Annotated in this window: 212 protein-coding genes and 1 tRNA gene (1 of these 213 cut by a window edge); 115 read left to right on the top strand and 98 right to left on the bottom strand. The window is 43.0% G+C overall.

Annotated elements, in window-relative coordinates:
• Together HOP08_15535 and HOP08_15530 are read right to left on the bottom strand one after the other, a co-directional pair.
• A protein-coding gene (locus tag HOP08_15535; GenBank protein ID NOT76340.1) for a hypothetical protein crosses the window boundary here: on the bottom strand, positions 1 to 96 show its beginning. It extends 1,155 nt beyond the left edge of the window; only the first 96 of its 1,251 coding nucleotides appear in the window; the start codon lies at positions 94 to 96; the stop codon falls past the left edge of the window.
• 5 nt (positions 97 to 101) lie between these two features.
• Positions 102 to 245 carry a hypothetical protein gene (locus HOP08_15530; GenBank protein NOT76339.1) on the bottom strand — a complete coding sequence of 48 codons (144 nt, stop codon included), beginning with the start codon at positions 243 to 245 and terminating at the stop codon, positions 102 to 104.
• A 395-nt stretch (positions 246 to 640) separates the two neighbouring features.
• On the opposite strand from HOP08_15530, the gene HOP08_15525 reads away from it, so the two are divergent.
• Positions 641 to 2,959 carry an RNA-binding transcriptional accessory protein gene (locus HOP08_15525; protein ID NOT76338.1) on the top strand — a complete coding sequence of 773 codons (2,319 nt, stop codon included), beginning with the start codon at positions 641 to 643 and terminating at the stop codon, positions 2,957 to 2,959.
• A 90-nt stretch (positions 2,960 to 3,049) separates the two neighbouring features.
• On the opposite strand, the gene HOP08_15520 is transcribed toward HOP08_15525, so the two are convergent.
• The gene (locus HOP08_15520; protein ID NOT76337.1) at positions 3,050 to 3,340 is read right to left on the bottom strand and encodes a hypothetical protein; all 291 of its coding nucleotides are present in this window, start codon (positions 3,338 to 3,340) and stop codon (positions 3,050 to 3,052) included.
• Positions 3,341 to 3,893: 553 nt separating this feature from the next.
• Here HOP08_15520 and HOP08_15515 point away from each other — a divergent pair.
• The 7 genes from HOP08_15515 (at position 3,894) to HOP08_15485 (ending at position 13,027) form a co-directional block, all read left to right on the top strand.
• Positions 3,894 to 4,388: an SET domain-containing protein-lysine N-methyltransferase gene (locus HOP08_15515; protein NOT76336.1), complete on the top strand. Its 495-nt coding sequence runs from the start codon at positions 3,894 to 3,896 to the stop codon at positions 4,386 to 4,388.
• A 391-nt stretch (positions 4,389 to 4,779) separates the two neighbouring features.
• On the top strand, positions 4,780 to 5,931 hold the full coding sequence (locus HOP08_15510; protein NOT76335.1) for a hypothetical protein: 1,152 nt from the start codon (positions 4,780 to 4,782) through the stop codon (positions 5,929 to 5,931).
• Positions 5,932 to 7,437, top strand: a complete 1,506-nt coding sequence (locus HOP08_15505; protein NOT76334.1) for an SET domain-containing protein-lysine N-methyltransferase — start codon at positions 5,932 to 5,934, stop codon at positions 7,435 to 7,437.
• 270 nt (positions 7,438 to 7,707) lie between these two features.
• Positions 7,708 to 10,365, top strand: coding sequence for a carbohydrate binding family 9 domain-containing protein (locus HOP08_15500; protein NOT76333.1), 2,658 nt, complete (start codon positions 7,708 to 7,710; stop codon positions 10,363 to 10,365).
• A 17-nt stretch (positions 10,366 to 10,382) separates the two neighbouring features.
• Positions 10,383 to 10,829: a DUF3995 domain-containing protein gene (locus HOP08_15495; GenBank protein ID NOT76332.1), complete on the top strand. Its 447-nt coding sequence runs from the start codon at positions 10,383 to 10,385 to the stop codon at positions 10,827 to 10,829.
• Positions 10,830 to 10,873: 44 nt separating this feature from the next.
• Complete coding sequence (locus HOP08_15490) at positions 10,874 to 12,193, top strand: M20/M25/M40 family metallo-hydrolase (GenBank protein NOT76331.1); 1,320 nt, start codon at positions 10,874 to 10,876, stop codon at positions 12,191 to 12,193.
• A 135-nt stretch (positions 12,194 to 12,328) separates the two neighbouring features.
• Positions 12,329 to 13,027 carry a peptidase E gene (locus HOP08_15485; protein ID NOT76330.1) on the top strand — a complete coding sequence of 233 codons (699 nt, stop codon included), beginning with the start codon at positions 12,329 to 12,331 and terminating at the stop codon, positions 13,025 to 13,027.
• 22 nt (positions 13,028 to 13,049) lie between these two features.
• Here the strand turns inward: HOP08_15485 and HOP08_15480 are convergent, their stop codons facing one another.
• Together HOP08_15480 and HOP08_15475 are read right to left on the bottom strand one after the other, a co-directional pair.
• Positions 13,050 to 13,196 carry a hypothetical protein gene (locus HOP08_15480; GenBank protein NOT76329.1) on the bottom strand — a complete coding sequence of 49 codons (147 nt, stop codon included), beginning with the start codon at positions 13,194 to 13,196 and terminating at the stop codon, positions 13,050 to 13,052.
• Positions 13,197 to 13,295: 99 nt separating this feature from the next.
• Positions 13,296 to 13,814 (bottom strand): pyridoxamine 5'-phosphate oxidase family protein, encoded by a 519-nt coding sequence (locus tag HOP08_15475; protein NOT76328.1) that lies wholly within the window; start codon positions 13,812 to 13,814, stop codon positions 13,296 to 13,298.
• 156 nt (positions 13,815 to 13,970) lie between these two features.
• On the opposite strand from HOP08_15475, the gene HOP08_15470 reads away from it, so the two are divergent.
• Positions 13,971 to 14,777 (top strand): tRNA pseudouridine synthase A, encoded by an 807-nt coding sequence (locus tag HOP08_15470; GenBank protein NOT76327.1) that lies wholly within the window; start codon positions 13,971 to 13,973, stop codon positions 14,775 to 14,777.
• A 3-nt stretch (positions 14,778 to 14,780) separates the two neighbouring features.
• Here HOP08_15470 and HOP08_15465 read toward each other — a convergent pair whose 3' ends face one another.
• The 4 genes from HOP08_15465 to HOP08_15450 form a co-directional block, all read right to left on the bottom strand.
• The gene (locus HOP08_15465; protein ID NOT76326.1) at positions 14,781 to 15,953 is read right to left on the bottom strand and encodes a DUF748 domain-containing protein; all 1,173 of its coding nucleotides are present in this window, start codon (positions 15,951 to 15,953) and stop codon (positions 14,781 to 14,783) included.
• A 97-nt stretch (positions 15,954 to 16,050) separates the two neighbouring features.
• Positions 16,051 to 16,455, bottom strand: coding sequence for a DUF2541 family protein (locus tag HOP08_15460; GenBank protein NOT76325.1), 405 nt, complete (start codon positions 16,453 to 16,455; stop codon positions 16,051 to 16,053).
• A gap of 530 nt (positions 16,456 to 16,985) precedes the next feature.
• Positions 16,986 to 17,213 (bottom strand): hypothetical protein, encoded by a 228-nt coding sequence (locus HOP08_15455; protein NOT76324.1) that lies wholly within the window; start codon positions 17,211 to 17,213, stop codon positions 16,986 to 16,988.
• A 77-nt stretch (positions 17,214 to 17,290) separates the two neighbouring features.
• The gene (locus tag HOP08_15450) at positions 17,291 to 17,743 is read right to left on the bottom strand and encodes a hypothetical protein (GenBank protein NOT76323.1); all 453 of its coding nucleotides are present in this window, start codon (positions 17,741 to 17,743) and stop codon (positions 17,291 to 17,293) included.
• A gap of 126 nt (positions 17,744 to 17,869) precedes the next feature.
• Here HOP08_15450 and HOP08_15445 point away from each other — a divergent pair, with 126 nt between their 5' ends.
• Entirely contained in the window at positions 17,870 to 18,835 is a 966-nt protein-coding gene (locus HOP08_15445; protein ID NOT76322.1) for a DUF4382 domain-containing protein, read from the top strand.
• A gap of 52 nt (positions 18,836 to 18,887) precedes the next feature.
• On the opposite strand, the gene HOP08_15440 is transcribed toward HOP08_15445, so the two are convergent.
• The 4 genes from HOP08_15440 to HOP08_15425 all read right to left on the bottom strand — a co-directional run bounded on the left by HOP08_15440 (position 18,888) and on the right by HOP08_15425 (position 21,680).
• Entirely contained in the window at positions 18,888 to 19,088 is a 201-nt protein-coding gene (locus HOP08_15440) for a hypothetical protein (GenBank protein ID NOT76321.1), read from the bottom strand.
• A gap of 130 nt (positions 19,089 to 19,218) precedes the next feature.
• Positions 19,219 to 20,166 carry a hypothetical protein gene (locus tag HOP08_15435; protein ID NOT76320.1) on the bottom strand — a complete coding sequence of 316 codons (948 nt, stop codon included), beginning with the start codon at positions 20,164 to 20,166 and terminating at the stop codon, positions 19,219 to 19,221.
• A gap of 68 nt (positions 20,167 to 20,234) precedes the next feature.
• Positions 20,235 to 20,699 carry a 3-oxoacyl-ACP synthase gene (locus tag HOP08_15430; GenBank protein NOT76319.1) on the bottom strand — a complete coding sequence of 155 codons (465 nt, stop codon included), beginning with the start codon at positions 20,697 to 20,699 and terminating at the stop codon, positions 20,235 to 20,237.
• 231 nt (positions 20,700 to 20,930) lie between these two features.
• Entirely contained in the window at positions 20,931 to 21,680 is a 750-nt protein-coding gene (locus HOP08_15425) for a hypothetical protein (GenBank protein ID NOT76318.1), read from the bottom strand.
• Between the two features lie 410 nt (positions 21,681 to 22,090).
• On the opposite strand from HOP08_15425, the gene HOP08_15420 reads away from it, so the two are divergent.
• Positions 22,091 to 22,282, top strand: a complete 192-nt coding sequence (locus tag HOP08_15420; protein NOT76317.1) for a cold shock domain-containing protein — start codon at positions 22,091 to 22,093, stop codon at positions 22,280 to 22,282.
• A gap of 99 nt (positions 22,283 to 22,381) precedes the next feature.
• Positions 22,382 to 23,554, top strand: a complete 1,173-nt coding sequence (locus HOP08_15415; protein ID NOT76316.1) for a phospholipase — start codon at positions 22,382 to 22,384, stop codon at positions 23,552 to 23,554.
• A gap of 3 nt (positions 23,555 to 23,557) precedes the next feature.
• Here the strand turns inward: HOP08_15415 and HOP08_15410 are convergent, their stop codons facing one another.
• From HOP08_15410 to HOP08_15400, 3 genes are read right to left on the bottom strand one after another with little or no spacing between them, the layout of a single operon-like run.
• Complete coding sequence (locus tag HOP08_15410) at positions 23,558 to 24,586, bottom strand: metal-dependent hydrolase (protein ID NOT76315.1); 1,029 nt, start codon at positions 24,584 to 24,586, stop codon at positions 23,558 to 23,560.
• A 26-nt stretch (positions 24,587 to 24,612) separates the two neighbouring features.
• Positions 24,613 to 25,125 carry a phosphoheptose isomerase gene (locus tag HOP08_15405; GenBank protein ID NOT76314.1) on the bottom strand — a complete coding sequence of 171 codons (513 nt, stop codon included), beginning with the start codon at positions 25,123 to 25,125 and terminating at the stop codon, positions 24,613 to 24,615.
• A gap of 14 nt (positions 25,126 to 25,139) precedes the next feature.
• Positions 25,140 to 26,231, bottom strand: a complete 1,092-nt coding sequence (locus HOP08_15400; GenBank protein ID NOT76313.1) for a LamG domain-containing protein — start codon at positions 26,229 to 26,231, stop codon at positions 25,140 to 25,142.
• A 362-nt stretch (positions 26,232 to 26,593) separates the two neighbouring features.
• Between HOP08_15400 and HOP08_15395 the strand changes: the two genes are divergently transcribed.
• The 24 genes from HOP08_15395 to HOP08_15280 all read left to right on the top strand — a co-directional run bounded on the left by HOP08_15395 (position 26,594) and on the right by HOP08_15280 (position 49,400).
• The gene (locus HOP08_15395; protein ID NOT76312.1) at positions 26,594 to 26,965 is read left to right on the top strand and encodes an NADH-quinone oxidoreductase subunit A; all 372 of its coding nucleotides are present in this window, start codon (positions 26,594 to 26,596) and stop codon (positions 26,963 to 26,965) included.
• 16 nt (positions 26,966 to 26,981) lie between these two features.
• Positions 26,982 to 27,536 (top strand): NADH-quinone oxidoreductase subunit B, encoded by a 555-nt coding sequence (locus HOP08_15390; GenBank protein NOT76311.1) that lies wholly within the window; start codon positions 26,982 to 26,984, stop codon positions 27,534 to 27,536.
• Between the two features lie 76 nt (positions 27,537 to 27,612).
• The gene (locus HOP08_15385) at positions 27,613 to 28,038 is read left to right on the top strand and encodes an NADH-quinone oxidoreductase subunit C (GenBank protein ID NOT76310.1); all 426 of its coding nucleotides are present in this window, start codon (positions 27,613 to 27,615) and stop codon (positions 28,036 to 28,038) included.
• 3 nt (positions 28,039 to 28,041) lie between these two features.
• On the top strand, positions 28,042 to 29,253 hold the full coding sequence (locus tag HOP08_15380) for an NADH-quinone oxidoreductase subunit D (protein ID NOT76309.1): 1,212 nt from the start codon (positions 28,042 to 28,044) through the stop codon (positions 29,251 to 29,253).
• A 9-nt stretch (positions 29,254 to 29,262) separates the two neighbouring features.
• On the top strand, positions 29,263 to 29,778 hold the full coding sequence (gene nuoE, locus HOP08_15375; protein NOT76308.1) for an NADH-quinone oxidoreductase subunit NuoE: 516 nt from the start codon (positions 29,263 to 29,265) through the stop codon (positions 29,776 to 29,778).
• 23 nt (positions 29,779 to 29,801) lie between these two features.
• A complete protein-coding gene (nuoF, locus tag HOP08_15370) occupies positions 29,802 to 31,160 on the top strand; it encodes an NADH-quinone oxidoreductase subunit NuoF (GenBank protein ID NOT76307.1) in 1,359 nt (452 codons plus the stop codon).
• Positions 31,161 to 31,206: 46 nt separating this feature from the next.
• Positions 31,207 to 32,217, top strand: coding sequence for a 2Fe-2S iron-sulfur cluster binding domain-containing protein (locus tag HOP08_15365; protein NOT76306.1), 1,011 nt, complete (start codon positions 31,207 to 31,209; stop codon positions 32,215 to 32,217).
• Positions 32,217 to 33,245 (top strand): NADH-quinone oxidoreductase subunit NuoH, encoded by a 1,029-nt coding sequence (nuoH, locus tag HOP08_15360; protein ID NOT76305.1) that lies wholly within the window; start codon positions 32,217 to 32,219, stop codon positions 33,243 to 33,245. The genes HOP08_15365 and nuoH overlap by 1 nt, the downstream gene beginning before the upstream one ends.
• Positions 33,246 to 33,303: 58 nt before the next feature.
• A complete protein-coding gene (locus HOP08_15355) occupies positions 33,304 to 33,828 on the top strand; it encodes an NADH-quinone oxidoreductase subunit I (protein ID NOT76304.1) in 525 nt (174 codons plus the stop codon).
• Entirely contained in the window at positions 33,818 to 34,351 is a 534-nt protein-coding gene (locus tag HOP08_15350) for an NADH-quinone oxidoreductase subunit J (protein NOT76303.1), read from the top strand. Before HOP08_15355 ends, HOP08_15350 begins: the two co-directional genes overlap by 11 nt.
• A complete protein-coding gene (gene nuoK, locus HOP08_15345) occupies positions 34,348 to 34,650 on the top strand; it encodes an NADH-quinone oxidoreductase subunit NuoK (GenBank protein NOT76302.1) in 303 nt (100 codons plus the stop codon). Before HOP08_15350 ends, nuoK begins: the two co-directional genes overlap by 4 nt.
• Positions 34,644 to 36,554 (top strand): NADH-quinone oxidoreductase subunit L, encoded by a 1,911-nt coding sequence (gene nuoL, locus HOP08_15340; protein NOT76301.1) that lies wholly within the window; start codon positions 34,644 to 34,646, stop codon positions 36,552 to 36,554. The genes nuoK and nuoL overlap by 7 nt, the downstream gene beginning before the upstream one ends.
• A gap of 18 nt (positions 36,555 to 36,572) precedes the next feature.
• Positions 36,573 to 38,051, top strand: a complete 1,479-nt coding sequence (locus tag HOP08_15335; protein NOT76300.1) for an NADH-quinone oxidoreductase subunit M — start codon at positions 36,573 to 36,575, stop codon at positions 38,049 to 38,051.
• A 1-nt stretch (position 38,052) separates the two neighbouring features.
• Complete coding sequence (locus HOP08_15330; protein NOT76299.1) at positions 38,053 to 39,423, top strand: NADH-quinone oxidoreductase subunit N; 1,371 nt, start codon at positions 38,053 to 38,055, stop codon at positions 39,421 to 39,423.
• Positions 39,424 to 39,543: 120 nt separating this feature from the next.
• A complete protein-coding gene (locus tag HOP08_15325) occupies positions 39,544 to 39,972 on the top strand; it encodes a CBS domain-containing protein (GenBank protein ID NOT76298.1) in 429 nt (142 codons plus the stop codon).
• A gap of 227 nt (positions 39,973 to 40,199) precedes the next feature.
• A complete protein-coding gene (locus tag HOP08_15320) occupies positions 40,200 to 41,063 on the top strand; it encodes a sigma-70 family RNA polymerase sigma factor (GenBank protein NOT76297.1) in 864 nt (287 codons plus the stop codon).
• Positions 41,064 to 41,227: 164 nt separating this feature from the next.
• Complete coding sequence (locus HOP08_15315; protein ID NOT76296.1) at positions 41,228 to 41,956, top strand: ROK family protein; 729 nt, start codon at positions 41,228 to 41,230, stop codon at positions 41,954 to 41,956.
• 44 nt (positions 41,957 to 42,000) lie between these two features.
• Positions 42,001 to 44,013 (top strand): transketolase, encoded by a 2,013-nt coding sequence (tkt, locus tag HOP08_15310; protein ID NOT76295.1) that lies wholly within the window; start codon positions 42,001 to 42,003, stop codon positions 44,011 to 44,013.
• Positions 44,014 to 44,021: 8 nt separating this feature from the next.
• On the top strand, positions 44,022 to 44,471 hold the full coding sequence (locus tag HOP08_15305; protein NOT76294.1) for an RpiB/LacA/LacB family sugar-phosphate isomerase: 450 nt from the start codon (positions 44,022 to 44,024) through the stop codon (positions 44,469 to 44,471).
• Between the two features lie 5 nt (positions 44,472 to 44,476).
• On the top strand, positions 44,477 to 45,082 hold the full coding sequence (locus HOP08_15300; protein ID NOT76293.1) for an HAD-IA family hydrolase: 606 nt from the start codon (positions 44,477 to 44,479) through the stop codon (positions 45,080 to 45,082).
• A gap of 19 nt (positions 45,083 to 45,101) precedes the next feature.
• Entirely contained in the window at positions 45,102 to 46,517 is a 1,416-nt protein-coding gene (gene gndA, locus HOP08_15295) for an NADP-dependent phosphogluconate dehydrogenase (protein ID NOT76292.1), read from the top strand.
• Positions 46,518 to 46,538: 21 nt separating this feature from the next.
• Complete coding sequence (gene zwf / locus HOP08_15290; protein ID NOT76291.1) at positions 46,539 to 48,062, top strand: glucose-6-phosphate dehydrogenase; 1,524 nt, start codon at positions 46,539 to 46,541, stop codon at positions 48,060 to 48,062.
• A gap of 1 nt (position 48,063) precedes the next feature.
• Positions 48,064 to 48,792 carry a 6-phosphogluconolactonase gene (gene pgl, locus HOP08_15285; GenBank protein NOT76290.1) on the top strand — a complete coding sequence of 243 codons (729 nt, stop codon included), beginning with the start codon at positions 48,064 to 48,066 and terminating at the stop codon, positions 48,790 to 48,792.
• 152 nt (positions 48,793 to 48,944) lie between these two features.
• A complete protein-coding gene (locus HOP08_15280) occupies positions 48,945 to 49,400 on the top strand; it encodes a cold shock domain-containing protein (protein ID NOT76289.1) in 456 nt (151 codons plus the stop codon).
• Here the strand turns inward: HOP08_15280 and HOP08_15275 are convergent.
• Genes HOP08_15275 through HOP08_15265 form a run of 3 tightly spaced genes read right to left on the bottom strand, consistent with a single transcriptional unit; the run spans position 49,393 to position 53,042 of the window.
• A complete protein-coding gene (locus HOP08_15275; protein NOT76288.1) occupies positions 49,393 to 50,328 on the bottom strand; it encodes a DMT family transporter in 936 nt (311 codons plus the stop codon). The two genes, HOP08_15280 and HOP08_15275, sit on opposite strands and share 8 nt — an antisense overlap.
• Positions 50,329 to 50,334: 6 nt before the next feature.
• A complete protein-coding gene (locus HOP08_15270; protein ID NOT76287.1) occupies positions 50,335 to 51,072 on the bottom strand; it encodes a response regulator transcription factor in 738 nt (245 codons plus the stop codon).
• Positions 51,069 to 53,042, bottom strand: coding sequence for a histidine kinase (locus tag HOP08_15265; GenBank protein ID NOT76286.1), 1,974 nt, complete (start codon positions 53,040 to 53,042; stop codon positions 51,069 to 51,071). Before HOP08_15265 ends, HOP08_15270 begins: the two co-directional genes overlap by 4 nt.
• A 178-nt stretch (positions 53,043 to 53,220) precedes the next feature.
• Here HOP08_15265 and HOP08_15260 point away from each other — a divergent pair, with 178 nt between their 5' ends.
• On the top strand, positions 53,221 to 54,390 hold the full coding sequence (locus HOP08_15260) for a VWA domain-containing protein (protein NOT76285.1): 1,170 nt from the start codon (positions 53,221 to 53,223) through the stop codon (positions 54,388 to 54,390).
• 145 nt (positions 54,391 to 54,535) lie between these two features.
• Complete coding sequence (gene ade, locus HOP08_15255) at positions 54,536 to 56,155, top strand: adenine deaminase (protein NOT76284.1); 1,620 nt, start codon at positions 54,536 to 54,538, stop codon at positions 56,153 to 56,155.
• 9 nt (positions 56,156 to 56,164) lie between these two features.
• On the opposite strand, the gene HOP08_15250 is transcribed toward ade, so the two are convergent.
• A complete protein-coding gene (locus HOP08_15250) occupies positions 56,165 to 56,680 on the bottom strand; it encodes a hypothetical protein (protein NOT76283.1) in 516 nt (171 codons plus the stop codon).
• Between the two features lie 2 nt (positions 56,681 to 56,682).
• On the bottom strand, positions 56,683 to 57,432 hold the full coding sequence (locus HOP08_15245) for a hypothetical protein (protein NOT76282.1): 750 nt from the start codon (positions 57,430 to 57,432) through the stop codon (positions 56,683 to 56,685).
• 165 nt (positions 57,433 to 57,597) lie between these two features.
• On the opposite strand from HOP08_15245, the gene HOP08_15240 reads away from it, so the two are divergent.
• The 4 genes from HOP08_15240 to HOP08_15225 all read left to right on the top strand — a co-directional run bounded on the left by HOP08_15240 (position 57,598) and on the right by HOP08_15225 (position 61,518).
• A complete protein-coding gene (locus HOP08_15240) occupies positions 57,598 to 58,092 on the top strand; it encodes a hypothetical protein (protein NOT76281.1) in 495 nt (164 codons plus the stop codon).
• 116 nt (positions 58,093 to 58,208) lie between these two features.
• Complete coding sequence (locus HOP08_15235) at positions 58,209 to 58,670, top strand: (2Fe-2S)-binding protein (protein NOT76280.1); 462 nt, start codon at positions 58,209 to 58,211, stop codon at positions 58,668 to 58,670.
• 2 nt (positions 58,671 to 58,672) lie between these two features.
• Positions 58,673 to 60,832: a xanthine dehydrogenase family protein molybdopterin-binding subunit gene (locus HOP08_15230; protein ID NOT76279.1), complete on the top strand. Its 2,160-nt coding sequence runs from the start codon at positions 58,673 to 58,675 to the stop codon at positions 60,830 to 60,832.
• Between the two features lie 8 nt (positions 60,833 to 60,840).
• On the top strand, positions 60,841 to 61,518 hold the full coding sequence (locus tag HOP08_15225; GenBank protein ID NOT76278.1) for a DUF1669 domain-containing protein: 678 nt from the start codon (positions 60,841 to 60,843) through the stop codon (positions 61,516 to 61,518).
• Between the two features lie 9 nt (positions 61,519 to 61,527).
• Here HOP08_15225 and HOP08_15220 read toward each other — a convergent pair whose 3' ends face one another.
• Positions 61,528 to 63,165: an ABC-F family ATP-binding cassette domain-containing protein gene (locus HOP08_15220; protein NOT76277.1), complete on the bottom strand. Its 1,638-nt coding sequence runs from the start codon at positions 63,163 to 63,165 to the stop codon at positions 61,528 to 61,530.
• A 138-nt stretch (positions 63,166 to 63,303) separates the two neighbouring features.
• Between HOP08_15220 and HOP08_15215 the strand changes: the two genes are divergently transcribed.
• Positions 63,304 to 64,287, top strand: coding sequence for an ABC transporter ATP-binding protein (locus HOP08_15215; GenBank protein ID NOT76276.1), 984 nt, complete (start codon positions 63,304 to 63,306; stop codon positions 64,285 to 64,287).
• On the opposite strand, the gene HOP08_15210 is transcribed toward HOP08_15215, so the two are convergent.
• Positions 64,284 to 64,655 carry a hypothetical protein gene (locus tag HOP08_15210; protein ID NOT76275.1) on the bottom strand — a complete coding sequence of 124 codons (372 nt, stop codon included), beginning with the start codon at positions 64,653 to 64,655 and terminating at the stop codon, positions 64,284 to 64,286. The two genes, HOP08_15215 and HOP08_15210, sit on opposite strands and share 4 nt — an antisense overlap.
• A 235-nt stretch (positions 64,656 to 64,890) precedes the next feature.
• On the opposite strand from HOP08_15210, the gene HOP08_15205 reads away from it, so the two are divergent.
• A complete protein-coding gene (locus HOP08_15205) occupies positions 64,891 to 65,325 on the top strand; it encodes a hypothetical protein (GenBank protein ID NOT76274.1) in 435 nt (144 codons plus the stop codon).
• Positions 65,326 to 65,377: 52 nt separating this feature from the next.
• Here the strand turns inward: HOP08_15205 and HOP08_15200 are convergent, their stop codons facing one another.
• The 3 genes from HOP08_15200 to HOP08_15190 are packed head-to-tail and all read right to left on the bottom strand — an operon-like array spanning position 65,378 to position 66,636.
• On the bottom strand, positions 65,378 to 65,614 hold the full coding sequence (locus HOP08_15200) for a hypothetical protein (protein ID NOT76273.1): 237 nt from the start codon (positions 65,612 to 65,614) through the stop codon (positions 65,378 to 65,380).
• 58 nt (positions 65,615 to 65,672) lie between these two features.
• Positions 65,673 to 66,212, bottom strand: coding sequence for an SRPBCC family protein (locus tag HOP08_15195; protein ID NOT76272.1), 540 nt, complete (start codon positions 66,210 to 66,212; stop codon positions 65,673 to 65,675).
• Positions 66,213 to 66,222: 10 nt separating this feature from the next.
• The gene (locus HOP08_15190) at positions 66,223 to 66,636 is read right to left on the bottom strand and encodes a VOC family protein (protein ID NOT76271.1); all 414 of its coding nucleotides are present in this window, start codon (positions 66,634 to 66,636) and stop codon (positions 66,223 to 66,225) included.
• A gap of 325 nt (positions 66,637 to 66,961) precedes the next feature.
• Between HOP08_15190 and HOP08_15185 the strand changes: the two genes are divergently transcribed.
• Positions 66,962 to 67,948 (top strand): helix-turn-helix domain-containing protein, encoded by a 987-nt coding sequence (locus HOP08_15185; protein NOT76270.1) that lies wholly within the window; start codon positions 66,962 to 66,964, stop codon positions 67,946 to 67,948.
• A gap of 68 nt (positions 67,949 to 68,016) precedes the next feature.
• Here the strand turns inward: HOP08_15185 and HOP08_15180 are convergent, their stop codons facing one another.
• A complete protein-coding gene (locus HOP08_15180) occupies positions 68,017 to 68,400 on the bottom strand; it encodes a DoxX family protein (GenBank protein ID NOT76269.1) in 384 nt (127 codons plus the stop codon).
• Between the two features lie 304 nt (positions 68,401 to 68,704).
• On the opposite strand from HOP08_15180, the gene HOP08_15175 reads away from it, so the two are divergent.
• Entirely contained in the window at positions 68,705 to 71,089 is a 2,385-nt protein-coding gene (locus HOP08_15175; GenBank protein ID NOT76268.1) for an FtsX-like permease family protein, read from the top strand.
• A gap of 76 nt (positions 71,090 to 71,165) precedes the next feature.
• On the opposite strand, the gene HOP08_15170 is transcribed toward HOP08_15175, so the two are convergent.
• The gene (locus tag HOP08_15170; protein ID NOT76267.1) at positions 71,166 to 72,527 is read right to left on the bottom strand and encodes an alpha-amylase; all 1,362 of its coding nucleotides are present in this window, start codon (positions 72,525 to 72,527) and stop codon (positions 71,166 to 71,168) included.
• A gap of 34 nt (positions 72,528 to 72,561) precedes the next feature.
• Positions 72,562 to 74,073, bottom strand: a complete 1,512-nt coding sequence (locus tag HOP08_15165; GenBank protein NOT76266.1) for a malate:quinone oxidoreductase — start codon at positions 74,071 to 74,073, stop codon at positions 72,562 to 72,564.
• A gap of 75 nt (positions 74,074 to 74,148) precedes the next feature.
• On the opposite strand from HOP08_15165, the gene HOP08_15160 reads away from it, so the two are divergent.
• Positions 74,149 to 75,498 carry a HAMP domain-containing histidine kinase gene (locus HOP08_15160; GenBank protein ID NOT76265.1) on the top strand — a complete coding sequence of 450 codons (1,350 nt, stop codon included), beginning with the start codon at positions 74,149 to 74,151 and terminating at the stop codon, positions 75,496 to 75,498.
• Positions 75,499 to 75,501: 3 nt separating this feature from the next.
• Here the strand turns inward: HOP08_15160 and HOP08_15155 are convergent, their stop codons facing one another.
• Genes HOP08_15155 through HOP08_15140 form a run of 4 tightly spaced genes read right to left on the bottom strand, consistent with a single transcriptional unit; the run spans position 75,502 to position 77,335 of the window.
• Entirely contained in the window at positions 75,502 to 76,101 is a 600-nt protein-coding gene (locus HOP08_15155) for an SMI1/KNR4 family protein (protein NOT76264.1), read from the bottom strand.
• Positions 76,102 to 76,104: 3 nt separating this feature from the next.
• Complete coding sequence (locus HOP08_15150; protein NOT76263.1) at positions 76,105 to 76,350, bottom strand: hypothetical protein; 246 nt, start codon at positions 76,348 to 76,350, stop codon at positions 76,105 to 76,107.
• A 55-nt stretch (positions 76,351 to 76,405) separates the two neighbouring features.
• A complete protein-coding gene (locus tag HOP08_15145; protein NOT76262.1) occupies positions 76,406 to 76,744 on the bottom strand; it encodes a nuclear transport factor 2 family protein in 339 nt (112 codons plus the stop codon).
• A 6-nt stretch (positions 76,745 to 76,750) separates the two neighbouring features.
• The gene (locus HOP08_15140; protein NOT76261.1) at positions 76,751 to 77,335 is read right to left on the bottom strand and encodes a hypothetical protein; all 585 of its coding nucleotides are present in this window, start codon (positions 77,333 to 77,335) and stop codon (positions 76,751 to 76,753) included.
• Between the two features lie 113 nt (positions 77,336 to 77,448).
• On the opposite strand from HOP08_15140, the gene HOP08_15135 reads away from it, so the two are divergent.
• Genes HOP08_15135 through HOP08_15120 form a run of 4 tightly spaced genes read left to right on the top strand, consistent with a single transcriptional unit; the run spans position 77,449 to position 79,987 of the window.
• Entirely contained in the window at positions 77,449 to 78,246 is a 798-nt protein-coding gene (locus tag HOP08_15135; GenBank protein NOT76260.1) for an aminotransferase class I and II, read from the top strand.
• Entirely contained in the window at positions 78,224 to 78,604 is a 381-nt protein-coding gene (locus HOP08_15130) for a DUF3037 domain-containing protein (GenBank protein ID NOT76259.1), read from the top strand. The genes HOP08_15135 and HOP08_15130 overlap by 23 nt, the downstream gene beginning before the upstream one ends.
• A 26-nt stretch (positions 78,605 to 78,630) precedes the next feature.
• Positions 78,631 to 79,320 (top strand): DUF2461 domain-containing protein, encoded by a 690-nt coding sequence (locus HOP08_15125; GenBank protein NOT76258.1) that lies wholly within the window; start codon positions 78,631 to 78,633, stop codon positions 79,318 to 79,320.
• Between the two features lie 34 nt (positions 79,321 to 79,354).
• On the top strand, positions 79,355 to 79,987 hold the full coding sequence (locus HOP08_15120) for a hypothetical protein (GenBank protein ID NOT76257.1): 633 nt from the start codon (positions 79,355 to 79,357) through the stop codon (positions 79,985 to 79,987).
• A gap of 5 nt (positions 79,988 to 79,992) precedes the next feature.
• On the opposite strand, the gene HOP08_15115 is transcribed toward HOP08_15120, so the two are convergent.
• The 3 genes from HOP08_15115 to HOP08_15105 form a co-directional block, all read right to left on the bottom strand.
• The gene (locus tag HOP08_15115) at positions 79,993 to 80,901 is read right to left on the bottom strand and encodes an ion transporter (protein ID NOT76256.1); all 909 of its coding nucleotides are present in this window, start codon (positions 80,899 to 80,901) and stop codon (positions 79,993 to 79,995) included.
• Between the two features lie 28 nt (positions 80,902 to 80,929).
• A complete protein-coding gene (locus tag HOP08_15110) occupies positions 80,930 to 81,562 on the bottom strand; it encodes an SMI1/KNR4 family protein (GenBank protein ID NOT76255.1) in 633 nt (210 codons plus the stop codon).
• A gap of 78 nt (positions 81,563 to 81,640) precedes the next feature.
• Positions 81,641 to 81,865 (bottom strand): hypothetical protein, encoded by a 225-nt coding sequence (locus HOP08_15105; protein ID NOT76254.1) that lies wholly within the window; start codon positions 81,863 to 81,865, stop codon positions 81,641 to 81,643.
• 106 nt (positions 81,866 to 81,971) lie between these two features.
• Between HOP08_15105 and HOP08_15100 the strand changes: the two genes are divergently transcribed.
• Complete coding sequence (locus HOP08_15100; GenBank protein NOT76253.1) at positions 81,972 to 82,214, top strand: hypothetical protein; 243 nt, start codon at positions 81,972 to 81,974, stop codon at positions 82,212 to 82,214.
• A gap of 1,318 nt (positions 82,215 to 83,532) precedes the next feature.
• Here HOP08_15100 and HOP08_15095 read toward each other — a convergent pair.
• From HOP08_15095 to HOP08_15080, 4 genes are all read right to left on the bottom strand, one after another.
• Positions 83,533 to 84,609, bottom strand: coding sequence for a trypsin-like serine protease (locus tag HOP08_15095; protein ID NOT76252.1), 1,077 nt, complete (start codon positions 84,607 to 84,609; stop codon positions 83,533 to 83,535).
• Between the two features lie 7 nt (positions 84,610 to 84,616).
• Positions 84,617 to 85,738, bottom strand: a complete 1,122-nt coding sequence (locus HOP08_15090; protein NOT76251.1) for a hypothetical protein — start codon at positions 85,736 to 85,738, stop codon at positions 84,617 to 84,619.
• A 247-nt stretch (positions 85,739 to 85,985) separates the two neighbouring features.
• Positions 85,986 to 86,059: transfer RNA gene (locus HOP08_15085), tRNA-Asp, on the bottom strand.
• Positions 86,060 to 86,181: 122 nt separating this feature from the next.
• Entirely contained in the window at positions 86,182 to 86,628 is a 447-nt protein-coding gene (locus HOP08_15080) for a hypothetical protein (protein NOT76250.1), read from the bottom strand.
• 238 nt (positions 86,629 to 86,866) lie between these two features.
• Here HOP08_15080 and HOP08_15075 point away from each other — a divergent pair, with 238 nt between their 5' ends.
• From HOP08_15075 to HOP08_15035, 9 genes are all read left to right on the top strand, one after another.
• Positions 86,867 to 87,817 carry an acetyl-CoA carboxylase carboxyltransferase subunit alpha gene (locus HOP08_15075; GenBank protein ID NOT76249.1) on the top strand — a complete coding sequence of 317 codons (951 nt, stop codon included), beginning with the start codon at positions 86,867 to 86,869 and terminating at the stop codon, positions 87,815 to 87,817.
• Between the two features lie 87 nt (positions 87,818 to 87,904).
• Positions 87,905 to 88,741 carry an MBL fold metallo-hydrolase gene (locus HOP08_15070; GenBank protein ID NOT76248.1) on the top strand — a complete coding sequence of 279 codons (837 nt, stop codon included), beginning with the start codon at positions 87,905 to 87,907 and terminating at the stop codon, positions 88,739 to 88,741.
• Positions 88,742 to 88,748: 7 nt separating this feature from the next.
• Positions 88,749 to 89,516 (top strand): patatin-like phospholipase family protein, encoded by a 768-nt coding sequence (locus HOP08_15065; protein NOT76247.1) that lies wholly within the window; start codon positions 88,749 to 88,751, stop codon positions 89,514 to 89,516.
• 28 nt (positions 89,517 to 89,544) lie between these two features.
• On the top strand, positions 89,545 to 91,542 hold the full coding sequence (locus HOP08_15060) for a urocanate hydratase (protein ID NOT76246.1): 1,998 nt from the start codon (positions 89,545 to 89,547) through the stop codon (positions 91,540 to 91,542).
• Complete coding sequence (locus HOP08_15055) at positions 91,542 to 92,087, top strand: acyltransferase (GenBank protein ID NOT76245.1); 546 nt, start codon at positions 91,542 to 91,544, stop codon at positions 92,085 to 92,087. Before HOP08_15060 ends, HOP08_15055 begins: the two co-directional genes overlap by 1 nt.
• A gap of 1,424 nt (positions 92,088 to 93,511) precedes the next feature.
• Positions 93,512 to 94,114 carry a PorT family protein gene (locus HOP08_15050; GenBank protein ID NOT76244.1) on the top strand — a complete coding sequence of 201 codons (603 nt, stop codon included), beginning with the start codon at positions 93,512 to 93,514 and terminating at the stop codon, positions 94,112 to 94,114.
• Positions 94,115 to 94,251: 137 nt separating this feature from the next.
• Positions 94,252 to 95,526: a bifunctional folylpolyglutamate synthase/dihydrofolate synthase gene (locus tag HOP08_15045; GenBank protein ID NOT76243.1), complete on the top strand. Its 1,275-nt coding sequence runs from the start codon at positions 94,252 to 94,254 to the stop codon at positions 95,524 to 95,526.
• A 12-nt stretch (positions 95,527 to 95,538) separates the two neighbouring features.
• On the top strand, positions 95,539 to 96,195 hold the full coding sequence (trmB, locus tag HOP08_15040; GenBank protein NOT76242.1) for a tRNA (guanosine(46)-N7)-methyltransferase TrmB: 657 nt from the start codon (positions 95,539 to 95,541) through the stop codon (positions 96,193 to 96,195).
• A gap of 7 nt (positions 96,196 to 96,202) precedes the next feature.
• Positions 96,203 to 97,189 carry a glycosyl transferase gene (locus tag HOP08_15035; protein NOT76241.1) on the top strand — a complete coding sequence of 329 codons (987 nt, stop codon included), beginning with the start codon at positions 96,203 to 96,205 and terminating at the stop codon, positions 97,187 to 97,189.
• 8 nt (positions 97,190 to 97,197) lie between these two features.
• On the opposite strand, the gene HOP08_15030 is transcribed toward HOP08_15035, so the two are convergent.
• Positions 97,198 to 97,782 carry a hypothetical protein gene (locus HOP08_15030; protein ID NOT76240.1) on the bottom strand — a complete coding sequence of 195 codons (585 nt, stop codon included), beginning with the start codon at positions 97,780 to 97,782 and terminating at the stop codon, positions 97,198 to 97,200.
• 78 nt (positions 97,783 to 97,860) lie between these two features.
• Between HOP08_15030 and HOP08_15025 the strand changes: the two genes are divergently transcribed.
• The 15 genes from HOP08_15025 to HOP08_14955 all read left to right on the top strand — a co-directional run bounded on the left by HOP08_15025 (position 97,861) and on the right by HOP08_14955 (position 116,832).
• The gene (locus HOP08_15025; protein ID NOT76239.1) at positions 97,861 to 98,547 is read left to right on the top strand and encodes a hypothetical protein; all 687 of its coding nucleotides are present in this window, start codon (positions 97,861 to 97,863) and stop codon (positions 98,545 to 98,547) included.
• Entirely contained in the window at positions 98,534 to 100,147 is a 1,614-nt protein-coding gene (locus HOP08_15020) for a S8 family serine peptidase (protein NOT76238.1), read from the top strand. The genes HOP08_15025 and HOP08_15020 overlap by 14 nt, the downstream gene beginning before the upstream one ends.
• Before the next feature lie 23 nt (positions 100,148 to 100,170).
• Positions 100,171 to 100,821, top strand: a complete 651-nt coding sequence (locus HOP08_15015) for a ribulose-phosphate 3-epimerase (GenBank protein ID NOT76237.1) — start codon at positions 100,171 to 100,173, stop codon at positions 100,819 to 100,821.
• Positions 100,822 to 100,875: 54 nt separating this feature from the next.
• Positions 100,876 to 101,451: a penicillin-binding protein activator LpoB gene (locus HOP08_15010; GenBank protein ID NOT76236.1), complete on the top strand. Its 576-nt coding sequence runs from the start codon at positions 100,876 to 100,878 to the stop codon at positions 101,449 to 101,451.
• 24 nt (positions 101,452 to 101,475) lie between these two features.
• A complete protein-coding gene (locus HOP08_15005; GenBank protein ID NOT76235.1) occupies positions 101,476 to 102,876 on the top strand; it encodes a hypothetical protein in 1,401 nt (466 codons plus the stop codon).
• A gap of 89 nt (positions 102,877 to 102,965) precedes the next feature.
• Positions 102,966 to 103,967, top strand: a complete 1,002-nt coding sequence (locus tag HOP08_15000; protein ID NOT76234.1) for a hypothetical protein — start codon at positions 102,966 to 102,968, stop codon at positions 103,965 to 103,967.
• A gap of 264 nt (positions 103,968 to 104,231) precedes the next feature.
• Positions 104,232 to 106,688, top strand: a complete 2,457-nt coding sequence (gyrA, locus tag HOP08_14995; protein NOT76233.1) for a DNA gyrase subunit A — start codon at positions 104,232 to 104,234, stop codon at positions 106,686 to 106,688.
• 12 nt (positions 106,689 to 106,700) lie between these two features.
• Positions 106,701 to 107,909 (top strand): tetratricopeptide repeat protein, encoded by a 1,209-nt coding sequence (locus tag HOP08_14990; GenBank protein ID NOT76232.1) that lies wholly within the window; start codon positions 106,701 to 106,703, stop codon positions 107,907 to 107,909.
• A gap of 168 nt (positions 107,910 to 108,077) precedes the next feature.
• Positions 108,078 to 109,358, top strand: coding sequence for an ethanolamine permease (gene eat / locus HOP08_14985; protein NOT76231.1), 1,281 nt, complete (start codon positions 108,078 to 108,080; stop codon positions 109,356 to 109,358).
• Positions 109,355 to 110,713, top strand: coding sequence for a glutamine synthetase (locus HOP08_14980; GenBank protein ID NOT76230.1), 1,359 nt, complete (start codon positions 109,355 to 109,357; stop codon positions 110,711 to 110,713). Before eat ends, HOP08_14980 begins: the two co-directional genes overlap by 4 nt.
• 19 nt (positions 110,714 to 110,732) lie before the next feature.
• On the top strand, positions 110,733 to 111,881 hold the full coding sequence (locus HOP08_14975; protein NOT76229.1) for an iron-containing alcohol dehydrogenase: 1,149 nt from the start codon (positions 110,733 to 110,735) through the stop codon (positions 111,879 to 111,881).
• Positions 111,878 to 112,561, top strand: a complete 684-nt coding sequence (locus tag HOP08_14970) for a gamma-glutamyl-gamma-aminobutyrate hydrolase family protein (GenBank protein NOT76228.1) — start codon at positions 111,878 to 111,880, stop codon at positions 112,559 to 112,561. Before HOP08_14975 ends, HOP08_14970 begins: the two co-directional genes overlap by 4 nt.
• Positions 112,562 to 112,569: 8 nt before the next feature.
• Complete coding sequence (locus tag HOP08_14965; protein ID NOT76227.1) at positions 112,570 to 113,937, top strand: aldehyde dehydrogenase family protein; 1,368 nt, start codon at positions 112,570 to 112,572, stop codon at positions 113,935 to 113,937.
• Between the two features lie 12 nt (positions 113,938 to 113,949).
• Positions 113,950 to 115,719 carry a chloride channel protein gene (locus HOP08_14960; GenBank protein ID NOT76226.1) on the top strand — a complete coding sequence of 590 codons (1,770 nt, stop codon included), beginning with the start codon at positions 113,950 to 113,952 and terminating at the stop codon, positions 115,717 to 115,719.
• Positions 115,720 to 115,755: 36 nt separating this feature from the next.
• Positions 115,756 to 116,832, top strand: a complete 1,077-nt coding sequence (locus tag HOP08_14955) for a sulfatase-like hydrolase/transferase (protein ID NOT76225.1) — start codon at positions 115,756 to 115,758, stop codon at positions 116,830 to 116,832.
• Between the two features lie 10 nt (positions 116,833 to 116,842).
• On the opposite strand, the gene HOP08_14950 is transcribed toward HOP08_14955, so the two are convergent.
• Positions 116,843 to 117,982: an esterase-like activity of phytase family protein gene (locus tag HOP08_14950; GenBank protein NOT76224.1), complete on the bottom strand. Its 1,140-nt coding sequence runs from the start codon at positions 117,980 to 117,982 to the stop codon at positions 116,843 to 116,845.
• A gap of 147 nt (positions 117,983 to 118,129) precedes the next feature.
• On the opposite strand from HOP08_14950, the gene HOP08_14945 reads away from it, so the two are divergent.
• From HOP08_14945 to HOP08_14920, 6 genes are all read left to right on the top strand, one after another.
• The gene (locus HOP08_14945; protein ID NOT76223.1) at positions 118,130 to 119,032 is read left to right on the top strand and encodes an SMP-30/gluconolactonase/LRE family protein; all 903 of its coding nucleotides are present in this window, start codon (positions 118,130 to 118,132) and stop codon (positions 119,030 to 119,032) included.
• Positions 119,033 to 119,095: 63 nt separating this feature from the next.
• Positions 119,096 to 120,376, top strand: coding sequence for an acetyl-CoA C-acetyltransferase (locus HOP08_14940; GenBank protein NOT76222.1), 1,281 nt, complete (start codon positions 119,096 to 119,098; stop codon positions 120,374 to 120,376).
• A 90-nt stretch (positions 120,377 to 120,466) separates the two neighbouring features.
• Positions 120,467 to 122,038 (top strand): M20/M25/M40 family metallo-hydrolase, encoded by a 1,572-nt coding sequence (locus HOP08_14935; GenBank protein ID NOT76221.1) that lies wholly within the window; start codon positions 120,467 to 120,469, stop codon positions 122,036 to 122,038.
• A gap of 202 nt (positions 122,039 to 122,240) precedes the next feature.
• Positions 122,241 to 122,606, top strand: coding sequence for a hypothetical protein (locus tag HOP08_14930; protein NOT76220.1), 366 nt, complete (start codon positions 122,241 to 122,243; stop codon positions 122,604 to 122,606).
• A 238-nt stretch (positions 122,607 to 122,844) separates the two neighbouring features.
• Positions 122,845 to 123,357, top strand: coding sequence for a hypothetical protein (locus HOP08_14925; protein ID NOT76219.1), 513 nt, complete (start codon positions 122,845 to 122,847; stop codon positions 123,355 to 123,357).
• A 121-nt stretch (positions 123,358 to 123,478) separates the two neighbouring features.
• A complete protein-coding gene (locus HOP08_14920) occupies positions 123,479 to 125,296 on the top strand; it encodes an ABC transporter ATP-binding protein (protein NOT76218.1) in 1,818 nt (605 codons plus the stop codon).
• A gap of 7 nt (positions 125,297 to 125,303) precedes the next feature.
• Here HOP08_14920 and HOP08_14915 read toward each other — a convergent pair whose 3' ends face one another.
• From HOP08_14915 to HOP08_14885, 7 genes are all read right to left on the bottom strand, one after another.
• Positions 125,304 to 127,850 (bottom strand): hypothetical protein, encoded by a 2,547-nt coding sequence (locus tag HOP08_14915; GenBank protein ID NOT76217.1) that lies wholly within the window; start codon positions 127,848 to 127,850, stop codon positions 125,304 to 125,306.
• The gene (locus HOP08_14910; protein ID NOT76216.1) at positions 127,837 to 128,667 is read right to left on the bottom strand and encodes a hypothetical protein; all 831 of its coding nucleotides are present in this window, start codon (positions 128,665 to 128,667) and stop codon (positions 127,837 to 127,839) included. Before HOP08_14910 ends, HOP08_14915 begins: the two co-directional genes overlap by 14 nt.
• 80 nt (positions 128,668 to 128,747) lie before the next feature.
• On the bottom strand, positions 128,748 to 129,332 hold the full coding sequence (locus HOP08_14905; GenBank protein NOT76215.1) for a hypothetical protein: 585 nt from the start codon (positions 129,330 to 129,332) through the stop codon (positions 128,748 to 128,750).
• A 29-nt stretch (positions 129,333 to 129,361) separates the two neighbouring features.
• Entirely contained in the window at positions 129,362 to 129,898 is a 537-nt protein-coding gene (locus HOP08_14900) for a nucleoid-structuring protein H-NS (protein ID NOT76214.1), read from the bottom strand.
• 255 nt (positions 129,899 to 130,153) lie between these two features.
• Positions 130,154 to 130,792: an ATP-dependent Clp protease proteolytic subunit gene (locus tag HOP08_14895; GenBank protein NOT76213.1), complete on the bottom strand. Its 639-nt coding sequence runs from the start codon at positions 130,790 to 130,792 to the stop codon at positions 130,154 to 130,156.
• Between the two features lies 1 nt (position 130,793).
• Entirely contained in the window at positions 130,794 to 131,063 is a 270-nt protein-coding gene (locus tag HOP08_14890) for a hypothetical protein (protein ID NOT76212.1), read from the bottom strand.
• Positions 131,044 to 131,550 (bottom strand): sigma-70 family RNA polymerase sigma factor, encoded by a 507-nt coding sequence (locus tag HOP08_14885; protein ID NOT76211.1) that lies wholly within the window; start codon positions 131,548 to 131,550, stop codon positions 131,044 to 131,046. Before HOP08_14885 ends, HOP08_14890 begins: the two co-directional genes overlap by 20 nt.
• 768 nt (positions 131,551 to 132,318) lie before the next feature.
• Between HOP08_14885 and msrB the strand changes: the two genes are divergently transcribed.
• Positions 132,319 to 132,840, top strand: coding sequence for a peptide-methionine (R)-S-oxide reductase MsrB (msrB, locus tag HOP08_14880; GenBank protein NOT76210.1), 522 nt, complete (start codon positions 132,319 to 132,321; stop codon positions 132,838 to 132,840).
• Positions 132,841 to 132,843: 3 nt separating this feature from the next.
• Here msrB and HOP08_14875 read toward each other — a convergent pair whose 3' ends face one another.
• The 3 genes from HOP08_14875 to HOP08_14865 all read right to left on the bottom strand — a co-directional run bounded on the left by HOP08_14875 (position 132,844) and on the right by HOP08_14865 (position 135,759).
• Positions 132,844 to 133,932 (bottom strand): AI-2E family transporter, encoded by a 1,089-nt coding sequence (locus HOP08_14875; GenBank protein ID NOT76209.1) that lies wholly within the window; start codon positions 133,930 to 133,932, stop codon positions 132,844 to 132,846.
• A gap of 49 nt (positions 133,933 to 133,981) precedes the next feature.
• Entirely contained in the window at positions 133,982 to 134,389 is a 408-nt protein-coding gene (locus HOP08_14870; GenBank protein ID NOT76208.1) for an SET domain-containing protein-lysine N-methyltransferase, read from the bottom strand.
• 83 nt (positions 134,390 to 134,472) lie between these two features.
• On the bottom strand, positions 134,473 to 135,759 hold the full coding sequence (locus tag HOP08_14865) for a sorbosone dehydrogenase family protein (protein NOT76207.1): 1,287 nt from the start codon (positions 135,757 to 135,759) through the stop codon (positions 134,473 to 134,475).
• Positions 135,760 to 135,894: 135 nt separating this feature from the next.
• On the opposite strand from HOP08_14865, the gene HOP08_14860 reads away from it, so the two are divergent.
• Positions 135,895 to 139,821, top strand: coding sequence for a T9SS type A sorting domain-containing protein (locus tag HOP08_14860; protein ID NOT76206.1), 3,927 nt, complete (start codon positions 135,895 to 135,897; stop codon positions 139,819 to 139,821).
• 48 nt (positions 139,822 to 139,869) lie between these two features.
• Here HOP08_14860 and HOP08_14855 read toward each other — a convergent pair whose 3' ends face one another.
• Both HOP08_14855 and HOP08_14850 read right to left on the bottom strand, forming a co-directional pair.
• The gene (locus tag HOP08_14855; protein NOT76205.1) at positions 139,870 to 140,835 is read right to left on the bottom strand and encodes a hypothetical protein; all 966 of its coding nucleotides are present in this window, start codon (positions 140,833 to 140,835) and stop codon (positions 139,870 to 139,872) included.
• Between the two features lie 38 nt (positions 140,836 to 140,873).
• The gene (locus HOP08_14850; GenBank protein NOT76204.1) at positions 140,874 to 142,046 is read right to left on the bottom strand and encodes an aminotransferase class V-fold PLP-dependent enzyme; all 1,173 of its coding nucleotides are present in this window, start codon (positions 142,044 to 142,046) and stop codon (positions 140,874 to 140,876) included.
• Between the two features lie 197 nt (positions 142,047 to 142,243).
• Between HOP08_14850 and HOP08_14845 the strand changes: the two genes are divergently transcribed.
• Positions 142,244 to 144,649, top strand: coding sequence for an FtsX-like permease family protein (locus HOP08_14845; GenBank protein ID NOT76203.1), 2,406 nt, complete (start codon positions 142,244 to 142,246; stop codon positions 144,647 to 144,649).
• A gap of 93 nt (positions 144,650 to 144,742) precedes the next feature.
• A complete protein-coding gene (locus HOP08_14840; GenBank protein NOT76202.1) occupies positions 144,743 to 145,717 on the top strand; it encodes a sugar phosphate isomerase/epimerase in 975 nt (324 codons plus the stop codon).
• 31 nt (positions 145,718 to 145,748) lie between these two features.
• Here HOP08_14840 and HOP08_14835 read toward each other — a convergent pair whose 3' ends face one another.
• Together HOP08_14835 and HOP08_14830 are read right to left on the bottom strand one after the other, a co-directional pair.
• Positions 145,749 to 146,411, bottom strand: coding sequence for a hypothetical protein (locus HOP08_14835; protein NOT76201.1), 663 nt, complete (start codon positions 146,409 to 146,411; stop codon positions 145,749 to 145,751).
• Positions 146,412 to 146,584: 173 nt separating this feature from the next.
• Positions 146,585 to 147,709 (bottom strand): tetratricopeptide repeat protein, encoded by a 1,125-nt coding sequence (locus HOP08_14830; protein ID NOT76200.1) that lies wholly within the window; start codon positions 147,707 to 147,709, stop codon positions 146,585 to 146,587.
• A gap of 136 nt (positions 147,710 to 147,845) precedes the next feature.
• Between HOP08_14830 and HOP08_14825 the strand changes: the two genes are divergently transcribed.
• Positions 147,846 to 148,736 (top strand): winged helix-turn-helix transcriptional regulator, encoded by an 891-nt coding sequence (locus HOP08_14825; protein NOT76199.1) that lies wholly within the window; start codon positions 147,846 to 147,848, stop codon positions 148,734 to 148,736.
• On the top strand, positions 148,733 to 149,173 hold the full coding sequence (locus HOP08_14820) for a DoxX family membrane protein (protein ID NOT76198.1): 441 nt from the start codon (positions 148,733 to 148,735) through the stop codon (positions 149,171 to 149,173). The genes HOP08_14825 and HOP08_14820 overlap by 4 nt, the downstream gene beginning before the upstream one ends.
• 3 nt (positions 149,174 to 149,176) lie before the next feature.
• Here HOP08_14820 and HOP08_14815 read toward each other — a convergent pair whose 3' ends face one another.
• Positions 149,177 to 150,133, bottom strand: coding sequence for an alpha/beta hydrolase (locus HOP08_14815; protein NOT76197.1), 957 nt, complete (start codon positions 150,131 to 150,133; stop codon positions 149,177 to 149,179).
• Between the two features lie 138 nt (positions 150,134 to 150,271).
• Here HOP08_14815 and HOP08_14810 point away from each other — a divergent pair, with 138 nt between their 5' ends.
• Both HOP08_14810 and HOP08_14805 read left to right on the top strand, forming a co-directional pair.
• Positions 150,272 to 152,683, top strand: coding sequence for an FtsX-like permease family protein (locus HOP08_14810; GenBank protein NOT76196.1), 2,412 nt, complete (start codon positions 150,272 to 150,274; stop codon positions 152,681 to 152,683).
• Between the two features lie 259 nt (positions 152,684 to 152,942).
• Positions 152,943 to 153,428 (top strand): methyltransferase domain-containing protein, encoded by a 486-nt coding sequence (locus HOP08_14805; GenBank protein NOT76195.1) that lies wholly within the window; start codon positions 152,943 to 152,945, stop codon positions 153,426 to 153,428.
• A 54-nt stretch (positions 153,429 to 153,482) separates the two neighbouring features.
• Here HOP08_14805 and katG read toward each other — a convergent pair whose 3' ends face one another.
• Positions 153,483 to 155,711, bottom strand: a complete 2,229-nt coding sequence (katG, locus tag HOP08_14800) for a catalase/peroxidase HPI (GenBank protein ID NOT76194.1) — start codon at positions 155,709 to 155,711, stop codon at positions 153,483 to 153,485.
• A 124-nt stretch (positions 155,712 to 155,835) separates the two neighbouring features.
• Between katG and HOP08_14795 the strand changes: the two genes are divergently transcribed.
• The 5 genes from HOP08_14795 to HOP08_14775 all read left to right on the top strand — a co-directional run bounded on the left by HOP08_14795 (position 155,836) and on the right by HOP08_14775 (position 160,328).
• Positions 155,836 to 156,771 (top strand): LysR family transcriptional regulator, encoded by a 936-nt coding sequence (locus HOP08_14795; GenBank protein ID NOT76193.1) that lies wholly within the window; start codon positions 155,836 to 155,838, stop codon positions 156,769 to 156,771.
• A gap of 117 nt (positions 156,772 to 156,888) precedes the next feature.
• Positions 156,889 to 157,419 (top strand): RNA polymerase sigma-70 factor, encoded by a 531-nt coding sequence (locus HOP08_14790; GenBank protein NOT76192.1) that lies wholly within the window; start codon positions 156,889 to 156,891, stop codon positions 157,417 to 157,419.
• Between the two features lie 4 nt (positions 157,420 to 157,423).
• Positions 157,424 to 158,404: a DUF4974 domain-containing protein gene (locus tag HOP08_14785; protein NOT76191.1), complete on the top strand. Its 981-nt coding sequence runs from the start codon at positions 157,424 to 157,426 to the stop codon at positions 158,402 to 158,404.
• On the top strand, positions 158,346 to 159,563 hold the full coding sequence (locus tag HOP08_14780; protein NOT76190.1) for an STN domain-containing protein: 1,218 nt from the start codon (positions 158,346 to 158,348) through the stop codon (positions 159,561 to 159,563). The genes HOP08_14785 and HOP08_14780 overlap by 59 nt, the downstream gene beginning before the upstream one ends.
• A gap of 54 nt (positions 159,564 to 159,617) precedes the next feature.
• Positions 159,618 to 160,328, top strand: a complete 711-nt coding sequence (locus tag HOP08_14775) for a hypothetical protein (GenBank protein ID NOT76189.1) — start codon at positions 159,618 to 159,620, stop codon at positions 160,326 to 160,328.
• Between the two features lie 37 nt (positions 160,329 to 160,365).
• Here HOP08_14775 and HOP08_14770 read toward each other — a convergent pair whose 3' ends face one another.
• On the bottom strand, positions 160,366 to 161,175 hold the full coding sequence (locus tag HOP08_14770; GenBank protein ID NOT76188.1) for a hypothetical protein: 810 nt from the start codon (positions 161,173 to 161,175) through the stop codon (positions 160,366 to 160,368).
• 76 nt (positions 161,176 to 161,251) lie between these two features.
• On the opposite strand from HOP08_14770, the gene HOP08_14765 reads away from it, so the two are divergent.
• From HOP08_14765 to tnpA, 5 genes are all read left to right on the top strand, one after another.
• The gene (locus tag HOP08_14765) at positions 161,252 to 161,674 is read left to right on the top strand and encodes an EVE domain-containing protein (GenBank protein NOT76187.1); all 423 of its coding nucleotides are present in this window, start codon (positions 161,252 to 161,254) and stop codon (positions 161,672 to 161,674) included.
• Positions 161,675 to 161,707: 33 nt separating this feature from the next.
• Entirely contained in the window at positions 161,708 to 162,271 is a 564-nt protein-coding gene (locus HOP08_14760) for a hypothetical protein (GenBank protein ID NOT76186.1), read from the top strand.
• A gap of 90 nt (positions 162,272 to 162,361) precedes the next feature.
• Positions 162,362 to 162,739 (top strand): response regulator, encoded by a 378-nt coding sequence (locus HOP08_14755; protein NOT76185.1) that lies wholly within the window; start codon positions 162,362 to 162,364, stop codon positions 162,737 to 162,739.
• A 73-nt stretch (positions 162,740 to 162,812) separates the two neighbouring features.
• Positions 162,813 to 164,282, top strand: coding sequence for a PAS domain S-box protein (locus HOP08_14750; protein NOT76184.1), 1,470 nt, complete (start codon positions 162,813 to 162,815; stop codon positions 164,280 to 164,282).
• 563 nt (positions 164,283 to 164,845) lie between these two features.
• On the top strand, positions 164,846 to 165,298 hold the full coding sequence (tnpA, locus tag HOP08_14745) for an IS200/IS605 family transposase (GenBank protein ID NOT76183.1): 453 nt from the start codon (positions 164,846 to 164,848) through the stop codon (positions 165,296 to 165,298).
• A gap of 215 nt (positions 165,299 to 165,513) precedes the next feature.
• Here tnpA and HOP08_14740 read toward each other — a convergent pair whose 3' ends face one another.
• From HOP08_14740 to HOP08_14730, 3 genes are all read right to left on the bottom strand, one after another.
• On the bottom strand, positions 165,514 to 166,023 hold the full coding sequence (locus tag HOP08_14740; protein ID NOT76182.1) for an SRPBCC domain-containing protein: 510 nt from the start codon (positions 166,021 to 166,023) through the stop codon (positions 165,514 to 165,516).
• The gene (locus HOP08_14735; protein ID NOT76181.1) at positions 166,020 to 166,340 is read right to left on the bottom strand and encodes a metalloregulator ArsR/SmtB family transcription factor; all 321 of its coding nucleotides are present in this window, start codon (positions 166,338 to 166,340) and stop codon (positions 166,020 to 166,022) included. The genes HOP08_14740 and HOP08_14735 overlap by 4 nt, the downstream gene beginning before the upstream one ends.
• 165 nt (positions 166,341 to 166,505) lie before the next feature.
• Complete coding sequence (locus tag HOP08_14730; protein ID NOT76180.1) at positions 166,506 to 166,631, bottom strand: T9SS type A sorting domain-containing protein; 126 nt, start codon at positions 166,629 to 166,631, stop codon at positions 166,506 to 166,508.
• 39 nt (positions 166,632 to 166,670) lie between these two features.
• On the opposite strand from HOP08_14730, the gene HOP08_14725 reads away from it, so the two are divergent.
• Entirely contained in the window at positions 166,671 to 167,267 is a 597-nt protein-coding gene (locus tag HOP08_14725) for a transporter (protein ID NOT76179.1), read from the top strand.
• 4 nt (positions 167,268 to 167,271) lie between these two features.
• Here HOP08_14725 and HOP08_14720 read toward each other — a convergent pair whose 3' ends face one another.
• The 7 genes from HOP08_14720 to HOP08_14690 form a co-directional block, all read right to left on the bottom strand.
• Positions 167,272 to 167,961, bottom strand: a complete 690-nt coding sequence (locus HOP08_14720; GenBank protein NOT76178.1) for a DUF4386 domain-containing protein — start codon at positions 167,959 to 167,961, stop codon at positions 167,272 to 167,274.
• A gap of 96 nt (positions 167,962 to 168,057) precedes the next feature.
• On the bottom strand, positions 168,058 to 169,170 hold the full coding sequence (locus HOP08_14715; GenBank protein ID NOT76177.1) for a hypothetical protein: 1,113 nt from the start codon (positions 169,168 to 169,170) through the stop codon (positions 168,058 to 168,060).
• Positions 169,171 to 169,426: 256 nt separating this feature from the next.
• Complete coding sequence (locus HOP08_14710) at positions 169,427 to 169,831, bottom strand: antibiotic biosynthesis monooxygenase (GenBank protein NOT76176.1); 405 nt, start codon at positions 169,829 to 169,831, stop codon at positions 169,427 to 169,429.
• A gap of 1,291 nt (positions 169,832 to 171,122) precedes the next feature.
• Entirely contained in the window at positions 171,123 to 173,246 is a 2,124-nt protein-coding gene (locus HOP08_14705) for an N-6 DNA methylase (GenBank protein NOT76175.1), read from the bottom strand.
• On the bottom strand, positions 173,243 to 175,006 hold the full coding sequence (locus tag HOP08_14700; protein ID NOT76174.1) for an ATP-binding protein: 1,764 nt from the start codon (positions 175,004 to 175,006) through the stop codon (positions 173,243 to 173,245). Before HOP08_14700 ends, HOP08_14705 begins: the two co-directional genes overlap by 4 nt.
• Positions 175,007 to 175,008: 2 nt before the next feature.
• Positions 175,009 to 177,333, bottom strand: coding sequence for a DEAD/DEAH box helicase family protein (locus HOP08_14695; GenBank protein NOT76173.1), 2,325 nt, complete (start codon positions 177,331 to 177,333; stop codon positions 175,009 to 175,011).
• Between the two features lie 2 nt (positions 177,334 to 177,335).
• Positions 177,336 to 177,524 carry a helix-turn-helix transcriptional regulator gene (locus tag HOP08_14690; GenBank protein ID NOT76172.1) on the bottom strand — a complete coding sequence of 63 codons (189 nt, stop codon included), beginning with the start codon at positions 177,522 to 177,524 and terminating at the stop codon, positions 177,336 to 177,338.
• 79 nt (positions 177,525 to 177,603) lie between these two features.
• Here HOP08_14690 and HOP08_14685 point away from each other — a divergent pair, with 79 nt between their 5' ends.
• Complete coding sequence (locus HOP08_14685) at positions 177,604 to 177,783, top strand: hypothetical protein (GenBank protein ID NOT76171.1); 180 nt, start codon at positions 177,604 to 177,606, stop codon at positions 177,781 to 177,783.
• Between the two features lie 983 nt (positions 177,784 to 178,766).
• On the opposite strand, the gene HOP08_14680 is transcribed toward HOP08_14685, so the two are convergent.
• From HOP08_14680 to HOP08_14645, 8 genes are all read right to left on the bottom strand, one after another.
• Positions 178,767 to 179,567 carry a type 1 glutamine amidotransferase domain-containing protein gene (locus HOP08_14680; GenBank protein NOT76170.1) on the bottom strand — a complete coding sequence of 267 codons (801 nt, stop codon included), beginning with the start codon at positions 179,565 to 179,567 and terminating at the stop codon, positions 178,767 to 178,769.
• Between the two features lie 76 nt (positions 179,568 to 179,643).
• Entirely contained in the window at positions 179,644 to 181,920 is a 2,277-nt protein-coding gene (locus HOP08_14675; GenBank protein ID NOT76169.1) for a M20/M25/M40 family metallo-hydrolase, read from the bottom strand.
• A 33-nt stretch (positions 181,921 to 181,953) separates the two neighbouring features.
• Positions 181,954 to 184,389 carry an FtsX-like permease family protein gene (locus HOP08_14670; protein ID NOT76168.1) on the bottom strand — a complete coding sequence of 812 codons (2,436 nt, stop codon included), beginning with the start codon at positions 184,387 to 184,389 and terminating at the stop codon, positions 181,954 to 181,956.
• A 98-nt stretch (positions 184,390 to 184,487) separates the two neighbouring features.
• Positions 184,488 to 186,638: a glycoside hydrolase family 97 protein gene (locus HOP08_14665; GenBank protein ID NOT76167.1), complete on the bottom strand. Its 2,151-nt coding sequence runs from the start codon at positions 186,636 to 186,638 to the stop codon at positions 184,488 to 184,490.
• Positions 186,639 to 186,644: 6 nt separating this feature from the next.
• Positions 186,645 to 187,199, bottom strand: a complete 555-nt coding sequence (locus HOP08_14660; protein NOT76166.1) for a hypothetical protein — start codon at positions 187,197 to 187,199, stop codon at positions 186,645 to 186,647.
• A complete protein-coding gene (locus tag HOP08_14655; GenBank protein ID NOT76165.1) occupies positions 187,200 to 188,516 on the bottom strand; it encodes a Gfo/Idh/MocA family oxidoreductase in 1,317 nt (438 codons plus the stop codon). It abuts the gene before it with no gap.
• A 72-nt stretch (positions 188,517 to 188,588) separates the two neighbouring features.
• Positions 188,589 to 189,908, bottom strand: coding sequence for an AarF/ABC1/UbiB kinase family protein (locus HOP08_14650; GenBank protein NOT76164.1), 1,320 nt, complete (start codon positions 189,906 to 189,908; stop codon positions 188,589 to 188,591).
• Positions 189,909 to 189,916: 8 nt separating this feature from the next.
• Positions 189,917 to 190,597, bottom strand: coding sequence for a TetR/AcrR family transcriptional regulator (locus tag HOP08_14645; protein NOT76163.1), 681 nt, complete (start codon positions 190,595 to 190,597; stop codon positions 189,917 to 189,919).
• 61 nt (positions 190,598 to 190,658) lie between these two features.
• Here HOP08_14645 and HOP08_14640 point away from each other — a divergent pair, with 61 nt between their 5' ends.
• From HOP08_14640 to HOP08_14610, 7 genes are all read left to right on the top strand, one after another.
• Complete coding sequence (locus HOP08_14640; protein NOT76162.1) at positions 190,659 to 191,861, top strand: tetratricopeptide repeat protein; 1,203 nt, start codon at positions 190,659 to 190,661, stop codon at positions 191,859 to 191,861.
• A 38-nt stretch (positions 191,862 to 191,899) separates the two neighbouring features.
• Positions 191,900 to 192,466: an RNA polymerase sigma factor gene (locus HOP08_14635; protein NOT76161.1), complete on the top strand. Its 567-nt coding sequence runs from the start codon at positions 191,900 to 191,902 to the stop codon at positions 192,464 to 192,466.
• Positions 192,467 to 192,502: 36 nt separating this feature from the next.
• The gene (locus HOP08_14630) at positions 192,503 to 192,790 is read left to right on the top strand and encodes a hypothetical protein (GenBank protein ID NOT76160.1); all 288 of its coding nucleotides are present in this window, start codon (positions 192,503 to 192,505) and stop codon (positions 192,788 to 192,790) included.
• A gap of 3 nt (positions 192,791 to 192,793) precedes the next feature.
• Complete coding sequence (locus HOP08_14625) at positions 192,794 to 193,291, top strand: periplasmic heavy metal sensor (GenBank protein NOT76159.1); 498 nt, start codon at positions 192,794 to 192,796, stop codon at positions 193,289 to 193,291.
• A gap of 68 nt (positions 193,292 to 193,359) precedes the next feature.
• Positions 193,360 to 194,010, top strand: a complete 651-nt coding sequence (locus tag HOP08_14620) for an SCO family protein (GenBank protein ID NOT76158.1) — start codon at positions 193,360 to 193,362, stop codon at positions 194,008 to 194,010.
• Positions 193,997 to 194,569: a hypothetical protein gene (locus HOP08_14615; GenBank protein ID NOT76157.1), complete on the top strand. Its 573-nt coding sequence runs from the start codon at positions 193,997 to 193,999 to the stop codon at positions 194,567 to 194,569. Before HOP08_14620 ends, HOP08_14615 begins: the two co-directional genes overlap by 14 nt.
• 7 nt (positions 194,570 to 194,576) lie before the next feature.
• On the top strand, positions 194,577 to 195,311 hold the full coding sequence (locus tag HOP08_14610; GenBank protein ID NOT76156.1) for a YHYH protein: 735 nt from the start codon (positions 194,577 to 194,579) through the stop codon (positions 195,309 to 195,311).
• Positions 195,312 to 195,321: 10 nt separating this feature from the next.
• Here the strand turns inward: HOP08_14610 and HOP08_14605 are convergent, their stop codons facing one another.
• The 5 genes from HOP08_14605 to HOP08_14585 are packed head-to-tail and all read right to left on the bottom strand — an operon-like array spanning position 195,322 to position 201,936.
• The gene (locus HOP08_14605; protein ID NOT76155.1) at positions 195,322 to 197,643 is read right to left on the bottom strand and encodes a hypothetical protein; all 2,322 of its coding nucleotides are present in this window, start codon (positions 197,641 to 197,643) and stop codon (positions 195,322 to 195,324) included.
• Between the two features lie 7 nt (positions 197,644 to 197,650).
• Positions 197,651 to 199,168, bottom strand: a complete 1,518-nt coding sequence (locus HOP08_14600) for an MHS family MFS transporter (protein NOT76154.1) — start codon at positions 199,166 to 199,168, stop codon at positions 197,651 to 197,653.
• 35 nt (positions 199,169 to 199,203) lie between these two features.
• Complete coding sequence (locus tag HOP08_14595; protein NOT76153.1) at positions 199,204 to 200,106, bottom strand: histone deacetylase; 903 nt, start codon at positions 200,104 to 200,106, stop codon at positions 199,204 to 199,206.
• A 6-nt stretch (positions 200,107 to 200,112) separates the two neighbouring features.
• Positions 200,113 to 201,552, bottom strand: a complete 1,440-nt coding sequence (locus HOP08_14590) for an alpha/beta fold hydrolase (GenBank protein ID NOT76152.1) — start codon at positions 201,550 to 201,552, stop codon at positions 200,113 to 200,115.
• Positions 201,553 to 201,555: 3 nt separating this feature from the next.
• Positions 201,556 to 201,936 (bottom strand): DoxX family membrane protein, encoded by a 381-nt coding sequence (locus HOP08_14585; protein ID NOT76151.1) that lies wholly within the window; start codon positions 201,934 to 201,936, stop codon positions 201,556 to 201,558.
• A gap of 77 nt (positions 201,937 to 202,013) precedes the next feature.
• On the opposite strand from HOP08_14585, the gene HOP08_14580 reads away from it, so the two are divergent.
• Positions 202,014 to 202,964 (top strand): hypothetical protein, encoded by a 951-nt coding sequence (locus tag HOP08_14580; protein NOT76150.1) that lies wholly within the window; start codon positions 202,014 to 202,016, stop codon positions 202,962 to 202,964.
• Between the two features lie 11 nt (positions 202,965 to 202,975).
• On the opposite strand, the gene HOP08_14575 is transcribed toward HOP08_14580, so the two are convergent.
• The 3 genes from HOP08_14575 to HOP08_14565 all read right to left on the bottom strand — a co-directional run bounded on the left by HOP08_14575 (position 202,976) and on the right by HOP08_14565 (position 207,577).
• Complete coding sequence (locus HOP08_14575; GenBank protein NOT76149.1) at positions 202,976 to 203,938, bottom strand: MBL fold metallo-hydrolase; 963 nt, start codon at positions 203,936 to 203,938, stop codon at positions 202,976 to 202,978.
• A 78-nt stretch (positions 203,939 to 204,016) separates the two neighbouring features.
• Complete coding sequence (locus HOP08_14570) at positions 204,017 to 204,454, bottom strand: hypothetical protein (GenBank protein NOT76148.1); 438 nt, start codon at positions 204,452 to 204,454, stop codon at positions 204,017 to 204,019.
• A gap of 21 nt (positions 204,455 to 204,475) precedes the next feature.
• Positions 204,476 to 207,577, bottom strand: a complete 3,102-nt coding sequence (locus HOP08_14565; protein ID NOT76147.1) for an ATP-binding cassette domain-containing protein — start codon at positions 207,575 to 207,577, stop codon at positions 204,476 to 204,478.
• Between the two features lie 149 nt (positions 207,578 to 207,726).
• Between HOP08_14565 and HOP08_14560 the strand changes: the two genes are divergently transcribed.
• On the top strand, positions 207,727 to 208,593 hold the full coding sequence (locus tag HOP08_14560) for a TraB/GumN family protein (GenBank protein ID NOT76146.1): 867 nt from the start codon (positions 207,727 to 207,729) through the stop codon (positions 208,591 to 208,593).
• Here the strand turns inward: HOP08_14560 and HOP08_14555 are convergent, their stop codons facing one another.
• From HOP08_14555 to HOP08_14545, 3 genes are all read right to left on the bottom strand, one after another.
• Complete coding sequence (locus HOP08_14555) at positions 208,594 to 210,630, bottom strand: carboxy terminal-processing peptidase (protein NOT76145.1); 2,037 nt, start codon at positions 210,628 to 210,630, stop codon at positions 208,594 to 208,596.
• Positions 210,631 to 210,684: 54 nt separating this feature from the next.
• Positions 210,685 to 211,548, bottom strand: coding sequence for a hypothetical protein (locus tag HOP08_14550; GenBank protein NOT76144.1), 864 nt, complete (start codon positions 211,546 to 211,548; stop codon positions 210,685 to 210,687).
• A 122-nt stretch (positions 211,549 to 211,670) separates the two neighbouring features.
• Positions 211,671 to 212,141, bottom strand: a complete 471-nt coding sequence (locus HOP08_14545) for a nucleoside triphosphate pyrophosphohydrolase family protein (GenBank protein ID NOT76143.1) — start codon at positions 212,139 to 212,141, stop codon at positions 211,671 to 211,673.
• Between the two features lie 141 nt (positions 212,142 to 212,282).
• Between HOP08_14545 and HOP08_14540 the strand changes: the two genes are divergently transcribed.
• From HOP08_14540 to HOP08_14525, 4 genes are all read left to right on the top strand, one after another.
• Positions 212,283 to 213,569, top strand: coding sequence for a tyrosine--tRNA ligase (locus HOP08_14540; protein NOT76142.1), 1,287 nt, complete (start codon positions 212,283 to 212,285; stop codon positions 213,567 to 213,569).
• A gap of 5 nt (positions 213,570 to 213,574) precedes the next feature.
• Positions 213,575 to 214,225, top strand: coding sequence for a hypothetical protein (locus HOP08_14535; GenBank protein ID NOT76141.1), 651 nt, complete (start codon positions 213,575 to 213,577; stop codon positions 214,223 to 214,225).
• A gap of 110 nt (positions 214,226 to 214,335) precedes the next feature.
• Complete coding sequence (locus HOP08_14530) at positions 214,336 to 215,187, top strand: phytanoyl-CoA dioxygenase (GenBank protein NOT76140.1); 852 nt, start codon at positions 214,336 to 214,338, stop codon at positions 215,185 to 215,187.
• A 7-nt stretch (positions 215,188 to 215,194) separates the two neighbouring features.
• The gene (locus HOP08_14525) at positions 215,195 to 215,974 is read left to right on the top strand and encodes an SDR family oxidoreductase (GenBank protein ID NOT76139.1); all 780 of its coding nucleotides are present in this window, start codon (positions 215,195 to 215,197) and stop codon (positions 215,972 to 215,974) included.
• A 14-nt stretch (positions 215,975 to 215,988) separates the two neighbouring features.
• On the opposite strand, the gene HOP08_14520 is transcribed toward HOP08_14525, so the two are convergent.
• The 10 genes from HOP08_14520 to HOP08_14475 all read right to left on the bottom strand — a co-directional run.
• Positions 215,989 to 216,867, bottom strand: a complete 879-nt coding sequence (locus HOP08_14520) for a cell envelope integrity protein TolA (GenBank protein ID NOT76138.1) — start codon at positions 216,865 to 216,867, stop codon at positions 215,989 to 215,991.
• Between the two features lie 2 nt (positions 216,868 to 216,869).
• The gene (locus tag HOP08_14515; GenBank protein ID NOT76137.1) at positions 216,870 to 217,268 is read right to left on the bottom strand and encodes a biopolymer transporter ExbD; all 399 of its coding nucleotides are present in this window, start codon (positions 217,266 to 217,268) and stop codon (positions 216,870 to 216,872) included.
• 12 nt (positions 217,269 to 217,280) lie between these two features.
• Positions 217,281 to 217,946, bottom strand: coding sequence for a MotA/TolQ/ExbB proton channel family protein (locus HOP08_14510; GenBank protein NOT76136.1), 666 nt, complete (start codon positions 217,944 to 217,946; stop codon positions 217,281 to 217,283).
• A 76-nt stretch (positions 217,947 to 218,022) separates the two neighbouring features.
• Positions 218,023 to 218,751, bottom strand: a complete 729-nt coding sequence (locus HOP08_14505) for a hypothetical protein (GenBank protein NOT76135.1) — start codon at positions 218,749 to 218,751, stop codon at positions 218,023 to 218,025.
• Positions 218,752 to 218,830: 79 nt separating this feature from the next.
• Entirely contained in the window at positions 218,831 to 220,549 is a 1,719-nt protein-coding gene (locus tag HOP08_14500) for a hypothetical protein (GenBank protein ID NOT76134.1), read from the bottom strand.
• Positions 220,550 to 220,581: 32 nt separating this feature from the next.
• Complete coding sequence (locus HOP08_14495) at positions 220,582 to 223,620, bottom strand: tetratricopeptide repeat protein (protein ID NOT76133.1); 3,039 nt, start codon at positions 223,618 to 223,620, stop codon at positions 220,582 to 220,584.
• 161 nt (positions 223,621 to 223,781) lie between these two features.
• Positions 223,782 to 224,804, bottom strand: a complete 1,023-nt coding sequence (gene holA, locus HOP08_14490; protein ID NOT76132.1) for a DNA polymerase III subunit delta — start codon at positions 224,802 to 224,804, stop codon at positions 223,782 to 223,784.
• 1 nt (position 224,805) lies between these two features.
• On the bottom strand, positions 224,806 to 225,306 hold the full coding sequence (locus HOP08_14485; protein NOT76131.1) for a rhomboid family intramembrane serine protease: 501 nt from the start codon (positions 225,304 to 225,306) through the stop codon (positions 224,806 to 224,808).
• Positions 225,307 to 225,374: 68 nt separating this feature from the next.
• Positions 225,375 to 225,833 carry a hypothetical protein gene (locus HOP08_14480; protein ID NOT76130.1) on the bottom strand — a complete coding sequence of 153 codons (459 nt, stop codon included), beginning with the start codon at positions 225,831 to 225,833 and terminating at the stop codon, positions 225,375 to 225,377.
• Between the two features lie 135 nt (positions 225,834 to 225,968).
• Positions 225,969 to 230,686 (bottom strand): PKD domain-containing protein (locus HOP08_14475; protein NOT76129.1); only part of this gene is annotated, 4,718 nt, incomplete at its 5' end.

Here is a 230,686-nt window from a genome sequence, read left to right as displayed (position 1 = left end):
ATTGATGATGAGGAATAAGATAAACGCAATTACGGCTATTACGCCAGCAAATATTGAGCGTCTGTTAAAAGGTACTTTGTTGATAATTGGGTCCATAGCATTTAGGGGTTTTGATTGGGGTTGTTTTGATTGTTTTGTTCTTTCTTATTTTGATTTGAAAAATAATTGGTGAGCAGCAAAACAATGGCGTATGCTGCAAAACCAAATACGGCCAGGAATCCGACCGCAAGCGCTAGTCTAATCATATAGGGTTGTTTATAGTAAGAGGAAATTGGTTGTTAATACAAAGAGCCGTGAAAGGCCTGGAAAACCGCAACGAATGTTGAGATGCTACATTGAAGTATGGTAAATACGAAATTATATACAGTTGGGTGTAGGTGGGAAACCAGCTTTTAAGATAAATATTTATACCCTGAAATCTTAGGAAATCTCCTTTTTTTAAATGCAAAAATTGAATTCATAGCAGCAGTAATTGGCAAAGGAATGCCTGGCAAAACTATCTCCTGACACTACACTTCAAAATTTCCACTGCTTTACTACTTTGAAAATATTTCCTCAAAAAACTATCCACATAACTTTGTGCCTTCATTCCTAATCCTATTTTTGCCACTCTTTTAAAACACTATTTTTTTAACTTCTCATGGAAAATATCATTGCTCAGATTGCTGCCGAACTCAGCTTAAAGGAAAAACAGGTAAACATTGTTGTCGGACTTTTAGAGGAAGGTGCTACTATTCCCTTCATCGCCCGATATCGTAAGGAACTCACAGATAGCCTTGACGAAGTAGTTCTCGCATCCATTCGCGATCGCCATGAAGAACTGGTGGAGCTGGAGAAAAGGAGAGAAGCAATACTGAAATCAATTGAGAAGCAGGAAAAGCTTACTCCTCAGTTAAAGAAAGCCATTGAAGCAGCCACTACTCTTGCTGAACTTGAAGACATCTATCTTCCTTACAAGCCTAAACGCAAAACAAGAGCAACCGCTGCGCGTGAAAAAGGTCTTGAGCCATTGGCGCTAAGCATCTTCGAACAGCAAGGCAATATTGATGTCGCAGCATTGGCTGCCTCATTCATTAACCTTGAAAAAGGAGTGGCTACAGAAGAAGAAGCGTTGCAGGGTGCCAGGGACATCATGGCTGAATGGGTGAGTGAAAATCAGGAAGCACGTAAAACGGTTCGTGAACTCTTCTGGAAAGAAGGTGTCATCGAATCCAAAGTATTAAAATCAAAAGCAGAAAGTGAGGAAGCACAGAAGTTCAAAGATTACTTTGAATGGAAAGAGCCTATCAAGAAAGCTCCTTCTCATCGGGTGCTAGCCATGCGTCGGGCAGAAAATGAAAGCATCATCTCATTGGACATTTCTCCCAATGAGGACTCAGCCATTCAATCACTCGAGCATCAGTTTGTTAAAACATCAAAGCCGGTTGCCGAACAGGTAAAGCTGGCAGTCAAAGACAGTTATAAACGTCTTTTGAAACCTTCATTGGAAAGTGAAGTCCGTGTCGAATCGAAGTTGATGGCGGACGCCGAAGCGATAAAAGTATTTGCATCTAATCTTAAGGAACTCCTTCTTGCTTCACCACTTGGCCAGAAACGTGTGCTGGCATTGGATCCAGGCTTTCGTACCGGAACTAAACTGGTTTGCCTCGGTGAGCAGGGTGATCTTTTATTCAATACCGTCATCTATCCAAACGAACCTCAAAAGGAAAAAGTCAAGTCCGGAACCATCGTCATGGGACTTTGTGATAAGTTCAAAATCGAAGCTATCGCCATTGGTAATGGAACAGCAAGTCGTGAGACAGAATCGTTTGTGAAGGCATTGGGCTTGCCAAAGGAGATCATGGTAGCCATGGTCAATGAAAGCGGTGCCTCTGTCTATTCAGCATCGGAAGTAGCGCGTGAGGAATTTCCAGATCATGATATCACCGTAAGGGGAGCAGTTTCAATTGGTCGCCGCCTGACAGACCCGTTGGCAGAGCTCGTGAAGATCGATCCGAAGTCTATTGGCGTCGGACAGTATCAGCATGATGTAGATCAATCGAAGCTTAAAGCTGGCCTTGACGATGTTGTAATGAGCTGTGTAAATCAGGTAGGCGTTGAGGTAAATACTGCCAGTAAGGAGTTATTGTCTTATGTTTCAGGCTTAGGGCCACAACTGGCGAAAAGCATTGTTGAATATCGTAATGAGCATGGTGCATTCAAAGACCGAAGCGCTTTGCATAAGGTGCCAAGGTTAGGAGACAAAGCCTTTGAGCAATGCGCCGGCTTCCTTCGCATACGTGACTCTAAAAATCCACTGGACAGGAGTGGAGTTCATCCGGAAAGCTATCCACTGGTTGAAAAGTTTGCCAAAGACCTCGGTTGTTCTATCAGTGATCTTATGACCAGCGCCGAACTTCGTAAGAAGCTTGATATCAAAAAATATATATCCGACAAGGTTGGTCTGCCGACATTAACTGACATCCTTGCTGAATTGGAGAAGCCAGGAAGAGATCCACGTCAGAAATTTGAACTGTTCTCTTTTGAAGACGGTATTCACGAGATCAAAGACCTGAAGATTGGTATGGTGCTGCCAGGTATTGTAACCAACGTGACAAACTTTGGTGCGTTTGTGGATATCGGTGTTCACCAGGATGGTCTAGTACACATCAGTCACCTCAGTGATAAATTCGTTAAGGATCCCAATGCGGTGACCTCAGTGGCACAGAAAGTAAAAGTCACGGTCATGGAGGTGGATGTTGCGAGGAAGCGCATTGCGTTATCCATGAAGAGCGATCCGTTCGGTGGTGGTACTTCCAAGCCTCAGGAATCAGATAAATCATCAAGGTCAAAGCCTTCAGTAGTTAAGCCATCTTCAAAGACCAAAGAAAATTCTGTTAGCAGGTCATCTGCTACCCCTTTGAAAGAAGAAACTATGGAAGACAAGCTTGCCATGCTTCGGGAAAAGTTCAAGAAGTAGTTATTGCTGAATGAATTAAAACAAAAAGCTCCGTTATGATTCCATAACGGAGCTAATGTCGCCTGTATTTATTTAACCCTATTGAAGAAATTACATACACTTTTCAGAGTAGATACCACTCCAGTCCTTGATAACCTTTGATTTCAGGTCACTGTTGAGTCGGATGAGCTTTTGCTCAAGTTCTATGGGGGAGTATCCATGATCACATTGAAATAGGAATATCAGTTTCGCCAGGGATGTGATCTTATCCTGTGTACTCATTCTGGCAAACGCCTGAGTGGTGGTGATATCCTTAATGAACTGTTGCTTCTTTTTAGCAGCCTTGTAGTTCTTGCAAAAGAAACTCTTTTTGATTCTGACAATTGCCTGAAGAAAGCTCATTTTAAATTGCGTTTAGGTTTTATTACAACTCGTCCGCCGGTTATCGTCTCGCTTTTTATTTGCTCGACAATACAAATGTGCTCTCTATCATTACCTAATGAATCAGGGGATGTATTATTTGATAAAAATCAGGGAATAGAGAAAGATTTCAACGAATGGAGCATAGAATCAAACCTTTGATGTATTCCAAAGATTATTACCCTGAGTGATTTTCGTAAGGCCTCGGGGTAAACCCCGAGATGGATGGTGCATTACCTGGCGGATAGACTGATCTGTCTATGGAACTCACAATACATGGAGACAGTCAATCAGATATAAGGCCATGTGCATTGATAGGTGAGAGACTGAAAATCCAACCACTTGAGGGCAGCAATAGGTTTGAAAAACTGCATTGAATCAATGAAGATATGCGCAACAAAATGAAGTTTTTATGATATGCTAACAGTTGGTTGGCAGGTGATCATTAAGCAATTACGTTATCAAAAATTTTTTTTAATCACCTGATTAAGCCATTTTTGATTTTCGATAAACAACCACTACAAATTTTAACATTATGATTTTTAATGAATCGAACTCAATGGTAGTAGATTCTCAATCAGAAGTTGCTGAAAAGAGAACGGATGCTACCCACGGCCATCGTTCATTGTTTTCTAAAGAGAACTTTAGCAAAGAGGACGTTATTGCCGATTTCTACTGGGATAATATCTATCCTACGCCAACGTACCTGACGGTTCAGATCAGCGAACATGAGCATATCCTGCTCCGTCCGGAATACCTTGAATGCATTAACCACAGCTGTGATCCGAATGCATTTTTTGATACGACTCGCAAGCAATTGATCGCTGTAAAGTCTATCGAAAAGGGTGAACAGTTCACTTTTTTCTATCCTTCAGCAGAGTGGGACATGGATCAACCGTTCCAATGCCAGTGTGGAAGCAAGAACTGCATCGGAATGATCAAGGGAGCAAAGTACTTACCTGAAAACGTGTTGAGCTTTTACCGCTTTACCGATTTCATCAAAGGTAAATTGGCTTCAAAGGCTAAGTAAGTCACTCATCTTACACCCGTAAGTCAACCGGTATCGCACCTACTTGAAGTATTGCTTCAAGTAACTCGCAGATACCGGTTGTTTTTATGTCAGGTCATGGCATAAAACATAAAAGTCTATAAGAATCAGACGTATGAACACCCAAAGTGTATGACTTTTAAGGTCGAAGTACCCAGTAAAGTCTGCATCAATTGGTTAAGAATGTTATGATATAAATAAAAGTATTTATATTTGACCAAGGTTATGACACTTAAGTCAATAACATGTCAATAGTTAAAGCGTACGGTTCATCTACATCGTTAATAAAAATCGAAAGGTTCAATAACCTGACCGGCGCCTCCGACTCCCTTCTCTTCCCAGGTCGCTTATTTATCAACTTATTGATATAAAAGTGATTACAGCCAGAGACTTTACCAGTAACTTAAAGAATAAAGTAAGCTTTCAGGAAAGCAAAGACGACTATCTCGTCTGGATACTGGCACCCTTCCTCGTTACCGATGATCCCAATCTTAAGTACTATTACGACTACACCCAGAGTATTGCTGAGTACACAAAAGTCTTCAATGAAGTAGGCGTTGAGTGGAAATGGGAGAACGTAAGGCTCGATAATATCGAAGAAGTTATCCTCCGGATAAGAAATTATCCTTCTTCAAAGGTCAATATCGTCATCAATTTGTGCGATGGTGATGAAATGAATGGAATTCCAGGGGTTTCTGTCATCCATACCCTCAATAAGTACGATATGATCTATACTGGTTCTGATGACCTCTTCTATGTCATTACGACCTCTAAGATCCCCATGAAGGAAGCTTTTGACCTTCATTCGGTACCCACACCAGCATGGAAAGTAGTAGATCCTTTAAAAGTCAACCCGGCAACTCTATTCAGTGAGGTAGGCGATGTCATGATCGTGAAGCCTGCTGTCTCTGCCGGAAGTCTGGGACTCAGCATCAAGAACGTTGTCAGCAATGAGACAGAGTTCAATTCAATCCTCAATCAAATGCAAAACGGATATCATGGCTGGAAGCTGGATACTGGTGGCATATTCGTTGAGCAGTTCATCAGCGGACGTGAGTTCACAACTTTTGTAGTTGGGTCCTCTACCAATCCTGATGATATTCATTTTTACCCTGCAGTGGAACGTGTATTCCATGCGTCACTGCCCGAAAAGGAACAATTCTTATCATTTGACCGGCTTTGGGAAACATATGATAACGAGACTCCACTGCCTGATAAGGGAGTACTTTATGATTATCGTGAAGCTGAAGCTGAACTTATACCTGCATTAAAGCAAGTAAGCCTTCAAGCGTTCAAGTCAGTAGGAGGTATGGGATATGGACGCCTGGATATCCGAATGGATAAACAAACTGGCAAGCTTTACGTACTAGAGATCAACGCTCAATGTGGTTTGAGCGAAGACGAAGACTATACTTCCATCGGTGCAATTTTGCGATTTGGAAAAAAATCTTTTACTTATTTAATAATTCAGATTATCGAAGACGCATTGTCGCGTTATGGGGCAAAACATAAAGCAATACAATAGATGAAAGTTTGTGTACTTCAACCAGATTATTCAACAACTGACGTAGACTATAAGAACTACGATCCAGCTCGGGATTTAACAAGCTTACTTCCTGAAGATGATGTTGTTGATCATGTCTTCTTAAACAAACTCACGACCTATCGTCAGTTGAAAGAAGCCAGCAAGAAAGGTTATGACATCTATGTCAATTTATGTGAGGGCTACCTCGAATGGGAAGTTCCTTCCATCGATGTGATCCACACACTCGAGCTACTCAACTTGCCCTACACCGGTCCAAATCCGGTATTATACGATCCCCCGAAGCCTTTAATGAAATATGTTGCCTATGGAGCAGGAGTGAAGACTCCAGCATCGGTAGACGTGATGTCACTGGAGGATATCGATGACGTATTGGACAAGCTTACCTTCCCGATGTTCATCAAGCCAGCCAAAGCAGGAGACAGTCTCGGCGTTGATGAGCTATCCTTAGTGAACACTGAATCAGAGCTTCGTGCCAAGATCACTGCCATTCTGGATGAATATCCTGAGATTTTAGTAGAAGAATACATCGCAGGCCGCGAGTTTACTGTACTAGTAGCCGCTAATAAGGATGCTAAGTCTTGCACTGTTTATAAGCCTGTCGAATACATATTCCCGAAAGGACGCCACTTCAAGACCTATGCGCTCAAAACATCCGAGCTTCATCCTGAATCAAACGTTCCTTGCCATGACTTTAAGCTTGAAAGAGCATTAAAGACTGCCACACAACAGATTTTCACTGCATTTGGTGGAGTTGGGTATGCAAGACTTGATTTCCGCATGGATGCCAACGGCCAGATCTACTTCCTCGAGATCAACTTTACATGCTCTGCATTCTACGTTGACAGCTATCAGGGTTCTGCAGATCATATCTTGAACTATGACCCTGCCGGAAAGAGCGGATTCCTAAAGCACATTATCGGCGAAGGTATTGCCCGTCATAAAGCCAAGCAGAAGAAGTATGTGCTGAAGGGTAATTCTGTTGCTGGTTACGGTATCGCCGCAAGCCGCCGCATCCGCAAGAACGAGGTGATCTTCATGGGCGAAGAGATGTCACAACGCATTGTTTCCAAGAGCTTTGTTGAAGCCAACTGGAACCAAAAGCAAAAGAACGATTTCCGCCACTATGCATATCCTATCAGCAAAGAGGTCTATATTCTTTGGGATGAAAACCCTATCAACTGGGCTCCTCAAAACCATAGCTGTAGTCCAAACACTGCTTATCAGGGTCTTAATGTGGTAGCAACAAGAGATATCTCCATTGGAGAGGAACTCACGCTTGACTATGCATTATTCCTGGACGAAACACTGGATCCATTTGTTTGCCAGTGCGGAAGTCCAAACTGCAGGGAGATTATTTCCGGAACCAAGGAAAATGTCATTACCGGAGCAAGCCATCTGAAAGCCCGTGCTCCTAAAAGACAGGATATCCTGGTCCCCGTTCCAGTCCCTGAAAGACTGGTAAAACGAGCAGTTCGACCTAAGTAATCAAATGGTTGTTTTTTTAAAGGATTCTTTACTTAAGTAATTGAATCCTAGTAAACTACACTCTATTATATATAATGGAGATTGAGGCTGGATAGGTTTTGGCTTTCCTGATCCCGCAATTCGTACAATAGACTTCACCCGCCTCCGTTAAGAGTGCGCCGGTCGGAAATGAGAATCTGACCTCCGGAGCATTAGTGATGTTGGGCAATTTTTCTCAAGCCAAGATATGTCTCCATTGCATCTAAGAGGATTTGTAATCGTAAATCCTGCATGATATCCCGGGTTCTCATACTCATTATTCTCGTTACAGGATATTCTCTCTATGGTCAGACTGATTCCATAAAGGCAAAGCTTGATTCAATCAAAGCCCGGATCGACCCTATCAAAACTTATACGACTGCAGAGCTTAAAGGTGAAGCACCCAAAATTGATGGACTTGGAAATGATCCTGCATGGGAGCAGGTGACATGGGGTGGTGGTGGCTTTCGTCAGAAAATGCCGGATGCCGGTGCAGTAGCATCCGTTGAGACGTACTTCAAGGTGCTGTATGATGCAAAGAATCTCTACATCCTCTTCCGCTGCCTTGATCCCGAACCATCTAAGATCGTTAGCCGGATGTCGCGACGTGATGGGTTTGAAGGAGATTGGGTTGAAGTAAACATCGACAGTTATGCCGACAAGCGCACGGCCTTTTCATTTACTTCTTCTGTTTCAGGAGTAAAGGGCGACGAGTATGTTTCCAATAACGGCGAAGTATGGGACGCAAGCTGGGATCCTATCTGGTATCTCAAGACCAGCATCAACAGCGAAGGCTGGATGGCCGAGCTAAGAATACCACTTAGTCAATTGCGCTTCCCGGATAAACCTGAACATGTCTGGGGATTTCAGGTACAGCGGTTGCTTTTCAGAAAACAGGAGATGTCCAACTGGCAGTTTATACCACCCACCAGCAATGGATGGGTTCACAGGTTTCCTGAACTTCATGGGATCAAAGGTATCAGGCCTCAAAAACAACTCGAGATCCAGCCTTATATAGTAGCCAAGACAGAAACATTTCAGAAAGAAGAGAACAATCCATTTGCAACAGGTGCGTCGTCATCAGTTGATGTAGGTCTGGATGCAAAGATCGGTATCACCAGCGATATCACGTTGGATCTTACCGTCAATCCTGATTTCGGTCAGGTCGAAGCAGATCCTTCCCGTGTAAACCTTACTGCTTTTGAATTATTCTTTCAGGAACGCAGACCATTCTTCATTGAAGGAAGTCATACGCTGAACTTCCCGATCTCAGACATGTCAAGTGATAACCTTTTCTACTCCAGGCGCATTGGAAGACGGCCACAGGGAGAACCCGATATCGTTGGGCCGAATGTTTTTTCAACATCCAAGAGCAGAACTACCATCCTGGGAGCAGCCAAGCTTACCGGAAAGAACAAGAAAGGATTTTCATGGGGAATACTTGAATCCGTTACCAATCCCGAAAAGGCTACGCTTGATAGCCTTGGCGAACGCAGCTATCAGACCATAGAGCCGCTGACGAATTATTTTGTGGCAAGAGCACAACAGGATATTCATAAAGGAAATACGCTGATCGGCGCAATGTTTACAGCGACCAATAGAAAGATCGTGGATCAGCGACTGACCTGGCTGCCTGACAATGCTTATTCGGGTGGTGTAGACTTTACTCACAACTGGCATGAGCGTAAGTATTATTTCGCCGGTAAGGTATTCATGAGTCATATAAGCGGAAGTGCGGAATCCATGATCACATCGCAACGGGCATCTGAGAGATTCTTCCAGCGACCGGATAATAACCATGCGGAAGTGGATTCAACCTTAAAGTCGTTGACAGGTTCTGGTGGTCAATTCGTAATTGGTAAACGCAGTGGAAGAATAACTTTTGATCTGGGTGGTAGCTGGCTTTCGCCTCAGCTTGAGCTTAATGATGTTGGCTTTCTCCTTCAGACCGATAAGATCAATCAATGGTCATGGGTTCAATACAGAATACCAAATCCAAAAGGTATTGCAAGATCCCAACGGTATGGCGTGTATGAAAACCTGGGAATGGATTTCGATGGGCGTACCACCTCAAGAACATATTCAACAGATGCCTTTGTGGAACTAAAGAATTTCTGGTTTATGGCTGGAGGAATTACGTTGAGTGGTCAGAGTATTTCCAATGCTGATCTGAGAGGTGGACCTGCTATTCAGTATCCCGGCAGTTCATCCTATTGGTTCTATCTCAGCACCGATCGCCGCAAGAAGCTCCAGGTAGGAGTTGGTCCAAGCTGGTTTGTTGGCGACAATGATTACCTGAGGACCAATGATCTTGATCTTGAATTCACTTACCGGCCTTCCAATGCATTGAATTTTTCTGTCAATCCTTCTTTCAGCCATAGCAGAAATCATTTGCAGTACGTGGCTACTGGTTCTGTGGACGGAGAAGATCGTTATGTACTTGGCGAGATTGAACAGGCTACTTTCAGAGTTTCGTTGCGTATGACGTATATGCTTACGCCGAATCTGTCTATTCAATACTGGGGACAGCCTTTCGGAACGGCGGGTACCTATTCTAATTTCAAGCAGGTTACTGATTCACGGGCTGCAGAGTATGGAAATCGTTTTGCACTCCTTGCTCCATCTCAGATCAATCCTATTGGAGACAGTTATCATGTTGATCAATATAACCGGGGTGCATCTGATTATTCATTTGATAAGCCTGACTTTAATTTTGGTCAGTTCCGATCCAATATGGTCATGCGTTGGGAATATATTCCTGGTTCTACATTGTTTCTCGTCTGGACACAGGAAATGAATGGAGCGTTTTATGATCGCAAAGGCTCTGAGTGGGATCGTTATTCTTTTGATTTCAACACTCAGGCACACAACATATTTTTGATCAAATACACCTACAGGTTTGTCCTTTAGTTTTCTACATTCGTAGAATGATCGTTGTACTGGTCTTCCTCAATGTTTCCATTTTCTTATTCCTGTCGGGTCTCCATTTCTACTGGGCCTTTGGCGGCACCTGGGGTGAACTTACAAGTCTGCCTTCCAAACCAGATGGAACACTTTTCTTTAAACCCGGTATCGTATCAACGTTGGTAGTCGCATTCGGATTATTGTTCTTTGCCACCGTCACCTTCATGAATCTTGGCTGGATCGACTTGCATACAACGAATGAAATTTCAGCTATCGCGCAACGTTTCGTTAAGATTGTCACAATGATCATAGGCTTTATCTTTCTCCTTCGTGCCGTCGGTAATTTCAGTTATGTAGGATTCTTTAAAAAGATCAAAGGCACTCCATTTGGGATCAATGATTCTAAGTATTATTCACCTCTGTGCCTTTTCATCGGCACCGCCAGCTTTTTGATCTATTATTTTTCCTGAAACCGTGAAGCATTGATTACTTTGAAGTCAAATATTCTGATCCTATGAAATTCTGTAAAGCATTTACTATCGCCGCTGTACTCTTTGTGCCATTACTTACACATGCTCAGCTGTCCAAAGTTGAAAAGAAACTCACGGCCCATGTGGATGCTCATTACAATGAAGGCTTAAAACTTCTGGAAGAGGTGGTGAACATCAATAGTGGCTCTATGAATTTCGATGGCGTCAGGAAGGTAGGACAGATATTCAGGGCGAAGCTGGATGCTCTTGGCTTTCAGACGAAATGGGTTGACGGGAAACCATTTGGAAGAGCCGGGCACCTCGTCGCCGAACACAAAGGAAAAGGAAAGACCCTCTTACTGATCGGTCATCTCGATACTGTTTTTGAACTGGCCAGTCCTTTTCAGCAATTCAAAATGGTCAACGATTCCACGATCACCGGACCAGGTGTGGGAGATATGAAAGGAGGCGACGTTGTTATTATCCAATCGTTGCAAGCCTTGAAAGACAATGGACTCTTAAAGGATATGAACATCATTGTGGTGATGACCGGTGATGAAGAGCTTAGCGGAAAGCCATTGAATCTTGCACGGTATGATCTCATCGAAGCAGCAAAAGCCGCCGACATTGCTATTGGATCTGAAGATGGTGCCGGTGACCCAAAGACTGCCGTGGTGGCAAGGAGAAGTTCATCCAACTGGGAGTTGACGGTTACAGGAATTCCAGCACACTCATCACAGATATTTACCGAAGCCGTTGGAGCCGGTGCAATCTATGAGGCCTCCAGAATATTAAATGAATTTTATGAAGCGCTGGCAGGAGAGGAGTATCTTACTTTCAACCCTGGAATGATCATCGGCGGATCTTCTGTTGAACATGATAAGGCAATGGACGGAGGTTCAGCTTATGGAAAAGCGAATATCGTTTCGAAGCAGACAATTGTGTCAGGAGACATCCGTACCATTTCACCGGAGCAACTAAAGAAGACGCAGGAAACGATGATGGCAATCGTATCACGTCATCGCCCATTGACAAAGGCCGAAATCACATTCTATGATGGATACCCTCCATTAGCACCGACAGAAGGAAATTATAAGCTACTGAGCTATCTGAATCAGGTCAGTAAGGATATAGGAGCAGGAACGGTAGTGGCTGTGAATCCACGTAAAGCAGGTGCGGCAGACATATCATTCACAGCAGCGTATGTAGACATGGCTATTGATGGTCTTGGTTTGCGTTCAACCGGCGGACATACGATCGATGAAACGGCAGATCCACGATCTATTTCCCTGCAGGCAAAGCGGGCATCTATTCTTTTTTACAGATTGACACAGGATAAACTTTCGGCTGAAAAGCCGAGGTAATTTTATAAATTCAATAAATATTTTGTGATGAAACGCAGGCACTTTATTCAGACAGTTTCTACAACGGCCGTAGGCATGGGGCTGTCTGGTCTGCCATTGAATACCTCAGCAAATCCAAACGATAATAATACCGACATGAAACAGGATGTTAAAAGAAAAATATTCATAACAGGAGGGGGCGGATTCAAAAGTTTTTCAAAGTTCATTATGGGACTTACAAAAAAGGAGAATCCAAAGGTGTGTTATGTTCCCACGGCTACGGGTGACAGCGTGAATACCATCAGCAATTGGTATGCTTCCTGTGAGGACCTTCCGGTAAAGCCATTTGTGCTGAAGACTTTTATTGGTTCCTACGATACCAAAAAAACCTTTGAAGAGACTATCATGGGCATGGATATCATTTTTGTGGGTGGTGGAAACACGCTCAACATGATTGCTATCTGGAAAGCCCAGGGTATAGATCTGGCATTGCGTAAAGCATATGAGTCGGGCATTGTAATGTCCGGTGGAAGTGCAGGATCGCTTTGCTGGTTTCAAAGCGGAACTACCGATTCAAGGCCGATCAAGCTGAGTAAGGTTGATTGCCTTGGATGGATCAAAGGATCTCATTGCCCTCATTATGATGCTGAAGTTCAAAGAAGACCACTCTACCAGGATCTGATCAAGAAAGGTGAACTGCCTCCGGGATATGCCTGTGATAACAATGCAGGAATCTATTTTGAGAATGAACAGTTTGTAAAGTCTGTCGCTCTCAACAAAGAAAGCAAGTCGTACTATGTGGATGTTGTGGAAGGACAGGTGAGCGAGAAGGCTTTGCCAACTGAATTGTTATAAGATCTCAGGAAAGAATTCCTGATCAATCAAGGACGTGCAGTGTAACCCAGTACTTATAAGCAATCAATGCCTTGTTTGCTTTTGAAAGTCTATTCATGTCCAGCTTGCTGACTGAAGGCAGAACCAATTTGTTGAGCCTTGCAAGGACTTTAAAGAATGATTTTTTCATAATAAACTAAAGATAATAAAAATCTGAGGTTTAAATGAAACTGCAGCCCGATCCATAGATCAGGCTGCAGTAGTTTTTACTTGTCGGGTAAAATATCTTCTATCTCACAGAAAGACTTCCTTCAACTCCTCCATCCATAGTATGTCCAATGGCTGCTGCCGCTACAATCTTCACAAGCGATACCATCTTTCCATTCTTTGTATCCCAGTAATGAGCATCTTCAGGAGTTACTTTGATAACGGTTATTCTTGGATCGTCTTTTCCTTGTGTAAACCAGGCCTTCGCAAGAGGAGACCAGAGTTCTTCTATCTTTTTCTTATCGCGTGAGATGGTAGCGTTACCATAGACGGTAAGAAATTCTGAATCGGAAGCATTTGTTGAAAACAATTGAACACGTGAATCTTCTGAGATATTCATGTTCTTATTGCTGTCTCCGGGACTCAGGAACCATAAATTTCCCTGATCGCAAACTTTTGCCACGCTCATGGGACGTGAATGCAGAGGCAACTCTTCAAGCTTTGTTGTAAACATGCACATGGAATTGTGCTTCACAAGCTCCTTTAACTTATCAATCGCATCTTCGCGACTGAGGTCTTCGTTATTATGATCGTTGTTCATTGGTTTCTTTTTAGGAAGTATGCTTCAATTTCTATTCCAGCGAAAGGCATTTATGGTGTTGAACTCATCCATATTAAATTGAAGATAATCTGCCTCTGATATGAACAAACCACTACCTTTGAAGCCTGTGCGTGGAATAAATTACACGTTCAATCCATGAGATATTTCTTTCACATAGGCTATAATGGGATCCGCTACCGGGGATGGCAGCGACAAGCTAAAGCTGTGAATATCCAGGAGGTAATTGAAACCACCCTTGGTCAGATTCTGAAGACTGATGTCACTATCATCGGTTGCGGCAGAACGGATGCCATGGTCCATGCATCACAGTTCTTTTTTCATGCTGACATTGAAAGAGAGTGGGATTATGATCTGATCTTTCGTTTGAATAAAATGCTCCCGGATGATATTGCCATCTTCGAGATCATTCCTGTAGATGACTCACGACATGCAAGATTTGACGCAACTCAGCGAACATACGATTACTTTATCCATACCTATAAAGATCCTTTCCTGAATGATCTCAGCTCTCTCTATCTGGAAAGAAATCTCAATCTCGACAGGATGAAGCAGGCTGTTTCTCTTCTCGTCAAATACAATGATTATGCGGCACTCTGCAAATCACCGTTAGGCTATCGCACAACGATATGCAATGTTACGACCGCAGCATTGTATGCTGACCCTTCCGGGGATCGGATACGATTTCAGATTTCAGCTAACAGATTCCTGGCGAGAATGATCAGGATCATCATGACGAAATTTCTTGATATCGGAAGGGGAGAATTAAGTGTTGAAGAATTTGAAAGCTATCTGATAACGAAAGAAACACCTAAGCTTATCGAACCGGCATATCCGCAGGGTTTATACCTTTCAAAAGTAATATATCCTTATCTTGATATTCCACCGAGAGCGAACTTTTCACCCATCCTTCAGAATGCTATTACCGACTGGATACTGGTGTAGTCGTCATTTCTTTTTCTCTTTCTCTTCTTCTTTCTTCTTGTCGTCCTTCTTTCCAAAGACCTTTTGAAGGAATGTTTTCTTCTCCTCTTTGGGCTTGTCAACCGATGCTATGTTGATCTCATTATCTATCGAAGGCTGGAGCGCCTGAATAAATGCATTTCTTATTACCGTAAGGATCGCGTACCAGATGTTGGCATCCGGATCTTTGACATCTCCCTTAAACGGGATCTTTGTGGCAAACTGATCCTTAGGCTGGTTGGTGAACACATCGGCTACCGTTCCTACAATAGCTTCCCACATTTTCTGAAAGATATTGTCTTTGCGATCTTCCTTGCCAAGGATATCCAGATCTTTGATCACCGGCTTTACATACCCATCAAACTTGCCATTTTTGGCAGCAACTTCTGTGTAGAGTCCAAAGGTTCCCTTGTTCACATCGACCTTGGCATATGCCTGGAAGAACTCGTTTAGCTTAACGAGATTAGTATTCTTTACTTCAGCATTTACATCAAATGTCGGTTGATCCGCAAGGGGATTTAATTTCAGATTAAAGGTTAGCGTTCCATCATAAACATCCGCGGATGCCCTGACTTTAGCAGGAAGCAATACTGTCGAATCATAACTGTTCCTCAGATTTTGAGCGAGGATGTATGTATTGGTCATTTCAATGTCGACTTTCGGCTTCGAAGTTTCATCGACATACTTTATGCGGCCATTGTTCACTTCGAATCGGTTTACTTTCAATGGCATGAATCCATGCAAGAGATCTTTAAAGCTGGTAGAGTCCTTTTTCAGATTGGAGGGTTCCACCTTGTCCTTTGTAAAGCGTAGGGTAGGTTCTTCAAAGACGAGCTCACCGACGATTGAGCCATGAAAAATTGCTTTCCATTCAACCGAAAGGTCAATGCTTTTCGATGCAAAAAATGGTGTCTGTTTATTTGTATTTGAATCCAGCTTGTTGAGATAGATGCTATCGATCTTGTAAGCCCCACGGATCAGCCAGATGTCAATGTCATTGATGTGACCGTAGTATCCCTTCATGTTGGCAAGGGTCTTGTTTGCATAGTGCAACACAACGGAGGGAAGTATCAATCGGATCACCAGCAATACAGCAAGGATGATGATCAGTATTTTAGTCCCTTTTCTTAGCGGGCGACGTGGTTTTGATTGGCTCATATGCTGATTATTCAAAAAATCATACCAATAGAGCACTCTTTTAAACAACGAAAGGGAGAAGACTGGTCTTCTCCCTCGTTTTTAGAAGCGGAGCAGATTATTTCTTAGCCCAAACTTCTACAACTGCCTTATCCTTATCCTTGTTAACAGTGTCGTACCAGAATGTAACCTTTTCAATCAATCTCTGGTTTCCCTTAAGATCGATCAACTGGCCATCATTGTTCTTGGACATTTCTGCAGGAAGCTTAACATCCTGAGTATCACCGTTTGCAAAGTGTACAGTAACCTTGTGGATATTGATGGTACCATTGTTCACCTTAACTTTTAATGCAGTGTATGCTTCTTTGGTGGATGCTGTTACCACGTCACGGTCAAGAGTGAAATCAACCACTTTTGTTCCGAGCTTATCCCATGTCATCGTGTTTTGCGCCTGAACAAACAGACTGCTTCCAAGCATGATAGCAAAGGCAAAGAAATAGATAAATTTTACTTGAGTTTTCATAATTATTGATTTGTTGGTTTTGTCAGGTAAGTCAAAATAACTGTGCCATAAAGGGGATCAGCACATCAATAATCTGATCCCTATCGCCGTGGATTTTTTTCCACGCGTGATGCCTTCATGCACCGGACTTATAGAAAATCCTCAGGTGAACTGAGAAAAGCGGAAATGGGATGCTAATCCGATACTAATCAGGTAATCAACCGAATTGAGATGGGGAAGAGGGTAAGGAGAACTTGGCCTGAACCTAGGCTGAACCTAGCCTGAACCTAGGCTGAACCTAGCTTGAACCTAGCCTGAACCTAGGTAGAACCTAGCCTGAACCTAGGTAGAACCTAGCCTGAACCTAGTCTGAACCTAGGGTCGTAGGTCATTTTGTGCATCTTCAACGCCAGGAATGCTGCTTTGTAGGTTGTAAAAAAGAAGCAGACAAAACATGGATAAAGTATCCTGAGTTTCATCTGCGATAACGAAAGTGAAAGTAAAAAAGTTGGTTCAATTTAACTTCTTAATACAGAAGTTTTCAACTTACATTAATCTTCGTAAGCTTTTTTGTCGTGCTTGCTACCGGAAGATTTCTTAGGAACTTCTGCCAATCTTTTCTTCATGTCTTTCAATGAAGTATCAGTCTGGCCCGTCATGTCGCGCTCTGACTTCTCTTCATGTTTGGTTTTTGGCTTTTTGAATAATGGTGCACCAGGTTTGCTCTTTCCTTTTGGAAGAGGACTTGCTCCATGAGTATCATTTTTTGTAGTTGCCATGATCTTTATAAGTTTAATTTAAACAGTAACTAAATGTATGCCATCAGATATATTCTGTGGAATTAAGGCCACAGCCTTTAAGAAGCCTTTGAAATCTTAACATTCTTCCACTTACCAAGAGTTCTTACTCTACTATCAAACAGAAGATCGCCTCTGTCCTTGTATCGCTTGTTCAGATTATCCTGAATGATCCATGATCCATCAATCTGCGGATCTCCTGCATATATATTTACAGTATCACCATAATTGAATACTCCGTTCCAGCGTTTCAGTAAATTTCTTGACAACGCCATCCAACGCAATTGTTGTTTCCCTAATTTCAGTGTATCAATTCTTGCATTGCTTGCTGTGATCAATGGACTTCTGTCACATTGATTATGTGTAGGATTATATACAGTAAGTGTTTCAAGAATGTAGAAATTTTCCACCGTTGGAGTAACGTTTCCGGCTATTGTGTTAACGGATGATCCTGCATTGGGGGCAGTGATCAAAACCATCGAAAACAGCAAAATTAGCGCGATTTGTTTCATATCGGGTATGAGCAAAATATCATGCCAACCGCCAAAAAGTGCCCTCCAGCAAGGAGTGTAGAAAACCGATGGAACAGTTTTTTTAAGAGGTGTTGAAAAAACAAAACACCAAACTTTAAACTATTTATGAAAACAACATTTTTAAAATTGGGAGCGTCATTGGCTTTAGTGAGCGCTCTTATACTTACGCAATCATGCTCTGATTCTGATAACAAGTCAGGAGTTGGAAACGGTGAAGCTGAATTTCAGATCACAGATGCACCTACAGATGATGCAGATGTAAAGGGAGTATTTGTAACAGTAACAGATGTGAAGGTAGACGGAGTTTCTGTTTCTGGCTTTACAAAACAAACTATCGATTTAAAGGCTTATTCAGAAGGTACTACTAAGTTATTGGCAACATCCAATCTTGCTGCTAAAAGCTACAGTAACCTGACATTGGTAATTGATAGTGATTTTGATGCATCCGGAACTGCTCCTGGAAGCTATGTATTAACAAACGATAATGTTAAGTATAAGCTTCGCGACAGCGGTACAATCGACATCACTTTGAACAATACATGGAAAGTTTCAGCTAATACAAAATCTACCATCATCCTTGATTTTGACATTCGCAAAGCCATCCGTAAAGTTGATAATGCTGCCGTTCGCTACAATTTTGTCAGCAATGATAATCTTAAAGCTTCTGTTCGCGTGGTAAGCCAAAGTGATGCGGCTACTATTAATGGAAATTACACTGAACAAGTTAACACAAACGCAGACAAGCTTTTTGTATATGCTTACAAGAAGGGAACATTTGATGCAGGAGTGGAAGGTCAGCCTCAGGGAGATGATAAGATCCTGTTCAAGAATGCAGTAACCAGCGCTGAAGTAAAAGGCACTTTGAATGCTAAAACTTACAAGCTCGCTTTTGTTGAAGCTGGTGAGTATGAATTGCACTTTGCATCATACGATGTGGATAGCAACGACGACGTAAATTTACAGGCGCTGCTTACTTCAACGATTACTCTTGGAGCTTCTTCACCTAACATTGTAACAATCCAGGGAGGCGTTAATATGAATGTAACAACATCGGTTACTGCTATTAACTAATCTCTTTCTTATAAATCTGAAAAGGCACTTCCTTCGGGAAGTGCTTTTTTGTTTAGGAGGATTTTAATATCCGAAAAGGAAACAGGAGCACTGCCGTTATAAATTTAAAGACCAGGTCGATCGACAATCCCACGATCCTGAAGGGGAGAAGAATCAACCAGAGAATCGGAAAGAGAAGGATCAGCACCAGCGCCAACGGCCAGCAGGTTACTAACAGGAAGCACCACAAAACCAGACCAATGAATGTTCTCATAGCGAATTTTGAGAACCTGGTTGCAAAGAGCAATCCAGCTTGTAACTACCTGTAAATCAAATAGTTGAAATATTGAATTCTGACTGATTATCCACTTTTGTACACATCATTGTACGGCGATGAACAATCCTTAATTCTCCTGTTCACCCCGCTCAATAGCCTGAGTGATGGAATTAACAACCTCGTCGAGCTTTACGGCAGAGAGCTGCAGGTGGTCCATCACTTTCTTGGACTCTTCATTGTGATCGGTATTATTCATGAGATTGATCAGACCTAGTATACTTGCCAGAGGTGCCCGTAGCTTGTGGGCATTGATAAACGCGTACTCTTCCAACGCCTTGTTCTTTTTCTCCAGCACCCGTGTGCGATCTTTTACCAGCGATTCAAGATTTTCATTGATCTCATTGATAAAATTCTTTTGCCGCTCCAGTTCAATGAACTGTTGCTGGATCTCTGCATTACTTAGCTGAAGGGCCAGTCTTGCCTTTATCTCTTTTACCGTAAGGTTGTATCGGGTATTGATCAGAATTACCATAAATATTCCGGAGACTCCCAGCAGCAGTCCACCTTTGATCAAAAACTCATCCAGCTTGATTGCAGGATTCAAGGCTACAAAGATGATGGTAGCGAGTGCTGATAACAGTAAAGCAAGCAGTGAGTACCTCAATTCCCACATCATAAACATGGATGCTCCGATCAGCAATGCGATATAATTCAGGTTGTGACCAATTAAATGTTCGCTGGTGATAAGGTCGTAGGTATAGGCATTTTGAAGCGAAATGAGCAGGAATGGAACCAGAACAAGATAGTAGGATGGGAAACTGAATTTCTTCCTCATTAAGAGCATTCCGATGGTAATGGCTGAGATACCCAACCGGATAAACAGGAGGGATAACCAACCATGTTGAATATTGAAGTAATCTGTAATGGCGAATAACGGATCGAAGATGATGGCAACCCAGGCTCCTATGAAGTGATACCGCGATGAGACGTTATCCATTTCAGATTTCCAGCTCTCACTGCTGACCCCCAGAAGAAACCGATCCCTTAAAACATTCACTTTCTTTTCAGCTACCACTTTAGAATTGGAATACAGGTAAAAATATTAAAGCCATGTACATTTGAATGAATTTAATGACAGACGGTCTATAGCACTTCTTTCACAACAAACTCTTTCCCATTGAAATTAAATGATTCACCTTTTGCCTTTCCTGATAACTTCATTCCAATAGGAGAAGCAGGGGAGATCGCGAAGAATGTTTCATTGTCGACACTCAATTTTCCTGCGCTGATGGTTAGATAGAAATTACCCTGCGTGGTGATCGCAACACTTCCCAGTTGCACTGTTTCATAAGCTCCTGGCTTTATTTGAATCAGCACCTGGTTTAGCTTTTTTGCCTCAGCCAGCTGGACCATACTCTTTTCAATTTCTATCTGGGCCATCGCTCTGCCCGTCTCATACTTGTCGCCGGCACTGCTTTTAGTCTCTTCGTTTGCAGATCGCTGAATAACCCGTATAGCATCTTCTGCCTCATCCATTCTTTGCCTGACGTAATCAATGCAAAGATTGTAGAGCTTTTCCCTGACTGACGATTGGGGCAATTTCGACATTAATGACCGGCGGAGTTAAGAATGAGCAAAGTCCCGGATATGTGTACGTAGTAAATCAGCATTGTGGTTTTTTCAAACCGGGCTTTTAGCGAGGTACCATCAGGAGATTGGGAGGCAGGGTAGGCGGGGGATGGATTCTGAGAAAATGGAAGGAAGCACTTCATGCCATTAAGGTAAATAAAAAAGCCACAGAGCGCGAACCCTGTGGCCTTCATTATATTGAATGAGAGATTAGCTCAATTCTTTTTCAAGTGCGTCAATTCTTGCTTGTGCTTCAGTGTTACCCATTGAAAGTGACAAGCGATATAATTCAAGTGCTTCACGGCGTGTTTCTTTCTTCTTGCGAGGAGCGAATTTGGTACGTTCAGCGGCTGTTTCAAGAGCCTGAGCTTGTGCATAGTACATGCTGGCTACCTTATTTCTGTTTTGCTCGTTGATATCAGTTACAAGACCTTCAAGTGAAGCAACATCAGATTCTTTCACCTTGATCACTTCATCCTTGATAGAAAGCAATGAATCCTTACTGTTAACCTTAGCCCAAAGATTTGCATTCTGATCACGCATGGTTACGATCTCAAGTTGCAAAGCAGTGATTTCCTCAGAACGTGATGCCAGGTCAGCTTTCAATCTCTTGATCGTTCCTGCAGTAACACGATTCTTATCGGCTGTCTTCTGAAGCTCATCGATCTTCTTCTGAGTTGCGCTAATGTGATTGTTGATGTCTTTCAAACGGCTTACATATTCAGCGTATGAAGTTCCTTCAATCATTTTAGTGCGCAATGCATGACGGTTAGCATCGATTGAATCAAGTAGTGAGCCTACTTCAGTCATTGTTTTCTCAACTTCCTTACGCTGATTCAGTTCTACTGTAAGTGAATCAACTTTGTTATGGAGTTGAGCTTTCTCTTTTGAATCGCAGCTCGATAGCAGGGTAGCTATAACGACGCCAAAAGCCAAAAACCCGTTTCTTAAATTTTTCATAGTTATGTTTAGTTTTTTAAGCCTTGTTGAAAAATTCAGGCCGCACTGTGATATCAGGCAAAATCCGGAGTTAAAGAGCCGGAATGATCGTTTAGCGACGGGAAATCAGCTTTTGTGACAGTTTATGAGAGTGGGTAGAAAGATTCCCACATGCAACACGTGGAAATTAATCCACAATCAGCATTCTGATGCCTGTTTTCACTCAGAATTTGATAAAATCAATTATTACTAATATATTTGCATCGCATTTTAAGTAATAGTGCGTTCCAATAGTGCCTTTCGGCTTTCTCTTGAGTTCCACCTTCCTTAATTAAGACAATCAATTCAATGCAATATTCCTGAAAAGGGAATCTTATTTGAGTCCTTGTTGATGCAACAAACAGTGAGTTTTCTCAATTAATTAATAAACAATGCAAGGAACAGTTAAATTTTTCAATGATGCCAAAGGATTTGGTTTCATCAAGCCATCTGATTCAGGTGAAGACATTTTTGTACACTCTTCAGGTCTTATCGACCAGATTCGTGAAAACGATCAGGTTGAATACGAAGCTGAAAGAGGCAAAAAAGGTATGAATGCCGTTAAAGTTAAGGTTGTTAACTAACAACAACTTTAATTCTTAATACTGATGTAGAAACCACCTTCGGGTGGTTTTTGCTTTTAAGCCCATTCTGTATTTATATAGCGTTTCATACCTTGAAGCATGTTTGAAAGATTCAGGACATCTGCCAAAGATGCACCCTACATTGCTGGCACTTCCGTGAAGCTCATCCGGGGCGGAATCGAATACTTTGACCTCCTGGAGAAAATGATCTCCTCTGCAAAGCACATCATTCACTTTCAGATGTACATCTTTGACAATGACGCAACCGGTCAGAGAATTGCAACAGCCTTAAAAGATGCCAGCCGTCGTGGCGTCCGCATATTCCTGATGCTGGATGCCTACGCTTCCAAGAATTTATCAAAAGCATTTATCCAGGATCTGAAAGATTCCGGAATTCGTTTCCACTGGTTTGCACCTATTCTCAAGGGAAAGAAATTCTACCTTGGAAGAAGACTTCATCACAAGGTGATCGTCATCGACAGCTTCAATTGTCTTGTGGGTGGTCTCAACATCAGCGACAAATACAACGATACTGAAAAGGGTGCAGCATGGCTCGACTGGGCATTATATTCTGAAGGCACTATCGGCACCAGCCTGGCGGGAATTTGTATTCGCAGGTTTAAAACTTCCAGACTTTCTGCTATAGAAACAGTAAAACCGACGCACCTGCCTGTGAGTGGCATCGTGAAGAATTGTGAGGTGCGCCCAAGAAGAAATGACTGGATCGGGAGAAGAAGAGAGATATCACGCAGCTATGTTGAAATGTTCAATAACGCGGCAGACCGGATCATTATAATGTCTCCCTACTTTCTGCCAGGCCAGATGTTCAGAAACAGCATCAAGCGTGCAGCAAAACGTGGAGTTTCCATCAAGGTAATCCTGGCGGGTGTTTCAGATATTGGTACCAGCAAGTATGCCGAGCGTTATTTGTACCGATGGCTGTTCATGAACAAAGTCCGGATATTTGAATACAATAAGACTGTACTTCATGGAAAGATCGCCGTCTGCGATAGCAAATGGATGACCATAGGTTCCTACAATCTGAATAATCTCAGTGCTTACGCCAGTGTTGAACTGAACATTGATGTAAAGAATCCAACCATGGCTTTGAACACCGAGAATTGTCTGACAGAGATCATGGACAATCACTGTGAAGAGATTACAGAAGAAAAATATCATCGCACCACAGGATGGCTGGCGAGAGTAATGCAGAAGCTGGCCTATAATCTTTTGAGACTGGCTGCATTCATCGTCATCAAGAAAAGAGAATAGAGATCAGGGTTTGCTGGCGGACCGATCGCCGGAAATTCTTTTTATCAGTATCTCCACCGTGCCACGGTTCCAGTTAGAGAATCTTCCCTGCTGAACAACAAACAAATTAGCATCAGGATGATAGAGGTCATAATGAAATGCAAACATGGCATGAGGATCACTCCATCCTGCAATCTGCCCAAATCTCAGGTCGTTGAATAAAAGTCCATCGCCACGTTTCTCAACGGTATAGTATCCCTGTGAAAAGCGAATGAGCTTATTGAGATCTTCCTTATCCTTCAATTCATTAAGCAGGGATTCCTGTTTTGGAAAAAATACAAGATCGATAGAATCATTTTGATCAAAGACAGACTGGTATCCAATGTAATATCCGGTCGGAACCTCCGCAGCGATGAACCAGAGCCAGTTATTGAGAGGAGTGGGGGTGGTCAGTATTCTGCCAGGAGTCACTTGCTGACGGGACAATGAGGATCTCACATCGGATTCAATCGATATCTTGTTGTAAAAAGAATAGAGAAGATAAGCCGAGCTTATGATCAGCGCGAACCAGACACACTTAATCCGGTTAGCTGAATCGCTGCGTAAGAGGAGAAGGCCAGCGAAACCAATGCCCAGCCACACTGAAAAGAACGGATCAGCTACATAAAGAATGTTGAATGCAATTCGTTGATGACTGAATGGCTCAAACCATCCTACTCCATAGTTGTTGCATCCGTCCAGAAGAAGATGAATTCCGAATTCAAGGGAGAAGAAGAAAACCCATCGGCTAAAAGTAATGCCATTGCCTTTACTATACCGTGAGGCAATCCACCCTGCCAATGTGCAGATAATAAGACCAAAGAAGATTGAATGGGTAAAGCCGCGGTGGGCAAGGAGATTGTCAACAGGACGAAGCCAGATGGAAAGAAGGAAGTCGATGTCCGGAATACTCTGAGCAATTGCACCTAGCAGCATTGCCCTCTTTCCCAGTTCCTTACCAGCGACTGCTTCGCCGATGCAAGCTCCAAGGACGATATGCGTAATGGAATCCATTGGCTTGCCTCTTGACGTTTACTTTTTCATCTGCCGAAGTCATCCTGAAGACGTATGATGTCATCTTCATTGGAAGGCTGATGAAGGTCTGTATGCTGCCAGATTTCTGCTACAACACCCCAATCGCTTAAACCGATCAGACGGTGGCGCTGTCCTTGCATAAGGCGAATCAGTTCACCTTCTTTTAGTTCTTTCTTTTCACCTTCTACATCCGTAAGACTTGTTACCACGCCGACTTTGCCGGAGATGACTCTCCATATTTCAGCACGACGATGATGATATTGCCACGAAAGACGTTTCTCAGGAGCTACTACCAGTATCTTTGGACTTAGCTTTCCACTGATACGAAGGGTGGAGAGATCAATTTCAGGAAAGAAGAGCTTACCAAATTCTGCAGCCTCACTTTCATCCATTACAAAAAAACCACCCCATGGACGTTGAGTATCTTTAGTGTCAATCTTGAGATTGCATCCATTCAGAAAGTGTTCAACTTCAGCAAAGACATCTTTCTTCTCAGAGCTTTTTAGTTTCAGGTTCATAGGTTGTTCTAAGCTTAAGGTTTCTCAGCGGCGTAAATACTTGCAACCTGTTCTACTGTAAGAACGGATTTGTAAACTCTCAGCTCATCAAGGTATCCTCTCAAAAATCCTCCCTGATCAACAGCATTGGGATCTAAAGGATTGAGAGAATATTTGTCGGTAGGAAGATCTTGTCCAAATACAAAGTTGACACCAGGATTGGTTGTAAGTGTTGTTCCTGCATGGATGTGATCTTTAAGCACAACACCATTGCGGTAAAACACCATGTGACCATTGCCGAATGTTACTGCGATGTGATACCAGTTTCCTGGGAATAGGACGGTAGCATTGTCATCGGTGATGTTGGTGCCGGGTGTCGCGGCAGGATTAACGGTGAAGACTGCTCTGCCGATGTTATCTGTAAATAGCTGATATCCATTTTTCCTGTTAAGCGATGCAAGGGATTGATTTGCCAGAAATGGTCTTAGCGTATCAAGCTTAACCCATAGTGAGATAGAGATTTGTCCCTGATTAAATTCCGGAGTGTAGGGAATCTCAATGTTTGCACCGTGATCGAAGTGAAGAGTTCTGGAGACATTTCCATTTCTATCAGTGCCACGTGTTGGTAATCCACGACCCCAGTACTCGTGGCCTCGCTTTAGAATAGCGTTGTTTCCCTTACCGGAATAGTCTTTTAAGAGGATACCTTCTTCAAGTATGTCAAGTTCATCAAACGTCCATTGCCCTACGAGGTTTGTCGGATCGACGGTGATCACTTTTTTGCTCATGTAAGTGTCAATAGCAGTATTGAGATTATTAAGAGACTGGGTAAGGAGTGCCTGAGTAATATTTGTTTTTACATAGATCTTTTGAGCCGAGTCAATTGAGTCTATCAGAATCTTCCTGGATCCTTTCGGGAAATTGCCGGTAGCCGCTCCTTCGTAAGTTGAAGTCACGAGCTTAATGCCAGCGGTAATACGCTTTGAAAGTTCGGTTACCGATGGGGCAGGAACAAACTCACTATCTGAGCAACCATTAAAACCAAAAGTCACCACAATAAGAGTAAGAGCCAGCAGTGTCCTGGAGGCAACTCTTTTTACACACACATCATTCAAAGGGAAGTTCACAGCAGGTTGTCTAATTTATATTCATTCAACGCGGCAAAAATAAGGACAAAATAGGAGAACGTCATCTTTAAGAATTTATGCGTGATCGGACGAACTTTCTTCAGGAAATCAAAGAATTCAATAAATCGTAATTATCTGATTTGTAGATATTTAATACATCACATTTTAAGTCAAAATTGGGATTTTCACTGATGCCAGAATGTTGCAGATTTTTTCAATGCGTTGATCCATACAAATCGATGGGATGAAACATCAAACGTTTTCGGGCATTAAACCCGGTTTAAGTACCAGAACAACTGAATTATTTGATGCTCTTAATTATTATAGTACCACAGAAAGAGATATTTTTATCCATTACTTATATGGAAGACACAGGACTTATTCAATACGCACCCATTGCTCTGATGTTCTTATTCGCCGCCGGCTTTGTCGGTGTTACAATGGTTGCCACCCACTTACTGGGTCCAAAGAGAAATACCAAGATCAAACTGGAAGCTTTCGAATGTGGAATTGAAGCAAAAGGAAACGCCAGAATCCCATTTAGCATCAAGTATTTCCTGGTGGCTATCCTCTTCGTGCTATTTGATGTAGAAGTTATATTCATGTACCCCTGGGCGGTGAATTTCAATGACTTAGGTGTGACAGGATTTGTGGAAATGATCCTCTTTATTTCTTCCATGCTGATCGGATTCTTTTACATTCTTAAGAAAGGTGCATTGACCTGGGAAGACTAGGTTGAGAGACATATTTATGAGTACAGTAGCAGACAATATTAATGTAGGGCAGAAGCCGGAAGGCCTTGAAGGTACTGGCTTTTTTGCGACAAGACTTGAGCAGGTCGTTGGCCTTGCACGTAAGAACTCCATTTGGCCATTACCATTTGCCACATCCTGCTGCGGGATTGAATTTATGGCAACCATGGGTGCTCACTATGACCTCGCCAGGTTCGGATCTGAAAGATTAAGCTTTTCACCGCGACAAGCTGATTTACTGATGGTTATGGGAACCATTGCCAAGAAAATGGGACCGGTTTTGAAGCAGGTTTATGAACAAATGGCGGAGCCTCGCTGGGTGCTATCCGTTGGAGCGTGTGCTTCAAGTGGTGGCATATTTGATACCTACAGCGTACTTCAGGGAATAGACCGGATTATACCAGTGGATGTGTATGTCCCGGGATGCCCGCCGCGCCCTGAGCAGATCATTGATGGTGTTATGAAGATTCAGGCGCTTGTTGAATCTGAGTCCCTCAGAAGAAGAGATTCAAAGGAGTATAAGGCCATGTTAAATACTTACGGAATTGAGTAACGTGGAAGGCACCGATCTGGAAAAAATTGTATCTGTTATAAAGGAGAAGTATGATGGGGAGATCCTGCATGCTGAAATGTTATACGATTTCCCAGTCATTTCGCTGAAGCAGGATAAGATCGTTGATGTTATTAAACACTTGCGAGATCATGCTGAAACAAAATTTCAGTTCCTGACAACACTATGTGGAATTCACTACGCTGAAGTAAATCAGATCGCTGTGATGTATCAGCTCCATAATATGGTGAGTAACCAGCGAGTAAGGCTTAAGATTTATCTGCCGGTTGAAAATCCGGTCGTTCAATCTCTTACTTCAGTTTTTCCAGGAGCAAACTGGATGGAGCGTGAGACCTATGATTTTTATGGTGTGAAATTCGAAGGTCATCCTAACCTGAAACGTATTTTAAATGTGGATGAGATGATCATATTCCCATTGCGGAAGGAGTATCCTCTCGAAGATCAGGTTCGTGTTGATAAAAATGACTCAATGTTCGGAAGATAAGCTATGGATGTAAATCAAACAGCAACCGATCATATTTATAAGCCAGAGGAGAAGCAATATTCTTACCTCAATCTTGGCCCTACACATCCGGCGACGCATGGAATATTCCAGAACGTCCTGAAAATGGATGGTGAAATTATAGAAGAGGCTACCTCTACGATTGGATACATTCACCGTGCATTTGAAAAGCTTGCCGAGAGAAGACCTTTTTATCAGATACCACCGATTACAGATCGCATGAACTATTGTTCAGCGCCTATTAATAATATTGGTTGGCACATGACTGTTGAAAAGCTTCTTGGAATTGAAGTTCCGAAGCGTGTGCAATACCTGCGTGTCATTGTCATGGAATTAGCACGCATTGCCGACCACGTTATTTGCAATGCAGTAATTGGTGTGGATACAGGGGCGTTAACGGGCTTTGTTTATATGTTTCAGCAGCGTGAATCTGTTTATGAAATTTATGAAGAGATCTGCGGCGCGCGACTGACATCCAATCTTGGGCGCATCGGCGGCTTTGAAAGAGACTTTACTCCCAAGACATGGGAGAAGATCAATAAATTCCTGAAAGAGTTTCCAACCGTATTAAAAGAGTTTGAGAATCTTCTCAATCGTAACAGGATTTTCATGGATCGTACCATTGGTTGTGGTCCTATCACTGGAGAGAAAGCTTTGAGCTATAGTTTTACCGGCCCGAATCTTCGTGCTGCCGGTGTTGATTACGATGTGCGTGTTGCCATGCCTTATTCTTCCTATCAGGATTTTGATTTTCAGATCCCAGTAGGGCAGAATGGCGATACCTATGATAGGTTCATGGTTCGTCAGGAGGAAATGTGGCAGAGCTTAAGCATCATCAAACAGGCGATGGCAAAATTACCGGAAGGACCATTCCATGCTAATGTTCCTGAATTCTATCTGCCTCCAAAGGAAGAAGTTTATGACAAGATGGAAGCGCTTATCTACCATTTCAAAATCGTGATGGGAGAGACCGATGTTCCAAAAGGTGAGGTATATCATTGTGTGGAAGGTGGAAACGGTGAGCTTGGATTCTATCTGATCAGCGATGGCGGAAGAACTCCTTTCCGTCTTCATTTCAGAAGGCCATGCTTTATTTATTACCAGGCATTTCCTGAAATGGTGAAAGGCTCTATGTTGTCGGATGCGATCCTGACGATGAGTAGCATGAATGTTATTGCGGGAGAACTTGATGCTTGATTGAAACAGATGGAACAGATAAAATTTTCGGAACAGACGCTCGCATTGGTGAACAGGATCATCAAACGATATCCTGAAGGAAAACAAAAGTCTGCATTGCTGCCTGTTCTTCATTTGGCTCAGGCTGAATTCAATGGCTGGCTGAGCGCACCCGTGATGGATTATGTTGCGTCGTTGCTCAGCATCAAGCCTGTCGAAGTTTATGAAGTGGCATCTTTCTATTCAATGTATAACCTGAAGCCGGTTGGTACCTGCCTTATTGAAGTTTGTCAGACAGGACCATGCTGGTTGAGAGGAGCGGATGATATCGTTGAACATTTGAAGAACAGATTAAACATTAATGTTGGTGAGACAACCAGTGATGGCATGTTCACATTAAAGACTGTTGAATGTTTAGGTTCCTGTGGAACAGCACCCATGCTTCAGATTGGGGCAAAGTATCATGAGGATCTGACAAATGAAAAAGTGGATGACATTCTGGAAAAGATGCGCTCAGAGAATAAGCGCAGTTCCTACATGAGATGAACTATTGATAAAAAGATTAATAAATGGGTAAGAAATTTCTACTAGAGCACGTAAACGTACCAGGCATTGAAACACTCCCGGTGTATCAGTCCAAAGGCGGCTATGCGTCAGTAGAGAAGGCGTTGAAGACTATGACGCCTGATCAACTCATAGAAGAAGTAAAGTTTTCTGATCTCCGCGGAAGAGGTGGCGCTGGGTTTCCAACAGGGTTGAAATGGAGTTTTATGGATCGCAAGTCCGATAAGCCAAGATATCTTGTAGTGAACGCTGATGAAAGCGAGCCGGGAACTTTCAAGGATCGTTATCTCATGGAGAAGCTCCCTCACTTATTGATAGAGGGAATGATTGTCTCCTGTTTTGCATTAGGTGCAAAGTCAGGATACATCTATATCCGTGGTGAGTACATGTACATCGTTCGCATTCTTGAGAAGGCAATTGACGAAGCATATCAGGCCGGACTCCTTGGCAAGAATATTTTAGGAACCGACTTTTCTCTTGATCTGTATGTGCATCCTGGAGCAGGAGCGTATATCTGTGGTGAAGAAACTGCCTTGCTGGAATCATTGGAAGGGAAGCGCGGCAATCCAAGATTGAAACCACCCTTTCCGGCGATTGCAGGTTTATATGCATGCCCAACAGTTGTAAACAATGTTGAATCCATTGCAGCGGTTCCAACGATCATCAATATCACTGCAGACAAGTATAATGATGTCGGTATTGGCAAGAGCTCGGGTACAAAACTCATATCGGCGAGTGGTCATATTAATAAACCAGGCATCTACGAAATTGAACTAGGCCTTCCGGTAGAAGAATTTATTTACTCTGATGAATACTGTGGTGGCATATGGAAAGGAAGAAAGCTTAAGGCTGTTGTTGCCGGTGGATCTTCTGTGCCAATCTTACCTGCCAATCTTATATTAAAAACGGCTAAAGGTGAACCACGTCTGATGACCTATGAGTCACTGGCCGATGGAGGATTCGTTAGCGGAACAATGCTTGGTTCCGGTGGCTTTATAGTGATGGATGAAACTGCCTGTATCGTTCGGAATCTATGGACCTTTGCGCGATTCTATCATCATGAATCATGCGGACAATGCAGTCCTTGTCGTGAAGGTACGGGTTGGATGGAAAAAGTCTTGCATCGTATTGAGCATGGTCATGGACATATGGAAGATATCGATCTGCTGGTGAGTGTTGCCAAGAAGATTGAAGGAAATACAATTTGTCCTTTGGGAGATGCAGCGGCGTGGCCGGTTGCCAGTGCGATCCGTCACTTCCGTGAAGAGTTTGAATATCATGTTAAGTATCCGGAAAAAGTGAAAGACCCAAAGCATTTTGAGAAGGAGCCGTTTGTGAGTGAAGGAATGCTGGTCAATGGTTAATTAAAGAATAAAGAATAGCGATTAACTTTTAATGAATAACGCTTAGATGGCTAAAGTAACGATCGATGGCATTGAAGTAGAAGTTCCGGATGGAACTACGATACTGAATGCTGCACGTAAAATCGGAGGGGAGTTGGTTCCCCCAGCAATGTGTTATTACACCAATCTGAAGGATAGTGGTGGTAAGTGTCGTGTGTGTCTTGTTAAAGTAGCGCAAGGATCCACGAAAGATCCTCGTCCGATGCCAAAGCTTGTAGCCTCCTGCCGTACGCCAGTGATGGATGGGATGGTAGTTCAAAGTAAATCATCACCGGAAGTTCTGGAAGCAAGGAAAGCAGTCGTTGAATTTTTATTGATCAATCATCCACTTGATTGTCCGATCTGTGATCAGGCAGGAGAGTGCGATCTCCAGAACCTTGCCTATGAGCATGGAGCTGCAGCAACGCGTTATGAAGAAGACAGGAGAACCTTTGAAAAGATTGACATAGGAGACAAGATCAAGCTTCACATGACACGGTGCATCCTTTGCTACCGTTGCACATTTGTAGCGGATCAGCTTACCAATAACAGAGTTCATGGTGTTATGAGTCGCGGAGATAAATCCGAGATCAGCACCTACATAAAAGAATCAATTGATAATGACTTCTCAGGCAACATGATTGACGTTTGCCCGGTAGGAGCATTGACTGATAAGACTTTCCGCTTTAAAAGCAGGGTCTGGTTCACCAACCCATTGGATGCTCATCGTGATTGCCCTAAATGTTCCGGCAAGGTGATCCTGTGGACGAAGGGAGATGATGTGTTAAGAGTTTCTGCACGCAAAGACAAATATGGCGAGGTAACAGAATACATCTGTAACGAATGCCGATTTGAGCATAAGAAGATGTCAGACTGGACCGTGGATGGCCCGCGTCACATTGAGCATAATTCAGTGATCTCACAGAATCATTATGAGAGAACTGATCTGTTGAAATTGAAAAAAGAAATAGAACGTCAGATTGAATTTGAAAGAGGAGCAGAGTTGCCCCCGGAACCTAGTCCTAAACTGACCAATTGATGTTGTATTACACAATCCTTTGCGGTGGAATATTCACCATTACTCTGACGATTGCGGCATATTCAACATATGCTGAGCGTAAGGTTGCTGCATTTCTTCAGGATCGTATAGGTCCTGATCGGGCGGGTCCTTTTGGTATTTTGCAGCCACTTGCTGATGGATTGAAATTCTTCATGAAAGAAGAGATCATTCCAAACGTATCTAATAAGTTCCTGTTCATAGCTGGTCCATGCATTGCCATGCTCACTGCATTGATGGCAGGTGTAGTTATTCCATGGGGCGGCACTTTAGAATATGATGGAGTTATCTATTCCCTCCAGATCGCAGATCTCAACATTGGGATTCTTTATGTATTCGGTATTGTGTCAATTGGTGTGTATGGCATCATGATTGGCGGCTGGTCATCCAACAACAAATTTTCGCTGCTGGGTGCTATCCGTGCGTCAGCGCAAATGATCAGTTATGAAATTGCAATGGGTTTCTCCATCATCGCGATGATCATGATGACTGGAACGTTAAGCCTGGGTGAGATCAGCGCGCAGCAGGCAGGCGGGATGGGTGGAGATTGGAATTTTTGGAACGTACTGTATCAGCCTGTTGGGTTCATTATCTTCCTTATCTGCGCTTTCGCGGAATGTAATCGCACACCGTTCGATTTACCGGAGTGTGAGACAGAGCTGGTGGGCGGATATCACACCGAATACAGCAGTATGAAACTTGGTTTCTACCTCTTTGCAGAATATATCAATATGTTCATTTCATCTGCAGTAATTGCAACGCTTTACTTTGGTGGATATAATTTCCCATTTATGAATAACCTTGGCCTTGATCATAACACAATTACGATCATAGGATCATTGATTCTCTTTGGGAAGATTTTCTTCTTTATTTTCTTCTTCATGTGGATCCGCTGGACTGTTCCACGTTTTCGCTATGATCAATTGATGAATCTTGGCTGGAAGATATTAATACCATTGTCAGTAGCGAACATATTTGCCACTGGTCTGGTAATGATTTTGACAAAATAAAAATTAAGGAGCACCGCGAATGTTAACGAACAGATCTAAGCAGGTAGTAAAGAAGGAAATGACATTCATGGAGAGAATGTATCTGCCTGCTATTCTTGGAGGTGTGGTGATTACAATCAAGCATTTATTCAGAAAGAGCGCTACGATCAGGTATCCTGAAAAGGAACGTGAGATCAGTGACATCTGGAGAGGTCAGCACGTGCTAAAGAGAGATGAGAAAGGTGCAGAACGATGTACTGCTTGTGGCCTTTGCGCGGTAGCATGTCCTGCGGAAGCGATTACAATGGTTGCGGCAGAACGCAATAAAGGTGAAGAGAATTTATATCGTGAAGAAAAATATGCATCAACGTATGAGATCAACATGCTACGTTGCATTTTCTGCGGACTCTGTGAAGAAGCATGTCCAAAGGAGGCAATTTTTCTTACCGATCGGATTATACCAACAGATTACGGACGGGAGAGCTTTGTTTTTGGGAAGGATAAACTGGTGGAACCGGTAAATGCGCGCATTGACGTAACAAAACGTCAAACGCCTGCAGTACTGGAATTTAAAACACACAAGAAATTAAGCCATAACAAATAACGTAGCCTTGACCCTTAATCTTTTCTACTTTCTGTCGTTTGTCTCGGTGTTCACTGCACTGCTGGTAGTCTTTTCGAAGAACCCGGTGTATAGTGTCCTCTATCTTGTATTGACTTTTGTCTCTATCTTTTGTCATTATATATTGTTGAGTTCTCAGTTCCTGGCGATCGTTCACCTGATCGTTTATGCTGGAGCTATCATGGTTCTGTTCCTTTATGTTATCATGTTCCTGAACCTGAACCATGAAACCGAACCACACAAAAGCAACTTGTTGAAATTCGCAGCAACGATCTGTGCATCCATGCTGCTGATTATCCTGGTTGCATCATTGAAAGGCGCAGGCGGAATGGAAACTAATTCACCAAGCCCAAGCATGATAGGATCGGTTAAGAACCTTGGACACGTTTTATTCACAGATTTCCTGCTTCCATTTGAAGTGGCATCCATACTTCTCCTGGCCGCAATGGTCGGAGCCGTTATGATCGCAAAAAATGAGAAACCTCAAACCGACAAAAAGCCATGATACCGATAGACTATTATCTCTGGCTGAGTGCGGCTTTGTTTACGATTGGAGTGTTAGGCGTGCTCTATAGAAGAAATGCGATTATCATTTTTATGTGTGTTGAGCTTATGCTGAATGCTGTTAATCTGGTGATGGTAGCTTTCTCAAATTATTTGAATGATCCTGCCGGGCAGGTTTTTGTATTCTTTATCATGGCAGTAGCAGCAGCAGAAGTTGCAGTTGGACTGGCAATCCTTATGATGATGTATCGCAATACCCGCACGACAGATATTAACGTATTGAATCGACTAAAATGGTAGGAAGTACATTGATAGCACTGGTTCCTTTATTGCCACTGATCGGTTTCCTGATCATCAGTCTGAACTATAAGAGACTTTCACACAGCGCGTCTTCCATCATCGCTTGCGGAGTAGTATTTATTTCCTTCCTGATCTCCATAGAGCTCTTCGCTCATCTGCTTTCTCTTCCTGTTGAGCAAAGAAGCATTCAGGTAACGGTTCTTAACTGGATTGCCACCGGAAATCTCTCACTCAATTTCAGTTTCCTCATCGACCCGTTGTCTTCCATATTCCTGATGATCATAACCGGGGTTGGATTTCTTATCCATCTCTATTCAGTGGGCTATATGCATGATGATGCAGGCTTCAATAAATTCTTTTCTTATCTGAATCTCTTCGTCTTCTTCATGCTCATGCTGGTGATGGGTTCAAATTATGTCGTGATGTTTGTCGGGTGGGAGGGTGTAGGACTTTGCTCATACCTGCTCATTGGATTCTGGTTTAAGAATAACAACTATAATGATGCTGCTAACAAGGCATTTATCATGAATCGCATTGGTGACCTTGGACTTCTTGTTGGGATGATCCTGATCTTCATGAATTGCGGGAGCCTGGATTATACAGAAGTGTTCACAAAAGTTTCTTCCTTAGATTCATCTACCATAACGCTTATTACAGTCTTGCTTTTTGTCGGTGCTATGGGAAAGAGCGCTCAAATACCTCTTTATACATGGCTTCCTGATGCAATGGCTGGCCCAACACCGGTATCTGCTTTGATCCATGCTGCTACCATGGTAACGGCAGGAGTTTACATGGTGTGTCGTAACAATCTTTTGTATGCTTTGTCACCTGTGGCCCTCAACCTTATTCTTATCATTGGACTTGCCACTGCACTCTTTGCAGCAACGATCGCCCTCACACAGAACGACATTAAGAAAGTGCTTGCATATTCTACTGTAAGTCAGCTGGGCCTGATGTTCGTGGCACTTGGTCTTGGTGCTTTTTCAAGTGGAATCTTCCACATGGCAACACATGCATTCTTTAAAGCGTTGCTTTTCCTGGGAGCAGGAAGTGTCATCCATGCTTTGGGAGGCGAGCAAGATCTGAGGAAGATGGGTGGATTGAAAAAGTATTTGCCCATTACCTATCTGACTTTTCTGGTGGGAACACTTGCCATTTCAGGAATTCCACCATTCGCTGGTTTCTTTTCCAAGGATGAGATTCTTGCCGAGGCCTTTGCAAATAATCCAATGGTGTGGGCGGTTGCATTACTGGCATCACTGCTGACAGTATTCTATATGTTCCGTTTGTTCTTCCTGACATTCTTTGGATCTGAAAGAGCGAGCCATGAAACGATGCATCACATTCATGAATCACCAAAGAGCATGGCAATTCCTTTGATCGCATTAGCGGTATTATCTCTTGTGGGAGGTTTTATGAATGTTCCAGAAGCACTATTTGGTTCTTCACAATTATCAGAATACCTGTCGCCTGTATTTGCTCAATCGAAAGAACTTATGGCTGAGCATACATTATCACATGCAACGGAGTATGGATTAATGGGAACAGTCATTGCTTTAACATTAGCAGTTATCGGTGTTGCCTGGTCTATGTATGTTAAGAAGGCAAGTGTTCCAGTTGCAGAAGGTTCTGACATCGGGACTCTGCAAAAACTCTCTTATAATAAGTATTACGTTGACGAGATCTATGACACGATTGTAGTAAAGCCGCTCTATTGGCTCTCTTCTAAATTTGACCAGATTGTTGAAAAACTCGCGATTGACGGTTTTGTAAACTCAGCCGGCGATTCAGTGGTCCAATGGAGTAAGGTATTCAGACTATTTCAAAGCGGCACGATCGGATTTTACATTTTCATGATGGTTATAGGTATTGTATTGATGCTTTCACTATCCTTCATTTATTAAACGGCAGATAAAGAAACTATGATCCTTTCCTTCATCATATTCTGGCCGTTATTTATATCAGTAGTGATACTGATAAGTCGTTTGAAGAATGCAAAAGAACTTGCTCTCGGTGCTGCAGTGATTGAACTTATTGCATCGCTCGTCATGGTGTCGCAATTTTCAAATACCGCCGAGCCACAGTTTGCTGTCAATATTCCATGGATCACATCTATGGGTGTGAAGGTGAATTTTAATGTAGCAGTTGATGGCATCAGTCTTCTTCTTGTTCTACTGACAACGGTCCTCGTTCCATTTATCATTCTTTCATCTTTTTCAGGCTCTGAATCGAAGCCTTCATCATTCTATGGACTTATCCTGATGATGCAGATGGCGCTCATTGGAGTCTTCACAGCGAGAGACGGATTTTTGTTTTACATCTTCTGGGAAGTTGCTCTCATACCGATCTATTTCATTTGCCTGATCTGGGGCGGAACCGATCGGAATAAGATCACATTGAAGTTTTTCATTTATACACTGGCCGGAAGTTTATTCATGCTGGTAGGTCTTGTGTATCTCTATCTCCAGACTCCCAATGAACATTCATTTGATATTACAGCACTATATGCCGCTGGAAGATCATTACCGGTAGAAATACAAAGTGTGATCTTCTGGGCAATGTTCGTGGCCTTTGCTATTAAGATGCCGGTATTTCCATTTCATACCTGGCAGCCGGATACTTATTCAGTGGCACCGGTTCAGGGCACCATGTTGTTATCAGCTATCATGCTCAAGATGGGAATTTATGGAGTGATCCGCTGGCTTATCCCGGTGGTTCCGATGGGAGTGAGTGAGTGGGGAAATGTAGCCATCATTCTTTCCGTTATTGGAATCATCTATGCTTCCTGCATAGCCATCATTCAGAACGACTTCAAACGACTAATTGCATACTCATCGATTGCCCACGTAGGTCTTATATCGGCCGGCTTATTTACATTGAGTAAAATAGGAATGCAGGGAGCTATCATTCAGATGCTAAGTCATGGTATTGTGGTGTTTGCATTATTCTATATTGTTGAGATCATCTTTGATCGCACAAAAACACGATCTCTTTCACAGTTGGGTGGAATCAGGAATGAAGCACCAGTTCTCAGCTCTGTATTTATTGTGGTAATGCTGGGAAGTGTTGCGCTGCCATTGACAAGTGGTTTCGTTGGTGAATTTCTGTTGATCAATTCTCTGGTTCAATATCAAATCGTTATTGGAACAGTTGCCGGACTTACCATCATCCTTGGCGCAATTTACATGCTTCGTACTTTTCAGAAAGCAATGTCAGGGGAGACCAACGCGGCGACAAAAGGATTTTTGGATCTGACTACCCAGGAAAAGGTGGTACTTTATCCAATGGTGATCATGATCCTGGCCATAGGAATTTACCCTACACCACTATTGGAAATTTCAGAAGCGGCAGTAGATAATATTTTAGTTATAGTTTCGGATTTATCAGCTTCAGCAAAATAGCATGAACGCATTGTACGTAATTTTTGGTTTGGGATTTCTTTCACTGATTGCAGAGATCGTTAATCTTAAAAAAGGATTAACCATCGCTATTATCATCGGCATCCTGGCGGCCGTTGTTTTAATAGGCATGGACTGGAACACAAATCAGAGTTTCTACAATGAGATGGTGACATTCGATAATGCAGCTATCTCATTTACTGCTTTAATTCTTGTGATCAGCATCTTCTGGTTCTGGATGGCAGGAGATTATTTTTCAGATCAACCGCATCAAACCGATCGTTCCGCTCTGATTCTGTTTTCATTGTCAGGTGCTCTGATCATGGTGTCATTTAGTAACATGGCCATGCTGTTTTTAGGAATAGAAGTGCTCTCAATTTCATTATATGTATTAGCAGGAAGCAATAAGAACAGTCTGCTTTCCAATGAGGCGTCGTTCAAGTACTTCCTCATGGGTTCATTTGCTACTGGATTTTTATTGATGGGTATTGCCCTGATCTATGGAGCAACAGGTTCTTTCAATATTCAAAAGATTGCAGTCAGTGTAATGGAGCAGCCTGCACTGCCAGGATTCTTTTATGTAGGAATTATTCTGATGCTGGTGGGTATGGCTTTTAAAATATCGGCGGTTCCTTTTCATTTCTGGGCACCGGATGTTTATGAAGGTTCTCCCATCACCATTACGGCTTTCATGTCTACCGTCGTCAAGATTGCAGCCATCGCAGCATTCTATAAGTTGTTTACTATATTCTATCAGGTACCAGAAACATCATGGAGGCCATTGGGTATTATACTCCAGGCGATAACGGTGCTTACGCTTATTGTTCCGAATGTCACTGCTGTATTCCAGACCAATGTCAAGAGGTTGCTGGCGTATTCAAGTGTAGGTAACGTAGGTTATATATTGCTGGCTTTCATTAGCGGCGGCAACAGGGGTGAAGTAGTCTTCTATTATCTCACAGCATATTCACTCGCTTCAATTGCAGCATTTACAGTCTTGTATAAAATTGAAAAATCCGGCAATGGTACTTTCAAGGGACTCTTCAAAAGAAATCCACTAATGGCTCTGTTGATGACAGTCGCTCTGCTTTCGCTTGCAGGTATTCCTCCTTTGGCTGGCTTTCTGGCAAAGTACCTGGTATTTGTACAGGCACTGGAGGCTGATCACTCCGGACTGGTGATCATCGCTATCATCACTTCGCTGACCGGGGTTTTCTATTATTTCAGAGTGCTGATCTCCATGTTTCAGGATTCGGGAGATGCTTCAGTTGTGAATGATTCATTCTCATCCAAATTACTGATGATCATATTGTTAGCTCTTATCATCGGCATAGGATTGTTCCCTGATTTTCTAACCATGCTGATGGCTGCCTAGCCACAACAGGAACAGTCTCCCGGGCTAACGAAAAACTAATCTCGGCGGCAAAATACACCTTGCTTTTTCGGTTCCTGAATTTTACCTTCATTCGATTGAAATGAATTTAAACTCACAGTCATGGGAAAAGTAAGAGACATTTTGAAATTCAAGGGTGGTGCTGTTTTCGCGGTTGACCCAGGTATGATGGTCTACAAAGCGATCGAACAGATGTGTGAGAGAAATATTGGTGGTCTTCTGATTACTGAAAATGACAGGCTCGTAGGAATTTTTACAGAACGTGATTACGCCAGAAAGCTCATCCTCAAAGGGAAATCCTCAAAGGATACACCTATCAGTGAACTGATGACTAAAAATCCTTTCACCGTAACTTCCGACAGTACGATTGAGGATTGCATGAAGCTTATGACTGAAAAACACATCCGGCACTTGCCTGTTGTAGAGGGTGAGAAGCTGACCGGAGTGATCTCTATTGGAGATGTGGTCAAGCAGATCATCCAGGATCAGAAAGCAATTATTGAGCACCTGGAATCCTACATTCACCAGTAATCCTGCCTTGATTTCACCCCTTTTAAAACTCTCTAAAGCCTTCAGAAATGCTGAATTTTGAGAAGTTTTGAGGAAGGGAATATCAAAGTTTGCCCGATTTTGACTATCTTTGCAGGTCTTTTAATTACCACTAAGGCAATAGACCAGAACATTAAGTCGTTTTGCCCGTAAGTAGATTCTGAAGGCCTTTTTTTGAACTATTTTTATATAAAACTGTTTTACCACACATGAGACAACTAAAGATTGTTAAGCAGATCACGAACCGGGAGAGTCAGTCTCTCGACAAGTATTTACAGGAAATTGGGAAAGTGGATCTTATTACATCTGATGAAGAAGTAAAGCTTGCACAGAGAATAAGAGAGGGAGATCAGATGGCGTTGGAAAAATTGACCAAGGCAAACTTGCGTTTCGTTGTTTCAGTAGCCAAGCAGTATCAGAATAATGGATTAACCCTGGGTGACCTTATCAATGAAGGTAACGTAGGATTGATCAAAGCAGCAAAGAGATTTGATGAGAAGCGTGGATTCAAATTCATTTCATACGCAGTATGGTGGATCCGTCAGTCAATCATGCAGGCTCTTGCAGAGCAATCACGTATTGTACGCCTTCCTCTAAACCGGGTAGGTTCACTTAATAAGATCACAAAGACTTTCTCTGAACTTGAGCAAAAATTCCAGCGTGAGCCTTCACCGGAAGAATTAGCGGATGTATTGGAAGTAACAACAGAAGAAGTTGTAGACACATTGAAGATCGGTGGCCGTCATGTGTCCATGAATGCTCCCTTTGTTCAGGGTGAAGAAAACGGTCTTCTTGACGTTCTTGAAAACGACAGCGAAGAAACTCCTGATTCAGGTTTGATCATGGATTCACTTCGTCGTGAAGTTCAGCGCGCTCTTTCAACATTAACTGTTCGCGAATCAGATGTTATTGCATCCTATTTCGGACTTAATGGTGAGCAGTCAATGACACTCGAAGAGATTGGCGCTAAGTTTAACCTGACTCGTGAACGCGTTCGTCAGATCAAGGAAAAAGCTACCCGCCGCCTGAGACATAACTCTCGCAGCAAAGCTCTTAAATCATATTTGGGCTAAGCTTTACCAAAAAACAGTCAAAGACCCTATTCCGGCATCCGGTTTAGGGTCTTTTTATTTGTCCACACTTCTGCCATCCAGCATTAAAATATCACCAGTCTTTCCATATTTCTGCTAAATTTACCCCACCTATAACCACTGAATCTTAGCCTTAGTTAGCCAGTATGAAGAGCCTTAGCCCTGATGAGAAAATCCTTTCAATTGATATTGGTGGTTCCCGGATTAAAGGAACAATTCTGGACGTAGATGGCAAGATGCTCCGTGAGTACGTCAGGATAAAAACTCCTACCACTGCAAGTCCGGAAAGCGTAATGGATGCGATCGTTGAGCTAACCAAAAATTTTGAACCTTATTCAAAGGTTTCAGTAGGTTTTCCGGGATATGTCAGAAACGGAATTGTATTTACTGCACCTAACCTAAGCACTCCGTTATGGAATGGGGTGGACTTAAAGAATCGATTGTCAGCCATCCTTAAGCAACCTGTTCGAATTCTCAATGATGCAGATATGCAGGGTCTCGGTATTGCCAGTGGCAAAGGACTCGAAATGGTGGTTACCCTTGGGACTGGATTTGGAACCGCTTTGCTGATCGATGGAAATCTGCTGCCTCACCTTGAGATTGCTCATCACCCTGTTTCCAAAGAAAGAGATTACGATGAATATGTGGGAGAGAAGGCATTCCAGGAAGTGGGTAGCGAACGCTGGAACAAGCGTATGAAAAAGGTGATAGAAATCATGAAGACTGTGGTCAACTATGATCGTCTTTATATCAGTGGCGGAAATTCCAAGAAGATAACTTTTAAGATCGACGATAACATCAAACTGGTTTCAAACATTGATGGAATCAAAGGAGGAGCCAAGCTCTGGCAAAAGGAAAATTATTATAACGTTTAAATTCGACTCACCTTAGTTAACCTACTCAACATAACAAAGTCATTATGCAAACTAAAGAAAAAGACCTCGTTCAAGCTGCCATAAACACAGTAAGATTACTCGCTGCTGACGGTGTACAAAAAGCAAACTCAGGACATCCGGGCATGCCAATGGGTGCTGCACCGATGGGCTATGTACTTTGGTCAGAGGTTATGAATTACAATCCTCAAAATGCTTCCTGGGCAAATCGCGATCGCTTTATATTATCGGCTGGTCACGGCTGCATGTTCCAGTATAGCCTGCTGCATCTCACAGGATACAATTGCACAATGGAGGATCTCAAGAAATTCCGTCAGCTGCATAGTAAAACAGCGGGCCACCCGGAGTATGGATTATTGGAAGGCATTGAAGTCACTACCGGTCCATTAGGACAGGGTTTTGCCAATGGCGTAGGCTTTGCCATTGCACAGAAGTATCTCGCTGCACGCTATAACAAGCCTGGCTTTGAACTTTTTGATTATCATATCTACTCTATCTGCGGAGATGGTGATTTGAATGAAGGTGTGAGCGCCGAAGCAGCTTCTCTCGCAGGACACCTGAAGCTTGGTAACATTATCTACTTATACGATGATAACCACATCTCCATTGAAGGAGATACCAATCTTACATTTACAGAGGATGTTGGAAAACGTTTTGAAGCATACGACTGGCATGTTCAGGTTGTTGCAGATGGAAATGATGTGAAAGCAATTGCCGATGCTATTAAGAAAGCAAAAGCAGTTACCGATAAGCCATCCATTATCAAGATCAGAACACACATTGCTTTCGGAAGTCCTAATAAAGTTGACACCGCACATGCACACGGTTCACCGCTTGGTGAAGCAGAATTAAAACTTACCAAGCAGAATCTTGGCTTTGATCCTGAGCAATCATTCTTTGTTTCGGATGAAGTATCCAACTTCTATAGTGAATGTGGCAAGAAAGGTATTGCCAAAGAACAGAAGTGGAATGAATTATTCCAATCTTACAAGAAAGCACATCCGGAATTAGCAAAAGAGTATGAATTGCTTAGCAGCGGTCAATTGCCGCAAGGATGGAAAGATAAAATTCCTTCATTCAAAGCTGAAGATGGAAAACTTGCTACCCGCCAGGCATCCGGAAAAGTATTGAATGCAATTGCTGATGTGCTTCCAAACCTGATAGGGGGCGCTGCCGATCTTGCTCCGTCTACTGAAACATGGTTAAAGAAATACGAAGCGTTTACGCCTGCCAATTACGGTGGACGTAATTTCCATTTTGGAATCCGCGAACATGCAATGGGCTCTATACTTAATGGAATGGTGTTGACAAAAGGAATTATTCCTTATGGCGCAACCTTCCTGATCTTCTCTGAATACATGCGACCTCCAATCCGTCTGTCAGCGATCATGAAAGTAAGAGCGATCTATGTTTACACACATGATAGCATTGGATTAGGTGAGGATGGAACTACTCACCAGCCGATCGAACAATTGGCTTCCCTAAGATCGATACCTAATATTGTCGTGATTCGTCCGGCGGATGCTAATGAAACAGCACAGGCCTGGAGAGTGGCGATTGAGCATACAACAGGTCCTGTCATCATCGCATTGACCCGCCAGGGATTACCTGTGATTGATCAGGCAAAGTATGGTAAAGCAACAGAGCTTGAGAAGGGTGCTTACATCCTATCAGATTCTGAAGAAACACCTAAGGTCATTCTGATTGCCACCGGTTCTGAGGTTTCATTGATCATGGAAGCTCAGGCTAAATTGAAAGAGCAGGGAATTCCTGCACGCGTTGTAAGCATGCCATCGTGGGAATTGTTTGAGAAACAGGATAAGGCTTATAAGGAAAAAGTGTTTCCACCTTCGATCCGTAAGAGACTTGCTGTTGAGACAGGATCTCCAATGGGATGGCATAAATATGTTACTGATGAAGGTGATATGATTACCATGAATTCATTTGGAGAATCCGGCGCCATCAATGATCTGATGAAGTTCTTTGGATTCACTGTAGATAATGTGGTGACAAAAGCAAAAGCGTTGCTGGGTAAATAGTCATTGCGATGAGGATTGGAATAGCGGCAGACCACGGAGGTTTTTTGTTGAAGACAGATATCAAGGCGTGGCTTACTTCACAGGGCCATGATGTCAGGGACTTTGGTGCTCATGAACTGGTTTCAACGGATGACTATCCTGATTTCGTGGTGCCGCTCGCAAAAGCAGTATCATCAAAGGAAGTGGAGCGCGGCATTGCAATTTGCGGAAGTGGTGTAGGGGCTTCGGTGGCAGCGAATAAAGTTGCAGGGGTGAGAGCTGCCTTGATCCATGAGAATTTCTCTGCGCACCAGGGAGTAGAAGATGATGATATGAATCTGATCTGTCTGGGTGGAAGAGTGTTGGGGACGAAAGCAGCAGAGGAATTTATTTCTGCGTTCATCAATGCAAAGTACATTGGTGGTGGAAGGTATCAGAGGAGACTTGATAAGGTTTTGAAACTTGAGACCGGTAAATAAAAATTATCGTGTCAAAAGGATCTAAAACAATATTTCTGGATATAGGAGGAGTGTTACTAACGAATGGATGGGACTATCCCGCGCGTGAGAAAGCAGCAAAGCATTTTGAGCTGGATATCATCGCAATGGATAAACTTCATTCATTTATTTTTAACATCTACGAGATTGGAAAAATAAGCCTCGATCAATATCTGGATACTGTGATCTTTGGAAAGCCAAGAAAATTCACTAAGAAAGAGTTTGCCGATTTTATGTATGCTCAATCTGAAGAATTGCCAGGAATAATTCCATGGCTCAGTAAATGGAAAAAAGAGAATCATCGCAGGATCATCGCGATAAATAATGAAGGAAGGGAAATGAACGAGTACCGCATTCAGAAATTTGGACTGAGAGATTGCTTCGATGCGTTTGTTTCTTCCTGTGAAGTAGGCATGAGAAAACCAGATCCCGGAATATTTCAGTTGGCATTGGGCATTGCCCAGACTAAAACCACCGACTGCATTTATTTTGATGACCGTCAGATGCTTGTGGATGCTGCTACAACGTTGGGCATTCCATCCTATAAGCACGACACTTTTGAAAAGACTAAAACAATTTTAGAAAACCTGTAAGACTTTAATCCCCAAAGAAATGAAAGGCGATAATTATGTTTTTGGAATGATCGGACTCGGAACCATGGGTCGCAATCTTTTATTGAATATGGCTGACCACGGCTACAAAGTGGCGGGCCACGACAAAGATGAAAAGAAAGTGCAAGCCCTGAGCACCGAATCAGGTAAGCCAAATGTAAAAGGATTCAGTTCCGCAAAGGAGTTTATTGACAGCCTGCAATCACCACGCGCCATCATGATGCTGGTGCCAGCGGGTAAGATAGTTGACAATGTTATTGAAGAGCTGACACCTTTGCTGGATGCGGGAGATCTTATTATAGATGGTGGAAATTCTCATTTCACAGATACAAATCGCCGTGTTGAATTATTAAAGCAAAAGAATATTCACTTTTTCGGAATGGGTATTTCGGGAGGAGAAGAAGGCGCAAGAAAAGGTCCGAGCATGATGCCTGGAGGTGATCCTGAAGCTTATAAAGTAGTTCAGAAGATATTTGAATCGGTAGCTGCTAAAGTGAATGGCGACCCATGCGTAACGTATATCGGGCCAGGTGCATCAGGTCACTTCACCAAGATGGTACACAACGGAATCGAGTATGGTATCATGCAACTGATTGCTGAAACCTATGAATTTATGAAGAAGGGATTGAAACTTTCTGACGACAAGATCCACGCAAGCTTCAGGGAATGGAGTAATGGTCGCCTTCAGTCATTCCTGATGGACATTACCCGAGATATTCTTGCTTTCAAGGAAAAAGGATCTGATCATTTACTTTTAAATGATATCAAAGATGAAGCTCGCTCAAAAGGAACCGGCAAGTGGACATCTCAGGTAGCTATGGATTTGCAAACAGCTCTAACTGTAATTGATACTGCTGTATCTATGCGTGATCTTTCCAAATACAAAGCGTTGCGCACAAAAGCAGCAGCAATGTATGGGGCAGAACCCGTCAAACTGCAAGGGACACCGGAAGAACTTGTAAAATCATTGGAAGCTGCATTATATTTCTCAACCATTCTTGCCTACGCACAAGGCATGCATCTGCTTACTCAGGCATCAACAGAATTCAAGTATGACCTTAAAATGGATAAGATCGCATTGATCTGGCGCGGTGGATGTATCATTCGCTCAACGTTCCTCGAAGACATTCATCAGGCATACAAAAATGACAATACACTTCAGCATTTGCTGCTGGATCCTGCTATTCAAAAGAAAGTGAGTACACTGCTGGCTCCAACCCGTGCCGTTATTTCTTCGGCCATTAATTCAGGAATTGCTATGCCAGCATTCACGGCAGCATTAAGTTACTTCGATGCATTCAAAAGCGAGCGCATGCCTTCGAATGTTATTCAGGCACAGCGTGATTTTTTTGGTGCTCATACCTATGAATTAATTGGTAAAGAAGGTACGTTCCATACGCAATGGTTTGTTAAATAATTTCATACGACAACTTAGAAAATGAATCAAAAAAATAGCCCCGTTCAGTCTCAGCCAACCATCTTCTTTATTTTTGGTGGAACAGGAGATCTTACTTCGCGAAAGCTTGTTCCTGCATTGTACAATCTCTTCATTGATGGATGGCTCCCGGATAACTTTGCAATCGTTGGGATGGGGCGTACTCAGCAAACCGACGATCAATTCAGAGGATTGCTGCTGGATGACATCAATAAGTTCTCCCGTAGCGGAAAGGCTGATGCAGAGAAATGGAAGAAGTTCTCTGCAAATGTGTATTTCCAGGTGTCAGATATCGCTGAAGAAAAAACATATATTGAGCAAGGTGAAAGAATTAAGAAGCTGGGAGCAGAGTGGAAAACAGAACCATGCGTAATCTATTATTTGGCAGTTGCTCCAAGATTCTTTACACCCATCGCAGAGAATCTTGCCAAGCATAAACTTGCATCCGATCCTGAAAAGAGTCGCGTAGTCATTGAAAAACCATTTGGACACGATCTTGAATCCGGCAAGCAATTAAATAAACTACTGAACAGCATTTTCTCGGAAAAGCAGATCTATCGCATTGATCATTACCTTGGAAAAGAGACCGTTCAGAACATTCTTGCATTCCGATTTGCGAACTCTATCCTTGAACCGCTTTGGAATCGTAACTATATCGACCATGTTCAGATATCAGTTTCAGAACAACTGGGAGTAGGCGATCGTGGTGGTTATTATGATGAAGCAGGTGCTTTGCGCGATATGGTTCAGAACCACATCTTGCAATTACTTTGCCTTGTAGCAATGGAGCCACCGGTAAGTTTTCAGGCAGATGAAGTGCGTAATCGAAAGGTGGATGTACTTCTTGCCATGCGTAAGTTTGATGCAGAAGACATTCAGAAAAACACCGTTCGTGGCCAGTATCGAAAGGGCTGGGTAGAAGGAAAAGAAGTTCCGGGATATCGTGAAGAAAAAGGTGTAAACCCTGAATCAAATACAGAGACCTTTGCAGCGATTAAGTTCTTCGTTGACAACTGGAGATGGCATGGCGTTCCATTCTATCTGCGGACAGGAAAACGAATGCCGGAAGCTTCTTCCATGATCACGATACAATTCAAGGATGTTCCTCACATGATCTTCCCAACAGAAGCAGTGGAAGGCTGGCAGCAAAATAAGCTGATCATCAGCATTCAGCCTGAGATGAGTATACGCCTCCAGGTACAGGCAAAGAGACCAGGGCTGGATATGATCCTTAATCCTGTTGATTTGATATTTGACTATAGCGGAACATACAAAGGTGAAACACCGGAAGCGTATGAGACATTGCTGCTTGACACGATGATGGGTGACCAGACATTGTTCATGCGTGGTGATCAGGTAGAGGCGGCATGGGATCTATTGATGCCTATTCTGAACTCATGGGCAAAGAAGAAGAGCACCAGTTTCCCTAATTACTCAGCGGACTCATGGGGACCAGAGGCAGCGGATGCATTGATTGCAAAAGATGGCTTCCATTGGTTTACGCTGCCGAAGAAAACTAAAAGCTAGTATGGTGATAAAGGTTTTTGATACACCTGAATTATTGTTGCCGGCGCTTGCCGACTATATCATGGTTGAGGCGAAGGAAGCAATTGAAAAGAGGGGAAGGTTTAATCTTGTGCTTTCGGGTGGAAGCTCTCCTAAAAAACTCTATGAGCTACTGGCTTCAGATAGCTATCTCTACAAAATTCAATGGAATAACGTTTACTTCTTTTTTGGGGATGATCGCTATGTGCCACATAACCACAAGGACAGTAATTTCCTCATGGCGACATTGGCTTTGTTTGATCCCCTGAGAATACCGAAAGATCATATTTTTGGAATTGATACCTCATTAAGTCCTGAAAACGCTGCGATAGCATACGAACAAACGATTAAGGAACATTTTAAAGGGAGCGAATGCATCTTTGATGTGATCTTACTCGGCCTTGGAGACAATTCCCATACAGCATCACTCTTTCCCCACACAACAGTGTTGCATGAGAAAACGGCATTGGTAAAGGAGATATATGTTGAAGAGGTAAAGATGAACCGGATCACATTTACAGCGCCGTTAATCAATCTCGGCCACAAGATTTTGTTCCTGGTTTATGGAGCAGGGAAGGCTGAAGCTGTAAAACACATCCTGGAAGATCCCACCAACATTGACGAGTATCCGGCACAGCTTATTAAGGCAAAACAGGGAGAGGTTGTTTGGTTTTTGGATAAGGGAGCAGCTGCAAAAATACGGGGAAATTAAAATTGAAGAGCGCTTGATCTTAGGATCTTTGGCGCAACTTCGGCTGACTCACCAAAATTTCACCAAATCTGAGCTTCAGATGGAACTTATTTCCCCATGAAGAAGTAGTCTATTTATTCTTTAACTTTACAACAAACAACCAAATTCAGCCAATGCCAAAATCACAAGAAACGTGGAATAAGAAGGAAAAAGAGAAGAAAAAACAGAAGAAGAAGGAAGATAAGGCGCAACGCAAAGACGAAAGAAAGGCCAACGCATCAGGCGGTGGTTTCGAAAATATGATTGCCTATGTGGATGAATACGGCAATTTCTCATCAACACCACCAGATCCAATGAAGAGAAAGGTGGTCGTAAATGCATCCAGCATCGAAGTTGGGGTTCCCCGTAGAAAAGCAAGTGACGAGGTTGAAGCAGGCCGAAAAGGCATTGTTACCTTCTTCAATGAATCCAAAGGTTTTGGTTTTATCAAAGACACTGACAACGGTGAAAGCATCTTTACACACATCAAGGATCATCAGGATGCCATTCGTGAAAACGATCGCGTTACCTTCCGAGTAGAGCAAGGTCAGAAGGGCCCTAATGCCGTTGCGGTAAAGCTCATCAAATAAGAGTCTGAGATTTTGATTTCTGACGACTGATTAGCAGTACTCCCGTTAAGATGAGTCCTGTTCCAATTAACTGAGTCAGAAATACAGGCTCCTGTAAAAAGAAATAAGCCATCAATATCGTAGATACCGGTCCAACGCTGCCAACAATGGCGGCGTTGTCTGATCCGATTCTCTTAATGCTTTCCGCCACCAGATAGGAGGGAATCACCGTAGAAAGCACCGCCATCAAAAAGCTATAGCCGTATGTCATTCCACTTAAATGCAGGAGTGATGTTTCGCTTGTAAAGAAAAAATGAAGTAGTACTCCCGCCGCTGCAAAGCTCATTGCATAGCTGTTAAACTTTGAAGCACCAACTATAGGTATCAATCTTCCACTTCCAACAATATATGCTGCATAGGTAAAAGCGCAGATGAAAATGAGGAGCGACCCCAGCATAAAATTACTGTTGTGAGAAGAGTGGAAATTTATTTCACCAAAGAATGAGATCATCAGCCCTGCGTAGGTGATGATCAGAGCTATCCACTGTAACCTGTTAATTTTTACTTTGAAGATTGCTGCGGACATCAGCAATACGAGTGTTGGATATATGAACAGAATCAGACGCTCAATTCCTGCCGTTACATATTGCAAACCAAGGAAGTCGAGCAGACTGCTGACATAATAACCAAGACATCCTATAATCGCTATTTGAATCCATTGCCCTGCTGTAAATCGAACGTTGCTGCTTTTACTTGACGAGACGAAGGCAGAGATGACAAAGAAAGGAAGAGAAAATATCATTCTGAGCGCCAGCAGTGTGATTGCATCCACTTCTGTATCACGATAGGCCAGCTTTACAAAAATCGCTTTCGTGGAAAAGCAAATTGCTCCCGCCAGGGCAATAAGAACTCCCTTTATAAAATAAGAATTTGATCTGAGCTGCGACATGAGATGCTATCGCTCAAACAATTCAAGGAACTCTTTCTTCTTGTTAGGAGAAATCTCAAGCTCCTGGTTATTCTTCATCGTAACAGAGCCGCCCTTTCCTTTTGAATACCGGATAACAAATTCCGGATTTGCCACATAGGAGCGATGAATCCTCAGGAAGCGATGCTCGTGCAATACTTCTTCAAAATATTTAAGCGTCCTGCAGATCAAAAGAGGCTGACCGGTTTCAAAATAGAAGCGTGTGAAGTTATCAACTGCCTCGCAATAAAGGATCGTGTTGATATTTCTGATCTCAAAACCTTCCATAGTAGGAAGCATGATCTTTTGTGTGCCGCTGCTTCGGAGATTATCTACCAGCACCTTTGCATGTTGCGTGTAGTCTGTTTCCTTTCGCTCTTTTCTAATCTTCTCAACGGCTTTGATCAACTCATCGATATCAATAGGCTTGAGCAGGTAATAGGCAGCACTTTGATTCAGTGCCTGAATGGCATAGTTGTCGAATGCAGTTACGAAGACCGTTTCGAAAGTAATGTTGGTGATCTTGTTCAGAAGATCAAATCCATTGCCATAGGGCATCTCTATGTCAAGAAATACAATGTCAGGATGATGCTTTTGAATGGCTTCCAGTCCCGTGGATACCGATTCCCCAAAGCCGCTGACGGTGATATCGGAGCAATACTTTCCAAGATATCCTGCCAGTATCTCGCGACTATCCCTTTCATCATCGATGATCACTACTTTCATACGGCTTTCGGTTTTGTATTGATCGGTAGAAATATCTTTACACGCGTACCAGTGCCTTCTGGTAAATCCTCAATCGTCACACGGTAATTTGCTTTGTAGACTTTATTCAGGATTGCAAGCCGCTCCTGGATATTTTTTAACCCTGTCGAATTATGCTTGCGCTGATTTTCTGTTTTCAGCTCAGTGGATTTCTTACGGCCAATCCCGTTGTCAAGTATCTCTACTACCAGATCATTTGACTCCTGCTTCATCTGCAGGGTCAGCTTGCCCTTTGATTCCCTGTATCGCAATCCATGCCAGACAGCATTTTCCAAATAGGGTTGTATGAGCATTGGTGGGATCTCAATCAAATCTTCATTGAGACTTTCGTCTAAGATGATCTCATAATCGAATTTGTCCCTGAACCGATAGTGCTCAAGTTTCAAATACAATGACAATATTTCCTGTTCCTTGTGAAGTGTGATAAAGTCTTGTTGTGAATTCTCCAACACAAGGCGCATGAGTTGCGAAAACTCTGATAAAAACCTGTTAGCGGTACGTTCATCCTGTTGCGCTACAAAATGATTGACAGAATTCAGAGCATTAAAAATAAAGTGAGGATTCATCTGACCTCGTAAGGACTTCAGTGCCAGCAATTGATTGGCAACTTTACTCGCCTGGGCATTTCTGTAAATAAAGAATGAGGTAGTCGACAGGATCAGCATCATTCCCATCAAGCCGTAAATAATGATCTGCTGCCGGAAGAAAGTATCTCGTTCAATTGTGTCCTCCCGCTGCCCAATGGAAATGCTTTTTGAAAACTCATCAATATCTTTTTGCTTTTTGATAAGATCTGATTTCTCACTTTGAACAAGATCCTGCTGAACCTCACGTTTTTCAACGGCGATACTATACTTCTTATAAGCGCTCAGGGCCAGCAAATTTTTATTGTTCTTTTCATATAGAAGGGCAAGAGCAAGGAATGCACTTGCTTGTTCTTTGGGATTATCAAGAGTATCTGCGATGGCGGCGGCTTCCTCCATTTCCCGGATTGCTGCCTTGTTATCACCGCTGGCTTCAAGGGTCTTTCCGATTTCAATCTTGTCTTTTGTCACCTCGGCCATATTTTTTGATTCGAGATTATATTCAATAGCTTCATTACGCAGTTTGATCTCTTCTTCAAAGCGATTCTGGCCACGAAGAGCAGTGGCAATCTCGGTCTTTGTCGCCTGCATGGATTGTGATTGCTGAATGTCCGCTTTATTTCCTGAACGCACCTGATTGACAGAATTCTGATAAAGGTCCTTCGATTTTTCAAGATCGTTTGTCTTGGTATAGATCTTTGCCTTCTGATTTTCCGCACGTAGACCTAATGAAGAATTCTTATCATTATCTGATATAATATCATCGAGTGTTGTGAGTGCTTCTTTGTATTGTCCCTTTCGATAGTAAACTTCTGATATGTCGAGCAATCTCTCTGAATAATAGCTATCAGAAATTTTTGATCGACTCCCACTGATCTGCACCGCTTCCTGTAAATAAGTAAGGGCATCATCATACTTTTCAAGCATCAGATTGGCAGTACCCAATCCCTGAAGCATACGCCTGTATTCCCGTGAGCCTGTATTCCCTTTTTCAAATTTATCATAAGCCTGTAAATAGTTTTCCAGGGCCAGCTTCCACTCAAGAATGCTCTCGTTTATTTCACCCAAGAGAACATAGCACTTAGCTTCTGTTAACTCGTCCTGTTGCGCAAGGCTGACGCCAAGTGCCTCCTTTACTTTATCAAGGGCCTGATCAGGATTTGATTGACGAAGGGCAGAGGCTTCGTCTAAAAGACTTTTTGCATCATTCGCAACTGACCTGGACTTATAGGTCTTGTAATTACTGCTGCTCTTATCTCTCCTCTTATCATTTTCCTGACCATAGCATTCTTCATACGAGATCACACCCATAAGAAGACATAGAATGACGACTGCTTTTCGAATCATAATTACTTAATGCGGGAAAGTTAGCACATTAATTATTACGCATTTTCACCAAAAAGGATGGAATCATAATGCTTGCTCAGTGGATTGACAGATTCACTCAGTGGACTGGAGGTCTGACGGAGTTGAGGTACCCTAAGAACTTTTTTACCGTAAAATTTACTCAAAAACAGCAACATTTATGAAAACCCACAGATTAGTAAATCGATTCAAAGCCGCCTTCCTCATGATGATGATCGCGATGAGTACCTTACTTTCAAACACGGCATCCGCAAAGGAGACTCCTTGTGAAACGCCACCACCGGTCAAAGAGCAAACCATCATGCTGGCATTGCTACTGGACACCAGCAATAGTATGGATGGATTGATTGACCAGGCAAAGTCGCAGCTCTGGAAAATCGTTAATGAACTTGCTGCTGCAAAATGCAGTGACGGTACCAGACCGAACATTAAAATTTCACTCTATGAGTATGGGAATAACAGATTATCTGAAGAGACTGGTTATATCCGTCAGGTGAGTGCTTTGACTACAGATCTTGATGTGATTTCGGAGAAGCTTTTCTCCCTCACTACAAGTGGTGGTGATGAATACTGTGGACATGTTATTCAAACGTCTTTGAGTCAGCTTGCATGGTCAGCATCAGAAGCCGACCTCAAGATGATCTTCATTGCTGGTAATGAACCTTTCAATCAGGGTGGAGTATCATTTCATAAAGCTTGTGGAATCGCAAGAGATAAAGATGTGGTAGTCAATACAATCTTTTGTGGAGATTTCAATGAAGGCTTGCGTACAGAATGGAAGAACGGAGCCGACATCACAGGTGGAACTTATATGAGCATTGAACAAAATACCAAAACAGTATATGTTCCAACTCCTTTTGATGAGAAGATCGAAGCGATGAATGACAGATTGAATGACACCTATGTGTATTACGGAAAATCAGGTGTGGCTAAGAAAGATCTGCAATCAGCTCAGGATAGAAATGCTCAGAGCTACGGACAATCCAATAAAGTTGAAAGGGCAGTTTCCAAAAGCTCACATGCCTACCAGAATTCGTCATGGGATCTTGTAGATGCAATGAAGGAGAATGAGAAGGCCGTTACCGAAGCTGCTGATAGCGATCTGCCAAAACAAATGCAGGGCATGAATGCACAGCAGCGTAAAGATTATGTTGCTAAAAAATCAGCTGAGCGCAAGAAGATCCAGGAAGAGATTCAAAGCCTTAATGTGAAGAGACAGGAGTACATAGCCGCCAACACACCAAAGGAAAGTATGGAATCAACATTGGATGGAGCATTGATCAAGGCAATTAAGGTACGTGCGAAGACTAAGAACATGGTTTGGAAGTAGGAGGGTGAGTGATGATGGAGAATGTCCGGAGTGGTTACCGGACATTTTTTTTGACTATACTTTTATAAGATAAGATTGTCACCTCACCGAAAAATACTATTTTGTAAGATAGTTGTGATCAGAAATCACATGGCACTTCTGTTTTATGAAACTTTCAGGACACATAATCGATATTCCTAATCGCCGCACATACAAAGGGGAAATAGAAGTTCTGGGAGGTATCATCTCATCCATTACGGAAAAGGAATCTGTCGAAGATCAATTCCTGCTTCCTGGCTTTATTGATTCCCACGTTCATATTGAAAGTTCTATGGTGGTGCCTTCCGAGTTCGCAAGGATGGCTGTTGTTCATGGGACGGTAGCGACCATTTCCGATCCGCATGAGATAGGAAATGTCATGGGTATTCAGGGTGTCAACTATATGATTGAAAATGGAAAGCAAGTTCCTTTCAAATTCTATTTTGGAGCACCGAGTTGTGTACCTGCCACTACCTTTGAAACCGCGGGTGCCTCCATCGATCTTGATGGTGTTGAAGAACTTTTGAAAAGACCAGAGATAAAGTATCTGGCAGAGATGATGAACTGGCCAGGAGTTTTATCGGGAGATACAAAGGTTAAAGCTAAAATTGATCTTGCCAGAAAGTACGGAAAGGTTGTGGATGGTCATGCGCCGGGACTTCTGGGAGAAGAAGCCAGGAGTTATATCGCAGCGGGCATTAGCACAGATCATGAGTGTTTCACTTGTGAGGAGGCTTCTCATAAGCTTTCGCACAGTATGAAGATTCTTATCCGTGAAGGAAGTGCTGCCAAAAATTTTGAAGCACTGGCAGATCTGCTGCACGACCACCATGATAATATGATGTTCTGCTCTGACGATAAGCACCCTGATAGCCTTGAAGATGGCCATATCAATTTGCTGGTGAAGCGTGCTCTTGCAAAAGGGATTGATATTTACAAAGTATTGTCGGCCGCCTGTATCAATCCAATCGGTCATTACAAGCTGGAGGTTGGACAATTGAGAGTTGGTGATGCTGCCGATTTCATTGTCGTTAACAACCTTACGGATTTTGCTATCAGGCAGACATACATTGATGGAGAATTGGTAGCAGAAAATGGGAAGACGAGAATTTCCAGGGTAAAGAATGATATTATTAACAATTTTTCTGTCAGTCATACATCTGCGCACGACTTTGTTGTTAAATCTCAGGGAGACAGGATCAGGGTCATTGAAGCATTGGATGGCCAGCTAATCACCAATACTCTGATCGTAGCAGGTAAAAAGGAAAATGGAAATGTTGTTTCCGATCCATATCGTGACATTCTGAAAATTGCTGTAGTAAACCGTTATTCAGATGCAAAGCCTTCTATTGGGTTTATAAAGAACTTCGGATTTCAGCAAGGTGCCATAGCATCTTCGGTTGGGCATGATTCACATAATATCCTTGCGGTAGGTGTTGATGACGAATCGATCAATAGAGTTGTTAATATGATAATATCCGCGAAAGGTGGAGTGGCAGCATATGATGGCAATTCTGAAATGTTGCTTCCATTACGTGTTGCAGGGATTATGTCAAATGAAGATGGTTATAGTGTAAGCGAACAATATAAAAAGATAGATGCCTTTGCGAAGGATATGGGTAGTCCGTTAAGTGCACCATTTATGACGCTGTCGTTTATGGCATTATTAGTCATCCCAAGTCTGAAGATAAGTGACAAGGGATTGTTTGATGGAGACAGATTTGAATTTGTAGAAACTCAGTGCTGAGCGCCACGATCATTCTCCAATAAGTTTCCCCTTAAGCGTGTGCTTCTTTGCTTTTATATTCGTGATGGTCTCCTGAAGAATTTCACATTCAATCAGATTGGATTCTGAAGATCTCCGACCACTGAACACATTAATGAGAACCTGAAAATCCTTTTCTTTTAAAATGCTGTAAGCCTTAGTGGAAATCTTTGCGCCTTCGAAATGAGCATTGCCCGGTTTATTCAATTCCACTCTAGAAGAGCCCAGATTAACCTCACCCATCTCATCAATCAAATTACTGACAACAGAATCTTTAGGTGTACCTGACAGGTAGGCCTGAACAATGATTGTTTCATTTGCATTGGATAATTTTTTCTCTGCTTTGTCAGAAAGGCTGATCTCAATATCAAAGGAGGGAAGCCTGATAGAATCACCCTCAAGGGTCAAACCATCAATAATATCTGCATCGGATATCTCCCTTGTCTCATTTTTCCTGGCACATGATGTTAGAAAGAAGAAAATAAAAATACAGGATGCTATTTTCATAATTAACGAAGTTTAGATTCAAGGCCGATACGGGAATATTGATAACCACCCATTTCCATTTTCATGCCATAGGCTTTAAATCCAAGGGAGGCAGACGCGTCATCACCATAGAAAAAGTTAAAAATAGCCTGGTACACAAAGCTATCCTTGTGCTTCTGATAAAGGGCATCCAAAGATTCAAAGTCAATATCAGATTTCAGAATATTAATCCCACTTTCTCTTGAAACAAATCGTTCCTGATAGACGTGATCACGCAATGATACAGGCTTTAAGGCACTCCAGTTATAGATCGACCGGTTTATATATTCCAGGGTTCGAAGCTTTATCATTTCAGGCGTAAAAGTTTCACTTGCCCAAAAAACTGGTGTGCAGAACTTTCTTTTCAGGAGAGCATGCAATTTGAACTTGCTGTCGTAATCGCTGGTAAAGCGGTTGGTCCAGCCACCCTTCACATCATCGGATAAATTCAAAGCGACCTTGAATATAGAGTTTGATGTGTTATGGTAAGACTTTTGATTAATCTCTGAAAGGGTCTCCCGCATGATCTCCTCAGCACCGAGGTCTTTAAGTTCTTTCAGTTTTTGGATCAATCCTTCCTTGGCCATAGGATTAAAGCCGCTAATAGGCATCGTGAGGTCTCCCTTTACTCCGCCCTCCAGAGTTTTCAGGTAATTCTGAAAACGGTCTATCGACAGAGGCTGCTGATACAAGGAAGACATGATATCGATGGTGGGAAGCAGTTCAAAAGTCATTTCAGAATCCTTAAAGTTCAAAATTACTAAAAGAGAAATGGATCATTGATTGTGGAAAAGAATTCCCACGAACCGCTGAATCAATTGTAAAACCCACGAACCAACTCAACACTAAAATGGCATACTATTTTCAGTAAATGTTAAACCACACACTATATACATATCATGAAAACAAAAGCCAAGACACCCAATAAGACAAAGACTGCAGCGCGTTCTGCTAAGAAAGTTCAGAAAGATTTTCCAGGCTATCCATTGTATGCACCACAGGAGGATATCATGTTGGCGGGCAAAAGAGTGGAAGGGGACGTTGAGGATATGAAGGCCAATCCACATGCAAAGACTAAAGCAATAAAAAGTGAAGATATCGTCCCATCCATTGATACAGAAGAAGAGGAAGAACTGATTGCCAAAGATCAATTTGCTGTGACAAGTGAAGACCTTGAAGCCTTGGGCCCTGAAGACCTGAGTCTAGACATGGGTGCTGATGAGGAATTGAAGCATCGTTCAAGGCCCGTTGATTTCACCGGAAAGGACCTTGATGTTCCTGGAAGCGAGTTGGATGATGCCGCCGAATCAGTAGGATCAGAAGATGAAGAGAATAATGGTTATAGCATTGGAGGGGATGATCATAATGATCTGGAAGAGAATAAGGGTAAATAAGGGATTAACAGCCTTAGGTGGAAGGATTCTGCCTTCTATCAACGGGTCATTTCGCCTTTGTAAAGTCGTCTAAAGCAAGGTTTAAATTCATTACCTTAGCCATATAACTTTTTTATATGGCACATTACAATTTACAGATCAACGGTCGCAGTTACGAGACCGATGCTGACGCTGATACACCTTTACTCTGGGTGCTTAGGGATAATCTCGGATTGGTTGGCACTAAATATGGATGTGGGATTGCTCAATGCGGAGCATGCACTGTGCATCTGAATGGAACAGCCGTAAGATCCTGTTCACTGCCGATCTCCTCCATAGGTTCAAAGAAAGTTATAACAATCGAAGGTCTTTCTGAAAATGGAGACCACCCAGTGCAAAAAGCCTGGGAAGAAGTAGATGTCGCTCAGTGCGGCTATTGTCAGGCTGGTCAGATCATGACCGCTTCAGCATTGCTGGGAAAGAATCCCAGGCCAAGTTCAAAGGATATTGATGATGCAATGAATGGCAACATATGCCGCTGCGGAACCTATCATCGTATTCATGAAGCAGTAACACTGGCGTCTTCCAAAATGAAATAAGTATGTCTATCGAACTCAAAACGAATCGTCGCGATTTTATTAAGCTTGCTGCAACAGCAGGTGGTGGCTTGTTCCTGGGATTTCATTGGAATGAATCAGCTGCATCACCCATGGAAGTATTAAATCCATCGGATGTTGCTTCCGGAAACATTGACTTCAATGCTTTTCTCTCCATATCACCGGATAATATCATTACCATTTATTCTCCCAATCCGGAATTAGGGCAGAACATCAAAACTTCTTTCCCGATGATCGTCGCGGAAGAACTTGAGGCCGACTGGTCAAAAGTAAAAGTGGTTCAGGCGGCGCTCGATACAAAGAAGTTTGAACGTCAATTGACCGGTGGAAGCGGAGCGATTCCTCATTCATGGGAGCGGCTTAGAAAGGCAGGAGCTACTGCAAAGTATTTACTGACAGAGGCTGCTGCGAAACGATGGGGAGTTGCTTCCAATACCCTCACTGCCGCAAACGGCATGGTACTTCATTCCGATGGCCGGAAAATTACATATGGTGAGCTGGCAACAGAAGCTTCTGCCATTGCATTGCCAACAGAGGTTAAACTAAAAGATAAAAAGGATTTCAAGATAATAGGTCAGGCTATTCACAATGTTGACAACAAGGAGTTGTTCACTGGTAAACCACTATTCGGATTGGATGTCTATCGTGAAGGAATGCTGTTTGCCATGATCCAGCGGCCAACAGCATTTGGAATGAAGATTAAATCCGTGGACAGTGCTGCTGCTAAGGCGATGACAGGCATCGTGGATGTCGTGACCTTCAAGAACAATGTCGCGGTTGTAGGCAAATCTACCTGGCAGGTTAACAAGGCTCGGAAGCTATTGAGGATTGAGTATGAAGCCGATGGAAAAATTGAAAGCTCAACGGATCACGATCGGATTTTCAAAGAACTCCTGGATGGTAAGGATGCAACGCAAAGACGTAAGGATGGAGATGTAGAGGCGGCATTCAAATCTGCCGCTAAGGTCATTTCACGTGAGTACCAATGTCCGTTTCTGTCGCATAGTCCGATGGAACCGATGAACTTCTTTGCAAATGTAAAAGCGGATGGAGTGGAGCTGATAGGACCTACGCAAACTCCTGATCTTGCCAGAAATGAAGTCGCAAAGCTTTTAGGAATTGCTCCGGATAAAATAACAGTCGAGATCACAAGACTCGGTGGCGGATTTGGTCGAAGATTGAAGGCAGATTATGCAATTGAAGCAGCCGAATTATCATCCATCATTAAATCGCCTGTAAAAGTTATCTGGACGCGGGAAGATGACATGTCAGGTGGAAGCTATCGGCCTGCAGTACGCTACCGCTTTGAAGCAGCATTGGATATCAATGGTAATCTGATCGGATATAAATTGAGGGGGGCTGGTATCAATTCAGGAAACTCTACCCGTGAGGATAATTTTCCCTCTGGCGCTGTTGATAATCTATTGATAGAATCAGTAGAGCATAAATCACCGATCACTACCGGGGCATGGCGTGCACCGATCACTAATTTTCTCGCTTTCGCGGAACAATCATTCATTGACGAAGTTGCTGCTGTTGCCAAGCAGGATCCGATCCAGTTCCGCCTTGCACTCCTGGAGAAGGCAAAGAAGGCACCAGTAGGAGCAATCAAGTATGACATCGACCGGATGAAGAAAGTCATTGAGACAGCCGCTGAAAAGTCGGGATGGGGCAAAAAGAAAGATGTGGCTCAGGGATTTAGTGTTTACTTCTCACATCGATCGTATGTTGCGCAGGTAGCTGAGGTAAGTATGGCGAAAGGCAATCCGGTTCTGGAAAAGATCCATGCCGCCGTGGATTGTGGAATTGTCATAAATCTTATTGGTGCAAATCAACAGGTAAGAGGTGGGGTGGTGGATGGTCTGGGTCATGCCCTTTACGGAAATCTGACTTTCAAAGATGGCGCTGTAGAGCAAAAGAACTTCAACAGCTATCGACTGATCCGAATGAAGGAAGTTCCTCAGATTGACATACATTTTATTGATAACGGAATAGATCCTACTGGCCTCGGAGAACCTGCCTTACCTCCAACAGGAGGAGCAGTAGGCAATGCACTGGCGAAAGCAACAGGAAAGAGATTGTATCATCAGCCGTTTACCAAACAGGAAGGTCTGGAAGGGATAAGCATAGGAGATAAGATTTAACGTTTCCTATGGAAGAAATAATCAGTCAGTTTCAGAAGAGTATCGCCGATGGGATGATCTCCAAACAGGAAAAAGATGCTCTCAGAAAACTGGTGGTGGAACAGGCACCTGATCAGGACAAGATCAATTTTCTCAGAAGCAAGATGTTTGAAATTGCCAACGAGAAAATAACGCCGGAGAATTACAAGTTCATCCTTGAATGGGTGAAGAACATCAACAGCACATTAAATTCCAGATCCAGCGAAAAATCAGAAGCCTATTTCAGTCCCGGCGAGACTTGCCGGAATTCCATCATCAATCATATTAACTCTGCCACGGGTAATCTTAAGATATGTGTGTTCACCATCAGTGATGACGTCATCACGTCTGCAATTCTCGCAGCGCATAAACGAAATGTAGCAATCCGCATTCTCACAGACAACGACAAGCTTTTGGATATTGGTTCGGACATCACAACACTTTCAAAGGCAGGGATCTCTATCAGGATTGATAACACCCCGAATCACATGCATCATAAATTCATGATCATTGATGATGAGTCTTTAATTACAGGAAGCTACAACTGGACACGCAGTGCCGCCATGTACAATCATGAGAACATCATCGTAACCACAGAAGGTGGTTTGGTACGTGAGTTCAAAGAACAGTTTGAGAAACTGTGGAATGGAATGGGAGATTTTGTGTAAGAGTAATATTTAAGACTTCCTCTCTACCTCTCTCAGATTCTCGATCTTCTTATTTCTCAGGAATCCTGTGATATCTTCAAAATGCTCTTTCACCCGCTTGTTTCCAAATTCAAAAACCTTTGTTGCAAGGCCATCCAGGAAGTCGCGGTCGTGAGATACGAGGATCATTGTGCCATCGAATGCAATCAAAGCTTCTTTCAGAATATCCTTGGTCTTGATGTCAAGATGATTGGTAGGCTCATCAAGAATAAGAAGGTTGACAGGCTGAAGAAGAAGCTTGATCATCGCGAGACGTGTTTTCTCTCCTCCTGAAAGCATCTTCACTTTTTTGTCAATGGATTCACCACTGAACATAAAAGCGCCGAGGATGTCCTTGATCTTTGTTCTGATATCTCCAACAGCAATCTGATCGATCGTCTGAAATACGGTAAGGCTTTCATCCAGAAGAGACGCCTGATTCTGTGCAAAGTATCCGATCAGGGATCCATGTCCAAGCTGAACTTTTCCTTCAAACTCAATCTCACTCATGATCGCCTTTACAAGCGTCGATTTACCCTCACCGTTCTTTCCAATAAAGGCAATTCGTTCTCCACGTGAAATCGTAAGAGATACATCCTTTAAAACTGTATGATCACCATACTTCTTTGTCATCCCTTCAATGATGACAGGATAATTACCAGAACGGGGAGCAGGAGGGAACTTCAGATTCAACGCTGAGGAATCCACTTCATCCACCTCAATGATCTCGATCTTTTCAAGTGTCTTCACACGGGATTGTACCTGAAGGGTTTTAGAATATGTTCCTTTAAAACGATCAATGAATTCCTGAATGTCGGCAATCTGCTTTCTCTGATCTTCAAATTGCTTCTGCTGCTGCTCACGACGCTCTTTACGAAGCTGAAGATAGTGTGTATACTTTGCCTTGTAGTCGTAGATACGGCCCATGGTAACTTCAATCGTACGGTTCGTAATGTTATCAACGAATGTCTTATCGTGACTGATAACAATTACCGCCTTCGCATTGTTGATCAGGAAATCTTCCAGCCATTGAATGGAATCAATATCCATATGATTTGTAGGCTCATCAAGCAAAACCAGATCAGGCTTTTGCAGGAGGATCTTCGCCAGCTCAATCCGCATGCGCCATCCACCACTGAATTCCTTTGTTGGCCTGCTGAAATCAGATCTTAAAAAGCCAAGACCCATAAGAGTCTTCTCTACTTCTGCATCAAAATTTATTTCTTCTACAGAATAGTATTTTTCACTTAGTTCCGATACTTGTTCAATGATCTTTGCGTAATCATCGGATTCATAATCCGTACGGGTTTCAAGCTGATGATTGAGATGATCCATCTGCTTTTTCATGTCAAGGATCTTCCCAAAAGCCTTGGAGGCTTCTTCAAAAACCGTTGCATTATCCTCTGTCAGCAAATGCTGGGGCAGATAGGCAATGATCGCATCCTTAGGAGCCGATACTTTACCGCGGGTAGGTTTGCTATAACCTGCTATGATCTTCAGCAAGGTCGACTTTCCAGCGCCGTTTTTGCCCATTAAGGCAATCCGGTCGTTGTCGTTAATATTAAAAGAAATGTTGCTGAAAAGAGCTGAACCGTTAAACTCTACCGTGACTGCGTCTACAGAAATCATTGATTATAAAATAAGGGTGCAAAGATACTGGGAAAGCTGAAAGATTAAAGCCATAAAATTGGAATCCGTTTCATATCTGCCCACGTTTCTGGCTTACCATATCTAGTCGTATATTTTCCGCCACAAGCCAGGATCAGAATGCCTTTATTGAAAGTTTCAGGAATCAGTAAGAAAAGCGATGATGGCTTTGTGCTCTCCGATATTGATTTCTCTCAGGAGCGTTTCTACAAAATCGCCATTGCTGGAGAAACCGGTTCAGGAAAAACGACGCTACTAAAAATCATTTCAGGACTTGTACAACCGGATAATGGAGAGGTTCTCTTTGACGACCAGCACGTAAATGGACCCGAAGAACAATTAGTGCCAGGACATTCTGAGATTGCCTATCTGTCACAACAGTATGACATGCCCAGGTCGTTAAGGGTAGAGCAGGCACTGGGTTATTCAAACGAACTTGCAGGTGAGGATGCCCATCTGGTTTATGAACTATGTCAGATCACAGAATTTCTTAAGCGTAGAACAGAAGAGCTCTCCGGAGGTGAACGGCAGCGTGTTGCTTTAGCAAGAGCATTGGTGCGATCACCAAAACTTTTATTACTGGATGAACCGTTCTCCAATCTTGATATAACCCATAAGAATATTTTAAAAGAGGTGATTTATGATATTGGTGATCAGTTAAAGATCACCAGCATTCTCGTTTCTCATGATCCGCTGGATACTCTTTCATGGGCAGATGAAATCCTTGTCATGAAGAATGGAAGAATAATTCAGAAGGGGATACCTGCTCAGATATATAATCAACCAGTTGATCGATATACAGCAGGACTCTTTGGAAAATTTAATCTTCTGCCGGTCGATAAGTTCGGTGACAGTCTAAGCTTGCCTTCAAACATTGTGAAGAAGAATATTTTCCTGCGACCAGAAAAGATAAGAGTGATGCCAGCCGAAAATAATTCCATGTCCGGAACGGTTACAGGGGTCCATTATTTCGGAAGTCACTATGAAGTTGAGATGGCAATAGCGGATACTTTGGTAACAGTCCGATCTATGGATAGCCATTTTCAGGAAGGAGCACGGGTGAGCATCTCTATTTCTGACAAGGAAGTCTGGTTCCTGGATTAATTGATAATCTGAAGAATAAAAACCACCAGAGAAACTACCGCCATCAGGCTGATAATAAGAAAGGCCACACCTTTACCCTTCAGGTCCTCATGATTGGAGGGAATCAATTCGAATATTTTGAAAAGTGTCTTGGTGGATCTCCAGGAAAAAACGATGAACAAAAGTAATGGCAATAAAACACCAGCAAGTTCAAAAGGCGGACTGTTTGTTGAGATCATGTGACCAATGCCGATAGAAGCGAGTCCTGAGATTCCACCGGAAATCAAGGCTGTCTTTGCTTTCATGCCAATGAAAATGACAGAGGTAATTCCACATAAAATCAGAAATACACCATAGAAAAAAAGAAGAACGAGAGTTTGTTGTTGCATTGTTATGATAGATTAGAAGATCGAAATTATAAATTATGATCAACAATTCTCTTGTTATCTAAAGAATCCTATACATAATCTAAAGGATCCTATAGAGTCAGGCTTACTGATCTGAAATGCCTTGAATTAATAACAATTTTATCATGTCATTCGACGATTTAGTCTTGCCTCTTCACGGGTAAACTTCTAGATTTAATAAGGTCCTATAATAAACTTCAAACAAAATCTAAACCTTATGAGAAAGATCAGTCTTTTACCTGCAGCTCTGGTTGGGCTTTCATTGCTACTGTTTTCATTTAAGAAGGAGGCGCCGGTAGTTCCTTTCCATTGCCTTAGTTCTTCAGTAAATATGTCCGCCGACAACGGACCGAATATTGCAAGCATTACGATGACTCAATCGCAGACTGTACTTTTCAGAACCAACTGTGTAAATAATGCCAGCAGTTATCTCTGGACGATCGGAGCAGGTTATTCTACAACAACATACTATGATGCCACCATCAGCATCCAGGGGAGCTATTTTCTGTTCGCACCTCCCGGAGGCTGTGAAGAGTTTAATGCTAATCTAAGCGGGGGCGTCTATCATACAACTCTCAGTGCCCAGGCAGATACATCAGGTTCAGCAGTAACCATTGATGTTTATATTACCGGTGTTGGCACCTGCAATTAAAAAGGATCTTTTTCAAATGATAAATGGCTTCCGGAAACGGAGGTCATTTTTTTTACCCGGCAACGAGTATTTCATCTTCCAATATCTCACTCCAGTGCCCGAATGCCTCCATGATCACGATGATCTGTTCTGATTGAACTGGACCCTCCGGGTTTTTCACTCTTAAGATCCTGTCACAGTCATCCAGGTCAAAATTGATCTTATAATCAGGAAAGACAAGATTCATCCGATCCATCAGCAATTCCGCCTGATCAGTTTCATTCACGTTGGTTTTGAAAATCTCGACCATGTATGATTAACTTCTGTTCTTAAGATGTTCTTTCTCTGCAATAACTATTCCACCTGCTCTAGTTCTCAAGTTTCTTCTTGAGATTTTCAAGACTCAATGCCAGATCCTTTCCCAGTACCTGATCAAGTTTCAACATAGCAAACATTGCATTCATGGGATACTTGCTGCTTCCATTAAATGTCCATTTTACTTTTGTATGCTGAGCATCCAGGGGAGTGGTGGTCATTGTTGTTTGAGAGACTCCTGCAAACGGTCTGACGAATCGTATCTCGCAATCAATGGATTCGCCTTCCTTAATGCTGGTAATCTCCTGAGCTCCTTCACCTGCCTGATTATTGGTACTGTTCCAGGCTGCGATAAAGCCTACCTGACCATCAGTCCCAGTGTACTCTCTTTTTGAATTCATATCGAGCTGCCACCACTTATTATACTGATCCTGATTTTTAATCAGGCGTACATAAGCAAATACATCTGATAGCGGTCTTGAGATAATGATATCCTTTTCAATAGCGTATTCCTTCCTGATAAAGAGCGCGATCAGGAGAAACAGGCCTATGATGATGGCTATCACAGAAATAATCCAGATTATAATGGTCATGAGTCAGGTTTTAGATAGTTTGTTTTTCAAAATACAACAGCCAGTCTCTTCCAAACTTGTCGGTAACGGTTCCCATCATTCCTGCAAAGAAATCATGGAGAGGATGAACGACTTGTCCTTCTGAAGAAAGCTTTTTAAAGTATGTTTTTATTTCTTTTTCACTCCCGCAATTAAGCGACAATGAAATTGAATTCCCGGTAATGACTCCAGCCGATCCGGAGACATCCGATCCCAACAACACAAGTTCTCCATTGACCAGACTCGCATGCAAGATCGTATTTCTTGCCGATGGAGGAAATTGATTTTCCATCGGTGAACCCTCTACCGGTTGAAGAGTCAGCTCACCTCCCAGACATTCCTTATAAAAGGTCATTGCCTCGCGACAATTTCCATTGAAAGTTAGATAAGCATTGATCTGAGACATCTGATCGAATCGAATTATAGCTCAAAACTACCTTGATTGATAGATACTGTGCGGGGATCATTGCGGCAATCTGAGGGGCCAATCACGACATTCGTTATCTGTTGAATTTATAGGATGAGCACCTTCGATGTCAGGCAATGCATTCTTTAAAAAAAATCAGTCGGATATGGCAATTTCCTGAAGCCAAAATCGGCTATTCTGCAATAATTTGAGGGTTTTACGCAAAGTGAGGTGTAAATACGCCACTTAGAGGGGTTGATTGCGACAAATCAATATTCTAGTTTTGATTCATAGTCACTCAGCAACCGATCAAAAAAACACAACTATGAAACACATTTCAATTCTGGTTACACGCGGAGCAACAGCAGTAAGCTGTATTGAAGGATCCTTTATTGCTTTCAACAAGGCCAATGACTTTTTAGTAAGCCTCGGAAAAGCACCCATGTTCGAAGTTCAATTGGTGGGAATAGATCAGTCACCGCAGGTATATGATCGGTTGTTCTCCATTACTCCGGAGAGAAGCATCACCAATGTAAAGAAGACTGACATGATCATCATCCCCGCAGTAAACGGAGACATGGAGAAAGTCATTGATATGAACAAAGAATTTTTCCCCTGGATCAACAAGCAATACAAAGATGGGGCAGAGGTTGCAAGTCTTTGTGTAGGAACCTTCCTGCTTGCGTCTACCGGACTACTGAGTGGAAAGAAATGCGCTACACACTGGATGGCTACCAACGACTTCAGAAAGATGTTCCCGGATGTGACATTGATATCTGAGAAGATCATTACTGATGAGCATGGCATTTATACCAGCGGCGGCGCAAATTCATTCTGGAACCTGATCATCTACCTCATCGAAAAGCATGCAGGAAGGGAAGTAGCGATCCTTTGTGCTAAGATGTATGAGATCGAAATAGACCGGGGCAGTCAATCTCCTTTTTCAATCTTCATGGGACAAAAAGAACATGATGATGAACCGGTAAGAAAGGCTCAGGAGTTTATTGAGAACAACTTTCAGGACAAGATCACAGTGGATGCCCTGGCCAATATGTTTGCTGTAGGTCGTAGAAGCCTGGAACGACGTTTCAAGAAAGCAACCTGCAACACCGTTTCGGAATACATTCAAAGAGTAAAGATGGAAGCTGCAAAGAAGAGCTTTGAAACCAGCAGAAAGAATATCAACGAGATCATGGACACGGTAGGATATTCAGATACAAAAGCATTCCGCACGATCTTTAAAAGAACCACAGGGTTGTCACCGGTAGAATACAGAAACAAGTATAATAAGGAAATGCTGATGAGCGCTTAGGCTGAGTGAACAACAAAAAACGCACTGGCAGAATTATTGCCAGTGCGTTTTTTTATAATGGACTTCACTTACGCCAGAACAGCAGCTTTTTCGCGCAGACGTTTGTGATGATAGATGTAGGAGCCAGCGATGATTCCAAACATAATGAAGAATCCAGCCCACTCGGAAGGACCATCTCCAAAAGCAATATGAGAGTACATAGCACCGGCAAGATCATAAACGATACCGGCATACGCCCACTCTTTTAGTCTTGGAAAGCCGGGAACAAGAATGGCGATCAATCCCAGAACCTTAGCCACACCAAGAAAGGGAACGAGGTATTCGGGATAACCAATCCTTGTGATGTGTTCAACAGCTTCCTTCGCTGCGAAGGCATCGAATATCCCGCCAATTCCAATCATGGCAGTCATTAAGCCAGTGAAGATCCAATAGATGATGTTTGTCTTTTTCATAGGGTTTGATTTTTAATAAGGGTTAAAACTATATGTGTTGATGATGCATCTTATGGGTACAAACTTATCAACCTTCAAAGTTCCCGCCACGGTGTCTGTGCGGCATTCTACGGGGGTAAGCGCGACAGAAAGCCAGTTACAAATGAATGAAAATTTAATCCCGTTTCCGAACATATAGCGCCCGTATGCGTACATGAAATCAAATGCAGGAACAGATTCTGAATTGAAAACCAGTAATTTAATCTGGCCTGAATAATGGAATAAAACCCTTTTTTAATCTTCTCAACCACCTAACAAACCCTTCATGCTCAAAAGTTACTTCCTGGTTGCCCTCCGCAGTTTGTCAAGAAATAAGCTTCATGCCTCCATCAATATCATCGGACTTGCAATTGGTATGACCTGCTGCATTCTGATCGCCTTGTTCGTTCAATTTGAGCTTGGGTATGATCGTCAGAATAAAAGAGCTGATAGAATTTACAGGGTGGTGGTAGATCTTGAGGCAAATAAATGGGCCATCTCTGCTTTCCCTTTGGGCCAGTTGCTGAAAGACAATTTCGCAGAGGTAACAGCCTTTACCCGCATCAAACCTGTTGAGGTCTTCATGCTGAATTCCGGTTCAGGCTCTCTCATCAAGAACAAAGAGAAAGTGTTTTATGCCGATTCATCCGTCTTTGATGTAATGGACATCGCATTAGTAAAGGGAGATCCAACAACCGCTTTGGCTAACATCAATTCAATGGTGCTTTCAGAAGAGAGAGCCCGGACTTATTTCGGTGAAGAAGACCCGATAGGCAAGACCCTTACTATGGTGACCGGTAAAAAGGAATTTGTCATCACCGGAGTCTTTAAAGCATTGCCTTCGAATTCCCATGTACACATGGACATCATGGCTTCATCAGACAACTACGAACAGATGCGTCCTGATTCAAAGACCGGCTGGAACTCTCTTACCAGCCACTATACTTACCTCGTGCTTCCCAACGATCTTGACTACATAAGCTTTGAGAAAAAGATATCAGAGTTCCTCGATACCTATCAGCAGCGCAGACCTGAAGACAGAAGGAACATCCTGAGACTTCAACCGCTGACTTCTATCCATCTTTACTCTAACCGCGGACTCGAGATCGAAGCAAACGGAAATGTTGGCACCGTTTATATTCTTTCTGCCATTGCATTCTTTATTCTCATCATTGCCTGCATCAACTTTATGAATCTTACCACGGCTCAGTCATTGAAGAGGGCCAGGGAAGTGGGTATCCGTAAAGTAGTGGGAAGTCAAAAGAGGCAGCTGATCTTTCAATTCCTCAGTGAATCCGTTATCATCAGTTTCATTGCACTTGCCATATCTATTGTCTTGTTAGGTATCGTAGTTCCATCATTCAATGACGCATCCGGCAAGCTCCTGGTCATTAATCCACTGCAGAATGGAACCATTGTCATGGTATTCATGGGAATAACATTGTTTGCTGGCCTTGTAGCTGGATTATATCCTGCATTCTTCCTTTCGAGCTTCAAGCCTGTAACAGTACTGAAAGGAAAGTTCATTGGTAATGTCAGCGGACAAATCCTTCGCAAAGGGCTGGTGGTATTTCAATTCGCCATTGCATTTATCATTATGGTTGGAACCTATGTAGTGTATTCTCAATTGGACTATATGCTGCAGAAGGATATTGGATTTGAAAGAGAGGAAGTACTGGTTCTCAAAATGCCACGCGATAGCGTAGGGGATCTCACCGTAAAGAACGAGCTCTCCAGAGTAGCAGGAGTTCAAAGTGTGACACGATTCAATGAGATGCCGGGGCAAATGGTAAGAACCAGCACGTTCTGGTATGAAGGTGCCCCGGACAACATCGCTGCTAATCTTTATAATTTCAGTGGGGATCCTGATCTGCTTAACACACTTGGCATGAAGATGAAAGCAGGCACTTATTTTCAGCCGGAATCAAAACAGTTCTATAAGGAATTTGTCATCAATGAAACTGCATTAAAGCATTTTGGCTGGAAGCTCGATGAAGCTGTTGGAAAGATGATGGACTTTGGTGGCAGGGATTCCATTCCGGGTCGCGTGATTGGTGTCATTGAAGATTTTCACTTCAAACATCTCCATGATGCCATCGATCCACTGGCTATGTATCTTGAACCTGCCTATGAAGGAAGATTTATGGCTATAAAAGTGAAATCAACCAACATGAGTGAAATGGTTGCCGCGATCGAGAAAGAATGGAAGGCCGTTCTTCCATCCTATGAATTTGAATATCAGTTCCTGGATGAAACATTCGACAAGCTGTTTGATCAGGAGAAAAAGCTCGGCCAGCTGTTTGGAGTATTTTCAGGGATGGCAATCCTGATCTCCTGTCTTGGATTATTTGGTCTTGCCTCGTTTACCATGGAGCAAAGCCGTAAGTCGGTAGCCGTTCGCAAAGTGCTCGGTGCATCAGTTCCCGGAATTCTCTTTATGATGTCCAAGGATTTTCTGAAGCTTGTATTGATGGGAATGCTCATCGCTGCACCTCTTGCTTATTACGCAACGGATCGCTGGCTTCAGGGATTCTCTTATAATGTCGGGTTTGCCTGGATTGTATTCGTCTATGCCGCTTTCGTTGGACTCTTTGTAGCGTTTGCTACCGTGAGCTATCACTCATTGAAAGCAGCTACTACAAATCCTGTTAACTCATTGAAAGAACAATAGAACAATAGTTTTCATTTTAAAGAACATAAAAAAAGCCCTTGATTGAAGGGCTTTTTTTATTCGTCAATATTTTAAACTAGCGAACGAATACCAGATACTGCCATGGAGTTAACTTCAATGGCTTTGCTGCGGAAAGTTCAAAACTCTCTCCCGTGAAATAATCTTTATACGTTCCGGCTGCCTTCTCATCTTTGATACGAAGTTCCTGTGGCTTACCGGAGAAGTTCAATACACTGATCACGCTGTTGTTTTCTTTTGTCCTCTGGAATGCATAAACATTAGGATCCGCATCGTTGATTCTTACAGGCATCGCACCGTATTCACCAGCCCACAAAGCCTTGTTATCCTTGTGCAGCGAAATAAGCTTTTTATAAAACGGTTGGAATTGTTTAGGATCACTCCAGTCAATGGAGTCTTTGGAGAAGAATTTCAAACGCTTATCGAGGCCGGCATCCTGACCGCTGTAAAGCATCGGCACACCATACGCTGTGAAGATAAATGTCGCGAATGTCTTTGCTCCATCACCATAACGTTCAAACTCTGTTCCATGCCATGAGTTTTCATCATGATTGGTGATCATCGTCATTCTGAATGGTTTCTGACCATATTCCTTAAGATCATCGGCAATCCATTTTGCCAGATCATTTGCGTTGGCTTCTCCTTTACCCACTTTGTCCTGAATGGTCAGCAATGGCCATGCATACGTTGCGTCAAACTGAAGATGCATGCGGGCACCGTCCCATTCTGCCAGCCAGAAAATATCTTTCTCAGGATCAATGGCAGTCCTTGCTTCTTCCCAGAAATACAATGGGATCTCATGACCTGCGTGGTCACAACGGAATCCATCAATATCGAAATTCGTTACCCAATACTTCATATCGCTGATCATCAATGATCGTGCTCCCGGATTGGTGTGATCCAGTAATGCGATATCATCCCAGTCTGATTCGTGAGCGATGTTTCCCTTTTCATCATGAGCATAGTAATCCGGATGCTCTGTGATCCATGGATGATCCCATGCAGTGTGATTCGGTACCCAGTCAAGGATCAGGTACATGCCGAGCTCATGAGTCTTCGTAACAAGATTCTTGAAATCTTCATCTGTACCAAACTCAGGATTTACCTTTTTGTAATCACTGATGGAGTAATAGCTTCCAAGAGGTTCTTTGCGCTTCAGCACGCCGATCGGTTGGACAGGCATGATCCAGAGCATCTTTACGCCAAGATCTTTTAAGCGTGGAAGATCCTTTGCAAAAGCATTGATCGTTCCTTCTTTTGTATGCTGACGGATATTGACTTCATAAATGGTGCCATCCGCTACTTTCTCAGGGAATGTAATTCCTTTCGACGTTGATGACGGAACATCATTCGAAGTTTTAGTCTGACATGAGTAGAGACAGGCTGCAAAGACACACAGGACAATAATGTACTTGTTCATAGGAGGTTGGTAATCGTTAATTAAATGTAATAATTCAGGCAGGGGTTTTTACAGAAATTCCCAAAGCTTTATGGGTACGCTCACGTGATTCCTTCACCATTTCATCGCTGTCGCGTAAAAAGCGACGATAAGACGGCACCATCTCTTTCAGCTTGTTCTTCCAGGATGCCTGTTGTGAATCACCTTTAAAACATTTCGGAATCAATCCCAGCATAATTGATACTGCTGTTGATGCACCAGGAGAAGCGCCCAGCAATGCCGCGATGCTTCCATCTTCTGCAACAACTACCTCTGTTCCAAACTCAAGCACGCCACCCTGGTCTGCATCTTTCTTGATTACCTGAACCCGCTGACCAGCATCCAGCAGTTCCCAGTCTTCCATCTTGGCATAAGGAACGTATTCACGCAAGGCAGTCAACCTGTCTTCCGGTGTTTGCCTTACCTGTTGGATAAGATATTTGGTAAGGTCAACATTTCTAAGGCCGGCATAAACCATTGGCAATACGTTATCAAGCTGAATCGATTTAGGAAGATCCATGAACGATCCATTCTTTAAGAACTTCGTTGAGAATCCAGCAAATGGTCCAAACAGTAATTCCTTCTTACCATTGATCCATCGTGAATCAACGTGAGGCACTGACATAGGAGGGGAGCCAACAGAAGCTTTGCCATATACTTTAGCAAAATGCTTCTCGATCAGTTCCGGATTTACACATTTAAGCCATTGGCCACCAACCGGGAAACCACCAAAACCTTTTCCTTCACGGATGTCTGATTTTTCAAGAAGATGAAGTGAAGCTCCACCCGCACCGATGAACACAAACGTGGCCGTTACCTTTCTCTTCTTGTCAGTCTTCAGGTCTTCTACCTTTACTTCCCAGGTGTTATCTTTTTGCTGATCAAGGTCTGTGACTTCATGTTCATAATGAACCGATACCCCTGGTTTGCTTTTCAGGTAGTCAAGCATGCCTCTTGTCAATGCACCGAAGTTCACATCGGTTCCAATCTCCATGCGTGTAGCAGCGACCGACTGATTCTTTTTGCGGCCACGCATGGCAACCGGAAACCACTCTGTTAATTTTTCAGGATCTTCTGAATATTCCATTCCCCTGAAGAGAGGAGTATTCTGCATGAGCTGATATCTTTTCTTGAGGAAAGCAACGTTGTCATCTCCCCAGACAAGGCTGAAGTGTGGAACACGGGTTATGAAGTCAGACGCATTTGACATGAACTTCTGTTCCATCAGGTAGGTCCAGAATTCTTTGGAACCTTCAAATGACTCGGCAATCTTGGTTGCCTTTAATATATCGATCGAACCCTTTGAGTTCTGGGGAGTATAATTCAATTCACAAAAGGCAGAGTGTCCGGTGCCGGCATTGTTCCAGGCATCAGAGCTTTCTGATCCTGCTACATCCAGACGCTCAAATATCTCTATGGTCAGGTCGGGCTTGAGCTCTTTCAACAGCACGCCGAGCGTGGCACTCATGATGCCAGCGCCAATTAAAACAACATCAGGTCCGGATTTAGGGGGGGTGATTTTAGCCATAATGCGAATTAAGCATGAATGAGAGGATGGTGCAAATCCTGGCACAGAACGAAGCAAGTTTTAACCTTTTCCGTCATGGATTGGCAAACCGACACTTTCAATACGGCGACCTTTTACCGTACTTCGCGCCTTCAAAAAAAATCATACTCCGATCGATTCATGAGCCTGGCACAAAAACTTTTTTGGGGAAGCAGGCCCATAGTATCCAGACATGAATTCAAGTACGCGATGCTGAGAGGGGAGTTCGCCATCATCATTCTTATGGTAGGCGTATTCTATTCCTTTCTTGATTCTGTTAACGGAGTCTTTGTCTTCATCCCCTGGTATTCATTGATGATTGCCATGTCGGCCGCGGCCATCGTTCTCAACAGGAGAAAGCACTACACCTCGTCCACGGTGATCATCCTGTTCATCATCAATTTCCTGGTTTACATTTTTGCTGATGTAGATCATCCTGACGGAGGTGTCTTCTTTTACTTTATGACATCGTCCATGGCAGGACTGATCTTATTGAGTTATTACAATTCAAAAGCCGGACTTCTCTTTGCATTCTTTCCGGTACCCATAGGATATCTTGCATTCTTCTTTGATGCACATCTTGCACCGTCGCCCGTTTATGGACCCGGGATGGTTGCCGTAAATTTCATCGCCAATTTTACCATTGCATTGCTGTCAACGGTCTTCATGCTGCAGTTCTTATTAAACAGGAACAAAGAATCTGAAGAATCGCTGCGCGAACAAAATGAATTGCTTGAAAAGACGAATAAGGAACTTGACCATTTCGTCTATAGTGTTTCACATGATCTGAGAGCACCGCTCAGCTCCATTCTTGGCCTGACAAATGTTTACGAACTGGCAAAAGACGATACTGAAAGAGCATCCATGGTCAGGATGATGCAGGAACGGGCTCAGACGCTTGATAACTTCATTCGTGAGGTGCTCGACTATTCAAAGAACACCCGCGTTGAACTCAGAATACTTCCGGTCAAAGTAAAAGAGATACTGGATGATGTCATTCGTGAGATCCTTTTCATTCAGGGTGCAGAAGAAGTAAGCATTCATGTTCATGCAGATGCTTCTTTAAATGTAAGGACTGATAAGGAGCGGGTAAAAGTTATCCTTACCAATATCATCGGCAATGCCATTTACTATCGTGACATTATCAAACGACCTTCCGTTGATATCGAGTCATTTATTAAGGATGGAAAATGGATAACGATCATCCGCGATAATGGCATCGGAATCCCTCCGGAACATCAGGGCAGAATCTTTGAAATGTTCTATAAGGCTCACGACCGGGCACAGGGAACGGGTCTTGGACTTTACATCGTAAAAGAAACTCTTCAACGATTGAATGGAGAAGTCACTGTAGAATCTGTTTACGGGGAAGGGTCAACCTTTACGGTGAGTATTTCAGCAAACTAACGATTACGCTTTCAGATTTTCATCGAGCCACTGCTCATACCAATCAAGAAAATTATTGGCAGCCGGCAGACTCGGTAAATACAGATCCTGATCAATATAGGCCACGCGTCCATAGTCATCGCCTTTGACGATCAGCATTGTTTGCCCTGAACAGCCGCGGGTTCCTAATGACATCATGCCATTGAACAGCTCTTTGTATTTCCGATCATTCTCAATGCTTTCAACTCCACCTTGAGAAAAAGCAGTCATGTCTTCCCAATTATTCTGTGTCAGTCCTGAATTGATGACACTGGGAGAGGACATTGATTCTTTGTCGATCTGCATATATCCGAATTCGCCTAACGGATAGATCCCATAATAAGGCCCGGCACCACCACCATCGTATGATAAGCCACCATTCCCGATATTGGTAATGAAGGCGATATACTCTTCCGGAAGTCTGACGTCGTACTTGTTCTCAAATTCAAGGATATCATCCAGGGTGGCAGGAGAATCAATTTCATACTGATGACTATCCGCACCAAAGACCTGAAGATCTTTGTCCTTGCTTTTTAATTTCTCAAGCTTGGTCTTAATGCGGGAAAGCTGTTCGTCGAACTTCATATCTTAAACAGGATCGACTGCGATGACATTCTTAATAAGGATATTTAATACCTTATGATCAGCACCCGCACTGATGTTGCTGAAATGCTCGTAAGGATTGGTAAGGATATCAAAGTCGAAAGATTCTTCCGTCACCTCGAGAATCAGTCCACGTTGTTTTTTGAAAGTATGAGGTCCCTTGCAGGTCAGCAAAACCTCCGAGTCTTTAACAAGATTCTTTTTGATCTGACTTTTAGGAGCGTATCCCATGCTGCTTGATTGATCAACCAAGATAAAAAACTGCTGATCAATAGTCAACAAGATATTACAGAACGGGCCTCGGATCAAACACTACTTTAAGGGAATTTACTTTTGCGTCTTTGACATGGTAAAGTCCACAGCAAAAGATCTTTTTACCCTGCATTTCCAGATCATACAAAATGCATATGTCATCACCTTCAGCAAAGACGTTTTTAATATCATACTTAAGCTTCATCTTTTTCATATCGGAAAAGTAGGCTTCAGCACCATTGCGTGAACCCATGACACCCTCAAAAGAGAAATCATCAGCAACCCTGCTTTGTGCATCTTCAAAATTCTCAGTATTGAGATCCTTTATTAATGTCAATACGACTTCTTTAGGATTTAAGTGCGATTGTTCCATCTTAAATTACTTACCGCTCTCTACCAGTTTCTTCAATCCATGAAGAACTTTATCCCAGCCTTTAACCGATTTATCGTATCGTTCCTGAGCACCCTCGCCATTGCCCACATCATCGGAAACAGAAAGTGTTGTGATACCATTGTGATAGGTCATGGAATCTGTGACGGTGGAAGTCGTGGCTTCATTACTTCCTTTGGCTTTATTGTGAAGGCTGTACTTCAATAGCTTGTCCTTTTCAACCTTAATGATCTCACCCTTCATTTCAATCGGGATGATCCAGAACATTCTTCCTTTAAATGTGATAGGACTTCCTGGCTTCCAGTCAGAATGCACTTCACAATTGAAGAAATATTTCTTCGTTTTTGCAGGATTGGTGAGCGCATCCCACACTTCACTGGGAAGACCCTTGATATCAATGCTCTTCTTCACCACATGTGATTCAGTACTGTGAGGTACATTTTTGCGGGTTACCGGACGCTGTGGCGTAACCGTCTGGCGCTTTTGTAATGGCTGTTTGGAGGATAAACCACCGCTTTTATTACCGTTTTTTGGATTCTTTGAATCTGTTGTCTTATGTATGATTTTGCTCATGAGTCATGTCTGTTTAATCAGCATATGTCTTAAAATACTGTGCCATCTGAGGTGATTCATCAATCACGGGTGAATATGGCATCAAAAGGATTTTATGGTAATTTTAAAAGTTCATGAGCATTCAATCACCTTCATTGCGCATTGTTAACGTCACGCGATATGTAATGCCCCTTCGTGAAGGCGGTTCATTGCCGGCGATCATTGAAGCAGATGACCAGTTCTTCTATGTTTTGAAATTCAGGGGAGCGGGACAGGGTTCAAGGGCGTTGATTGCCGAACTCATTGGAGGAGAAATTGCACGAACTCTTGGATTCAAAGTACCTGAAATAGTCTTTGCCAACCTCGACAGTTCCTTCGGCAGGATGGAGGGGGATGAAGAGATCCAGGATCTTCTCAAAGCAAGCACAGGATTGAATCTTGCTGTTCATTATCTGTCAGGTGCCATCACCTTTGATGCGATTGTAAGAAAAGTAAACACGGTACTGGCATCCCAGATTGTTTGGCTTGATAGCTTGCTGCTGAACGTCGACCGGACTGCACGCAATACCAACATGCTCATCTGGCATGGAGAGCTCTGGCTGATTGATCACGGTGCATCATTATACATTCATCACAACTGGAATGATTTCAACAAAGACATTCAAAAGCCATTTGCCCAGGTGAAAGATCATGTTATGCTTGCAGGGGCGAGTCAGCTGGAACATGTGGACGCTTCATTTAAGGCCATCCTGACTCCTGAAAAGATCCGGGCCATTGTTTCATTGGTACCGGATGAATGGCTTGGAAATGAACCGCACTTCGCCAGCACCGAAGAGCATCGCAACGCCTATATCGATTTTTTGAACTCACGGATTTCTCATTCTGATATCTTTGTTAAAGAAGCCCAAGATGCAAGAGCAGCACTTATTTGAATCAGCCGTGATCCGGGTAGTACCGCAGGTAGAGCGTGAGGAATTCCTCAACGTTGGTGTGATCCTCTATTGCAAGGATGAGAAGTTTCTTAAAATGAAATTCAAGCTTGATGAAGCCAGATTAAAATCACTGTGGAGTAAAGTTGAGATCTCCGAACTAAGAGAACAGCTCGTTGCCTTTGAACAGATCTGTGCCGGAGGAAATGAAGGCGGCACTATCGGCAAGCTCACCATGCCGGAAAGGTTCCGGTGGCTCACAGCAACCAGGAGCACGATCATTCAGACTTCCAAGGTTCACCCAGGACTGTGCACCAATGCAGGGGAGATGATGGAGAGATTATTCAGCCAGATGGTATAAGCAAGGTTCAGAACTTTAAGAATGATATGTCATCTGCCGTAATAGAAAAATCAACATACGATTTCCTTAAGAACCTGTCCAGGAATAACAATCGTGACTGGTTCAATGCGCGTAAGGATCAATACCTGTCAGCCAAAGAGAATGTGGAGTCGTTCGTGGATGCGCTCATCAGCAAAATGAACAACCATGATGATATCTCTACACCTTCCGGTAAGAAAAGTTTATACCGCATTTATAACGACGTACGATTCTCAAAGGAGAAAGTACCGTATACGGCAAAATTCTCCGGCTACTTAAAGAGAATGAAACCTCAGCTCAGAGGCGGATATTATTTTCGAATTAAGCCAGGCAGCACCCAGATAGCGTGTGGCTTTGCCTATCCCAATCCCGAAGACTTAAAAAGAATACGGCTGGACATTGCGGGTAATTATGAGGATTGGAACAAGCTTCTGAAATCAAAATCATTGAAGTCCAGCTTTGGATCGATGATGGGAGATAAGGTGAAGACGGCACCGCAGGGATTTGCTAAAGACCATCCGGCAATTGAGTTGCTTCGATACAAGCAATTCTGGTTTGTGCATGCCTATACCGATAAGGAAGTTCTGTCACCGGACTTTCTGAATAACGTGAACAAAACGTTCAAAGTCATACGACCTTTCTTCAATTACATGAGTGAAGTGTTGACGACCGACCTGAATGGAGAAAAGATTATATAGCTTAAAATCAATAAACTTTATTTTCATACCAACGATGAAAAAGATCATACTTGCTTTCATGTTTGTTTGTCCTGCTTTGCTGAAGGCTCAACCCTCAGGCGATGCGTTCAGGAGTTTTATTCCTGCCGGGTGGGAACTGCTTGCCGCTGCTTCCGGTGACCTGAACAAGGATTCAATTGATGATGTTGCTATTATCATTGAGGAAAGAGTGGGCAGTGGAGATTTTGGTAAGCTTCGAAACATCATGATTCTTTTCAGAGCGAAAGATGGTAAATACTCGCTGGCCTGTAAGGGTGAAAAGGCTGTGATGGGAAGCGAGAGTGGCGGCACGATGGGAGATGGCTTTAACGAAATGAAGATTGTAAAGGGAGTCATCATCCTGAACTTTGCGGGTGGTAGCCGCGATCAATGGGATCTGACGTATCGCTACCGATATCAGAACGGAGACTTTTATATGATCGGAGCAACGAACAAAGGAGGTAACGGGATTGACAGCTATAACTTTGACTTCAATGTGAATACAGGAAAAATGATCGTAGTCAAAAAATACAAAAGCAACCCAAAGAAGAACATCAATGAAACCAGAGTTGTAAAGAAAGATCCACAGCCTATGCTGAAGTCATTTGAACCGTGGACGTTGCAATATGATGGCGGAGTAACCTTCTGATCACATTACTTGTTTTTCTTCAGCGCTTCAACTTCTGCTCTCAGTAATTTCAACTCTTTCATCACGGCTTCAAATCCCTGGTGAACCTCTTGTTCAGTCTCCTGGAGGTCACCCTGGATCTCAGTGATCTTCTTTTTATTGAACTTCTGATCCAGTACAACTTTCTCATGTACCTGTGAGGTTAAGACCGCCACAAAGACATTGAAGCTGATGATGGCTGTGAGGACGACGAAGCTCACGAAATAACTCTTGATCAGCCAGCTGTCATTGTAGTTGGCACTGGCCGCATACATCATGTCGCTCCAGCCGTCCAGTGTCATGAGCTGGAAAAGAGTGATGAAGGCATGACCTAGCGTTGTGAAGTCGGCGTGGTCAAACTGATGATGGCTGAACAAATAGATTCCAATGATGGAATAGATGTAAAGTAAAATGCCTAGCAACAGGGCAAAGGAGAATATCGTGGGGATGATGGACACGATCTTCTGTTCTACTGATTTCAACTCGGAACTGATCTCCAGTAAGCGCAATACCCGCAGCACACGGAACAATCTGCTTACGGCAAGGAATTCAGGGTGCTCAAAGAAGTGACCGAACAAGCTTGCGGCGCTCACGGCAACAATGGTGAAGTCGAACAGATTCCAGAAACCTTTTTCATCAACATCTACACGGCCATTCTTAATGGAGAAGAGCTTGAAGAAGTGCAGTGGATTTGTTTCTCCCAGGATACGGAAGATGATCTCACAGACGAAGAAGAACGTGAAGGCAAAGTCGAGCATATCAAATACATCCTTGTGCTCAGGATAGAACGTTTCCAGTCCAAGAGTAAATGAGCATAGAATGATGACGATGCTGACGAGCTCGTGAAATATCTTGCTGTCAACAATTGTTTTAAAGGTAGTTTTCAGGAGGGTCATTGCGGGGGGAGTGAGGGAATGAAAGATTTCAAAACTGAGGCTGAGGTGCGTCTGGTAAAGTTTCGTCGAGCCAGTTCTCATACCAATCCAGGAAGCCGACGCTGGCTTCGCGGTCTTTTATATTCTGATAGAATGGAGTGATGGATTGATTCTCATCCAGCATCCACATCTTGCCGTATTGTTCACCGGAAGTTATTAAGATGGCCGACAGATCATGGCCGTAGTTTGCGAGCTTGATAAACCCACCGAACGGATCGTCGAAAGGACCACGAAGAGAAAGATCATCTTTTATGTCTTCCATGATCGCATCCGCATAGACATTGTCATACGGAAATTCCATGCTGCAGAAGTCAGGGTATTCCTTCAGGAAAGCCTTGTCGGGATGAGCATCCTTCAATTCAAATATTCCCCAGGCCGGACCTGCACCGCCATCACCGGCAAGCTTGAGAAACTCACGATACTCTTCCGGTAACACTACGCCGATAAGTTTTTCGGTGGCCTCAATCTCTTTTTCGGTTAAGGGTTTGTTCAATTTATAATGGTGACCTTCCATTCGATAGTATGGATTGTCTCCGGCGCCGAATACTTCCAGTTTGGTGTCCTTTTTCCTTTGAGCTTCGAGTTTGGTTTTGAGTAGTTGAATCCGATCAGAAATTTTCATGATGAGGAATGGGGTAGGCATAAAAATACCAATGCCGGACGAATCCAACACTGGTTTTATAAATATTTGCAGGAAATCTTAGAGCTTCACCAAAACAGGTTGGTGCGAAGCGTCGCCTCTTCTGCGTGCTGTCTGTTCCTGTTGAATGGATTTCTTTTCCTGAATGCCTGCACGTTGATTGCTGCCGTCACAGGTGCCTAAAAGCCACCAGATTACAGCAAAGGCCAGGATTGTTCCGAGACATCCGCCACCGATCTTGGATGCTCCCCAGCCGGCAAGAAGACCTTTAAATAGATTGTTCATGATTTTGAGTTGGGTTAGATTTTATTTTCCACTTAGTATCAAAATATCATGCCATGAGGCTTGCCGCCGATATTGAATTCAAAATAAAGTCGTGTATTTTTAATCTATGGCGAAGAAAGCAAAAGCATCTGCTCCGAATGAACTCGACTTCAAACTGAAGCTCAACAATCTCATCAACGAGTTTCCCGATCAGGATAAGCTTGCAACTTTTAAGCAGACGCCCGACAACCAGATCAATGTTTTGAAAGTGGGAGAGGGAAGGAGAGTTCACATGAATGGCATGAATCACCTGCCGAAGAGATTGCTGGACAAAGTGCTGGCGATGATCATACAGTTTGAAAAACTGTAGCACTCATTAAAAGGAGTTCAGTCCCCGGACACACACAGATAAATAGTAATGCAGCCTTTGCTTTAGTTAATGGATTAACACGGAAGCAGGTAGCTTGAAGTGTACTCATCAGCAAGCTGATATTTAAGAGCACGGTTTATTTGAAGGCATGCATCATCGATAGCTACAAGCTTAAAAGGCCTGAAGGGCCGAGATTTATTAGCCCTGGCCGCAGGCCAGGGTTTTACGATGCAAACGTGCATTTAAGCCCTGAAGGGGCGAGATTGTTAGTTGCGTATTACCAATTGGAATCGACGCTTATGATGATGAGTGTTTGATGGTGAATTATCAAACCATAATCCCGCCCCTTACGCTTGCGCAGGAGCAAAGCATCATGTCGGTGATACCACCATCATATGGCAACATTTAAGGTTGATTCGGATAGCCCGCGGTTTTAACCGTGGGTTATAAATTGATGTCTGCATCCTTAACCATTTCAATGGTTTCCCAAACCCAATTAATTTTGAAACCATTTAAAATGGTTGTGGTGAGATATCCGTCACAAGACCCACGGTTAAAACCATGGGCTTCATTCACCAAAAAAAATTCCCTCCAATCCGTAACATCTGAAATCTTTGAACGTATCTTTTTGTTGTCATTCTGCATAGCATGGATTTCTATGCGCCGGGGTTTTAAGAGGCAGATGTGCGGTTAGCCGTAAGCCTTAATTCAGGTTGATAGCCCGGCAAAATGACCCTCGACCATAGGTTTTACCTAGGTTCTACCTAGGTTCAGGCTAGGTTCAAGCTAGGTTCTGCCTAGGTTCAGGCTAGGTTCTGCCTAGGTTCAAGCTAGGTTCAAGCTAGGTTCAGGCTAGGTTCACCCTAGGTTCACCCCAGGTTCTCAATACCCTCTTCATAGGCTAATACCCGATTAGTATCGGATGATGTCCCAATGGGTATCCTTTTCTATCCCATTAGCAATAACGAATACTTTCAAAATGTAATCGTTCATAATATTGTAGCGTACCTACGGCACGCTGAAAGAACTTAATCATACATTTCTACAAAGATTTGGTCCCGCTGGGACCAGTATCTACCTACATATTACATTGTTATTGATAATGTTTTATCAGCACTCAACTCTGCCACCTCATTACGGTTTTTCAAAGGTCCCGGAGGGACCTAATCTTTGTAGTTAATGAAGTCCGGAATTTGCACCGGCGTGCCGTAGGTACGCAACATTTTATAAAGGATATAGCCAGGCATTATGTGGATAGCCTATTGTTCTCTCTTTTGTCTTTTTTAGATGGCTTTCTAATGTGCCCCTTTTTTGTTCATCACTTATTCTTCAGCGAATGCACCGAATACTTGCACCCAAACTTCTTCACAAATTCATCATCAATCTCATTCGCCTTCTTGAATAAGCCCGTGATATTGGCATTGATCTCATTCTGACGCGACGAGAATATATCGGTGATATAAACCCGATAGGAGATAAACACTTCCTTGTCATGAACTCCTAATTGATAAACTCCTACATCTGCAGAGAGCAATTCCTCCAGCAGCGGTCCCATGTTTTGCATCGGCAACTGATTGATCGGGGAAGTAGCATACAGATAGCTGTTGTTGTAAACAAACAATCTCACCATTGCTGAGTCGACATGGAACTCCCAGAACTCTGTGCCCTGGCGCGCAAGCACCGGATTCACTCCGAGTCCGGCGATAGCACGTTCACAGAAGTTGCTGATATCCGACAGGACGGGTTCATCAAAATATTTGACGTCGATGTTCTGGCCACAGCTGAGGCAGAACTCAGATCGTTCATTGATCAATGCCGCGCATGAATCACATACAAGATTGAATGTTGTTCCTGATACTTTGCTGAGTGCGTTGAACTCTTCCGTAAGCGTGGAGATGGGAACCGCAAAACCCATGTTGTCCGCGTTGTTGAATTTGCTGGTAGTGATACCGATCACCTTTCCATGAGCATTGATCATAGGACCACCACTATTGCCAGGATTAACGGCTGCGTCGGTCTGAATGAACTTACGTCCGCTCATGAGCTGACTTGGTGCACTGACAGTTCCTTCTGTCACCGTGAATGGCATACCGAAAGGATATCCCGCTACAAATACTTTATCACCCTGCTGAAGAGCGGAGTCATCGTGAAGTTCAAGCTGTGGGATATCGAATTTCTTGTCAACACTGAGGAATGCAACATCTTCCTGGGGATTGACCAGCACTACTTTCGCGAGGTGACGGTTGCCTTCCTTGTCCTGTAGTGAAACTGTTTTGGAATTACCAACCACGTGATAGTTGGTAACAAAAATATTCTTGTCTTTAAGATAGAAGCTGGTACCTGATCCGCTTGCGGTCATCACCTTATAGATCGATTGTTCGAATGCGTGAGCCATGGTATAATTAGTTAGCAGGGAATGGATAGTTTTCGATAGTCTGAAGTCCGGTGAGTAATATACCCGAAGCTTCTGCCCATGTTTTGCCTGACGCATTGGTCAGCGCATTGATCAGAATAATGTTAACGGTGTTGTCCATGTTGTTTCTGTAAAACAGATCATAGATACAGTAGTGCGACTCAATGCAGGATCCTATGTAATTCTTTCCTGCATGAAACTCCTGGGTCTTTGCAGAGGCAGCTTTGATCATTCCTTTGACGCGATCGCCGCTGATGCTTGCCTTTTCAGGCACGAACGTATCTGCCTGGTAAAGCTGTTTTACAAAAGCATCTTTTCCTTTTTGCTGGATGCCTGCGAGGAATGTCTTCGCTGTCTGAATGCGTTCGTTGACATTGATATTACCGTTGGCAAGTTCACCGGCAACGCGATCAAGCTCGGTCTTAAGGAATCCCTGTGTCTGGAGACAAAGGTCAATTCTCTTTAATGCCAGCATGAGATAGTCGAGCGTGCTGCCGAACCAACGCTGGGTATCGAAGTAGGTCTGGTATTCACCGGTCTCTTTGATGATCTCGTTGACATGGTCCCATGCTTTAGATGCAACATCTGCGGCGGGGTAGATTACTTTTGGTTCTACGAGATTCTTTGCTTTGAATTTTTCGCGAAGCTCATCGTCATAGCGATCGGCAGTAGAGCAGATCTCTTTCAGAACGTAATACATTTTATACGGCTCACAGGTATCGAGCGTAGAGCTGTAATGGAAAGTCAGTTGATTGGAAGAGAGCTTTATTTGCGAGAGTGTGAGAGGATAGAAGTTGAGTTCGGCGATCCTTCTCATCAAAGGTATGCGCATGGCATCTTTGATATCGACGAGAGGGCAGGTGATGTTGACCTTATCATTCGTGATGGTGATATCCACGACGACCGATCCATGAGGAACAATGAATTGCGTCTGGGAGGAGTTACCATACTTGCTTCTCAGGGCGGGGTTGATATAGTCGAGGAGACTGTTGAAAGAATCCTGATAGCGTTTTTCGTCCCATGCTTTTGTGACGTTGGGCCATAGCGCTGCGGTGAGGTTTCCCTGGAGGTTTCCCCACAGGTTAACATAGAATTTAGGTGCTGTAGTCATTTGGGGTCTTTAAGAAAATACGAAGTACTAACGTAAAGAAGTTTTCGGAAAGACGGAAATGGTTCTGGCCCTGTACCATGGACTCAATTTGTTAGAATATTTAGAGGAGTTGGTTCACCATTTTACCAGAACAAATAGGTAAACGCGTGATATGCTTTGAAAGACTAGCGATTTTCTTTCACTTTAGTTGCTCAATTACCAACAATAAAAAAGCCTCAATCCTTTTAAGAATTGAGGCTTTTAGCTGCGGTCTGGACGGGACTCGAACCCGCGACCTCCTGCGTGACAGGCAGGCATTCTAACCAGCTGAACTACCAGACCGTTGCTGCTTCTTTCAAAACAGGGTGCAAAGATAGCTTTCAGGGCTATTTATCCAAAAAGCGAATCCAAATAGTGGAAATATCTTTAATGCACTCTCGTAGTCAGGCTTTTGCACGCCGCTTTTAATGCCCTTCACTCACCATCAGCTTCATCGAAGCCTCAATCTCCTTATCAAATCCAAAGTCGTACTGGAAGTCCGAGATCTCCCAGCCCGTACCATTCTTATACAAAGCAAAGGTGAATCTCACGGGATCGCGCTGGTAGTACACCAGGTAGCTCACATACCTCAGGCGGGTGCCTAGATTCTTGCTCTTTAATTCCTCATAACCAATGTATTCGCCCATCGTCTTGATCTCTTTCTCGAGGCGTATGATAATGTTATCCATCTCACCACCACTTGTTTGAATCCACTTGTTGGTAGTAAGCGTGTACTTCAATGCCGCATCATAACCCTTGTTCTTGTACAGGTCAAAGAAGGTGTCGATGAGCTCCTGGCCATTGTCTTTCGTCTGCGAATAGGATACCGAAACGATCGCCGTCAGCAGAATGATGAGAAGTTGCTTTTTCATAATTGTTGGTTTTAGAATTTGGTAAAGGGAGAACTGAACAGAAGAGACCTTTTCGAACCGCCAGCCAACCAAAACGATCCTTATTTCCCTTCTTCATTCTCTTATTCTATGCCTGAATTTACCCCTGCGGTAACTCGCGAATGCCGCGTATTGCCGAAAAACCAGCCCAACTACCAACCGGGACGCTGAATTTCAAAAAAACGCTACTTTTGCACTCCATAACCACTCTGTAGAGAAGATGAATTTGCTGGATTTTGAAAAACCGATCGCCGAACTGGAGTCCAAACTCCAGGATATGAAGCAACTCGCTGACGACAGCGATACCTCCGTAACCCAGGCGATCAAGGCCCTCGAGAAGAAAATACTAGACCTTAAGAAAGAGACTTTTGAAAACCTTACCGGATGGCAGCGCGTCATTTTATCCCGCCATCCCGATCGTCCTTACACATTAGACTACATCTACGAAATCACGACCGACTTCATTGAACTTCATGGCGACAGAAACGTCGGCGATGATAAAGCAATGGTTGGTGGACTCGGTACCATTGATGGCCAGACCTTCATGCTGATCGGTCAGCAGAAAGGAAGAAATACAAAGCAACGTCAGATGCGCAACTTTGGAATGGCCAACCCTGAAGGCTATCGCAAGGCATTGCGTCTGATGAAGATCGCAGAGAAATACAACAAGCCTATCGTTACTTTCATCGATACTCCCGGAGCGTTTCCAGGACTCGAAGCAGAAGAGCGCGGACAGGGTGAGGCCATCGCACGGAATCTTAAAGAGATGTTCATGCTGAAGGTACCTGTCATCTGTATCATCGTGGGTGAAGGTGCATCCGGTGGTGCATTGGGCATTGCCATTGGTGACCGCGTGCTCATGCTGGAGAACTCATGGTACTCTGTTATCTCTCCTGAGAATTGCTCCGCTATCCTTTGGAGAAGCTGGGACTTTAAAGAGCAGGCGGCAGAGTTATTGAAGCTGACTTCAAAAGACATGTTTGCTTTGAAGATCATCGACGGAATCATCAAGGAACCACTGGGAGGAGCTCACACGGACATCAAGTGGATGGCCAGTGAAGTGAAGAAGACGATCATGAAGTCTTACAAAGAGCTCAGCAAGATACCTGCTCAGGATTTGATCAATCAGCGGATTGAGAAGTTCACCTCGATGGGTGTCGTTAAAGAATAGAATTTATACGGGGTTGTCATTCGTTGATTCGTTGGTGACGATCGTAAGCATCAACGAGTCAAATATCTATAAATCTTCAAGTCGACGATGACCCTTCACGTTATCAATACCGGATTTTTTAAGCTGGACGGTGGCGCCATGTTTGGCGTGGTTCCCAAATCCATCTGGAACAAGTCGAACCCCGGCGACGAAAACAATCTTTGCACCTGGGCGATGCGATGTCTTCTCATTGAAGATGGAAAGCAACTCATTCTTATTGACAATGGCATTGGCGACAAGCAGGATGAGAAATTCCTATCGCATTATTATCTGCACGGTGATGATTCGTTGAGCAAATCCATTCACAAAGCCGGGTTTTCAGAATCTGATATCACCGATATGTTTCTGACCCATCTTCACTTTGATCATTGTGGTGGCGGTGTAAAGAAGTCGGGCGACAAGCTTGAACTCACGTATCCCAACGCTAATTACTGGTCGAATCCTGATCACTGGCAATGGGCAACGGAACCAAATTCACGTGAGAAGGCAAGCTTTCTGAAAGAGAATATCCTTCCCATGAAGGAGAGTGGTCATCTGAAGATGGTCCATCACAAAGAAGCATCGCCTTTTTCACAGTTCGATATTTTTTATGCTTCCGGTCATACGGATAAGATGATGATCCCGATGATCTCCTACAAAGGGCGGACGATTTGTTTTGTGGCAGACCTGATACCATCGGCATCTCACATTCCGTTACCATATGTAATGGGTTATGATACAAGGCCGCTTATAACGATGGAGGAAAAGCAGGCATTCTTGAAAGAGGCAGCGGATAAAAATTATGTGCTCTTCTTTGAGCATGACCCGATCCATGAATGTGCCACGGTGAAAAACACTGAGAAAGGAATTAGATTGGATCGCACTTTTAAGTTCAGCGAGCTATAAACAACATATGAAGAAAATCGGACTTGCGTTATCAGGTGGTGGAGCAAGGGGAGTAGCCCACATAGGAGTGCTTCAGGCACTGGAAGAGTTGGGAATCAAGTTTTGCGAGATAGCGGGAACGAGTGCCGGATCTATCGTCGGAGCATTGTATGCGCATGGGTATTCACCCAAAGAAATTTTTGAGATCGTACAGCAGGTTTCTCTTTATAAGTCTGTTCGCCCGGCATGGGGAGCAGGCGGGTGGTTGAGAATGGATGGAATGCGTGACCTCCTTCATAAGTATCTTCCGGAAAATGATTTCAAGAAACTAAAACTTCCTTTTACAGCTGCAGCTACTGAGATCAAGAAGGGCGAGATCCATTATCTGAATGAGGGTGAGCTGATCCCGGCCATCCTTGCATCGTGCAGCATTCCAGGAATATTCTATCCGCTTCAATTGAAAGATGGTTTATATGTCGATGGCGGAATACTGGACAATCTGCCGTCCATGCCACTCACAAGAACGTGCGACTTTGTTGTCGGATCTCATTGTAATCTTGTCACACCCACCTTTGATGCACATAGCACACGCGCGGTAGTGGAACGAAGTCTGCTGATGGCGATCGGAGCGATTACCTGGAGCAGCAAACAACTGTGTGATGTTGTGATCGAGCCACCGGGACTCGACAAGTATACCGTGTTTGATATTGGCAGGGCAAAAGAGATATTTGAGGTAGGGTATAAGTTTACCAAAGAGAATTTTGAAGGGAAGCACTTTGAAGAAATGCTTTCTTAACAACAGGTTTCAGTTATAAGCTATGAGTTTGACTTTTCAGGAAGTGATATTACAAGGGATACCGGATAAGTTACCGGAAGTGAAAGCTTATGACACGACTGTCAGTCATGCACCGGCGAGGAAGGACATTCTTACCAAAGAAGAGAAGAAGCTGGCGTTGAGAAATGCGCTTCGTTACTTTCATCCTAAGCATCATGCAGAGCTCGTCAAAGAGTTCTATGAAGAGCTTCAGAAGTTTGGAAGGATCTACATGCATCGCTTTCGTCCTGAATATGAAATGCATGCCCGTCCGCTTCGGGATTATCCTTACAAGTCATTGCAGGCAGGTTCCATTATGATGATGATCCAGAATAATCTGGATCCTGCTGTCGCGCAACATCCTCATGAACTAATTACCTATGGTGGCAATGGAGCTGTGTTCCAGAATTGGGCACAATATCTCCTAACGATGAAGTATCTCGCCACAATGAGCGATGAGCAAACGCTTCACATGTATTCAGGGCATCCTATGGGAGTGTTTCCATCATCGAAAGAAGCACCAAGAGTAGTGGTTACGAATGGCATGATGATCCCTAATTATTCAAAGCCGGATGATTGGGAAAAGTATAACGCATTGGGTGTTACTCAATACGGACAGATGACTGCAGGCTCTTACATGTACATTGGTCCGCAGGGAATTGTTCATGGCACCAACATCACATTGCTGAATGCAGGAAGGAAGATTGCAAAAAGAGGAGAGAGCCTTGAAGGGAAGTTATTTCTTTCATCAGGCTTAGGAGGAATGAGTGGCGCTCAGGCAAAGGCCGGGAAGATTGCAGGATGTATTTCAGTCATAGCGGAAGTAAATCCGAAAGCGGCAGACAAGAGACATCAACAGGGATGGGTCGATGAGCTGACGGATAGTCTTGACGAACTTGTGAAGAAAGTTTCGGAAGCGAAGAGAAGCAAGGCACCGGTATCGATAGCCTACAAGGGAAATATTGTGGACGTGTGGGAGCGTTTTGCCTTTGAAGAGATCACGGTTGATCTGGGTTCGGATCAGACGTCGCTTCACAATCCGTGGGCAGGTGGATATTATCCGGTGTCACTGAGCTTTGAAGATGCGAATGAACTGATGGTTCGCAATCCTGAAGAATTCAAAAAGCAAGTTCAGGATTCTTTGAGAAGACAGGCGACCGCGATCAAGCATCATACCTCAAGAGGAACGTATTTCTTTGATTATGGAAATGCATTTTTACTGGAAGCATCAAGAGCAGGTGCGGATGTGATGGCAACAGATGGTATTAACTTTAAGTATCCATCGTATGTTCAGGATATCATGGGACCGATGTGTTTCGATTATGGATTCGGTCCGTTTCGTTGGGTATGCACTTCCGGAAGTCAGGAAGATCTTGATGCCACCGATGAGCTTGCACGCGAAGTCCTGGATGAAATATTATTGACGGCACCAAAAGAGATTCACGCTCAGCTGAAAGATAATATTGCATGGATCAAGTCTGCCAAAGCAAACAATCTTGTTGTTGGATCGAAGGCACGTATTCTTTACGCTGATGCGGAAGGTCGCATGAAGATCGCGTCAGCATTTAACAAAGCTATTCATGATGGTAAAGTTGGTCCGGTTGTTTTAGGTCGTGATCATCACGATGTATCGGGAACGGATAGTCCGTACCGTGAGACCTCCAACATTTATGATGGATCACGCTTTACGGCGGACATGGCGGTTCATAATGTGATTGGTGATTCATTCCGTGGTGCCACATGGGTGTCGCTGCACAATGGCGGTGGAGTAGGATGGGGCGAGGTGATCAACGGAGGTTTTGGTTTATTGCTTGACGGAAGCAGCGATGCAGATCGCAAGCTGCAGAGCATGTTATATTTTGATGTCAACAATGGCATTGCCCGGCGTTCATGGGCAAGGAATGAAGGAGCGATGGATTCGATTCAGCGTGCGTTGAGTCTTAATCCTGACCTGAAGGTTACGGTGCCGCACATCGCGGACGATGCTCTCATTAACAAGATCGTATAATGTTCAGACCTTTTTATTCATTGATCTTTAAAATTATTGGCTGGAAAGTCGAAGGACAGATGCCACCGGATAAGAAGTTTATCATTGCAGTGGCACCGCATACAAGCAACTGGGATTTTCTGGTGGGTGTTGCGGCAAGAAGTCTTCTGAGAATTTACAAAGCGCAGTTCCTGGGGAAGAGTGAATTATTCAGGCCACCGTTTGGATGGTTCTTCCGTGCATTGGGAGGACATCCAGTGAAGCGCACAACGAAAGAAGACATGGTTGATCAGGTGGTCAAGATCTTTAATGAGCATAAGGAGTTTATTCTTGCGATGGCACCGGAAGGAACGCGCAAGAAAGTTGAGAAGCTGAGAACAGGATTTTATTACATCGCCAAAGGTGCAAATGTTCCGATTGTTCCGGTGGGCTTTGACTTTGGAAATAAGAAGGTAGTGGTAGCGGATCCGATCTTTCCTTCGGGAGATATTGAAAAGGATCTTGAGAAGCTGACAGCGTTTTACAGAACGATCACGGGAAAGAATCCGGAGTTGGGGTTTCAATAGAGAGATGAGATGAGATGAAGGTTGGTGATAACACCAACATGGGGCAAAAAAATAAGAACAGGCCGCTCCTACGGAGCTTGCCACCTCAATCATGAACACTTCTACAAACAGGTCGCCCCGAATGGGGCTATCACATCACAACAAATAAGTAGTCACATGAAGAGTATGGGACAGAACTTGCCTAAAGAGCAAATCTTTATAATAAGTAAGATCGTCCCAATCACAATAGCCCCGATAGGGGCGACCTGTTTGTAGATGGTACATTATCTAATTGACATAACTCCGTAGGAGTGGCCTGTTCCTGATTGGGATGCGAGTGCTTAAGACAAAAAAGAACAAGCCGATCCTACGGAGCTAAGATCCCTCCTCTATAAAATTTTACTACAAACAGGTCGCCCCGAATGGGGCTATCACATCGCAACAATTAAGTAGTCACATGGAGAGTATAGGACAGAACTTGCCTAAAGAGCAAATCTTTATAATAAGTAAGATCGTTCAAATCGCAATAGCTCCGCTAGGGGCGACCTGTTTGTAGATGGTACATTATCTGATTGACATAACTCCGTAGGAGTGGCCTGTTCCTGATTGGGATGCGAGTGCTTAAGACAAAAAGAACAGGCCGCTCCTACGGAGCTAAGATCCCTCATCTATAAAATTTTACTACAAACAGGACGCCCCGAATGGGGCTATCACATCGCAACAATTAAGTAGTCACATGGAGAGTATGGGACAGAACTTGCCTAAAGAACAATCTTTGTAATAAGTAAGATCGTCCCAATCACAATAGCCTCGCCAGGGGCGACCTGTTTGTAGATGGTACATTATCTAATTGACATAACTCCGTAGGAGTGGCCTGTTCCTGATTGGGATGCGAGTGCTTAAGACAAAAAAGAACAGGCCGATCCTACGGAGCTTGCCACCTCAATCATGGACACTTCTACAAACAGGTCGCCCCGAATGGGGCTATCACATCGCAACAATTAAGTAGTCACATGGAGAGTATGGGACAGAACTTGCCTAAAGAACAAATCTTTGTAATAAGTAAGATCGTCCCAATCACAATAGCCCCGCTAGGGGCGACCTGTTTGTAGATGGTACATTATCTAATTGACATAACTCCGTAGGAGTGGCCTGTTCCTGATTGGGATGCGAGTGCTTAAGACAAAAAAGAACAGGCCGATCCTACGGAGCTAAGATCCCTCCTCTATAAAATTTTACTACAAACAGGACACCCCGAATGGGGCTATCACATCGCAACAATTAAGTAGTCGCATGAAGGAGTATGGTTTGAGGTTGGTGATAACACCAATATGACATCGATAACAACGTTATTCGGCATAAAAAACAGTCAAAACAGCATTTTAAAATTTCCTCAACTCGTTTTCTGGTATTACTTTTGTTACTGAAGTTCAAAACAAAACTTTATGAAAAAAATAAAAATTCTACTGTTAACAATTATTGCGGCAACAGCATTGCACACGGCACAAGGTCAGGCTCAGCTTGCACTGGGTATTAAGGGTGGATTAAATTTTGCGAACATTAGTGGAGATGCGGGTACAACCTATGACGGTCGTACAGGCTACCATGCAGGAGCATTCTTCCTCGCTAAATTTGGAAAGATAGGTCTTCAGCCTGAAGTTATTTTTTCTCAACAGGGAACTTCTATTAAGTACAATGGTGGAAGCCTTGAGAATAACTTTAGTTATGTAAACATTCCAATCATATTGAAACTTTACCTGGTGGGTGGAGTGAACCTTCAGGCAGGTCCACAGTTTGGATTTCTTACTTCTGCAAAAGGAGACACATTTGATATAAATGGTAATAAAATAACTCAAGACATTAAGGATAATGTTAAAAGTTCTGACGTAAGCATAGGTCTTGGCGCAGGCTGGGATCTTCCTTTCGGTTTAACGATCGATGCACGTTACAATCTCGGTATTACTGATAATGCGAATTCCGGCGGGTCTGCAAAGAACCAGGTGTTCCAGTTATCTGCTGGATTCAAGCTTCTTAAGTTCGGTAAGTAATTCTTGAAAATATTTACAAAAGCCGTCTCAGAAATGGGGCGGCTTTTTTGTTTGTGTAAATTTGAATCGTCATTAATTAACATTCACATAATCATCAGAACGGAACATTTCCATCAGGCCTTCTTAAATTAACCGTTATCAATTACTCCGAATCGATAGAATATCTGTACAAGGTCCTGCCCATCTTTCAACGGGTAGGGGCTGCTGCTTACAAGAATGACCTCACCAACACCATACGCCTGTGTGAAGTACTGGACAATCCACAGCATAAATTCAAATCCATTCATGTTGCCGGCACCAATGGCAAAGGAAGTACCTCGCACATGCTCGCCGCGATCCTGCAATCAGCAGGATACAAGACCGGGCTCTACACATCGCCCCATCTAAAAGAGTTTACCGAACGGATCAAGATCAACGGCATTGAAATCGAACAGCAGTCGGTCGTTGATTTTGTCAACAGAATGCAAGGCACCATCACGGACATTGAACCGTCTTTTTTTGAAGTGACCGTGGCCATGGCGTTTCAGTATTTCGCTGATCAGAAAGTTGATATTGCAGTAATTGAAGTCGGCCTTGGCGGAAGACTGGATTCCACCAATGTCATCACACCTGAACTTTCAGTCATCACGAACATCAGCTTTGATCATCAGAATCTGTTGGGAAATACGCTGACAGAGATCGCCGGGGAAAAAGCCGGGATCATTAAAAAAGGAGTGCCGGTTGTGGTGAGCGAGCGACAATCCGAAACAGAATCGGTGTTTATTGAGAAAGCTCATTCAATGAAATCGGATATCCGTTTCGCGAGTGATTCAATTACGCTCGTGCCGGAAGGTGATCGGATGCTTGCAGTCGAGAACAACCACCTTTGGCTGATCCTCAAACCCGGATTGAAAGGCAGTTACCAGAAGAAGAATATAACAGGAGTGCTGGAGTCTGTTCAACAACTCCGAAAGAAAGGATACGTCATTCCTGACGAGGCAATAAAAAAAGGAATTGCAGATGTAGTTTTACTTACCGGACTAAAAGGGCGCTGGCAAAAGCTTCGGGATGTTCCGCTTACCATCTGTGACACCGGACATAATCAGGCTGGCATCAAGGAAGTAATTGTACAAATAAAATCCACCGCACATAATCATCTTCATTTTGTCTTTGGAGTGGTGAAAGAAAAGGACTTCTCAGGAGTATTTAACCTGTTGCCGAAAGACGCAACTTACTATTTTTGCCAGGCGAAAATTCCAAGAGCACTGGACGCAACTGATCTGGCAACGGAAGCAGAGCGATACGGACTCACAGGAAAAATCATACCGGATGTCAACGATGCATTGAATGCTGCATGGAAGAATGCAAAGCAAGATGACCTGGTTTTTGTGGGAGGCAGCACGTTTGTTGTTGCAGAGATAAATGGACTTTAAAAAGAACAGCATTTGAAAAATAAGCTTTTCCGTTTTGCTGTTATTGCTGAGCGGTCGAATGTAATAGAACCCGGCAAAGAACTGTATCCGAAGATCAAGGGCCAGTGGAACGAACTTTACTTTACGTCAAAAAATCCCATCACCATTGAACTCGCGTGCGGCAAAGGGGAGTACTCTGTTGCGCTTGCCAAACTTTTCCCTGATCGCAATTACGTTGGCGTGGATATAAAAGGAGACCGCATCTGGAAAGGAAGCACGCTCGCCGTCGAACAGAATATTTCCAACATTGGATTTTTGCGCGCCAACATATTGAATGTTGAAAGCTTTTTTGAAGATCATGAAGTGGATGAGATCTGGCTGACCTTTCCCGATCCAAGACCCAAGAAGAGAGATGTCAAAAGGCGTCTCACCAACTCACGGTTCCTGGATCTGTACAAGAAAGTGCTGAAGCCCGGCGGATATCTCCGATTCAAGACAGATAATACAGGATTGTTTGAGTACACACTTGAAGAGCTAAAGGCGCGCACGGATATAGACGATCTCCAGATCACAGATAATGTTTATGAGTCTTCTCTTCGTCCCGAGTGCTTTGACATCAAAACACGATATGAAGAGATGTTTGCCTCTCAGGGAGAAAAGATAAAGTATCTTAGGTTTCGCTTTAAATGAAAACGTTATGAAAATCCTCTATGCAATTCAGGGAACCGGTAATGGTCATTTAAGCAGAGCGGTAGATATTATCCCGGAGCTTCAGAAGTACGGCGAGCTGGATCTATTCGTCAGTGGGGCACAGGCAGAGATCAAACTGCCATATCCTGTAAAGTATAAGTCAAAGGGTCTGAGCTTTTATTTCGGCAAGAGCGGCGGAATTAATTTCTATAAGACTTTCCAGAAGAACAGTTCAAAAGAGGTTGTGAAAGAGATCAATGAGTTTCCTGTTGAGAAGTATGATCTGATCGTCAATGACTTTGAACCCATCACTGCATGGGCTGCAAGGAAAAAAGAAATAAAGATCGTTGGGCTGAGTCATCAGTCGTCATTGCTTTCCAAAAAGACTCCCAAGCCAAAAATTCATGATCCTTTTGGTGAATGGCTGTTGAGGAACTATGCTCCGGTTGATAATTACATCGGATTTCATTTTCAGGAATACGACAAGAATATCTTTACGCCAGTGGTTCGCAAAGCAATTGCGGAAGCCAAGGTGAAAGACAAGGGTCATTATACGGTTTATCTTCCTGCATATGATGATAAGAAACTGGTAAAGCTCCTGATGAAATTCCCTGCTATTCAATGGCATATCTTTTCAAAGCACACCAAGCAGCCTTACCATGTTGGAAGGATTTCGGTGTTTCCGGTAAGCGGTGAAGACTTTATCACCAGTGTGGTGAACAGCACGGGTGTTCTTTGCGGAGCAGGATTTGAAACCCCTGCAGAAGTGTTGCATCTCAACAAGAAGCTGCTGGTCGTTCCTATGAAAAGTCAGTACGAACAGAAGTGCAATGCAGTAGCGCTGAAGAAAATGGATGTACCCGTTCTTAAAAAAGTTAGAAAGAGAAGCTTAAAGAAGATTGAGAAGTGGCTGGATACCAAACAGCGACTTGATGTCCATTATCCGGAAGTGGCAGGCAAAGCGGTGGAGAGATTAATGAAAAAGTACAGCTGAGCTTACATTTACTCATCCAGTTCTTCCAGTATCCTCGAAAGATGATCATAGTCCTTTAATCCGGGGGCTTCTTCCTTCGTTCCCTGCAATGCAAATCCATCAACACCGGCCTTCAGAAAATGAGAGAGCGGCTCAGTGGTGGTGGAATCCAATGCCAGGAGGATTGTAAACCCTGAACTATCAAACGTGTCGTTGAATTCAGCTGGAACATCTTTTACCAGAACATGTTGTATTGACAAAGGCAATGAGGATAACTTATTCTGATCACTCATCCATTCTGAAAAAGTCAGTTCAAGTATAACCGGAATATCCGGCAGGGTGTCATTGCTGCGAGTGTAGGAGAGATGAATCAGGTCAGGCTTGTATTGCTCCATGATTTCATCCCATTTGATATTGGGTTCACCGGAAATTTCTATCACGCGCTTTGGGCCAGATACCCAGCCGATAATCTCCTGATAGGTCTTTGGGCTTACATAATCTTCACTGGAGGGATCAATGGAGAAGCCGAGCATATCCACACCCATGCCTGCACAATAGCGTGCATCGCTCAGGTTCGTGATCCGGCCAACGTAAATGAGAGGCTTTTCTAACATGGTCAAATATCAAAAAGAAAAAATAACTTTGTAAATAAGTTTGATGTGTTGAGGCGGAATCAAATCACTTTTATTTTCTTGTTGCTCCTGCTAGGCTGTGAATCCAGATCGGTCCAGCCGAAAGACAGTGGTTCCCAGTACTTCCCACTCAAGGTAGGTGCGTTCTGGACGTACGATGTTCTGCAAACCACCATCACTCAGTTGGGAGGTCAGACGACTTCTTCTTTTGAATTAAAGATTCAGATCACGGATTCCATCTCCGCCAATGGCAGGGTAGATTATATTCTTGAGCGCTCTCAGCGCAGCGACGCAACACAGACCTGGACATCCATCACCAGCTGGTCAGCACGCAAGACCGACTTTGAAGCGATTGTCCAGGAAGGAAACATATCCTATTTAAGAATTGCGTTTCCCATCAGCGAAGGCAAAAGCTGGAATGGAAATACATTCAATACATTAGGTGGAAATGACCGGTGCACGGATGGATCACTTCAATGCGACAACTACGTAGCTTCCGACTTGATGAAGAGATTTGAGAGTACTGGTATCGCATTTGAAAATACCGTGACCGTCTTTGAAAATAATGAGAACGATCCCATCGTTCGTCAGGATGTGAGAAGATCCGTTTATGCAAAATCCGTGGGGTTGGTCTATCGTGAGGCAACGGTGCTGGAATATTGCACTGTTGGAAACTGCATTGGCAAACAAATTGTAGAGAATGGAAGTGTTCTGAAACAGACCATAAAGGAATATGGCGGCCTGTAGGATAGCATTCATTCTGACGCTCTTTTCATCGACGCTTTGTGCGCAAGGGAACCGGTATGTTGTTTTCTTTAAAGACAAGAACAGCAATCCATTTTCGATCAGTCAACCTGAGGCATTCCTTTCCGCGAAAGCGATTGCCAGGAGAAACAAGAGTGCTATCGCCGTAAACCAGGAAGATCTTCCCGTCACGCCATCTTATGTAACACAAGTCAAGAATGCTACGGGAACACCTGCGGATGTAAAAGTCTTTTTCACTTCGAAATGGATGAACGCCTTGCTGATCGAAACTACACCTGCTTCACTGTCATCCATTACAGCGCTTCCGATGGTGGCAAGAGCTGAACTGGTGGCACCCGGCACCAAGCTGATCGGTGGAAGAGTCAAACAGCTGAAGATGAAGAACAGTACCGGCGCCGCTCAGGCAACACGTACTCAACTGCAGATGATCGGGCTGGATAAAATGCACAGCGACGGCATCTTTGGGGAAGGAATAATGGTCAGCATTTTCGATGGCGGTTTTCAGGGTGTGAATACTGCTGCGCCTTTTCAATCTATTTATGCTGAAGGAAGAATGAAGCTGGTGAAAGACTTTGTTACCAACTCAAGCAACGTTTATCAGTTCGACAAGCATGGCACACAGGTGTTCTCTGTCATTGCTGCCATCGCCGATAATTATGAAGGCGGTGCGTATAAAAGCAACTACAATTTATTCCTGACGGAAGACATATCTTCTGAATACAGAATTGAAGAATACAACTGGACCTTTGCTGCGGAGAAAGCAGATAGTGCCGGCACGGATATCATTCAATCATCGCTGGGATATAATCTGTTTGATGATCCTACCATGGATTATACCATCGCCAATCTTGACGGAAAGACAGCAGTGATCTCCAAAGCAGCAGCCATGGCAAGAGACAGAGCTATTATTGTCGTTGTCAGTGCCGGTAATGAAGGAGCCAAGGAGTGGAGCCTGGTAACGCCACCGGCAGACGTAGATGGTATCCTGGCAACGGGTGCTGTAAACAATGCGGGACTCAAAGTAAACTTCAGCTCGTTTGGGCCTACTGCTGACGGACGCATTAAACCGGATGTCGTTGCATTGGGATTAAGTACCGCTACAATTTTACCGAGTGGCGCAGTGGGATCGGAGAGCGGAACTTCCCTGGCAGCACCGCTTATTACCAGTCTTGTTGCGGGATTGCTTCAGGCGTATCCACAGTTGAAGCCAGCAGAAGTTGTACTGGCCATTAGATTATCTGCGGATAAGGCTGCCAATCCTGATAATCGCCTGGGCTACGGACTTCCTAATTACACAGCGGTTAAGAACTATCTGGAGTCCAATGCTTCAGGTGATGCCGTGGCAATCTATCCCAATCCTGCCGCTGACAGCCTGCGGTTATCCTTTAAAGATCTGCCTTCTGGTCCGGTGGAGCTGAGTTTTTATGATCAGCAGGGAAAGCTGTTATCCAACCCGGTGCTGTACACGACCTGGCTTGACAACCCAACAACCATTTCGATTGCAAACCTGTCGGCGGGAGTCTATATCCTCAAAGTAAGGACCTCAACAGTTATCAAAACCTTTCGTTTTGTGAAGCTATAATATGCTATTTTTGAAAGCATATTATGAAACCAATTGTAGCCCCTTCCATTTTATCTGCTGATTTCTCAAATCTTGGTCAGGCGATCACGATGATCAATGAAAGTGAAGCAGACTGGATCCACATTGATGTCATGGATGGCGTCTTCGTTCCAAACATATCACTCGGCATTCCGGTGGTGGAAGCGGTGAAACGTCATGCTAAAAAGCTGATGGATGTTCACCTTATGATTGTCAAGCCAGAGAAGTATGTGGAAGCTTTTCATGCAGCGGGTGCAGACTCTATTACAGTTCACATTGAGGCATGTCCTCATCTTCACAGAAATATCCAGCAGATCAAAAATCTGGGTGCAAAGGCAGGGGTGGCTATCAATCCTCATACGCCTGTAGCGGATCTTGAGAATATCGTTGACATGCTGGATGTTGTTCTGATCATGTCGGTAAACCCTGGCTTCGGTGCTCAGAAATTTATTGAGAATACCTATCAGAAGATCAGGGATATGAAAGCACTTTTGCTTGCTAAGAAGTCATCTGCAAAAATTGAAATTGACGGAGGAGTCAACCTTACCAACGCGCGTCCGTTAATGGATGCCGGAGCCGATGTGCTGGTAGCGGGTAACCTTATCTTCACTGCAACGAATCCAAAAGAAGTCATCCAACAGCTCAAGAAAGTCTGATTTGTGCTTTTTGAATGTTGGCAGAAATTTTGATCTAAGTCATTGAAAACATTCATGAAGCCCCTCATCTTTTTACTGTTGGTCCTGTTTATTTCCGGTTCCTGCTCACGTTCTGTTACGCGTCTGGATCCTTCTCAATCGATGGACCTGAGCGGCCGGTGGAATGATACGGACTCCCGGCAGATCGCTGACAAGATGATTGCCAACTTATTGAATAGCGACAAGTTCAAGGAGTATTCCAAACAGCTTGGAAGAAAGCCTGCTATTATTGTAGGCGTTGTCCGCAATAAGACCAGCGAGCATATTGATGCAGATAATTATGTGAAGAAGATGGAGCTCGCGATCTTCAATTCCGGTGTTGCTGAGTTGGTGGAATCCGATTCATTCCGCGATAAGCTCCGCGCTGAACGTGCACAGCAGGCTGACTTTGCTGATCCTGCTACCATGGCGAAATGGGGAATGGAAGTAGGAGCGAACCTGATGCTGTTTGGTGAGATGACTTCTGAAACGGACGTGTATCAAAAGAAGAGACTGGTCAATTACGTAACAACATTATTTCTGACTGACATGGAGACTAACAAGAGAGTCTGGTATGGTCAGGAAGAGATCAAAAAGTACGTTAAAAATTAGACCCTCTATACCGGCGCTCGATCTATGAGAAAGGTTCTACTCATACTGGCAATCATTTCGCTCTGGAGCTCGTGCGCTACTTATTATCAATCCAATATTTCTTTCAATCAGGAGTTCGAAAAGGGTGATCTTGACAAGGCACTCACGACACTCCGCTCACATCCGACAGAGGCTTCAGGAAAGAGGCAATTCCTGTTTGATGTCAACAATGGACTTCTGCTTTCGCTGATGGGAAGATATGAGGAGAGCAACGAGTACTTTGAAAAGGCATTCCTCTATGGAGAAGATTATCATATCAACTATCTCAATGAAGTAGGCTCCTACCTTACAAATCCCAATTTCACAGCCTACAAAGGAGAAGATCACGAACACCTTATGTTGCTGTATTTCAAGGCTTTAAACTACCTCAAATTAAACAAACCTGATGAAGCTTTGGTTGAATGCAGACGGCTTAATATCCGGCTCCAGCAGCTTACAGACCGTTATGATTCCGATAATAAGTACCGGAAGGACGCGCTTATCAATACGCTCATGGGACTTATCTATGATTCCGACAAGGACTACAACAATGCCTTCATTGCATACCGGAATGCTATTGAAATCTATGATGAAGATTTCAAAAAGCTGTTCAATGTCGGGCCTCCGGAGCAACTTAAATATGATCTTCTACGCACTGCCAAGTTGAGTGGGATGGATAGTGAATTTGAGAGTTATAAGATCCAGTTTGGGATGCCGGATTATCAATACACACCGGGTGAAGGAGCGGACCTGATCTTCTTCTGGCACAATGGACTCAGTCCCGTCAAGGCGGAATGGAGCATCAACTTTGCTGTAGCAAGACGCGATAATTATCTGATCTTCAGTAATTCAAATCTTGGTCTGACATTTCCATTTAACATTGGTGGTTATGATGAAAAAGAGAAGAAGGGCTTGTCGAGTCTCGAGTTCTTTAGGGTGGCATTCCCTAAGTACATTGAGCGACCTGTGTATTTCTCAAGCTCCACCGTTACGATTGATGGAGTTGAGCGGCCGCTGGAGTTGCTGGAAGATGTCAATAAAGTTGCTTTCAAGTGCCTTAGCGAGCGCATGACCCTGGAGCTCAGCAAGGCGTTGATCCGGGTGGCTTTGAAGAAGGCTTCTGAATATCAACTGAAGAAAGACGACAAAGCACTGGGGTCATTGCTGGGGATGGTGAATGCGATTACAGAAAAGGCCGATACCCGGAACTGGCAAACCCTCCCACACAGCATTTACTACTCTAGGATCTCCCTGAAAGAAGGCGCCAATGCTTTGACATTCTCCACCATTGACGGGCAGGGGAAAAGTCAAAAACATGACTTTACATACCAGGTAACAAAGGGCCAGACCCTTTTTCATACCTTTAGCAGCCTTGAAAGCAACTATCCCACTCATGGATATTATTGACTCAGGTAAATTTTATTAGTTTATTTAAAGGATTATTAACTTTTTAACTGAAAGTTCTGAGAAGAGCCGTCTACATTTTACTTCTTTCCTTGTCGGGATTATTCGTTCTGGCGATGGATTTGCAGGCTCAGGACGAGGAAAAAGAGAACACTTTTCCCCTCGAGAACTTCTACGCCAAGATCAAGCATCGGCCACGGTCAATTCTCAAGAACGTCAAGTTCAGCTTCAGCACAGGATACGGGAATACTTTCGTGAGTCACGAGCTGGGTGGCTTTGGGATTTATCAACCATCAAATAATGGTGCAGGCCCCCGTATTTTTCCGGTAGGATCTGGCGGTCTCTATAACAACTGGGTGAATACCTTTTCGCCGGATAGTGTGCCAGGATTAAGTCCTGCATTCCAGGTTTCATCGGATACCACCAAGCTGGGTTTCAAAGGCAATGCATTGAACATTCCTCTCAAGCTTACGATCCATTATGAGTTTAAGGAGAAGTATCGGATTGGGATTGGGTATTCCTATGAGCTTATGAATATTGGAAGTCTTCATCCCATTTCTTATGGAGACAGGATATTGAACTTTCAACCGGCACCAAGTTCGGGCTGGATGAATAAATACTTTGGGTTGATAGGAGTTTCCTTTTACAGACTTGGCAACTATCTCTTCACAGGTGATGCGCAGATTGGAGGATACAATCCGGGCTCCAACTTTAAAAGCGATCTCATTGATAAAGGGATCTATGTGAATGTCGGCGTTACTGCTGAGCGCGAGTTGTCTGAATACCTGAAGGTTTTTGTGAGACCGTCTTTCGAGATCAAGAACTATACGCTTCATACACCGGGACGTGAGAAGAGCATTGATCTCAACATTAATGCATTGTATGTCAACGTGGGAATCAGTTACAGCATACCTGAACTTCCCAAATGCTTTATGGCTGATTGCAGAATTCAGATCAACCATGCCCACGGTGACCGTGAGTATAGGAGCCGGGTTCATCCTTTCTATAAAAAACAGAATCCTCAATACGGGGAGAATCATCCCAACCTGATCAAGTACAAGGGGAAGAATAAAAAGAAGATGAACCCTTATTGAGGTACTGGTTTCAGGCCAGATTTCCAGTGGTAAAAACAGGACGAGGATGGAACCTCAAGGCCGACTATCTGAGGTAGTCAGAACCTTCAAAAAAACCCACAAATTCCCCCCATTTTAACCCATTCCGGGTATCGAAATCCGATCCGTTTTAGCTATCTTCGGCCTTTAAATTATTGTTCAGTAATCGACTAAAATACAGTGGCAGAAGAGACCAGTGCTTTACCCCCAAGGCAGAACATCATCCCGATCAATATTGAAGACGAAATGCGTGGCGCGTACATCGATTATTCGATGTCGGTTATCGTTTCCCGGGCTCTTCCGGATGTTCGTGACGGACTAAAACCCGTTCATCGCCGGGTTCTTTTTGGAATGCAGGAACTTGGTGTCAACTATAACAAATCGTATAAGAAATCAGCCCGTATCGTAGGGGAAGTGTTAGGTAAGTATCACCCACACGGGGATGCTTCTGTTTATGATACGATGGTGCGTATGGCACAGGACTGGTCACTACGCTACACATTGGTAGACGGCCAGGGGAACTTCGGTTCAGTTGACGGGGATTTCCCGGCAGCGATGCGTTATACTGAAGCCAGGCTTAAAAGAATTGCAGAAGAGCTCCTCGCTGATATCAACAAGGAAACCGTTGACTTCCAACCCAACTTTGATGACTCCCTTACGGAGCCTACGGTGCTTCCCGGAAAGATCCCTAACCTGCTGATCAATGGATCTTCTGGTATTGCGGTAGGGATGGCGACCAATATGGCGCCCCATAATCTTACAGAAGTTGTGGATGGCATTACTGCTTACATCGATAACCGGGAGATCACCATTCCTGAATTGATGAAGATCGTTACTGCACCTGATTTCCCAACCGGTGGTATTATTTACGGAACTTCAGGTGTGCAAGAGGCATTCCTTACCGGTCGCGGAAGGATTGTCGTTCGTGCCAAGACAGAGATTGTTACCAACGCAAAGGGAAAAGATCAGATCGTTGTTACCGAAATACCTTATCAGGTGAACAAGGCAACGATGATTGAGAAGACTGCTGCGTTGATCAACGAAAAGAAAATAGAAGGCATTACCGATCTGCGTGATGAGTCTGATCGTGACGGATACAGGGTTGTTTATGATCTGAAGAAAGATGCGATCCCTAATATCGTTCTCAATAACCTTTTCAAATACACTCAGCTGCAGTCTTCGTTTGGTGTAAATAACGTTGCACTGGTAAAGGGAAGACCGCAGACACTTAACCTGAAGGATCTGATTGTTCATTTTGTTGAGCACAGACACGAGGTGGTAGTACGCAGAACAAAGTTTGAATTAGCAGAGGCAGAAAAGCGTGCTCACATTTTAGAAGGGTATCTGATCGCGTTGGATCATCTTGATGAGGTGATCGCTTTGATCCGTAATTCCAAAGATCCTGAGATTGCGAAAATTGGTTTGATGGAGAAGTTCCAGCTTTCCGAGATCCAGTCGAAGGCCATCCTCGAAATGAGATTGCAAAGACTGACAGGTCTTGAAAGAGAAAAAATCCAGAATGAGTATAAGGAAGTGAAGGCATTGATTGAGCGTCTGAATGAGATATTGGCAAGTGAGCCTGTGAGAATGGGTATCATTAAGGGAGAGCTTGCTGAAATGAAGGAACGCTATGGTGATGAGCGCAGAACGCTTGTCGTTGCCAGCGAAGATGATATTACAGTAGAAGACATGATCCCGAATGAAGAGATGGTGATCACCATTTCCAACCAGGGATATGTAAAGAGAACGTTGTTGTCTGAATACAGAACACAGGGCAGAGGTGGAGTAGGGTCGAAGGGAGTTTCTACCAAAGAGGATGACTTCACGGAGCATTTGTTCATTGCACATGCCCATCATTACCTTTTGATTTTCACCGCGTCGGGGAAAGTCTTCTGGAAGAAAGTTTATGAAATTCCGGAAGGAACGAAGACCTCAAAGGGGCGCGCCATTCAGAATCTTCTCAACATTGAACCGGGAGATTCAGTACGGGCCGTTCTTAATGTTAAGAACATTGAAGACGAAGCTTATCTGAATGAAAACTTTGTCATTCTTTGTACAGAACAAGGAGTGATCAAGAAGACCTCGCTTGAGGCATACTCACGGCCGAGGGCTAATGGAATTACGGCCATTACAGTTCATGAAGGAGACCGCTTACTGGAAGCAGCACTGACAAACGGGAAGAATCATATTATCATTGCTAAGAGTGAGGGTAAGGCGGTTCACTTTAATGAATCAGACGTTCGGCCTATGGGACGCACGGCTGCCGGAGTACGCGGTGTGACGCTGGAAAGCGCCGACGACAGGGTTATCGGCATGGTTTGTATAAGAAATGAAGATGCTAACTTGCTGGTCGTTTCTGAGAAGGGATTCGGCAAGCGTTCTTCAATTGATGATTATAGAATCACTCACCGTGGTGGAAAGGGCGTAAAAACGATCAATATCACGGATAAAACTGGCAAGCTTGTTGCAATTAAGCAGGTTGGAGATAATGATGAGTTGATGATTATCAATCGTTCAGGCATTAGCATAAGAATTGCAGTAGAAGAATTACGGGTCATGGGACGCGCGACGCAGGGAGTAAGAGTAATCCGATTGAACGAGGATGATGCGATCTCTTCTGTTGAGAAGATTCAGAAAATAGAGCAGGTAGAAGGGGGAGATAAACCACTAGACGAAGAAAAACCAAATCAAACCGAAATATAAAATAGACCGAAAATGAAAAAGATTGTTTTAATACTTTTTGTAGCGATCCCAGCCATGGTGTTTGCTCAAATAAAGCCAAGTACTTCAAAAGCTGAGAAAGCATTACGTGAAGGAAAGATTGATGAAGCAAAAAGTATCATCGATGCTACTGTTGGCTCTGACGATTTCATGAAAGATAAAAAGGGCATGCCTTCAAAGAATGCTGCCAAAGCTTACTTCCTGAAAGGTCTTATCTATGCGGCCATGGACACCACCAAAAATGAAGCATTCCAAAAGCTGGATCCAACTCCTTTTCTTACGGCAAAGGCAGCGTTTGATAAATCAAATGAAATTGAACCTAAGGCAATATCGCATCTCACTGAGCCTAATGGCTTTCCTTTGTTGAACGAAACTGCAAGGATCCTTCTGGCACAAAAATATTTCAATAAGGCAATCGCTCAATATCAGGACAAGAAAGATTACAAGGCAGCGTTCGCCCTTGTAGAGAACACTCTTTATTTCATTCCTACAGACACTTCTATTGTTATGAATGCCGGAGTTTACTTCGGACCATCTGCAGAAGAGTGGCAGAAATCAATTGCTTATATTGATAGCTATATCGCTTCTGGCGGAAAGAATCCTGATGCATTCCTTCAAAAGATCAGCATCTATCGCGACAAGCTTAAGGATAATGAGAAGGCTTTAGCAGCTGCCAAAGAGGCGATGGCTAAGCATCCAAACAATGTAGAATTTCCAAAGTTTGAATTGGACATGTACATCAAGATGGAACGTCTGCCGGAAGCAAAGGCAGCAATGGAAAGACAAATCAAAGCTGACCCAAGCAACAAGGAAACATGGTATTACCTGGGCGTAATCAATACTGAACTTAAGGATTGGCCAGCGGCTAGAAAAGCATACGAGGAAGCTCTTAAAATTGACTCCAAGTACTTTGATGCACAGTTTGGTCTTGCGGACAACGTTTACATTGACGCTAAGTTGGTGAAACAGGAAATGAATCAGCTTGGTATCACTGCTGCTGATAAAAAGAAACGTTTCGAATTGGACAAGGTATATGTTGAAAAACTGAAGATTGCACTTCCATATTGGGAAGCTGCTGAAAAGCTAAGCCCGGATGATTCAAAGGTTCTGGATATTCTTTACGGAATTTATACTGACCTTGACGATCAGCCTAAGGTTGCGCGTATCACCAAGCACATGAAAGCACTTGGACTTCTTGACTAGTCTTTGAGCATAAAGCATAAAAGCCGCCCTGAAAATATCGGGGCGGCTTTTTTTATGAAATGGGTCCTGAGTAAGAGAATGTAAACTCAGGATGTGTAGCTTTAACTTTTACAACCACTCATATTGACTTCAAATTCATCTGAGCTAAAACGCATTCTTACTCCGGCAATGGTCTGGGGACTTGGTGTGGGCTATGTGATCTCCGGGAATTATTTCGGATGGAACCTGGGACTTGAACAAGGGGGCTCCTTAGGTCTCGCTATCGCAACCGGAGTTGTCATCATCATGTATGTGACTTTTACATTCAGTTATGCTGAACTTTCCTGTGCGATTCCAAAAGCAGGAGGAGCTTTTGATTATGCTTCACGGGCATTGGGAGAAGATGCAGGATTTATAGCAGGCATGGCGCAGAACATAGAATTCATTTTTGCGCCACCGGCCATTGCCTTTGCTATCGGTTCATACATGAATCTGTTCTTTCCTTCATTGCCTGTTATCTTTTTCTCGATTGCTTCCTATCTGATCTTTACAGCACTCAATACATATGGCTTGCAGGCTGCAGCAATTTTTGAGCTCTTTGTAACAGCCATTGCAGTAACGGGATTATTATTGTTTGCCGGTGTAATGATCCCTCATGTTGAGTGGACTCATCTTTCAAGCAATTCACTACCGAATGGAATACCTGGAATTTTTGCCGCTGTCCCTTTCGCAATATGGTTTTTTCTCGGCATTGAAGGAGTGGCAAACCTTGCTGAAGAAACCCAGAATCCAAAGAGGACGATGTCAATCGGTTTTCTTTCCGCCCTTTTTACTTTGATCGGTGTTTGCTTTCTCACCTTCATAGCTTCCGTGGGTGTTGGAGGATGGGAAGCTGTTATTTATCAGCCGGATGGAACCACTTCAGATTCTCCACTTCCTATGGCAATGCAACATGTCAGTGGCTCAAATGGGTGGATATATAAAACACTCATCATTGTTGGATTATTCGGGCTTGTTGCTTCGTTTAACGGATTGATGCTCGCAGCCGGAAGAGCTACTTCCGAATTTGGGAAAGTGAAACTAAAGTCATCCTTCCTGGGGAAGATTCACCCTCGTTTCAAAACTCCTGCAAACGCATTGGTCATCAATATGCTGATCGGCATTGTCGCATTGTTTACAGGAAGAACAGGAGAGGTCATCACCATTTCGGTCTTTGGAGCACTCACCCTTTACAGTATTTCTATGGTTTCCGTCATTGCGCTAAGGAGGAAAGAGCCGGGTCTGGAACGTCCGTTTCAAGTGCCATTTTATCCCATCTTTCCGATCGTTGCATTGATCTTGGCAATTATTGCGCTGGGTGCTGTCGCCGTCTATAATCCAATGTTATGTTTACTATACCTGCTGATTTTAGGGCTTTGCTTTGGTATATTTAAACTCAGTAACAGATCGAAATCAGAAAAAATCGCATGACGACAAAAGCTATTCTTGACTATGTTAAAAAACATCCTTCCGGAAAGGTCAAGATTGCCTATGCGGATATGGATGGAATACTTCGTGGTAAATATATTTCCACTGATAAGTTTCTCTCGTCAATTGAAGGAGGCACTGCTTTCTGTGATGTGATCTTCGGCTGGGACGCTGGTGATACTGCCTATGATAACGTTAAGTACACAGGTTGGCATACAGGCTATCCTGATACACCGGCACGATTGGATCTCAATACATTCAGGAAAATTCCATGGGAGAATGATGTTCCGTTTTTCCTTGGTGAAATGATGGACAAAGACGGGGTGCCATCTTCCGTTTGTCCACGCCAATTGATAAAGAAGATTGTGAATGATTGCCACGCGGAAGATCTTGAACCTGTTTGTTCTCAGGAGTTCGAGTGGTTCAATTTTGCTGAGACGCCACAGTCTGCAAGAGAAAAAAATTACATCGGGCTTACACCTCTGACTCCCGGAATGTTTGGATACTCCATTCTAAGAAGTTCACTGGAGAATCCCTTCTTCACAGATTTGTTTGATCTGATGAAAAGGTTTGATGTGCCATTGGAAGGTTTGCATACGGAAACAGGTCCTGGAGTTCTGGAAGCTGCCATCGTTTATTCAAATGCCGTTGAAGCTGCAGACAGAGCCACACTTTTTAAAACTGCTGTTAAAGAAATTGCTTACAAGCATGGGATCATGGCGACGTTCATGGCAAAGATCAGTGAGAATCTCCCTGGCTGCGGCGGACACGTTCATCAAAGTCTCTGGGATAAAGGCATGAAGAAGAATCTTTTTCATGATGCCAAAGACAAGCTGAAGATGAGTGATACCATGAAGCATTACATCGCGGGTCAGCTTCACTGTCTTCCTTACATCTTACCCATGTTTGCACCGACGATCAACAGTTATAAACGTTTGGTAGAAGGAGCATGGGCACCCACAACACTTACCTGGGGAGTTGATAACAGGACGGTGGCATTAAGGGTTTTGAACACCAGCAGCAAATCATGCAGGCTCGAGACCCGGGTGATTGGCGCTGACGCAAATCCTTATCTGGCAATTGCTGCAGCGTTGGGAGCTGGTCTTTATGGAATTAAGAACAAGCTCAAACTCAAACAGCCTCCCACGAAAGGCAATGGCTATCTTGACTTTTCAAATGGCACGTTGCCACGAACACTGGAAGAAGCAACCAACCGAATGAAAAATTCAAAGGAAGCCAAAGCAATACTCGGAGAGGAATTTGTAGAGCATTTCACACTAACTCGTGAGTGGGAGTGGAAGCAGCATTTGAAGTCAGTGACGGATTGGGAGTACAAAAGATATTTTGAAATTATTTAGTGAAGAACAATCGATAACTATGAAATTTGACAGTATAGTTCAATACAATTTTCCAACAACAATCCGCTTTGGTGCAGGGTCCAGTAAGGAGCTTGGTGATTATCTGATTAAGAACAATCTCAAGCGCCCTTTAATTTCAACAGATCCGGTGGTGGCACAACTGGGCTTCTTCAAGGAAATTGTAGAAGATCTTAAGAAGAAAAATATTTCAATAGAAGTATTCTCCGACATTCATAAGAATCCCGTGAAGTCGGACGTGTATAAAGGTTCGGATGCATTTGATAACACTAAACGCGACAGCATTATTGGAATTGGTGGCGGAGCAGCGCTGGATGTTGCCCGTGCAATTGTTCTCCGCATACATCATCGTGAAGATCTGTTCAAATATGATGATTTGATTGGAGGTGATGTGTTTGTCACTAACGATGTTCCTCATTTCATCACCATCCCCACAACAGCAGGTACAGGAAGCGAAGTAGGAAGAAGTGCCATCATCGCAGACGACATTACGCATCAGAAGAAAATACTTTTTTCACCCAAGCTCCTGGCGAAGATCATTTTTGCTGATCCTTTGCTTACCATGGAATTGCCGGCATTTGTTACGGCTGCTACCGGAATGGATGCCCTCACTCATAATATGGAAGCATACCTCGCGAAGATGTGGCATCCAATGTGTGACGGAATTGCACTGGAAGGAATCTCATTGATTCATCAATCCCTGGTAAAGGCTGTCAACCAACCTGATCTTGAATCCAGAAGCAAGATGCTCATTGCATCTCTGATGGGTGCGGTGGCCTTTCAAAAAGGACTTGGTGTGGTGCATTCACTAGCTCATCCACTTTCTGCCTTACTGGATACTCATCACGGTTTAGCCAATGCTGTCAATATTCCTTATGGAATGGAATTTAACATCAGTGGATTTGAGCATAAGTTCAAAAAGATCGCCAAGACACTTGAGTTAAAAGATGAAACAGGAGATGCTGTAGTGAAGTATCTGTTTGAACTTAATTCCAAAGTCAACATTCCTCATAAGCTTGGTGCTATTGGTGTCCGGCAGGAGCATATCGATACACTGTCAGAACTTGCATTCGCAGATTTTGCTCATCCGAATAATCCCAAGCCTGTGAGCCAGGCTGATTTCAAAGCGCTCTATCAGAAAGCTCTATGAAAAAGATTGTTATCGGCATCGCTGCGGGCAGGAAGTATGAAAATTATTTACGCTGGATCACAGAGGTTCCAAACGTTGAAGTGATCAAGCTCAGTCATGAAGCCGGAAATTATCAGTCGATCAGTGACTGCCATGGATTATTGCTGACCGGTGGAGAGGATGTTCACCCTGCTCTCTACAAGAAATCTGAGTTCATAGAACAGTATCATCTTGAAGATTTCAATCAACACCGTGATGAATTTGAACTTCAGCTTCTGAATTATTCTCAAAGAAATGAATTACCCTTGCTGGGTATTTGTCGCGGGCTCCAACTCACAAATGTCTTCATGGGTGGAACTTTAATTCCTCATATTCCTTCTTTCGGGAAACCTGATCACACAAAATACGAGGAAGGAAAAGATCGTTACCATAAAGTAGAAGTTGTAAAGAATAGTTTTCTTGAAACGATCAGTGGTGAAAAGGGGGAGGTCAACAGCGCTCATCACCAGAGTGTTGACAAGGTCGGAAAAGGCCTGATGATCAACGCGTTCAGTGAGGATGGAATCGTGGAAGGAATGGAGAGGGATTACAAAAACTCAAATTCATTTTTACTATTGGTCCAGTGGCATCCTGAGCGAATGCTGGATCCCAACAGTACCTTTTCAAAAAATATCAGAGACTCATTTATTAAAAGCATTTAATTCAAATCATGAAAATTATCAATCCGGCCACTGAAGAGATAATTCAGGATGTCAAAGAAGATACAAGGGAAACACTGGATAAAAAGCTTCAGCATCTTAAGGCAGCCCAGCCATCCTGGGCAAGGAAATCATTGAATGAAAGGATTGAAGTTATCAGAAAGTTTGAGAAGCTACTGGAACAGGATATTGAAAAACTTGCAGGTATCCTTACTTCTGAAGTTGGCAAGCCATTGCAACAGTCACGCAACGAAGTAAACGGGGCACGTAGCCGCATTCAGTGGCTTGCTGATCATGCTTTGCAATACTTATCGGATGAAGTGATGAGCAGTGATGCATCTATGACTGAAAAAATCTCCTATGAACCTCTGGGTGTTGTTGGAAACATTTCTGCCTGGAATTATCCTTATCTCGTTGGTACGAATGTGTTTGTACCTGCCTTGCTTGCCGGTAATGCTGTACTCTACAAGCCATCTGAGTATTCAACCCTTACAGGACTTGAAATAGAAAGATTGTTAAAACTTGCGGGAGTTCCGGATGACATTTTTGCCATCGCGCTTGGAGGTAAAGATGCCGGGGAGTGTATGCTGGAAATGCCTCTTGATGGATATTTCTTTACTGGTTCTTATAAAACAGGAAAACACATTTATGAAAAGGTCGCTCACAAGATGGTGCCTTGTCAATGTGAGTTGGGTGGAAAGGATCCGTTGTATGTTGCAGATGATGTGATCGATATCAAATCAGTCGCGGCAGGCACTGCGGATGGTGCGTTCTATAATAATGGACAGAGCTGTTGCGCTGTGGAGCGAATTTATGTTCATGAAAAGATCTACGACCAGTATGTTGAAGAGTTTGTAAAAGAAGTAAAAGGATTTAAAACCGGGTCACCTACCGAGGCAGGCGTCTACATCGGACCCCTGACACGGAAAAGTCAGATGAATCTTATGGAAGAACAGGTGGAAGAAGCTGTTAAATATGGCGCAACCTTGCATACAGGAGGAAAAAGAATGGATGGCAAAGGATACTATTTCGAACCAACTGTGCTTTCTGAAGTAACACATCAGATGGGTGTGATGGTGGATGAATCATTTGGTCCAATCATTGGCATTATGAAGGTTAAAGATGATGCTCAGGCTATTGAAATGATGTCGGATACGGAGTATGGGCTTACAGCTGCGGTTTACACAAAGGAAAAAGATCGTGCGGAAAGCATTTTGAAAGCTGTTGATTCAGGAACGGGCTACTGGAACTGTTGTGATCGTGTAAGCGCGGCTTTGCCATGGAGCGGAAGAAAGCACTCAGGTTTTGGTGCTACTCTTAGCCATTCAGGACTCCGGGCATTTACCAAACCAAAGGCGTTTCATTTGCGAAGCAAGTAATCATCTGATCATTTGAAAATTGAAGAGACATTTATAAAAAGAGTATCCACGTGGATGCATGAGAGATTGTCGAACAGACAATTTCTCATGGTGGGAGCGGTGATTGTAGGGTTATGGGCCGGACTGACGGCGGTGCTGTTGAAAGTCTCTGTCCATTATTTTCAGGAGATGGTGAAGTCATTCAGTTTGAAGCACCATTGGATCTACTTCGTATTCCCAACCATTGGAATTCTCCTGACCTATCTCTTTGTCCGGTTTGCCCTGAACAAGGATTTGCAAAAAGGAACTTCGCATGTAATGCTGGCGATAGCAAAAAAATCATCTTTCCTGCCTCGTAAAGAAACCTATGGCCATGCTGTCACCAGCGCATTGACGGTTGGAATGGGAGGGTCTGCAGGATTGGAGTCACCGATTGTGCAAACTGGTGCTGCTATTGGATCTGTGTTTGCGTCTTTGTTTCCGGTAGGATATCGGGATAGAACACTATTGCTTGCATGCGGTGCTTCAGCAGGCATTGCTACTGCATTCAATGCACCCATTGCAGGTGTTTTATTTGCTCTGGAAGTATTATTAGTAGACATCAACATCTCAGCTTTCATTCCTTTGCTGATAGCAGGAGCTACAGGTGCTCTTTGTTCCAAGATCATTTTATCGGATGACATCCTGTTATCGTTTTCAATGGTAAGTGAATTCAACTATTGGAATGTACCGTATTATGTGCTGTTAGGGGTAGCTACGGGAATTCTATCATCATTTTATATAAAAGCATTTTCAAGATCAGAACATGCGTTCAAAAAAATATTCCGGTCTGACCTGCTAAGAGTTATTGCGGGAGGATCTTTGCTTGGCCTAATGATCATTCTGTTTCCTGCATTATTTGGGGAGGGTTATTCTTCCATCAAATCCCTTGCTTCAGGAATTCCGGAACAACTTATTACCGGAAGTCCCTTGTATAATTTTATGACACGTGATGCATGGATGCTGGGCTTTTCGGTGATGGCCATTGCACTTGTAAAAGTATTCGCTGTTTCGCTGACATTAAGTGCCGGCGGGAACGGAGGAAATTTCGCACCCTCACTTTTGATTGGCTCGTGCATTGGATTTGCTTTTGCTTTCCTTATCAATCTTACAGGATGGGCCTATCTGCCTATTGCAAACTTCTGTCTTGTGGCAATGGCCGGTACGCTGACAGGAATTTTTCATGCACCATTAACGGCAATATTCCTGATTGCAGAGATAACAGGAGGGTATGATCTGATGATACCACTAATGATCGTTTCAGCATTGAGCACAGCGGTATCACGGTATTTCAATGCAGATTCCCTGGACGCGGCAAAATTAAAAGAGAGTGCTCAATCCATTATTTTCGACAAAGACTCTCACGTCCTTTCAGAGCTCTCCTTAAGGAAATTCATTGAAAAGGATTTTACGATTGTACCTGTTAATGCTAATCTGAAAGTGCTTGTTAACGCTGTCGCAAGATCAAAGCGGAATATTTTTCCTGTCATCAATACGGATGGAACACTCGCCGGAGTGATTGCACTGGAAGATATCCGTGAGATCATGTTTGATACAACCAAGTATGATACAATAGAAGTCAGCAAGCTGATGCAGGCTCCTCAGGCTGTGGCGGAAGTAGAAGAGGATATGTCTACTATCATGGAGAGATTTGATAAAAGCGGAGTCTGGAATATGCCGGTAATCGACAAAGGGATTTACCTCGGATTCATTTCGAAGTCAAGCATATTTTCGAATTACCGGGAAAGATTGAAATCTAAATGAGCGAATGGCGTTCATGAATAAGAAAAATAATATACTATGAAAGTAAGATTGGTAATAGTAATGTTAATGATGGCTCTTACGTCATTGGCACAAACGAAGACTGAGAATATCATTCTGATAACCTATGATGGCCTTCGCTGGCAGGAAGTCTTCACTGGAGCAGATTCATCTTTCATGAAACAGCAATCGCATCTTAAAGATCCAAAGCTGAAAGAGAAATTCTGGAATGACAATCTTTCAGAAAGAAGGAAGTTGCTATTTCCTTTTTTGTGGTCAACCGTAGTTGCTCAGGGGCAGATTTATGGCAACCGAACATCGGGCAACAAGGTGAATGTTACCAATAACCAATGGTTTTCTTATCCCGGTTACAATGAGTTGCTCACAGGCAAAGCTGACAATGAACGCATTCACAGCAATGATAAATTTTATAATCCGAATGTTACGGTGCTTGAGTTCTTCAATGAGCAAGTCACACTGAAGGGGAAAGTAGCTGCCTATACTTCGTGGGATGTGTTTTCCTTTATCATCAATGACAAGCGCAGTGGAATCAACGTCAACGCCGGACTGACGCTTGCCAAAGGAGTGAAGCTTTCGGAAAAGGAGCAAACTATGAATCAATTGATGCCTGTACTGCCAAATCCGCTTGGAGATGTGAGACTCGATGCATTTACGTTTCAATATGGATTTGAATATCTGAAGAAGAATAAGCCAAAGGTGATGTATTTTTCTTTTGACGAGACCGATGATTTTGCTCACGGCGGAGAGTATGGTGCTTATCTTAATTCCGCAAGAAATACCGATGGTTTCATTGCTGAACTTTGGAAGTACATTCAATCAGATACACAGTATAAAAATAAAACAACCCTGATCATCACCTGTGATCATGGCCGTGGAGCCAACGCTGAAGAATGGAAGAGTCATGGCTCCGACATAAAAGGTTCTGACCAGATGTGGCTTGCTGTCATTGGACCTGATACCGTTGCAAAAGGAGAACTGATCAATGATGGACAGGTTTATCAAAACCAGATTGCAAAAACGATGGCTGCCCTTTTAGGATTGAAATACGATGTAGCCGGAGCAGGTGAAGTTATAACGGGAGTTATAAAAAAGTAGTTTGACTTCTCTAAGGAATTACTTCGAACAGCAATAGCTGAGTCTTCTCGATAGGAAGAAAATTGTTGTCACTTACAAAGAGAAGTGTCTTATGGCCATTGGGAAGATCCGGTCCAAACGTAAATCCCTCTACGTTGTCTGTATAGATTCCCAGATCATCCATATTTAGAATCAGTTTCTTTGTAGCCAGATGTGCCGGCGGATTATCAGATAAAGAATGAACCGAAGCGACATTATCAGCCTGAGTTAGATCTGTCAGGAAAACTTTAATGGTACAGGGCAACCTGCCAGTTGAAAAAGAGCGCTCCATGATCAATAAGTGATTATTGTCAAGCGAAAGAATGTCAGGAATGCCATTGATCTTGAATGCGGTCTCTGGAGTAGCCGGATATGCAATTGGATCCAGCTTGTAGGCGTATTGAGAGATGTTCTTCTTTGTTGCGACATCAAACTTAAATATTCTTACCAGCGCCTGAATATCTTTTACATCTGCTTCCGGACCATCCTCATGAAGAGGAACTTCACTGCAGACAAACATGTTTTTGTAATTCGGAGTAAAGGTCAATGCTTCCAGCACACCATTTCTTCTGGGTCCCTTTTCAATCTCCTGCATTGTAAGATTGGCAGGTATGGGAAATGTTTCGCTATGCTTTCCATCAATGTCCATGACGGTAATGGCAGGGTCACTGAGTATTGAACCATTTTCACTTATAATTCTTTCGCCTTCACTGGTCCACACCAATTGTTTTGAATCTGCCTTATATCGGATAGACTCAGGATCAGGAGTATTTTTCGGATCCTGTTTGGAATTAGGATATGTGCTTCCATTTTGCTGAAGCATCTTTTGAACGTTTACAAAACGGACGCTATCAACTCCTTTACGGGATACAAATATCTTAGCCGTATAGAATCGAGCGTGATGGATAGCAGAACGATCATCACTGATCAGATAGTAAATCTGATTTTCACTATCATAGTCGATACCTGATAGCCCGCCAACGGTAGTTCCTTTGAAATTCTGATTATACGGAACTTCATATTCACCCAAAAACTTCAATGAGCTGATGGTTGTACGTCCGGAAGTAAAATTACAAGTGGCGACCGGAAGAAGCAGAAGCGAAAAAAGTAATAACAGTTTATTGCCGTGCATCAGAACCCTAATTTCCCGCAATATACAGGAGTTGCGGAGATAGAGACAGGAAAAACAGGCGTTTGAAGGCTCTTAAATATTAGATATTTATTACAAGTTTTATGCATTTCTTTGTCAGGGATATATTTTAAATCCACATGTGAAGACATGGTAAGCACCATAGACCTGAAACCTGAAGTTGTCCTGGATTACAAATGCCTTTTAGGCGAAGGGCCTGTGTGGGATTCTCAAAGGAATGTCATTTGCTGGATCGATATTCTCAATGGGAATATTCATCAGTATTCACCTGAATCAAAGAAGCATGAGACCTTTCCAATGGGACAGATGATTGGATCTTTTTCCATTTGCACGAATGGTAATTTCCTGGCAGCGCTAAAAAATGGTTTTGCATTTGTTGACCGTCAATCGGGAAGCATCGAAAATATCATTGATCCGGAATCCGATAAACCTGGCAACCGGTTTAATGATGGCAAATGTGATCCTCAGGGAAGATTCTGGGCCGGAACATTGGCCTTATCGGAAGAAAAAGGTGCCGGTAGTCTTTACACTCTTGACCGTGATCTTACCGTCACCAAAAAACTGAGTGATGTTACGATCTCCAATGGACTCGCATGGACGGGCGATCAGCAAACATTGTACTATATCGATACACCGACCTCTTCCATATTTTCATTCAGCTTTGAAAAGGACACAGGAAAAATCAGTGATCGAAAAGTTATTATTAAAATACCAACATCAGATGGTTATCCCGATGGAATGTCAATTGATGCAGAGGGAATGTTGTGGATTGCTCATTGGGACGGTTGGCAACTGAGCCGATGGAATCCCAGTACGGGAGAGAAATTACTAAAGATCAATATGCCTGTTGCCAGAGTAACATCCTGCACGTTTGGTGGGGATAATTTTGAAGATCTCTACATCACGACAGCAAGGAAAGAACTGACTGAAGAACAACTTGCAAAACAACCATTGGCCGGATCGCTGTTTGTCATTAAGAAGTCAGGATTTAAAGGAGTCAGGGCAATTCCATTTGACGTGGTGTCATCTTGATTGTATGATTCTGCTGAGCAATAAGCGAATAACGATAAGTCATTAACAATCCACATTTTCAAAATGCTTCCAAACAAACAGCCCCGGAGAGTAGCCGTTGTCGGTTATAATCGAATACCCTTTGCCCGTCAGAATACAGCATATGTAAAAGCCAGTAACCAGGATATGATGGTGGCTGCTCTCAAAGGATTGATTGAGAAATACCATCTGGAAGGTCAACTGTTGGGAGAAGTAGTAGGTGGCGCAGTGATCAAGCATAGCTCGGAATTCAACCTGATGAGAGAGAGTGTCATGAGCACATCGCTGGATCCGGCGACTCCTGCATGCGATCTTCAGCAGGCATGTGACACGGGCATTGAATCAGCGGTGTATGTCACCAATAAAATTGCGCTGGGACAAATTGAAGTAGGAATTGCAGGCGGAGCAGATTCTACCAGCAACGTTCCATTAGTATTAGGTGAACGATTAAGACAAATATTGCTTGCAGCACGCAGAGCTAAGACCACTGGTGCAAGAATCAAGGAAATTCTCAAGATCAGATTGAAAGACCTGTATCCAATCGCTCCCGCTAATGTAGAGCCGCGTACCGGCCTTGCCATGGGTGGCCATACTGAGATCACAGCAAAGTATTATAAGATATCCAGGGAAGATCAGGACCTGTTTGCCCTACAAAGTCATCAAAAAGCAACGAAGGCTTATGATGAAGGTTTCTTCAAGGACATGATCTCACCATTTGCAGGACTTGAAAGAGACAACAACGTCCGTGGTGATTCCAGTCTTGAGAAACTTGCCAAACTTAAGCCGGCATTCGACAAGAAGAACGGAACACTCACAGCTGGAAATTCTACACCACTAACAGATGGAGCATCATGCGTGCTTCTGGCAAGTGAAGATTGGGCAAAGGAGCATAAGCTACCAGTGCTCGCATACATCACATTTGCTGAGCTGGCCGCCATTGAATACGTGAAAGATCAGCACAATCTTTTAATGTCACCTGTGTATGCTGCAACGCGCATGTTAAAGAAAGCGAACATTACCCTTCAGGACTTTGACTTCTATGAAATTCATGAAGCCTTTGCAGCTCAAGTACTGGCTACTCTGAAGATCTGGGAAAGTTCTGAACTCATGAAAACATTCGGTTTCGATCAGCCACTTGGAAGCATTGATCGCAATAAGCTGAATATTAAGGGAAGCAGTCTCGCTGCAGCTCATCCTTTTGCTGCCACAGGTGGACGAATTATTGCAACTATGGCCAAGTTATTAAATGAGAAGGGAAGTGGAAGAGGATTTATTTCAATTTGTGCCGCAGGTGGTCAGGGGGTAACGATGATAATGGAACGATAGTTCAATCATTTCGGAAGTCGACCACTCATCAATTTTTGTTATTTCTATTGATTTAAACATGGTTATTTTATTCAAAATAAATTCTCAACAATGAAAAAAATTCTATCGATCGCCTTACTGCTTATCATACATGTGATGGCTTTTGCACAACCTCCGGTACCGGCAAGGTTTCCCAAAGACCCCATTGTGGAAAGTATTGTAAAAGAGGCCAATGAAAATTCTCAATTAGAAAAGCTAGGTCAGGAGCTATTTGACGGTATCGGACCACGTTTGGTTGGTACTCCTCAAATGAAGCAAGCCAACGACTGGGCAGTAGCCAAGTATACAAGCTGGGGCATCACAGCAAGAAATGAAAAATGGGGAGAGTGGAGAGGATGGGAGCGTGGAGTTACTCATATTGATATGATTTCTCCCCGTGTTAAATCATTGGAAGGTACACAGTTAGCCTGGTCACCTTCCACTGGTGGCAAAGCTGTAATTGCGGATGTTATCATCGTCCCTGACGTTGCTGATTCTGTTGCTTTCGCGAAATGGCTTCCAACAGTAAAAGGCAAGTTTGTAATGGTTTCCATGAGCCAGCCTACCGGTCGTCCTGACTATAACTGGGAAGAGTTTGGAACGAAGGAGTCAGTTGAGAAAATGAAGAAAGACCGCACGGCACAAACAGAAGCATGGACCAATCGAATTAAGAAAACTGGTTATAGCGCCAGGAACTTACCATCAGCTTTGGAAAAAGCAGGAGCGGCGGGAATTGTTTCCTCACTTTGGTCAAGAGGCTTTGGAGTTAACAAGATATTCAGCACCAATACCAAGAAAATTCCAACAGTAGATATCTCTGTAGAAGATTATGGATTGTTGTATCGCCTTGCGGAATCAGGAACGATACCGAAGCTTAGCATTCGGGCAGATTCAAAAGAGCTTGGAATGGTACCAACTTTTAATACCATTGCTGAGATCAAAGGATCTGAGAAACCTGACGAGTATGTTATGTTATCGGCACACTTTGATTCATGGGATGGCGGAACCGGTGCGACTGATAATGGCACTGGCACTTTGACCATGATGGAAGCGTTGCGCATTCTTAAAAAGGCATATCCAAATCCAAAGAGAACGATTTTGGTAGGACATTGGGGCAGCGAGGAGCAAGGGTTAAATGGTTCAAGAGCATTTGTGGAAGATCACGCCGATATGTTGCCAAAGATCCAGGTATTGTTCAATCAGGATAATGGAACGGGAAGGGTGACAAGCATTTCAGGACAAGGCTTCCTGAATTCTTATGAGTTCATCAATCGATGGTTGACGAAAGTTCCGGAGACAACACGTGGTTATATTACAGAAAGCAGATTTCCAGGATCACCTGGTGGCGGCGGTTCGGACTTTGCTTCATTTGTTGCAGTAGGCGTTCCAGGATTTTCGTTAAGCTCATTAAGCTGGTCATATGGAAATTATACATGGCATACCAACCGTGATACATATGATAAAGTAGTTTTTGATGATGTAAGGAATAATGCAATACTTGCTGCTGTACTGGTGTATCAGGCATGTGAAGATCCGAACATGACCTCCAGAGATAAGAGTGTTCTTCCTTTGGATCCAAGAACGGGTAAGCCCGGTAACTGGCCTGAGCAAAGAAAGGCAGTACGCAAAGGTCCAGTTGACTAGTATTTAAAGGATTCTAAAATGGATATCCACGCCAATTATGGTGTGGATATTTTTTTTGCGTCAATTCTGTTCGTAGAAGAATATCCTCGCATTTCGTGGGGTTTTCAACTGATTAAAGTCCTTTTTCAGCCCTTTCCAACAATCATGGCGGCATAATTTTTTTGACTGTATCCGTAGATTTTAACCCTTAAAATATACAGATATGGAAAAGCATAAAACAAAAACTGCTTCCAGCTCGAAGGCAAGAAGCAATTCCGCATCCAATAGCGCTAAGAAATCAGCAAAGACTAACCGTTCTGCAATGCCTAAAACTTCTCCAAAAAAATCAGCCAAAGAAAAGGATGATGATGAAGAGAGGGACAATACAAAGTCAACTTCAGCTCGTCGCAATGTGACAAACTCAGATGAACAAAGACAAGCCACTAATTCTTCACGCAATTCAAGCACTGAGGAAGATGAAGATTCAGAAGAGGAAGGTGCTCTGGGAAACGCCAGAAGAAGCCAGGCTGAAGACGATGATGAAGATGAAGCATTCGAAGGAAGATCAACTTTAAATCCAAACAGGTAAATAAGATGAAGCTCCCATTCGTGGGGGCTTCTACTATTCATAAATAAGAATACCATGTACCCGGAAGAAACATTTCAAGACTATACTCATTACGATCTCAAACAAATGAGTAACAGAAAAAGCATGTTCATTTTGTCGAAATCAAAGAATGAAAAGACACATCAACTGACAGCGATTCAATACTTGCTTAAAATCAATTTGCTTTTCATGCACGCCCTTACAAACAATAATTAAAAAAATGAAAAAATCCATCGTGTTCCTCTTTCTGTTTCTGTTCATATTCATGACGGAAAATGTTTTTTCTCAAACTCCTCAGAAGAAAATTGTTTACAAAAATCATATGATGAATGACATGCCCGATAATAAGGACATGAATAATAGATTAGTAGCTTCATTGGTAACTAAAGTTCCGGAAACGGGAGACATTATTGTTGACTGGGTTAAAACTTCTGAAGGATATACTTCTTATTATACTATCAGCAATATTCCACGTATGTCTTTATTTGATGCCTCCGGGAAATTTATACAGACATTCCTTCAATCATCCTGGGATGAAAGAGCTCCTGAAAATATCAAGCTTGAGCACGGGCAGGGCCAATACAACGTTTTTGATGTTATCAATTTCTGGGAAAGTGAGGGCAACACTAATAAGCGGTATTACCTTGAAATGCAGGAACGCTCTACCGGTAATTCAAAAAATATCTGGAGTGATGACAACGGAAAATTCTCCGAGACGCTGACCAGAGTATAGCCGTAAAAAAGTTTTGCTGGTTTATTCATTTAGCAAACGTTTGAAATTTTCTCAAGCTCCTAAAACCTCTCTGATGGCGTAATTTTTGAAGTCTTCACGTTTTTAAACTTTAAAAACAAACATGAAGACGAGTCCTCCGAAGCTTGCAAGTCGAATTAAAAGAGTCTGGAAAAATCTAAAGTTGGGGATGTCTCTTGCATGGGCAGCGTCACCCAATGAACTTATACGCTTTTCGATACTCGGGATCGTGAGCGCAGCGATGACACCGATAACCGTATACCTGGGTGCGAGTCTTGTAAATCATATTGCTCAGGCGAAGATTCATGCTGTCTCATTCAACGTCATGTTGCCGATTGTTCTTGGCTTATGGGCAGCAATCTGCATTCAGCGTGCTATCAGCGGATATATGGGTTATGGACAAAGTTTGTTTGTGCGTAGGGTAGAGTTGGAAGCCGAACGCAGACTTTTAGCACAAGCATCCAAAATGGATCTTGGTCACTTTGATCAATCGAACTGGCATGATCGTCTTGAACGTGCAAAAAGAGATGTGTCGTGGCGACCAGGAGATCTTACATGGTCTGTGCTGGGTATTTCCGCAAATCTAATTACGATCATTCTAATGGCTTCCTTGCTGGCGAGTTTGCATTACATGCTCGTACTTCTTGCTCTTGCTGCAGCGATCCTTTCTCTGGTTCTGGAAAGTCGCATGACTTCAAGATTATATGAGTTCTTTTATAAACGAACTTCAGAAGAGCGTGAACGAGGGTATCTGGGAGATCTTCTTGTGCAACCAAGAACTACAAAAGATATCAGGGCATACGTTCTCGCTGATTACCTGATCGAGAGACATCATAAAGTCACTGAAAGTCTATTCAGACAACGGGCAAGGATGTATAAGTCAGGCACACGTGTAACATTGCTTACCGGATTCATTACCGGGACCACACTTGCTCTTGCCTACTTATTTGTCGCATTGAAAGGCGCGGCAGGTTTAATCGATCCTGGAGGAGTTGTACTGGTGATAGGAGCATTCACATCAGTCTCAGGAACACTTGGACAGATTTCAGGAACATTTGTATCGGTAGATCAACATACCATTTTCCTGGAAGATTATTTCTCTTTCCTTGCCATCGAACCGTTGGTTCCCAAACCTGTAACACCGAAACTTATTCCGCCGCATCTTCATGAAGGAGTTGAATTCAAAAATGTTTCATTTGCATACCCAAGCGGGCAAGGTTCTGCGGTAAAAGATTTTAATCTCAAGATCAACAACGGAGAATTGATTGCTCTGGTAGGAGAGAACGGTGTTGGAAAAAGTACCATCATCAAACTTCTTCTCAGGTTTTATGATACTGATAAAGGTTCAATAAAAGTAGGCGGAATAGATATAAAAGATGTCGACCCTGATGCTCTTCGTGGTCGTATCGGTGTGTTGTTTCAGGATTTCGCTAACTATGAATTTACAGTTCGTGAGAACGTTGCCATGGGACGACCTACCAGTGGTCCCATCGATGATGCCAACATTATGAAGGCACTGGAGGATTCAAGAAGCGAATGGCTTGTAAAGAAAATGGCTAAGGGGCTTGACTCCAATGTTGGAAGGCTCTTCGAGGGTGGACATGATCTATCCGGTGGTGAATGGCAACGACTGGCACTTGCCCGCATCATGTATCGTGATGCGGATATTTGGATTCTGGATGAACCTACAGCGGCGATGGATCCAGAAGCAGAGGCTACAATATTCGCTGAGTTAAAGGAAAATCTGAAAGGCCGGATTGGAATTGTAATCTCACATAGATTCTCCACGGTGAGGATGGCGGATCGAATTGCGGTTATCTCTGACGGACGCGTTGCCGAATTAGGAACCCATGATGAACTGATTAATGCCGAAGGAAGATATTCGGAGCTGTTTGAACTGCAGGCAGCAGGTTATCGTTAATTCCTTATTATCTGTAATACACCACATTGCAATCAGGTTTCTTCTTCTTGAATCCTTCAATCGAGCGGGTAGAGACTTTGGTGTTGAAACATTTCAAAGTCTTTAATGACAATTGAAGCAATGGATCAATGTTCCCGACACGGGTATTGGAACAATCCAAGAACTCCAATGATTTCAAAGAGACAAGAGCATCCAGTCGCTTGATCTGTGTACCAGCACAGTTGAGCTTTTTAAGGCTCACCATTCCCGAAAGGAATTTCAATTCGTCTATAGGCGTGTTAGAAATATCCAGGTCTTCAAGAACAGTCATCTTGCTCAAGGACTCAAGATTCTGAAGTGGACTGTTGGTAGCATGCAAAGACTTCAATGATGAAAGGTTCTCCATCGCCGGAATTTCAGAAATTGAAGTTCCGGAAAAATGTAGCTCTTTTAATCTTACAAATTCATTCAGCGCAGAAAGATCACCCACAGGAGAGTCTTTAAAGTGAAACTGCTCAGACTCCACAAGCTTGTGCAAGCTTTCAGTATTTTTAACACTATCACCCAACTGCACCTTAAAAATGCTCTTCCAGTTTTCAGAAAGATTAGTCCACCATCGATCAAGGTGAATGGTTTTATAAATCAACAGGCATTTTGGATTCTTTTCCAGAAACTCTTTTGCAATAAAATCCTGAATGCCTGTTTGGTCGGCATAGATCTTTTCCAATGTTGCTAACTTACTGAGTGGGTCGAGATTTTCGACCTTAGTTTTATTTGCATTTAGAATTTTAAGTTTTGTAAACTTTGCTGCAGGAGAAACGTCCATTACTGAAGTTCCGCTGATGTCGAGGTATTTTATCTCTGTATGATTTTCGAGTGGTGTCAGACTGGTAATCTCCGGATTATGTGCTGTAATAACTTTAAGTTTGGGAAGTTTTCGCAAGGGTTCAAGACTTTTAATACGGTTGTTTGTCCCCAGATTGATCGAGTCCCTGTTAGTAACGATTGCCAGCTCTTCCTTCGTGGGCTGTTGACTGATCTTTGAGGTTTTATTGAATATTTGCTGCCATTCGGCAGACAATCCATCCCACCACGAGCGAAGGTCTTTTGAATCATAGATAATCAAAACCTTCGGATTCATTTTTATAAATGCATCAGCAGCAGGTTGCTTAATACTTGTCTGATCGCAATAGATCTTCTCCAGTTGTGTCAGTTTCGCCAAGGGAAGCAAATCTGCAATCATAGTATGATTTGCATGCAGAACTTTGAGGCTTTCCATTCCGCTGAGTGAAGAGATGTTGGTAATCCTGGTGCTGTCAATTTCCAGTATGGTAACTTTTTTAAGACCTGCGAGCGGAGCAATGTCGGTGATAGGTGATTGAGAAAGATTAATCTCTGTAAGCTGAGTGAGATTCTGAAGAGGAGACAGGCTAGCAACATTACTTCCTTCAAGACTTATGAAGGTAAGTTCAGAAAGACTACTGATTGTAGAGAGGTCACTCACATTAGGGGCACCTGCTTCCAGGCGCTGAAGATGGGTCATTTTCTCAACAACGGAAATATCCGAGACTTCAGTGTCATTGAAATTCAGATTGGTAAGATTGACAACATATCTCAACAAAGAAATTTCCTTAACCTTCGTATTAGAAATATTCAACTCTGATAGATCGCTAAGGTTCCTGATAGGCACCAGATCTGATATAGCCGTATTTGAGATATTTAGTTTCTTTAATCTTGTTAGAAAAGAAAGTGGCTCAATAGATGTGATGAAGCGATTGTTGCTTAAGTCAAACTCTTCGATGGCAACAATATTCTTTATGTCCAGTAGCGTAGCGCTATCGGTAAGGTTGATCTTCTTTTTAAAAATTTCCTTCCACTCGTTCGATAACTGTGACCACCAGTTTGTCATAGCATCCTTCCCACTGAATTGGGTTGTATAGATGCTTACAATTTTTAAGTCCTGCGATTCAGGATCATAATTGATCTCTATAAAACGAGGCACTGTTGTGTTGATGGTCTTTCCATCAATTGTGGTGGCTTTAAGGTTACGGGTAATAGAGACCTTATAGAAATTTTTATTTTCACCATTCAGTCCGTTCTGAATGTTATCAATATTCATTTCAAATTTTGCTTCTGAAAAGAAGAATTCAACATCTTTAAGGTATGCCATGATATCCTTGTTGGTAACAACCAACCGATCGGCCACCAGATCATCTTCGATCTGAACTTTGGAATCTCTGAATATCTTGGAATAACTTTCCGTGACGATCACATCCTTATCACGGGCAGAAGTCGCGCTGTTTCCAAGTGTATTGAGCATGAATTCAAATACCGAGACGATGTTTCTGATCTTTTTCTGATCTTCGACAACATCCGGCGCGGGATCAGGTTTTACTTCCTTCTTAGGTGTTTGTTTGGTGGTCGTCTTGGTTGTCTTCCTGGCATCTGATTTTTTAACAGTCTTTTTTGTTTCTGTTTTCTTAACAGGCTTTTTGGAAGATGTCTTCTGAGCTTCCGCAAAGACTGTGAAGCACATCAGAAAAACTGTGATTAACCACAGCTTACCGCGATTCATAGTGAAGATATTTAAGTAGGACTTTTTTATCTGAATCATCTTTTAATTTGACAAGATTCGAAATGAGCCAGCCGGTATTATATCCGGATCGATTGAATTCTGATATTTCGAAATACCATCCTGGAATCTGAAAAAAATGGAATTTAACCTGCTCAACAGATTTAAAAACTGCATTCCCCTTTTTAATCTCATACAGTAATACCGAAAGATGATCTGGCGTAAATCTTTTAACAGTGAACTGACTGACGCTATCAGTGTTCGAAAATGCTTTCCGCATGTTCATAAAATCAAGCTCGTGACTCATGGGATGTAAAAATCTTCCAACTTTTAATGTGTCCCTCACAAAATATGGTTTGAAGATATCGGCATGAGCACTCTCAATCACCCATTTAGACCCAAGATGGTCTTTTTCGAGTTCCATAAACAGGGTGACGGTATGTTCTTTTCCATTGATGACAAAGAGCGTCTGAACTTCAGAGTACCAGTTCTTTCCATGGAAGTCAAGGATCGAAGCATCAGGTTTATCAAGCAAAGCTTTGACAAATTCAGTTTTGAGCGCATTGCTCATTCCTGTGTTGCTGGCGTCAAAAAGAATTTCTAAATATTTCTTTCTAAGCTTTGCTGTTCTGTAAAGCTTGTCAGCAGGGTAGTAGCGCTTACCTTTTTCGTCTTCCTCGCCGTTAAATCTTCTGAAGAATTGATTGACTTGCTTCGATTCTGCATAGAGTTTTGTCTCGTCGATATTATCACTGACGATCTGAGCCCTGGTGGAAAAAGAAATTATTAAAACAAAGAATGTAAGAATTGTGAATCGCATCAATCGTGAATTGGATTTTTAAAAACATGGGCACATAGAGGTATTAATTCCATGTGCCCAGTTATTTTATTGGATATTACTTAGGCACTCGTCTCTGTAACGCGAATGTCACCAAGCAACACGTCCCAGAACTCAATTGTTCTTCCGGCAATCTGCGTCTTCTTACGCTCAACGTAAATTGTGATATCCTTCTTCGTTGTGTCTTTATATTTCATTCCATCATCGGATGTTCCTTCAAACTTCTGGTATATGGTGACAACACCTACATAACGACCATCCGGTTGACGTTCAAGATCACTTATATAATGAATGTCATACCATTCGATTGTAACACGATCATAGCTAAGCGCCATCAGGCGTTCGAAATACTTACGAACTTTGTAGTAATTAACTTCTTTACGTTTGATAGAAGATACACCCATTTCACTTCCAGGGGTGAACAACTCTTCTGCACGATCCATAACCCGGTTGGCTTCTGAAAATGGAGTCTTCTTATTGCCTATGATAGCAATGTATTTGCTAAGATCTTTCACTTTTTCCAACGCGAGGGAATCAATAGCCTGCTTCCGCTGAGGACTTATCTCAGCATTTTGAGCGAAAACATTGGCAGCAGCGAAAAAGCTAAATAGAACTGCGAATAGATATTTTGATTTGGTATAAACCATGGTAGTATTATTTATAGTGGTGTTAGTTCTTACTTACGAAGCTCAACTTCTTTTATCTTACCAGCGCTATCAAACTGCAGACTTTCAATGCGATTGATATTCTTGCGCTGATCCTTCAGATAGTTCAGATAACCCTTAATGGTCGTTGGTTTATCATAATCCTTCTGACCATTTGATTCGCTGATAATGATCAAGACAGGTGTGTCAGGAGATGAGAACATTGCAAGTGCTTCGTTTATACTGCTGTTGGCAGATGCCACACTCGATGCACCGGATATCGAATCAAAATACTGATTGAGTTTTGACTTTGGAGTGCTGGTGGCAGCAGCGGCAGCTTCAGCGGCCTTTCTTTCTGCTTCCTGTTGAGCAGCGAGTTCCATCTTTGCTTTCTCTTCCGCTTCCTTCATCCGCTTATCTTCTTCCTGCTGTCGAAGCTTGGCTTCCTGTTCAATTCTTGCTTTTTCGGCTGCGGCTTCCATTGCCTTCTTTTTGCTCTTACATCCTGAAGCGAAAATGAGGAAGAAAGCCAGTATGATGAGTCCTAACGAATTTCTTGTTGATTTCATTCTTTTAAATTTTGGTTTTACAACGGCTTATTGACTGTTATTATTATGCCACGGCAGGCAGAGGTTGCCTGTGGGTGTAAATTTCCGCCGTCTTGCAAGTGTAGAGAAAATTCTACAGTAAATTCCCTAAAAGGGATTAGAATTCCCAATTATTGATTCTAAGGGTGTAAATTCATTGGTGATTTTGTATCCTTAAGATAAATGCCTTTACCCCCAACCGAATTGTCAACAGATCAAAGTTCAGGGTAAAAAGATTTACTCACCGAAAATCTTCACCTCAAACTCACCTTTCTTCAGCGATATCACATCACTGATGTCTCCAATGACCTCATCGATCAATCCAAACTGTTGTGCCTCAGGGGCACTCATGTACCGATCTCTTAAGAAATGCTCTTCAATTTCCTTTCGCGTATGGCCGGAGTGCTTACCCATCAAATGAAAAAGCTGAGCTTGTAATCTTTCTTGTTCATGAGATGCTATTCTAACATCTTCTGTATAACCCTGCGCTCCACCACCTGTGGGATGCATATGAATGGTGGAGTGTGGCAACGCGTATCGCTTACCTTTCGCTCCAGCAGTCAATAAAGCAGTTCCCATACTGGCAGAAACACCAATGGCAAGTGTTGAAACAGGAGCAGAGATCATTTGCATTGTATCGTATATGGCAAGTCCGGCATAAACAACACCTCCAGGACTATTGATATATAAATTAATGGGCTTTTTCTGATCCAGGCTGTTGAGATACAAGAGTTGAGCAACAATCACATTCGCGACTGAATCATCGATCCCTGTACCGAGTATAATAATTCGTTCTTGTAATAGAAGACTGAAGATGTCATAGGCTCGTTCACCTCTTCCATCAAGAACCATGGGAATCAGGGATGATTTTATCATACTATGATTTAAAAATTTGTTTGACGGTTTGTTGAAATTCAAGCGAGGAAGGAGAGGAGAACAAATCATGATGTATCTGCTTTACTTCCACTTTTAATTTTTTGCGATGATAAAGTTGCACCACCTGCAGAATAATATTCTGAAAGGTGACATTCAGTTTTAGCACCGGATCAAGAATCATTCTTACCTGAAAGAGAATAGAATCACCGGGAGACAATTCCTCACGTTGAAATTTTTCTATTTCCTGAATATCATTCAACGAAGTCCTCATAGCCAATTGCTTTTTGTTTGATCGTATTCCTTAATTTCTCAATGCATTTATATTTCTGAACAGTTGCTGATCGCTCACCCTTGAAATTCATTCTCTGGGAAAGTTGTTTCATGTTCAATCCTTCGTAATAGAATGCGCTCAATAACTCAAGACATTGTCGCCCTGTGCTTTCCAGGAACTGCAATAACTTTTCTGTATTAGGAGCAGGGAAGAAATCTGAAGGAATACTTATCCGCGATTCTATTTCACTAAGCGATACGTTGCGGGCATCATCTTTGAATTTTCTGATCCATAAGTGTTTGACGATTCCAAGAATGTAAGCATTCACGGAAGTGTTGATCTCAAAATTCTTTATCTGATTCTTTTCGTAATAAATGATCAAAGCATCCTGAAAAATGTCACTTGCATCTTCAAAGCTCCCATTCATCTTTGCAACCCATCGTGCAGATGTTGGAAAGCATGACTCATAAAGCTGCTTGAAAATCATTTCACTCACAGGATACTCCCGGATTAATAGATCGGCTGTTGTCTCCATATCATATTTATACTAAGTGCCTTTGAAAATTCAAATATCACCTCAAATCTCAATTTATCTTATTGAGATTTGATTTTCAGTACAAAATCTTAGCATCCGGATAACCGCACAAACCTACCTCCATCGACCGCGTACCCAAACGTATCCATGCCGTGGGTGAGGTCTCCATTCTCCAGGGTACCAAACTCGTCCCGATCGGGGTCTAGCCCAATAGCCAGCTCTGTATACCGGCTGACCTCTGTGATATCTCCAACCCCGATCTACCCAAACTGCATTTGGATATGGAGCTACAGGCTGAACAATTATAGGAGCAGAAGGCGGAGCGGCAACATATGACGGACTGCACGAAAAGATGAGCATGGCAATCGCAACGGCTATTAAAAATCGCAAAATGTGATTTCGGCCTTATCCTCCTTTCGGTTTGGAGCATTTGAGTTTTCATGACAAAAGCATTTTCAAAAGCTTCAAAATTTTCATGCCAATGGACCAATTAGAATTCTTCAAACGTTGATAAATATTTGATTATTAGATGTTTGCAATCAAATATATCTTTTGGAATAGACAGCTGTAAAAAGTCATGCGGAAGACACAAGCATCTGAAAAGCAAGTGGGATGACCCCTGATTCTGTAACTTGTCCGTTAATACGAATGGTTCTGATAATTAAATAAACCAGGGCACCGTTTTTGTTCGTATATCAATCATTATAAACTGAAAATCCCATGAAGCCAATACTCATATTTGCTGGAATTTTACTCGCTCTTTCATCATCACAGGCTCAGAATATAAAGACCACAAAGGGTCATGAAAACAACCCTTATTATTCCAATACAGATATAAAGCATCTTACGGTGTCAAATGGAGAATGGAGAAAAATTCTTTCACCTGACTTGTATGCGGTTGCAAGAGAAGAAGCCACTGAACGACCTTTTACCGGCACCCTTTGGAACTCAACTACGAAGGGAACATATTATTGTGCGGTTTGTGGAAACGTTCTTTTTAAATCAGACGCTAAATTTGCAAGTGATTGCGGGTGGCCAAGTTTCTTTGAACCCATTGGAAAGAATCGTGTTAATTACAAACCGGATAATTCTTTGAACATGGAAAGAATTGAAGTTGAATGCGCGCGTTGCGATTCACACCTGGGTCACATATTTGACGACGGTCCTGCACCCACACATAAAAGATTCTGCATGAATGCAATCTCACTCGATTTTGCTCCTGACGGACTTACAGCCAAGTAGAAATTACTTTGCTGTAGTTCTCTTCTTCTTTGCATTACCAACACCTGGTTGATGATCGCCCAATAGAAGTCCAAACGGTTTCAATGGTTCAATTCTATCGAAGATAACCTTTATAATAGCTGTCAGGGGAATTGATAAGAACATTCCAGGAACACCCCACAATGCACCACCAATCAATACCACGAGAATTGAAATAAGGGCATTGATCTTGACCTTTGATGCAACAATGTGTGGAACGATGAAGTTGTTATCAATAAACTGTACAACAATATAAACCACGAACACCCATAAAGCAGCAGATGGAGATTGTGTTGCAAGTGCCACCAGCATGGGAAGAGAAATGGCTATCACACCACCGATGTACGGAATGATATTCAATAATGCTCCAATCAATCCCAATAATACCGCATACTCAACTCCAATGATCAAAAGGCCAACCGAATTCAGTATCGCCACAATCACAGCTTCAATAGCAAGACCTACCAGGTAATTTTGAATCAATGACTTGGATTCTGTCAGCACTTCTTTCACTACGCCCTTTTCGTCATTTTTAAATAGCTGTGAAATAAATTCAAGGATAAGGGGTTTATAAAATAGTATCAGGAAAGTATAAACAGGAAGGATTAGAAGAACCAGCAATCCCTTCAATGTACTTAAAGTCTGCCCAATGATCGCAGTTCCATTAATACTCTTCTTTGTTTCTGCAATCCATGCGTTGATCTTTGCATTGCTGATGTTAAAAGTAGAAGATACCCATTGAATTGTATCATGCTCAAGCACAGTGAACTTCTCTTTAAACTTTGGAAACGTATCACTAAACAAGGCAAGCTGAGAGCCAATAAAATATCCCAATCCTCCTGAGACGAGCATTACCAAAAGCAAGGCAAGCAGTATGGCTACTACGCGATTGACTTTTTTATTAATCAGGAAATTGACAACAGGATTGAGGAGAATGGCGATTACAACGGCAAAGATTACAGGAAGTAAGATCTCCTGACCGATATAGAGAATGTAAAAGAGGCCAATGATGCCAATAATGATAAAGGTCAATTTGGCATAAACAGGCAGCTTTATAGCGGAAGAGTCAGTCATTACATAGGGGATTAAGTACAGACCCCCTTTGTAAAAACTATGCCATTAGCTAATCTTCAACAATTTCACCGTAGTTGATTACCAGCTCTTCTCCATGGCTGATATCACGAATTACCTGAAAGTACTCACCTTCATTTACAGAAATAACGTTCGGTTCATCGGAATGATTTAGAAACAGGGAAAGGTCTATTTTCTTGAAGCCGTAATCAGGAACGAAGTAATGATCCTTGTCATAGAGGCAATAATTTCCGATCAGCAACTGAACATGCGATGGTAAACGTTCAACTTCCTCCTTGGAAATTTCGATCCATTTGTCTTCCGTATTGTGCTTGCTGAAAACCTCCCTGCAACCTTTGGGAATATCTTTTAAAGCAAAAACTCCAATACCTTCAATCGGCGAGGGCCTCAACATGACATATGTGTTACTTAGCTCACTCAACAATTCCTCTTTTGTCATTTCCAATTACATTAGACCCGCTATTTACACAGACAACATCCATTTTCAAATTCCCGGTATCCAATTCAATGCAGATCTTCTGATTATTTAACCGAAACTCTCCACACCGTATTGGATACATCGTCTGCAACCATCAATGCTCCATCAGGCATGAGTGTGACACCAACAGGTCTGCCATGAACTTTTCTTTCAGCAAGATCTTCCACAAATCCTGAAAGGAAATCTTCCTGCGGTCCCGAAGGCTTTCCATCCTTAAAAGGAATAAAAATTACTTTATAACCGGAAAGGGTAGACCTGTTCCATGAACCATGTTGTCCGATGAAGGCACCATTATGATATTTCTCTGGGAATTTATTGCCTTTATAAAATGCTAGTCCTAAAGAAGCTGTATGAGATCCCAGCAAAACATCAGGCACAATCGTTCTGTCTGCAAGTTCTTTATTCTGAACTTTTACTCTTGGGTCAATATGGTTGCCCAGATAAACGTAAGGCCAACCATAGAATCCATCTCTTTCCACGTGTGTGAAATAATCCGGAACTAAATCGTCACCTAATTCATCACGTTCATTAACTGCAGTCCACAACGTTCCATCCGTTGACCAGTCAAGACCCTGAGGATTTCTAAGTCCGCTTGCGAATACTTTCAACTCCTTGCCGTCAGGATTCATCTCAAGAATACAAGCCCTGTGATATTCTGCATCAATGCCATCTTCTGCTACGTTGGTTCCTGAACCACTTCCAATAAATATTTTAGTTCCGTCAGCATTAGCAATAATTGTCTTTGCCCAGTGTCGCTTGCCAGGAGGTAATTCAGCAATTTTTTCAGCAGTCCCTGTTATTTTTGTTTCTCCTTCAACATAAGGATATCTGTAAACGCCATCGGTGTTGGCAACATAAAACCATTTTCCAAGAACGAGCATTCCAAAAGGCTGATTCAGATTTGTCAGATAGGGTGTATGAAGATCAACCACACCGTCCTTATCAGTGTCCCGTAACAGAGTTATTCGATTAGCGCTGTTCTTCATGCTGTTCGATTTGGACGCACCAATAATGCCAGCTCCTATCTTTTCAAAGAAACCGTGATTTGTATTGACTTCGGCCACGAGCAGATCCCCGTTGGGAAGAGCATACATCCACCGTGGATTTTCCAGGACGGTAGCATATGCTGTTACTTTAAATCCGTCAGGAGCTTTTGGTGTGAGACCATTTTCCCATCCAACAACCTTACTAAATTTTACTGCAGATTTTGTGGCATAAGGTGCTGGTAATGAAGGAGATTTAGTGTCTTTTTGCCCTATTACAGGAACTGAAATTGTGATTGATATTATGACGATAATTGAACTGATTTTAAGAGCGCTGGAGATGTTCATTGAGTGTGTTTTAGATCCTGCATTATCCATCAAAAAAACCGTGCCTGTTTAAGTAGCCTCAATGGTTATATTTGCCGTTTACTTTTATCCTGAAAAAGTCATTAATAAGTTCGTGAGAATCAAAAAGATCGAAAGGTGGGGTTAATATCTTCTAAAAATCGTTTATCACTAGGGACTGCAGCAGTTTTGATACTGATGACCTGTTTTGGATTAAAGGCGCAAACCGGCCCTGGTGGAGTAGGAAATGCAGCTTCCAACTTCCTTCATCTTAAAGCTGATGCAGGAACTTCTACGACCGTAGATAATACTGCAGTTTCAGCCTGGAATGATCAATCCGGGAATTCAAATAATGCTACACAGCCATCAGCGGGAAATAGACCAATCTACAGGACATCTCAGCTAAACGGACTGCCATCTATCAGCTTCAGCGGGTCTAATCTTATGACAACGCCTTCTGTATTTCCTCTCAATTCTGACTATACAAAATTTGTTGTTGGAAAGCTCACGAATCTTGGAGACAACAATAATATGTTCTCCGGAACAGCCGGCCATGCTTTTTTCTTTGGTTCAGGAAGTCTTGCCGTAAAGCTCTTCCATCACGGAACAACTTTCGCAACAAGCGGCATTTCACCTGCATTAAATGAGTCTGCTATATTCTCAGGTACTTTTCAGAATTCCAGCCTGACAGGTCAGGTATTTCTAAATGGTACTTTCGGGGGCAGTGGTGTTGCCGGTGTTCCGAATACTGATGCTAACATTCAGATAGGAGCCTTTGCTGGCGGCAATTTTCTGAGAGGTGATATGAACGAAGTTATCGCGTTCAATTTTCTGCTTAACACTGCACAGAGAACGATCGTAGAAAATTACCTGGCAGCAAAATATGCACTGACCATTGGTAATTTAAGATATAACTATGCAAGCACTCATCCTAACAATGTTATTGGTATAGGAAGAGCTAATGCAACCAATGCTCACATCGCAGCACGTTCTATAAATACTCTTGACATCAGCGTTCCATCAGCCGCTTCATTTTCTGACGGCGATTATATTTTAACTGGTCATGATGCCGGAAACATTTTTGCCTGGACCAATACAGAAGCTCCAACAGGAGGTACCGTTCAAAGATTGATCAGAGAATGGAGGGTTACAAAAACAGGAACTATTCCTTCCATTACTATCGGCATTGATAATGCAACATTACCTGCATTGCCGGGTGGATATACCAAGTATGTTATCATGGTGGATGCAGACGGAGATTTTACATCTGGTGCAACATTATATGAGATGCCGTTTGTAAGCGGAACATCCTATTCAATCAATAATATTCCAATAGCGAATGGTAATTACCTTGCCATTGGTGCTGTCAATCCAACAATACAATTTGCGGCAGCTACATCAACTTCATTTGAACCTGCTTCACAGTCAATGACTGTATCTTTGAATTATATCCCTGCTACAAACGTGACAGTAAACTATTCAGCTTCTGATATTTCTGCGAATAATGGAACAGATTACACACTCTCTGCCGGAACTGCAACAATCACAGCAGGCAGTATGTCAACAACGATCAACCCTTCAATCATTGATGACATTACCGTTGAAAGTGATGAGACTTTTTCTGTTACACTATCTTCCCCATTGGCGGGTATCTCTTTAGGAAGTACGACAGTCAATACATACACGATTCACGATGATGATAATGCAAGGAAAATCGACTTTAATGTAGCTTCCCTGAATGGATCAGAAGGAACAACGCCTGTGAGTCTTACCATTCAGATCAATAATACCAGTGGAAGTCCGACAACAGTTGATTATAGTGTAACAGGAGGTACTGCAATCGGTGGGGGTGTTGACTATGTACTTACTTCTGGAACCGCTACCGTTCCCGCAAGCCCCAGCACTACAACCACTATTTCACTGATTATCGTGGATGACGCTATTTATGAACAGAATGAAACGATCGTCATTACTTTGACCAATCCTACAAATTCAAACCTGGGTGTAAATAATGTCTTAACTTTTACAATTAACGACAATGATCCGCCTCCAACATTAGGATTTACATCTTCTTCCTTTGCGGGACTTGAATCCACCGCTACCGTGAATATTCCTCTTACCTTGAGCAGCTCATCCAATACAGATGCAACAGTAAACTATACGGTAACAGGTTCGGCTACTGGTGGCGGCGTTGACTATACTCTTGCCAATGGAGTGTTTACAATGCCTGCAGGAAGTACTACAGGCAATATTGTTGCGACTGTGATCAATGATATCATTGTTGAAACAGGAGAGACCATTATCGTAACATTGTCATCTCCCGTGAACAGCACCCTAGGCGCAAGTGTTTATACTTATACGATTATTGACGATGATGTGTTTGGTTATCAGGGACCTGGTGGAGTAGGTGATAACATTTCTAATTATCTATGGCTACGCGCAGATGCAGGTGCTTCCACAGGAACCGATGGAGCACTTGTAAGTTCATGGCTTGATCAATCGGGGTCAGCTTCACATGCAACTCAGGGATCTGTTGGAAACCAGCCAACATTCAGAACAGCTCAGGTTAATGGTCAGCCTGTACTTCGCTTTCCAGGATCAAATTTCATGACATGCCCTTCGGGATTTCCTATCAATTCAGATTACACTAAAATTGTCGTTGCGAGAGTTCTGAATGTAGGAGCTACAGGTAATATTATATCAGGTTCTTCCGGGCATGCGTTTTATACCAGCAGCAGTACCTTTATGCGCCTGTTCCAGAGCGGTGGCATATTTGCTACTTCTACAATACCAATTACTAACAACGGATTTGATATTATGACCGGCACTTTTGCCAATGCATCAAGATTTGGTTTGATCTATATGAATGGAGCAGTCGCCGGACCAGGAGGAACTGCGAGCACCACAAACACCGATAATACTTTGCAGATTGGAGCTTTTGCAAGCAACAACTTTATGAATGGAGATGTTGCTGAAGCAATTGTCTATAGCGTTCTTTTAAATACTGCTCAGCGAAACATCGTTCACAATTATTTATCATCGAAGTACAATCTTCCTATCACCACCGATCTATTCCCTTATGATGGAGTTCATAGTGTTGAAGTGGCTGGTATTGGCCGTGAGGATGCTAACAATTTGCACAATGATGCCAAGGGCAGTGGAATCGTCCGCATTAACAATCCTTCCAGCATGGATGATGGTGATTATTTACTTTGGGGACATAACGGTGGAAGCATGAGCATTCCCAACAGCTCAGATGTTCCAACGGGAATAGTATATCGCTCATGGAGAGTATGGAGAGCAGCGCAGACCAGCAACATCGGAACGGTAACGATCTCATTTGATCTTACCAGCAGAACAGTTGCCGCTGGTACGGATATAGAATTATTACTCGATGCAGATGGTGTGTTTGCTACTGGAGCAACGCGCTACACAACAGGGCGATCTTATAATGCAGGCACGCATGTCGTTACTTTCACAGGAGTTACCTTAACCGATGGAATGTATTTCACACTGGGTTCTACCAGCGCTGCCACTACATTGCCAATCAAACTGGTAAATTTTGCTGCTAAAGTTGATCCAACTTTCTCAGTGCAATTGTCATGGAGCACGGTAACAGAGATTGAAAATGATTACTTCACCGTTCAGCGATCATCCAATGCAAAGGAATGGGAAAGTCTTGAAAGAATTGAGGGTGCAGGCAACAGCACCAGTCTGCTCAACTATTTTGCTACTGACAAGAATCCATTAAATGGCAGAAGTTATTATCGTTTAAAGCAAACAGACTATAATGGTGATGTTACGTATTCTGAGATCGTTCCGGTTAATCTGACACAGGATGATATCATTGCATATTATCCAAACCCGGCAAATGACAAACTCACGATCACTTCACTTGTTCCAGGGGAGATAAGGATACACGATCCTTCCGGAAATGTAATACTTGAGAAGTCCCTGGTAAAAAGCCTTGAAGTTTCTACTCAAAATTTACCCGTGGGTATCTACATCCTCAAATTCAAAAGTGCCGAAGGGATGATTACTAAAAAGATTGTGATCCTGCATTAATCAACAGCGGCTGATTTCAATTATACTTTCCTCAATAAAAGATAGGACCTATTGAACTGTCTTTCTTACCAATACTACATTGTCCAGAACAAGGTTGGATGACCAGATAAAGGAAGCCCCAGCCCAGGTAGAAGTGAAATTACTGTAAGCAAGCTTATTAGTAGCACCTGCCGCAGCCGCAGTGTAAATGGTTGCACCTGGCCAACCACTATCATCATAAGCTTTGGAGTTCCAATCCAGTGGAATTGGCCAATGAATAGCTAAACATGATCCATCACATCCAGGTGTTGTAGACGCCGAGGCTGAAGATCTTGTTCCGTCCGATTCTTCCTTAACAGCATTTACATCCTCCAGAGGCGCGATATAGAAAGTTTGTGCTTTCCAGGTTCCATCCGTCTTTGTTCCATCACTGAATGTAGCAACCAGGCCAGCGTCACCAGCATGAAAAGGATTTCCATTATTTGCCTCGCTGCCTACACCAAGATTTTCTTCCCAATCGATGAGCTTGAAAGCAATTGTGTAAGGCTTCTTAACCTTGAATTTCATCACACTGGAGTTAAAAGGAGTGTATGGCACCGGATCAACTCCTATGAGAACGCCGTTGACGTATAATTCAAAATAATTGTCAGCAAATACATATGCAGTAATGATCGTACCATCACTATCAATGATTGTTCCCGAAGCAGGCAGACTGGCCTGAGAAATATTGGAAGGCCTTACATTGTTACAATCATTATAGAGATCGGAGGCTTTTGCGCCAGCTGCAAACTGGTTCTCTCCCGGCAGAGTCCAGGTAGTGCCATCAAGAGCTTTGATTGTACCTTCCGATGAAACTCTCGATCCATTACATCCGCTAAGTAGATTCGGTGTTGTGCTAGTGCCCTGACCTCTACTTACTGACCCTGTTCCAGTATAGTTAATATTTAAATTATCGTCACTTTTCTGGCAGGAGAGTGTAAGTAACAGCAGGCATTCAAGAAAAAGGATTCTGGCAAATCCTGTTTGCTTTTTCATTGATGATCCAGGTTTAGGTTTTCGAATCAACGAAGAATTTAAAGCTTTCCCAAGACCGTTGTTAAAATTTTAATTTCTTCCTCCGTATTATAGTAGTGGACTGACGCTCTCAATACGCTCTCAATACCTCTCTGACCTAGATCCAGCCGGGCGCCAGCACCCAAAGAGATGCTTAAATGGATGTTCTGAGCCCGAAGTTCCTGGTGAACTTTTCCATGATCCTTTCCATCCATAGTGAATGTAACAATGCCACCCAGTCTTAAGCCTTTATCTCTGACCTTCACATTTTTAATACCCGCCAGTTGATCTCTCAGGGTTTTTCCGAGGTATATATTCCTTGCTTCAACATTCTCCATTCCCCAGGAATTGGCATATGATGCAGCTTCGCCTAGTCCAAGGACGTCAGCAAAGTTCTTCTCATATAGTTCCATTCTCTTCCGCCCCGGCCGGTATTGAAAATCATTCATAGTTGTCCATTCTCCACCCCAACCATCCACAATAGGAGGCTCCATTCGGGGCAACAGATCTTTCTTTACATACAGGAACCCAGTACCTCGTGGGCCTCTCAGATATTTCCTTCCTGTAGCCGCCAACATATCACAACCTATCTTCGACACATCCACCTTGATCTGTCCTACACTCTGGCATGCATCCAGAATATACAGAATGCCATGACGGCGGGCAATCTTGCCAACCTCTTCTGCAGGATTGATCAACCCACCGCTGGTAGGTATGTGAGTCAATGAAATAAGTTTAGTATTGCTATCAATTGCTTTTTCAAGTGCAACAAGATCAATTTGTCCATGCTCATCATCAGGCACTACTACTACTTCAATTCCCTGACGTTGCTGCAACAACAGCCCCATGTAATTGCTGATGTATTCAGCATGACAGCATAGAACCTTGTCGCCACTTTTAAGTTTCAGACTTTGCAGTGCAAGGCCATAACTGTGACTGGCACTCGTGGTAATTGCTATCTCTTCAGCATCAGCACCGATAAGTGCAGCGATCTTTCCATACACATCATTGATTTGAGAAAGATGCTTGTCGAAAGTTTCGTATCCTCCCAGATTATACTCGATCTGCTGATAGGAAGTCACTACCTGCTGAACCGGGAGTGGAGTAAGTGAAGAACCCGCATTATTGAAATGAATAATACTGGCTGAGGCAGGAGTTTCTTTCCTTGCCCGAATAACATCAATGGATTGCATTTAAATCTAATTTACGAAGGCAAATTGAACTTTAATTTCACTAAAAAACAGTTCCAGAATTAAAAAAAACAGCCATATCAGTTCATGATGTAGACAAAGTAGTTTAAATATCCATTGATGCCGTTATAAATATTTCACCTTTCTTAAGACTTTTATGACTCCTGGATCATCTTAGGTCTGATACCTGAATTAACCAAATGCTCCGTAACTATTTCAAAGTTGCTTTTCGCAATATTGTCAAGCATAAGTTTTATGCAATACTCAACATTGCCGGATTAGCATTTGGACTAACAGCCTGCTTTCTGATTGGCTTATACATCTCTGATGAGCTCCTCTTCGACAGATTTCATAAGGATTATCAAAACATCTATCATGTTGGCCTTCATGCCAAAATTGGAGGTCAGGAGTTTCAGGTTGCGTCATCCTGCCCACCGCTTGCTGGCGAAATGTCCAATGCGATACCCGGTGTGGAACAGGCCATTCGTATCAAGCCAAAAAGAAGTATCGTCGTCAAGTATGAAGACAAGTTCTTTACTGAAACAAAAGTCCTTTACGTTGATTCCAATTTCTTTGCATTCTTCAGTTTTGACCTGCTGGAAGGCGATCCTAAAACTGTTCTCAAAGAACCTAGCAGCATTGTAATAACTCATACAACATCTGTTAAGTATTTCGGAGATCAATCTGCTCTTGGAAAGATCATCGTTATAGGAAAAGACAACGAAGCATTTAAGGTCACCGGTATTGTTCAGGAGGCTCCCGTCAATTCTCACATACAGTTTGATATGCTGCTATCCGCTGCATCTGATAAAAACATGATGAAGGGAGGGTGGGGAGATAATGACGCAACTCATACTTACTTTAGAAAAAATCCGAAGACAAAAATTGAACTGATTGATCAGAAGCTTAGAGCCTTTGTAGAGAAACACATTGCTCCCGAACTGGAAGATGGTTTCGGAATAAGTTTTAAAGAGTTTGAAAAACAAGGTGGCATCTATTCATATTACTCTTACCCGATGTCCAGCAGTCATTTGTATTATCCCGATATCCAGGATAACCTCAATCCCGTCAGCGACATCAAATACGTCTATATCATATCGGCAGTTGGAATATTTATCCTGTTAATTGCCTGCATAAATTTTATGAATCTCTCAACGGCCCGGTCTGCCAGTCGGGCTAAGGAAGTTGGATTGCGTAAAACTCTCGGCTCTGCACGTTCCAGACTTGTCATCCAGTTCTTGTCAGAATCATTCATTTACGTTTTTGGAGCAACTATCATTGCAATTGCGGGAGTTTATTTTCTACTGCCATCGTTTAATCTACTATCCGGAAAAGTTCTTTTGTTTAATGCAATCTTTTCTCCAATAATTCTCGGATCCATTTTTACAATTTTTATTACTGTTTCTCTTCTGGCTGGCAGTTATCCTGCTCTTTACCTGACTTCTTTTAATCCAATAGATGTTTTGAAAGGCAATGTGCGATCGGGAATGAAAAGCAAAGGAATCAGAAGTTCCCTCGTAGTGGTTCAATTCAGCATCTCCATTGCTTTGATCATCTGCACAACGGTAGTTTATAATCAACTTAGCTTCCTTCAGGAAAAAAATATTGGTCTCGACAAACAGAACGTATTGGCTGTAAAAAACACGAACAGGCTGGAGACCAATGCAGATGCATTTTTGGTAGCCATCACTGGTCAGGCAGGAGTGGAGAATGCAAGTTTTACAAATATTGTCTTCCCTGGCATTAATGATGTGAGTCTGTTCCGACCCGTTGGAACCAAACGTGATCTTCTGATAAGAAACTATGCAGCAGATTATAACAATCTCAATGTCCTTAAAATAGATATTGTGCAAGGCCGCTATTTTTCAAAAGACTTTCCGTCAGATTCCGCAGCGATTGTAATTAACGAAGCCACTGTCAAAGAACTGGGCTGGAGCAATCCTCTTAAAGAAAAACTAACAGATCCTTTTGATCAAAGTATTAGTTATCATGTTGTAGGAGTAGTGAAAGACTTCAACTTTGAATCATTCAAAACGAAAGTGAATCCACTTCTTATTCATTTCCAAAAACGTTCTAACAATATCCTTATTCGTTATAATGGAAATCCAAAAGAGGCGGTTGCTTCAATAGAAACCCTTTGGAAGAGGTATGCCGCCAACGAACCTTTTGAATACTCCTTTCTTGATGAAAATTTTGATCTGCTCTTCAGAGAGGATCAACGTCTTGGGCAATTGTTCACGGTTCTTAGCGGTATAGCCATTTTTGTAGCATGTCTTGGACTTCTGGGACTTGCTTCTTTCACAGCTGAGCAGCGTACACGGGAGATAGGGATCCGAAAAGTAATGGGTGCCTCCGTTCAATCCATTAATACAATGCTTTCCAGGGAGTTCATGATTCTGGTAGGAATCTCTTTTATAATAGCAGCTGCATTTGCCTGGTATGCCATGCACAATTGGCTCGACACATTTGCTTATCGCATCAGGCTGGGACCGACAGTATTTCTATTAAGCGGATTGCTGGCAACGGTCATTGCCTGGCTTACCGTAAGCTATCATTTCATCAAAGCGGCAAGATCTAATCCTGTTCATGCTTTGCGAAGTGAATGAAGTAGGAATGCATCCTGAATTCTTTCCAAAACCCTTGCGTTCCATTTTCCTTTTCGTGTAATTGAACTGATATTCAAGTTTAACTATTATCCAATGTCACAGCGAAGGGACTTTCTCAAAAAATCAGCAGCTATTGTAGCAGGTGGTATGCTCTTACCACAATGGAATGCACAGGCTGAGTTTCAAAAGAGTAACGCTTTGAAAAAGCTTGGCGTTGGACTTTTCTCTGTCCCAAGAGATCTTGAAAAGGACTTTCCAGGAACATTAAAGAAGATTGCCCAAATAGGTTTTAAAGAAATTGAATTCTATGGACCTTATCCTTTCAGTCCCGCAGAAGAAAAAGAAAGATGGGCATCTGTAACGCCTTCTTTAGGATTTAGCGGAAGCGCATTTTATGGTAAGAGTGCAAAGGAAGCCCGGAAAATTCTTGACGATAATGGATTAACAGCGCCGTCGATACATTGCGGATTGCCAACCTTGAAGCAGAGCATGGGACCGTTGGCAGAAGCGGCTAATCTTATTGGTGCGAAGTATGTCATTTTACCATCTGCACAAACACAGCCAAACCTTGATGGTTACAAAGCTCAGGCAGATGAATTCAACGAGATAGGAACACAAGCTAATAAATACGGGATCAGGTTTGCTTATCACAATCATGGAAATGGATTGAAGCCTCTTGATGGAACTATTCCTTTTGATCTGATCATGGAAAGAACCGATCCTAAAAAGGTATTCTTTCAAATGGACATTTATTGGGTAGCCGCTGCTGGTGTAAATATTCCTGCATTGCTTGACAAATATGCCGGTCGTTTTAAATCAATGCATGTAAAAGACATGGCAAAAGAGGTTCGCTTTTCAGGTGATGGCGGAGACCCGGGTCAATGGATGGAGCTATTCCCGCATCTTGCAAACGCAGGCAGCGGAGTGATGGATCTCAAATCAATCTTATCTCACGCAGTAAAATCAGGAGTTGAGCACTTTGTTGTTGAACGTGACATTGCTCCAAACTCAACCGAGGATTTGAAGAAGAGCTACGTGTATCTTACAGGATTGGAATTAGAGAAATAATTTATTGTTGCGTTGAGTATTTTCAGGTCGGTTACAACACATAATCGTCCATGATGAATCTCATTCTATACTCTGCCTTCACCAGTTCCGACTTTCCGTTCAATAGTACATGGCAATAGAGCTCGCCCGTTACGAAAAAGAATCTTTTCGATACAGGTGTTTGTTCATACATGTAGTTAACTGAATTTTCCAACTCAATGCTGTTGAACTGGTAATAGGATTGGCTAATATCTTCTTCAACAACCTGATTAAAGTCATTACAATAGTCATGAATTGAAAAGTGTCCCTGCAATTCCGGGAAACGGGTTGCGAACAATGTCTCTGTTCTCTTCAGCGGCTGCTTCACTCCAATATTATCATAGAGCGATTGATCATCGTTTGGCAAGACGATATAAAACCTGAAAATGGCATTGCCATAAGCATCACCTAGCGCACAGGATGAGGTACCATTCGTAATGGTCACGCCAATACATTCCATATTAAAGTTTACCTTATTGCTCTTAAACTGGTAATCATTATTCAACACCTGAATGTTGAAATAAGAATCATCTCCACCAATGGACATGGAAGTTGTACTTCTGTCAGGAAAATTAGAAGATGGCGGAGCCAATGGGCAGCCTACAACAAATTCTTCCTTCCTGGTACAACCTGAGAATGCTGCTAGAATAAAAGCGAATAGGAGTAATGGTCTCATAGGGCTTAAAGAACTCAAATTTAATGAATTTGATACTTCATCAAATAAGTGAATATCATTTGATAATCTCCAAGACTTGCACAAAAATCATTCCCCCCACCCTTAATAAGCTAATTCCAGCAAATTTTGAAGAAGCGCCTGATCACTAAATATCCGGCGCTTCCTCAATTCTTTCAACATCTCTCTCTTAATGATTTCAAAGCGTCAACAGCCTCCTTATTATCAGGCCACAACTTTATGGCTTTCTCATACGATTCGATTGCCAATCCTATATTTCCTTTTGCTTCATACGCTTTACCAAGTCGGTAGTAGGTTGGTGAAAAGGATAACTCTTTTGCACTGATCTTGTAAACAACAATGGCGAGATCAGTTTTATTATCTGCCAAATACTCGTCACCAAGACTGTTGATATTTTCAACAGTGAAATCGTATGTGAAGCAACTCATTTCGTCATTCTTCAAAGCGCCGAACTTCTTCATGGCGGCAGTTTCACCTTTGCTGGCAATCTCTTTTCTTAAAGCTTCTGCGAATGGGATCAAAGGAACATTCAATGGCTTCTTTCCATCGAGAATATCAAAAAGATATCGGGTTGAAACAGCATAGAGAGCTTTCTCTCCAGTGGCTTTATCGGAAGAGGCTCCGCCAAGAATTCCAATCAGCAATCCATTCTCATCAACAAGAGGGGAGCCACTTGCACCACCCACATTGGCGCCTTTCGGAAACGAGAAGATGATCTTGTTACATTCAACCTGAAGAACAGTCGCCTCGAGCATAACACATGTTGGATCATTGTAAGGGCATCCGAAATATCTTACGCGCTCACCAGGTCTGACAGGTTCGCGACGTGGTGTAAGCGGTTGCACACGGGGAGAAACATACTTCGTTGAAAACACTATCCAGTCACGCTGAAGAATGGATGAATTTGGGCCAGTAAGTTTCTCTGTGGAATCGGTATTGATCAACTTATCGATAACAACTGAGTCTTTGGGATTGCCTTTAGGATGCATGACCCATCTCTGAAGATCATTCTTCAAGTCCACGGTATTCATCCGCTTTGATTTAGCGACCCAAAGCACATGCTTGGCGGTAACTGCAAGAGTATCCTTACCCGTATTGATGAGAAATCCCGTCGCTGCATACTCAAAGGATGAATGAACATATCGCTCGCCATTTCTGAACCACACATCATTGATCATCGCTATATTTGGCCATTGTTCCTTAGGCTTCTTGATCCAGGTAGCCTTCTGACAATAAGTTTGAATGGAAATGAACAAAAGGAGAATCAAAAGTTTTTTCATATCGTTTAAATAAGTTTATTCAGCCTTGTTTTTGCTGATTGCGTAAACGTATCCATCGATAGGGCAGGCTGGTGGCTGGGGGTTGTAAAAAGATGTTAACACAATTGTAAAAACACCTGAATCAAAGGTAAATTCTATGAAATCGAAGCTATTACTCATATTTCTCCTCTCAGGTGTGATACTGACCTTTTCGGCGTTCATGCTCCTGAACAGTTCATCCAAAGATGAATTCCTGGAGAAGAGAGCCGCACTGATTATCCGAAAGATCGGCCATGAGCTTCTGCTTCATGGTGGGGACACAACTTCCAGGATCCTGCCCGTTCAGAAGTTAGGCGAGAATGTCTTTCTTCTGAGATTCGAAAATCAATTTTCCTTTATGCCTGACACGCTTGTTACCATCGTTAGGAGCAAGCTCAACCAGGCAGATCTGCCACTGGATTACATGGTGCATGTCTTTGATTGTAAATCAAATGAGGTTATTTATGGCTTTGAGATCCGCCCCTCTGCAAATAATATTGTTCCATGCCTCGGTCGTGTTCAACCCAACGGGTGTTACAATATTCAGATTGCTTTCACATCCTTAACAAAGGATAAATCGTCGACATCCATTTACCTGTATGCTTCCCTGTTGGCATTAGCGGGTGCAGGTCTATTCGCATTTATTTTCATGAAGAAGCAGTCACCAAACGACAACATATCGAAAACCCCAATTAATACCACGGGCATCAGCATAGGCAAATACAGCTTTGATCAGGAGAAGCAATTACTAACTCATCAAAATGAATCCATCTCACTTTCATATAAAGAGGCAAGACTACTGACGATCCTTTCTGCAAATCTGAATAGTCTGGTAGAACGCGATTATCTTTTGAAAGAGATCTGGGAGAACGAAGGTGTGATCACTGGCAGAAGTCTGGATGTATTCGTTTCAAAATTGAGAAAGAAACTTAGCAACGATCCTGAAATCTGCATCACCAATGTTCATGGTCGAGGTTACAAGCTTGAACTTAAATCTGAAACAGTTTGAATTCTTCAACTACACGTTACGCCCAGCTTTATTTGAGACTGGCATTAGGAATCGGATTTATCTATCCGGTGCTGGATCGCTTTGGAGTACTCGGTCCGGCAGGTCAGAATAGTGTAGGGTGGGGAAGCTGGCAAAATTTTCAGGACTACACTTTTATGCTGCTTCCATTCCTTGGAAGATCACTGTCAGATGTAATGGCATGGATAGCAACGTTCGCCGAAGCAATCTTTGGTGTATTGCTGATCATTGGATTTCAAACAAGGCTTGTTGCCCTTGGAAGCTTTGCCCTGACGGCATTGTTTGCTTTAAGCATGGCCTTTTCCTTTCATATAAAAGAACCGTTTAACTATTCTGTCTTTGCGGCTAGTGCCGGTGCGCTGCTTCTATCATGCGTCTCCCATTATTCGTGGAGTGCAGATTCGTATCATAAACGTTAGCTCTTAATTTCGTCGAATGATCTGATCAAATAGAATGGAGTTGAATAGTTTAGTCTGCTCCATTTGAGGAAGGTGGCCAGCTTTAGGAATTACAAATAAACCGACCTTGGGAATTCTGTCAAGGAGATTATCCTTTACATCATCCAACTTTACCACGGTATCATGTTCACCCCAGATAGCAAATACAGGAATTCCGGATCCGGCAACCGACCTATGCTTTGCATCAAGGCTGGTTCTGTTTTTACCCGTTGAGATAAGTGCACTCATAAAACCTTTATACTTCATGAACTCTTTATACTTAATGTCCCATCCTTTAAAAGGAATTGAGTCATAGAAGTCGCCCATCTGTCCACTGGCCATGGTTGGATAGCGTGCTTTTTTTATTGCAAGTATTTCTTCTTCAGTGGCAGGAGCAGGAGTGGGGAGATTCTCCGCAATCTCTTCAAAGCCTGCCGCATCAACATAAACCAGATTCATGATCCTCTCCGGATATTGCTCAGCGAAGACGGTGATGGTTCTTCCGCCATCAGACAGTCCCAGAAGATTCACACGCGTTTTGATATTTAGTGTGTCCAGAAGTTCTTTTAACTGATGTGTGAAAAGAGTCACATCATACGTGACATCCGGGTTCTCAGAATAACCTCTTCCATACGTATCATAACGTAAAGCACTATAGCCGCGCTTCACGGCAGCATTATAGGTGGAATCCCAGATGTAGGACGGCACCGAAAATCCATGAACCATAACGACAACGGTGTCGGGATTCTTCTTTTCATACTCATAATAGGTATAACCATTGCTGAGCTCTACAAAATTTCCAATTTTGATCTCTGATCGAAAAGCTCTGTCTTTCGTTACTGTCTCATAGTCTGTAAATTCTACTGCTTTTTCCTTCGGGGAGCAGCCATAAAAGATGCTTTGCAAAACTGCAATCAGAGCCAAAAAGAGATACTTTTTCATTACGCAAATGGATTTAAGAAATAATATGGAGAAATATACTGGAATCTGATCAGCATCAGAAAAGTTGATTGTACGGAATATGTAACTTTCTAGCACAACCTGAGTATTCATTAGTTGCCTCACAAAATCGTCCCGCTCATGATCCGTAATTACTTCAAAACCGCTCTTCGGAATATCCTCAAAAACAAGATCTTCTCATTGATCAATGTCCTGGGCCTGGCAGTTGGTCTGGCCGGCTCCATGCTCATTGCCCGCTACGTAATGCATGAGCTTAGCTACGACCAGGACCAGGTCCGCAAGGAGAGAATATTCAGGGTTCATCTTGACCGATACAATAAAGGTCAGCTTGAAACTCAATGGGCAGCAGGGGCAGCAGCAATTGGCCCTGATCTGAAAGCAAACTTTCAGGAAGTTCAATACTATGTCCGGATGCATGAAGACAAAGAGACCTTCAGTCATAACGACGTCACATTCAAGGAAGAGAACGTTTACTTTGCCAGTGAAGATTTCTTCAGAGTTTTTTCATATCCGTTGATCCAGGGAATCGATTCGGTGGTGCTTCGTGCCCCGCATTCGATAGTGATCTCAAAAACATTTGCAAAGAAGTACTTTGGCGACCAGGATCCGATCGGAAAGAATCTTAAGAAGAATGGCAGGGAAGACTGGACGGTAACGGGCGTATTTGAAGATCTGCCAGTGAATACTCACATGAAGGTAGATGCACTACTCTCATTCTCAACTTTCATTGGATACATGCGAAGTCCTGATGATCTGAATACGTATCAATGGGACGGATTCATGACCTATGTTCAATTGCGTCCGAATGCCAATGTGAGTACACTCCAATCGAAATTACCTGCCTTTGTTGAGTCAAAAGTAGGAGAGGACTTAAAGAAGTATAACGCAGGAATGGTTTTCAAGCTGGAACCAATTACCAGGATCCACCTGTATGCCAGCAACCTGATGATGGACTTCGGACCCAACGGAAATGGTAAGTCAGTCTACTTTCTGGGGATCATTGCTGTATTCATTCTTGTGATCGCGTGGATCAACTATATCAATCTTTCGACCGCGAGATCGATGGAGCGTGCACGCGAAGTGGGTGTGCGAAAGGTGATGGGAAGTTTCAAGTCACAACTGATCTGGCAGTTCATGCTGGAATCATTCATCATCAACCTCACTGCTTTTCTTGTTGCTGTGCTGGGCGTATTGATCCTTTTACCATCTTTTTCAAATCTCTCAGGAACCAATATCAATGCTTCCTTCTTCACAGATAGTGTGTTTATCGGTGGAACTATAGCAGTCTTCATTCTCGGAGTTATATTCTCAGGCATCTACCCGGCATTTGTGCTCTCAGGCTTTAAGCCCGTTACGGTATTGAAAGGAAAGATGCAGACCTCTGCCCAGGGAAGTTATTTAAGGAAAGGATTGGTGATCTTCCAGTTCGCAGCTTCCATCACATTGATCGTCGGCACCTTTACAGTATATCGTCAATTGGACTTCATGAGAACAGCAGATCAGGGTGTGAACATTGATCAGACGATCGTTGTAAGAGGACCTGGTATTCACGACTCGACCTATGTAAACCGATTCAAGGCATTTCAATCAGATATGATCTCATATCCCGAAGTTGTTGGAGTTACTGCATCGACGAGCATCCCCGGTCGTCAGCCGGATTGGAATGCAGGTGGCATTCGCAAAGTAGGAGAGCCCGATGACATGGGTAATCAGTACAGGGTTCTCGGTGTTGATGAGTCATTCGTGCCCACCTTTGAATTAAAGATCGTTGCTGGCAGGAACTTCTCTCAGGAAATGAAAACAGACAGATCTGCTGTATTGTTTAATGAATCTGCCATCCGCCAGATCGGTTATAAAACGCCGGAAGAAGCGATCGATCAGGAGATCTATTTCTGGGGAGACACTTTCAGGATTGTGGGAGTGCTCAAAGATTATCGGCAGGAGTCAATGAAGCGCAACTTTGAACCATTGATCTTCAGGAATATCGATGATGCAAGATCATTTTATTCTATTCGTGTGAAGTCAAACGAAATGAAATCCTTTGTGACTCTGGCGGAAGAAAAGTTCAAAGCATCTTTCCCGGGCAATCCATTCCTATTCTTCTTTATGGATGACTATTATAATCAGCAGTATCAGTCGGACATTCAGTTTGGAAAGGTCTTTGGCATCTTTGCAACGCTTGCGATCTTCATTGCATGCATGGGATTATTCGGATTGTCTTCTTATACCGTTGTACAACGAACCAAAGAGATTGGAGTCAGAAAGGTATTGGGGGCAACCGTCCCACAGATCATTCAATTGCTGTTTAAAGACTTTGCCGTATTGGTTGCTGTCGCAATTCTCATTTCAGTGCCTATTGCGTGGATCGTGATGAGCAACTGGCTCAACGAATTCGCTACCCGTATTACGTTGTCCTGGTGGCTCTTTGTAATTCCAGGACTGATCGTCATGGGAATTGCCTGGCTTACGATCTCCCTGCATACGTTTAAGGCGGCTTCAGCAAATCCAGTAGAATCTCTCAGATACGAGTAAAGTATAAGATGATGTCTGCATACTGATCTTCGAAAGACTAACGTTTGAGTCTCATCATGCATAGAATCTTTCGCAGGTCATCGCTTTGCTTCTTCATCATTCTGGCTGGATGCGCTTCTAAAACTCTTCCCTATGAATGCGGACCGGTTTCAAAAAAGGACGACATTGAAAAGGGCTTCAGTCCATTCTGAAGTTCATCGGGATCAAACCCGGAAGTACATTTGCTGACGTAGGTGCCTCTTCCGGTGCACTCACTGTGATGATGTCTACTTTAATGGACGACGTAACAGTCTACATCGAAGACATTGATACCGCCTGCCTGAAAAAAGATAACCTGAATAAGATCGTAGAATATTATTCTGCCCAAAGTGGGAGAGACCTTCTGATAACAAATCGCTATCATCTTGTCATTGGTGATTTTTTCCACACTAACCTTCCAGACAATTCATTTGACAGGATCTATACTAATGCCACCATGCATGTTTTTCAATCACCCGATTCGATATTAACAGATATATCCAGAAAACTTAAACCAGACGGAATGCTGTTTATCCGGGATGGCTTCAAAGACAATAAGGAAGAGAAGCGGTTTTGTCCTGATCCGAAGTGCGGAAGTCCATTGCTTACGGTGAATGAGTTCCTTGTCATCATGAAACGAAATGGCTTTAAGCTTGTACGCCAGTCCATCCGATCTTGGAATTTATCCTGTATTTGGCTTCTCGCGAATGAAGTAGAAGTGAAATGAAAAAAGGTGGCCCTGTTATCAGAACCACCTTTTTAAAGTTGATCAATTATTTCCTTACACCAGATCGAATCGATCCAGGTTCATCACTTTGACCCATGCAGATACAAAGTCACGAACAAATACATCCTGAGAATCATCACATCCATAAACTTCTGCAAGTGCACGGAGCTCTGAGTTAGATCCGAATATAAGATCAGCACGTGTGGCAGTCCACTTGACGTCACCATTCTTACGGTCGCGAGCTTCAAATACATTCTGAGCATCTGAAGTTGCCTTCCAGGTAATTCCAAAATCAAGAAGATTAACAAAGAAGTCATTCGTTAATGACTCGGTGCGTTTTGTGAAAACACCATGCTTAGACTGATCAAAGTTTGTATTCAGTACACGCATGCCTCCCAGCAACACCGTCAGCTCAGGAGCTGTTAGCGTCAATAACTGTGCTTTATCAATCAGCATTTCTTCTGAGGTAGAAGTGTGAAGTTGTTTTATGTAGTTACGGAAACCATCAGCACCTGGTTCCAGCACATTAAATGAATCAACATCAGTTTGCTCCTGAATAGCATCCACACGTCCAGGTGTGAAAGGAACCTGTACATCATGACCGGCGTTCTTTGCTGCCTTTTCAATACCAACAGAACCTCCCAGCACGATCAGGTCAGCAATTGAAACCTGCTTGCCGGACTGCGAACTGTTAAACTCCTTATGAATTGCATCATAGGTCTTCAGAACATTGGCAAGCTGAGCAGGATTGTTAACCTTCCAATCTTTCTGCGGTGCCAAACGAATGCGTGCACCATTTGCTCCACCACGTTTATCAGAGCCGCGGAATGTAGAAGCTGATGCCCATGCCGTTGATACCAATTGAGATACGGAAAGTGCTGAGCCCGCAATCTTGCTTTTCAATGCAGCAACATCCTTGTCATCTATCGTCTTGTATGAAACGGCTGGAAGAGGATCCTGCCATAAGAGTACTTCACCCGGAACTTCTGGTCCGATGTAGCGGGCGAGAGGACCCATATCACGGTGTGTTAGCTTATACCATGCACGTGCAAACGCATCAGCAAACTTATCAGGGTTCTTATGGAAGTTTCTTGAGATCTTTTCATAAACAGGATCCATGCGCAAAGCAATATCCGTTGTCAGCATCGTTGGTGCATGACGTTTTGATTTGTCATGTGCATCCGGCACCGTATCGGCACCCGCGCCACCCTTTGGTTTCCACTGATGGGCACCTGCAGGACTCTTGCTCAGTTCCCATTCAAAGCCAAACAGATTCTCAAAAAAGTTATTGCTCCACTTTGTTGGTGTGGTTGTCCATGCACCTTCAAGACCACTCGTGATCGTGTTAACACCATTACCACTATTAAATGTATTTCTCCAGCCCAGGCCTTGCTCTTCAATTCCTGCCGCTGCTGGTTCTACTGCAACGTACTTGCTTGGATCAGCAGCACCGTGTGTCTTACCAAAAGTGTGACCACCGGCAATCAATGCAACAGTCTCTTCATCATTCATCGCCATGCGACCAAAAGTCTCACGTATGTCACGGGCTGATGCAATTGGATCAGGCTTTCCGTTAGGTCCTTCCGGATTCACATAGATCAAACCCATCTGCACAGCAGCCAATGGATTCTCTAATTCCCTGTCACCTGTGTGACGCTTGTCTTCAAGCCACTTGCTTTCAGCTCCCCAGAAAACATCTTCCTGTGGTTCCCAAACATCTTCACGGCCACCGGCGAAACCAAACGTCTTGAAGCCCATGGACTCAAGCGCGCAGTTACCAGCAAGGACCATTAAGTCGGCCCATGAGATCTTCTTACCATATTTCTTTTTAACAGGCCAAAGCAGCAAGCGTGCTTTGACAAGGTTAGCATTATCCGGCCAGCTGTTAAGAGGAGCAAAGCGTTGTGTACCTGCTCCGGCACCACCACGACCATCAGAGATGCGGTATGTACCTGCACTGTGCCATGCCATGCGGATGAAGAATGGACCATAGTGACCATAGTCAGCAGGCCACCAATCCTGAGATGCGGTCATCAGGTCGAAGAGATCTTTCTTCACTGCTTTCAAGTCGAGCTTTTTGAACTCTGCCGCATAGTTGAATTTCTTATCCATTGGATTGGATAGGGAAGAGTGTTGACGGAGAATACTCATCTTCAACTGATTCGGCCACCAGTCGCGGTTTCTTGTGCCGCCGCCGGCACTTTGTTTGATTGCACCACCAAGAAAAGGACACTGAGCCCCTTCCGTGTTCATGTCACCAACTTTTGTTTTGTCGTCTTGCATTGTTATGGATTAGTAGTTGTGTTTTCTAATGACTTTCTGAAGCATAATCCTTCATTGGTCAAGATTACAACAGCCATACTGATAAATCAAATTGATTATATTTATAACCATATAGTTAATATCTATGACCTTAACGCAACTGGAATACATTGTAGCCCTGGACACCTACCGGCATTTTGTACTGGCATCCGAAAAGTGTTTTGTTACACAGCCAACCCTCAGCATGCAGATTCAGAAGCTGGAAGAAGAGCTGGGTGTAAAGATATTTGACCGCACCCGTCAGCCTGTCATTCCAACTGAGATAGGGGCGAGCATTATTGTGCAGGCCAGGACTGCTTTGCGCGAAGCGGATCTTATCAAGCAGATGATCAGTGATCAGAAAGACTCCCTTACCGGAGAATTGAGAATTGGCATTATTCCAACACTGGCTCCTTATCTTCTTCCCCCGCTATATAAATACATGTGGGAAAAATATCCGCAGTTCAATCTCATCATTAAAGAAGCGATCACGGAAGAAATCGTTCATGAATTGAAGAACAACCGCCTTGACTGCGGATTGGTCGTCACGCCGCTAAAAGACCTTTCGATAAAAGAAGACATTCTTTTCTATGAGGAGCTCTTTGTTTATGTATCAAGAAAGAATGCGTTATATGATAAGAAGTATGTGCTGGCAACTGAAATTGATCCCAATCAACTCTGGCTGCTGGAAGAGGGGCATTGCTTCCGCTCGCAGGTATTGAACTTATGTGAACTGCGCAAGAGCACCGATTTTCACTTTAAGTATGAAACGGGCAATATCGAAACATTGAAACGAATGGTCGACAAAAGCGACGGCATTACCATTTTACCTGAGCTTGCTGTAATGGAATTCAGCAAATCGCAACGCAAGCTTGTAAAGCGACTGAAAGAACCAAGTCCTGCCCGTGAGATAAGCCTGGTGACACACCGTGATCATATCAAGACCAAACTCATCAAGACATTAAAAGATGAGATTCTCAACATCGTACCAAAGCAGATGCAGAAGCTGCAGAATAAGAAAGTGGTGGATATCAATTACTGATCACCGATTCTTTTTGATTCAACCAGAATTATTCAATTTGCGGAGTAATGAAAAAATGTTTCTCGCCCAAATAAGGGTATCCCTTGTTTCAGGTGTTATACCACTTAAGTAGGTAAATTGATTAACAAATCATTTCCGCAGTATCAGGCTGATGGTTTTGAAAGGGTTTTTGAAGAAAACTTCAAACGTCTTTTCATTTCCCTGAATCGCTATGCCTTCACGTTGGTGAAAGACAGGGATCTGGCCCGCGACGCCGTTCAAACTGTATTCATCAAATGGTGGGAGGCAAAAACTGACTTATCGAAAGAGAATGAGGCAAAGAGATATCTCTTCACAGCGGTGTATCGAACCAGTCTCAACATCATTCGGAATGAAAAGGTGAAGCAACAACATATTGCTGCCTTTGTTCAGGAGCGTGACAGTGAAACAAAATTTCATGATACTACAGAATTCGAAGAGCTCGATCTCAAAATAAAGCTGACCATCGAAAGTCTGCCCGAGCAATGCAGAATCATTTTTTGCAAGAGCAGATTCGAGGATAAGAAGTATGGAGAGATTGCCACCGACATGAATCTATCCATAAAAACCGTAGAAGCACAAATGGGGAAGGCTCTGAAGATACTTCGTGAGAAACTTAATAACCACTGAATCGATGAACGAGGAAGAACGTATCGATGATGAATTGATAGGAAGGTTCCTGGCTGGGGAGGCCACACCGGAAGATGCTATTCGCATCTCGGATTGGATTGATCTATCTCCTGAGAATAAGCTCTCTTTCAATAAATTAGAGATGGCGTATGCCCTCAAAGATCAAAAGCTCTTCAAAGCAGCAGACCAGACTGAGGTATGGCAATCTATCTCGGAAGGTATTTCAACTCAAAAGACAGTTTATTCTCCACTATTTACTCCTTTAAGGATCGCGGCATCTATTATGATCCTTTGCTCAATTGCCGCAGTGGCCTATTTTTTAACCAATGGAACAGAAGAACAGCTATCCCAAATTTCAAATGATGAGATCTTTACTCTTTCTCTGCCGGATAGAACTTCCGTTGTGCTGAATAAGGAAAGTAAATTGGTTTACCCGAAAGAGTTCAAAGGTACAGTCCGGGAAATAAAGCTATCCGGGGAAGCCTTCTTTGATGTAACGCATCATTCCGACCAGCCATTTGTGATCAACTATGATGATGAAGTCAGTATTAAAGTGCTGGGCACTGCTTTTAATGTACGCCAGCCCGAAGACCATGCTTCCATAGAGACACACGTCACCCGTGGAAAAGTAATGATGTATGACAAAAGTAGTTCTCTCATCATTGAAGAGGGCTGGATTGGAATCTATGACCGTTCAACGAAGAAGCTTTCTTTAAAGAAGGCACTTACCGAAAACGAACTGGGCTATGCGACCCATACATTCGTTTTTGAAGACACTTCTCTAAAGCAGGTAACTGATAACCTTGGCTCTTCCTTTGGGGTAAGTTTTGTTTTTGATAACGAAAAACTAAAAGACTGCCGGTTAACCAGCTCGTATCAAAATAAACAACTGAACTTTATACTTGACGTCATTGCCGAGTCGTTGAATGTGGAATACAAAATCAAGGGAAACACTGTCTTCTTTTCCGGTAATGGGTGCCTGTAAAATCTTTTTGCTATGGATCGTTTTACTGGCGTCGGTTCCAAACGCTTTTTGCCAGGAAAAGAAAAAGCTTGATCTCAATCAACTGATTGAATTCTCAAACTCGTCCATTCGTCTTGATTCGTTACTCAGGAGGATTACAAAAGAGACAGGGTTCATCTTCTCCTACAACACCCGTAACGTCAATCAGAATACAATACTGTCCGTCGCGGCCAGGAAATATTCAATCGAAAGTCTTCTGACAAGAATAAGGGAAAAGACAGGACTTACTTATTCCATATCAGACAATCATATCATTCTGAAATTTAACAAATCGTATCCATCACCTTTAAAAGTGCAATCTGCTCCAACGAAAGTTGAAGCCAGGAATACACCAGTGTTGAAATCAACCGCGACCCTCGATTCACTTACAACAAATGCTGTCAAAACAGATGTCATGGATGGGCCAACCAAAACAGTTCCATTAGAAACCCAAACACCTGATCCTCAAAAGGCTTATGTTGCCGCTATCCAATCAAAGAAGCCACCCAGAGATTCAACGGTCAGGCAAAGTAAAGTTGCAACGAAGAAAGCACAGCAAAACAATCCCTGGAGCCTTCAGATGCATGCCGGATTGAGCATTGACGAAACAACTTATGCAGGACCCATGGTGCAGATAGGGTTTCCTTCACTTTATGCAGCAGCATCCTACAAAACCGATTTCAATGTGTGGCTGCTGAGCTATGGCTTGGGAACTTCATTCAAGGTTAATAATAAGTTCAGGGCAAATTTTTCTATCAACACGGGCAGCTTAAGCAGGAATTATTCTTATGTCCCTTTAGACACCTCAACCAAAATAAACAATTCCATTCGTAAGCAAAATCAAATCATCGCTAAGGGTCAACTGACGCGGATCAGCATCATGCTGGAGCGGAAACTAAATCCTAAGGTGGTGCTTCAGTTCGGCTTACAGTATAATATGCTTTCAACGAAATACTTTGTGGATGACCTGCCCTCATCCATTGGCTTTACCGGTAATGATTCCGACAAAAGATTTTACGCCCTTTCTCCTCCTTACCTTTTACAGAATTCCTATAATGTTTCTTCCAGTTCGAATGAAAAGAGCTGGATCGGATTACAGCTTAACATTCTTTACACCATTAATTTTCCCAAAGGCAGGTAAGGGTAGAATTGATCTCTGGTGTTGTTAGGATATAAACCAAAACAACATTTAAGAATGAAAAACGTATCGATTGTTGTATTCGTAATACTGATTGCGCTGATGGCACAATCATGCTCCAAAGAAAATCAGGTTACTCCTGCAAGTCAGAATACTCTTGGCCAGGTCGTTCCGGCCAGTTCCACCAACAGCACAGTATCAGATAATCTGCTTCTGCTAAAGGATGGACGTATGGCAAAACCAGTTTCTGGTATCCCTAACTTTAACAAGATGCCGGTTGGTAATACGCTCTCCCTTTCGTTTACAACAGGGACAGATAACAATGGCGTGATAGACATTCATGTTACAAAGTTTGAAACCGCTCTTGACTCCGTTTTTGTACTCAAGCCAGCAAATTTAGATGCAGATACAGACCCCGACACCGCTACATTTAAACTTAGAGGTGTCTATGCAGGCGTTGTTTCTTATATGGCAGACAGCACGGATGTATCTTCTATCGTCAATAAGAACACATCCATCTCATTTAGCAGCCCAAATAATTACAGCTGTACGGGTGTTACAAATGGATATCCTGCATCCGGCAGTGGAACATTCGTGTCTTCACATGGCACCTTCGTCTGGATGGGTGTAATCTCTTTTACCAATAGCAACACAAATTCCAGCTCGGTATTGAATGGCTCATTCCGATACTTTGTCACTAACACAGATCTCCTTTGCTTGTATGCTACACGAAATGGAATCTCATACAGCTTCTATCTCAGGAAATAGCAACCGATCGTGGTTCAATATTTTGGAAGCTACCCTCTTACAGGGTGGCTTTTTTACATTCCATCCCGAACTTCTCCCAGTCAAACCCTGTCTCAATTCTATTGTGCTTCAGTGCCGGGACATGCGTGGTGATAATGATGGTCGTTCCATCCAGCTTTGCGCGGTGATGCTGGGGGATCTCAAGCTTGATGCCCTTCACCATTTTAAACTTTGATGCAGAGGGAAAGAAATCCTGTATCGATTGCTTCAATGTATTAATATTATTCATCCCATACAGCAGGACGATCTCAGGCTTATGTGTTTTGATGTTGGTAAGAATATTCTGAATGCGGTCCTGATACACATGATCCTCATACGACTTTCTTGTCTTAAGAAAACTCTTTTGCGGAAGATCAAGCCAGCTATAGTACCACGCATGGTTATGAGGACTTGGCAGGGGATAGAGCTGGATCATTGCCTCTGACTTTGTCGCAAGATTTTTCTTCTGGTAGTCGAGGAGATCCGGCAGCTTTTTTCCCTGATAGCCATGAACGAAGCTGATAAGATTTCTCCAGACACTGTTTAGCAAAGCCTTTTTGCCAAACCGTTGCTCATGGAGATTTTTAAATAGACCTGCTTTCGGTCCGTCGTTGCGATAGGCAATCTCCTGATACAATTCACGGATATCACACAGGGTAGCGCCTGACCCCGGATGGCTTTTATAAAAGTAATTTAGCTTCTCCGCTACTTCTTCAGGAAGATCGCCTCCCGGTTCTTCATAACTAACGAACCAGACCCTGGCATTCCAGGAACCATATCCATAAAAATTATGGAGCCAGTGTTGCAGTGGTTTTTCGTCAATCAGCATGCGGGGAAAGATAGTAAATCAATAATAAGATTGAAGTTCATTTTTTCTATTTTCGCCGCCACAACAATTGCTCTAAATGAATTACTGGTTGATCAAGTCCGAGCCTTTCAAATACAGCTGGGAACAGTTCGTCAGGGAGGGAAGGACATTCTGGGATGGCGTTCGCAATTACACGGCACGCAATAACCTGAGAGCGATGAAATTAGGGGATCAGGCATTCTTTTATCACAGCAATGAGGGGATGGCCATCGTTGGAATTGCCGAAGTTGTAAAAGAAGCCTATCAGGATCCGACGACTACCGATCCTAACTGGGTGGTGGTAGAGTTCAAACCCCTGAAGGCGATGCCAAGACCCGTCACACTTTCCGAGATCAAGCAGGAGCCAGGTCTTAAGAATATGGATCTTGTCCGCCTTTCCAGGTTATCAGTAGGCGCCGTTAAGGAAAAGGAATACAGGAAAGTTCTTTCCATGAGTGAAGCCAATATTTTATCCAAATAATTGACATCTTTATAACAGTACCCTGATCAAAAGATGAAGCTTCAGCACAAGGAATTAATTGAGTCATTGCAAATGGCATATTCAGCGGAGAAGGCTGCCGCCTTTGCTTATCAGGGACATGCAGGTTCTGTAAAAGATAAATCACAGAAGGCTTCCATACGTCAGATTGAAATTGATGAATGGAATCATCGAAAGGAAGTACTGCTTATCATGAAGCAATATGACATACCTGTTTCAAAGATGTACGAGATCAGGTTTCATATTATCGGCAAGATCATTTCGGCCAGCTGTTATGTGATTGGATGGTTTATGCCATTTTACTTTGCGGGAAGACTTGAAAGTGGAAATGTGTGTGAGTATTTCAGGATGATTCACATGTTCCATGCATTGGGGATCAAAGATCACGACAAGGTTCTGTATGAAATGGGTGTCAAAGAGAAAGAGCACGAGGTCTATTTCTATGAAGGAATCAAGGACAGCAAGCTGCTTCCATTCTTTGAAAAGTTCTTTTCCTGGGGTAAGGACCAACGACTTAATGATGTGGAACTCGATAACGGAGCTACGGTTGAGTCTGCAGAGATATATTGCAAGAAGTAAAAACCCTGATACCAACAGCCGAATCTGTAAATGTGAGGTGAAAAACCAATACTTTGTGATACATTGTATGGGAATGCCTAAACCTTGTGCATGAGACAGTGCTTTCTTATTGATGATGACGAAGACGATCAGGAGCTATTTGCGATGGCCCTGAAGTCCGTGGATAATCATATTCAATTAATAACCGCCAGCAACGGCGCAGAGGCGATATCTCTCCTTAATTCAAATACAGATCTGAAGCCCGATTTTATCTTCATTGACGTCAACATGCCCAAAATGAATGGCGTCGAGTGCCTGAAGGGAATCATGACCATTGATCGGTTGAAGACATCCACAAAGTTCATGTTCTCGACATCGGCAGGGCCAAGCGTAGTAAATGAATGCAAGCTGATTGGTGCTGACGATTTCATTGTTAAACCCGGAAGCCTGAGCCAACTCAAACAGACATTGGAGAAAGCCATAAAATGATCTTTAACAACTTCCATCTGTGATAAAAAAAGGATTGAGCGGCCTGGCGGAGAACGAGAGCCTTTATCGCAAGATGATAGAAGAGATTCAGGACTATGCTATCATTTTATTAAGCAAAGACGGAATCATCCAGGAATGGAATAAAGGAGCAGAGAAGATCAAACTATATAAAGAGGAAGAAATTATAGGGAAGCACTTCAGCATATTCTATTTCCCTGAGGACATTGAGACAAACCTTCCAAACAACTTAATCAACACTGCTGCCAGCAAGGGATCAGCCAGGCATGAGGGATGGCGCAGAAGAAAGGATGGATCCAGATTCTGGGGAAGCATTACCATCACCGCTCTTCATGGAGATCAGGATGAGGTAATAGGCTTCGTAAAGATTACGCGTGATCTTTCTGAAAAGAAGGCAATCGAGGATGATCTCCGCACCAGTGAAGAGCGATATCACAAGATGATCTCTGAGGTTCAGGATTATGCCATCATTCTTTTGAACAAGGAAGGTGTCATTGAGAACTGGAATGCTGGAGCTCAATCGATCAAAGGATACGCTGCTTCCGAAGTGATCGGAAAGAACTTTGAGTTGTTCTATACTCCGGAAGACAGGAAAAGGAATCTGCCGGCATCTCTTTTAAATGAAGCAAGAAATTCCGGTAAAGCTGTTCAGGAAGGATGGAGGGTTAGAAAAGATGGGACGAGATTCTGGGGAACGATTGTGATCACGGCCCTGCATGGCCATGGGGGAGAAGTGATCGGCTTTTCAAAAGTTACCCGTGACCTTACTCAAAAGAGAATTGCTGAAGAGCAACTACTGGCGTATGCCAAAGAACTCGAGCAACAGAATAGTGAACTCGAACAATTTGCCTATGTGGCTTCCCATGATCTTCAGGAACCTTTGCGGAAGATCCAAACTTTCTCTGAGGTCATTCTTGACAATTTTGAAGACAGAGAATTGGTCACACGGTATTTTGGCAAGCTGAATTCATCCGCTAAAAGGATGGCAGAGCTGGTAAAGTCATTGCTTAATTATAGCAGACTGGCAAAAGACACGACGGAGACTTCTCTTGTTGATCTTGATGATATCCTGGAAGAAACGAAAATTGATTTTGAATTGCTTATTGAAGAAAAGAAAGCGGTGATTGAATCAGATAATCTGCCGGCCATCCACGGCAATCACATTCAGCTTGGTCAGCTTTTTTCAAATCTTATTTCAAATGCATTGAAGTTTTCCAGTGCGCACCCTAAGATTTATGTAACCCATAGTGTCATCTCAAGGGATCAAATCAACCATGCACCGGAGACACTGACGGGCGGACAATTCCATCATATCTGCATAGCGGATAACGGTATCGGCTTCGAGCAGCAGTATGGTAAAATTATCTTTTCATTGTTCCAACGACTACACGGCAAACAGGAATTCGCGGGTACGGGTATTGGTCTGGCGTTGTGCAAAAAGATCATAGAGAATCATCATGGGTTCATCAGTGCAGAGGGTGAGTTGGGGAAGGGATCGAGTTTTAATATTTATTTACCTGTGTAGCCCGTGTAGCACTAAGGCTACCGGGTACAGGGCTTCGCCATGTTAGCGATCATGTTGCTTTGTCGATGATAGGTTGGTGATAACACCAACCTGAGACAAAGCAATGGCCACGGATGCACGGATTAAAAGGAATCCATCCGGAAGTTAAGGCCCGAAGGGTCGAGATTTATTAGCGGCATGCGAAGCGTGCCGTATAGGAATACAGGAGATAAGCTTAAGCCCTACAGGGGCGAGATTGTGGTTGAGAACTTTCATCTGGAAAACATTCATTCAATATCTTCCGGATGGATGAAGTCTAAAGACGTGAGGCTAAAGAAGTTTTATTGGCAAGGTGTTAGCGATCATGTTGCATTGTCGATGATAGGGTCCATCAGGAACTAAGGCCCGAAGGGTCGAGATTTATTAGCGGCATGCGAAGCGTGCCGTATAGGAATACGGGAGATAAGCTTAAGCCCTACAGGGGCGAGATTGTGGTTGAGAACTTTCATCTGGAAAACATTCATTCATCATAACTTAGATTCTTTTCCGATTTTCCAACATTTGCATCATCAAAAATGAATGCAATGTCACAATCGCTCGTTAAGATTTATCTTCACATTACTTTCAGTACTAAATATCACGAACCATTAATTTTTGAGGAGATAGAAAAAGAACTTCATAACTATCTGGCTGAAATTTGTACAAGTATAGAGTGTCACCCCATCAAAATTGGAGGATACGATGATCATGTTCACATTGTTTGCTCTCTTTCCAGGAAGATCGCATTGATGAACCTTATAGAAGAACTAAAGACCTCATCTTCCGGATGGATGAAGTCTAAAGACGTGAGGCTAAAGAAGTTTTATTGGCAAGATGGCTACTACGCGGTATCTGTAAATCCTGCCGACCTTCAGGAACTTATTAATTATGTTGAAAATCAGCGTGAGCATCATAAGAAAGTAACATATAAAGAGGAAGTCATTGCTCTTCTTAAGAAGAATAGGATTGCCTACGATGAACGTTATGTATGGGATTAAATTTCGCGTAATAAATCTCGCCCATTCAGGGCTTAAATGCACGTATACTCATGAAACCCTGGCCTGCGGCCAGGGCTAATAAATCTCGACCCTTCGGGCCTTTAGCTTCCTGATGGGTCCGTGCTAATCTGTGGCCACTGTTCCAGCAAAAGCCTGTAATCTAAAAGGTCGGTGAAAACACCGACCTGAGACATCAACACCAACCTCACGCATCCCTACTTTTTCTTCAACCCCGGCAATAACTCATCCAGCTGCTGCAAGCCCATCGTGAATCCTTCCTTGAAGCCCATCTCAATCATCTTCTCCATGCGCTCAAGGGAATCATTCTTAATAACGATGCTCACTAATGTTCTCTCACGATCATCAGGATGTGCACTGAAAGTATAATCCCAATCAGAACCTGGTATTTGAGGATTCTCATCTTTATCCGCAAAGAAGTTGGACATTTTGAAATTCGTTTTTGGACTGATCGAAGTAAACTTCTGAAGTCCCCAGTGTTCATGTCCTTCCGGACTAATCATCGCGTAAAATCTTTTGCCACCCACTTTGAAATCCATCGCTTTTGTTCTTGAAGTATATGGCTTTGGTGCCCACCATTGATCAAGAATCTCAGATTGGGTGAATGCATCCCATACCAGTGATGGATTGGCGTCGAATTCTCTTGTGATGAATACTGTTTTTGCTGTCTTGTCGACAGTAAAGTCAAATTGCAGGTTGGTTTTCATTTTTTATTGGTCTTTAGTTTTGATAATACGTCATCGAGTTGATTGAAACGATCTTCCCAGATCTTCCTGAACTGCGCGATCCATTTGTCAATCTCTTTCATTTTATTTAGTTCTAGCTGATAGTAAATTTCTCTCCCCTGAAACTCCTGTTTAACCAGCTCACACTCGGTCAATATTCTCAGGTGTTTTGAAACTGCCTGCCGCGTGGTGTCAAAATGCTCGGCAAGGGAGTTGGGCGTCATCGCCTGTGCGGCGATCAATACCAGAATCGCTCTTCTTGTCGGATCCGCAATAGCCTGAAAAATGTCTCTTCTCATAGTGGATGGTTTTGATTAGCAACTGTATGGTTGCAAATATAAACGCAACTGATTGGTTTCTCAAAATTAATTCGAATATTTTATCAGAGGGAGAGGGAGGAGTGGGGCAACTATCAGCAAATCTGGAGAGGTCTAACTGACAGTAAATCAAAAAGATAAGGCTTGTTAATTCAAGACAATTCGCGTCACAAATGACGTATCATTTCCTCCTACTCTTACCAGATAAATTCCTTTGGCGAACGACGAAAGGTCAATGACTTTCTCATTTCCAATGATACTTTCAAAGATCATCCTGCCGAAGATTCAGAAAAAAACAACCACTTTTAAATCATGCTATCTCAGATTCTTGTGGCTATTGTCACCTTCACGATCACCAACATGGATGACCTGCTGATCCTGAGCATCTACTTTGCAAATCCTGACTATAAGACCCGTCATATTGTTGCGGGTCAATATCTGGGCATCCTCAGTCTTATTGTGGTCAGCTTTGTGGGAGTGATCCTCGGTGCAATTCTTGCTGATCACTGGATAAGCTTTCTGGGCGTGGTCCCATTTGCTTTAGGGATAAAAGGTCTTTTTCAATTAAGAGAAAATGAGAGGGATGAGGAAGAAGTCAGCTCAAATAATAACACCCACAAGCATCAATATCTGAGTGTTGCGTTGGTTACGATTGCCAACGGCGGCGACAATATTGGAGTATACGCTCCTTTGTTTGCCAATCTTACCTTCAGCGATATTATCCTTTACATGATCATATTTCTACTGCTCACAGCAGTATGGTGTGCGCTGGCCTATTATTTAACCAGTCATCCCGGAGTGAAACGTGTTTTTGAAAAACATGGTAAGGTAATTCTCCCATGCTTTCTGATCCTGCTGGGATTATTCATCATGAAGGATTTTGGCATTTGGATCCTGACGATCCTGTAAATAACTATGATATGGATTTCGGTTTACGTACGCCGACGATCAACAGCCAGAGACATGTTCCGATCTCACCAAGAGATCCAGGGATACTGATATAACTTGAGATCGGCAGATTGTTATAATCAGGAATGAGTGTTCTTCCAAATACATTGATCAGGTAACCAAAGCATCCTATCATTAACAGAATGCCCAGGAACTTCGGTAGAAATCCGGAGCGGAAGACGAGATATCCAAAGGGCAGCAGCCACAATCCCCAGAAGATGAAAGTGATCAAGATGCCGTAGTTGTACAATCCATTATAGAACATCACCTGTGATTGCAAGGCGTCGTTTTGTAATACGTTACCCGGACCGTTGATGATGGACAACACTGCGAACTTGTTGATGAGATTCAGGAATGAGATCGGAGAGCTGACGATGACAAAGACGACCATGAGTCGCGCGTACCATTCATTGACCTCATGAAGTAGTTTGTAAAGAAACAAGGGGAGCAGGAGGAAGGCTGTGTAGCAAATGAAGCCTGCTGCTATTCCCCAACGGTAAAGAGACTCATTGGCTACGATCTTCTGAACGGTTGCTGCAGCATCACCTTTTACGATCAGCTGACCAGGGACATACATCAGGGTAAAGATGCCGCTCACGACTACAATCAGGTAAAGAAATCCGGCGATCCTGGCATTCCTGTTCTTTGCGTCCATTCAGTTTGGGGGATAATCTACTTATGACGGCTGGGCGGCCAAATGGTTACATTTTTTGTCGCAAACAGCCGGTGTTTGTTGAGCAAAGTTTCCCAACTAATCGCCGCAGCTTCCATCCACCATTCCCTTCCCCGTAAGTCCATTACTGGTCTTGATGAGAAAGGTTGTTTCATCACACATCACTCCATACACTCTGTGCGTGATGAGGAATTCATACGTATCTCCCGGAACCATGTTTTCAAAATTCATTTCAAACTTGTCCCTGATCATTGGGATGATACAACTGAACATAGCACTGATATTGACGTTGTTGGCAGGAGTGAAGACCATCTTGTAAGCTTTCGCTCCGCGGTCCGGATTACATTCAGGGGCACCTTGCTCCAGACGATCACCCAGGTGATTGCCATCTGACTCTGTATCGTCGTCCCAGATGTAGTGAAGTTCGAATTGCCCTGGAACTTCATTGGCGTCAACAATATTTCCATCGGCGTTTCGCCACTCCATGGGCACATGCGTGACATGAGATTGGACGCTTCCATCTCCATAGGCATCTTCTTCTGAGGAATCTTCACCCCCCGGGTCCTGAAAGATCTGATGATACAGTGGCAACGATGCGAATGTGTTGTTGGACATCAGTGCGGTCATACCAGCAGGATCACCATTCTTGCTTTCCCAGAATGCCTTCGTGTAGGTTAAGTAAAACTGTACGGATAATGAATCGCTGATCACCGGTGCGGTGATGTATCCGAAAGACGGTTTGGTAGTTTCATTGGCGCCGAAGTAGATGATCTGTGAAGACTGATCACCGGACTTCTTGAAAGAGACCATTTGAAGTTCGGTAAAAGTATTTCCGCTGGCCACTTTGAGATCAGGATCGCTGAAGATCGTTATTGGATTTTCTTCTGAGCTGTCGATCACACCTTGCTGTCCGCCTTGCAGCAGCCAGGCTGACGCGACATAACCGACGGTGTCGTTCCAATGGATCTTGACAAACTCCACGTCGTTGACGGTAAGCTTGTCGTTCATTACGTACACGATTTTGTGCATGGGTAATGTGGTCGCAACTTTTCCGGATGCCACATCGATCATTCCCTCATACACTGGCGTTGGGAAGCCGGTGATGGCAGGGTTTGTCTTTTCAAGTTTGGTGGGCGAGCATGACGATAAGAGCACAAGGGCGATCATCGTGAGATAGTGTGAGTAGGTCATGGGAGAGGGGTGTTTTCAAAATTAAGCTTTTGGTTTGGAAAAGGGAAAAGAATACAGGATCACCCTATAGCACTAAGGCTATATGGCATGGCGGATGCACGGATAAATTTCTTTAATACAAGTTTGCTTTCGAAGATTAGTTAGATTGACACAGATTGCAGCAAAGCTGCCATGCATAACGAACAGCGTTTGCTTTAGAATGGATGCAGCCACACGGAGATAATGGTGTTCCTGTATTTCATTTTCTCATCAGTCTTTATTTCAGAAGCTCAGCTTTAATCTCCATCGCAATGGGAGCGACTTCCACCAGTTCCAGCGACTTCACCATCTTCGTCGTCCCCGTTTTATACTTTAGAAAGTGTGCAGCCTTCAGGTGCGACTGATAAGCATCCTCACTGGCGTAGACTTCAAAGACGGTGACCTGTGTTGGATGAGCTTTGTCGTAGACGGCCTGAAGAGCAAGAACACCGGGTTCGACCTGGACGGCGGCTTTGGCATGTTCGGCAAGAGCGAGTTTATAAGCCTCCAGGAATTCGGGATGGATCTCGATCCTGGCGATGCGGAATTTTCTGTTGGTATCCTGAGCAGAGGCTATGGTTCCCATGGTCATTGTTATGATCGTGATCAGGATGAAAGAAGTCAGAAATGATTTTGCTTTCATAAAGATTTATAGCTGGTGCTTGTTATTGTTTCCTGACGCCAAAGTATTACATGCGATATGCCGATGTCAAGTAATCGACATTCTATTTCAAGCAATCCGGCATAGAGGGGTCAGGAAGCCAGAAAGTTACTTAACATAATATAAATTATATAACTAAAGCGGATTCGAATTGAGGGGGATTGGGATGCAATGCTTTTGCTTTTAAAAAGAATACAGGACCACGGATGCACGGATAATTAATACAGTCTTTGCTTTAGCCAAATTCAGATTGACACGGATTCAGTTAACGTTCAGTTTGCGGATCAGCAAAGCTGATGGTTGTAGTGCGGTTCATTTGAAGGCATCGGCTACAGAGACTAGGTTTTTCCGCTTGGCCTGGACCGCATTCATCAGCGTAGCTGATAATCCGTGTCAATCCAGTATTGTCTGCCGGATGGCTTTTTTTACCTTTTAATCCATGAATCCGTGTTTACGGTACGCCATACCCAACCCAAAAAACCTCCAATCACCCCAAAATCGCACTTTTTGATAGTCCACCTCAGATTTTGAACACCCATTTCTTCATTTTTAGCCAAATTTGAGGGTTTTTGGGGGTGTTTCTCGAACGTTTCTCGGACAGTCCTCGTACTTTTCAGCTACCATTGCATGCTTTCTCTGATGTTTCTCTGATCGCTCTCTGATGATTCTCGGATAAAAACGCTGCATTCTCTGATGTTTCTCTGATGCGTCTCTGATCACTCCCCTATTAAATCGTGCTTTTCTCTGTCTCTTCCCTGATTGTTCTCTGATTCGCCTCTGATTACTCTCTGATGTTTCTCTGATTCATGTCGGATCGGTCCCTGATTCATCTCGGTCGACTCTCCTATTGCTCTCTGACTCAAGTCGGATGCTTCGCGGAGTGTATGCGGATTTAACTCGGTCTATAATCGGATGCTACTCAGATTCAATTCAGATGATATTCGGATAGATGATCATATCACATTATTTAGAAGGATAGAAATCCCAATTTGGAATTAACTCATTGTTCTGAAAACTTTTGACTTTATCCATTAATCGAATCCTATGTGCCACACCAACTAGAAGCACAGCACTGGTGTCGTTCGGTTTTCGGTTTGGCGTTCGGCCATTCCTGTTTGCTTTCTGTCCCTCTGGCATCAAAGAGGTTTTCCTCAGGTTCTTGTGGCTTGAGGTTGCAGTTTCAGAGCTCCCTTTTTAGGGGGCTTTTTTAAAGTACTCACGACACTGAATTTGAATCTGGATACATTGATACCGGAAGCGCTAATCTTTAATCTTACAACTCACCATTACAGGCTTTATCTAAGAGGCTTGACTTCATTTTTTTCAGGTTTTCAATATTTAATTCTGTTTCTTCCATTATAATCTTAAATCTTGAATTTAGCTGTCGTACTTTTTCATTTATCCTCTCTTGATCTCTAATGTCCTTAGGATACTTTATAATTGTGGCGTTAAGCATTGATGAATTTACACCTGCTTGACCAATCCATTTTTTACAGATTCTAAGAAAGTATCCTTGTTGATGAAGATTTAATAAATAGTTAACCAAGTATTGTGGATTAATAATTTCCTCTTTCAACCTGATTCTAGTTAAGTGATTGCTGAATCCATAGTTATAATCTTGGCCCACTAATGCTGTTTTACCAACTAATTCCTTGCTATTCGTATTATTAAAAAGAATATCATTCTTTCTTAGTGTATTCTTTTTTTGATCAACTTTTTTAGGATCAATCTGAATCATTAAAGAGAAATTGAGTTCTCCAGTTAGATCGATGTTGTGTGTTCTTAGATGGACATAACCTCCAGGTCGTTCATTACTTTTATTACAAGCAAATCCCGATACCATTTCAGTAGTTAAATTCCCGACTTTGTCTTCTACAATATTGGAATATGTATTTAATTCGTTATCGAAACCATTAAGTAAACTTTCAATTTCATTTAATCGGTGAACGATTTGATCATTACCGTTTTTAATTAATCTTAGGAGATCATTGGGTCTTTTATGATCTGTTCCATTTTGTTTGCTTGGATTTTTAGCGGAGAGATCATAGTCTTTAATTTCACTCACGTTCACAGTCCAATCCTTAGTGCCCAGATTTCGCTCCTTATGGTTTTTAAAAAGTTTTACAAATTCCTTCATGTGCTCACTGAGCAGAGGCTTGTTTTTAGTTAATGTATATGGCGGTTCTACCTCATAATACCAGATATCAGATGTTGCTCCTTTTCTGTCAAAAAAGACTACATTCGTCTTTACACCACTGTATGGCAAAAAAACACCGCTCGGCAAGCTAAGGATAGTGTGTAAATTAAAGTGTTGTAACAGATCCTCCTTGACCTTTGCAAAGGCAGAATTGGTCTGAAACAATACGCCTTCTGGAACGACTATAGCTGCCTTCCCATTTAGCTTTAGCATTTTCATGAAATGCTGGAGAAACAATAGTTCTGTGGCATTCGTTGGAACAGGAAAGTTCTGCTGAATTTGACTCTTTTCTTTTCCTCCAAATGGAGGATTCGCCAAAATTATATCATGTCGATCCTTTTCTTGTATGTCGCGAATGTTAGCAGTTAACGTGTTTTGCTTATAAACATTTGGGCTCTCAATACCATGTAGGATCATGTTCATCATCCCCATAACATAACCAAGTGAGGTCTTTTCATATCCAAAAAAAGTATCCTCCTGAATAGTTTTGAGCTGAGAGGTATTGTAGTTTTTTCTTTTATCGTCTTTCATCAAGAAATCGAATCCCTCAACTAAAAAACCTGCGCTTCCTACTGCCCCGTCATATATAGTCTGTCCTACTTGAGGCTCCACTATGTCGACCATAGTCTTGATAATGGCTCTAGGTGTATAAAACTCTCCAGAATTGCCACCATCACTTCCCATGCTTTTAAGTAGGCTTTCGTAAACTTGAGAGAGTTCAAACAATTCATTCTGGCTTTGAAAATCTAAACTATCAACAATGTTTAGGACCTCTCTAAGTGTATGGCCACTAGCTATTTTGTTTTCTAGCCAGTCGAAAATTGCACCTATTTTATACTTCGGTGACTTAGGGTCATTGATGCCTGATTTTGTAAAATCCTTTAAATATGGAAATAGACGATTGTTTACAAATTCGTTGAGATCACTCCCAGTCATCGCTCTCTTCTTATCCAGCTTACCATCTGAATCTTTAGGACAAGCCCATTGAGACCATCTGTATTGAGGAGAAATTATGAATTCATATTTCTTGCTATTTAATTCTGCTGTATCGTATTTATTCTCTTCATAGTCATCAAAGAATTTCAGAAATAACACCCAACTTATTTGCTCTGTATATCCCATAGCACCATTAATCCCATCATCTCGCCTAAGGATGTCTGTTATTCGATTGACCTTACTTTGTATCTCTTTAATGCTCATAAATTATCTCGAAAGAAGTTATAAAGGTTGGTTATGTCTTCTGATATTTCGTTTGCTGGAATTTCTCTAATAAGTAAGCTCAATTTGACAAAATCTACTCCCCTTTGTGTCGTTGAAATTCCAGTTACATTATCTTTTAAGTAGAGAGGTTGTAACAGCGCTTTTACGTCAAGCCTTCTAACATTTTCATTGTCTCCTTGATTATCTACAATCAATTGACTTGCAGCAGGGAGTTGATCTTGGATTTGCTGCAAAATGTTATGTGCGGATAGCATCGTGTGGCTAAGTAAGTAGTTTTCGATTTCTCGCCTTTTCCAGCTTAACAAAAAAGCCATTCGATTTCCTCCTTGTCCAGGTATTGGAATTCTATTCTGTCGACTCGCTGATCTATTTACAAGGCCAGAAATCCCTATATCAGCAAGTGGAAAATTATCTCTATCGCAAAGGAGAAAAATTCTATGAGTTTCTGGTTGCGCATTTTGTTTCTTAAAATCTGCAACCCAATTCACTTTGGCGCCACCAAATTCTTGTGATGTTTGATCCCAGTTAGACGGACATTTTATGTAATGTATCCGATCAAAGACTGTGGGATCAAAGTTTGGAATTTTTATGCTACTCAACTCTTTGAATATGAACCAATCAAAATAGTCCTCAACCAACGCTATGTATCTTACTTTTCCAGCTATTTGCATTTTGTAATCCAAACCAGAGGCTAATGCTTCCAACCGATTCAATATGGTATCCGCTAATAGCGTGGGTGCTACCTCTCCATTGTTAACCAACCTTATATTATTGAAATCATTGAGAATAATTGAGTCTGCGGAATGAGTAGTAGTAATTACTTTACCCGTAATATTTTCAAAGGAATTCCATAGCTTTTGAACGTTTTCATAGTAGAGGTGTGAATCTACCTCATCAAGTAAGAAAAGCGTGTCTGTGGTGTCAAATAAATCAATAAGTGCATATATGGCTAGTATTTGATATTCTCCGTCACTAAAGTCATTCAATTCTAAATTATTGAAATACAATTTGCAATGATGGCGAGATACAAATTGCTCATACTGTGAAGCCCAAGCTAAAAATGAAAAGATTCTGTTCGTGTCATTCCCTAATGAAGTTATAATATCACGGGCATGAAATCGGACTTTAGTTTTAACTATTCTATCTGTAAATTCATAATTTGGATCATAGACTTGCTCAATCAATTTTGAAAGAAGTTCATGAAAAAAAGTTCTTCTTATAGATTCAAATTGTGAATCAATCGCTTCCTGAGTCAACGCATAATCTATTTTTTCAATATAACTTTTTCTTACCCTTAATGAAAAATCTAAATATGTTGATTGATCAACACCATTTGCGTCATGGGTAATTACGTTTTTGTTGTTTAGGAATTGGGCAGTTTTTCCATTTGGTTTTAAACCGCATGAAAAGAATATCAACATTCTAACCCAACTGGAGTCAAAAAAGAATGTGCTTATTGCATTTTCTATTAAATCTTGATCTGTTGGATTGTTTACTGCAAATCTCCTTCTAGTCCTAATACTTTTATCAAACAGTTCACCATAACATTCATTACTTCCAGAAGAGAATGAAATGACCCTTATATCTGATTGTATATCCTCCAAGTACTTCTGAAAGATACTTTCCAATATCGCTGATTTACCCGAACCATTCTGCCCAACAAAAGTGAGCACTTTATTAGTGATCGTTATAGTCTGAGCTTGATTGTGTATTTTGTTTTGAGCAACTGTTATCACCATGGCTAGCTTGCTTTGTAAATTCGTTCTTGAAGCATGTAGTATGCATCTTTCAGTTTCTTTAAATTTCCAAATACAAATTTTGCGTCTTTAGGAGTTCCTAATTTCAGCTTTACTAAATCCCCTAACTTGTCCTGAGACAACTCTTCTGATCCATACTTTTCGTAGTGATCAAGTACAAATTCCAAAAAATCCCTAGCTCTTAAGTCGGAATAAATTGAAAGAATTTTTTGCTCACCTTTTACATGCATCACTCTCTCCTTTCGAGTTTTAATTCCAGCACTAAATGAAATATGCGCTAGTACATCAAATATGTCTACTTCTGGCGAAGCTACCATAAGTCTAAGTGCTTCAAGTTGTTCCTTGTCAAAACCTAGATGACCTAATTTTTCAAGTAAAGCTGCTCTTGTTTCCGGATTCGCCCATGCTGTGCGCAACTGATCTTCATTTTTAAAAAGAGAAGGCAAAGCTCCCACAAGCTTTTCTAAAAATTCGCGAACTGTTAATGGTTTCCCATTCTCATCAATGTAACGCGTATCCACGTTTGTAATTTTCAAACTAATGCCATTGCTTAACCTGATAGCTAATTTTTCCTCAGGTTCATTGGCTTCATTGCCAAACTCTTTAGGCTTTTGATAAGGCATTCGTTGTTTACTTTCGCCATTCCCTTCAGCGGTTTCTATTTCTTCTTCTGGAAGTCCATCCCATTCCTTGTCATAAAACGCATTGGTAGCCCCAGTAAAATCAATTATAGTGAAGAAGTCTTTGCCTTCAAAAAGTCTGGTTCCACGACCGATAATTTGCTTAAATTCTACGTGAGAATTGATCGTCCTTACAATTACAATGTTCCTAACGTTTCTTGCATCAACCCCAGTTGTAAGCATTTGGGACGAAGTTAAAATAGCAGGAATGTCTTTATCGTTATTCTGGAAATCCTCAAGATATCCAATGCCTATTGCACCTTCGTTGGAGGTAACTCGAACGCAATATTTGGAATCTTTAACCTCCTTATGATTATTGATTTTATCTCGCATCGTAAGTGCGTGTTCCTGATTCACACAAAAGACAATAGTCTTGTCCATTGGCTGAATGTGATTAAGAATAGTTTTTGCAATTAGATCAGTTCTTTCGTCTATTGTTATGATACGTTCAAAGTCACTTATCTCATATCTACCCTTAGTCACAGCTCCCTTAATGATTTGATTGTCGTTCGTGTGAATGTATTCGTCAATATTTGTAGTTATTCGCTTCACTTTATATGGAGTAAGGAAGCCATCTGAGATTCCATCCTTTAGTGAATATTCATAAATCGGCTTACCAAAATATTTGTAAGTATCAACATTGTCCTCCCGTTTTGGGGTGGCCGTTAGCCCAAGATGAACCGCAGGCTGAAAATGATCTAGTATTTGTCTCCACGAGCCTTCATCGTTGGCACTTCCTCTATGGCACTCATCAATTATGACGATATCAAAAAAGTCCTTTGGATATTGTCTATAGTACCCACCGATGTTTTCTTCATCTTGATTTTCACGATCTGCAATAGCCTGGTAAATTGCAAAGAATATATATGCGTTTGTAGGCACCTCGCCATTTCTCTTTCTCACTTCTTCACCATTGATCTTTATTAAATCATTCTCATATGGATTGAATGTATTGATAGCTTGATCAGCCAAAATATTTCTATCCGCTAGAAAAAGAATCTTGGGTCTCCTACTTTCATTATCTCTATTCCACTTTCCTTCAAGGAGCTTATGAACTATTTGAAAGGAAATAAATGTTTTTCCGGTTCCAGTTGCTAAGGTTAGGAGTATTCTATCAAGACCATTAGCCAAATTTTCCATAACTTTATTTACAGCGATTTCTTGATAGTACCTTGGCCGAAAAGCTCCCGTTAAAAAAAATGGAATTTCTAAGAGGCGTTTTTTTAGATCATTTTGCTCTTGAAAATTATACTCATATAGAGATTCTGGAGAGAGAAAATCATTGACATACTTTCCTTTTCCATCTCTTAAGTCGAATTGGTAAATTTTTTCGCCATTACTGGAGTAGACAGTATTTACTTTCAGCTTCTCTGCATATTCTATTACCTGTTGAAGCCCTTCTGTTGGATGTTTGTCAGTTCTCTTTGCTTCAATTATTGCAAGATTACATCCATTGAATCTAAGCACATAATCTACAAATAATCGTTTGCCCCTCTTATCGCCAAGTAGCTTACGTCCATCAGTAAAGTAATACTCACGGATAATTAAATCTTCCCCCCACCCAGCTTGACTGAGTTTGGGATCAATATATTTTGCGCGCGTATCTGATTCTGATAAATGCCTGGTCATCTTCATTTTTCAGCTAACAAGTCTTTTGCATTTACATTTAAAATTTCGGCAATTCGATATAAATCTTCTATACTTGGCTGTCGCCTATTCTGAACGTAACCATTGATCATGTTATAACTTTTCCCCAACTTTTCAGCAAGCCAAATTTGTGTAACACCTTTTTTTTCAATGACTTCTTTTATCCTATTCATTTTCATAATTGGAGAATTGGAAAGATAACAAAACGGAGCAACTTATATCTCATAAAATGAGATATTTAGAATTTGGGCAATGCCTACGGCCCGGGCTATTCACTGCAAGTCCGGCCTCGCTCCTGCCAACACACTCCGTGCTTTCCGCTTCTATCCCTATTGCTTTGCCAGCGCAGCAGCAACACACATTGTGCAGGCCGCACATGCCAACGCAAAGACCAAAGCCTACCCAAAGAGTGTCGCTGCCCCAGTCCGTTGATGAATGATGAAGATTGAATTATTGAAAGCCAACGCTAAAAAACTTTCTATGAAGATTTCGGTAAGCCCGGATGCCTAAGCTACTTAACATAACGCATAAACATTATATAACTAAAGCGGATTCGGATTGAGGGGGATTGGGATGCAATGCTTTTGCTTTTAAAAAGAATACAGAACCACGGATGCACGGATAATTAATACAGTCTTTGCTTTAGCCAAATTCAGATTGACACGGATTCAGTTAACGTTCAGTTTGCGGATCAGCAAAGCTGATGGTTGTAGTGCGGTTCATTTGAAAGGCGGATGGCTTTTTTTACCTTTTAATCCATGAATCCGTGTTTACGGTACGCCATATAGCCTTCTAGTGCTATATGGTTCCGTTTTAGGCTTTTTCAGATGTAGATTGATATTGGGCTATACCACACCCAACCCCAAAAACCTCCAAATCACCCCAAAATCGCACTTTTTGATAGTCCACCTCAGATTTTGAACACCCTTTTCTTCGTTTTTAGCCCAATTTGAGGCTTTTTTAGGGTGTTTCTCGAAGGTTTCTCGGACATTCCTCGTACTTTTCAGCTACCATTGCATGCTTTCTCTGATGTTTCTCTGATCGCTCTCTGATGATTCTCGGATAAAAACGCTGCTTTCTCTGATAAATCTCTGATGCGTCTCTGATCACTCCCCAATTAAACCGTGCTTTTCTCTGTCTCTTCCCTGATTGTTCTCTGATTCGCCTCTGATTACTCTCTGATGTTTCTCTGATTCATGTCGGATCCGTCTCTGATTCATCTCGGTTCACTCTCTGATTCATGCCTGACTCAAGTCGGATGCTTCGCGGAGTGTATGCGGAGGCTACCCAGTCTTTATTCGGAGCGTATTCGGATTCAACTCAGATGAGATTCGGATAAAAGGAAAAATTAGTTGACTGAAGAAATTGTTGGATAAGCTAAGAAATAGTTTAGCAATCATTAACAATGAGTTAGATCAACTCATGTCAATGAATGCTGATACTACTTTATTTAAATACCCATCATCTTCACCATCTTCCTCCGACACCCATTTCGCCGATCTTGCAAAGGATCCTGTCACCATGCGGTTCTTTGTGTCGATGACGCGTGTGAGGGTGTTGTCGTCGATCGTGGCTTTCGTGCAGACGATCAGGTTCGCGCCGCGGCGTAAAGCTACTTCCTGCATGTCGAACTGAAGAAGCTTGCCGAAGTTTGAAATGTTCATCCACTCTTTCTCCGCCCACAACGGGAACACCGTCATGCGCTTGCCTTCAATCAGGAACTTCCCATTCTTCAATCGGATGTCCAGTATTGACGCCGCCCCATGCCCTGCCGTTCCCAGGTAGCCGCCATTCTCATAGATCGCCGCCGCTATCACTGCTATGCGCTCATCGCTGATCACATCAAAGTATTGTCCGTGACCACCCGGATAAAAGATCGCCACATAATCCTTTGGATTTACCTGTGTCGGTGAAAGGGTGTTGGTTGTTGTCTTAATGAAGGCTTCGTTGTTCTGTATCTGCACAATATCATCATCTGTCTTCGCTGCATTGTAGATCGCCGCCTTGCCGCCCTTCGGTGTCACTACATCCACATCAAAACCTTTATCCGTAAAGGTCTTCCAGGGATGTGCTATCTCCATCGCATATGTCCCGCTGACATTCGTGCCAACAGTATCCACATTCGTCGAGACGATCAGGATCTTCTTTTGCTTCGACTGACTAACTCCGGAAAATGAAAGGACAATAAATAGAATGAATAGAATTGTTTTGTTCATGGGGTTTTTGGTTATGCCCCTGTGAACGGGAGACTTTCAATTAGGATGTACTGTTAACAACTAAATAACAGTTACATCACCATGTAAATTTCTTCGTCACCTGTATCGTGTTGCTCGCCGATCCGTTTCCATGTATGATCCAGTCCGGCTGATCTTTGATCCCGTCAAACTTCGGCAGTCCCATCGATCTGTCCAGCAACGTAAACTCCAACGGTGTGTTGGGTGTCAGCTCGAGGATCACATCAAACCCGCGACTGTCCAATCCGGTATAGTACACTCCGCTGAATGGTCCCGCCGCTTTCTTTGCCTGTGGTACTCCTCCCGCAGGACCGATCACCGTTGCATCCAACGCAAGATCTTTAGTGTGGATCGTCAATGCCAGTGTCAACGCATCACGACCAGCCGCACAATGTATCCTGAGTAAGCGAATATTGTTGACGATCGTGTCGCTCACCACCGTCGCGGTTGGTAATCCCAATGACAACAAAGGCGCCTCGCTTTTCATTCTTCCAAACTCCATTTCGAATTCAGGGAAGAACTGCTGGCTCCATTCGTCCGTCGTCTTGCTTCGCGTTAGCCAGAATGCCTTGTTCTCCTCCCCTCTCAGCTGGTATGTTACGGCCGACTGCAATGGATGCTCTTCATCAAAGCCGGAAGTCAGATGACCCGTGACTATACTTATCACAAAGATGACAGCGGCAATTATACCTATCAACTTAGGACGGAATTCAAAAGCAGATACCAGCACCGGCAGCATGAGTCCCAATAGTATTCCCAACACCAGCGCAATGCCTGCTGCTATAATTTCCAGTCCGAAGATGGTGTACATCTGACTGATCGTTAACGGAAGCCACAACATAGCCGGTATCAGACAGAGTATGTTGATCACGATCCACGCATCGGAATAACTTTTCTCTTGCTCACCTCTGTGCAGTACAATGATATTACCGATAATGGATGATAATATTGGCAGCAACAACAGGAATGCCGCCGAAGGCATAACGATATAAAACAGGTTCAGCAGAATAACTTCCAGGATCAGTACTCCGGTCAGCAATGACTGCAGTGCAAGTTTTTTTGAAAGCCATTGATACATGAATGCAAACACCGTTGCTTCAATCGCCGTGAGCGCAATAAAATAATGAGCGCTGTTGTAGGAATTAGATGAATAGAATCTTCCGTAGAACGGATACATCATCAGCACCAGCTTGGTCACACCGAATCCAATCAGCAACATCAGGATCAGCGTTCCGAAATAAATGAAGAATCCGGACACGACTCCTTTCACATTCACTTGCTTCTTCCGGAAGCCCATCACAATCAGAACTACCAGCAACACACTGCAGGCGATCAGCAGTACAATATTCAATGAGGAAGAATAGCTCATCATCCAGTAGCCGCTCACATTGAAGAAGGTGATATCCGGTGCTTTGGTTTGCTCGAGACTTATGTTGCCAAGATGCTTGACAAGTCCTAACAGATTATCGCCATGATGCTGGAGACTTCTGAGATCAAGGTTCTCAGGCTTGTCGTTGGGACTGTGATAATTTACATATCCATCCACAAAGCCGCTGTTCAGTCCGCTGATGCCGGCTCTTCTGAAGATGGTATAGTCTGTATCATTGGGAAGATTCTTGTAGACTTCATAGGCCATGGAATTTCCAACAGGATACTTTGCGGCCTGCATGTATTGACGAACGGCCCATCCGTTTTCGGGATTGACTTCAAACATCATACTTACTCCTGAGTTGCCGCGTCCTTCGACATTGAGAACAAACCCGATGGACTTCAGCATCACGGTATCCTGGGCGAATCCCTGTGCACCCGACAATCCCGATTCTTCAGCATCGGTGAATAAGAACACGATGTCGTTATTGAATGTCTTTTTGGAGGCGGTGATGATGCGGGCTACTTCGAGCATGGCGGCTACTCCTGCCCCGTCGTCGCCTGCGCCGGGGGTATTGGGTTGTGAGTCAAAGTGAGACATCACCAGCAGTCGCTTACCATTGCCCTGCTTTCCCTTGAGTGTGGCAATGACATTGTACACATTGGCGGCAATGACAGAGCTTCCTTCTTTCCGAACGGAAGTTGTGTTTTGCATCTGGGTTTCGAGACCCATTCCACGGCAAACGTCTGCGATGTATTGTCTTACGATCTTGTTCTCTTCGGTTCCGGTACTGTGAGGAGCGCCTGCTACTACTTTTAAATAAGTGTATGCTCTCTTTGCAGAGAAGACACTATCGGGAGCATTATCACTGACAACTTCAGGAGGCTTATTGAGTCGGAGGGTAAGAAATGCCAGGAACAGGACTGCGATCAGTGGAACAATTTTTTTCATGATTGCGAATGCCATTCCCGGCAAGGGTCTTACGGTTATGTGAATTTGCTACTCATATCTCAGCGACTTTACAGGGTTTGCGTTGGCAGCGCCGAGGGTCTTAATGCTGATGGTGAGAAACGCCGTAATTAACGAAGAAATTCCTGCCAAAATAAATATCCATGGTCCCATATCCATCTTGTATGCAAAATTATTCAACCATTGCTCGGATGCATAGTAGGCGATCGGTGATGATACGACAAATGCCACCACAACGAGGATGAGAAAATCCGTCGAGAGTAAAACCAGGATGCTTCTAACGGAAGCGCCCAGCACTTTGCGAATGCCGATCTCCTTTGTCCGCTGGATCACTCTGAAAGACGACAGCCCGAATAATCCCAGGCATGAGATCAGCAGTGCAATACCCGTTGCGATCCGGGCGATCTTGCCGGTGCGTTGCTCATTCTCATAAAATCTTTTGAGTGTTTCATCCAGAAAGGTGTACGTGAACTTCTGGTCGGGATAGATCTTCATCCAGCTTGCTTCAACCTTTGCCATTGTGGATTGCAGATCGGAGATCTTTCCATTCTCTGAACGAAGTCTCATCCCGAACGATGATTGACCCTGCAAAGAACTAAAGATGGCCATCGGCTCAATGGCAGTATGCAGTGAACGAACATGAAAGTCTTTCACCACTCCCACAATCGTGAGCTTGCTGACAACCTTTCCCAGCACCTCATGTGGATCTGTGAATCCAAGCTTCTGCATGTATGTCTCATTGATCAGACACTCTTCCGGGATATCACTTTGATGAAGATTTCTTCCTGCCAGCAACTGGATATTGTAGACATTCAGGTATGCGGTATCTGCCTGCTTGAGGTAGACATTATCTTTAAGAACTTCTTTTCCGTTGTCGAATTCAAATGTTGAAGTAGACCATCCATCCGAACTTGGCGGACTGCTTTGAAGCGTCAGCGCATCGATCTCAGGGATCTGACTCAACTCATTTTTCAACAATTGCTTCTTCGCCGATTTCTCCCACCATGGAGTGTCAAAGTAAACAATGCTGTCGGTGGCAAAGCCAAGGTCTTTGTTGAGCATATAGCCAATCTGCAGACTGATGGCAAGTGTTGAGATGATGAGGATGTTGGAAACAGAAAACTGGAATACGGTGAGACCTTTACGGATCCAGAACGTTCCGGATGAATTGCTGTTCATATGAACAGAATTCTTCAATGCAACGACCGGCTGTACCGATGAAAGAACAAATGCAGGATAGATCCCTGCCAGTAATGTTACCACGACTATGCATGTCGCAGAGAAGATAAGTATGGTTGGACTTAATACATTCAGCTTGAGATCCGTAGGGAAGAACTCACTGAAGAAGCTGAGCACTTCAGCCGATAATAATAGTGACATGGCTGAAGCAATGAATGTGAGGATGAAACTCTCCATGAGAAACTGATTCACCAGGCGGAATCTTGAGCTTCCCAATACTTTGCGGACACCCACTTCGCGTGCACGTCGTGATGCCTGAGCAGTAACAAGATTGATAAAGTTGATAGCGGCAATGACCAGTAATAAAACAGCGATCAAGCCAAGGATCTGCAGCGTAGATTTTTCCGGTACCGACCTGCTGTAATCAAAGATTCCCATCTCTGAATTGAAATGAAGTTGAGAGAGCGGCTGCAAGCTTGGCGTATTCTTCCGGTCCGGATTCTTATTCACCTTGTCATACTGAGCAGAGATATTATTCATGTGCTCCTGAAGTGTGGCTAATGAAGTTCCGGGAGCTGCTTTAAAGAATAACTGTGAACTGCTGTTAAGACTGAACCAATCGTGAAGGAAGAAACTTTTCTTCAGCCAGGTATTTTCGATGGTACTCATCGAAATGAAATCGGTGAAGTTGAGGTCGGTATTCTCTTTGGTATCTTTTACAATTCCTGAAACCGTGGCAACGAGTGAGTCGCGGTAGATGACCTCACGGCCGATCATGTCGGAAAGTGATGCATCCTCAAAGTACACCCGCGCGCGACTTTCTGTCAACACCACCTGCAGTGGTTCGGCCAATGCTTTTTCGGAATTGCCGGCCAGCCATTCATACTGGAATACATCGAAGTATCCCGGACTGGCAATAATGATTCCTTCATAGCGTCCGAGATTCTTTGGCTCCTGATTCTTATTCTGAATTTCAACCTTTGATTTAAAGATGTGGAAGTCGGCAATGGCTTCAACGCCGGCGAACTGTCCTTCTTTCAATGCATCGGAAAATCCGGTGGGCACTCCCCTGTTCGCATTGGAATTCAAGCCAGAAAACTGTGAATAGACTCTGTAAATCTGATCTCTATCAGCTCTGAAGCGCTCGTAGCTCAGCTCATAATTGACGATCAGGAATATCACCAGGCAGGCGCTGATCCCGATCGTAAGACCGAGCACATTGATGAACGCGGTGAGCCTGTTTTTTTGAATGTTCCGGAAGGAAAAGATCAGATCTTTAAGCAGCATAGAAAGTGGAGTTTAGAAAGTTCTAAATCTAAAAATTCTTTTACTGCCTGAAGATGATTTGGTTACAACAAAAGTTGTAACCCCATGCTTTTGAATGTTTAGCGATACTTTTTGATCTTTTTCTCCTGCTCCGGAGTGGACGGCATGATGCTCACCGCTGATCCCCCACCCGGGGCAAGGTTTAGTTTCAATATCATGGTTGAGTCAACGATGAACGAGCTGATCATATAAGCTTCGGGATTTGTTTTGCAGTCGGAAGTCGGTCCATCACCATAGATAACAGCCACATATTTCTTCCCTTTGTCAAGGAATGTCAGTGGAACCGTGGCGATGCGTTTGTTCTCATCTGTGATCGCACCAATGAACCAGTTTGGTTTTGCTTTTTCTTTTCTGGCGATGGTGATAAAATCTCCGGGCTCTGCTTCGATGATCTTTGAATCATCCCAATCAACAGGAACATCCCTGATAAACTGAAATGCATCTTTATGTGCATCATAATTTTCGGGAAAGTCGGCCGCCATCTGCAACGGACTATAGAGTGTCACATACAATGCAAGTTGTTTGGCAAGCGTGGTATGCAGCTGACGATTGGGAGCATGTCCGGCATAGCCTTTCAGCTTGAATATTCCAGGCGTGTAATCCATTGGCCCGCCCATCAGTCGCGTGAAAGGTAGGATCGTTTCATGCTCAGGCGGATTTCCTCCATCATGGAATGCATTGAATTCATTTCCACGTCCTGCCTCATTGGCAAGCCAGTTTGGATACGTACGATGCAATCCTGTTGGTCGTACCGATTCATGAATGTCGATCATCACTTTATGCGTTGCAGCCTTCTGTACGGTGCGCAGATAATGACTCACCATCCATTGGCCATCATGGTGCTCACCACGGGGAATGATCTTTCCGACATATCCCGTCTTCACGGCAGGATATCCGAACTTGTTCATGAATCTGAATGCGGTATCCAGTTGGCGTTCATAGTTCGTTGCCGAACCAGATGTTTCATTATGCATGATAATCGCTACGTTCTTTGACTTTGCATAATTCTGCAACCCTTTCACATCGAAATCAGGATATGGTGTTACGAAATCAAAAACATTCTCCTTCCACAATCCAAACCATTCTTCCCATCCGGTGTTCCATCCTTCCACCAGCACACCGCCGATTCCATTGGCAGCAGCGAAGTCTATGTAACGTTTAACGTTCGCGGTGTTGGCGCTATGATGATTGTGAGGGATCAGCTGACCATTCTTCAGTGAGTCGATCTTGTCAGCATAGGTCCAGCTTCCCTTTCCTGTTTGCATCTCCCACCACACACCGACAAACTTCATCGGCTTGATCCATGAAGTGTTCTCGATTTTTGAAGGCTCATTCAGATTGAGGATCATCTTTGAGGCAAGAATGTCTGCGGCTTTATCACTTACGATGATAGTTCTCCATGGAGTATTAAATGGTGCTCTGAGATATGCTTTGTTTCCGACAGCATCCGGTACCAGTCTCGCACTCATCTTGAAATTAGCCTTGTCAACATGGAGCTGCATGGCTGGATAATCAATACCCGCTGCTTCATGAATGTTGATGTATAAGCCGTCAGCTGTTTTAAGCATCAATGGCGTTGCAACGGAATACTGATCCGGAGCATAGCGAACGGCAATCTCTGTAGCACTGTTGACCATGCTGCGATTGTCGATCTCACTGATCTTTGAAGTGGTGTAGATGTATTCGTTTGAATCAAAGTCGCCGGGAATCCAGAACGCTTTATGATCACCGGACATGTTGATCTCGGTAACTTCATCTTTCACAATGAAGTAATTGAGCTTGGGCTGTTTTGGAAACTCATAACGGAATCCGACACCTTCTTCAAAGACTTTGAATACGATGTCCAGCAGACGGCGGTCACCGGATCTCTCTTTCAAATGAACGGTGAGTTGATTGTAATGATCCCGTATCTGACTGACTTCTCCCAGTACAGGTTTCCATGAGTTGTCGACTGCTTTTGTTTCTGAACCAGTCAATTCAAAGTTTGAAGAGAAGTTATTGTCACTGAGAATGAATCCCAGCTTTGATGGAAGCACAACAGGTTTCTGATTGTAGAGTACAGTGTACGACGGAGTGCCTGCATCATCAATGCTGAACTCCACTTTCACTTTTCCCATGCTTGCATCAGCGGTTTTCTTTGTTTGTGAAAATGCTGTTGTGCAGAATGAGATGAGTACTGCTGCAATGATCCATTTACCTGTATACTTCATATTGACTTACTTTTTAGATTTTATTGATTTCTTTGCGACCTTCTTCTTTGATGCTTTTGGCTTGGCACTTTTTGCCTTTGCTGGTTTTTTGCTTTTACCTTTTGCCGGTCTCTTCACGGCAGACACTGATTTCGTGATCGTATTTCCTTCTATCAGTTGTTTTGGATCTTTCACTTTCGACATTGAATTATCGTAAGCATCCTTGATCAGTACCTTGATATAATCTTTTGGAAAGTCGTTGAGCTTTTTGACCAGGATGTACCGGTACTGATTTCCTTCGCCTAGCAAGATCTTCTTAGGATCGGCGATCTCACTGCCCCAGTAAAATCCAAAGTGAATATTCTTACTGCTTCGGCCTACCGCAATGGAGCAAAAGGTATGGCCCACTTTATCGGTTGGCGACCAGCCAAAGGCTACGGCGTTATAATTATCGTAGATGAGTTCATTGGTCTTTGGATACATGTCCCAGACGAAAGCCCGGAGCCATAGAACTTTTTCAATGATCTCTTCCCCGAAAGGCTTAAGAAACTTCAGGAGATCTTTGGTCTGATCCTTACTCATCTAGATCTTAGGCAAGCTGTATCCATTGTTATACTTCGCAGCAAGAAACGCGTTCGCCTTGTCTTCGTTGAACTTTCCTTTTGTCGCGTCCCACGTTACTTTTTGTCCGGAGCGATAAGAGATATTTCCCATCTGGCAGACGGTAGCAACGTGTGCACCTGCCTGTATGGAGCAATGGAGATCTTCCATCTTTCTCGACTTGACAACATCCACAAAATTCTGTGTATGAAGATCCACTCCTGAACCAACATTCTTCTGCATCGGCAATGACTGCATTCTCTTCTCATCGGCGATCACTTCCCATCCATTCCGATCGAGCACGAGTGTTCCGTTATTTCCGATGTAAGCAATACCATGATCACGTCCATAGTTTCCATTGCTGATACTTTGTGCGTGTTCCCAGATCATGTTATATCCATCATACTCATATACTGCAGCGAGTGTATCGGGAGTTTCTTCAGGTCCGGCAGGATTGCCAAACTTACCACCGCTGGCGATCACCGACTTTGGAAACTTTGCATCCATTCCCAGTAACGTATAATCGATAAGGTGAACACCCCAGTCGGTCATGAGACCACCGGCATAATCCCAGAACCAGCGGAAGTTGAAATGGAATCGGTTGGCATTGAAAGGTCGTTTGGCTGCAGGTCCGAGCCACATATCATAATGAACACCTTCCGGTGCAGCACTGTCAGGTTTGCTATCAAGGTTTCGCATCCATCCCTGGTATGCCCATGCCTTCACGGTTCTGATCTTACCAAGCTTGCCGGTCTTGAGATAGGCCAGCGCGTCTACCATGTGCGGCTGACTTCTTTGCCACTGCCCTACCTGAACGGCTTTGTTATATTTCTTTTGTGCGGCCACCATTGCATCACATTCGGCAATGGAATTTCCGCAAGGCTTTTCTACATAAACATCTTTTCCTGCCTGACATGCTTCCACCATCTGAAGGCAATGCCAGTGATCCGGAGTTCCGATGATCACAATATCAATGTCTTTATTCTCCAGCAGCTTGCGATAGTCCACATATGTCGTGGTCTTGATTCCCTGCTTGGCCAATTCATACTTACGGAAGTTCAGAACGTTCTCATCCACATCGCATAAAGCAATGACCTGTACGTCAGGGATCTTGATGATGGAAGTAAGGTTGGCCCATCCCATTCCGTTGATACCGATCGCACCAACGTTGATCTTTCCATTCGCACCTACCCTGCGCTTAGCTGCAGCGATAGCTTCCCATGGAATTACAGTGCTCAGGCCGAGACCTGTCAATGCAAGAGAGGATGTTTTAAGAAAACTTCTGCGATCGTTTTTCATAAGCATAGATTTGCTTACCAAGATCGCAATTAATTTGATGATTCGAAGAGCTGAAAATGGGTTTTATCAGGCTCAAAAAGATTTCCACGACGGCACAAATGAATGTGTTTCTACCGTTGCGCCAAGCTCATTGAGAATGCTGTACAAACCGAAGTACGTGCGATTGATATACAATGCATGCTTGATGCCTCTTGCCTTTTTGGAATCTCTCAGCTCCTTCATGTTGGATATCTTCTCCCCTGTCTTGTAGAGCGTTTCAAAGTATGAAGGGTCAGCAAAATCAAAGGTCTTTGTATGGAAAGGTCGCGCCAGCAGATCCAGAAGTTCGATGAACACCGCTCTGAAAAACTTCTTCTCGCTTTCCGAGTCATCTTCATAAATGAACCGCATCTGATAGAAGATCTTCTCCAGACGGACAGGATCCTGCAAGATATCCTTGTGATGCAATTGAAAGTACAGCTGGTAAAAGTCTTCCGGGATCTCTTTCACGCAACCGAAGTCAATGACACCCAGCTCTTCATCAGGAGTTATGATAAAGTTTCCCGGATGCGGATCTGCATGAACTGCTTTCAACTGATGAAACTGAAAATGATAGAAGTCCCACATCGCCTGACCAAGCTTGTTGGCAATAGCTTTGGAGGGTTTGCCCTTTTTCAAATATTCACCTAACGGAAGACCTTCCAGCCAGTCCATGGTCAGGATCTTCTTTGCAGAGAATTCAGGATAGTACTTTGGAAAGACAAGATGCTTGATCTTCCTGCTCTGCTCTGACATTTCAATGGAACGCTTGAGCTCGAGTGTATAGTCGGCCTCTTCCAGCAATCGTAATTCAACTTCGCCGATGAATTCCTCATACTCAACCGGACTCAGCTTGAACATTCTGAGAGCGATGGGCTTTACCATGGCGAGATCACTCTTCACGGTATCGGAAACTCCGGGATATTGGATCTTTACGGCAAGGGTCTTTCCCTTTAATGTTGCCTGGTGAACCTGTCCCATCGACGCAGCATTGACAGCTTTTGTAGAAAAGGAATCAAAGATCTGGCCTGGGTTCTTTCCGAAGTATGTTTGAAATGTCTTTACAACCAGTGGGTACGATAACGGAGGCGCACTGTACTGCGCCATTGAAAACTGTTGTTGATATGCTTTAGGCAAAAGATTCTTATCCATGCTGAGCATCTGTGCTACTTTGAGAGCACTTCCCTTCAGCTTGCTCAGCGAATCATAGATGTCGCTTGCATTATCTTCATTCAGCTGATCGCGACTTATGTTGGGATCTACCAGCTTCTTACCATAATGCTTGAGATAGTTACGACCGATCTTCGCACCGGTAGTAATGAACTTGGTAGCACGCTGAACTTTCGTAGTAGGAATACTCTTTTGCTCTTTCAACCGTCTCTTTAATTTTTAGAATTCTGATACAGGAATTTTCCGAAGTCGAGTGCATTGTCAAGAATGCCATTGCCGATGAGATCGAAGGCAAGGTTGACAGACTTTTCAATCGCGGCATCGGTCTTTTCGAAACCCACACTGTTGTCGCGCGTCCAGAACTGAAGTATAAAGATCAGGTGCATCCAGAAGAGTGCATCATAGCGACTGTCGAACAACGGACGCTTTGCGATCTCACCATTTTGCTTTCCTTCATTCAATACGGGAGTCAGCCATTCCTCGAAAGAGTTCTTGAATGCTTTCATAGCATCCGGAGTAAAGGCCGGGTTTCTCCATTCTTTCAAGGTAAGCAATGCGAAGCTTCGGTCTTCTTTCAGGACTTCTGCAAGTGTAAAGTAGAATGCGAGTATCTTCTCACGGGTAGAGAATGATGAATAGTTTTTGTCGGAAGTAAGACGTGATGCAACACTTTGGAAGTAGCCATTCCATATCTCTTTGTCCACTGCTTCGAACGAACCGAAGTACTGATAGAAGTCATCCTCCTTGATTCCGATGGACTGTGAAAAAGTATAAACTGATGAAGGCACTTTACCTTCTGTCAGCAACGTTTCCCTGTAGGCAGAGATGATCTTGTCACGGGCAGGCTTTCCAGCTGCCTTGGTTTTGCGAGAAGTCTTTTTTGCTTTTTCCATACCGTTTTTAACAGATTAATTGAAAAGAAGTTTCCAATTTAACGGTAATATTTGGCCATCCATGTTCAGAGCCTGCTTTATAATATTGATAACGGCACTCCCCCTTTCGGGAATAGCGCAGTCCGCAAAGACAGCCCTTCAGTACTTTGAGAAAGGAGAATTGGCCCTTCAAAACAGGGATTACAACACCGCTTTGGCTGATTTCTCAGAATGCCTGCGCCTGGATAACTTCTACTCTCAGGCCTACCGGCTTCGCGCCAACGCTTATGAGCATCTTGGTGAGGATGAGAAAGCGCTCAGTGACTACAATATATATCTGCACCTGGTGCCTGCTGACACAGAAGCGCTGTTCAGTCGCGCGGTGCTGAGGTTTGAGGCAGACCTCTACGACCTCGCGCGAAAAGACTTTTACGATCTCCTGTTCCTTCCCAAAAGTGAAACCAATACGGTCTTCTTTGGTCAGGAGAAATTCAATGACTCGAATGCGCGGATCTTTACCGCCCACAGCGCCGGCAAAGATCATATCTTCAATTACCTGGGATTGATTGATACGAATCTGAAATCCTATACGCAGGCGATTGTATGGTTTGATTCTGCGATCCGGATATCCAATCAAAATCCTGCCTACTGGATCAACCGAGGTTCTGCCAAACTAAAAAGTCAGGACTCACCGGGAGCCTTAAATGATTTCAATGCGGCCTTGAAGCTTGATCCTGACAACAGTCTTGCGATTCATAACATTGCCACCATCCGTTCTGCTGAAGGTGAGAGTAGCACTTCTGAAAAGCTGTTGACACAAGCCATTGAGAAGAACAATGCGCTTCCCTATCCGCGTGCGGAGCGGGCTTATCAGAGACTTCAACGGAATGATCTTGCCGGCGCACTGGAAGATTATAATGAAGTCGTGAGAATGGAACCCAAAGACGGAGAGAATTATCTCAACCGCGGGCTGGTGAAAGAGAAGTTGAAAGATCTGAAGGGAGCGCTTGCCGATTACTCCAAAGCCATTGAACTGGATGACACCAATGAGAAGTCGTGGGTGAGTCATGGCAATGTATTATCAAAGCTTCATCGCTGGAATGAAGCGATTGAAGATTACTCCATCGCCATATCGCTGGCTTCCGATTACGGTCTGGCCTACTACAATCAGGCGATCGCCTATCAGAGCACCGGGAAGCTGGATGAAGCGTGCAATGATCTGAAGAAAGCTGAGTCGCTTGGAGTAAAGGCGAATGCGAGGATGAAAGAAAGAGTGTGCAGGTAATTGCAATCAAAATATTAATTTGATCTAAAATAACTTCATTGTCGGAAGCAGAGTTAATCCAGGCGTTGCGTGAGCGGAATGAAAGTGCATTCCGGCAGCTGGTCGACTCTTACAAAAACAGCATCTACAATGCATCCCTTGGTATTGTTCAGAATACCGATGAAGCGGAAGACATTGCCCAGGAAGTTTTCATTGAAGTGATCCATTCGATTCATCATTTCAAGGGTGAGTCCAAACTATCTACCTGGATCTATCGCATTGCTGTAACCAAATCACTGGAACAGATCAGAAAGAAGAAGAGGCAGAAGAGGTTCGGCTTCATGATCCGTTTGTTTCAGGGTGATGCAAACTCATCTTCCATTGATGTACCTGACTTCGTGCACCCTGGAGTGCTGATGGAAAATCGTGAGCGGGCGGCGATACTCTTCAAAGCCATTGATTCCCTTACGGAAAATCAGAAGGTCGCCTTCACGCTGAACAAGATCGATGATATGAGCTATGAAGAAATCGCTTCGGTAATGAATGTATCCCTGTCCTCTGTGGAGTCGCTGATCCACCGGGCAAAGGTCAATCTTCAGAAAAAACTGGAATCATTAATAAAATAGGCCGCAAGTTTTAAACAGAATAAACATCTAACGACCATGCAGAACAGAAAAGATGAAATTGAGAAGATCCTGAACAGCCTGGACGGCATCAGGAGATCTGAAGCAAATCACTTTCTTTTTGAAAAGATCCGCAACCGGATGGAGTCTGCGAAAGCGGCAACGCCCTCTCCCATGATCACAAAATGGGCGATTGGAATGAGCTTTCTCATCTTGATCAATGCACTTGCGTGGATGCAGATCCGGGAGAATAAGTCGCCGCGTGAGAATCCAATGAATACCATCGCTGCTGAATACGGCTTCACTAATTCAACCTATCACTACTGACCTATGAATTACATAGACAAGTCCAGATTCATGGTCTTCATGATCGTAGCGTTGGTTCTTCTGAACCTTGGAACGCTGGGAGTGGTATTTATGAACCGCCCTCCCCATGGCGGTCCCGGACCAGGACGCTCTCCGGAAGGACCCGGAATGCTGCTGATGGATAAGGTTGGATTTACGGAAGAACAAAGGGCGGCCTACCGCCTGCTGATGGACGAGCATCGCAACCTTATGCATTCATCAGAAGATAGTATCAGGTTCTATAAAGAACAGTTATTCAGCTACTTACCTGCCTCCAATTCCACTTCTGCGGAGCTGTCTGCCGTTGCCATTTCAAGACTTCAGAAGAAGATTGAGATGACCACGTTTGATCATTTTGTGAAGGTTCGTGCCCTCTGCACGCCGGATCAGGCAACGAAGTTTGATGCTATCATTCAGGAAGTTCTGAAGATGATGGCACCTCCAAAAGGCCCGGGTCAGGGACCGGGTCCAGGAAAGAGATAAAAATCTTATAACTGACCGCAAGTTTCTCTTCCAAACGTCATCTTATAGTTATAGAAACTAATCACAAGATGCGTACGCTGTTCGGTCTGATCTTTATAACAATTCTGATTGCTGGTTGCACGAAGGAACCTGAAACCCTGCCGTTCTTCAATACTCCCGATTTCACACCACAATGGATATCCACTGAGACACCGGAGTATGCTGCCATCCATAGTCTTCCGACATTTTCATTTGTTGATCAGGATGGAGATACGATCACCGACAAAAACATCGAAGGCAAAATTGTAGTGGCAGACTTTTTCTTTACGATCTGTCCTGGTATTTGTCCAAGGCTCACAAAGAGCATGGAGAATGTTCAGTCATCTTTCAAAGACGACGACATGATCACGCTGCTCTCCCACTCCGTGACACCCGATCTTGACAGCGTTCCCAGGTTGAAAGAATATGCCAACAGTCATAACGTACAAAAAGGAAAGTGGCATTTGCTGACCGGTGATCGCAAGCAGATCTATACGATTGCACGCCAGGGATATTTCGCCGACGAAGAAGTGGGGCTTAAGAAAAGTGAGAATGAATTTCTTCACACTGAGAATTTCATCCTTCTCGATGGACAAAAGAGAATCCGTGGAGTTTACAACGGAACGAATCCCACAGAGATCGAACGACTGATCGAAGACATTCACATCCTCAAAAAAGAAATGCAGCATGCGAATTCCTAGAACAGTATGTCTTCTTGTGATGCTCCTCTGGATGACCCATTGTTCCAATACAATGAGTCCGGGAACCACGGCAGTGAACAAGAATAATCCTGAGCTTCAACAGCAGGGGAAGTTTCTCATGTATCACGACAAGCTGTTCAGTGGCCTGGTCACCGAGTTCTATGAGACCGGAGAGATCAGAAGCCAGTCACGTTATGAAGAAGGATTGCTTCATGGTGAAACACTCACCTGGTATCTCAGCGGAGTGAAAGAATCATCACGATTGTATAGTCAGGGTGAGAAAGAAGGAATTCATCAGGGATGGTGGCCCAACGGCAATCAGCGTTTCGAATATCAGTTTGCAGAAGGTCAGTATCACGGCACTTTTAAGGAGTGGTATGAAAACGGAAAGCCTCTTCACCTGTTCACCTATGCTGATGGGAAAGAAGTAAGTGCCATCGGCTGGCGCGACAACGGAAAGACCTATATCAACTTTATGGTCCGCAACGGAAGAAAGTACGGACTCACCAACGCCCGACTTTGCTATTCATTAATAAACGAAAAAGGTATCTATCAATAAACTCCCTATGAAACTAACATCGCTTTTCATCATTGTACTTGTATCGCTCTCTGTTTCCTGTAAGAAGGATGAGGTATCCCCTGCTACCAACACAACCCTACCTGAAGTGTTTACGAAGAAATATGCATCCTCTGTAACAATCTATGTCGAAGGTGATTTTATTGTTTTCAAGACCACTGCCATTCCCAATCACAAGAGTCCTTACTTCGGTGTGGCAGACAGCCGATATGAAGCCTACAACGGAACGAACGCAAATTTCGCCATCAACCCGAATACCATAAAAGAGCAGAATTATGTTTTTAAAATACCACTCAATCCCAAGGAGGCATCTACAAAAGCCGCTACATCACTGGGGCCGATGGGAATCTCCATCAATGGTGTTCCACTTTTCAATCAGTTCGCCGGGCCGAATCAACCACTCACCAATGAGATCAATTCATTTGATCAGTACAATGGTCATCCACAACAGACAGGACAGTATCACTATCATGTTGAGCCGCTTTATATCACAAGCACTACGAGCAAAGCCGGCCTGATAGGATTCTTACTGGATGGCTTCCCTGTATATGGTCCACTGGAAAGCGGAAAGACACTTACCAGTGCTGACCTTGATACCTATCACGGACATACCTCTGTGACAGAAGACTATCCGGATGGAATCTATCATTACCACATTACGGCAGATTCTCCTTATATCAATGGAGGGAAGTTCTTTGGAACGAGCGGAACGGTAACTCAGTAGTAGCCAGAGTTTAAAGATCAGGTCGCAGTCGCACGAACACCGGCTCACGGAACATCTGATCTTTGGTGAGCTGGGAGTAGCTGATCTCGGCAACGATCACCGGTTCAATCCACACAGTGATCTTTTCATCAACAACCTTTCCTCCCTTGAGGGAAGGTTTTTTTGTTTCCTTTTGTTTTTTGATCTCTTTTAAAATTTCCCGGATCATCTCATCATCAAATCCGGTTCCCACCTTTCCGCGATAATAAAGTTCGCCGTTTACATTCTCTGCAATCTGCAGTGCGCCAAACGTTGCATTGCGGTTTCCTTTGCCTTCAGTATATCCTATGATGAAGCAATCTGCCGTCTGCCTTACTTTCACTTTAAGCCACAGATCACTTCTTCGTCCGGGAAGATACTTGCCGTCTTTCCGCTTGGCCATGATGCCCTCAAGAGCATGTTCGCGTGCGGCAGCAAACAGTGATTCACCATCTTCTATAAACTCACTCACGCGATATGGCGTGTCGGTCTTTACAGCATCCTTGAGGAATTCTTTTCTTTTCATCAGGGGTTCGTTCACCAGCGAGCGGCCATCCATATAAAGACAATCAAAGATGTAGCAGTTGACAGGATTGCTTTTACTCAGCTTCTGAATATTGGTTTCGCCGGCGCTCATCAGTCGGTTGATCACTTTTTTGAATTCAGGCTTTCCACTTTTATCCAGGCAAACAATCTCCACATCAAACAAAGCACCATTGACACGGAATGCCTTGTCGGGTATCAGCAATTCAGGAAACTGATTTGTAATGTCGTTGTGATTGCGGCTTCGTATCCTTATCTGCCCTTCATCGACAGAGATCAGCGCACGGATGCCATCCCATTTTATCTCATAGATATAATCCTTGCTGACGGGCACGGTCTCTGAAATATCGGAAAGCATGGGCTCAATGGTATCACTCAGATAATTGATCTGAGGGGTATCCACACGCTCCAGCAAAAATTCCTTGTTCTTAATGTTATAAATGCGGTATTCACCATTTACTTCCTTGCTATTCAAACGAAAATAGAAACCGTCTTTTTTATCTTTTGTGATCTGGTATTTTCCCTGTGCATAGATCCACATCTCACCACCGCCATACTCTCCTTTGGGAATGGTTCCGCTAAAGGTGAGATACTTCATGGGGTGATCTTCTGTCTGCACCGCCAGTCTCTTGACACCGGGATGCGGCGGCAAGCCTCTTGGCACTGCCCATGATTTCAGCACTCCGTCTTTTTCCAATCTCAGGTCATAGTGCAGATGCGACGCATGATGACGATGCACTACGAAGTTGCTTCCGCTTCCTTCATCGATGGCTGCGCCGGGTTCAGAAGTCTTCTTAAAGTCACGCTTCTTCTCATACGACTCCAATTGTTCAGGAGTCTTATGCTTTTTATTGGGAGGAAGCTGTTTCGGAACTACTTTCTTACGGTGAGTATGAAGTTCAACGGAATAAGCGCCGATCCCTTCCCATGCATCACCGTCTTTTAAAACTTTAGCAAGAGCATTTCTGATGTTGTGCTCAACAGGATTCTTCAGCTCCACCAATTCATCCCATGTTAATGGCATGGAGACAGGTGCACCTACTCTTCCGCGCAAGCTGTAAGGAGATACAATACTCTGTCCGGAACGAATGCGATAGATATCAATCAGCACTCTTCCCTTGCGTGCTTCCTTTTTAATATGGAGCGTAGTCTCATTGGGATATCGGTCCACAAAAGGTTGGGCAATCAACTGAGCCGCTTCAAATACTGTGTGGAAATCCCATTTGGCTTCCAGAGGACAACAGATGTGAATTCCCTTTCCCCCGGTAGTCTTTACGAAAGCAGTATATCCAAAGCTTTCAATGTATTCTTTTAACGCAAGTGCAATGGGTATGATCTTTTTGAAATCATAACCTTCCGGAGGATCCAGGTCGAATACCATGTAATCGGGAAAGTCAAACTTCGGCTTGCGACTGTGAAGCTGATGCAATTCGAGAGAGGCAAGATTGGAAAGCCAGACCAGTGTTGCTGGCTCGGTGGCAATGATATAGTCTTTCACTTCTTTGCCCAGTGTAGCAAATTCTATCCAGTCCGGTGCCCATTCGGGACGATTCTTCTGATAGAACATCTCACCATGGATTCCATCCGGAAAACGGATCAACGTCAATGCACGACCCTTTACATGATTCAACAGCGTGGGTGCAATATTCAGGTAGTACTCAATGATCTCTGCCTTGAGGATTCCATCTTCAGGAAAAAGGACTTTGTCAAGATTGGATAATTCAACCTTGCGCTTGCCAATCGTTACCCATTGTGATTTCTTCTTTCCCATGGTGCAATCACTCTGTTTGCGGCGCCTTGTTGCTGAGGAAGATCATTCCGATGACGAAGCAGACCGCGGCTACTCCGATAGGATACCATAACCCTGCTAATGGATCGCCGGAAGGATTCGAAGAAGTTTTACTGAGCTCAAATAAAGATGTCGCCACCAGTGGTGTGAGTCCGCCAAATACACCGTTGCCAATGTGGTATGGAAGAGACATGGAAGTATAGCGTATGCGTGTTGGAAATAACTCTACCAGGAATGCGGCGATTGGTCCATAGGCCATCGTAACAAACAGAACCTGCGTGAATACAAACATCACCATAAACCAAAAGTCGCGCTGTGACAACTTCGTTTCTGTTTTGGTTGAGATCACTTTCCCGTCACTGCTTTCCTTTCTCGTTTCAATGCGTTGGGTACGATCGGAATAAAAGTTCACGGATGTTATTGTCACATCCGAATTGGGTGCGGGGTTTGAGTTCCGCGTAATGTTCTTTGCCATGGGGACTTCCGTCTTCAATGAAAGATCACTGAGACTGAACATCCGGCTGTAAATTGGTCGGAAGCAAATAACGGCAAGCAGTAAGCCGGCCATCATGATGTACTTTCTGCCGTACGTGTCTGAAAGTTTTCCAAACACAATGAACATCGGCGTGGCCACTACCAACGCAATAGCGATGATCGTGTAAGATTGTACAAACTCAATGCCGCAGGTTCGCTGGATAAAAGTAAGCGCATAGAATTGCCCCGTATACCAAACGACTCCCTGTCCGGCGGTGGCGCCAAACAATGCAAGCATCACCAGCTTCAGGTTCTCTTTCTTTCCAAAGCTTTCTTTTAAAGGATTGGCAGATATCTTTCCTTCTGATTTTATTTTGGCAAACAAGGGAGACTCTGCCATCTTCATTCTTATGAAAATGGATATACCAACGAGGATCGCTGAAAGCAAAAATGGTATTCTCCATCCCCATTCAGTAAAAGCTTCCACACCCACTGACTCACGCACGATCAGGATAACTCCAAGTGAAAGGAATAACCCAAGAGTTGCGGTAGTCTGAATGAAGCTTGTGAAGTATCCACGTCTGCCTTTCGGCGAATGCTCAGCAACATAGGTCGCGGCACCACCATACTCTCCACCTAAAGCTAGACCCTGTACAATGCGAAGCACGAGTATAAGAATTGGTGCAGCAATTCCGATCGTCTGATATCCTGGAATGAGACCGATACCAAAAGTAGAAACACCCATCAGCACGAGTGTTACCAGAAACGTATACTTTCTTCCTACCAGATCACCCAGGCGTCCAAAGACAATGGCGCCAAACGGTCGCACGACAAAACCCACGGCAAACATGGCGAGCGTTGAAAGGAATGCAGCGGTTGGATTATCCTTTGGGAAGAACTGCTCTGAAAGAATTATGGAGAGTGTTCCAAAGATGTAGAAGTCGTACCACTCGATGAGGGTACCTACTGAAGAAGCAGTAATGACAAACCAAAGATTTTTTCGTTCAGCAGCACTGCTATCTATTTTCTTCATGCGAATTTTAAAAAGGAAATATAGCGCGATTGCGTCTAAAAGAAAATCTCCTGTGCCAGACGGTAGGTGTTGGCGTGAGCCTCAATTATATCCTTGAAATCCCTTGAATAGCCGCCACCCATGGTAGCCACGACGGGTATGCGGTTTCTTTTCGCAATCTCCAGTACTATTCTGTCACGTTGCCGGCATCCCTGTCGGGTGATACCCAGCTTGCCCAGCGCATCAGTTTCCAGGATGTCCACTCCCGATTGAAAGAACATGAAATCCGGTTCGATCGACTCAAGAATATTGTTGAGATTCGTTTCAAGGGTCTTCAGATAAAATGCATCCTGTGTTTGATCTGGCAAGCCTATGTCGAGGTCGGAGTTCTCCTTGAACAAAGGATAGTTGTTGGCACCGTGCATGGAGAATGTAAATACCCTTGGATCATTTCTGAATATCTGAGCGGTCCCATTTCCCTGGTGCACATCGAGATCAACCACCAGAATTTTCTTCGCAAGATTTTCATGCAGCAGATAATTGGAAGCGATGGCAATATCATTCAACAAGCAAAATCCTTCTCCCCTGCCGGTAAAGGCGTGATGCGTTCCGCCGGCGATATTCATAGCCACCCCGTTCTGTAAAGCGTGATGTGTACAAAGCAATGTACCCTGCGCAATGATCACCTCGCGATCGACAAGCTCTTGCGATAGAGGGAATCCTGTTCTTCTTACTTCTTTAGGAGTGAGCAGAAGGTTTTTTAATGCATGATAATAGTTTTCCTCATGGGTAAGGAGGATCCATTTATCATCAATCGCGGTTGGACGAAAAATATTCTCTTCTTTGATAGTTCCTTCATGAAGTAATTGCTGAGGCAGAATCTCATACTTGCTCATCGGAAAACGATGATGAGGCGGCAATGAGAGGACGTATGATTCGGTCCAGGCGATCTTCAGCATGAAGTACTATTTTTTCACATTGGTATTAAGCCACTGCGCCATCTTCTCCAATACTTCGGGAGCAAAAGTTTCACTTAGCACAGCATACTCATCTACAGAACATTTTTTACAATGCTGAAATAAATGATTCAATCCCGGCATCTCTACTACTTCATAGCCGGATTTCTTCCTGCTTGCCTTCAGACTTTGGGTCATCGGTTCCTTGTTTTGAGAAGGCAACACCTGAATGTCTTTTTCACCAAACAATGCAAGAACAGGACAGGACGATTTCTTCAACTCCGCTGCAGGATCATGTTCAAGGAAGAAACGAAACCATGGATTGTACAACTGATCGACAGAGCGCTTTGCATAAGTGGCTGCCTCCTGTTCAGTAGTAGCACCGATCACCTGGCGTGCCTGGGTTGAAGCCTTGGGATACCATGCCTTCACAACTGACAGGAATTCCTCATGAGCTTTTTCCTTTGTAGCGGCACTGATAATTATTCTATAGCTTTCTTTCGTTAAAGGCCGGAGTTCTTCGGCAACCGATGCACTGACACCATTGCTCTTAATAACTGCCATACCTTGTTCTTCAACGATCTTACTGCCTGTAACACCAGGAGACGACAACAGGATCATGAATGCGATGTCCTTTCGTCTGGAAGAAACAAGAGAAGCGATCAGACCACCTTCACTGTGTCCTATCAGTCCAATGGCATTCACATCAATAGACTTGTGTTTTTTCAAAAACTCCAGAGATGTTATGACGTCTTCTGCAAAATCAAGGGAAGTTGCTTTGGTCAGGTCGCCTTTGGATTTTCCTACTCCCCTGTCATCTACACGCAATACTGCGTAGCCTTTGCTTGTCAGATAATCGGCGATCACCCAGAAAGGCTTGTGGCCGAGAAGTGTTTCATCCCGATCCTGCTGACCGCTACCGGTGATGAGAATAACTGCAGGATACTTCTTATCGCCTTTGGGTGTTGTGAGGGTCGCACCTAACGTTACTTTTCCATCTTTACTTGAATACTGGACATCTTCCACATTGTAGGCAAAAGGTTCTTTGGGTTGCTGAGGACGATCCAATTTCGTTTGAGCAAGATTAGACCGGCGAAGATTTAATGGAAGTTTGGCCGGACCCTGTTGCCAGTTTCCTTTCAGCATGGCAGTGTCTTTTTCAACTGAATACGATCCGGAAAACTTTGCACGCAGTCTGTTAAGAATTATGAATACGCTATCTCCCTTTGAAGATACTTCGTCGCATTTAATACCAAAGGCACCCTGATCCGGACTATCCACTGTAGCGCTAAGACCAATACTGTCCCTGATGTGAAAGACCAGCTTGATAGAAGTATTTGCCTGAACATACAATCTGCCGTCCCAGTTTCCCTGAAGTTTAGAAGTTTGTGCAGCACTGCTGATGGCCAGCAACATGATCATGGAGAAAACAGAAAGGAGATACTTCATTTATTATTTGGTTTTTCTTTGGTTTAAAATCAATGCAATCAATACACAGATCAAAAGGAAATTATACTCTACACCATTCCTTCCGCCACCCACTACATACCAGCCTTCTTTAAAGTGAACCATGATTATGCCCATCACAAGAATTGGAATGGTTATGATGCATGCCCACTTTACATATCGGTTCATGATCAGGAGAATGGCGCACGCAACATGTGATAGCTTTATCGCCCAGGCAATCGGCACCCCCAGCGGCGCGAACCCAACCTGATTCAAGTATAGATCGCCAAAGGCATTTACACCACCATCCAGCATTCCGGGAATACTATGTGTTAAAAGAATAATCGCTATTGCTATTCTTAAGATGAGATTGCCGTTGATCGTCATATCGCGTACCGTTAGTAATACGTAGCCTTGAAATTAACCTATTTTAGTAAATTGCGTCCTGTAAATCTTAATATACCATGTATACTTTAAGGAGAATTCTATCAAGGAAGCCTTTCCAGTTGATCATTGTTCCTCTGATCATTATCTTTTGCGTGGTAGCGTGCGATCTCGATGAGAATAAGCCAACCCCAACCATTGTTGATATGCCGGATCATGGTTCTGTTGGAGAAGAGATCCATATCGTGGGTTATTATTTTGCTACAAGCATTGCTGGAAATGTTGTAAAGTTTAATGGCGTTGAAGGCGAAGTCACCAGCGCCACCAGCTCAGATCTTTCTGTTATTGTTCCTGCTGGTGCAACAACAGGCAAGGTTACAATAACGGCTAATGGATTAACCGGGATCTCCCAACCTTTTACTATCTACGTCAATGGAAATATTACGGATGTGAGTCCCTGGTCGGGTCCAACTGGCACTACCGTTACGGTTACAGGAACAAACTTTCAGACTTTACCAGAAAATTTTAACGTAAGAATTAATTACAGTGTGCTGGAAGCAACCGGCCCCAATTCTTTCATAGCAATATCAAAATCAGCTGCCACTATTCTCACCTCCATATCATCAACTGAATATAAATTCAATGTCCCTCCCATGCCTCTTGCGTCTGGAAACATTGAGGTCAAAGCTTTTGGAGAGGAAATCTATGCTTCCAATGGACAGAATTCCACCAGCGATGTTTCAAGGTTTACAGTGCAATCATTTATTGTTACCGGGTTTACTCCTTCCAGTGGTGCACGCGGAAGCTCTGTCGTCATCTCGGGCTCAGGTTTTACGGCAAGCCTCGCGGCTTATAAAGTTTACTTTTACGATGCTCCCTTTCATATCACTGAAGGAACAGTGACCAATGCTACCACTACTGCTATCACGGTTACTGTTCCGGTTACTGCAATCACCGGGACGATGTCGTTACAGACAACGGATAATTCTCCCGGTGTTAGTATGCACAGGGCTTTTATTGTTACCCCATAATTCGGTGAGGTCTATTTGGCGATTTGCCCTGCATTGATGCCTTTACCTAATTCAAATCCGGAACCTACGGATCCAACGATTGCCTGGTTCCTTCCCAGTCCGAGTTTTCTTTGAATAAAGTATACTGCATTGATACCGGTGCAATGGGCTCCAATGAAATTCTCAATACCAAAGGTTTTGAGCTTATCACACGTCCAGTTCATACGATCGTCATCGAGATCGAAGAGGTGAAATCCACCGATCAGGGTTTTTGTTCTGACAGGGTTTAAGAACGATTGAGTATATGTAAGCGTGTTGACAATGCCAGCGTGGCCGCAACCTGAAACAACCACAAGTCCGTTCGCATCATAAAAAACCATGGATTGATCTTCTGGGATATTATCTTCCACTGTTTCTCCTGTTGGCAATACAAGCTTGCCGGAACCACTCCAGTTCTGCTCTTTTTCCTTGCGAGGTACTGGGCCTGTTGTCCATACACCCGGATAGATTTCCTTCGGACTGTTGTAGATGATGAATTTTCCTCCTGACTTCTCATACTCCTCCTTGTTTTTCAACATGGGGCTGATGGAATTTTTATTGTTGGGTCGGGGATAAAATGCACCTTCACCGATATGAGCTACTGACAATGCTTTTGGATTCTTCTTTGAGAATTCATTTCGTAACGTCATCAATCCACCCGTATGATCGCCATGATGATGGCTGATAAAGACATCCGTTACATCTGACAGATCAATTTTCATTTCTCTGACATTACTGAGCACAGTCTCCGGACGAGCACCTGTATCAAACAGAATCTTCTTACCATCTACTTCAATTAAAGCACAGAATCCCCACTCACCAATTCCCTGGTCTGCCAGCATGGTAGAGAGAATCGTGACCTTAAGATCTTTAACCTGATGGAATTGAGGTTGAGCGTAGCCGGAAAGAGTCGTTATGAATACGAATACTACCGTCTTCAAAAGGAATTTGATCATAGGTATTAAAGAAAGCTTTAGTAAGGTGAAAATAAAAACGCCGGACTGTGTGGTCCGGCGTTAATGTGTATTGTTCTATTAATGCTCGTGCTTGTCACCACCGCCGTGCCAGGCTTCCATTAGTCCATGGAAACTATCGTGCAATGCTGTCAAAGATTTGCCGATCTGCTCGTCGGTCATGCCGCTGATGCCGTCAGCAAAAGCTCTTGTGTCATTCTTAAGTGTTACCAGCTTAGCCTTCACGTCGTCATTGTTAACTTTTTCAGGAAGAGGAGCAGCCTGCCATTGCTCAGCAGAAGTTGCCATCTCAGCAGCAAGTTTCTTTGCAGGCTCAAGATTGGTAGAATCCTTATATGGGTGAAAAGCTTCTGCCATGACCATGTGGAAGGAATCCATTTCAGGCCATTCGTCAGATGCAGCTGCCGTTGTTGTTTCAGTTGTCTCAGCCTTTTTAGAACAGGCAATCATTGCCACGATCAATAGTAAAGCACTTACTCGTATCAGGGAAATCTTCATACTCATTGTTTTGTTTTATTGTTAATTGATTATTGTTTTCTTTCTATACTTTCTCCATATCTCAAGAGAATGAACTCCTTTTTTCAGGAGGTCAAAATAAAGCGTGAAATAAAGAATGAAAGTCATGATCCAAATTACGGCAAGATTAAAATAAAAAGTATCATAGATCCTTCCCAAAAAGTATTTGGTGGGGACAAAGAAATTGGCCTGGAAATCAAATTGATTCCGGGGGCGATGATCCGTAAAGTAGATAGGATAGAATTTCTGTATCAGCCTTCCCTGCCACTCTACGATGCGATTGATCTCATTTGAATTTTCCACCATCGCAGTCACTGACTGATTTTCATATGCCTGATGCATTCTGTCAAAGGCCTGCTTCTTTTCCGGGGTACTCGTCAGTTTTTGAATCAACGCCTGACGATCATTCTTTGCATTGCTTGACCGGATAGCATAATACTTCTTCAGCACTGAAAGAAATTCTTTTGTCTTAAAGTATGTTACTGAATCAAACTTGCCGACCACCAACTGATCAACTTCCGGGAATCTTTCACTTCCCACCCTGGCAAGCTCATAGGTGATTTCACTTCTCAACAGGTCAAGTGCATTTACCGTTGGTATATTTCTTTTGTTTCTCCAGTATGCCTTCTGATCTAAAACAAATGCAAGCTTGGATTCAAGAACCGGCACCAGGTATGTTCTCTTGTATTCAGCTTCCGCTTCCTTCTGATCATACCCGTAGAATTGCTTCTCAAAGGGATTGTCCTTGAATTGAGTGACCATAAATGCCTCAAATGCCCAGCGTGACGCCATCATCTCTCCCAATACCGGGATTCCATTTGGCTTCCCTACTTCAGGATTGAACTTGTCGAAGCTTATGACCACACCACTCATGATGAGCTGAGGGATCACCAATACAGGAATGAGAATATAGATCGTAACGGCCGAATCAAATGCAGATGAAATATTCAGTCCTAACAAGTTTGCAAAACAAGAGCATGAGAAAATGATCATCCAGTACCGTATCTCTGTGAAAGGAATTTCAAGTATCACATTGCCAACCACGATAAATGTCAGCGTCTGAATTCCCGAAAGGAAAAACAAGATCACGACTTTGGAAAGCAGATAACTATTCCTGCTGAGATGAAGAAATCTTTCCCTCTTTAATATTTTTCTGTCGCGGAATATTTCCTCCGAACTTACAATCAGTCCAACGAACAGCGCCACTACCACGCTCATGAAAAAGTAAACCGGGATATTATAATTGCTGTAGAATGTGTACTTCGGATTATCTACTCCGATAACATCATAGTACTTGACGAAGTATCCCATGAACAATGCCAGCACCGGTGAAAGTGAAAGATTCACGATCATGTACTGTGTGTTGGCCACTTTGGAAAGAACATCCCGCTTGATAAAAACAGAAAGCTGCTTTATCCAGTTAGGGATCTTTGTCGTCACCGGCAATTCATCCTTAACCTCTTCCGTCTTCGGGATCTTTATCTTTTGCTTAAAGTATTGATACCATTGTCCCGGTGAAACTTTCCGGGTATTGGTAAATCTTCCGTACTCATTCACAACCCGGGTCTCTATAATATTAAAGACCTGTTCGGGATTAATATTTCCACATTCAGGACATTCTCCCGGAGTCTTTGTCGCGGCATTGATGATCTCCTGAAAGTAATTAACGGATTCAATCGGATTGCCGTAATAGATCTGAAAACCACCCACGTCCAGGATGATCAACGAATCAAACATTTTGAAAATATCTGATGAAGGCTGGTGGATCACGACAAAGATCATCTTTCCCCTGAGGGCAAGTTCTTTCAGAAGATCCATGATGTTTTCAGAGTCCCTTGAAGAAAGTCCGGAGGTCGGCTCATCCACAAAAAGTATGGCAGGCTCTCTTAATAATTCCAATCCAATGTTAACTCTCTTGCGCTGACCACCGCTGATCGTTTTCTCAAGAGGTGATCCAACTTTCAGATTACGGATCTCAGAAAGTCCAAGACTCATCAACACCTTCTCAACTCTTTCCGCGATCTGCACTTTGGAAGAGTTTCCAAAACAAAGTCTGGCGGCGAAGTAAAGATTCTCAAACACAGTAAGATCTTCCATGAGAAGGTCATCCTGTGGAATAAATCCTATAATACCTTCAACTTTATGAGGTTGTTCGTGGACATCGATTCCGTTTACCAAAACTCTTCCGCTGGAAGGCTTCTCTGCTCCATTGAGTACGTTCAGCAAAGTGGATTTTCCGGAACCGCTGGCTCCCATCAATCCAATCAGCTTTCCTCCCTTTTCAGAAACGGTAACATTCTGAAGTCCTGCCCTTCCACTTTTAAAATGATAGAAAAGGTGCTCTGCAACAAAGCTGATCTCGGCATCAGATTCTTCAAAGAGAAACTTGCCAACCACATCACTATAATAGATTGGATCGATCTTGCTTCCGCGAATCGTAGACCCGGTCGGGAATACGTCCACCTTACGACTTTTTAATGGCTGGCTGTTGAGATTCAGCGACGTGATGCCAAGATACTTTACAAAGTATGTTTCTACATCCTGGAGCCTTAGCACTGCGATCAGTCCCGTCAGGTTTTTAGAAATGATCCGTGGACCTGCATGAGGTGTCTCACCTGAACCTTCATCAATGATCAGAATGTTCTTGAGGTTAAGCTCCTCCATATCCTGGCCGATCACAAAAGTTCTCATGGCCTGAAGATCTTTCAGTGGGATCTTGAGTGCTTCACCAATATAAAAGATAAGATTCCCCTGTCGCTCGGATATCTGCCCATCGGCAAACACCAGTTCAATGATCTTTACAACAAGGACTGTTTTCTGTTGGGTGGTCAATGCCTGATTTACCTTTTTGGAAATCTGCATGATATGTGCCCAGTCATCCACGAATGCCAGCGTTTCAGCGTCGACATTTCCGATTTCGGATGAGCCCGAATTGCGATTGGACTTTACGAACTCATCGAAAAGATTCAAATAGTATCGAATCGCCTCCTGATTCAGGTGCAGCGATAAAAACTCCTTAATATTTGCACGCTCATCGTCCGTTATTCGCTCCTTCGCCACGATGGCAAAGAGCTGGACAATGGCTTTCAGTAATTCTTCACTCATTTAAAGTCACAATTCCCGGCTTAAAATAGATAAAAATGCGCTGCCGGAGTTACATTTTGCCCATCTTTTCTTTGTGAGGCGTCTCCTGACGATCGATCTTCCATTTTTCAATGAATTATTATTTCTTTGTCACCTCAATAAATCACCCCATGAAAAAAAATCTATTCATTCTTCTGTTTCTGGCAAGTACTCTGAATCTCTTTTCTCAGAATTCCATCCTTTGGGAAGTATCCGGAAACGGATTAAAAACACCGTCATACGTGATGGGTACATTGAAATTCATAGGTGAGAAAGAATTCTTTATTCCTAAGGAAGCTGTCAGCGCAATGAAATCCTCAAAGATCTTCGCCATTGAAGATCAGGTAGATCACAAAGCGCAGGGTGAGCTTAACAAAGCTGTTCACTTTCCAAAGGGCAAATCCTTAAAGACGGAGTTGCCTGCAATTGATTATCAACGCTTAACGGATTTCTTTCAGAAGGAATTCAACATTTCACCAAGCCGGTTTGAAAGCGAATACGCTCATCTTATCCCCCTTGCTCTTTCTATCAACATGACCCGCATGTCGCTGGGAGAAAGTGTTAAGTATTATGACATTGAATTACTGACCCTTGCTAAAAAGAACAAGCTCAAGACCTATAGCCTTGAACCCATTGAAAGAGAGTCACAGGCAATCCAGGCATTTCCGATGAAGGATCAGGAAGTGGCTTTGCTGCACAGCATCGCTAATTTTGAAAAGCAAAAGACAGAATATAAAAATCTGGAAGACGCTTATACCCGCGGCGATCTGGATAAGGTTTTTGAATATTCACTTCATCCAACAGAAAACAATCCTGCTTTTATTGAGGCATTTTATACTAAAAGAAATCAGGAGTGGATTGCCAAAATTGACAAGATGATCAACGACAAGCCGTCATTCATCGCGATTGGAGTCTCTCATCTTGAAGGCGACAAGGGTATCCTTTCCCTCTTGAAAGAGAAAGGATACACTCTAACACCTGTGAAGATCACAAAGTAATTATCCGATACGGCGGGTTACAAGATCTGATAAGATCAAAAGACCTTCTCTCAGATATTCATCTTTCAATCTGGAAAGATCATCTGTTGATAATCCTTCCTTGGAGATCTTTGTATCGAGGACTTCGTTAGCTGCTTTCTTTTTCTCAGCAGCTTCCATTTCCTTCTTACGCTTAACTTCGTTGAGGGAAATTTTTGTGTCGTCAAGATTCTTTCTCAGATCTTCAATGTCTCCTGCATACTTCTTAAGGCTTGCATCGAACTTAAGACGTTCCTGATAGCTCTTTGAAAGTCCAACTACTACCTTATCAGTGATATCAGGACTCTTCTGGAATTCAGTCTTGCGGATCATATCAAAAGGTAGTGCACTTGGGCTTGCGCTTTCTCCATATTGCTCAGGCTTCAACGCTGAAGGCAACTGGATATCAGGAACTACACCTTTATGCTGAGTGCTGTTGCCGGTCACACGATAGAATTTCTGGAATGTCAACTTCAACTCTCCTACTTTATCGGCGTCGTTGATGGCACGTTCAAGATCAATTACGGTCTGAACAGTTCCTTTTCCGTAAGTGGATTCACCTGCAATGACACCACGGTGATAATCCTGAATGGCACCTGCAAAAATTTCTGATGCTGAAGCACTGAAACGATTGGTCAATACAACCAGTGGACCAGAATATGTCACTTGCTTATCTTCATCAACATAAACTTCCAATTGGTTCCGTGAATCTTTTACCTGTACAACCGGACCATCTTTAATGAACAATCCGGTCAGATCGATCGCTTCGTTCAATGATCCACCACCGTTATTTCTGAGGTCCATGACAATTCCATCAACGCCTTCTGCCTGTAGTTCTACGATCAGTTTTTTCACGTCACGTGTTGTACTGCGATAATTTGGATCCTTTTTCTGAAAGGCTTCAAAGTCCATATAGAAACTTGGGAGTGTAATGACACCCAGCTTCATGTTCTTTCCATTAGAAGAATAATTGATTGTCTTTTTCTTGGCAGCCTGATCTTCCAGTTTCACTTTTTCGCGAACGAAGGAAAGAATAACAGGAGGACCATTTACGCCTGTTGCTGCTGGTAGTATCTGCAGTCTGACCTGAGTCCCTTTTGGACCCTTGATCAACTTGACAACGTCATCAATTCTCCAACCCACAACATCCACCATCTCGCCAGCTGCGCCTTGTGCTACGCCTGTGATAAGGTCATTTGCATGGATTTGCTTTGACTTGTCGGCAGGGCCGCCTGGCACTACTTCAACAACTTTTGTGTAATCATTTTCTGTCTGAAGTCTGGCGCCAATTCCCTCAAGGGAAAGCGTCATGCTCTGATTAAAGAGCTCAGTAGCTTTGGGTGAAAGATAATTTGTGTGAGGATCGTATGCTTCTGTCACACAGTTCATATAAATACTGAATACATCTTCGCTGTTAAGCTGCCCAAATGATTTCAGTAATCTTTCATAGCGTTTCTTAAGCATGTCAGAAATCTCTTCCTGTTTCTTTCCGGTAAGCTTCAAGCTGAGAGCCTGACTCTTAACGATCTTACGCCAGTTGTCATTCAGCTCTTCAGTGTTCTTTGCCCACGCCGCCTTATCACGATCCGTTTCATAATATTCATCGGCTGTGTAGTCAAAATTCTGATTGACGGTATTATTGATAACTTCTGTCAGGCGGGCACGGTAGCGATCCTGAAATACTTTATAGATCTCAAAAGCAGGATTAACATTACCGGCTTTGGTCATATCATCAAGCTTGGTTCTGTATTTTTCAAATGCCTGAATATCGGACGCTAAAAAATAGATCTTGCTATTGTCAAGCTCCTTGAAATAGGAATCAAATACAACGGAGGATAAGGAATCAGTAAACTGCAGTTTTCGGTAGTGATACTTACTAAGCATTTCACTGACAACACTAGCTTCCTTGCTGAATACTGCTTTAGCTTTTAATTGTGTTGTATCTATCGGAAGAGCAAAACTCTGGAACGTCAATAACACCAGAAACAAACCCACACTCATTTTCATCACCTTCTTCATATATCTGTCAATATTGTTATGCTCTAATAAACGTAAACCAACCAAATAAGATTCCTAGCCTTTGGACACTTTGTCGATGTCGAATTCCTCTAAGAATTTCTGAGCCTGGTCTACCGTTGGGAATTCGTAAAAGCGCTTTCCTGACAATATTGAGTGGATTTCAATCTTGACCATATCAATGTTCTTGGTATTGCGACGATTGGTTAAGCGATGATTCTTGTAGTCTTCTGCTTCCTTCTTTGAGATCACAAAAGCCGTTGCGCGCACATTCTTGCAATACGCACATTTGTAGTGCTTCACCAATTCCTTTGGCGACTCATCATCATAGCGCTGGGTGATTTCCTCATTTACCACTCTCATCGTATAGAACCCGCAATTATTACACTTCAGGGCGGTGAGATGACCATCGTACTTTTCAATCTTTATATCGCTTGATTTCTCATCGATCCACACATCGTAGTCGATAGAGTAAACACTTTCTTCTGCCTGGCTGCCTTCATCAAGATGCACATCTTCTTCTTCTTCACTCAACAAACGCATTTTGTTTCCTGTCTTAGGATTCACACGCGGCATGTAACGCCACTTCTTAAGCTTACTGTTAAGCTTTGTAGGATAGTAATAATCCAAAACAAGATTGGCAACGTATCCAATGAGCGTTGCACCTGAGATTCCGAAGAACAAACGAACGAAGAACCAAACTCCAACTTTATTAAGACTGCTTTCACCTGATCCATAAAGATTGATCAGTAAACCGACACCGACAGCGAAAGCATAGAAGGACCATTTATACCACTTTACTTCTTCCTTGTTCAGGTAGTCATATTTTGTTTTGAAATCCCTGATCGTTGCAACCCGGAAATTATGAATGAGAAAAATAATAAGAGCAATCGTGAAGAAAATGATACCACCGATCGTCATGATCGTGTAAAATAATTCCAGAAATGCTCGCTGATCTTGTTGATCCATGTTTAGGTTTCTTTTAGAAGGTTATACTGTTAACAAAACTAAGGAAAAAACTGAGTTTAGGTTCAAAAAAACGGTTAATCGGCCACAATCGACGACAGATCTGCAGGGGAATATCCTACAGATTTGATTGTTTTATTATCTGCCTTCCGGTAGACCAACCAAGTATCCCCTTCTTTAAGGTAATAACATTCCGTACCGTCCTTATCAAAATAGTATGCCACCGTCTTTTGGGCCTCTTCTTCCGACTTGCAGGCTTTGCTCATATTGGAGCGCTGAACTTCATCAAAGAGCCTTTTAAACTTCTCGCCTAATCCAAACTCAAGAACGGCACCTGACAAAACATATTGTATGTCGCATAATGCATCGGCAATCGCCACAATATCCTTATCACGAATAGCTTCCTCAAATTCACGAAGCTCTTCCGCGATCAATGCCACCCGAAGTTCACATCGTTTTGCATCAGGGATTGCCGGCGATGGTAGAATAGGGTGTTTAAAGGTCCGGTGAAATTCAGCAACAGAAGTAAGCGTGGTAGGTTGTTCCATGGAGTGATTTATTGAATAAGCGGACAATAAAAGGAATCTGCTGTGCGATTCAAAATAAGAGGATAAAATTTCCTCTCTCCCCCACTATGCCTTTAATCAAAGTCCTCTCTCTATATTTGCGCCCTGATTTACATCTCTCCAATGAAGAAAAATTTTGTCAGTGAGCTAACCTGGCGCGGCATGATTCACGACGTGATGCCAGGTACCGAAGAGCTGCTCCAGAAGGAGTCAACGGCCGGCTATATTGGTTTTGATCCAACCGCTGATTCCCTGCACATTGGAAACCTTGTTCAAATCATGACTCTGGTTCACTTTCAGCGTTGTGGTCACAAACCAGTGGTTTTGGTGGGTGGTGCGACAGGTATGGTTGGGGATCCTTCCGGCAAGTCAGCGGAGCGAAATCTTCTCTCAGAAGAGGTTCTAAGACATAATGAGTCATGTGTTAAAAAGCAATTGGAAAAGTTCCTCGACTTCTCTTCCACGGGTACCGGCGCGGAGATGGTCAACAACTACGATTGGTTCAAAAACTTTTACTTCCTTGATTTTATCCGTGAAGTGGGAAAACACCTCACAGTAAATTACATGATGGCGAAAGACTCTGTTCAGAAACGACTGGAGTCTGGACTTTCTTTTACAGAATTCACCTACCAGTTAGTTCAGGGGTATGATTTCTACTGGTTGTATAAAAACAAGAACTGCAAACTGCAGATGGGTGGTTCCGATCAATGGGGCAACATTGTTACCGGTACTGAGCTCATCAGACGAAAAGATAACGGCGAAGCTTTTGCCCTTACCACTCCCCTGATCAGAAAAGCAGATGGTACAAAATTCGGTAAGACAGAACAGGGAAATGTCTGGCTTGATGCTAAAAAGACATCACCCTACCGCTTCTATCAATACTGGCTGAATGTATCGGATGAAGATGCTGCATCCTTTATAAAGATCTTTACAGAATTGACAAAAGAAGAAATCGATTCACTCATTGCTGAGCATCAGAAAGCACCGCACATGAGGGCGCTTCAGCAGGAACTGAGCAAGCAGATCACCACCCGCGTTCATTCCAAAGAAGACTTTGACTCTGCAGTCAAGGCTTCTCAAATACTATTTGGAAACTCTGTAACAGAAGATCTGTTAAGTCTCGATGAAGAAACACTGCTTGCAGTTTTCGAAGGTGTGCCACAAACCAGCATCAGCAAGGAGACATTGTCAGGTGCTGCTACGGTTACAGATTTACTTTCTGATTTGACTGGCAAGATCATCTTCCCTTCCAAAGGTGAAGCAAGAAAAATGATCCAGGGTGGCGGTGTAAGCATCAACAAGATCAAGCTGGATGATCCACAGAAGAAGCCGGAATTTCAGTTACTTCAGAGCCGGTATCTGTTGGCTCAAAAAGGAAAGAAGAATTATTATCTCATCATCGTAGAATAAGATCAATGACCTGGGGGGAAGAGCTGAGGACTTCGCGTGCAAAATGGGCCATCACATTTTGTGCTGTTACATTTTTATTGATGTTCCTTTTGATGCCCGTGTTCTATCGCGATGTCATCACACCAAAAAAAGGAATACTTCTGGATGATGTTTTCCTTAACCTGTTCGTTCCGCATAACTGGTCATTGCCGATATTCCTGATTCTTTATCTTGCGGTGGCCAATACAATTCTCAGGGCTGTTAAAGATCCGGAGACTGTAATCCTGGGTGTTACGGTCTACTGTGCCGTTAACCTTCTGAGGACCCTTACAATGTATCTGGTTACTCTTGAACCGCCCACGGGAATGATCCTCCTGGTGGATCCTATTTCCTCAGCTCTATATCCGGACAGTGGCTTTGCCAAGGATCTCTTTTTCTCCGGGCATGTCAGCACGATAATGATCGTGGTAATTCTTGAAAAGAAGAGGGTTTTTAAGATTCTTAATGCCCTTGGAACGGTTGTAATAGCCATTTTGCTGGCCTGGCAGCACGTTCATTATACACTTGACCTGGTGGCAGCACCCCTTGCCACATATGGTGTTTTCTTACTGATTCGAAAGTATTACAGAAACGGGCCTGAGGTGGCTGGGACGGCAGGAAATACCAAATCAAACTAAAAATACCAAAATGCCGTTTAATGAATCAAAATCGCAAGATTTAATGTTAATAATTCAATAAAATTGGAGTAATTTGCGCGTTGCAAAACTATTAAACCAGAAAACGGACCATGTCAGAGCAGGTAAAGAATGGAAAGACCAACTTTAAGGTAAATGGAACCTATCCTTTTTTCTCATTAGGTTCTAAACTTACCGATGAGCAGAAGGATTTCTTTGATACATATGGATTCTTGCACTTTAAGAACTTTGTTGGTAAGGATGTCGTGAAGGGAATGCTGGATGAGTCAGTACGCATTCAGGAAGAATGGATCAAGGAAGATGTTAAAATGGTAAATGGTGTGCCGATTAAGTATGGCACTGATGTTAATGGAAAAAAGATTGTTCAGCGTTTTGCTTTCCTTAATCAGTTCAGTTCGGTATTCGAAAATTTCATTAAGGAACCACGCCTTACAGCATTATTTGATCTCGTAGGCACTGCTGATTCACGCATTGGTGAAACAGAAAAAGATGGCCTTGTTTTCAATCATTATGTAAACTCATCTGAAAGCAATTTCAGTCAGCTGGGATGGCACACAGACGCTCTGCGTGACATATTCTACGGCAATAAGATTATGCCGATGTTGAATGTTGGTCTTCACATGGACTACTCATCAACGGATAACGGAGGCCTTCGCATTTTGCCGGGCACTCACAACAAGGGTATCGCAACCTTGCTTTTCAAGAAGTTGTATTTCATCAGTAACAAGCCGGACAAGAAAGAACTAGGTCTCAATGTTGAGCCAGGAGATCTTACTGTTCATGATGGTCGTCTTTGGCACCGCGTGGCGCAATCGCCTCATGTAGGTGAGAAAAGCCGTCGTCGTGTGATGTACGTTCCTATCGTTACTGGAAAATTCCAACCACGTACTGAAGAAAGTAAGCCTTTGTTCTATCAGCGCCTGATGGCACTGACCAACAAGTAATCCACACATGGCATACGCCTTGATCACTGGGGCAAGCGGAGGAATCGGCTGGGCTCTCGCTAAAGAACTGGCTTCCCGTAAGCATGATATCCTGTTGCTTGCGAGATCCGAAGACTCACTGAAAAAGAATTCAGAGGAGCTTCGTCAGAAATTCGGCGTCAAGGCAGAATACCTTTCAATTGATCTTTCTCTCAATGATGCAGCACTCCGTGTAAAAGAGTGGCTTGATCAAAAGAACTACGCTATTGACATATTGATCAATAATGCGGGCTTCGGTTCCTGGGGAAATCTCAAAGACATATCACGTGCTGAGCTTAATCAGATGATGCAGCTTAACATGCTTTCGCTTGCTGACTTCTGTAAAGTCTTATTGCCTGAGCTTGAGAAAAATAACAAAGCTTATATCCTTAATGTTGCCAGCACTGCATCGTATCAGGCGGTGCCAACGCTAACGACATACGCTGCCACCAAAGCGTTTGTTGTGTTGTTCACACGCGGACTTCGATGGGAATTAAAGGGTGGTCCTGTGTCCGTGTCGTGTGTAAGCCCTGGGTCAACTTCGACTGGGTTTATTGATCGCGCCAATCTTGGGTTCATGAAAGAAAAGGCTGAGAAGTTCACAATGAAGGCTGAGCCAGTGGCTAAGATTTCCATCGATGGAATGTTTGCCGGCAATGCCGAGATCATTCCGGGATTCATGAACTGGATCAGTGTGAAGGCCGTCGGCTTGCTTCCTAAGGTCTTAAGTGAGACGATCGCAAAGAACCTTTACAAGACTGATAATTAATCAGTTAGATAACTCTATTTTGTCTTAAGAATAAAGATAATTTTCCCTTTGGAGCGCTCTGGAGCACGGCCTCCAGAAGTTCTTTCCAGTGAATTATTACGGATCTCATCTTTTAAGATTTGCTCAGCTTTGGGACTTAAACTCCTTTCAAGGGTTTTGATACTTGTAATATCACCGTTCTCATCGCATTCAATCTCAAATACAACTTTTCCATTTTCATTATCAGGAAGTTCAGGTCTTTTTGGATCGCTTGCCCATTTCCAACCTGCCATTGACAAACCAAAGCCATTTCCACCACCACCATTTCCGCCCCCCTGGTTTCCGTAAAGAGCTTTGGCCTCAAGAGTTCCTTCCTCACTTCCCTTGTCTCCTACCTTGTCCTTATCGTCTCCCTGATTGCCTTCCTTGCCTTTCTTAGAGGCATCTGATGTTGATGGATCTTTCTTTACTTCCTTCTTGTACTCTGCTATAACGGTCTCCTTTGGCTTTTCAACAGGCTTGTCTTTAACGATTTCCTTTTTGACTTCCTTCTTCTTTTCTTCCTTAACAACTACAGGACTGGGCTCATCAGAAACAGCTTTTTCTATAGCCTTCTCGTCCTTGATATCTTCTTTAACTTCCTGCTTAACTTCTTCCGGCTGAGATTCAGCGGGCTTGTCCTGGGTTTCATCGATCTGATCGGTATCAGAACCAACAGGAGTTTCAGGTTGAACTTCCCCTGATCCCTGATCATCCATTCCGAAATTCAATTCAACGCCAAACTCCGGCAGTGGAGGATCCGGTGCTCTCCATGCCATCAGGAAAAACAATATGATAAAGATCGCTGAGTGAATTCCCAGCGAAATCAGAAAACCAATTCTCTTGTTCTTTTTCTCTTTTTCCTGATCGTCCATGACTATTTGGGTTTCGTGGCGATAGTAACTTTAGCTTTCAGTGATGTAGCAATCCCGGCAACATAAACCAGCTCTTCGGTAGGAACACTTTTATCAATATGCAGAACCACCATACCTGCCTGCCCTGCTGAACCTGACAAGTTCAGCTTAAGCTCTGACTCAAGCGTGTTCTTGGTAATTTTCTTATCGTTAACGTAGTACTGAAGATCCTTGGTAACTGTCACGGAAACTTTTTGCACTTCAATTGTGCTTGCAATGCTCGATGGGAGATTCACAGGCAAGCCTGAAGGTGTAACAAAGGAAGATGTGAGCATGAAGAAGACCAGCAACAAAAATATCAGATCCGTCATGGAGGCCATGCTGAAAGACGCGTCGATCTTATTTTGAGATTGAAGTTTCATCTTGCGAGGATTTTAACGTGGCTCCTGAAGAAGGTCTATAAATTCAATTGAAGAGTACTCCATTTTGTGGACCACTTTCGATACACGGGTTACAAGGTAATTGTATCCGAGGTACGCAATGATACCGACGATCAATCCCGCTACCGTGGTGATCATCGCAGTATAGATCCCAGATGAAAGAAGCTTTGGACTAACAGAACCCTGCTCCTGGGCAATAGAAATAAATGCTTCCACCATGCCTATTACGGTACCTAAAAAGCCCATCATTGGTGCTGATCCTGAGACTGTTGCGAGGATAGAGAGATTCTTCTCAAGCTTGAATAGTTCCAGCTTTGCAACGTTCTCAATGGATGCTTCTATCGTTTTAAGAGGGCTTCCGATGCGTGCTACACCCTTTTCTATCATGCGGGCAATGGGGCTATCAAACTGGCTGCAAAGAAGTTTTGCGCCATTGATGTCGCCTCTCAAAACCATCTCCTTGATTCTTCCCATAAAGGCATCAGGATTTTGATTTGCCTTATTGATCGTAAGAATACGTTCAACAAAAATATAGATCGCAATGAACGAGCTCAGGATGATCGGAATCATCATGAACCCTCCTTTTATGGCGAGGTCAACAACTGACAGCGCATCATCTGCGGGTGGAGTTGCCGTGGTAACAATTTGTGTAAAGAGCATAGTTTAAAAAATATAATCAGGTCGAAAAAAATCAAAAATCAGACCAGACTTTACGTCCTTATTGTCTAACAGGCAATCAATACTTGATTACCCATACCGCAGCACCATAATCTGCTTTCGCAGTATTCGCATTGGCTTGTGCCAGAGCAAATGTATCATGATCCGCAATGGTGAGACGATAGAAATTCTTGCTGCCAAAAGGAGGAATGATCTTGGTACTGATTCCCTTTGCGCTAAGCTTCCTGGCATAATCCATTAGCAAATCATCATCAATATCACTGGTAACGACTACATAGTACCTTTTGGTACGTGCTGTAAGAGTTTCTATGGTTCCGATGACAGGTTTTGCCTTTGCTAAAGCTTCCAGTCTCAATCTTTCTGCCTCACGTTCTTTTGCAAGACGTGCTTCTTCTTCACGCTGCTTCTTCAATTGAGCGTCCTTCGCCAATTGTTCTTGTCTTGCTTTTTCTGCAAGATCTGATTTTGGCTTGATCACAAAATTGTAAATGAGATATCCCGCTACCGCCAATACCAGTACAATCACTACCGCAAGAATAACGGGAGCTTTTGATTTAGGCTCTTCGTCACTGGCAGAGTCAGTAGAATCGCTGTAGGAGCTTTTATACGTTGTGCTTTCAGTCGTAGTATGCGTAGTAGAGGTTGGAGTTGAAGTAACTTCTTCCTTCACTTCGCGTGTTTCCTCTGTATCCAGGGGTTTGTATTCAATATCCGGAAGACCAAAGTTATCCTCTGAATTGTCCTGCTTATCTTTTAAATCACCTTCATTTGAATCGTTGGTGGCCATTGCTTGGGGGTTTAGTGTCTATCAAATGCCTGACAAAATTAACTTAAAATTCATAATAAATACTACTTGTCTGCTACTGTCAAAAGCTCCAGCTGACACCTGCCAACGCCTGAAATCCCCTTGCTGGATAACTCTGATAAATAGGATACTTATTTGAAAGCATATTATTCAATTGAATGAAGGCTGAGAATTGCTTTGAGAAGAAATAACGTGTTTTAAGATTCAAATCAAATGCACCGTCCAAGTCAATAACTGTGGCTGTGGCCGGATCAAGAGATTTCATACCTCCCTGTGCAATGAATCCTGCTTCCAATACAATCTTCTCATAAATATTAAATCTGGAGTTGGCATTAATCCGATAAGTAGGACGATGCAAAATTTCCAAAGGTCCTGCGGCACCATAACTGAAGTAATCCGCACGAAGTGACAAGCTTATAGCCTCTGAATGTGCAAAACTTACTTCTGCGAATGGATTGAATCTTCTTGTATTACCATCATAAGCAACGTTGAACTTGTCAAAATTATAAGCATTAACATTTCCATCCGGACTTAATGCATTTCTAACATTGACATAGTAGTAATAGTTTTTCATGGCAGCAACTGAAAGCCCTGCGCCCACAGATATCTTCCTTCCTACTTTCCCTGTCAACCCTCCCTGAAATTCCAGAGACCTGTTCGTATGTGTGATGGGTATGTTTGAATCAATCCATAAATTCTCAGAAGAAAGAGTATGAAGGTTCACCTTATCCATGTCGCCCGTTACCAGACCATAAACTTCCCATGATGGACCAAGAAGGTATTGTGCCTTAACGTGGGGATAAATATGAACCTCTTTTGATTCAATGTACTGATCATTGGTGAATGCAATGTTTGCTCCGGTAGTCAGTACCAGGTTTTCAAAGGGTGTAAACTGATAGGCGGGTTTGATCTTAAAAAGATGACGGGTGCCCTCTGTTTGAGAATCCTTTCTGTTAATCAGAAAGTAATCACTGCTCAAAAGTATTTTGCTTGACTCATCAATTGAATACGAACTGTTGAATCTGACAGATACTTCTCCCTCAGAAGCATTGTAATGATCCTGCAAATTGCTGTATCCTCCTTTTAGTGAATAATTGAAATCACCCACTTTGGTATTTTCAATTCCAACATTTAAAGATACTTGCGTGTAAGTTTGGCGCAGCTTATCCCGATCAACCTCAATTCCAGGCACCGGATAATATCCGTAGAAGTATGTTCCTCTGTTATCATAATTCGCATCGCCACTTACTGTGATATCCTTTCCCATGCTCTTTCCAAAGACCTGGATTTGAGTAGTGGCAGCACCTGAGTTATTTTCATCAACGGGTCCATTTCCGAAAGTGCGGTTATAAAAATGTGCTCCCATGAAGCGATCCTTATTTCGCTTGGTGGTTACACTTGCTTCAGCAAAGAAGGATGCATAGTTGCCAAGTCCGCCACTTACATAGTTTCCGTAAATTTTAGGAAGTTCCTCACCCTTCAGTTTCAAAGGACGAATGGTAGGCTTATAGTCAGGCGTTGCGAATTTGAAATTTCTGGAATCATAAGTAATAGCAGGCTTGATCGGTTCATAGGGACGTGGCGGAACTTTCTGGAAATTCCTGCTGGCTCTTGGGAGCACAATCTTTCTGTCTTTAACGATCTCAATTTCCACATCCTTGATTTCCCCCTCTCCTTCCTTTTCCCACTTCTCTTTGTCCTTTTCCTGTGCAAAGGAATTCTTTACACAAAAGCTCACGGTGATGAAAACAACGAGAGCACAAAGCCTTACTGCTGACATTAGTTTATTAAGATTTTGAAAATGCTCTAATCTCATTTGTCGTTCCCGGTTGTGTCAATTTTTTCAACGGCTTTCTTCTTGATCTCTTCCTGTTCAATTGCTTTCAACTTTTCTTTAGCAGCGTTCCTCACATTTTCCTGCGGGAAATTATCAATCAATGATTTGAGGGTGCCCTTTGCCTGAAATGTCTCAGAAGTAGCGATGTAATTATCGACCAGTAATAAGTATGATTTACCTACCCACTCATCGTAAGCGCTGAATTCTGAATTGAGTGAGAAGAGTGTTTCCTTACTTTGTTTGTACTCTTTTGTCAGATAGAAAATTTCCCCCAACAGATATTTCGCTTCAGCGCCATACTCATCGTGAGCAGTATTAAGAGTTGTCAGGAATTCATCCTTTGCCGCTTCATAGTCTCCACGGGCTTTTGCACTCTTCCCCAGGTAAAGAGAAGCTTTGTTTTGAGCGCTTACATTTACATTTCCCTGCTCAACAATCAGTTTGGCATAGATCTCTGACGAGTCGTATTTCGCCAACAGATAGTAAGATTCCATCAAGCCATTCCAGGCAGTCGATTGCTCCTTTTTGTTTGCAGCAATGATGGACAATCTCTTAAATGATTTGGCGGCATTTTCATAGTTGCCTGATTTGAATTCAAGTTCGGCTACTCGCGCGATAACCCTGTTCTGCATTGTAAAACTTGCATCCGATGCAATTTCTTTCATCACTTCAAGTGATTTTAGATTTTCCTTTATGCGGTAATAAGATTCTCCCTGATAATACTTTGCTTCAGAGATTCGCGGGCTATTGGAATAATTGATCAGGTACTTTGAAAAGCTGTCAATTGCTTTTGCATAATTCTGACTGTTGTAAAGGTTCTTTGCTGTTTCAAATTCAACTGATTCAATTCCGGTAGCATCAGGATTTGCATTCTTGAATTCAGCGAGATACTTGTCAAACTCACCCGATCGGTTAGCAAGGTTTAACGATTCCTGCAGCAGCACCAGTAGTTCCTGAGAGGCTACCGGATGTGTTGGGAATTTATCAAATACGCTAATGTAATCGTTGGACGCCTGGTCGTAGTTCTTAAGGTTATAGTTCGCCGCAGCTCTTCTTGCCAAAGCTTTGGGAACGATGCGCGAGCCATTGGATGCACTGATAACCTTTGAATATTGATTTACCGCTGCAGAGTAATTGCTTTGTTCAAAATCGATCTGCCCATGCTGAAATATTGCATCCTCAGCAAATCGTGAAGCCGTGTTTTTCGCAACAGCATCAAATTCAGCGGCGGCTTCACCATACTTCTTCTGAATTGCGAGAATAATTCCTGAGTGATAATGTGCGTAATCTGCATCAGGAGAATTAAGCAATATTACTTTCTTATAATTTGAAAGTGCGTCCGGGTATGCTTTTGTGGCATAATAAGAATCGCCTAATCGCAAAATGCCATCAGCATAGTTAGGATCTGAAGAATTCGACTTTACTGAAAAATCACGGAAGTTATACAATGACTTATCGTACTGCTGAAGATTGTAATGAGCATAACCAAGTCCATACCGTATGTCCTTGATCAGAGATGTTTTTGTTGTACCTCCCAATGCATGCTCATAAGGAGATATTGCCAGATCATATTTTCTTCCAACAGAATAAGTTTCACCAATCCAGTAATAGGTTTCAGCAAGAATGTCGGCATCAATTGGAAAGCGTAATGACTTTTCAAAGAATTGAACAGCCTGTGCATAATCTTCCTTGTTAAATAATTCGGTTCCTTTCAGATAGGTTGCTTTCTGATAAGCTCTTTCAACGGCGGGTGTCTTTCTGGGAAGGGCGTCGATGTATTCTATCGCACGATTGTAGTTGCTTGCATTTACATAGGCCTGTGAGAGTAGTTCCCTGATCTCCTGAGAATGTGATGACTGCGGATAGTCTTTTAGGATCAGTTCAAATTCATTGATGGCTATGTCCGGCTTACCGAGTTCATAGTTGATCTTTGCTGCCAGAAAGAGACTTTCTTCTGCAAGCTTTGGATCTTTCTTAAATTTCTTTGTTAACTCAAATGCTGTAAGAGCCAGGGGTTTCTCTTGTCTCTTGAGATAAAGTAATCCTAATGAGTACGACGCATAGACGCCAATTGAATCTGTATCCGAAGCGGAAGATTTCAGATATCGCAGTGCAAGATCATCGCTTCCTGATGCGGCAGCGGCATATCCCGCCCGGTAAAGCACACCCCGATCGGCATTCTTTTCATGCTCTTCAACATATTGCTGATATAAGGGATTCGCTTTCTTGTAATCTCCTTTACGGAAATAAGTTTCGGCTGCCAGAAGTGAAATCTCGTCTGCAGAAGTGACACCCTCCCGCTCAAGGGCGATGACACTGTAAGCGAGAAGTCCATTGTCATCTTTTTGCTTGTAATAAACATTTGTGATCATCACTGGAACGATCAATGAATATGCGCTATTGGTTTCCGCTCTTTTAAGATCGATCAATGCATTGGTATAATCTCCGTTTGAAGATTCTATGAAGCCGGCATAATAGCTTGCCGCAGGTCCATATTGTCCGCCTTGTGCTTTTATTGTATTGAACTGGTCAAGGGATTCCTTTAGATTTTTCTGACTAAACAAACTATAGCCCCAATGGAAACGACCTGTGTTCTGTTGCTCAGCGCTTAATGCAGGGAAATCAACCTTTGCAAAATAACCTGATGCCTTTGGATAGTTCTTTTCTGAGTAGAAGAAATTGGCAAGGTCATAGTAAGCTGTAATGGCTTTAGGGTAAAGTGGGTGAACCGAGATATAATCCTGCAGGAGCTTTTCACCATCGGCATGATAAAGATTCAATGCACAGAAAGCTCTGTAGTATTCAGCATCTGCTTTTCTTGAGTCTGCAACTGAAACTATGGATATAAAATCACTGAAAGCTTTATGTGCAGCGCCGTATTCATGATGTGACAAGAGATCGAGACCGGTTTGAAATAACCTGTCGTCTTTATGTTGAGACAGAGTTTCCTGGCCATTTGAAAAATAATAGCTGCAACAAAGCAGAACAGCAAGTACCAGTGTACTTTTATTCATTCTCTATTTTTCCTCAGAACTGATGGACTGGCATTTTATTGCCGTCGATAGTTTAAAAAATTTATTATCTGCTTCAAAAAATAGAGGAAGCATTGGCTCAAAAGTAATAATTCCTGTCGGATAATCCATCATCCACAAACGGATGCAATAATTATTCCAGTTTAATGGATCAACCGCATAACAAGCTCTTTCAATATTTGTCCTTCATCTTCTGATCCCGAGTTAACTCCTTTCAATTTGAGGTCGGCTTCTTTCAAAAGGCTGATATTTTCAATGATTTTAGGAAGAGAGTATTTTCGCAAAGCATTCATATAATCACGAGCAGCGAACGGACTGATTTTTAGGATACTAACAAGTTCTTTCTCTGAGCTTCCGGAGTTACCAGCTGCCAGTAATAGTTTGCTGTAAAAGCTGAATAGAAATGCAACCAGCATGATGAGGGGATTCTTGCGGGTGTTTGCCGCAAAGTATTCCGCGATCTGGAATGTCTTGAAAGTATCCTGAGCAATAAGGGCTTTCTGAAGTTCGAAAATGTTGTATTCCCTGCTCATTCCCACTTGGGCCATCACATCATCTGCGGTAACAGGTTGGCCCTCCGATTTACCCGTAAGCATTTTGTCCACCTCGTTCGTCAACCTGTTTAAGTCATTTCCCACCGACTCGCACAAGATTGCAATGCCATCATCCTCCATGACAGAGCCTTTACTTTTGATATACTCGGCAACAAATTCGGGAAGCTGAGTTTCATACGGCTTTTTGAACGTTGATGAATTGGTAAGCTGGTCAGCTTTTTTTCCCAACTCTTTACGTTTATCAAGGGTCTTGTATTTATGGCACAGTACAAGAATCGTACTGGGGACAGGCCTGGAAAAGTAGTCCAGTAATAGCTTCTGCCCCATTTCCTTAGCCAGATCCGGAATTTCCTGTGCTTCGCGAACAATTACCACCTGGCGCTCAGCCATCATAGGAAATCGCTTAGCATGATTGAGAATCACATTCACCGGAGACTCTTTGCCATAGATAACTACCTGATTAAATCCTTTCTCAGATTCACTTAAAGTATTAGCCTCTATATAGTTGGAAATCAGGTCTATATAATACGTTTCTTCCCCTTGTAATAGATACACGGGAGAGTACTTTTTATTCTTTAATTCTGTCAACAGTTTCTTGGCACTGGCATCCATATCAAGTCTTTTTATTAGCAAGATCAAAAGCTGTCACGGCTCCTACCACCGCTCCTGCCAAATGTGATTCCCATGAGATCCGGGGATCTGTCGGCAATACTCCATAAAAAATTCCACCATACATCAGGAAAACGGTAATAGATATGAACAAAGACCAGAAGTCCTTTCTGATCAGTCCAAAGAAAATCAAAAATGAAGAAAGTCCATAAACCAATCCGCTCGCTCCAATATGATATGAAACCCTGGGACTGAATATCCACACAAGAATATTGGTTATTATGTAGCATCTGAAAAATACAATCCCTCCAATGCGATCATAGAAAAAGAAGATTACAGATCCGAGAAAAAGTAAAGGGACGGTATTGGAGATCAGATGAGTCAGATCTCCATGGATCATGGGAGCAGTGAATATTCCTATTAATCCAAAGATCGTTCTTGGCAAGATCCCAAGCCAGGTGAAATCCAGCCCGTAGAAAAATTCAATGGTGAATACCAACCACATAATAAATACAAGGCGGAATGGTACAACCGAACTTCCGAAGAAGGAATTACTACGAGACATCCGGGAAATTACAAAGAAGGATCTTTAATCATAGGAAGTGCGATGAATTTCATCTCCTCTTCTCCTACAGACTTTAGCCCCAAAAGTCCGCCAGAAGATTCAGCTATCTTCTTTGCAATATAGCGGAGGCTATCATAAAAGTCCTTTGAAAATATCTTGTCAACTTTTACCAAAATGGAATTAAGCTGGGATAATTCCTTGGAAATTAAAAGGTTTCGATTTGCTGAATCCTGTGGAAGACTCTGCAATATTATCTTCAGTTTGTCTTCAAAATCTTCAGATACTAATCTATAAAACTCCGCAATGCTTGCTTTTGTTTTTGATTTTTTTGCTAATTCAATTGCGCCTTTAATTTCCTTATTATCAATCTCATCATCTGCTCCTGCAATCAGGATACAAACCAGTAGCGGTGCTTTTGCCAGCAATTCAACTTCAGATCCGGGCAACTTCTCCAATTCTTTAAACATCTTTCTGATTAGTTAAATTTTAGAATGTCTAACACCTTATAAAATTAACTTAAAGTAATAGCAAAAGCCACCCAAAATGGTGGCTTTCTAAATGATGTAAGTTTTCCTTTGAGATTATACCAAAGAAGGAATCTGTTAGTTTCTATTCAAAACAACAACCTTTTGGTAAGCTACAGACTGATCCGGAGCTGATAACATGATGAAATAAATTCCATTAGCGACACCCGTAATATCAACTTGCTTCGTGTTATCCTGCATTCCGTTAAAATCACCATTGCTGATGGTCTTACCACGCTGATCAATCAATTTCCAGGTAAATCCATCAACTGTTGCGTCATCAGGAACCTTCAGATTGAAATGGCCACTGGCTGGATTCGGGTATACAGATATTTGGCTAAGTGTAGTTGGTGCAGATCCTTTTTCAAGACCCACAACTACGCTTCCCACTTTAAATGGTGCAAGGATCGGTATCACCACACTCTGATAAATTTCCTTTGTATTCTTATCCTGAATGTAGGCGATCAATGAGGTATTGGTATTATCCGCTATCGGCACGTTAATCACAACGTTATCCTTGGTTTTAACGAGTGTATTGCCCGCAGTGAAAGGCAATGTGATTGTTTCTCCATCCGCTCCAAACAATTGCTTGCGCAGTACATTTTTAAATGTTCCCACCTGATTTTCAATCAAGGCAGTCTGAAGAATTAACGGTGAATTGAAATTCTTAAGCGCGTTGATCGTAACCTTAACAGATATCTTGTTATTGTCTGATGTCGCAACGTTCTCAAGTTGAAGATCAAACAAAGGATCTACTAAAGCTCTTCTGTCAACTTCAACTCCCAGCAAATCAAGATCTGTGTACTTACCGGTGAATTTGCTATTGAGAATTCCATCCATGATTGTTGCAGGTGGCTGTGAAACTCCAAAATAAAGCGCGCGTGCAGCGGGATCAGAAGGATTATCAACATTGAGTTGATCCGTATTCGGGAAACTAATGTGATACTGAATATCGTTAAAATCAGAAGTTCCTCTGCTGGTGATTTGATTCTGATACAAGTTATTGATCCAGGTATCTCCCGCTACGCTTCCATTAAGTGTTGAATTTGTAAAATGTTCAACCAACACGTTACGCTGCTTATCCCCCACATAAACATTGTCGAAAGCAAAACCATCAAAGGTTTGACCTGATGCATTCTGGTTATTGCTGGAGAATGCTATCCGGATACGAACCTGAGCTCTTTGTGCAGGATTTACCATATCCAGATTGAATCTTCCATTCTTCCATCCTGCAGATTTGTCTGTCCATCCGTACTGACCAATCAGCTGCTGCCCTGGATTAGAAACGATGGTAGCATTCGGATCATACCAGTTAATCCCCTGATCGCGTTGCGCACCAGACAAACCAGTAAGTGGTCCAACAAGCTGCCAGTTAATTCCACCATCTGTTGAATACTGAAGTACAGTACCATCAAGATTCTTTTCTGAATCTGACCAGTAGTCCAAAGCAATCATAGGACGCTTCAGATTTGTTAAGTCAAAGCATGGTCCATTGACAACAGAGGTCTCATCATCGAAATAAGTTGGTTGACCATTGATCGCAATGTTTTTTCCAGTCCACCAGGCAGTGGATCCCGAAGCTGCTGTTTTGATCGTCGCTCCTGAAGGAGTGCCAAATATCCAGCTGATAGGACTAAATACTGGCGGAGCAAGAAGCGGACTTGTTCGCAAGCCTTCAGCAATCCAGTTACCACCTACTCCATCATCAAAATCCTCTTTATATGCCAGGGCTGAACCCGGGAATGGTGTAACCGTTACTCCTGCAGTAAGGATGAATACACTTTGTGTGATTGAATTGGTACATCCATCATTTGTATTAACAGTTAGTTTCGATGGGTATGTTCCGGTAGACAAATAGTTGTGCTTTGGATCTTTAAGTGTACCGGTTGTTCTTCCTCCATGAGTACCTCCCGGAACATTACCGCCGGCTGGACCTGTGAGGATATCACCATCACCAAAATCCCACGTGTAATCAGTAATCACTGATATACCTGCATTGGTTTTATCTGCATAACGCGTCAAATCATTGGTACAAATAGCCGACCAATTAAAATCAACCAATGGGCGTGGTCCTACGCGCAATGAAAGTGTTGCCTTGTCTTTGCAACCCTGGAATGTTGTTACATCCAAAGTAACATTGTAAATACCAGGACCTGCCGGGTTATAGTCATGAGTTGTATTCGCTCCAGAGCCTGAAGTTCCGTCACCAAAATTCCATACCCATGCGGTGATGGATCCGCTATATGGATTTGGTGTTGACATGGTTGAATTATCATTTAACGCTATCAACGATGTAATACAATTATTAGCAGGGGTTTGAATGCTCGCAGTAGGGCTTGCAAATACTTTTATAGCTCTTGTAACAGGAGATGAAAGATCGCCACTGGAGTTTCTATAGTTATACTGTATGAGATATGTGTCAGAAGGAAGCAGGTCCGTATCCAGATAATAATCTGGTCCAGGGCCGCCATTCACTTGTGTTGAGATAGCCGCCTGAACGATTGCACCGTTTGTTCCTGTGCCGACAAATCCAGTATTAGCTCCACCACCTGGTGCGGCCGGATTTCCTACGAGTTTAATTTTACCAACACGTGAGCAAATTTCAAATTCACCTGAACCATTTACAGGAACAAATGGACAAGCGGCAGGGCCAGGGCATGCATACTGAAGAGCAAAGTCAATAACGGTAACTGGATTTACTACAATTGATTTTGATGTTGCATTTCTACATCCATTTCCATCAGTATACGTGTAGGTTACAGAATTAAAACCTAAGGTAACTGCACTTGGATCAAAGCTTGCAACATCCGTTGGCCCAGGGATAGCAGATGTACTTCCTATGTTACTGGTTGCAGGAGAAATAGTAAATAATCCACCTGCCTGCGTACCATTGATTGGGAACGGAGCAATATTCTCAGCAACCGTTGACGGCAAGCCAAAGAAGTTGACAGTAGGCAAAGGATAAATAGTTAATGTCATTTGATCAGATACGGCGGCACAAGGTCCTGCTCCATCAGGATCTGCAGTAGTCAACGTCAATGTAAATGTGGTGTTCACCTCTGACGGATCATTAAATGTATAATTGGCAACTGGATTTGCTGCACTCGAGTAACTACCTGTTCCACCGGTCCACAAAACAGATGGTGCTCCACTATAAGACCCCTGAAGAGCTATGCTCGGGAAGTTTCTGCACAACTTTAAATCCGGTCCAGCAGAAACAACGGCACGTGGATTAACATGGATGTTAATGTCTTTATAAACAGCAGTACATGGTCCTAGTCCATCAGGATCATTGGTTGTTAACCGGAATGTCAATGTCGTATTTACATCAGCAGGCGCAATAACATAATTCGCTGTTACCGTTACACCTGAGACGTTGGTTGCCGATAAGCCGCCTGTGCCAGTAATGACGCTCCATAAGCCAGTCGTTGCAGATCCACCAATTGTTCCTGTCAACATAATAGGAGAACTTGCAAATACAGATGGCTCACACACAACGTAATCTATGGGTGTTGTAACGGTTGGCTTACGATTGATTTGAATATTCAATACATCTGAAACAAATGAGCATGGACCTCCTGCGTCAGGGTCATTTGTTTGAAGTCTTAATACGATCGTTGTTGTAATATCCGAAGGATTAACAGTATAATTTGCAGTTACAACTGTTCCAACGGTAGTGTTTGCTGACAAGCTTCCTAATCCCGATACGATTGTCCACGTACCAGAAGCAGCAGCACCTCCAATTGTTCCTGATAAAGGAATAACAGTCGGTTCGCACACCTGATAGTCTACTCCAGCATCTACTGTTGCAACAGGATTAACTGTTACTGTAACATTCGTTATAACCCCGGAACATCCGTTGGCCGAAGGTGTAATGTGATAGGTAACATTTCCAACAGTACTATTGGTGAGTGTTAAATTCTGATTGATCAACGATCCATTATCATTTGTTGCGCCAAGTACATTAGGGTCAGCTGTTATTGTCCATGAGAAGGTAGTGCCTGTAACATTTGCCGGAGCTGGTGATATTGAAATGACTGCATTCTGACCAGAACAAATTATGATGTTAGAAGCAGCTGCGGTAGGTTTAGGAAGAACAGTGACAGTATAATTAAGTGGAGTTCCTGAACAACTTCCGACTGCTGGTGTAATCGTATAAGTCGCCGTTCCAGAAACAGATCCGATGGCGTTTAATACCTGATTAATTGAAGTCCCACTGGAAGCGGTTGCGCCGGTTACTCCACTTTGGGTTACAGTCCAGCTATAGGTAGCTCCTGCAACACCATTGGTAGTAGACAATCCAATGCTGGTGGCAGTGTTGCTGCAAATTGTTTGCGCCGAGGGGGTAGCTACAACATTGGGTAATGGATTCACAGTGATTGTCACCATGATCGGTGTGCCGTTACATCCTCCATTCGATGGAGTGATGGTGTAGATTGCTGTTCCACTGATAAAACCGGTGGTCGACAGTGGCTGATTAATGGCGGTTCCAAAGCCAGAAGTTGCTCCGCTAACCCCGGTCTGTGATACTGTCCAGCTATACGTTGTGCCAGCAGTAACTCCGTTGCTGGTGCTCAGGGCAATAGCAGTGGTTGCTCCACTACAAATCGTTTGTGATGGCGGTGTCGCAACAACATCCGGTATTGGATTCACAGTGACCGTCACCATGATCGGTGTTCCCGGACAACCAGATCTAGCAGGTGTGATCGTGTAAACAGCAGTGCCAGGGTTAACAGTCGTTGCAACCAATGTCTCTGCAATAATAGGACCCGATCCCACTAACGTTCCACTCACAT

It is taken from the genome of Cyclobacteriaceae bacterium, assembly GCA_013141055.1.
Lineage (GTDB): Bacteria > Bacteroidota > Bacteroidia > Cytophagales > Cyclobacteriaceae > ELB16-189.
The sequence above is the reverse complement of the archived record's forward strand: the minus strand, read 5'-3'. Positions and strand labels throughout refer to the sequence as shown.

What these genes read in the sequence shown, in the direction of transcription:
- HOP08_15530 (NOT76339.1), bottom strand. Translation starts at nt 245, where the DNA reads ATGATTAGACTAGCGCTTGCGGTCGGATTCCTGGCCGTATTTGGTTTT.
- HOP08_15525 (NOT76338.1), top strand. Translation starts at nt 641, where the DNA reads ATGGAAAATATCATTGCTCAGATTGCTGCCGAACTCAGCTTAAAGGAA.
- HOP08_15520 (NOT76337.1), bottom strand. Translation starts at nt 3,340, where the DNA reads ATGAGCTTTCTTCAGGCAATTGTCAGAATCAAAAAGAGTTTCTTTTGC.
- HOP08_15515 (NOT76336.1), top strand. Translation starts at nt 3,894, where the DNA reads ATGATTTTTAATGAATCGAACTCAATGGTAGTAGATTCTCAATCAGAA.
- HOP08_15505 (NOT76334.1), top strand. Translation starts at nt 5,932, where the DNA reads ATGAAAGTTTGTGTACTTCAACCAGATTATTCAACAACTGACGTAGAC.
- HOP08_15500 (NOT76333.1), top strand. Translation starts at nt 7,708, where the DNA reads ATGATATCCCGGGTTCTCATACTCATTATTCTCGTTACAGGATATTCT.
- HOP08_15495 (NOT76332.1), top strand. Translation starts at nt 10,383, where the DNA reads ATGATCGTTGTACTGGTCTTCCTCAATGTTTCCATTTTCTTATTCCTG.
- HOP08_15490 (NOT76331.1), top strand. Translation starts at nt 10,874, where the DNA reads ATGAAATTCTGTAAAGCATTTACTATCGCCGCTGTACTCTTTGTGCCA.
- HOP08_15485 (NOT76330.1), top strand. Translation starts at nt 12,329, where the DNA reads ATGAAACAGGATGTTAAAAGAAAAATATTCATAACAGGAGGGGGCGGA.
- HOP08_15480 (NOT76329.1), bottom strand. Translation starts at nt 13,196, where the DNA reads ATGAAAAAATCATTCTTTAAAGTCCTTGCAAGGCTCAACAAATTGGTT.
- HOP08_15475 (NOT76328.1), bottom strand. Translation starts at nt 13,814, where the DNA reads ATGAACAACGATCATAATAACGAAGACCTCAGTCGCGAAGATGCGATT.
- HOP08_15470 (NOT76327.1), top strand. Translation starts at nt 13,971, where the DNA reads ATGAGATATTTCTTTCACATAGGCTATAATGGGATCCGCTACCGGGGA.
- HOP08_15465 (NOT76326.1), bottom strand. Translation starts at nt 15,953, where the DNA reads ATGAGCCAATCAAAACCACGTCGCCCGCTAAGAAAAGGGACTAAAATA.
- HOP08_15460 (NOT76325.1), bottom strand. Translation starts at nt 16,455, where the DNA reads ATGAAAACTCAAGTAAAATTTATCTATTTCTTTGCCTTTGCTATCATG.
- HOP08_15455 (NOT76324.1), bottom strand. Translation starts at nt 17,213, where the DNA reads ATGGCAACTACAAAAAATGATACTCATGGAGCAAGTCCTCTTCCAAAA.
- HOP08_15450 (NOT76323.1), bottom strand. Translation starts at nt 17,743, where the DNA reads ATGAAACAAATCGCGCTAATTTTGCTGTTTTCGATGGTTTTGATCACT.
- HOP08_15445 (NOT76322.1), top strand. Translation starts at nt 17,870, where the DNA reads ATGAAAACAACATTTTTAAAATTGGGAGCGTCATTGGCTTTAGTGAGC.
- HOP08_15440 (NOT76321.1), bottom strand. Translation starts at nt 19,088, where the DNA reads ATGAGAACATTCATTGGTCTGGTTTTGTGGTGCTTCCTGTTAGTAACC.
- HOP08_15430 (NOT76319.1), bottom strand. Translation starts at nt 20,699, where the DNA reads ATGTCGAAATTGCCCCAATCGTCAGTCAGGGAAAAGCTCTACAATCTT.
- HOP08_15425 (NOT76318.1), bottom strand. Translation starts at nt 21,680, where the DNA reads ATGAAAAATTTAAGAAACGGGTTTTTGGCTTTTGGCGTCGTTATAGCT.
- HOP08_15420 (NOT76317.1), top strand. Translation starts at nt 22,091, where the DNA reads ATGCAAGGAACAGTTAAATTTTTCAATGATGCCAAAGGATTTGGTTTC.
- HOP08_15415 (NOT76316.1), top strand. Translation starts at nt 22,382, where the DNA reads ATGTTTGAAAGATTCAGGACATCTGCCAAAGATGCACCCTACATTGCT.
- HOP08_15410 (NOT76315.1), bottom strand. Translation starts at nt 24,586, where the DNA reads ATGGATTCCATTACGCATATCGTCCTTGGAGCTTGCATCGGCGAAGCA.
- HOP08_15405 (NOT76314.1), bottom strand. Translation starts at nt 25,125, where the DNA reads ATGAACCTGAAACTAAAAAGCTCTGAGAAGAAAGATGTCTTTGCTGAA.
- HOP08_15395 (NOT76312.1), top strand. Translation starts at nt 26,594, where the DNA reads ATGGAAGACACAGGACTTATTCAATACGCACCCATTGCTCTGATGTTC.
- HOP08_15390 (NOT76311.1), top strand. Translation starts at nt 26,982, where the DNA reads ATGAGTACAGTAGCAGACAATATTAATGTAGGGCAGAAGCCGGAAGGC.
- HOP08_15385 (NOT76310.1), top strand. Translation starts at nt 27,613, where the DNA reads ATGTTATACGATTTCCCAGTCATTTCGCTGAAGCAGGATAAGATCGTT.
- HOP08_15380 (NOT76309.1), top strand. Translation starts at nt 28,042, where the DNA reads ATGGATGTAAATCAAACAGCAACCGATCATATTTATAAGCCAGAGGAG.
- nuoE (NOT76308.1), top strand. Translation starts at nt 29,263, where the DNA reads ATGGAACAGATAAAATTTTCGGAACAGACGCTCGCATTGGTGAACAGG.
- nuoF (NOT76307.1), top strand. Translation starts at nt 29,802, where the DNA reads ATGGGTAAGAAATTTCTACTAGAGCACGTAAACGTACCAGGCATTGAA.
- HOP08_15365 (NOT76306.1), top strand. Translation starts at nt 31,207, where the DNA reads ATGGCTAAAGTAACGATCGATGGCATTGAAGTAGAAGTTCCGGATGGA.
- nuoH (NOT76305.1), top strand. Translation starts at nt 32,217, where the DNA reads ATGTTGTATTACACAATCCTTTGCGGTGGAATATTCACCATTACTCTG.
- HOP08_15355 (NOT76304.1), top strand. Translation starts at nt 33,304, where the DNA reads ATGACATTCATGGAGAGAATGTATCTGCCTGCTATTCTTGGAGGTGTG.
- nuoK (NOT76302.1), top strand. Translation starts at nt 34,348, where the DNA reads ATGATACCGATAGACTATTATCTCTGGCTGAGTGCGGCTTTGTTTACG.
- nuoL (NOT76301.1), top strand. Translation starts at nt 34,644, where the DNA reads ATGGTAGGAAGTACATTGATAGCACTGGTTCCTTTATTGCCACTGATC.
- HOP08_15335 (NOT76300.1), top strand. Translation starts at nt 36,573, where the DNA reads ATGATCCTTTCCTTCATCATATTCTGGCCGTTATTTATATCAGTAGTG.
- HOP08_15330 (NOT76299.1), top strand. Translation starts at nt 38,053, where the DNA reads ATGAACGCATTGTACGTAATTTTTGGTTTGGGATTTCTTTCACTGATT.
- HOP08_15325 (NOT76298.1), top strand. Translation starts at nt 39,544, where the DNA reads ATGGGAAAAGTAAGAGACATTTTGAAATTCAAGGGTGGTGCTGTTTTC.
- HOP08_15320 (NOT76297.1), top strand. Translation starts at nt 40,200, where the DNA reads ATGAGACAACTAAAGATTGTTAAGCAGATCACGAACCGGGAGAGTCAG.
- HOP08_15315 (NOT76296.1), top strand. Translation starts at nt 41,228, where the DNA reads ATGAAGAGCCTTAGCCCTGATGAGAAAATCCTTTCAATTGATATTGGT.
- tkt (NOT76295.1), top strand. Translation starts at nt 42,001, where the DNA reads ATGCAAACTAAAGAAAAAGACCTCGTTCAAGCTGCCATAAACACAGTA.
- HOP08_15305 (NOT76294.1), top strand. Translation starts at nt 44,022, where the DNA reads ATGAGGATTGGAATAGCGGCAGACCACGGAGGTTTTTTGTTGAAGACA.
- gndA (NOT76292.1), top strand. Translation starts at nt 45,102, where the DNA reads ATGAAAGGCGATAATTATGTTTTTGGAATGATCGGACTCGGAACCATG.
- zwf (NOT76291.1), top strand. Translation starts at nt 46,539, where the DNA reads ATGAATCAAAAAAATAGCCCCGTTCAGTCTCAGCCAACCATCTTCTTT.
- pgl (NOT76290.1), top strand. Translation starts at nt 48,064, where the DNA reads ATGGTGATAAAGGTTTTTGATACACCTGAATTATTGTTGCCGGCGCTT.
- HOP08_15280 (NOT76289.1), top strand. Translation starts at nt 48,945, where the DNA reads ATGCCAAAATCACAAGAAACGTGGAATAAGAAGGAAAAAGAGAAGAAA.
- HOP08_15275 (NOT76288.1), bottom strand. Translation starts at nt 50,328, where the DNA reads ATGTCGCAGCTCAGATCAAATTCTTATTTTATAAAGGGAGTTCTTATT.
- HOP08_15270 (NOT76287.1), bottom strand. Translation starts at nt 51,072, where the DNA reads ATGAAAGTAGTGATCATCGATGATGAAAGGGATAGTCGCGAGATACTG.
- HOP08_15265 (NOT76286.1), bottom strand. Translation starts at nt 53,042, where the DNA reads ATGATTCGAAAAGCAGTCGTCATTCTATGTCTTCTTATGGGTGTGATC.
- HOP08_15260 (NOT76285.1), top strand. Translation starts at nt 53,221, where the DNA reads ATGAAAACCCACAGATTAGTAAATCGATTCAAAGCCGCCTTCCTCATG.
- ade (NOT76284.1), top strand. Translation starts at nt 54,536, where the DNA reads ATGAAACTTTCAGGACACATAATCGATATTCCTAATCGCCGCACATAC.
- HOP08_15250 (NOT76283.1), bottom strand. Translation starts at nt 56,680, where the DNA reads ATGAAAATAGCATCCTGTATTTTTATTTTCTTCTTTCTAACATCATGT.
- HOP08_15245 (NOT76282.1), bottom strand. Translation starts at nt 57,432, where the DNA reads ATGACTTTTGAACTGCTTCCCACCATCGATATCATGTCTTCCTTGTAT.
- HOP08_15240 (NOT76281.1), top strand. Translation starts at nt 57,598, where the DNA reads ATGAAAACAAAAGCCAAGACACCCAATAAGACAAAGACTGCAGCGCGT.
- HOP08_15235 (NOT76280.1), top strand. Translation starts at nt 58,209, where the DNA reads ATGGCACATTACAATTTACAGATCAACGGTCGCAGTTACGAGACCGAT.
- HOP08_15230 (NOT76279.1), top strand. Translation starts at nt 58,673, where the DNA reads ATGTCTATCGAACTCAAAACGAATCGTCGCGATTTTATTAAGCTTGCT.
- HOP08_15225 (NOT76278.1), top strand. Translation starts at nt 60,841, where the DNA reads ATGGAAGAAATAATCAGTCAGTTTCAGAAGAGTATCGCCGATGGGATG.
- HOP08_15220 (NOT76277.1), bottom strand. Translation starts at nt 63,165, where the DNA reads ATGATTTCTGTAGACGCAGTCACGGTAGAGTTTAACGGTTCAGCTCTT.
- HOP08_15215 (NOT76276.1), top strand. Translation starts at nt 63,304, where the DNA reads ATGCCTTTATTGAAAGTTTCAGGAATCAGTAAGAAAAGCGATGATGGC.
- HOP08_15210 (NOT76275.1), bottom strand. Translation starts at nt 64,655, where the DNA reads ATGCAACAACAAACTCTCGTTCTTCTTTTTTTCTATGGTGTATTTCTG.
- HOP08_15205 (NOT76274.1), top strand. Translation starts at nt 64,891, where the DNA reads ATGAGAAAGATCAGTCTTTTACCTGCAGCTCTGGTTGGGCTTTCATTG.
- HOP08_15200 (NOT76273.1), bottom strand. Translation starts at nt 65,614, where the DNA reads ATGGTCGAGATTTTCAAAACCAACGTGAATGAAACTGATCAGGCGGAA.
- HOP08_15195 (NOT76272.1), bottom strand. Translation starts at nt 66,212, where the DNA reads ATGACCATTATAATCTGGATTATTTCTGTGATAGCCATCATCATAGGC.
- HOP08_15190 (NOT76271.1), bottom strand. Translation starts at nt 66,636, where the DNA reads ATGTCTCAGATCAATGCTTATCTAACTTTCAATGGAAATTGTCGCGAG.
- HOP08_15185 (NOT76270.1), top strand. Translation starts at nt 66,962, where the DNA reads ATGAAACACATTTCAATTCTGGTTACACGCGGAGCAACAGCAGTAAGC.
- HOP08_15180 (NOT76269.1), bottom strand. Translation starts at nt 68,400, where the DNA reads ATGAAAAAGACAAACATCATCTATTGGATCTTCACTGGCTTAATGACT.
- HOP08_15175 (NOT76268.1), top strand. Translation starts at nt 68,705, where the DNA reads ATGCTCAAAAGTTACTTCCTGGTTGCCCTCCGCAGTTTGTCAAGAAAT.
- HOP08_15170 (NOT76267.1), bottom strand. Translation starts at nt 72,527, where the DNA reads ATGAACAAGTACATTATTGTCCTGTGTGTCTTTGCAGCCTGTCTCTAC.
- HOP08_15165 (NOT76266.1), bottom strand. Translation starts at nt 74,073, where the DNA reads ATGGCTAAAATCACCCCCCCTAAATCCGGACCTGATGTTGTTTTAATT.
- HOP08_15160 (NOT76265.1), top strand. Translation starts at nt 74,149, where the DNA reads ATGGATTGGCAAACCGACACTTTCAATACGGCGACCTTTTACCGTACT.
- HOP08_15155 (NOT76264.1), bottom strand. Translation starts at nt 76,101, where the DNA reads ATGAAGTTCGACGAACAGCTTTCCCGCATTAAGACCAAGCTTGAGAAA.
- HOP08_15150 (NOT76263.1), bottom strand. Translation starts at nt 76,350, where the DNA reads ATGGGATACGCTCCTAAAAGTCAGATCAAAAAGAATCTTGTTAAAGAC.
- HOP08_15145 (NOT76262.1), bottom strand. Translation starts at nt 76,744, where the DNA reads ATGGAACAATCGCACTTAAATCCTAAAGAAGTCGTATTGACATTAATA.
- HOP08_15140 (NOT76261.1), bottom strand. Translation starts at nt 77,335, where the DNA reads ATGAGCAAAATCATACATAAGACAACAGATTCAAAGAATCCAAAAAAC.
- HOP08_15135 (NOT76260.1), top strand. Translation starts at nt 77,449, where the DNA reads ATGAGCATTCAATCACCTTCATTGCGCATTGTTAACGTCACGCGATAT.
- HOP08_15130 (NOT76259.1), top strand. Translation starts at nt 78,224, where the DNA reads ATGCAAGAGCAGCACTTATTTGAATCAGCCGTGATCCGGGTAGTACCG.
- HOP08_15125 (NOT76258.1), top strand. Translation starts at nt 78,631, where the DNA reads ATGTCATCTGCCGTAATAGAAAAATCAACATACGATTTCCTTAAGAAC.
- HOP08_15120 (NOT76257.1), top strand. Translation starts at nt 79,355, where the DNA reads ATGAAAAAGATCATACTTGCTTTCATGTTTGTTTGTCCTGCTTTGCTG.
- HOP08_15115 (NOT76256.1), bottom strand. Translation starts at nt 80,901, where the DNA reads ATGACCCTCCTGAAAACTACCTTTAAAACAATTGTTGACAGCAAGATA.
- HOP08_15110 (NOT76255.1), bottom strand. Translation starts at nt 81,562, where the DNA reads ATGAAAATTTCTGATCGGATTCAACTACTCAAAACCAAACTCGAAGCT.
- HOP08_15105 (NOT76254.1), bottom strand. Translation starts at nt 81,865, where the DNA reads ATGAACAATCTATTTAAAGGTCTTCTTGCCGGCTGGGGAGCATCCAAG.
- HOP08_15100 (NOT76253.1), top strand. Translation starts at nt 81,972, where the DNA reads ATGGCGAAGAAAGCAAAAGCATCTGCTCCGAATGAACTCGACTTCAAA.
- HOP08_15095 (NOT76252.1), bottom strand. Translation starts at nt 84,609, where the DNA reads ATGGCTCACGCATTCGAACAATCGATCTATAAGGTGATGACCGCAAGC.
- HOP08_15090 (NOT76251.1), bottom strand. Translation starts at nt 85,738, where the DNA reads ATGACTACAGCACCTAAATTCTATGTTAACCTGTGGGGAAACCTCCAG.
- HOP08_15080 (NOT76250.1), bottom strand. Translation starts at nt 86,628, where the DNA reads ATGAAAAAGCAACTTCTCATCATTCTGCTGACGGCGATCGTTTCGGTA.
- HOP08_15075 (NOT76249.1), top strand. Translation starts at nt 86,867, where the DNA reads ATGAATTTGCTGGATTTTGAAAAACCGATCGCCGAACTGGAGTCCAAA.
- HOP08_15070 (NOT76248.1), top strand. Translation starts at nt 87,905, where the DNA reads ATGACCCTTCACGTTATCAATACCGGATTTTTTAAGCTGGACGGTGGC.
- HOP08_15065 (NOT76247.1), top strand. Translation starts at nt 88,749, where the DNA reads ATGAAGAAAATCGGACTTGCGTTATCAGGTGGTGGAGCAAGGGGAGTA.
- HOP08_15055 (NOT76245.1), top strand. Translation starts at nt 91,542, where the DNA reads ATGTTCAGACCTTTTTATTCATTGATCTTTAAAATTATTGGCTGGAAA.
- HOP08_15050 (NOT76244.1), top strand. Translation starts at nt 93,512, where the DNA reads ATGAAAAAAATAAAAATTCTACTGTTAACAATTATTGCGGCAACAGCA.
- HOP08_15035 (NOT76241.1), top strand. Translation starts at nt 96,203, where the DNA reads ATGAAAATCCTCTATGCAATTCAGGGAACCGGTAATGGTCATTTAAGC.
- HOP08_15030 (NOT76240.1), bottom strand. Translation starts at nt 97,782, where the DNA reads ATGTTAGAAAAGCCTCTCATTTACGTTGGCCGGATCACGAACCTGAGC.
- HOP08_15020 (NOT76238.1), top strand. Translation starts at nt 98,534, where the DNA reads ATGGCGGCCTGTAGGATAGCATTCATTCTGACGCTCTTTTCATCGACG.
- HOP08_15015 (NOT76237.1), top strand. Translation starts at nt 100,171, where the DNA reads ATGAAACCAATTGTAGCCCCTTCCATTTTATCTGCTGATTTCTCAAAT.
- HOP08_15010 (NOT76236.1), top strand. Translation starts at nt 100,876, where the DNA reads ATGAAGCCCCTCATCTTTTTACTGTTGGTCCTGTTTATTTCCGGTTCC.
- HOP08_15005 (NOT76235.1), top strand. Translation starts at nt 101,476, where the DNA reads ATGAGAAAGGTTCTACTCATACTGGCAATCATTTCGCTCTGGAGCTCG.
- gyrA (NOT76233.1), top strand. Translation starts at nt 104,232, where the DNA reads ATGCGTGGCGCGTACATCGATTATTCGATGTCGGTTATCGTTTCCCGG.
- HOP08_14990 (NOT76232.1), top strand. Translation starts at nt 106,701, where the DNA reads ATGAAAAAGATTGTTTTAATACTTTTTGTAGCGATCCCAGCCATGGTG.
- eat (NOT76231.1), top strand. Translation starts at nt 108,078, where the DNA reads ATGGTCTGGGGACTTGGTGTGGGCTATGTGATCTCCGGGAATTATTTC.
- HOP08_14980 (NOT76230.1), top strand. Translation starts at nt 109,355, where the DNA reads ATGACGACAAAAGCTATTCTTGACTATGTTAAAAAACATCCTTCCGGA.
- HOP08_14975 (NOT76229.1), top strand. Translation starts at nt 110,733, where the DNA reads ATGAAATTTGACAGTATAGTTCAATACAATTTTCCAACAACAATCCGC.
- HOP08_14970 (NOT76228.1), top strand. Translation starts at nt 111,878, where the DNA reads ATGAAAAAGATTGTTATCGGCATCGCTGCGGGCAGGAAGTATGAAAAT.
- HOP08_14965 (NOT76227.1), top strand. Translation starts at nt 112,570, where the DNA reads ATGAAAATTATCAATCCGGCCACTGAAGAGATAATTCAGGATGTCAAA.
- HOP08_14955 (NOT76225.1), top strand. Translation starts at nt 115,756, where the DNA reads ATGAAAGTAAGATTGGTAATAGTAATGTTAATGATGGCTCTTACGTCA.
- HOP08_14950 (NOT76224.1), bottom strand. Translation starts at nt 117,982, where the DNA reads ATGCACGGCAATAAACTGTTATTACTTTTTTCGCTTCTGCTTCTTCCG.
- HOP08_14945 (NOT76223.1), top strand. Translation starts at nt 118,130, where the DNA reads ATGGTAAGCACCATAGACCTGAAACCTGAAGTTGTCCTGGATTACAAA.
- HOP08_14940 (NOT76222.1), top strand. Translation starts at nt 119,096, where the DNA reads ATGCTTCCAAACAAACAGCCCCGGAGAGTAGCCGTTGTCGGTTATAAT.
- HOP08_14935 (NOT76221.1), top strand. Translation starts at nt 120,467, where the DNA reads ATGAAAAAAATTCTATCGATCGCCTTACTGCTTATCATACATGTGATG.
- HOP08_14930 (NOT76220.1), top strand. Translation starts at nt 122,241, where the DNA reads ATGGAAAAGCATAAAACAAAAACTGCTTCCAGCTCGAAGGCAAGAAGC.
- HOP08_14925 (NOT76219.1), top strand. Translation starts at nt 122,845, where the DNA reads ATGAAAAAATCCATCGTGTTCCTCTTTCTGTTTCTGTTCATATTCATG.
- HOP08_14920 (NOT76218.1), top strand. Translation starts at nt 123,479, where the DNA reads ATGAAGACGAGTCCTCCGAAGCTTGCAAGTCGAATTAAAAGAGTCTGG.
- HOP08_14915 (NOT76217.1), bottom strand. Translation starts at nt 127,850, where the DNA reads ATGAATCGCGGTAAGCTGTGGTTAATCACAGTTTTTCTGATGTGCTTC.
- HOP08_14910 (NOT76216.1), bottom strand. Translation starts at nt 128,667, where the DNA reads ATGCGATTCACAATTCTTACATTCTTTGTTTTAATAATTTCTTTTTCC.
- HOP08_14905 (NOT76215.1), bottom strand. Translation starts at nt 129,332, where the DNA reads ATGGTTTATACCAAATCAAAATATCTATTCGCAGTTCTATTTAGCTTT.
- HOP08_14900 (NOT76214.1), bottom strand. Translation starts at nt 129,898, where the DNA reads ATGAAATCAACAAGAAATTCGTTAGGACTCATCATACTGGCTTTCTTC.
- HOP08_14895 (NOT76213.1), bottom strand. Translation starts at nt 130,792, where the DNA reads ATGATAAAATCATCCCTGATTCCCATGGTTCTTGATGGAAGAGGTGAA.
- HOP08_14890 (NOT76212.1), bottom strand. Translation starts at nt 131,063, where the DNA reads ATGAGGACTTCGTTGAATGATATTCAGGAAATAGAAAAATTTCAACGT.
- HOP08_14885 (NOT76211.1), bottom strand. Translation starts at nt 131,550, where the DNA reads ATGATTTTCAAGCAGCTTTATGAGTCATGCTTTCCAACATCTGCACGA.
- msrB (NOT76210.1), top strand. Translation starts at nt 132,319, where the DNA reads ATGAAGCCAATACTCATATTTGCTGGAATTTTACTCGCTCTTTCATCA.
- HOP08_14875 (NOT76209.1), bottom strand. Translation starts at nt 133,932, where the DNA reads ATGACTGACTCTTCCGCTATAAAGCTGCCTGTTTATGCCAAATTGACC.
- HOP08_14870 (NOT76208.1), bottom strand. Translation starts at nt 134,389, where the DNA reads ATGACAAAAGAGGAATTGTTGAGTGAGCTAAGTAACACATATGTCATG.
- HOP08_14865 (NOT76207.1), bottom strand. Translation starts at nt 135,759, where the DNA reads ATGAACATCTCCAGCGCTCTTAAAATCAGTTCAATTATCGTCATAATA.
- HOP08_14855 (NOT76205.1), bottom strand. Translation starts at nt 140,835, where the DNA reads ATGAAAAAGCAAACAGGATTTGCCAGAATCCTTTTTCTTGAATGCCTG.
- HOP08_14850 (NOT76204.1), bottom strand. Translation starts at nt 142,046, where the DNA reads ATGCAATCCATTGATGTTATTCGGGCAAGGAAAGAAACTCCTGCCTCA.
- HOP08_14845 (NOT76203.1), top strand. Translation starts at nt 142,244, where the DNA reads ATGCTCCGTAACTATTTCAAAGTTGCTTTTCGCAATATTGTCAAGCAT.
- HOP08_14840 (NOT76202.1), top strand. Translation starts at nt 144,743, where the DNA reads ATGTCACAGCGAAGGGACTTTCTCAAAAAATCAGCAGCTATTGTAGCA.
- HOP08_14835 (NOT76201.1), bottom strand. Translation starts at nt 146,411, where the DNA reads ATGAGACCATTACTCCTATTCGCTTTTATTCTAGCAGCATTCTCAGGT.
- HOP08_14830 (NOT76200.1), bottom strand. Translation starts at nt 147,709, where the DNA reads ATGAAAAAACTTTTGATTCTCCTTTTGTTCATTTCCATTCAAACTTAT.
- HOP08_14825 (NOT76199.1), top strand. Translation starts at nt 147,846, where the DNA reads ATGAAATCGAAGCTATTACTCATATTTCTCCTCTCAGGTGTGATACTG.
- HOP08_14815 (NOT76197.1), bottom strand. Translation starts at nt 150,133, where the DNA reads ATGAAAAAGTATCTCTTTTTGGCTCTGATTGCAGTTTTGCAAAGCATC.
- HOP08_14810 (NOT76196.1), top strand. Translation starts at nt 150,272, where the DNA reads ATGATCCGTAATTACTTCAAAACCGCTCTTCGGAATATCCTCAAAAAC.
- HOP08_14805 (NOT76195.1), top strand. Translation starts at nt 152,943, where the DNA reads ATGATGTCTACTTTAATGGACGACGTAACAGTCTACATCGAAGACATT.
- katG (NOT76194.1), bottom strand. Translation starts at nt 155,711, where the DNA reads ATGCAAGACGACAAAACAAAAGTTGGTGACATGAACACGGAAGGGGCT.
- HOP08_14795 (NOT76193.1), top strand. Translation starts at nt 155,836, where the DNA reads ATGACCTTAACGCAACTGGAATACATTGTAGCCCTGGACACCTACCGG.
- HOP08_14785 (NOT76191.1), top strand. Translation starts at nt 157,424, where the DNA reads ATGAACGAGGAAGAACGTATCGATGATGAATTGATAGGAAGGTTCCTG.
- HOP08_14780 (NOT76190.1), top strand. Translation starts at nt 158,346, where the DNA reads ATGTGGAATACAAAATCAAGGGAAACACTGTCTTCTTTTCCGGTAATG.
- HOP08_14775 (NOT76189.1), top strand. Translation starts at nt 159,618, where the DNA reads ATGAAAAACGTATCGATTGTTGTATTCGTAATACTGATTGCGCTGATG.
- HOP08_14770 (NOT76188.1), bottom strand. Translation starts at nt 161,175, where the DNA reads ATGCTGATTGACGAAAAACCACTGCAACACTGGCTCCATAATTTTTAT.
- HOP08_14765 (NOT76187.1), top strand. Translation starts at nt 161,252, where the DNA reads ATGAATTACTGGTTGATCAAGTCCGAGCCTTTCAAATACAGCTGGGAA.
- HOP08_14760 (NOT76186.1), top strand. Translation starts at nt 161,708, where the DNA reads ATGAAGCTTCAGCACAAGGAATTAATTGAGTCATTGCAAATGGCATAT.
- HOP08_14755 (NOT76185.1), top strand. Translation starts at nt 162,362, where the DNA reads ATGAGACAGTGCTTTCTTATTGATGATGACGAAGACGATCAGGAGCTA.
- HOP08_14750 (NOT76184.1), top strand. Translation starts at nt 162,813, where the DNA reads ATGATAGAAGAGATTCAGGACTATGCTATCATTTTATTAAGCAAAGAC.
- tnpA (NOT76183.1), top strand. Translation starts at nt 164,846, where the DNA reads ATGTCACAATCGCTCGTTAAGATTTATCTTCACATTACTTTCAGTACT.
- HOP08_14740 (NOT76182.1), bottom strand. Translation starts at nt 166,023, where the DNA reads ATGAAAACCAACCTGCAATTTGACTTTACTGTCGACAAGACAGCAAAA.
- HOP08_14735 (NOT76181.1), bottom strand. Translation starts at nt 166,340, where the DNA reads ATGAGAAGAGACATTTTTCAGGCTATTGCGGATCCGACAAGAAGAGCG.
- HOP08_14730 (NOT76180.1), bottom strand. Translation starts at nt 166,631, where the DNA reads ATGATCTTTGAAAGTATCATTGGAAATGAGAAAGTCATTGACCTTTCG.
- HOP08_14725 (NOT76179.1), top strand. Translation starts at nt 166,671, where the DNA reads ATGCTATCTCAGATTCTTGTGGCTATTGTCACCTTCACGATCACCAAC.
- HOP08_14720 (NOT76178.1), bottom strand. Translation starts at nt 167,961, where the DNA reads ATGGACGCAAAGAACAGGAATGCCAGGATCGCCGGATTTCTTTACCTG.
- HOP08_14715 (NOT76177.1), bottom strand. Translation starts at nt 169,170, where the DNA reads ATGACCTACTCACACTATCTCACGATGATCGCCCTTGTGCTCTTATCG.
- HOP08_14710 (NOT76176.1), bottom strand. Translation starts at nt 169,831, where the DNA reads ATGAAAGCAAAATCATTTCTGACTTCTTTCATCCTGATCACGATCATA.
- HOP08_14705 (NOT76175.1), bottom strand. Translation starts at nt 173,246, where the DNA reads ATGAGCATTAAAGAGATACAAAGTAAGGTCAATCGAATAACAGACATC.
- HOP08_14700 (NOT76174.1), bottom strand. Translation starts at nt 175,006, where the DNA reads ATGGTGATAACAGTTGCTCAAAACAAAATACACAATCAAGCTCAGACT.
- HOP08_14695 (NOT76173.1), bottom strand. Translation starts at nt 177,333, where the DNA reads ATGACCAGGCATTTATCAGAATCAGATACGCGCGCAAAATATATTGAT.
- HOP08_14690 (NOT76172.1), bottom strand. Translation starts at nt 177,524, where the DNA reads ATGAATAGGATAAAAGAAGTCATTGAAAAAAAAGGTGTTACACAAATT.
- HOP08_14685 (NOT76171.1), top strand. Translation starts at nt 177,604, where the DNA reads ATGCCTACGGCCCGGGCTATTCACTGCAAGTCCGGCCTCGCTCCTGCC.
- HOP08_14680 (NOT76170.1), bottom strand. Translation starts at nt 179,567, where the DNA reads ATGAACAAAACAATTCTATTCATTCTATTTATTGTCCTTTCATTTTCC.
- HOP08_14675 (NOT76169.1), bottom strand. Translation starts at nt 181,920, where the DNA reads ATGGCATTCGCAATCATGAAAAAAATTGTTCCACTGATCGCAGTCCTG.
- HOP08_14670 (NOT76168.1), bottom strand. Translation starts at nt 184,389, where the DNA reads ATGCTGCTTAAAGATCTGATCTTTTCCTTCCGGAACATTCAAAAAAAC.
- HOP08_14665 (NOT76167.1), bottom strand. Translation starts at nt 186,638, where the DNA reads ATGAAGTATACAGGTAAATGGATCATTGCAGCAGTACTCATCTCATTC.
- HOP08_14660 (NOT76166.1), bottom strand. Translation starts at nt 187,199, where the DNA reads ATGAGTAAGGATCAGACCAAAGATCTCCTGAAGTTTCTTAAGCCTTTC.
- HOP08_14655 (NOT76165.1), bottom strand. Translation starts at nt 188,516, where the DNA reads ATGAAAAACGATCGCAGAAGTTTTCTTAAAACATCCTCTCTTGCATTG.
- HOP08_14645 (NOT76163.1), bottom strand. Translation starts at nt 190,597, where the DNA reads ATGGAAAAAGCAAAAAAGACTTCTCGCAAAACCAAGGCAGCTGGAAAG.
- HOP08_14640 (NOT76162.1), top strand. Translation starts at nt 190,659, where the DNA reads ATGTTCAGAGCCTGCTTTATAATATTGATAACGGCACTCCCCCTTTCG.
- HOP08_14630 (NOT76160.1), top strand. Translation starts at nt 192,503, where the DNA reads ATGCAGAACAGAAAAGATGAAATTGAGAAGATCCTGAACAGCCTGGAC.
- HOP08_14625 (NOT76159.1), top strand. Translation starts at nt 192,794, where the DNA reads ATGAATTACATAGACAAGTCCAGATTCATGGTCTTCATGATCGTAGCG.
- HOP08_14620 (NOT76158.1), top strand. Translation starts at nt 193,360, where the DNA reads ATGCGTACGCTGTTCGGTCTGATCTTTATAACAATTCTGATTGCTGGT.
- HOP08_14615 (NOT76157.1), top strand. Translation starts at nt 193,997, where the DNA reads ATGCGAATTCCTAGAACAGTATGTCTTCTTGTGATGCTCCTCTGGATG.
- HOP08_14610 (NOT76156.1), top strand. Translation starts at nt 194,577, where the DNA reads ATGAAACTAACATCGCTTTTCATCATTGTACTTGTATCGCTCTCTGTT.
- HOP08_14605 (NOT76155.1), bottom strand. Translation starts at nt 197,643, where the DNA reads ATGGGAAAGAAGAAATCACAATGGGTAACGATTGGCAAGCGCAAGGTT.
- HOP08_14600 (NOT76154.1), bottom strand. Translation starts at nt 199,168, where the DNA reads ATGAAGAAAATAGATAGCAGTGCTGCTGAACGAAAAAATCTTTGGTTT.
- HOP08_14595 (NOT76153.1), bottom strand. Translation starts at nt 200,106, where the DNA reads ATGCTGAAGATCGCCTGGACCGAATCATACGTCCTCTCATTGCCGCCT.
- HOP08_14590 (NOT76152.1), bottom strand. Translation starts at nt 201,552, where the DNA reads ATGAAGTATCTCCTTTCTGTTTTCTCCATGATCATGTTGCTGGCCATC.
- HOP08_14585 (NOT76151.1), bottom strand. Translation starts at nt 201,936, where the DNA reads ATGACGATCAACGGCAATCTCATCTTAAGAATAGCAATAGCGATTATT.
- HOP08_14580 (NOT76150.1), top strand. Translation starts at nt 202,014, where the DNA reads ATGTATACTTTAAGGAGAATTCTATCAAGGAAGCCTTTCCAGTTGATC.
- HOP08_14575 (NOT76149.1), bottom strand. Translation starts at nt 203,938, where the DNA reads ATGATCAAATTCCTTTTGAAGACGGTAGTATTCGTATTCATAACGACT.
- HOP08_14570 (NOT76148.1), bottom strand. Translation starts at nt 204,454, where the DNA reads ATGAAGATTTCCCTGATACGAGTAAGTGCTTTACTATTGATCGTGGCA.
- HOP08_14565 (NOT76147.1), bottom strand. Translation starts at nt 207,577, where the DNA reads ATGAGTGAAGAATTACTGAAAGCCATTGTCCAGCTCTTTGCCATCGTG.
- HOP08_14560 (NOT76146.1), top strand. Translation starts at nt 207,727, where the DNA reads ATGAAAAAAAATCTATTCATTCTTCTGTTTCTGGCAAGTACTCTGAAT.
- HOP08_14555 (NOT76145.1), bottom strand. Translation starts at nt 210,630, where the DNA reads ATGAAGAAGGTGATGAAAATGAGTGTGGGTTTGTTTCTGGTGTTATTG.
- HOP08_14550 (NOT76144.1), bottom strand. Translation starts at nt 211,548, where the DNA reads ATGACGATCGGTGGTATCATTTTCTTCACGATTGCTCTTATTATTTTT.
- HOP08_14545 (NOT76143.1), bottom strand. Translation starts at nt 212,141, where the DNA reads ATGGAACAACCTACCACGCTTACTTCTGTTGCTGAATTTCACCGGACC.
- HOP08_14540 (NOT76142.1), top strand. Translation starts at nt 212,283, where the DNA reads ATGAAGAAAAATTTTGTCAGTGAGCTAACCTGGCGCGGCATGATTCAC.
- HOP08_14535 (NOT76141.1), top strand. Translation starts at nt 213,575, where the DNA reads ATGACCTGGGGGGAAGAGCTGAGGACTTCGCGTGCAAAATGGGCCATC.
- HOP08_14530 (NOT76140.1), top strand. Translation starts at nt 214,336, where the DNA reads ATGTCAGAGCAGGTAAAGAATGGAAAGACCAACTTTAAGGTAAATGGA.
- HOP08_14525 (NOT76139.1), top strand. Translation starts at nt 215,195, where the DNA reads ATGGCATACGCCTTGATCACTGGGGCAAGCGGAGGAATCGGCTGGGCT.
- HOP08_14520 (NOT76138.1), bottom strand. Translation starts at nt 216,867, where the DNA reads ATGGACGATCAGGAAAAAGAGAAAAAGAACAAGAGAATTGGTTTTCTG.
- HOP08_14515 (NOT76137.1), bottom strand. Translation starts at nt 217,268, where the DNA reads ATGAAACTTCAATCTCAAAATAAGATCGACGCGTCTTTCAGCATGGCC.
- HOP08_14510 (NOT76136.1), bottom strand. Translation starts at nt 217,946, where the DNA reads ATGCTCTTTACACAAATTGTTACCACGGCAACTCCACCCGCAGATGAT.
- HOP08_14505 (NOT76135.1), bottom strand. Translation starts at nt 218,751, where the DNA reads ATGGCCACCAACGATTCAAATGAAGGTGATTTAAAAGATAAGCAGGAC.
- HOP08_14500 (NOT76134.1), bottom strand. Translation starts at nt 220,549, where the DNA reads ATGTCAGCAGTAAGGCTTTGTGCTCTCGTTGTTTTCATCACCGTGAGC.
- HOP08_14495 (NOT76133.1), bottom strand. Translation starts at nt 223,620, where the DNA reads ATGAATAAAAGTACACTGGTACTTGCTGTTCTGCTTTGTTGCAGCTAT.
- holA (NOT76132.1), bottom strand. Translation starts at nt 224,804, where the DNA reads ATGGATGCCAGTGCCAAGAAACTGTTGACAGAATTAAAGAATAAAAAG.
- HOP08_14485 (NOT76131.1), bottom strand. Translation starts at nt 225,306, where the DNA reads ATGTGGTTGGTATTCACCATTGAATTTTTCTACGGGCTGGATTTCACC.
- HOP08_14480 (NOT76130.1), bottom strand. Translation starts at nt 225,833, where the DNA reads ATGTTTAAAGAATTGGAGAAGTTGCCCGGATCTGAAGTTGAATTGCTG.